The 230,686-nt window shown below is 60.3% G+C and carries 210 protein-coding genes, 2 tRNA genes and 1 pseudogene (1 of these 213 cut by a window edge); 131 read left to right on the top strand and 82 right to left on the bottom strand.

What is annotated here, in order from left to right; genetic code table 11:
- Positions 1 to 481 precede the first annotated feature (481 nt).
- The 16 genes from mraZ to FAY22_RS13830 all read left to right on the top strand — a co-directional run bounded on the left by mraZ (position 482) and on the right by FAY22_RS13830 (position 19,418).
- Positions 482 to 910: a division/cell wall cluster transcriptional repressor MraZ gene (gene mraZ, locus FAY22_RS13905; RefSeq protein ID WP_146330763.1), complete on the top strand. Its 429-nt coding sequence runs from the start codon at positions 482 to 484 to the stop codon at positions 908 to 910.
- Between the two features lie 9 nt (positions 911 to 919).
- A complete protein-coding gene (gene rsmH / locus FAY22_RS13900) occupies positions 920 to 1,885 on the top strand; it encodes a 16S rRNA (cytosine(1402)-N(4))-methyltransferase RsmH (protein ID WP_146330762.1) in 966 nt (321 codons plus the stop codon).
- A complete protein-coding gene (gene ftsL / locus FAY22_RS13895; protein ID WP_146330761.1) occupies positions 1,882 to 2,154 on the top strand; it encodes a cell division protein FtsL in 273 nt (90 codons plus the stop codon). Before rsmH ends, ftsL begins: the two co-directional genes overlap by 4 nt.
- Positions 2,151 to 3,899, top strand: a complete 1,749-nt coding sequence (locus tag FAY22_RS13890; RefSeq protein WP_146330760.1) for a penicillin-binding protein 2 — start codon at positions 2,151 to 2,153, stop codon at positions 3,897 to 3,899. Before ftsL ends, FAY22_RS13890 begins: the two co-directional genes overlap by 4 nt.
- Positions 3,899 to 5,434: a UDP-N-acetylmuramoyl-L-alanyl-D-glutamate--2,6-diaminopimelate ligase gene (locus tag FAY22_RS13885; protein WP_146330759.1), complete on the top strand. Its 1,536-nt coding sequence runs from the start codon at positions 3,899 to 3,901 to the stop codon at positions 5,432 to 5,434. Before FAY22_RS13890 ends, FAY22_RS13885 begins: the two co-directional genes overlap by 1 nt.
- Positions 5,434 to 6,813 (top strand): UDP-N-acetylmuramoyl-tripeptide--D-alanyl-D-alanine ligase, encoded by a 1,380-nt coding sequence (murF, locus tag FAY22_RS13880; RefSeq protein ID WP_146330758.1) that lies wholly within the window; start codon positions 5,434 to 5,436, stop codon positions 6,811 to 6,813. Before FAY22_RS13885 ends, murF begins: the two co-directional genes overlap by 1 nt.
- Before the next feature lies 1 nt (position 6,814).
- On the top strand, positions 6,815 to 7,984 hold the full coding sequence (mraY, locus tag FAY22_RS13875) for a phospho-N-acetylmuramoyl-pentapeptide-transferase (RefSeq protein ID WP_146330757.1): 1,170 nt from the start codon (positions 6,815 to 6,817) through the stop codon (positions 7,982 to 7,984).
- Complete coding sequence (murD, locus tag FAY22_RS13870) at positions 7,984 to 9,477, top strand: UDP-N-acetylmuramoyl-L-alanine--D-glutamate ligase (RefSeq protein ID WP_146330756.1); 1,494 nt, start codon at positions 7,984 to 7,986, stop codon at positions 9,475 to 9,477. Before mraY ends, murD begins: the two co-directional genes overlap by 1 nt.
- The gene (ftsW, locus tag FAY22_RS13865) at positions 9,474 to 10,682 is read left to right on the top strand and encodes a putative lipid II flippase FtsW (protein ID WP_371417294.1); all 1,209 of its coding nucleotides are present in this window, start codon (positions 9,474 to 9,476) and stop codon (positions 10,680 to 10,682) included. Before murD ends, ftsW begins: the two co-directional genes overlap by 4 nt.
- Positions 10,679 to 11,755 (top strand): undecaprenyldiphospho-muramoylpentapeptide beta-N-acetylglucosaminyltransferase, encoded by a 1,077-nt coding sequence (gene murG / locus FAY22_RS13860; RefSeq protein WP_146330755.1) that lies wholly within the window; start codon positions 10,679 to 10,681, stop codon positions 11,753 to 11,755. Before ftsW ends, murG begins: the two co-directional genes overlap by 4 nt.
- Entirely contained in the window at positions 11,752 to 13,146 is a 1,395-nt protein-coding gene (gene murC, locus FAY22_RS13855; protein ID WP_146330754.1) for a UDP-N-acetylmuramate--L-alanine ligase, read from the top strand. The genes murG and murC overlap by 4 nt, the downstream gene beginning before the upstream one ends.
- A gap of 3 nt (positions 13,147 to 13,149) precedes the next feature.
- Positions 13,150 to 14,136: a D-alanine--D-alanine ligase gene (locus FAY22_RS13850; RefSeq protein ID WP_146330753.1), complete on the top strand. Its 987-nt coding sequence runs from the start codon at positions 13,150 to 13,152 to the stop codon at positions 14,134 to 14,136.
- Between the two features lie 6 nt (positions 14,137 to 14,142).
- Entirely contained in the window at positions 14,143 to 14,916 is a 774-nt protein-coding gene (locus tag FAY22_RS13845) for a cell division protein FtsQ/DivIB (protein WP_146330752.1), read from the top strand.
- A gap of 5 nt (positions 14,917 to 14,921) precedes the next feature.
- On the top strand, positions 14,922 to 16,154 hold the full coding sequence (ftsA, locus tag FAY22_RS13840; RefSeq protein ID WP_146330751.1) for a cell division protein FtsA: 1,233 nt from the start codon (positions 14,922 to 14,924) through the stop codon (positions 16,152 to 16,154).
- A gap of 97 nt (positions 16,155 to 16,251) precedes the next feature.
- On the top strand, positions 16,252 to 17,436 hold the full coding sequence (ftsZ, locus tag FAY22_RS13835; protein WP_146330750.1) for a cell division protein FtsZ: 1,185 nt from the start codon (positions 16,252 to 16,254) through the stop codon (positions 17,434 to 17,436).
- A 158-nt stretch (positions 17,437 to 17,594) separates the two neighbouring features.
- Complete coding sequence (locus FAY22_RS13830) at positions 17,595 to 19,418, top strand: hypothetical protein (RefSeq protein WP_210411823.1); 1,824 nt, start codon at positions 17,595 to 17,597, stop codon at positions 19,416 to 19,418.
- Between the two features lie 8 nt (positions 19,419 to 19,426).
- Here the strand turns inward: FAY22_RS13830 and FAY22_RS22370 are convergent, their stop codons facing one another.
- The 4 genes from FAY22_RS22370 to nirK form a co-directional block, all read right to left on the bottom strand.
- A complete protein-coding gene (locus FAY22_RS22370; RefSeq protein WP_146330002.1) occupies positions 19,427 to 19,639 on the bottom strand; it encodes a GDCCVxC domain-containing (seleno)protein in 213 nt (70 codons plus the stop codon).
- Positions 19,640 to 19,861: 222 nt separating this feature from the next.
- Complete coding sequence (locus tag FAY22_RS13820; RefSeq protein WP_146330749.1) at positions 19,862 to 20,491, bottom strand: SCO family protein; 630 nt, start codon at positions 20,489 to 20,491, stop codon at positions 19,862 to 19,864.
- Positions 20,488 to 21,294: a formylglycine-generating enzyme family protein gene (locus FAY22_RS13815; RefSeq protein ID WP_146330748.1), complete on the bottom strand. Its 807-nt coding sequence runs from the start codon at positions 21,292 to 21,294 to the stop codon at positions 20,488 to 20,490. The genes FAY22_RS13820 and FAY22_RS13815 overlap by 4 nt, the downstream gene beginning before the upstream one ends.
- A 30-nt stretch (positions 21,295 to 21,324) precedes the next feature.
- Positions 21,325 to 22,779 carry a copper-containing nitrite reductase gene (gene nirK / locus FAY22_RS13810; protein WP_246860760.1) on the bottom strand — a complete coding sequence of 485 codons (1,455 nt, stop codon included), beginning with the start codon at positions 22,777 to 22,779 and terminating at the stop codon, positions 21,325 to 21,327.
- Positions 22,780 to 23,121: 342 nt separating this feature from the next.
- Between nirK and FAY22_RS13805 the strand changes: the two genes are divergently transcribed.
- Positions 23,122 to 23,628: a peroxiredoxin gene (locus tag FAY22_RS13805; protein WP_146330746.1), complete on the top strand. Its 507-nt coding sequence runs from the start codon at positions 23,122 to 23,124 to the stop codon at positions 23,626 to 23,628.
- Positions 23,629 to 23,691: 63 nt separating this feature from the next.
- Here FAY22_RS13805 and FAY22_RS13800 read toward each other — a convergent pair whose 3' ends face one another.
- Positions 23,692 to 24,453 carry a DeoR/GlpR family DNA-binding transcription regulator gene (locus FAY22_RS13800; RefSeq protein WP_146330745.1) on the bottom strand — a complete coding sequence of 254 codons (762 nt, stop codon included), beginning with the start codon at positions 24,451 to 24,453 and terminating at the stop codon, positions 23,692 to 23,694.
- A 156-nt stretch (positions 24,454 to 24,609) separates the two neighbouring features.
- Here FAY22_RS13800 and glpD point away from each other — a divergent pair, with 156 nt between their 5' ends.
- The 3 genes from glpD to lpxC all read left to right on the top strand — a co-directional run bounded on the left by glpD (position 24,610) and on the right by lpxC (position 28,758).
- Positions 24,610 to 26,184 (top strand): glycerol-3-phosphate dehydrogenase, encoded by a 1,575-nt coding sequence (gene glpD / locus FAY22_RS13795; RefSeq protein WP_146330744.1) that lies wholly within the window; start codon positions 24,610 to 24,612, stop codon positions 26,182 to 26,184.
- Between the two features lie 32 nt (positions 26,185 to 26,216).
- Positions 26,217 to 27,713: a glycerol kinase GlpK gene (gene glpK, locus FAY22_RS13790; protein ID WP_146330743.1), complete on the top strand. Its 1,497-nt coding sequence runs from the start codon at positions 26,217 to 26,219 to the stop codon at positions 27,711 to 27,713.
- A 109-nt stretch (positions 27,714 to 27,822) separates the two neighbouring features.
- The gene (lpxC, locus tag FAY22_RS13785; protein WP_146330742.1) at positions 27,823 to 28,758 is read left to right on the top strand and encodes a UDP-3-O-acyl-N-acetylglucosamine deacetylase; all 936 of its coding nucleotides are present in this window, start codon (positions 27,823 to 27,825) and stop codon (positions 28,756 to 28,758) included.
- Positions 28,759 to 28,811: 53 nt separating this feature from the next.
- On the opposite strand, the gene FAY22_RS13780 is transcribed toward lpxC, so the two are convergent.
- The gene (locus FAY22_RS13780) at positions 28,812 to 29,318 is read right to left on the bottom strand and encodes a DciA family protein (RefSeq protein ID WP_146330741.1); all 507 of its coding nucleotides are present in this window, start codon (positions 29,316 to 29,318) and stop codon (positions 28,812 to 28,814) included.
- A gap of 54 nt (positions 29,319 to 29,372) precedes the next feature.
- On the opposite strand from FAY22_RS13780, the gene FAY22_RS13775 reads away from it, so the two are divergent.
- The 7 genes from FAY22_RS13775 (at position 29,373) to FAY22_RS13745 (ending at position 39,328) form a co-directional block, all read left to right on the top strand.
- Positions 29,373 to 30,329: a M23 family metallopeptidase gene (locus tag FAY22_RS13775; protein ID WP_146330740.1), complete on the top strand. Its 957-nt coding sequence runs from the start codon at positions 29,373 to 29,375 to the stop codon at positions 30,327 to 30,329.
- A gap of 280 nt (positions 30,330 to 30,609) precedes the next feature.
- Positions 30,610 to 33,372 (top strand): preprotein translocase subunit SecA, encoded by a 2,763-nt coding sequence (gene secA, locus FAY22_RS13770; RefSeq protein ID WP_146330739.1) that lies wholly within the window; start codon positions 30,610 to 30,612, stop codon positions 33,370 to 33,372.
- Positions 33,373 to 33,524: 152 nt separating this feature from the next.
- The gene (gene argJ, locus FAY22_RS13765) at positions 33,525 to 34,763 is read left to right on the top strand and encodes a bifunctional glutamate N-acetyltransferase/amino-acid acetyltransferase ArgJ (protein WP_146330738.1); all 1,239 of its coding nucleotides are present in this window, start codon (positions 33,525 to 33,527) and stop codon (positions 34,761 to 34,763) included.
- Between the two features lies 1 nt (position 34,764).
- On the top strand, positions 34,765 to 35,637 hold the full coding sequence (locus tag FAY22_RS13760) for an ATP-binding protein (RefSeq protein ID WP_146330737.1): 873 nt from the start codon (positions 34,765 to 34,767) through the stop codon (positions 35,635 to 35,637).
- Between the two features lie 24 nt (positions 35,638 to 35,661).
- On the top strand, positions 35,662 to 36,072 hold the full coding sequence (locus FAY22_RS13755) for an NUDIX domain-containing protein (protein ID WP_146330736.1): 411 nt from the start codon (positions 35,662 to 35,664) through the stop codon (positions 36,070 to 36,072).
- A gap of 257 nt (positions 36,073 to 36,329) precedes the next feature.
- Positions 36,330 to 37,625 (top strand): D-amino acid dehydrogenase, encoded by a 1,296-nt coding sequence (locus FAY22_RS13750; RefSeq protein WP_146330735.1) that lies wholly within the window; start codon positions 36,330 to 36,332, stop codon positions 37,623 to 37,625.
- Positions 37,626 to 37,774: 149 nt separating this feature from the next.
- Positions 37,775 to 39,328, top strand: a complete 1,554-nt coding sequence (locus FAY22_RS13745; protein ID WP_146330734.1) for a sigma-54-dependent transcriptional regulator — start codon at positions 37,775 to 37,777, stop codon at positions 39,326 to 39,328.
- Between the two features lie 3 nt (positions 39,329 to 39,331).
- Here FAY22_RS13745 and yacG read toward each other — a convergent pair whose 3' ends face one another.
- From yacG to ispB, 9 genes are all read right to left on the bottom strand, one after another.
- Positions 39,332 to 39,514, bottom strand: coding sequence for a DNA gyrase inhibitor YacG (gene yacG, locus FAY22_RS13740; protein ID WP_146330733.1), 183 nt, complete (start codon positions 39,512 to 39,514; stop codon positions 39,332 to 39,334).
- Between the two features lie 11 nt (positions 39,515 to 39,525).
- The gene (gene zapD, locus FAY22_RS13735) at positions 39,526 to 40,281 is read right to left on the bottom strand and encodes a cell division protein ZapD (protein ID WP_146330732.1); all 756 of its coding nucleotides are present in this window, start codon (positions 40,279 to 40,281) and stop codon (positions 39,526 to 39,528) included.
- Between the two features lie 120 nt (positions 40,282 to 40,401).
- Entirely contained in the window at positions 40,402 to 41,049 is a 648-nt protein-coding gene (coaE, locus tag FAY22_RS13730) for a dephospho-CoA kinase (protein WP_146330731.1), read from the bottom strand.
- A gap of 1 nt (position 41,050) precedes the next feature.
- Entirely contained in the window at positions 41,051 to 41,917 is an 867-nt protein-coding gene (locus FAY22_RS13725) for an A24 family peptidase (protein WP_146330730.1), read from the bottom strand.
- Complete coding sequence (locus tag FAY22_RS13720; protein WP_146330729.1) at positions 41,917 to 43,149, bottom strand: type II secretion system F family protein; 1,233 nt, start codon at positions 43,147 to 43,149, stop codon at positions 41,917 to 41,919. The genes FAY22_RS13725 and FAY22_RS13720 overlap by 1 nt, the downstream gene beginning before the upstream one ends.
- Positions 43,150 to 43,162: 13 nt before the next feature.
- Positions 43,163 to 44,851 carry a type IV-A pilus assembly ATPase PilB gene (gene pilB, locus FAY22_RS13715; RefSeq protein ID WP_305778371.1) on the bottom strand — a complete coding sequence of 563 codons (1,689 nt, stop codon included), beginning with the start codon at positions 44,849 to 44,851 and terminating at the stop codon, positions 43,163 to 43,165.
- 316 nt (positions 44,852 to 45,167) lie between these two features.
- Complete coding sequence (locus FAY22_RS13710; RefSeq protein ID WP_146330727.1) at positions 45,168 to 46,469, bottom strand: HlyC/CorC family transporter; 1,302 nt, start codon at positions 46,467 to 46,469, stop codon at positions 45,168 to 45,170.
- A gap of 108 nt (positions 46,470 to 46,577) precedes the next feature.
- Positions 46,578 to 46,654 (bottom strand) — tRNA-Pro (locus FAY22_RS13705).
- An 18-nt stretch (positions 46,655 to 46,672) separates the two neighbouring features.
- The gene (ispB, locus tag FAY22_RS13700) at positions 46,673 to 47,602 is read right to left on the bottom strand and encodes an octaprenyl diphosphate synthase (RefSeq protein WP_210411967.1); all 930 of its coding nucleotides are present in this window, start codon (positions 47,600 to 47,602) and stop codon (positions 46,673 to 46,675) included.
- Positions 47,603 to 47,899: 297 nt separating this feature from the next.
- Here ispB and rplU point away from each other — a divergent pair, with 297 nt between their 5' ends.
- From rplU to proB, 4 genes are all read left to right on the top strand, one after another.
- Positions 47,900 to 48,211, top strand: a complete 312-nt coding sequence (gene rplU / locus FAY22_RS13695; protein ID WP_040040654.1) for a 50S ribosomal protein L21 — start codon at positions 47,900 to 47,902, stop codon at positions 48,209 to 48,211.
- 37 nt (positions 48,212 to 48,248) lie between these two features.
- Positions 48,249 to 48,506 (top strand): 50S ribosomal protein L27, encoded by a 258-nt coding sequence (gene rpmA, locus FAY22_RS13690; RefSeq protein WP_146330725.1) that lies wholly within the window; start codon positions 48,249 to 48,251, stop codon positions 48,504 to 48,506.
- 92 nt (positions 48,507 to 48,598) lie between these two features.
- Positions 48,599 to 49,708 (top strand): GTPase ObgE, encoded by a 1,110-nt coding sequence (gene obgE / locus FAY22_RS13685; RefSeq protein WP_146330724.1) that lies wholly within the window; start codon positions 48,599 to 48,601, stop codon positions 49,706 to 49,708.
- Between the two features lie 74 nt (positions 49,709 to 49,782).
- Positions 49,783 to 50,901: a glutamate 5-kinase gene (gene proB / locus FAY22_RS13680; protein ID WP_146330723.1), complete on the top strand. Its 1,119-nt coding sequence runs from the start codon at positions 49,783 to 49,785 to the stop codon at positions 50,899 to 50,901.
- 27 nt (positions 50,902 to 50,928) lie between these two features.
- Here the strand turns inward: proB and FAY22_RS13675 are convergent, their stop codons facing one another.
- Positions 50,929 to 51,426: a CNP1-like family protein gene (locus FAY22_RS13675; RefSeq protein WP_246860511.1), complete on the bottom strand. Its 498-nt coding sequence runs from the start codon at positions 51,424 to 51,426 to the stop codon at positions 50,929 to 50,931.
- Between the two features lie 56 nt (positions 51,427 to 51,482).
- The gene (locus FAY22_RS13670) at positions 51,483 to 52,070 is read right to left on the bottom strand and encodes an RNA pyrophosphohydrolase (protein WP_146330721.1); all 588 of its coding nucleotides are present in this window, start codon (positions 52,068 to 52,070) and stop codon (positions 51,483 to 51,485) included.
- A 199-nt stretch (positions 52,071 to 52,269) separates the two neighbouring features.
- Here FAY22_RS13670 and FAY22_RS13665 point away from each other — a divergent pair, with 199 nt between their 5' ends.
- Positions 52,270 to 53,994, top strand: coding sequence for a proline--tRNA ligase (locus FAY22_RS13665; RefSeq protein ID WP_146330720.1), 1,725 nt, complete (start codon positions 52,270 to 52,272; stop codon positions 53,992 to 53,994).
- A gap of 16 nt (positions 53,995 to 54,010) precedes the next feature.
- On the top strand, positions 54,011 to 54,670 hold the full coding sequence (locus tag FAY22_RS13660; protein ID WP_146330719.1) for a lytic transglycosylase domain-containing protein: 660 nt from the start codon (positions 54,011 to 54,013) through the stop codon (positions 54,668 to 54,670).
- Positions 54,671 to 54,740: 70 nt separating this feature from the next.
- Here the strand turns inward: FAY22_RS13660 and FAY22_RS13655 are convergent, their stop codons facing one another.
- Both FAY22_RS13655 and ffh read right to left on the bottom strand, forming a co-directional pair.
- A complete protein-coding gene (locus tag FAY22_RS13655; RefSeq protein ID WP_146330718.1) occupies positions 54,741 to 55,250 on the bottom strand; it encodes an SWIB/MDM2 domain-containing protein in 510 nt (169 codons plus the stop codon).
- Positions 55,251 to 55,559: 309 nt separating this feature from the next.
- Entirely contained in the window at positions 55,560 to 56,927 is a 1,368-nt protein-coding gene (gene ffh / locus FAY22_RS13650) for a signal recognition particle protein (RefSeq protein ID WP_146330717.1), read from the bottom strand.
- A gap of 290 nt (positions 56,928 to 57,217) precedes the next feature.
- On the opposite strand from ffh, the gene FAY22_RS13645 reads away from it, so the two are divergent.
- The 11 genes from FAY22_RS13645 (at position 57,218) to FAY22_RS13595 (ending at position 68,894) form a co-directional block, all read left to right on the top strand.
- Positions 57,218 to 58,027: an inner membrane protein YpjD gene (locus FAY22_RS13645; RefSeq protein ID WP_146330716.1), complete on the top strand. Its 810-nt coding sequence runs from the start codon at positions 57,218 to 57,220 to the stop codon at positions 58,025 to 58,027.
- Complete coding sequence (locus FAY22_RS13640; RefSeq protein WP_146330715.1) at positions 58,024 to 58,251, top strand: PP0621 family protein; 228 nt, start codon at positions 58,024 to 58,026, stop codon at positions 58,249 to 58,251. Before FAY22_RS13645 ends, FAY22_RS13640 begins: the two co-directional genes overlap by 4 nt.
- Before the next feature lie 39 nt (positions 58,252 to 58,290).
- Complete coding sequence (locus FAY22_RS13635) at positions 58,291 to 60,000, top strand: PAS domain-containing sensor histidine kinase (protein ID WP_146330714.1); 1,710 nt, start codon at positions 58,291 to 58,293, stop codon at positions 59,998 to 60,000.
- A gap of 29 nt (positions 60,001 to 60,029) precedes the next feature.
- Positions 60,030 to 61,487 carry a sigma-54 dependent transcriptional regulator gene (locus tag FAY22_RS13630; protein ID WP_146330713.1) on the top strand — a complete coding sequence of 486 codons (1,458 nt, stop codon included), beginning with the start codon at positions 60,030 to 60,032 and terminating at the stop codon, positions 61,485 to 61,487.
- Positions 61,484 to 62,086 carry a 1,6-anhydro-N-acetylmuramyl-L-alanine amidase AmpD gene (gene ampD, locus FAY22_RS13625; protein ID WP_146330712.1) on the top strand — a complete coding sequence of 201 codons (603 nt, stop codon included), beginning with the start codon at positions 61,484 to 61,486 and terminating at the stop codon, positions 62,084 to 62,086. The genes FAY22_RS13630 and ampD overlap by 4 nt, the downstream gene beginning before the upstream one ends.
- 402 nt (positions 62,087 to 62,488) lie before the next feature.
- Positions 62,489 to 65,377: a ribonucleoside-diphosphate reductase subunit alpha gene (locus FAY22_RS13620; protein ID WP_371417399.1), complete on the top strand. Its 2,889-nt coding sequence runs from the start codon at positions 62,489 to 62,491 to the stop codon at positions 65,375 to 65,377.
- A gap of 98 nt (positions 65,378 to 65,475) precedes the next feature.
- Positions 65,476 to 66,669: a ribonucleotide-diphosphate reductase subunit beta gene (locus FAY22_RS13615; protein ID WP_146330710.1), complete on the top strand. Its 1,194-nt coding sequence runs from the start codon at positions 65,476 to 65,478 to the stop codon at positions 66,667 to 66,669.
- A 147-nt stretch (positions 66,670 to 66,816) separates the two neighbouring features.
- Complete coding sequence (locus FAY22_RS13610; protein ID WP_146330709.1) at positions 66,817 to 66,999, top strand: hypothetical protein; 183 nt, start codon at positions 66,817 to 66,819, stop codon at positions 66,997 to 66,999.
- 246 nt (positions 67,000 to 67,245) lie between these two features.
- Complete coding sequence (locus FAY22_RS13605; RefSeq protein ID WP_146330708.1) at positions 67,246 to 67,950, top strand: histone; 705 nt, start codon at positions 67,246 to 67,248, stop codon at positions 67,948 to 67,950.
- 96 nt (positions 67,951 to 68,046) lie between these two features.
- On the top strand, positions 68,047 to 68,589 hold the full coding sequence (locus tag FAY22_RS13600) for a YggT family protein (protein ID WP_146330707.1): 543 nt from the start codon (positions 68,047 to 68,049) through the stop codon (positions 68,587 to 68,589).
- Positions 68,590 to 68,639: 50 nt separating this feature from the next.
- The gene (locus tag FAY22_RS13595) at positions 68,640 to 68,894 is read left to right on the top strand and encodes a DUF167 domain-containing protein (RefSeq protein WP_246860510.1); all 255 of its coding nucleotides are present in this window, start codon (positions 68,640 to 68,642) and stop codon (positions 68,892 to 68,894) included.
- Positions 68,895 to 68,906: 12 nt separating this feature from the next.
- Here the strand turns inward: FAY22_RS13595 and FAY22_RS13590 are convergent, their stop codons facing one another.
- The 9 genes from FAY22_RS13590 to FAY22_RS13550 form a co-directional block, all read right to left on the bottom strand.
- Entirely contained in the window at positions 68,907 to 69,368 is a 462-nt protein-coding gene (locus FAY22_RS13590; RefSeq protein WP_146330705.1) for a glycine zipper 2TM domain-containing protein, read from the bottom strand.
- An 8-nt stretch (positions 69,369 to 69,376) separates the two neighbouring features.
- Positions 69,377 to 70,309 carry a carbohydrate kinase family protein gene (locus tag FAY22_RS13585; protein WP_146330704.1) on the bottom strand — a complete coding sequence of 311 codons (933 nt, stop codon included), beginning with the start codon at positions 70,307 to 70,309 and terminating at the stop codon, positions 69,377 to 69,379.
- A gap of 88 nt (positions 70,310 to 70,397) precedes the next feature.
- Entirely contained in the window at positions 70,398 to 71,519 is a 1,122-nt protein-coding gene (locus tag FAY22_RS13580; RefSeq protein ID WP_146330703.1) for a DUF3426 domain-containing protein, read from the bottom strand.
- Between the two features lie 2 nt (positions 71,520 to 71,521).
- The gene (gene prmA / locus FAY22_RS13575; protein ID WP_146330702.1) at positions 71,522 to 72,433 is read right to left on the bottom strand and encodes a 50S ribosomal protein L11 methyltransferase; all 912 of its coding nucleotides are present in this window, start codon (positions 72,431 to 72,433) and stop codon (positions 71,522 to 71,524) included.
- Between the two features lie 12 nt (positions 72,434 to 72,445).
- Positions 72,446 to 73,825, bottom strand: a complete 1,380-nt coding sequence (accC, locus tag FAY22_RS13570; RefSeq protein WP_146330701.1) for an acetyl-CoA carboxylase biotin carboxylase subunit — start codon at positions 73,823 to 73,825, stop codon at positions 72,446 to 72,448.
- A gap of 57 nt (positions 73,826 to 73,882) precedes the next feature.
- Positions 73,883 to 74,350, bottom strand: a complete 468-nt coding sequence (accB, locus tag FAY22_RS13565; protein WP_146330700.1) for an acetyl-CoA carboxylase biotin carboxyl carrier protein — start codon at positions 74,348 to 74,350, stop codon at positions 73,883 to 73,885.
- A gap of 79 nt (positions 74,351 to 74,429) precedes the next feature.
- On the bottom strand, positions 74,430 to 74,867 hold the full coding sequence (gene aroQ, locus FAY22_RS13560) for a type II 3-dehydroquinate dehydratase (protein WP_146330699.1): 438 nt from the start codon (positions 74,865 to 74,867) through the stop codon (positions 74,430 to 74,432).
- Between the two features lie 82 nt (positions 74,868 to 74,949).
- Entirely contained in the window at positions 74,950 to 75,339 is a 390-nt protein-coding gene (locus FAY22_RS13555) for a TlpA disulfide reductase family protein (protein WP_371417293.1), read from the bottom strand.
- A gap of 128 nt (positions 75,340 to 75,467) precedes the next feature.
- Positions 75,468 to 76,082: a hypothetical protein gene (locus tag FAY22_RS13550; protein ID WP_146330697.1), complete on the bottom strand. Its 615-nt coding sequence runs from the start codon at positions 76,080 to 76,082 to the stop codon at positions 75,468 to 75,470.
- A 141-nt stretch (positions 76,083 to 76,223) separates the two neighbouring features.
- Here FAY22_RS13550 and mpl point away from each other — a divergent pair, with 141 nt between their 5' ends.
- The 9 genes from mpl to corA all read left to right on the top strand — a co-directional run bounded on the left by mpl (position 76,224) and on the right by corA (position 84,964).
- On the top strand, positions 76,224 to 77,600 hold the full coding sequence (gene mpl, locus FAY22_RS13545) for a UDP-N-acetylmuramate:L-alanyl-gamma-D-glutamyl-meso-diaminopimelate ligase (protein ID WP_146330696.1): 1,377 nt from the start codon (positions 76,224 to 76,226) through the stop codon (positions 77,598 to 77,600).
- Positions 77,597 to 78,175 carry a YqiA/YcfP family alpha/beta fold hydrolase gene (locus FAY22_RS13540; protein WP_146330695.1) on the top strand — a complete coding sequence of 193 codons (579 nt, stop codon included), beginning with the start codon at positions 77,597 to 77,599 and terminating at the stop codon, positions 78,173 to 78,175. Before mpl ends, FAY22_RS13540 begins: the two co-directional genes overlap by 4 nt.
- On the top strand, positions 78,172 to 78,735 hold the full coding sequence (locus FAY22_RS13535) for a chorismate lyase (protein ID WP_146330694.1): 564 nt from the start codon (positions 78,172 to 78,174) through the stop codon (positions 78,733 to 78,735). Before FAY22_RS13540 ends, FAY22_RS13535 begins: the two co-directional genes overlap by 4 nt.
- A gap of 24 nt (positions 78,736 to 78,759) precedes the next feature.
- The gene (locus FAY22_RS13530) at positions 78,760 to 80,754 is read left to right on the top strand and encodes a ribonuclease catalytic domain-containing protein (RefSeq protein ID WP_146330693.1); all 1,995 of its coding nucleotides are present in this window, start codon (positions 78,760 to 78,762) and stop codon (positions 80,752 to 80,754) included.
- A 93-nt stretch (positions 80,755 to 80,847) separates the two neighbouring features.
- Positions 80,848 to 81,735, top strand: coding sequence for a TonB C-terminal domain-containing protein (locus FAY22_RS13525; RefSeq protein WP_146330692.1), 888 nt, complete (start codon positions 80,848 to 80,850; stop codon positions 81,733 to 81,735).
- Positions 81,732 to 82,553: a shikimate dehydrogenase gene (gene aroE, locus FAY22_RS13520; RefSeq protein ID WP_246860509.1), complete on the top strand. Its 822-nt coding sequence runs from the start codon at positions 81,732 to 81,734 to the stop codon at positions 82,551 to 82,553. The genes FAY22_RS13525 and aroE overlap by 4 nt, the downstream gene beginning before the upstream one ends.
- A 6-nt stretch (positions 82,554 to 82,559) precedes the next feature.
- Entirely contained in the window at positions 82,560 to 83,255 is a 696-nt protein-coding gene (gene mtgA / locus FAY22_RS13515; RefSeq protein WP_146330691.1) for a monofunctional biosynthetic peptidoglycan transglycosylase, read from the top strand.
- A gap of 15 nt (positions 83,256 to 83,270) precedes the next feature.
- The gene (locus FAY22_RS13510) at positions 83,271 to 83,675 is read left to right on the top strand and encodes a hypothetical protein (RefSeq protein WP_146330690.1); all 405 of its coding nucleotides are present in this window, start codon (positions 83,271 to 83,273) and stop codon (positions 83,673 to 83,675) included.
- Between the two features lie 326 nt (positions 83,676 to 84,001).
- Entirely contained in the window at positions 84,002 to 84,964 is a 963-nt protein-coding gene (corA, locus tag FAY22_RS13505) for a magnesium/cobalt transporter CorA (protein WP_146330689.1), read from the top strand.
- A gap of 48 nt (positions 84,965 to 85,012) precedes the next feature.
- Here the strand turns inward: corA and hemL are convergent, their stop codons facing one another.
- Both hemL and FAY22_RS13495 read right to left on the bottom strand, forming a co-directional pair.
- The gene (gene hemL, locus FAY22_RS13500) at positions 85,013 to 86,296 is read right to left on the bottom strand and encodes a glutamate-1-semialdehyde 2,1-aminomutase (protein ID WP_146330688.1); all 1,284 of its coding nucleotides are present in this window, start codon (positions 86,294 to 86,296) and stop codon (positions 85,013 to 85,015) included.
- 24 nt (positions 86,297 to 86,320) lie between these two features.
- Positions 86,321 to 87,151: a hydroxymethylpyrimidine/phosphomethylpyrimidine kinase gene (locus FAY22_RS13495; RefSeq protein ID WP_146330687.1), complete on the bottom strand. Its 831-nt coding sequence runs from the start codon at positions 87,149 to 87,151 to the stop codon at positions 86,321 to 86,323.
- Between the two features lie 96 nt (positions 87,152 to 87,247).
- On the opposite strand from FAY22_RS13495, the gene FAY22_RS13490 reads away from it, so the two are divergent.
- The 12 genes from FAY22_RS13490 (at position 87,248) to FAY22_RS13435 (ending at position 101,868) form a co-directional block, all read left to right on the top strand.
- Positions 87,248 to 87,400: a rubredoxin gene (locus FAY22_RS13490; protein WP_040042419.1), complete on the top strand. Its 153-nt coding sequence runs from the start codon at positions 87,248 to 87,250 to the stop codon at positions 87,398 to 87,400.
- 155 nt (positions 87,401 to 87,555) lie between these two features.
- Positions 87,556 to 87,957, top strand: a complete 402-nt coding sequence (locus FAY22_RS13485) for a PleD family two-component system response regulator (RefSeq protein WP_146330686.1) — start codon at positions 87,556 to 87,558, stop codon at positions 87,955 to 87,957.
- Between the two features lie 22 nt (positions 87,958 to 87,979).
- Complete coding sequence (locus tag FAY22_RS13480) at positions 87,980 to 88,345, top strand: response regulator transcription factor (protein ID WP_146330685.1); 366 nt, start codon at positions 87,980 to 87,982, stop codon at positions 88,343 to 88,345.
- 6 nt (positions 88,346 to 88,351) lie between these two features.
- The gene (locus FAY22_RS13475; protein ID WP_146330684.1) at positions 88,352 to 88,921 is read left to right on the top strand and encodes a chemotaxis protein CheW; all 570 of its coding nucleotides are present in this window, start codon (positions 88,352 to 88,354) and stop codon (positions 88,919 to 88,921) included.
- A gap of 44 nt (positions 88,922 to 88,965) precedes the next feature.
- Complete coding sequence (locus tag FAY22_RS13470) at positions 88,966 to 91,290, top strand: methyl-accepting chemotaxis protein (protein ID WP_146330683.1); 2,325 nt, start codon at positions 88,966 to 88,968, stop codon at positions 91,288 to 91,290.
- A 94-nt stretch (positions 91,291 to 91,384) separates the two neighbouring features.
- Positions 91,385 to 97,198 carry an Hpt domain-containing protein gene (locus FAY22_RS13465; RefSeq protein ID WP_146330682.1) on the top strand — a complete coding sequence of 1,938 codons (5,814 nt, stop codon included), beginning with the start codon at positions 91,385 to 91,387 and terminating at the stop codon, positions 97,196 to 97,198.
- A 79-nt stretch (positions 97,199 to 97,277) separates the two neighbouring features.
- Positions 97,278 to 97,964 (top strand): YqgE/AlgH family protein, encoded by a 687-nt coding sequence (locus tag FAY22_RS13460; protein ID WP_146330681.1) that lies wholly within the window; start codon positions 97,278 to 97,280, stop codon positions 97,962 to 97,964.
- A gap of 7 nt (positions 97,965 to 97,971) precedes the next feature.
- On the top strand, positions 97,972 to 98,361 hold the full coding sequence (gene ruvX / locus FAY22_RS13455; RefSeq protein ID WP_146330680.1) for a Holliday junction resolvase RuvX: 390 nt from the start codon (positions 97,972 to 97,974) through the stop codon (positions 98,359 to 98,361).
- Positions 98,348 to 98,854, top strand: a complete 507-nt coding sequence (gene pyrR, locus FAY22_RS13450; protein ID WP_146333445.1) for a bifunctional pyr operon transcriptional regulator/uracil phosphoribosyltransferase PyrR — start codon at positions 98,348 to 98,350, stop codon at positions 98,852 to 98,854. The genes ruvX and pyrR overlap by 14 nt, the downstream gene beginning before the upstream one ends.
- On the top strand, positions 98,847 to 99,806 hold the full coding sequence (locus FAY22_RS13445; RefSeq protein ID WP_146330679.1) for an aspartate carbamoyltransferase catalytic subunit: 960 nt from the start codon (positions 98,847 to 98,849) through the stop codon (positions 99,804 to 99,806). Before pyrR ends, FAY22_RS13445 begins: the two co-directional genes overlap by 8 nt.
- A 3-nt stretch (positions 99,807 to 99,809) precedes the next feature.
- On the top strand, positions 99,810 to 101,096 hold the full coding sequence (locus tag FAY22_RS13440; RefSeq protein ID WP_146330678.1) for a dihydroorotase: 1,287 nt from the start codon (positions 99,810 to 99,812) through the stop codon (positions 101,094 to 101,096).
- A 7-nt stretch (positions 101,097 to 101,103) separates the two neighbouring features.
- Positions 101,104 to 101,868: a 1-acyl-sn-glycerol-3-phosphate acyltransferase gene (locus FAY22_RS13435; RefSeq protein WP_146330677.1), complete on the top strand. Its 765-nt coding sequence runs from the start codon at positions 101,104 to 101,106 to the stop codon at positions 101,866 to 101,868.
- Here FAY22_RS13435 and FAY22_RS13430 read toward each other — a convergent pair.
- Complete coding sequence (locus FAY22_RS13430) at positions 101,847 to 102,668, bottom strand: symmetrical bis(5'-nucleosyl)-tetraphosphatase (RefSeq protein WP_146330676.1); 822 nt, start codon at positions 102,666 to 102,668, stop codon at positions 101,847 to 101,849. The genes FAY22_RS13435 and FAY22_RS13430 overlap by 22 nt on opposite strands.
- 128 nt (positions 102,669 to 102,796) lie before the next feature.
- Here FAY22_RS13430 and FAY22_RS13425 point away from each other — a divergent pair, with 128 nt between their 5' ends.
- Together FAY22_RS13425 and gmd are read left to right on the top strand one after the other, a co-directional pair.
- A complete protein-coding gene (locus FAY22_RS13425; protein WP_146330675.1) occupies positions 102,797 to 104,203 on the top strand; it encodes a mannose-1-phosphate guanylyltransferase/mannose-6-phosphate isomerase in 1,407 nt (468 codons plus the stop codon).
- Between the two features lie 104 nt (positions 104,204 to 104,307).
- On the top strand, positions 104,308 to 105,411 hold the full coding sequence (gene gmd, locus FAY22_RS13420; protein WP_210411822.1) for a GDP-mannose 4,6-dehydratase: 1,104 nt from the start codon (positions 104,308 to 104,310) through the stop codon (positions 105,409 to 105,411).
- A gap of 757 nt (positions 105,412 to 106,168) precedes the next feature.
- Here the strand turns inward: gmd and FAY22_RS13415 are convergent.
- Together FAY22_RS13415 and FAY22_RS13410 are read right to left on the bottom strand one after the other, a co-directional pair.
- A protein-coding gene (locus tag FAY22_RS13415; protein ID WP_146330673.1) for an IS3 family transposase occupies positions 106,169 to 107,256 on the bottom strand; the annotation gives its coding sequence in 2 pieces (ribosomal slippage) (positions 106,169 to 106,995 and positions 106,995 to 107,256; 1,089 coding nt in all).
- 117 nt (positions 107,257 to 107,373) lie between these two features.
- Positions 107,374 to 107,949, bottom strand: coding sequence for a class I SAM-dependent methyltransferase (locus FAY22_RS13410; RefSeq protein WP_146330672.1), 576 nt, complete (start codon positions 107,947 to 107,949; stop codon positions 107,374 to 107,376).
- Between the two features lie 323 nt (positions 107,950 to 108,272).
- Here FAY22_RS13410 and rfbB point away from each other — a divergent pair, with 323 nt between their 5' ends.
- The 27 genes and pseudogenes from rfbB (at position 108,273) to waaA (ending at position 139,576) form a co-directional block, all read left to right on the top strand.
- Positions 108,273 to 109,334, top strand: a complete 1,062-nt coding sequence (gene rfbB / locus FAY22_RS13405; RefSeq protein WP_146330671.1) for a dTDP-glucose 4,6-dehydratase — start codon at positions 108,273 to 108,275, stop codon at positions 109,332 to 109,334.
- Positions 109,334 to 110,238: pseudogene (rfbD, locus tag FAY22_RS13400) on the top strand (dTDP-4-dehydrorhamnose reductase). Before rfbB ends, rfbD begins: the two are co-directional and overlap by 1 nt.
- Positions 110,235 to 111,116 carry a glucose-1-phosphate thymidylyltransferase RfbA gene (rfbA, locus tag FAY22_RS13395; RefSeq protein WP_146330670.1) on the top strand — a complete coding sequence of 294 codons (882 nt, stop codon included), beginning with the start codon at positions 110,235 to 110,237 and terminating at the stop codon, positions 111,114 to 111,116. Before rfbD ends, rfbA begins: the two are co-directional and overlap by 4 nt.
- Positions 111,116 to 111,661 carry a dTDP-4-dehydrorhamnose 3,5-epimerase gene (gene rfbC, locus FAY22_RS13390; RefSeq protein WP_146330669.1) on the top strand — a complete coding sequence of 182 codons (546 nt, stop codon included), beginning with the start codon at positions 111,116 to 111,118 and terminating at the stop codon, positions 111,659 to 111,661. Before rfbA ends, rfbC begins: the two co-directional genes overlap by 1 nt.
- A gap of 35 nt (positions 111,662 to 111,696) precedes the next feature.
- Positions 111,697 to 112,488, top strand: a complete 792-nt coding sequence (locus tag FAY22_RS13385) for an ABC transporter permease (RefSeq protein ID WP_146333444.1) — start codon at positions 111,697 to 111,699, stop codon at positions 112,486 to 112,488.
- Positions 112,478 to 113,755: an ABC transporter ATP-binding protein gene (locus FAY22_RS13380; RefSeq protein ID WP_146330668.1), complete on the top strand. Its 1,278-nt coding sequence runs from the start codon at positions 112,478 to 112,480 to the stop codon at positions 113,753 to 113,755. The genes FAY22_RS13385 and FAY22_RS13380 overlap by 11 nt, the downstream gene beginning before the upstream one ends.
- The gene (locus tag FAY22_RS13375) at positions 113,745 to 117,638 is read left to right on the top strand and encodes a glycosyltransferase (RefSeq protein ID WP_168204839.1); all 3,894 of its coding nucleotides are present in this window, start codon (positions 113,745 to 113,747) and stop codon (positions 117,636 to 117,638) included. Before FAY22_RS13380 ends, FAY22_RS13375 begins: the two co-directional genes overlap by 11 nt.
- Entirely contained in the window at positions 117,635 to 118,117 is a 483-nt protein-coding gene (locus tag FAY22_RS13370) for a hypothetical protein (protein ID WP_146330666.1), read from the top strand. Before FAY22_RS13375 ends, FAY22_RS13370 begins: the two co-directional genes overlap by 4 nt.
- Entirely contained in the window at positions 118,054 to 120,102 is a 2,049-nt protein-coding gene (locus FAY22_RS13365) for a glycosyl transferase (RefSeq protein WP_168204838.1), read from the top strand. Before FAY22_RS13370 ends, FAY22_RS13365 begins: the two co-directional genes overlap by 64 nt.
- An 8-nt stretch (positions 120,103 to 120,110) precedes the next feature.
- A complete protein-coding gene (locus tag FAY22_RS13360) occupies positions 120,111 to 121,130 on the top strand; it encodes a glycosyltransferase family 2 protein (protein WP_146330664.1) in 1,020 nt (339 codons plus the stop codon).
- 20 nt (positions 121,131 to 121,150) lie between these two features.
- Positions 121,151 to 121,705, top strand: coding sequence for a DapH/DapD/GlmU-related protein (locus tag FAY22_RS13355; protein ID WP_146330663.1), 555 nt, complete (start codon positions 121,151 to 121,153; stop codon positions 121,703 to 121,705).
- Between the two features lie 5 nt (positions 121,706 to 121,710).
- Positions 121,711 to 122,121, top strand: coding sequence for a GtrA family protein (locus FAY22_RS13350; protein ID WP_146330662.1), 411 nt, complete (start codon positions 121,711 to 121,713; stop codon positions 122,119 to 122,121).
- 55 nt (positions 122,122 to 122,176) lie between these two features.
- A complete protein-coding gene (locus FAY22_RS13345; RefSeq protein WP_146330661.1) occupies positions 122,177 to 123,454 on the top strand; it encodes an NAD(P)-dependent oxidoreductase in 1,278 nt (425 codons plus the stop codon).
- Positions 123,454 to 125,049 (top strand): FAD-dependent oxidoreductase, encoded by a 1,596-nt coding sequence (locus FAY22_RS13340; protein ID WP_146330660.1) that lies wholly within the window; start codon positions 123,454 to 123,456, stop codon positions 125,047 to 125,049. The genes FAY22_RS13345 and FAY22_RS13340 overlap by 1 nt, the downstream gene beginning before the upstream one ends.
- A 94-nt stretch (positions 125,050 to 125,143) precedes the next feature.
- Positions 125,144 to 126,220, top strand: coding sequence for a DegT/DnrJ/EryC1/StrS aminotransferase family protein (locus FAY22_RS13335; RefSeq protein WP_305778386.1), 1,077 nt, complete (start codon positions 125,144 to 125,146; stop codon positions 126,218 to 126,220).
- Complete coding sequence (locus FAY22_RS13330) at positions 126,217 to 126,798, top strand: acyltransferase (RefSeq protein WP_146330658.1); 582 nt, start codon at positions 126,217 to 126,219, stop codon at positions 126,796 to 126,798. Before FAY22_RS13335 ends, FAY22_RS13330 begins: the two co-directional genes overlap by 4 nt.
- An 804-nt stretch (positions 126,799 to 127,602) precedes the next feature.
- A complete protein-coding gene (locus tag FAY22_RS13325) occupies positions 127,603 to 128,040 on the top strand; it encodes a GtrA family protein (protein WP_146330657.1) in 438 nt (145 codons plus the stop codon).
- 2 nt (positions 128,041 to 128,042) lie between these two features.
- Positions 128,043 to 129,065, top strand: coding sequence for a glycosyltransferase family 2 protein (locus FAY22_RS13320; protein WP_146330656.1), 1,023 nt, complete (start codon positions 128,043 to 128,045; stop codon positions 129,063 to 129,065).
- Positions 129,062 to 130,651 carry a DUF2079 domain-containing protein gene (locus tag FAY22_RS13315; RefSeq protein WP_146330655.1) on the top strand — a complete coding sequence of 530 codons (1,590 nt, stop codon included), beginning with the start codon at positions 129,062 to 129,064 and terminating at the stop codon, positions 130,649 to 130,651. The genes FAY22_RS13320 and FAY22_RS13315 overlap by 4 nt, the downstream gene beginning before the upstream one ends.
- Before the next feature lie 45 nt (positions 130,652 to 130,696).
- Positions 130,697 to 131,806: a non-hydrolyzing UDP-N-acetylglucosamine 2-epimerase gene (gene wecB, locus FAY22_RS13310; RefSeq protein WP_146330654.1), complete on the top strand. Its 1,110-nt coding sequence runs from the start codon at positions 130,697 to 130,699 to the stop codon at positions 131,804 to 131,806.
- Positions 131,797 to 132,900: a glycosyltransferase family 1 protein gene (locus FAY22_RS13305; RefSeq protein WP_146330653.1), complete on the top strand. Its 1,104-nt coding sequence runs from the start codon at positions 131,797 to 131,799 to the stop codon at positions 132,898 to 132,900. Before wecB ends, FAY22_RS13305 begins: the two co-directional genes overlap by 10 nt.
- A gap of 120 nt (positions 132,901 to 133,020) precedes the next feature.
- A complete protein-coding gene (locus tag FAY22_RS13300) occupies positions 133,021 to 133,875 on the top strand; it encodes a glycosyltransferase family 2 protein (RefSeq protein WP_146330652.1) in 855 nt (284 codons plus the stop codon).
- A 27-nt stretch (positions 133,876 to 133,902) separates the two neighbouring features.
- Entirely contained in the window at positions 133,903 to 135,018 is a 1,116-nt protein-coding gene (locus FAY22_RS13295; RefSeq protein WP_146330651.1) for a glycosyltransferase family 4 protein, read from the top strand.
- A gap of 1 nt (position 135,019) precedes the next feature.
- On the top strand, positions 135,020 to 136,396 hold the full coding sequence (locus FAY22_RS13290) for a phosphomannomutase/phosphoglucomutase (RefSeq protein WP_146330650.1): 1,377 nt from the start codon (positions 135,020 to 135,022) through the stop codon (positions 136,394 to 136,396).
- A 26-nt stretch (positions 136,397 to 136,422) separates the two neighbouring features.
- Positions 136,423 to 137,433: a lipopolysaccharide heptosyltransferase I gene (gene waaC / locus FAY22_RS13285; RefSeq protein WP_146330649.1), complete on the top strand. Its 1,011-nt coding sequence runs from the start codon at positions 136,423 to 136,425 to the stop codon at positions 137,431 to 137,433.
- Positions 137,434 to 137,441: 8 nt separating this feature from the next.
- A complete protein-coding gene (locus FAY22_RS13280) occupies positions 137,442 to 138,311 on the top strand; it encodes a Kdo hydroxylase family protein (protein WP_146330648.1) in 870 nt (289 codons plus the stop codon).
- On the top strand, positions 138,311 to 139,576 hold the full coding sequence (waaA, locus tag FAY22_RS13275; RefSeq protein ID WP_146330647.1) for a lipid IV(A) 3-deoxy-D-manno-octulosonic acid transferase: 1,266 nt from the start codon (positions 138,311 to 138,313) through the stop codon (positions 139,574 to 139,576). Before FAY22_RS13280 ends, waaA begins: the two co-directional genes overlap by 1 nt.
- A gap of 120 nt (positions 139,577 to 139,696) precedes the next feature.
- Here waaA and FAY22_RS13270 read toward each other — a convergent pair whose 3' ends face one another.
- Genes FAY22_RS13270 through FAY22_RS13260 form a run of 3 tightly spaced genes read right to left on the bottom strand, consistent with a single transcriptional unit; the run spans position 139,697 to position 145,479 of the window.
- Positions 139,697 to 141,115, bottom strand: a complete 1,419-nt coding sequence (locus FAY22_RS13270; RefSeq protein ID WP_146330646.1) for an efflux transporter outer membrane subunit — start codon at positions 141,113 to 141,115, stop codon at positions 139,697 to 139,699.
- Positions 141,108 to 144,260: an efflux RND transporter permease subunit gene (locus tag FAY22_RS13265; RefSeq protein ID WP_146330645.1), complete on the bottom strand. Its 3,153-nt coding sequence runs from the start codon at positions 144,258 to 144,260 to the stop codon at positions 141,108 to 141,110. The genes FAY22_RS13270 and FAY22_RS13265 overlap by 8 nt, the downstream gene beginning before the upstream one ends.
- A gap of 16 nt (positions 144,261 to 144,276) precedes the next feature.
- On the bottom strand, positions 144,277 to 145,479 hold the full coding sequence (locus tag FAY22_RS13260) for an efflux RND transporter periplasmic adaptor subunit (protein ID WP_146330644.1): 1,203 nt from the start codon (positions 145,477 to 145,479) through the stop codon (positions 144,277 to 144,279).
- Positions 145,480 to 145,698: 219 nt separating this feature from the next.
- Here FAY22_RS13260 and FAY22_RS13255 point away from each other — a divergent pair, with 219 nt between their 5' ends.
- The 6 genes from FAY22_RS13255 to FAY22_RS13230 all read left to right on the top strand — a co-directional run bounded on the left by FAY22_RS13255 (position 145,699) and on the right by FAY22_RS13230 (position 155,670).
- Entirely contained in the window at positions 145,699 to 146,331 is a 633-nt protein-coding gene (locus FAY22_RS13255) for a TetR family transcriptional regulator (protein ID WP_146330643.1), read from the top strand.
- A gap of 216 nt (positions 146,332 to 146,547) precedes the next feature.
- Positions 146,548 to 148,566, top strand: a complete 2,019-nt coding sequence (locus tag FAY22_RS13250) for a TonB-dependent siderophore receptor (RefSeq protein WP_146330642.1) — start codon at positions 146,548 to 146,550, stop codon at positions 148,564 to 148,566.
- A gap of 5 nt (positions 148,567 to 148,571) precedes the next feature.
- Positions 148,572 to 149,105: a YfiR family protein gene (locus FAY22_RS13245; RefSeq protein WP_146330641.1), complete on the top strand. Its 534-nt coding sequence runs from the start codon at positions 148,572 to 148,574 to the stop codon at positions 149,103 to 149,105.
- 2 nt (positions 149,106 to 149,107) lie between these two features.
- Positions 149,108 to 150,997, top strand: a complete 1,890-nt coding sequence (locus tag FAY22_RS13240; protein ID WP_246860507.1) for a bifunctional diguanylate cyclase/phosphodiesterase — start codon at positions 149,108 to 149,110, stop codon at positions 150,995 to 150,997.
- Between the two features lie 254 nt (positions 150,998 to 151,251).
- Positions 151,252 to 152,400, top strand: a complete 1,149-nt coding sequence (locus FAY22_RS13235; protein WP_210411821.1) for an efflux RND transporter periplasmic adaptor subunit — start codon at positions 151,252 to 151,254, stop codon at positions 152,398 to 152,400.
- Positions 152,401 to 152,490: 90 nt separating this feature from the next.
- Positions 152,491 to 155,670: an efflux RND transporter permease subunit gene (locus FAY22_RS13230; protein ID WP_146330638.1), complete on the top strand. Its 3,180-nt coding sequence runs from the start codon at positions 152,491 to 152,493 to the stop codon at positions 155,668 to 155,670.
- Between the two features lie 42 nt (positions 155,671 to 155,712).
- Here FAY22_RS13230 and FAY22_RS13225 read toward each other — a convergent pair whose 3' ends face one another.
- From FAY22_RS13225 to FAY22_RS13195, 7 genes are all read right to left on the bottom strand, one after another.
- The gene (locus FAY22_RS13225; protein WP_146330637.1) at positions 155,713 to 157,296 is read right to left on the bottom strand and encodes a PAS domain-containing methyl-accepting chemotaxis protein; all 1,584 of its coding nucleotides are present in this window, start codon (positions 157,294 to 157,296) and stop codon (positions 155,713 to 155,715) included.
- 369 nt (positions 157,297 to 157,665) lie between these two features.
- Positions 157,666 to 158,979 (bottom strand): TolC family outer membrane protein, encoded by a 1,314-nt coding sequence (locus FAY22_RS13220; protein ID WP_146330636.1) that lies wholly within the window; start codon positions 158,977 to 158,979, stop codon positions 157,666 to 157,668.
- Positions 158,980 to 159,012: 33 nt separating this feature from the next.
- Positions 159,013 to 159,336: a rhodanese-like domain-containing protein gene (locus tag FAY22_RS13215; protein WP_146330635.1), complete on the bottom strand. Its 324-nt coding sequence runs from the start codon at positions 159,334 to 159,336 to the stop codon at positions 159,013 to 159,015.
- A 10-nt stretch (positions 159,337 to 159,346) separates the two neighbouring features.
- Positions 159,347 to 160,009, bottom strand: a complete 663-nt coding sequence (locus tag FAY22_RS13210; RefSeq protein WP_146330634.1) for a protein-L-isoaspartate O-methyltransferase — start codon at positions 160,007 to 160,009, stop codon at positions 159,347 to 159,349.
- Positions 160,010 to 160,049: 40 nt separating this feature from the next.
- Positions 160,050 to 163,286, bottom strand: coding sequence for an efflux RND transporter permease subunit (locus FAY22_RS13205; protein ID WP_146330633.1), 3,237 nt, complete (start codon positions 163,284 to 163,286; stop codon positions 160,050 to 160,052).
- 73 nt (positions 163,287 to 163,359) lie between these two features.
- A complete protein-coding gene (locus tag FAY22_RS13200) occupies positions 163,360 to 164,526 on the bottom strand; it encodes an efflux RND transporter periplasmic adaptor subunit (protein WP_210411820.1) in 1,167 nt (388 codons plus the stop codon).
- 17 nt (positions 164,527 to 164,543) lie between these two features.
- Positions 164,544 to 165,203 (bottom strand): TetR/AcrR family transcriptional regulator, encoded by a 660-nt coding sequence (locus tag FAY22_RS13195; RefSeq protein ID WP_146330632.1) that lies wholly within the window; start codon positions 165,201 to 165,203, stop codon positions 164,544 to 164,546.
- A gap of 185 nt (positions 165,204 to 165,388) precedes the next feature.
- Here FAY22_RS13195 and FAY22_RS13190 point away from each other — a divergent pair, with 185 nt between their 5' ends.
- The 7 genes from FAY22_RS13190 (at position 165,389) to recQ (ending at position 172,480) form a co-directional block, all read left to right on the top strand.
- Positions 165,389 to 166,954, top strand: a complete 1,566-nt coding sequence (locus tag FAY22_RS13190) for an efflux RND transporter periplasmic adaptor subunit (RefSeq protein ID WP_146330631.1) — start codon at positions 165,389 to 165,391, stop codon at positions 166,952 to 166,954.
- Complete coding sequence (locus FAY22_RS13185; RefSeq protein WP_146330630.1) at positions 166,954 to 167,691, top strand: ABC transporter ATP-binding protein; 738 nt, start codon at positions 166,954 to 166,956, stop codon at positions 167,689 to 167,691. The genes FAY22_RS13190 and FAY22_RS13185 overlap by 1 nt, the downstream gene beginning before the upstream one ends.
- The gene (locus tag FAY22_RS13180) at positions 167,688 to 168,920 is read left to right on the top strand and encodes an ABC transporter permease (RefSeq protein WP_146330629.1); all 1,233 of its coding nucleotides are present in this window, start codon (positions 167,688 to 167,690) and stop codon (positions 168,918 to 168,920) included. Before FAY22_RS13185 ends, FAY22_RS13180 begins: the two co-directional genes overlap by 4 nt.
- The gene (locus FAY22_RS13175; protein ID WP_146330628.1) at positions 168,913 to 169,170 is read left to right on the top strand and encodes a YkgJ family cysteine cluster protein; all 258 of its coding nucleotides are present in this window, start codon (positions 168,913 to 168,915) and stop codon (positions 169,168 to 169,170) included. The genes FAY22_RS13180 and FAY22_RS13175 overlap by 8 nt, the downstream gene beginning before the upstream one ends.
- 16 nt (positions 169,171 to 169,186) lie before the next feature.
- A complete protein-coding gene (locus FAY22_RS13170; RefSeq protein ID WP_246860506.1) occupies positions 169,187 to 169,738 on the top strand; it encodes a DUF1439 domain-containing protein in 552 nt (183 codons plus the stop codon).
- A 78-nt stretch (positions 169,739 to 169,816) separates the two neighbouring features.
- Positions 169,817 to 170,650, top strand: coding sequence for an undecaprenyl-diphosphate phosphatase (locus tag FAY22_RS13165; protein ID WP_146330627.1), 834 nt, complete (start codon positions 169,817 to 169,819; stop codon positions 170,648 to 170,650).
- Between the two features lie 9 nt (positions 170,651 to 170,659).
- Entirely contained in the window at positions 170,660 to 172,480 is a 1,821-nt protein-coding gene (gene recQ / locus FAY22_RS13160) for a DNA helicase RecQ (protein WP_146330626.1), read from the top strand.
- 31 nt (positions 172,481 to 172,511) lie between these two features.
- Here the strand turns inward: recQ and trmB are convergent, their stop codons facing one another.
- Both trmB and FAY22_RS13150 read right to left on the bottom strand, forming a co-directional pair.
- The gene (gene trmB, locus FAY22_RS13155; RefSeq protein ID WP_371417398.1) at positions 172,512 to 173,192 is read right to left on the bottom strand and encodes a tRNA (guanosine(46)-N7)-methyltransferase TrmB; all 681 of its coding nucleotides are present in this window, start codon (positions 173,190 to 173,192) and stop codon (positions 172,512 to 172,514) included.
- A 103-nt stretch (positions 173,193 to 173,295) separates the two neighbouring features.
- Positions 173,296 to 173,369, bottom strand: a tRNA-Gly gene (locus tag FAY22_RS13150).
- A 275-nt stretch (positions 173,370 to 173,644) separates the two neighbouring features.
- On the opposite strand from FAY22_RS13150, the gene FAY22_RS13145 reads away from it, so the two are divergent.
- Positions 173,645 to 175,276 (top strand): DUF342 domain-containing protein, encoded by a 1,632-nt coding sequence (locus tag FAY22_RS13145; protein WP_146330624.1) that lies wholly within the window; start codon positions 173,645 to 173,647, stop codon positions 175,274 to 175,276.
- A gap of 51 nt (positions 175,277 to 175,327) precedes the next feature.
- Here FAY22_RS13145 and FAY22_RS13140 read toward each other — a convergent pair whose 3' ends face one another.
- The 13 genes from FAY22_RS13140 to FAY22_RS13080 form a co-directional block, all read right to left on the bottom strand.
- Positions 175,328 to 176,806 carry an NAD-dependent succinate-semialdehyde dehydrogenase gene (locus FAY22_RS13140; protein ID WP_146330623.1) on the bottom strand — a complete coding sequence of 493 codons (1,479 nt, stop codon included), beginning with the start codon at positions 176,804 to 176,806 and terminating at the stop codon, positions 175,328 to 175,330.
- A 148-nt stretch (positions 176,807 to 176,954) separates the two neighbouring features.
- Entirely contained in the window at positions 176,955 to 178,160 is a 1,206-nt protein-coding gene (locus FAY22_RS13135; protein ID WP_146330622.1) for a class I SAM-dependent RNA methyltransferase, read from the bottom strand.
- Positions 178,161 to 178,218: 58 nt separating this feature from the next.
- Positions 178,219 to 178,644 carry a CopD family protein gene (locus FAY22_RS13130; RefSeq protein WP_146330621.1) on the bottom strand — a complete coding sequence of 142 codons (426 nt, stop codon included), beginning with the start codon at positions 178,642 to 178,644 and terminating at the stop codon, positions 178,219 to 178,221.
- A gap of 24 nt (positions 178,645 to 178,668) precedes the next feature.
- A complete protein-coding gene (locus FAY22_RS13125) occupies positions 178,669 to 179,934 on the bottom strand; it encodes a glutamate-5-semialdehyde dehydrogenase (RefSeq protein ID WP_146330620.1) in 1,266 nt (421 codons plus the stop codon).
- A gap of 36 nt (positions 179,935 to 179,970) precedes the next feature.
- Positions 179,971 to 180,984, bottom strand: coding sequence for a DNA polymerase III subunit delta (gene holA, locus FAY22_RS13120; RefSeq protein ID WP_146330619.1), 1,014 nt, complete (start codon positions 180,982 to 180,984; stop codon positions 179,971 to 179,973).
- Positions 180,985 to 181,008: 24 nt separating this feature from the next.
- Positions 181,009 to 181,509, bottom strand: a complete 501-nt coding sequence (gene lptE / locus FAY22_RS13115; RefSeq protein ID WP_146330618.1) for an LPS assembly lipoprotein LptE — start codon at positions 181,507 to 181,509, stop codon at positions 181,009 to 181,011.
- Between the two features lie 16 nt (positions 181,510 to 181,525).
- Entirely contained in the window at positions 181,526 to 184,165 is a 2,640-nt protein-coding gene (leuS, locus tag FAY22_RS13110; RefSeq protein WP_146330617.1) for a leucine--tRNA ligase, read from the bottom strand.
- 95 nt (positions 184,166 to 184,260) lie between these two features.
- On the bottom strand, positions 184,261 to 184,587 hold the full coding sequence (locus FAY22_RS13105; RefSeq protein WP_146330616.1) for a barstar family protein: 327 nt from the start codon (positions 184,585 to 184,587) through the stop codon (positions 184,261 to 184,263).
- Positions 184,588 to 184,590: 3 nt separating this feature from the next.
- A complete protein-coding gene (locus FAY22_RS13100) occupies positions 184,591 to 185,019 on the bottom strand; it encodes a biopolymer transporter ExbD (protein WP_146330615.1) in 429 nt (142 codons plus the stop codon).
- 18 nt (positions 185,020 to 185,037) lie between these two features.
- Positions 185,038 to 185,715: a MotA/TolQ/ExbB proton channel family protein gene (locus FAY22_RS13095; protein WP_146330614.1), complete on the bottom strand. Its 678-nt coding sequence runs from the start codon at positions 185,713 to 185,715 to the stop codon at positions 185,038 to 185,040.
- A gap of 19 nt (positions 185,716 to 185,734) precedes the next feature.
- Positions 185,735 to 186,421: an energy transducer TonB gene (locus tag FAY22_RS13090; RefSeq protein ID WP_146330613.1), complete on the bottom strand. Its 687-nt coding sequence runs from the start codon at positions 186,419 to 186,421 to the stop codon at positions 185,735 to 185,737.
- 27 nt (positions 186,422 to 186,448) lie between these two features.
- Entirely contained in the window at positions 186,449 to 187,255 is an 807-nt protein-coding gene (gene dapB / locus FAY22_RS13085) for a 4-hydroxy-tetrahydrodipicolinate reductase (RefSeq protein ID WP_146330612.1), read from the bottom strand.
- A 15-nt stretch (positions 187,256 to 187,270) separates the two neighbouring features.
- Positions 187,271 to 187,840, bottom strand: a complete 570-nt coding sequence (locus tag FAY22_RS13080) for an outer membrane protein assembly factor BamE (RefSeq protein WP_246860505.1) — start codon at positions 187,838 to 187,840, stop codon at positions 187,271 to 187,273.
- A gap of 78 nt (positions 187,841 to 187,918) precedes the next feature.
- Between FAY22_RS13080 and fur the strand changes: the two genes are divergently transcribed.
- On the top strand, positions 187,919 to 188,350 hold the full coding sequence (fur, locus tag FAY22_RS13075) for a ferric iron uptake transcriptional regulator (RefSeq protein WP_146330611.1): 432 nt from the start codon (positions 187,919 to 187,921) through the stop codon (positions 188,348 to 188,350).
- 136 nt (positions 188,351 to 188,486) lie between these two features.
- On the top strand, positions 188,487 to 188,810 hold the full coding sequence (locus FAY22_RS13070) for a PilZ domain-containing protein (protein ID WP_146330610.1): 324 nt from the start codon (positions 188,487 to 188,489) through the stop codon (positions 188,808 to 188,810).
- Positions 188,811 to 188,830: 20 nt separating this feature from the next.
- Here FAY22_RS13070 and hrcA read toward each other — a convergent pair whose 3' ends face one another.
- The gene (gene hrcA / locus FAY22_RS13065) at positions 188,831 to 189,853 is read right to left on the bottom strand and encodes a heat-inducible transcriptional repressor HrcA (protein WP_146330609.1); all 1,023 of its coding nucleotides are present in this window, start codon (positions 189,851 to 189,853) and stop codon (positions 188,831 to 188,833) included.
- A gap of 75 nt (positions 189,854 to 189,928) precedes the next feature.
- Positions 189,929 to 190,639 carry an HAD family hydrolase gene (locus tag FAY22_RS13060; RefSeq protein ID WP_146330608.1) on the bottom strand — a complete coding sequence of 237 codons (711 nt, stop codon included), beginning with the start codon at positions 190,637 to 190,639 and terminating at the stop codon, positions 189,929 to 189,931.
- A gap of 82 nt (positions 190,640 to 190,721) precedes the next feature.
- Between FAY22_RS13060 and FAY22_RS13055 the strand changes: the two genes are divergently transcribed.
- From FAY22_RS13055 to can, 7 genes are all read left to right on the top strand, one after another.
- Positions 190,722 to 191,636: an NAD kinase gene (locus FAY22_RS13055; RefSeq protein WP_146330607.1), complete on the top strand. Its 915-nt coding sequence runs from the start codon at positions 190,722 to 190,724 to the stop codon at positions 191,634 to 191,636.
- A 36-nt stretch (positions 191,637 to 191,672) separates the two neighbouring features.
- Positions 191,673 to 193,319: a DNA repair protein RecN gene (recN, locus tag FAY22_RS13050; protein ID WP_146330606.1), complete on the top strand. Its 1,647-nt coding sequence runs from the start codon at positions 191,673 to 191,675 to the stop codon at positions 193,317 to 193,319.
- A 64-nt stretch (positions 193,320 to 193,383) separates the two neighbouring features.
- Positions 193,384 to 194,490 (top strand): ferrochelatase, encoded by a 1,107-nt coding sequence (gene hemH / locus FAY22_RS13045; RefSeq protein ID WP_146330605.1) that lies wholly within the window; start codon positions 193,384 to 193,386, stop codon positions 194,488 to 194,490.
- A gap of 392 nt (positions 194,491 to 194,882) precedes the next feature.
- The gene (gene grpE, locus FAY22_RS13040; RefSeq protein WP_146330604.1) at positions 194,883 to 195,458 is read left to right on the top strand and encodes a nucleotide exchange factor GrpE; all 576 of its coding nucleotides are present in this window, start codon (positions 194,883 to 194,885) and stop codon (positions 195,456 to 195,458) included.
- Between the two features lie 87 nt (positions 195,459 to 195,545).
- A complete protein-coding gene (dnaK, locus tag FAY22_RS13035) occupies positions 195,546 to 197,492 on the top strand; it encodes a molecular chaperone DnaK (protein WP_146330603.1) in 1,947 nt (648 codons plus the stop codon).
- Between the two features lie 137 nt (positions 197,493 to 197,629).
- Positions 197,630 to 198,766 (top strand): molecular chaperone DnaJ, encoded by a 1,137-nt coding sequence (dnaJ, locus tag FAY22_RS13030; protein WP_146330602.1) that lies wholly within the window; start codon positions 197,630 to 197,632, stop codon positions 198,764 to 198,766.
- Between the two features lie 193 nt (positions 198,767 to 198,959).
- Positions 198,960 to 199,625 carry a carbonate dehydratase gene (gene can / locus FAY22_RS13025; RefSeq protein WP_146330601.1) on the top strand — a complete coding sequence of 222 codons (666 nt, stop codon included), beginning with the start codon at positions 198,960 to 198,962 and terminating at the stop codon, positions 199,623 to 199,625.
- Between the two features lie 50 nt (positions 199,626 to 199,675).
- On the opposite strand, the gene panB is transcribed toward can, so the two are convergent.
- Genes panB through FAY22_RS12985 form a run of 8 tightly spaced genes read right to left on the bottom strand, consistent with a single transcriptional unit; the run spans position 199,676 to position 205,770 of the window.
- Positions 199,676 to 200,506, bottom strand: a complete 831-nt coding sequence (panB, locus tag FAY22_RS13020) for a 3-methyl-2-oxobutanoate hydroxymethyltransferase (RefSeq protein ID WP_146330600.1) — start codon at positions 200,504 to 200,506, stop codon at positions 199,676 to 199,678.
- A gap of 2 nt (positions 200,507 to 200,508) precedes the next feature.
- A complete protein-coding gene (locus FAY22_RS13015; RefSeq protein ID WP_146330599.1) occupies positions 200,509 to 201,150 on the bottom strand; it encodes a deoxynucleoside kinase in 642 nt (213 codons plus the stop codon).
- On the bottom strand, positions 201,147 to 201,494 hold the full coding sequence (locus tag FAY22_RS13010) for a DMT family protein (protein WP_146330598.1): 348 nt from the start codon (positions 201,492 to 201,494) through the stop codon (positions 201,147 to 201,149). Before FAY22_RS13010 ends, FAY22_RS13015 begins: the two co-directional genes overlap by 4 nt.
- 3 nt (positions 201,495 to 201,497) lie before the next feature.
- A complete protein-coding gene (folK, locus tag FAY22_RS13005; RefSeq protein ID WP_146330597.1) occupies positions 201,498 to 201,977 on the bottom strand; it encodes a 2-amino-4-hydroxy-6-hydroxymethyldihydropteridine diphosphokinase in 480 nt (159 codons plus the stop codon).
- Positions 201,974 to 203,350: a polynucleotide adenylyltransferase PcnB gene (gene pcnB, locus FAY22_RS13000; RefSeq protein WP_146330596.1), complete on the bottom strand. Its 1,377-nt coding sequence runs from the start codon at positions 203,348 to 203,350 to the stop codon at positions 201,974 to 201,976. Before pcnB ends, folK begins: the two co-directional genes overlap by 4 nt.
- Entirely contained in the window at positions 203,343 to 204,014 is a 672-nt protein-coding gene (locus FAY22_RS12995) for an HAD family phosphatase (protein WP_146330595.1), read from the bottom strand. Before FAY22_RS12995 ends, pcnB begins: the two co-directional genes overlap by 8 nt.
- Positions 204,011 to 204,688, bottom strand: coding sequence for a DnaA regulatory inactivator Hda (hda, locus tag FAY22_RS12990; RefSeq protein ID WP_146330594.1), 678 nt, complete (start codon positions 204,686 to 204,688; stop codon positions 204,011 to 204,013). The genes FAY22_RS12995 and hda overlap by 4 nt, the downstream gene beginning before the upstream one ends.
- Complete coding sequence (locus FAY22_RS12985) at positions 204,685 to 205,770, bottom strand: AI-2E family transporter (protein ID WP_146330593.1); 1,086 nt, start codon at positions 205,768 to 205,770, stop codon at positions 204,685 to 204,687. Before FAY22_RS12985 ends, hda begins: the two co-directional genes overlap by 4 nt.
- A gap of 101 nt (positions 205,771 to 205,871) precedes the next feature.
- On the opposite strand from FAY22_RS12985, the gene purM reads away from it, so the two are divergent.
- Positions 205,872 to 206,915, top strand: a complete 1,044-nt coding sequence (gene purM, locus FAY22_RS12980) for a phosphoribosylformylglycinamidine cyclo-ligase (RefSeq protein ID WP_146330592.1) — start codon at positions 205,872 to 205,874, stop codon at positions 206,913 to 206,915.
- A gap of 90 nt (positions 206,916 to 207,005) precedes the next feature.
- Here purM and FAY22_RS12975 read toward each other — a convergent pair whose 3' ends face one another.
- From FAY22_RS12975 to FAY22_RS12940, 8 genes are read right to left on the bottom strand one after another with little or no spacing between them, the layout of a single operon-like run.
- Positions 207,006 to 207,884 carry a peptidase gene (locus tag FAY22_RS12975; RefSeq protein ID WP_146330591.1) on the bottom strand — a complete coding sequence of 293 codons (879 nt, stop codon included), beginning with the start codon at positions 207,882 to 207,884 and terminating at the stop codon, positions 207,006 to 207,008.
- Between the two features lie 60 nt (positions 207,885 to 207,944).
- Positions 207,945 to 208,748, bottom strand: a complete 804-nt coding sequence (locus tag FAY22_RS12970; protein ID WP_146330590.1) for a transglutaminase family protein — start codon at positions 208,746 to 208,748, stop codon at positions 207,945 to 207,947.
- An 11-nt stretch (positions 208,749 to 208,759) separates the two neighbouring features.
- Complete coding sequence (locus FAY22_RS12965) at positions 208,760 to 209,722, bottom strand: alpha-E domain-containing protein (protein WP_146330589.1); 963 nt, start codon at positions 209,720 to 209,722, stop codon at positions 208,760 to 208,762.
- Positions 209,723 to 209,737: 15 nt separating this feature from the next.
- Positions 209,738 to 211,153, bottom strand: a complete 1,416-nt coding sequence (locus FAY22_RS12960) for a circularly permuted type 2 ATP-grasp protein (protein WP_146330588.1) — start codon at positions 211,151 to 211,153, stop codon at positions 209,738 to 209,740.
- Positions 211,154 to 211,213: 60 nt separating this feature from the next.
- Positions 211,214 to 213,250: a sodium:solute symporter family protein gene (locus FAY22_RS12955; protein WP_146330587.1), complete on the bottom strand. Its 2,037-nt coding sequence runs from the start codon at positions 213,248 to 213,250 to the stop codon at positions 211,214 to 211,216.
- Positions 213,240 to 213,521: a DUF4212 domain-containing protein gene (locus tag FAY22_RS12950; protein WP_146330586.1), complete on the bottom strand. Its 282-nt coding sequence runs from the start codon at positions 213,519 to 213,521 to the stop codon at positions 213,240 to 213,242. Before FAY22_RS12950 ends, FAY22_RS12955 begins: the two co-directional genes overlap by 11 nt.
- 1 nt (position 213,522) lies before the next feature.
- Entirely contained in the window at positions 213,523 to 215,070 is a 1,548-nt protein-coding gene (locus FAY22_RS12945) for a sensor histidine kinase (protein WP_146330585.1), read from the bottom strand.
- A complete protein-coding gene (locus FAY22_RS12940) occupies positions 215,067 to 215,774 on the bottom strand; it encodes a response regulator transcription factor (RefSeq protein WP_146330584.1) in 708 nt (235 codons plus the stop codon). The genes FAY22_RS12945 and FAY22_RS12940 overlap by 4 nt, the downstream gene beginning before the upstream one ends.
- A gap of 239 nt (positions 215,775 to 216,013) precedes the next feature.
- Between FAY22_RS12940 and recA the strand changes: the two genes are divergently transcribed.
- The 9 genes from recA (at position 216,014) to FAY22_RS22590 (ending at position 223,603) form a co-directional block, all read left to right on the top strand.
- On the top strand, positions 216,014 to 217,057 hold the full coding sequence (recA, locus tag FAY22_RS12935; RefSeq protein ID WP_146330583.1) for a recombinase RecA: 1,044 nt from the start codon (positions 216,014 to 216,016) through the stop codon (positions 217,055 to 217,057).
- 53 nt (positions 217,058 to 217,110) lie between these two features.
- Positions 217,111 to 217,566: a recombination regulator RecX gene (gene recX, locus FAY22_RS12930; RefSeq protein WP_146330582.1), complete on the top strand. Its 456-nt coding sequence runs from the start codon at positions 217,111 to 217,113 to the stop codon at positions 217,564 to 217,566.
- A 383-nt stretch (positions 217,567 to 217,949) separates the two neighbouring features.
- On the top strand, positions 217,950 to 218,531 hold the full coding sequence (locus tag FAY22_RS12925) for a DUF2889 domain-containing protein (RefSeq protein WP_146330581.1): 582 nt from the start codon (positions 217,950 to 217,952) through the stop codon (positions 218,529 to 218,531).
- Positions 218,532 to 218,576: 45 nt separating this feature from the next.
- Complete coding sequence (gene sucC, locus FAY22_RS12920) at positions 218,577 to 219,743, top strand: ADP-forming succinate--CoA ligase subunit beta (protein WP_146330580.1); 1,167 nt, start codon at positions 218,577 to 218,579, stop codon at positions 219,741 to 219,743.
- Between the two features lie 14 nt (positions 219,744 to 219,757).
- Positions 219,758 to 220,639 (top strand): succinate--CoA ligase subunit alpha, encoded by an 882-nt coding sequence (sucD, locus tag FAY22_RS12915; RefSeq protein WP_040040486.1) that lies wholly within the window; start codon positions 219,758 to 219,760, stop codon positions 220,637 to 220,639.
- A gap of 99 nt (positions 220,640 to 220,738) precedes the next feature.
- The gene (locus FAY22_RS12910; protein WP_146330579.1) at positions 220,739 to 221,473 is read left to right on the top strand and encodes a TerC family protein; all 735 of its coding nucleotides are present in this window, start codon (positions 220,739 to 220,741) and stop codon (positions 221,471 to 221,473) included.
- Between the two features lie 21 nt (positions 221,474 to 221,494).
- Complete coding sequence (locus FAY22_RS12905; protein ID WP_146330578.1) at positions 221,495 to 222,322, top strand: Stp1/IreP family PP2C-type Ser/Thr phosphatase; 828 nt, start codon at positions 221,495 to 221,497, stop codon at positions 222,320 to 222,322.
- Positions 222,323 to 222,350: 28 nt separating this feature from the next.
- The gene (locus FAY22_RS12900; RefSeq protein WP_146330577.1) at positions 222,351 to 222,962 is read left to right on the top strand and encodes an FHA domain-containing protein; all 612 of its coding nucleotides are present in this window, start codon (positions 222,351 to 222,353) and stop codon (positions 222,960 to 222,962) included.
- Between the two features lie 218 nt (positions 222,963 to 223,180).
- A complete protein-coding gene (locus FAY22_RS22590) occupies positions 223,181 to 223,603 on the top strand; it encodes a prepilin-type N-terminal cleavage/methylation domain-containing protein (RefSeq protein WP_146330576.1) in 423 nt (140 codons plus the stop codon).
- A gap of 134 nt (positions 223,604 to 223,737) precedes the next feature.
- Here FAY22_RS22590 and moaC read toward each other — a convergent pair whose 3' ends face one another.
- Complete coding sequence (gene moaC / locus FAY22_RS12890; RefSeq protein ID WP_305778369.1) at positions 223,738 to 224,250, bottom strand: cyclic pyranopterin monophosphate synthase MoaC; 513 nt, start codon at positions 224,248 to 224,250, stop codon at positions 223,738 to 223,740.
- A gap of 56 nt (positions 224,251 to 224,306) precedes the next feature.
- Here moaC and FAY22_RS12885 point away from each other — a divergent pair, with 56 nt between their 5' ends.
- Positions 224,307 to 225,848, top strand: a complete 1,542-nt coding sequence (locus tag FAY22_RS12885; protein WP_246860504.1) for a M48 family metalloprotease — start codon at positions 224,307 to 224,309, stop codon at positions 225,846 to 225,848.
- Between the two features lie 11 nt (positions 225,849 to 225,859).
- Here the strand turns inward: FAY22_RS12885 and FAY22_RS12880 are convergent, their stop codons facing one another.
- The 5 genes from FAY22_RS12880 to FAY22_RS12860 all read right to left on the bottom strand — a co-directional run bounded on the left by FAY22_RS12880 (position 225,860) and on the right by FAY22_RS12860 (position 229,309).
- Complete coding sequence (locus FAY22_RS12880) at positions 225,860 to 226,474, bottom strand: DUF2946 family protein (RefSeq protein ID WP_146330575.1); 615 nt, start codon at positions 226,472 to 226,474, stop codon at positions 225,860 to 225,862.
- A 21-nt stretch (positions 226,475 to 226,495) separates the two neighbouring features.
- Positions 226,496 to 227,446 (bottom strand): YheT family hydrolase, encoded by a 951-nt coding sequence (locus FAY22_RS12875; RefSeq protein ID WP_146330574.1) that lies wholly within the window; start codon positions 227,444 to 227,446, stop codon positions 226,496 to 226,498.
- 104 nt (positions 227,447 to 227,550) lie between these two features.
- On the bottom strand, positions 227,551 to 227,982 hold the full coding sequence (locus FAY22_RS12870) for a nuclear transport factor 2 family protein (protein WP_146330573.1): 432 nt from the start codon (positions 227,980 to 227,982) through the stop codon (positions 227,551 to 227,553).
- Positions 227,983 to 228,168: 186 nt separating this feature from the next.
- Positions 228,169 to 228,369, bottom strand: coding sequence for a zinc-finger domain-containing protein (locus tag FAY22_RS12865; protein WP_146330572.1), 201 nt, complete (start codon positions 228,367 to 228,369; stop codon positions 228,169 to 228,171).
- 19 nt (positions 228,370 to 228,388) lie between these two features.
- Positions 228,389 to 229,309 (bottom strand): branched-chain amino acid transaminase, encoded by a 921-nt coding sequence (locus FAY22_RS12860; protein WP_146330571.1) that lies wholly within the window; start codon positions 229,307 to 229,309, stop codon positions 228,389 to 228,391.
- A gap of 183 nt (positions 229,310 to 229,492) precedes the next feature.
- Here FAY22_RS12860 and FAY22_RS12855 point away from each other — a divergent pair, with 183 nt between their 5' ends.
- From FAY22_RS12855 to FAY22_RS12845, 3 genes are all read left to right on the top strand, one after another.
- Positions 229,493 to 230,236 carry an AzlC family ABC transporter permease gene (locus FAY22_RS12855; protein WP_146330570.1) on the top strand — a complete coding sequence of 248 codons (744 nt, stop codon included), beginning with the start codon at positions 229,493 to 229,495 and terminating at the stop codon, positions 230,234 to 230,236.
- On the top strand, positions 230,233 to 230,559 hold the full coding sequence (locus tag FAY22_RS12850) for an AzlD domain-containing protein (RefSeq protein ID WP_146330569.1): 327 nt from the start codon (positions 230,233 to 230,235) through the stop codon (positions 230,557 to 230,559). The genes FAY22_RS12855 and FAY22_RS12850 overlap by 4 nt, the downstream gene beginning before the upstream one ends.
- A gap of 75 nt (positions 230,560 to 230,634) precedes the next feature.
- Positions 230,635 to 230,686: the 5' portion of a phosphoglycerate kinase gene (locus FAY22_RS12845; protein ID WP_146330568.1), read on the top strand. The gene runs 1,139 nt beyond the window's last position; only the first 52 of its 1,191 coding nucleotides appear in the window; its start codon is at positions 230,635 to 230,637; the stop codon falls past the right edge of the window.

Raw genomic sequence — 230,686 nt, 5'->3', positions numbered from 1 at the left:
TCGATAGCCGGGAATCCAGTCCGGATGCAGGGGCGCGGCGCCCGCTTCGCGACGGCTGAATTGCCTTCCTGTCATACCGGCTTGGCTGTTTGAACTAAGTTCCCGGTTCGCAATCTTAGTGCCGTCAGACAATTTCTAGATTCCCTCATCGGTTTTCCAGCCCGTTTTGCTTTTACGCAACTGTTGTCGCTTAGACAAACACATGTGTACATCTAAGGCACTACCTTCACTGTCTTCTCTAAGTACTTAATTATTTGAGGAAATCAGTGGTGATATTGCACGAATGAAACGCGCTAAGTCATTGACTTCATTGGGAAAAATCAGATTTCCGCCATCTGAAATTACTTGACCGCAAAAAATCCATCCTCTAAAGTGGGCGACAGTGTGAAAAAGTGTGGTTTTGTGGGGCAAAAATCCAAAGCCCTCTAAAACCATGATGCAAGAAGATAAATAACAGATAACAACCACGAGGGTAATCAGGGTGTTCCAAGGCGCTTCAGCGTTGAATCTCGATGCGAAAGGACGGATGACGATTCCGGCCAAGCATCGTGACGCCTTGACGGTCCAATGCGAAGGACGCGTCACGCTGACCAAGCACCCGCATGGTTGTTTGCTGTTTTTCCCCCGGCCGGTCTGGGAAAACCACCGCGAGCAGATCGCCGCATGGCCGATGTCGGCCCGCGCCTGGCAGCGGATTTTCCTGGGCAATGCATGCGATGTCGAAATGGATACGGCTGGCCGCATCCTGATTTCGCCGGAGCTGCGCGCAGCCGTCGGCTTGAAGCGCGACGTCATGCTGCTCGGCATGGGCAGCCATTTCGAGATCTGGGATGCCGAAAAGCTCGCCGAAAACGAGGCGCAGGCGGTGGCCAATGGCATGCCCGATGTGTTGAGCGACTTTTCGTTCTGACGGTACCGCATGAGTAATCAACAAGCGGTGCTGGAAATGCCGCACCGTACGGTGCTGCTGGAACAAGCGGTCGACGCGCTCGCTATCGAGGGCGCGCGGGCAGGCGGTGTGTACGTCGACGGCACGTTCGGGCGCGGCGGGCACAGCCGGCTGATTTTGCAGCGCCTCGGCGAGAAGGGCCGCCTTATCGCGTTCGACAAGGATCCGTACGCGATTGCGACGGCCGAGAAGATCGAAGATCGGCGCTTCGAGATCGTGCACGACAGCTTCGCGACGATGGGCGAGGCTCTGGAAGCGCGCGGCATCGCGCAGGTGGACGGAATACTGCTGGATTTGGGAATCTCTTCGCCGCAGGTGGACGACGCGGCGCGGGGCTTCAGTTTTCGCTTTGACGGTCCGCTCGACATGCGCATGGACACCACGCGCGGCATATCGGCAGCACAGTGGCTGGCGACGGAAACCGAACAGACGATCGGAAAGGTGATCAGAGATTATGGGGAAGAACGGTATGCTTTTCAGATTGCAAAGGCGATTGCTGCTCGCCGGGCAATCGAACCAATTTCAACCACACGACAGCTTGCCGAGATCGTGGCACGCGCCGTTAAAACCCGCGAGAAGGGCAAGGACCCGGCCACTCGTACCTTTCAAGCTGTCCGGATTTTCATCAATAAAGAGCTTGAAGAACTCGAAATAGGACTAGAGGCCGCATTTCAAAAACTGGGCCCGCAGGGGAGACTGGCTGTGATCAGCTTTCATTCATTGGAAGATCGCATCGTCAAGCGCTTTATGGCATCCAAAGCCAACGCGCCGCAGCCGGACCGTCGCCTGCCGATTCGCGCGATCGACCTGCCGCAGCCTGATCTCAAGCTCTTGTCCAAGATGAAGCCGAGCGACGCCGAAGTCGCGGAAAACCCGCGCGCCCGCTCGGCCATCATGCGCGTTGCCGAACGCCTGACCGCTGGAGGCGCACGATGAGCGGGCGCATCACTTTCTTTCTCACGTTCGCGGTTGTTCTGTGCGCGCTGTCGCTGGTCAACGCGCAGTACCAGGCGCGTCGCCAGTTCATCGAGCTGGAGCGCGCGCAAGCCGCCGCCAGGCAGCTCGATATCGAATGGGCGCAGCTGCAGCTCGATCAGTCCACGCTCGGCAAGCATGCCCGCATCGAAGCCAACGCCCGGCGCGACCTGCACATGGTCGCGGTCTCGCCGGATCGCACCCAGTACCTGACGATGGGGGCGAAATGACGCGTGCGGCCGCCGCCAAGGGAGTCCAGTTCGCCGCCAGCCCGGTATTGGCGGTCAAGCTGCCGGTGTGGCGTTCGCGCGTCGTGCTGTTCGCCCTGTTCGCTGGTTTCGCCGCGCTGGCCGGGCGCGCGCTCTACCTGCAAGGCCTGTCCACCGACTTTCTGCAGAAGCAGGGCGAATCGCGCTATGCGCGCACGCTCGAGCTGCCCGCCACGCGCGGCAAGATCACCGACCGCGACGGCCATGTGCTCGCATCCTCGGTGCCGGTCAAGGCGATCTGGGCGATTCCCGAGGACGTGCAGGACGCGCCCAAGGAAAAGCTGCGCGAGCTGGCCCGCCTGCTCGAGATGAGCGACCAGGACCTGAACAAGAAGCTCGATTCCGACCGTACCTTCGTCTACCTCAAGCGCCAGGTCGAGCAGGATGTCGCCGACAAGATTCTCAAGCTCGGCATTTCCGGCATCGCGACGCGCAAGGAATACAAGCGCTTCTATCCGGAAGGCGAGGTGATGGCGCACGTGGTCGGCTTCACCAATGTCGAGGACGCCGGGCAGGAGGGCATGGAACTGGCCTTCCAGAAGAGCCTGGCGGGCGTCACCGGCAGCCGCCGCGTCATCAAGGACCGCCTGGGCCACATCGTCGAGGACATCGAGGCGATCCGCGAGCCGCACGACGGCAAGAACCTGACGCTGTCCATCGACAGCAAGATCCAGTACATCGCCTACTCGCAGCTGAAGGCGGCGGTGGAAAAGCATAACGCGAAGGCCGCGGGCGCCGTGGTGCTCGACGTACAGACCGGTGAAGTGCTGGCGCTGGTGAACATGCCGACCTACAACCCGAACGACCGCGCCCACCTGACCGGCGCGCAGCTGCGCAACCGCGTGCTGACCGACACCTTCGAGCCGGGCTCGACGATGAAGCCGTTTACGGTCGCGCTGGCGCTGGAAACCAAGCGCGTGACGCCCAATACCGTCGTCCAGACCGCGCCCGGCAAGATAACCATCGGCACCGCCACCATCGGCGACGCGCATCCGCACGGACCGCTGACCGTGGCCCAGATCATCGAAAAGTCGTCCAACGTCGGCACCGCCAAGCTCGCGCTGCAGATGCAGCCGCAGGAGATGTGGGACATGTTTACCACGGTCGGATTCGGCCAGCAGCCCAAGCTCGGTTTTCCCGGCGCAGTAGCGGGACGCGTGCGGCCTTACAAATCCTGGCGACCGATCGAGCAGGCGACCATGAGCTACGGCCACGGCATTTCGGTGTCCCTGATCCAGATGGCGCATTCTTACTTGATCTTCGCGCGCGACGGCGACCTGATTCCAGTGTCGTTCAAGAAGATGGACGAGCCTCCGGCCGGGCAGCGCGTCATCAGCGAAAAGACGGCGCGCGACATGCGCGCCATGATGGAATCCGTGACCGGCCCCGGCGGAACCGCGCCCAAGGCGCAGGTGCCGGGATACCGCGTCGCCGGCAAGACCGGCACCGCCTACAAGCTGGCCGGCGGACGCTACGTGAACAAATATGTCGCATCCTTCGTCGGCTTCGCGCCTGTGTCCAACCCGCGCATCGTCATCGCGGTCATGGTGGACGAGCCGTCGAACGGACAGCATTACGGCGGCGACGTGGCCGCGCCGGTATTTTCCGCCATTGCAGCAAACGCGTTACGTGCAATGAACGTTGCGCCCGATTCGTCGGTAACCGACATCATCATTCCCGCCGAGAGCGTGAAGGAGAGCCTGTGATGCTGGCTGTGACTGCTTCCGTAACCAATATCCTGAACTGGCTCGAGGCCGAGGCGCCGGCGGCGCAGCTGTCGTCGGATTCGCGCACGATCCGCGCCGGTGACGTGTTCTTCGCCTATCCGGGCGACGCTGCCGATGGCCGGCGTTATATCGAAAGCGCCATCCAGCGCGGCGCCAGGGCGGTCATTTTCGAAGCCGACGGCTTCCAGTGGAACGCTGCATGGACGGTGCCGCACATGGCCGTGCACGACCTCAAGAAGGCCGCCGGCCCGGTCGCGAACGCCCATTACGGCCAGCCCGATGCCGCCATGTTCACCGTGGCCGTGACTGGCACCAACGGCAAGACCTCGTGCAGCCAATGGCTCGGCAGCGCCCTGTCACGTCAGGGCGAGCCGACCGCAGTGGTCGGCTCGCTCGGCGTCGGCCTGTACCGGCGCGGCGCTCACGCCGGCCTTGCCAATACCGGCTATACGACACCCGACGCCGTCCTGTTGCAGCGCAAGCTGGCGGAACTGCGCGATGCCGGCGCCAGGGCGCTTGCTATCGAGGCATCGTCGATCGGCCTCGAACAGGGACGCCTAAATGGCATGCATGTGGACGTCGCCCTGTTCACCAACTTCACGCGCGACCACCTCGATTATCACGGCGACATGGCCGCATACGAAGCAGCCAAGAAAATGCTGTTCGACTGGCCGGGATTGAAACATGCGGTAATCAATCTCGACGACGACATGGGCGTACGCCTGGTCGAACATCTCAGGAAAGCGCGTCCGCAACTGCCGGTCACCGGTTATACGCTGGCGGAGCGGGAGATCGACGGCATTGCGGTCCTGCGCGCGAGCGAGATCCGCACCAGCCATGGCGGCACCACGTTCAAGCTGGATTGCGCAGCCGGTTCCGCCCAAATGAAGACGCAACTTGTCGGCCAATTTAATGTCAGTAACGTCCTCGGCATTTTCGGCGTGCTGCTGGCGAAAGGCATTGCCTTTAAGGCAGCGACCGAGGCGGTGGAAGTGCTGACCGCGGTGCCGGGCCGCATGGAGCAGCTGGGCGGGCAGGACGCGCCGCTGGTGGTGATCGATTACGCGCACACGCCGGATGCGCTGGAAAAGACGCTGTCGACGCTGCGCCAGGTGGCGCAGCAGCGCAGCGGCGAACTGTGGTGCGTGTTCGGCTGCGGCGGCGATCGTGACCCGGGCAAGCGTCCGCAGATGGGGCGCGTGGCGCAGGCCGCCGACCGCATCATCGTCACCAGCGACAATCCGCGCAGCGAGGAGCCGGCAACTATTCTGGCGCAGATTGTCCAAGGCATCGACACGGCGGCTCTGGCGACGGATGCATTGCACGTGATCGAGGACCGCGCTTCCGCGATTCTGTGGGCGGTGCGGCATGCAGGGAAGAACGATGTGGTTCTGCTGGCCGGCAAGGGCCATGAGCCGTATCAGGAAATCAAGGGCAAGAGATTGCCTTTTTTGGATGCAGACCATGCCGCGCTGGCATTGGCTGCACGAGCAACGATGAAGGGGAATCATTAATGAAATCGTCATTGGCTGAACTTCAGCCATGGATTTCGCGTGCCGCGATAGTCAACGCGGCGGATGCAAAGTTCGACGGCGTGTCGACCGACAGCCGAGCTGTATCTATTGGTAATTTGTTCGTCGCCTTGCGCGGCGAGCGTTTCGATGCGCATGACTTTTTGAACGAGGTGGCGGCCAAGGGTGTCGCCGCCGTGGTGGTGGAGCGCGTGCCTGAAGGGCTGACGGTGCCGGCGCTGGTGGTGCCGGATACACGCGTGGCGCTGGCCGAGATTGCGGCCTGCTGGCGCCGCCAATTTGCTCTGCCGGTCATCGGCGTCACCGGCAGCAATGGCAAGACCACCGTCAAGGAAATGATCGCGGCTATCCTGACCGCAGCGTTCGGCGCCGAACGCTGCATGGCCACCCGCGGCAATCTCAACAACGATATCGGTGTGCCGCTCACCGTGTTTCGTCTCAACGCTTCCTATCAGGCGGCAGTGATTGAACTGGGCATGAACCATCCGGGCGAGATCGCGCAGCTGGCGGCGGTCGCCCAACCGACAGTGGCACTGGTCAACAACGCGCAGCGCGAGCACCAGGAATTCATGGAAAGCGTGGAAGCGGTCGCTCGCGAAAACGGCGCCGTGCTGAGTACGCTGCCGGACAACGGCACCGCGGTGTTCCCGGCGGACGACGAGTACACGCCGCTGTGGCGCGACCTCGCTACCGGCCGGAAGGTGAAGACCTTCGGCCTGTCGGGCGACGCCGACGTCACCTGCAGCTGGCAGGCGAACGACTTCGGCAGCGATCTCTCGGTCACCTCCGGCGCCGACACTTTCCAGGTGAAGCTGGCCGCGGCCGGTGTGCACAACGTGCGCAACGCCCTGGCTGCCGCCGCCTGCACCCTGGCGATCGGCGTTCCGGTGGACGCGGTGATCCGCGGCCTGGAGTCGTTCGCTCCGGTCAACGGCCGCCTGCAACGCAAGACCGCGCGCTGCGGCGCGCTGGTGATTGACGACACCTACAACGCCAATCCGGATTCCGTGCGCGCGGCGATCGACGTGCTGGCCAATGCCGCGAAACCGCGCCTGCTGGTGCTGGGAGACATGGGCGAAGTCGGCAACGAAGGCCCGCAATTCCACGCCGAGGTCGGCGCCTACGCGAAAAGCCGAGGCATCGAGCGCCTGCTCGCGCTGGGCGGCCTGGCGCGCCACAGCGTCGAAGCCTTCGGCGCGCAGGGCGAGCATTTCGCGGACATCGCTGCGCTCAACTCCGCCGTCGACCAGCTGGCGAACGCCGGCTCCACGGTATTGGTGAAAGGCTCGCGCTTCATGAAGATGGAGCGCGTGGTTCAGCACCTCGTCAATCAAGAATCATCGGTACAGGAAGCTCACTGACATGCTGCTCTGGCTAGCACAATATTTTCACCAGGATCTCGGGGCGCTGCGGGTCTTCAACTTCATTACCTTCCGCGCCGTCTTCGCGACGCTGACCGCGCTCGCGATCGGCCTGATTTCCGGCCCGGCCGTGATCCGCATGCTGACCCGCCTGAAGGTGGGCCAGGCGGTGCGCACCGACGGCCCGCAGACCCACCTGATCAAGACCGGCACGCCGACCATGGGCGGCGCGCTGATCCTGCTGTCGATCGGCATCTCGACCCTGCTGTGGGCCGACTGGAGCAACCGTTTCATCTGGATCGTGCTGGTGGTGACACTCGGCTACGGCGCCATCGGCTGGGTCGACGACTACCGCAAGGTGGTCTACAAGGACCCGGAAGGCATGCGTTCGCGCGAGAAGTATTTCTGGCAATCGCTGATCGGCTTGATCGCCGCCGTATATCTGGCGTTCTCGGTATCGGCGCCGACCAACACCAAGGTGTGGCAGCTGTTCCTGGCCTGGGTACAGTCCGGTTTCAGCCTCGACCTGCCGCCGAAGGCCGACCTGATCGTGCCCTTCTTCAAGACCATCAGCTATCCGCTCGGCGTGTGGGGATTCATCGCGCTGACCTACTTCGTGATCGTCGGTTCCAGCAATGCGGTCAACCTGACTGACGGCCTGGATGGCCTGGCCATCATGCCGACCGTGATGGTCGGTTCGGCGCTCGGACTGGTCGCCTACCTGACGGGCAGCGCAGTGTATGCGAAGTACCTGTTCATTCCCTATATCCCGGGTTCGGCCGAGCTGCTGATCTTCTGCGGCGCGCTGGCCGGCGCCGGATTGGCCTTCCTCTGGTACAACGCGCACCCGGCGCAGGTGTTCATGGGCGACGTCGGCGCGCTGGCGCTGGGCGGCGCGCTCGGCACCGTCGCCGTCATCGTGCGCCAGGAAATCGTGCTGTTCCTGATGGGCGGCATCTTCGTGGTCGAGACCCTGTCGGTGATGCTGCAGGTCGGTTACTTCAAGTACACCAAGAAGCGGTTCGGCGTGGGCCGTCGCATCCTGCTGATGGCGCCGCTGCACCATCACTTCGAACAGAAAGGCTGGAAAGAGACGCAAGTCGTGGTGCGCTTCTGGATCGTCACCATGATGTGCGTGTTGTTCGGACTGTCAACCCTGAAACTGCGCTGATGGACTACCAAGGCAAACACGTTCTCGTCCTCGGGCTCGGAGAATCCGGCCTGGCGATGGCATTGTGGCTGGCTCGCTGCGGCGCGGTGCCGCGCGTGGCGGACACGCGCGCCGAGCCGGAACGCCTGCCCGCGCTGCGCGAGGCGGTGCCGGGCGCGGAATTCATCGGCGGCCCGCTGACCGCTGCGCTGCTGGACGGGGTCGACTTCGTCGCGGTCAGCCCGGGCCTGATGCCAGGCCGCGAACTGGCGGCAATCATTCCCGCCGCGCAGGAAAGGAATATCCCGCTGTGGGGCGAGATCGAGCTGTTCGCGCAGGCGCTGGCGGCACTGAAGGAACAACGCGCGTATGAGCCGAAGGTGATCGCGATTACCGGCACCAACGGCAAGACCACGGTCACCAGCCTGACCGGCCTGTTGTGCCGCCGCGCCGGCCTGAAGACTCAGATCGCCGGCAACATCAGCCCGGCCGCGCTCGACGTGCTGCGCGCGGCAATGGAAGCGGATGATCTGCCGCAGGCCTGGGTGCTGGAACTGTCCAGCTTCCAGCTGCATTACACGTACACGCTGAACGCCGACGTGGCGACGGTATTGAACGTCACGCAGGACCACCTCGACTGGCACGGCGACATGGATGGCTACGCGGCCGACAAGGCTCGCATCTTCGGCGCCACGACGATCCGCCTGCTCAACCGGGACGATCCTTGCGTCATGCAGATGACGGCGCCGATGGCGAGTATCGCCAGCTTCGGCACGGACGCGCCGGAACATCCGGATTGCTTCGGACTGGTCGACGACAACGGCATGCAATGGCTGTCGGTGGCCGTCGCGGCCGAAGAAGGCGAGAAGCGTCGCCGCAAGAAGGACAATATCGAGCAGCCTGTCATGGTCAATCGCCTGATGCCGGCTGACGCGCTGCAGATCCGCGGACGGCACAACGCGGCAAACGCGCTGGCCGCGCTCGCCTTGTGCCGCGCGATCGGCCTGCCGCTGGCGCCGCTGCTGCACGGCTTGCGCGAATATCGCGGCGAGCCGCACCGGGTGGAGCTGGTCGCCAACGTTGGCGGCATCGATTACTACGATGACAGCAAGGGCACCAATGTCGGCGCGACGGTCGCCGCCTTGAAGGGCCTGGGGCTGATGCAGGGCGGAGCGAGCCGCCTGGTGCTGATTGCCGGCGGCGACGGCAAGGGGCAGGATTTCGCGCCGCTGGCCGAGCCGGTTGCCAGGTTCGTTCGCGCCGTCGTCTTGATCGGCAAGGACGCGCCCGCGATCCGCGAGGCGCTGGCGCACACCGGCGTCGAGCTGGACGATTGCGGCACGCTGGAAGCAGCGGTGCAACGTGCCACCGAACTGGCACAGGCCGGAGATGCAGTTTTGCTGTCGCCCGCATGCGCCAGCCTCGACATGTTCAAGAATTACGCGCATCGCGCCCAGGTGTTCGTCGACGCCGTGCGTGAAATCGCCTTGTCGCGCGGCGAGGTGATGCCGTGAAATTCGCGCTGCCATCCTTTTCATCCGCAACGGCGAGTGCGCCGGTGCGGGGCGTCGACCAGCGCTCGAAAATGATGGAATACGACCAGCCGCTGGTGTGGGTGGTCGTGCTGCTGATGCTGTTCGGGATGGTGATGGTGTATTCGGCGTCGATCGCGCTGCCGGATTCGCCCAAGTACGCGAACTACAAGAACTACCACTTCCTGATCCGCCAGGCCGGTTTCATCGCCGTGTCGATGTTCGCTGGGCTGCTCGCTTTCCGGGTGCGCGTCGAAACCTGGCAGCGCTACGCGCCGTATCTGTTCGTCGCGACGCTGGTGCTGCTGATGCTGGTCCTGGTGCCGGGCATCGGCAAGGGTGTCAACGGCGCCAAGCGCTGGCTGTCGTTCAAGGTCTTCAACCTGCAGCCGTCGGAGCTGATGAAGCTGTTCGCGGTGCTGTATGCGGCCGATTACACGGTGCGCAAGCAGCAGTTCATGCACAAGCTGACCAAGGGCTTCATGCCGATGGCGGCCGCGGTCGGCGTGGTCGGCCTGTTGCTGCTGCTGGAGCCCGACCTGGGCGCGTTCGGCGTGATCGTCTGCATCGCGATGGGCATCCTGTTCTTGGGCGGGATCAACGGCGTCTGGTTCGGCGGGATCGGCGCGGTATTAGTGGGGATTTTCAGCCTGGTGATCGTTCTGTCGCCCTGGCGGCGCGAGCGCATCTTCGCCTACCTGAATCCATGGGAGGAGGGGAATGCCTTGGGCAAGGCTTACCAGCTGTCGCATTCGCTGATCGCGTTCGGGCGTGGCGAGTTGTTCGGCGTCGGCCTGGGCGGCAGCGTTGAAAAGCTGCACTACCTGCCGGAGGCGCATACCGACTTCCTGCTCGCCGTGATCGGCGAGGAGCTCGGATTCGTCGGCGTGCTGGTGGTGGTGACAATGTTTTACTGGATCGTCAAGCGCGCGTTCGAAATCGGGCGCCAGGCGATCGCGATGGATCTCACCTTCGCCGGCTTGACGGCGAAAGGCATCGGCATCTGGATCGGCGTTCAAGCGTTCATCAACATGGGCGTGAACCTCGGCCTGCTGCCGACCAAGGGATTGACCTTGCCGCTGATGAGTTATGGCGGTTCGGGCGTATTGATTAACTGTGTAGGACTGGCAATTTTGTTACGGATTGATTACGAGAACCGGGTCTTGATGCGAGGGGGGCGCGTATGAAGCGCCTCCTGATCATGGCGGCCGGCACCGGCGGCCACATCTTCCCCGGCCTGGCGATCGCGCAGACGATGCAGGCACGCGGCTGGCAGGTGTCCTGGCTGGGCACGCAGCACGGCATGGAACGCGACATCGTGCCCAAGCACCGGATCGAGATGGACTCGATCGACTTCGCCGGCTTGCGCGGCAAGGGCTTGATGCACACCGTGCGCGGCGTGTTCAAGATGGCGGCGGGATTTGCTTCCTGCTTTTCCATCATCGGCCGCCGCAAGCCGGACGTGGTGCTGGGCATGGGCGGCTATGTCACGGTGCCGGGCGGGATGATGGCCAAGCTGCGCGGCGTGCCGCTGGCGCTGGTCAATGCGGATGCGGCTCTACTGCTGTCGAACAAGTCGCTCGCGCCGCTGGCCCAACGCGTGCTGTTCGGCTTCCCGGCTGACTTCGGCAACGCGGCCGGCAAGGCGCTGGTGACCGGCAACCCGGTGCGCAAGGAAATCATGGAAGTGTCGCTGCCGGCGAAACGCTATACGGAACGCAGCGGCCCGCTGCGTCTGCTGGTCGTGGGCGGCAGCCTCGGCGCCAAGGCGTTGAACGATTGCCTGCCGGCGGCGCTGGCGCGCATTCCGGCCGACGCCCGGCCGATCGTCGTGCACCAGTCCGGCAAGCAGCATATCGACGCGCTGCGCAAGGCCTACGCCGATGCGCAGGTGCAGGCCGAGGTGGTGGATTTCATCGACGACATGCCGCGCCGCTACGCGCAGGCGGACCTGGTGATCTGCCGCGCCGGTGCCATCACCGTTTCCGAACTGACGGCGGCTGGCGTGGCGAGCGTGCTGGTGCCGCTGGTCGCGTCGACCACCTCGCATCAACGCGACAACGCGCAGTGGATGGCGCAGCAGAAGGCGGCGATTCATCAGCCGCAAAGCGAAATGAGCGCCGAGCGCATGGCGATCCTGCTGCAGTCGCTGAAGCGCGAAGATTGCCGCAGGATGGCCGAGGCCGCGTACGCGATCGGCAAGCGCGACGCCAATGAACGGATTGCGGACGTACTGGAAGAACTGGCCAAACAAGCATGAAACATAAAGTAAAAAATATTCACTTCGTCGGCATTGGCGGCAGCGGCATGAGCGGCATCGCCGAGGTATTGCTCAACCTTGGCTACACCGTGTCCGGCTCCGACCTCGGCAGCAACGCCGCGACGCAGCGCCTGGCGGAACTGGGCGCGAAAGTCACGCAAGGCCACGCGGCTGAAAACATCGAAGGCGCCGACGCCATCGTCACCTCGACCGCGGTCAAGGCCGACAATCCGGAAGTGATGGCGGCGCGCGCCAGACGCATTCCGATCGTGCCGCGCGCAATGATGCTGGCCGAGCTGATGCGCTTGAAGCAGGGCATCGCGATTGCCGGCACCCACGGCAAGACCACTACCACCAGCTTGGTGGCCAGCGTCCTGGCGCAGGGCGGGCTCGATCCGACCTTCGTGATCGGCGGGCGCCTTAACAGCGCCGGCGCCAACGCCAAGCTGGGTGCGGGCGATTTCATCGTGGCCGAGGCCGACGAATCGGATGCGTCGTTCCTGAATCTGTCGCCGGTGATCGAGGTGATCACCAACATCGACGCGGATCACATGGAGACCTATGACCACAGCTTCGCGAAGCTGAAGCAGGCATTCGTCGAATTCACGCAGCGCCTGCCGTTCTATGGCGTCGCGATGCTGTGCCTGGACGATCCGAATGTGCGCGAGATCATGCCGTTCATCTCCAAGCCGATCACCACTTACGGCTTCCATGAAGACGCGCAGGTGCGTGCCATCGACGCGAAGGCGGTCGACGGCAAGATGGAATTCACTGTGCTGCAGGACGGCTACGCGCCGATGACGGTCAGTCTGAATCAGCCTGGCATGCACAACGTGCAGAATGCCTGCGCGGCGATCGCCATCGCGCGCGAGATCGGCGTGGCCGACAGCGCAACACAAAGGGCGCTGAGCGAATTCAACGGTGTCGGCCGCCGTTTCACGCGTTACGGAGACATCAAGCTTCCGGCTGGGGGCTCGTTCACTCTAGTGGACGACTACGGTCACCATCCGGTCGAGATGGCTGCGACCATGGCAGCCGCGCGCGGCGCTTATCCGGGGCGTCGCCTGGTGCTGGCGTTCCAGCCGCACCGCTACACCCGCACGCGCGACCTGTTCGAGGATTTCGTGAAGGTGCTGTCGACGGCGGACGCACTGGTGCTGGCGGAAGTCTATGCCGCCGGCGAGCAGCCGATCGTGGCCGCCGACGGCCGGGCGCTCGCGCATGCATTGCGCGTGCTCGGCAAGGTGGAGCCGATATTTGTGGAAGACATTGCCGGGATGCCCGACTCGATCATGAACATGGCCAGGGACGGCGATGTGGTGATCACGATGGGCGCCGGTTCGATTAGCGGCGTGCCGGGAAAGCTTTCCCAGGCAAGCCAGGTTGGATGAAAGATGAGTACTCAAGATTTAGCTAAGGAATTCGGAAAAGTCGGCGTGCTGTACGGCGGCCGTTCCGCCGAGCGCGAGGTGTCGCTGATGTCGGGCGCCGGCGTGCTGAAGGCATTGCAAAGCAAGGGCGTCGATGCGCACGGCTTCGATCCGGCGGAACGCGGCATCGCGGAGCTGGCGGCGCAAAAGTTCGACCGCGTGTTCATCGCGCTGCATGGCCGCTACGGTGAAGACGGCACGCTGCAGGGCGTGCTGGAGCAGCTCGGCATTCCCTACACCGGATCCGGCGTGATGGCGTCCGCCATTGGCATGGACAAGGTGATGACCAAGCGCGTCTGGCTGAGCCACGGCTTGCCAACGCCGCGTTTCCTGGTGCTCGATTCGCTGGGCACTTCTGCCGACGAGTTGAGCAAGGTGCCGCAGCAACTGGGCCTGCCGCTGATGCTCAAGGCGCCGCATGAAGGCTCGACCATCGGCATCAGCAAGGTGACCGACGCATCGGAGATGCAGCAAGGTTTTGCGCTGTGCGCCAAGTACGACGCGGCGGTGCTGGCCGAGGAGTTCGTGTCCGGCCGCGAGCTGACGGTGCCGGTGCTCGGTGCGGGACGCGCTGCGCGCGCCTTGCCGATCGTCGAGATCCGCGCGCCGCAAGGCAATTACGACTACCAGAACAAGTATTTCAGCGACGACACGAAGTATCTGTGCCCGGCGCCGCTGGACGAGGCGCTGACCGTTCGCATCCAGGATATCGCGGTAAAGGCCTATAACGCGCTCGGTTGCTCCGGATGGGCGCGCGTCGATTTCATGCTGCGCGCCACCGACAACGAGCCGTTCCTGCTGGAGATTAATACCTCTCCCGGCATGACGGGGCATTCGCTGGTGCCGATGGCGGCCAAGGCGGCCGGCGTCAGCTATGAGGATTTGTGCGTGGAGATCTTGCGCTCGGCGGATTTGGATCTGAAGCCGGGCCAGGACTGGCAACCGAACTGATTGAATATGTGGCATGACATCAGAATGCTCAACGCTGCCACCAACGCCCTGCTCGGGGCGCTGGTGCTGAGCTTGTTCGCGTCGGGAATCTGGTGGGCCGCGCAGCGGCCGATGTTTACGCTCAAGGCAATTCGGGTCGAGGCTGTCGGCGAAATGCAGTTAAGGCACGTTAATCCGTCGACCGTGCGCAGCACGGCGGTGCCGCGTATCAGGGGCAACTTCTTTACCGCCGATCTGGACGCGGTAAGGCAGGCGTTCGAAGCGGTGCCCTGGGTGCGCAAGGCGACGGTGCGGCGCGAATGGCCGAACCGGCTGATCGTGCAGGTGGAAGAGCATGAAGCGCTCGGCACCTGGGGCGAAGACGGCAAGCTGCTGTCGGTGCGCGGCGACGTGTTCACCGCCAACCTGGCGGAGGCCGAGGAAGACGGCCAGCTGGCCGAGTTCGACGGGCCGGATGGCAGCGAGAAGGAAGTGGTGGCGCGCTATCGCGAACTGCGCGACTGGTTCAAGCCGATCGACCTCGTGCCCGAAGCGGTGCGTCTGACGGGCCGGTATGCCTGGAGCGTGCGCTTGAACAACGGGATGACGGTGGAATTGGGACGGGAACAAAGCAAGGCCACGCTGAAGGAAAGGGTCGACCGGCTGATCGGGATTTATCCGCAGCTGGCCCAGCGCCTGCAGAGCGGCATTGAGAGCGTGGATATGCGTTATCCGAACGGATTGGCTTTGAAAGCGCAGGGATTGGCCCTCGGGTTGGACGGGAAAAAACGTAAGTTATAAAAAACATGACAAAAGACGCAAAAAATCTGATCGTCGGCCTCGACATCGGCACCTCGAAGGTGGTGGCAGTGGTGGCGGAAGTCATGCCGAACGGGAGGCATGAAGTCATCGGCCTCGGCCAGCACGAATCGAAGGGCCTGAAAAAGGGCGTGGTGGTCAACATCGAGGCGACCGTCGAGTCGATCCAGCGTGCGCTGGAAGAAGCCGAGCTGATGGCCGACTGCAAGATCAAGAATGTCTATACCGGCATCGCCGGCAGCCATATCCGCAGCTTCAATTCGAGCGGCATGGTCGCGATCAAGGACAAGGAAGTCACGCCGACCGACGTGGCGCGCGTGATCGAGACAGCCAAGGCGGTCAACATCCCGACCGACCAGCAGCTGCTGCACACGGTGCCGCAGGAATTCATCGTCGACAGCCAGGAAGACGTGCGCGAGCCGATCGGCATGAGCGGCATCCGCCTGGAAGTGAAGGTGCATATCGTGACCGGCGCGGTGTCTGCGGTGCAGAACATCGTCAAGTGCGTGCGCCGCTGCGGACTGGAAGTGTCGGACCTGATCCTGCAGCCGATGGCGTCGGCCGACGCGGTGCTCACTCCGGACGAAAAGGAACTGGGCGTGGTGCTGATCGATATCGGCGGCGGCACCACCGATGTCGCGATCTTCACCGAAGGCGCGATCCGCCATACCGCGGTGATTCCGATCGCTGGCGACCAGATCACCAACGACATTGCGATGGCGCTGCGCACGCCGACGGCGGAAGCGGAGGAAATCAAGCTGCGTTACGGCGCGGCGAAACAGGTGCTGGCTGATCCGGGCGAAACGATCGAGGTGCCGGGACTGGGCGATCGCGGCCCGCGCACGCTTTCGCGCCAGGCGCTGGCGGCGGTGATCGAGCCGCGCGTGGAGGAATTGTTCGCACTGGTGCACCAGGTGGTGCGCGAGTCGGGCTACGAAGAAGTGCTGTCGTCAGGCATCGTTCTGACCGGCGGCACCGGCATGATGCCGGGCATGATCGAGCTGGCGGAAGACATCTTCCTCAAGCCGACGCGCTTGGGCGTGCCGGAGTACAGCGGGCAGCTGGCGGATGTGGTGCGCAGCCCGCGGTATTCGACGGTTTTGGGGTTGTTGTTGGAAGCAAAGAAGCAGTATTTGCGCGGCCATATCGTGACCCGGCAGGATGGGTCAGTGAAGGCAGTCTGGCAACGCATGAAAGAGTGGTTTTTGGGGAATTTTTAATCGTTTGATTTTTTAATATCGGCAGTTAGCAGTCGCTAGGCGCCACACCGCGTGGTGATTATCGACTGGCAACTGCAATCTTGATAAGGGGAGCAACATGGAAATCGACATGATCGATAACGCAACACTTGGCACCGTGATCAAGGTCGTCGGCGTCGGCGGCGCAGGCGGCAACGCGGTGCAACACATGATCAATAAGGGCGTGTCCGGCGTGGAATTCATCGCCGCTAATACCGATGCGCAGGCACTGGCCCAGTCCAAGGCAAACAACATCATCCAGATCGGCGACACCGGCCTGGGCGCCGGCATGAAGCCGAATGTCGGCCGCCAGTTGGCGGAGGAATCGCGCGCGCGCATCGAAGACGCGCTGCGCGGCGCGCACATGGTGTTCATCGCCGCCGGCATGGGCGGCGGCACCGGCACGGGCGCCGCGCCGATCGTCGCCGAAGTGGCGAAGCAGCTGGGCGCGCTGACGGTCGCCGTGGTCTCCAAGCCGTTCTCGTACGAAGGCGCGAAGTGCATGGAAATCGCCGACGAAGGCCTGGAAGCGTTGAGCCAGCACGTCGATTCCCTGATCGTCATCCTCAACGAGAAGCTGGAAGAGATCTACGAAGACGACAGCATGATCGAATGGCTGCAGCACGCCGACGACGTGCTCAACAACGCCGTTGCCGGTATCGCCGAAATCATCAACGTGCCGGGCCACATCAACGTCGACTTCAACGACGTCAAGACCATCATGGGCGAGCAGGGCAAGGCGATGATGGGTACCGCCACCGCTTCCGGCGTGGACCGTGCGCGCATCGCCGCCGAGCAAGCCGTCGCATCGCCGCTGCTGGATGGCATCGACCTGTCCGGCGCGCGCGGCGTGCTGGTCAACGTCACCGCCAGCCGCAACCTGAAGGGCAAGGAAATCAAGGAAGTCATGGCGACCGTGCGCGCTTTCGCCGCGCCGGATGCGTCGATTGCGCAGGGCATCGCGTACGACGATGCGATGGGCGACGACATCCGCGTGACGGTGGTGGCAACAGGCCTGGGCCGCGCGCGCAAGAACGTGCAACTGGTGCAGACCCCGGTACTGCGCACCGGCACCCACAACGAGCCGATCATGGCGCACGCCGCGATGCAGCAGCCGGCTGCCCAGCCTGCCCCGTCGTTCGACGGCCTGAAGGCACCGGCCGTATGGCGCCGCGAGTCCGCATCGGAAACGGTGCGCGCGCTGGAAAAGAATGGCATGGAAACCTACGACATTCCGGCTTTCCTGCGCAAGCAGGCGGACTAAGCTTCTCCGCTTGACCCGTCTGTCAGGTTCTCCGGAACAGGGCAGATCGCAGTTGGAACGCCGCACCTTGGTGCTAGGCGTTAAGTTAACGTGTTGAAAAACGTTGGCTAAAAGTTCAAAATCCCCTATAGGTTTAACGACTTATAGGGGATTCTTCATTGCAGACGATTTTTTCCGAGCCAGAAGGCCCACCGCCAAGCAATCCGCCCCTTCCCCCGGAGGTCGGAGGAATCAACGTCAATTTCTGCAAGAGTCCTACGTGCCCGAACTTCGGTGTACCCGCGAAGTTGGCCAAATGGGCACGACGTAAGGAAACCGCGCTAGGCGTCCAGCCGGGCTCCGCTTACACCATCGGAGCGGTCGGCAAGCTTCGTCCCTCCCTGAAATGCCTCCTCTGCGGTGAACACTTTTCCATCAAGAGCAACCTGGCGGTTGCAGAAGAGGTGTATCGGCTGACACAGCATTTGCTGCCGATAGAGTCAGCGAGTTGCCCCGATACTGAATGTACTAACCATCATGTCCCTGTTGAAACCGACGGAGCCTATTACCGCTTCGGGACAACTCCGGCTGGCTCGCCTCGTTGGCGCTGCCGCCTTTGCTTGAAGACGTTTACGGCCGGTGGTCGTGCACTCAAGCGGCAACGGATTACCCATCTGAACAAGACAATCCTGCTGTCGCTGACAAACAAAATGCCGTTGCGCAGAATCGCGAAGGTGACCGGGCTCAACGCGGTTACCTTGTACGGCAAAATCGACTTTCTTTATCGCCAATGCCTCGCCTTTGCCTCAGCACGAGAGCAAGCCCTTTTCGAGTTAGACCTCTCCCGGCTGTATGTCAGTGTCGACCGCCAAGAGTACAAGGTCAACTGGAGCCGGGACACCGACCGCCGGAACGTCGTTCTCCGGGCTATCGGTAGCGCCGACAACCATACAGGCTACGTGTTCGGGATGCACCTTAACTTCGACCCTTTCCTGAATCCGTCCGAAGTCGAGTCGGATGCCTTGGCCGCCCGTGATGCCGAGTTGCCATATCCGCACCGGAAGTACGCTCGGGTCTGGCTTAGTCACGACTACGAGGAGGGGTTGGACGCGGTAAAGCGCGAGCGCGACCGGAAATCAGCCAAGGCGAAGAAGGGCCCGGTGTCGCAGGCGCTAGGCGCCAAGATTGAGGACCAGTACGACGCTGCGGCGTCACGCGAAGATTCCGAGGTTTCTGAACTGAAGGACGAAGGGCAAAAGCTACCCGAAGCGAAGGGTATGCAGACTCACGAGGAATACGTGATGTATGCCCATTTCTTGTTCCTGAAAGGGTTGCTGCGGCGGGTCGAGAAAATCAGGTTCTTTCTGGACCAGGACTCCGGTATACGTGCCGCTTGCTTAGCCGCATTCGCACCCGACATCCGGGCTCGCCGCGTAGATGTGTTCTATGTCCGAACCGCCAAGGAGATGACCATTGACAAGAAGCGGTCGGCCATCAGTTCAGCCCGCGCAATCTTTAAGGCCTACCAGGACGCAAATCCCGCCCTGTCACCGCAGGGCGTGGAACTGGCCATGATGAAGGACGAAATCAGCCGGGCAGTCGCAGTTGGCAAATGGAGCGACCGTTGGTGCGTCCACCCGATTCCAAACATGTCAGAGCCTGAAAAGGCGATGTGTTGGCTAACGGACCTCGGGGATTATGACCTGGACCATCAAGCAATGCTGTTTCTCAAGGCAAGCCTGCATGGCATCGACAATTTCTTCCAGAGGGTTCGCCGAAGTCTCAATCCCTTGGAGCGGCCTATCAAAACCGCCAGTCGGGATGGCCGGACCTGGTACGGCTATAGCCCATACAACCCAGCTTTCGTGGAAAAGTTACTTGGTATTTACCGCGTCATCCATAACTTCACCGAAGTCGGCAAGGACGGAAAAACTCCAGCCATGCGGTTGGGACTCGCTCAGGCTCCCCTTGAGCCCGAAGAAATCATTTATTTCACACGATAACCCGGCCCTCAGCCACAACAACTCCGCTGTTCCTGGATAGGCGGGCATTTTACGGACCCGTAAGAGCAAAAGACGCAGCAGTCGCCTGGCTTGGGCCGAAGAATTGCCTTGCAGTTCTCGCATTCGTAGTAGAACTGGCAGGCGTCGGTAGGCATCGTCTCGCGCTTGGCAAAACCACAGTTCGGGCATGTCAGCACGGATTCGAGGACGGCTGTACTCATTATTGATTGGCTCTGCAGGAGAAAACAGTAGCCATGATACTGCAGCCCAAAGAAAAACCCGCGGAGCATTGCTGCTTACGCGGGCTTAATTTTTTCAACACGTTAACTTAACGCCTAGACCTTGGTGCGGCGTTTTTTCTTTGCTGCGTTAGAAAGAGAAGAGGGCTGCGCCGTGACGACGCATGAAGCGCCGCGACAGCACGTGTGTCGCGGGCACGAGAGTCATTTTGAGGCGTGCAGCGTATCGCGTATCTGCTTCAGGAATTCCGGATCGGCGGCACCCAGCTTGTTGGTACGACCGACGATACGGCCCTGCGCATCGAGCAGGATCAGCACGGTGCTGTGATTGAAATCGCCATTGGCCAGCTGGCGGTACTGGATGCCGAGCGCGGCCGCGAGCTTGCGCGCGGCTGCAGCATCGGTGCGCGTCAGCGACCAGCGGCTGGCATCGAGCTTGCGCTTGTCGACCACTGCCTTCAACGCAGGCACGTCGTCGTGCACCGGGTCGAAGCTGACCAATAGCGTCGAAATCTGCGCGCGCTCATCCGGCGTCAATTTCGCTTCGTTGGCCTGGACCGTCTCGATCAGCATCGGACAGACAAACTGGCAGGATGTATAAAACATGCTGACGATGGACGGCTTGCCCCGGCGCGAAGCCAGCTCGAACGCCTGCCCGTTCTGGTTGACCAGCGGCACCTGCAGCTGATATACCGAATCGCCCGGCAATGGCGCCACGCTCGCGGCCGGTGTTTCCGCCGCTCTTGCCAGTGTATTGCCTTCATACAGCGCAACGCAGGCGAGCATCAGGTTCGCCAGCAGCAGCGCGCCATTCTTTCGAAGATATTGTTTCATTTCGCTTCCATTGCATTGCCCCGGGCGCAGCGAAACCCGAGATTGTTGGTGGTGTCCGCGCCGCCCAGCGAGGACAGCAGCGCGATGCGCATCAGCACCGCATAGTTTTCGCGGTCCTGCAGGCTGATCGCGCCGGCGCCGCAAAACTGCAGCTTGTCCGGATCGCCCTGATTGCGGCTGTCGGCGCTGACCAGCAGGGCATTGAAGTCATCGACCCATTCCCACACCAGTCCGTGCATGTCGCGCACGCCGTAAAAATTGGCGGGGCCGCCCACCGCCGCCGGCGGCGTGCTGGACGATTGCCCGTACCAGTTCAGGATGCGCGCGCGCCAGGACGGGTCGCGCCGCGCGTCCGCATGGGTGTCATCGGCGGCCGCCACGTATTCCCATTCATACCAGGTGGGAAGCCGCGCGCCTTCGCTTTCGCAGAAAGCCTGCGCGGCAAACCAGCTGACGCTGGTCACCGGCTGGTTTGCCTTGTCGGCGCCGGGATCCGCCGGACTTTGCCAGTCGTGCAGATAACTGCCATCCGCAAAGGTCGCGGGAATCTTCCCCCGCTGCCATTGCGGGTGGCGCAATACGAAGTCGCGGAATTCGCCGTTGGTGACCGGCGTGGTACGCAGCGCGAACGGCGCCACCTTGACCGGCTCCTTGTCGGCGTCGCCGGAAAGCACGCTGGTGAAAGCGCCGGCCTGGATAGGCGCATAGTTCGCACCGGCCGGCGCCGCGCATGCGATTCCTGCCGCCAGCAGCAGTGCGCTTGCAACTGCCGTGGCGTGAAGGGATTGACGGAACTTGCTCATCGCATGCCTTCCTTTGATTACCGTGTCGTCTTAGTGGCCGGCGTTCACGGCCGGTGCGGCCTTGGCGCGAGCTGCCTTGACTTCTTCCACGGTGATGCGGCCACCCTTGTTTTCCCAGCTGTTGATCACGTAGGTCAGGATGTTGGCGATCTCGTCATCGTTGAGCTGGTTCATCGGCGGCATGACCGAGTCGTACTCCTTGCCGTTGACGGTGACCTTGCCGTTCAGGCCGCGCAGCACGATGTCGATGGCGCGCTTGTGGTCCGCGTTCAGGAAGTCCGATTTCGCCAGCGGCGGGAACACGCCGGGCAGGCCCGCGCCGTTGCTCTGGTGGCAGACCGAGCAGGTGCCGGCAAACAGCTGGCTGCCGGCCTTGATCTGGTCTTCGGCAGTCAGCTTGCCGCTCGCGGCAGCCTTGGTCGCGGCAGTCACCGCGGCCATGTTCGGCTGTGCGCGGTCGCCGAGGTAGACCGAGTCCACTTCCTTGCCGGAGTAGATCGCCTTGTTTTCCGGGCCGTCGACCTTCATGATCGCCAGCGCACCCTTGTTAAAGGCACGGAAGATCGAGTGATCGACCAGCGGATAGCTGCCCGGCACGTGGGTGGTGTACTCGACGACCGCAGCGCCACCGGCGGGAATCATCGTGGTCTGCACGTTTTCCTGGGTGCGGGTGCCGCCTTCGAAGCGCACGCGGTCGAAAATCGCGCCGATCACATGGAAGCTCGACACCAGGTTCGGGCCGCCGTTGCCGACGAACAGGCGCACCTTTTCATTGGTGTTCGCCTTCAACGCCTTGTCGCCGGTGAGCGAGCCTTCGGCTCCGTTGAACACGACATAGGTCGGCCGTTCATCGATCGCCTTTTCCATGTCGAACGGCTGCGCGCCTTTTTCGCGATACTTGCCGGTGGTGTAGAAATCGCCCTGCATCACATAGTATTCGCGGTCGACCGGCGGCAAGCCTTCCGGCGGCTCGACCAGGATCAGGCCGTACATGCCGTTGGCGATATGCATGCCGACCGGCGCGGTGGCGCAGTGGTAGACATACAGGCCTTCGTTGAGTGCCTTGAAGGTGAATTGCGATTCATGTCCCGGCGCGGTGAAGCTCGACGCGGCGCCGCCGCCCGGGCCGGTCACGCCGTGCAGGTCGATGTTATGCGGCATCTTGCTGCTCGGGTGATTCTTCAGGTGAAACTCGACGGTATCGCCCTGACGCACGCGGATGAAGCTGCCGGGGACGGTGCCGCCGAAGGTCCAGAAGGTGTAGCTGACGCCTTCCGAAATTTGCATTTCCTTTTCGACGACTTCGAGGTCGACGATGACCTTGGCCGGGTACTTGCGCTTGATCGGAGGCGGAACAAACGGCGGGCTGGTCAGCGTGGCGTGAATGGCCGGCCCTTGCGGCGGGCCGAAATCGCCCGCCGATTTGGCCGGAGCCGGTTTGGCGGCGAATGCATTGACGCCGGGGAGAGACAGGCTGATTGCCATGCCTGCCGCTGCAAGCAGGGCGGATATCGTCTTGATCGAAGCTTTCATGATGGGCCTTTGAGGCAATGAGTAAAAAATGAGTTGCTTGGACGGAAGATACCTGCCGGATACATCTATTGTGATTGACTCAAATCAATTTTCTCCGAATACACGCAAAGGGGAGGATAGGCGGTCATCCCTTTGCCATATAGACGCCACGCGCGAAACCCGGTATATGGATGCGGGGCTGCCGAGCCTTTCTGCAACGTTCGCTGGAACGAGGCATACTGCGGTTTGCACGCCGCGCCCGGGTGGGCGCGGCGTTTTTTCTTTGCCACATTAAAAAGAGAAGAGGACCGCATCATGACGATCAAAGTGGGCGAACGCCTGCCCGAAGGCACCCTGTCGGAATTTATCGAAACCGCATCCGAGGGCTGCTCCCTCGGCCCCAATACCTTCCAGGTCGGCGAGCTGACGAAGGGCAAGAAAATCGCGATCTTCGGCCTGCCGGGCGCTTTCACCCCGACCTGTTCGGCTCAGCATGTGCCAGGCTATGTCGCGGCGGCCGACAAGTTCAAGGCCAAGGGCGTTGATGAAATCTGGTGCATCTCGGTCAACGACGCATTCGTGATGGGCGCCTGGGGGCGCGACCAGAAGGCGACCGGCGTGGTGCGCATGATGGCCGACGGCAGCGCGGCCTTCACCAAGGCGCTCGGGCTGGAGTTCGATCTCACGGCCAGAGGCATGGGCATCCGTTCGCAGCGCTATTCGATGCTGGTCGAGGATGGTGTCGTGAAACAGCTCAACGTCGAACAGCCAGGCAAGTTCGAGGTATCCAATGCGGAAACGTTACTGAAGCAATTGGGCTGAATCGATTGCGAAGAACGAGAAAAACGGCGCTCCGGCGCCGTTTTTTGTGGCAGTCCGCCTGCATCAGGAAGCGATGACGACCTTGACCTGCGCTTCCTTCAACATCTTGTTCAAGGCTTCCGGCGGCCTCGCGTCGGTAAACAGGATGTCGACCTGCGACATGTGAGCCATGCGCACCAGCGCCTGGCGCCCGAACTTGTCGTGGTCCGCCACCAGCCACACTTCGCGCGACTGCTCGATGATCGCCTGCGCCACCTTCACTTCGCGTGGATCGAAGTCGCGTAGCGTGCCGTCCGCCTCGATGCTGGAAATGCCGATGATGCCGATATCGACCTTGAACTGGCGGATGAAATCGATGGTCGCTTCGCCGACGATGCCGCGGTCGCGTGCGCGTACCACGCCTCCGGCCACGATTACTTCGCATTGCGGGTTGTCGGCCAGGATCGCGGCAACGTTCAGGTTGTTGGTCACCACATGCAAGCCGGGATGGTGCGCCAGCGCACGCGCCACTTCCTCGGTGGTGGTGCCGATATTGATCAACAGCGAACAGCCCGGCGGCACCTGCCTGGCCACGGCCTTCGCGATGCGGCGCTTGGCCTCGATATTCATCACCTGGCGCTGGTTGTAGTCGATATTTTCGACCGAAGAGGGCAGCCCCACGCCGCCATGGTAGCGCGCCAGCAGCTTGGCTTCCTCCATCTGCTTGACATCCCGGCGCACCGTCTGCGGCGTCACGTCCAGCTCTTGCGCCAGCTCTTCCACCGACATCGTCACGCGCTGCCGGACGACCTCCAGAAGGCGCCGTTGACGTGGATTGAGGGCCATACCTTTTCTCCGGGAAATAGTTGAAAAGAAGAAGTAGCTATTTAAAACGAACAAAAACGAACAAATATAGTCAAAATAATTGTTGATTTAATTTCGTGTTTCAGCGTATCTTACGTGCGGTCATCTTACATAAATTCACTTTCGGGTGCGAGAGCGATGGAAAAAGGCCAAGGCAATATCGAGTGCGACCTGCTGGTCGTCGGCGGCGGCATCAACGGCGCCGGCATCGCGCGCGACGCCGCGGGGCGCGGGCTGTCGGTCGTGCTATGCGAAAAAGACGACCTGGCCTCGCATACCTCTTCCGCCTCGTCCAAGCTGATCCACGGTGGTCTGCGCTATCTCGAATACTACGAGTTCGGATTGGTGCGCAAGGCGCTGATCGAGCGCGAAGTGCTGCTGCGCTCTGCGCCGCACATCATCAAGCCGCTGCGCTTCGTCATGCCTGTCGATAAGGGCCAGCGTCCGGCATGGATGCTGCGCGCAGGCCTGTTCATCTACGACAACCTGGCGCGCCGCGAACTGCTGCCGGGGTCGCGCGGCGTGAGCCTGCGCGAGCACCAGGCCGGCCAGCCACTCAAGCCGAAATTTTCGCGCGGCTTCGTGTACTCCGACGGCTGGGTCGACGACGCGCGCCTGGTCGTGCTCAACGCGGTCGATGCTGCCGACCACGGCGCGCGCGTGCTGACCCGGACCCGCTGCGAGTCGGTGCGCCGCGAGGACAATGGCTGGATTGCATCGTTGCGCGGCGAAGGCGGCACCTTGACCGTCCGGGCGCGCGCCCTGGTCAACGCCGCCGGTCCCTGGGCCGCCCACTTCCTGCAGACCGCTGCGCGGCAGCCGTCCGCGAAGTCGCTGCGCCTGATCAAGGGCAGCCACATCGTCGTCAAGCGCCTGTTCGACCATCCCTACGCCTACATCTTCCAGCATCCCGACGGCCGCATCGTTTTCGCCATCCCCTACGAGCAGGACTTCACGCTGATCGGCACCACCGACCTCGATTACAAGGGGGATGTCGACGCGGTGGCGATCGAACAGGAAGAGATCAGCTATCTGTGCGCGCTGTCGAGCCGTTACTTCCGGCGCTCGATCGTGCCGGCCGATGTCGTGTGGAGCTATTCCGGCGTGCGCCCGCTGGTGGAAGACGAGGCGGCATCCGCCTCCGCCGTCACGCGGGATTACCGGCTGGAGCTCGACAGGCGGGGAGCGCCGCTGCTGTCCGTTTTCGGGGGCAAGATTACGACCTTCCGCAAGCTGGCGGAAGAGGCTGTCGACATGCTCGCAGCCTCCTTGCCCGTCGCCCGCGGCGCATGGACCGAGCAGGCTTGCCTGCCCGGCGGCGACCTGTTCGGCGCGCATCCCTCCAATCGCTCGGTGCTTGAATTCGACAGCTACGTGCAGCAGCTGCAACAAAAATACCGATGGCTGCCGGGTGCGCTGACTGCGCGCTATGCGCGCGCCTACGGCACGCGCACCGACACGCTGCTGGCCGGGCGTCGCACTCTGGCGGAGATGGGCGAAGAGGTCTTGCCTGGAGTGTATGCGGCGGAAGTGGATTACTTGATGCAACTCGAATGGGCACTTACCGCGCGGGACATACTTTGGAGGCGCTCCAAGCTGGGCCTGCATCTGCCGACCGACGCCGAAGCGAAGCTCGACCGCTGGATGAAGGCCAATCGCAACACCAGGGACAAACATGCATCCACCGAGCGTCGTGCAAGCCACGCTTTCTGACGTCTTCACCGCATTTTGATAGCGAGCCACCGATGACCAAATATATCCTCGCCTTCGACCAAGGCACGACCAGTTCGCGCGCCATCCTTTTCGATCACGGCGGACGGATTCATGGCATCGCACAGCAGGAGTTCCGGCAGATATTTCCGCAACCCGGCTGGGTGGCGCACGATGCCTATGAAATCTGGCGCAGCCAGCTGGCCGTGGCGCAGCAAGTGCTCAAGCAGGGCGGCGTAGCTGCATCCGAGGTGGCCGCCGTCGGCATCACCAATCAGCGCGAAACCACCGTATTGTGGGACCGGGCGACGGGCGAGCCGATCGCCGAGGCGATCGTCTGGCAGGACCGGCGCACCGCCGATCTGTGCGATGCGCTGCGCGCGCAGGGCAAGGAAATCCTGATCCAGCAAAAAACGGGCTTGGTGATCGATGCATATTTTTCCGGCACCAAGGTGAAATGGCTGCTCGACAATGTGCCCGGCGCGCGCGCCAGGGCCGAGCGGGGCGAACTCGCCTTCGGCACCATCGATTCCTGGCTGATTTACAAGCTGTGCGGCGCCCACGTCACCGACAGCAGCAATGCATCGCGCACCATGCTGTTCAATATCCACACCCTGCGGTGGGACGAGGAACTGCTGGCCCTGCTCGATATCCCGCATGCCCTGTTGCCGCAGGTGGTGCCTAGCAGTGGCGTCGTCGGCAAGACGCACCCCGAACTGTTCGGCGGTGCCATCCCGATTGCCGGCATCGCCGGCGACCAGCAGGCCGCGACCTTCGGCCAGGCTTGCCATCAGCCCGGCATGGCGAAGAATACCTATGGCACTGGCTGCTTCATGCTGATGAATACCGGCAGGCAGGCAATCGCATCGCAAAACCACTTGTTGACTACCATCGGCTGGACCTTCGGGAAAACGCTGCCGGGCCAAACCGACTACATGCTGGAAGGTAGCGTATTCAATGCCGGCGCTGCCGTGCAGTGGCTGCGCGATGGCCTTGGCATCATCCAGAGTTCGGCGGAAGTCGAGGCGCTTGCCTCCATCGTGCCGGATACCGGCGGCGTGTTCGTCGTGCCCGCCTTTGCCGGGCTTGGCGCGCCGTACTGGGATGCCTATGCGCGCGGCACGATCGTCGGCATGACGCGAGGCACGACCAAGGCGCATATCGCCAGGGCGACCCTGGCCAGCATTGCATATCAGAGCGCGGACGTGCTGGAAGCGATGCAAAAGGACGCGGCCATCGAGCTGAAGGAGCTGCGGGTCGACGGCGGGGCCGCCCGCAACGACTTGCTGATGCAATTCCAGGCCGATGTGCTGGGCGTGCCGGTGGTGCGTCCGGTCGTGACGGAAACGACGGCATTGGGCGCAGCCTATCTGGCCGGGCTTGCCGTCAGTTACTGGGAATCGCAGCAAGAAATCGCGGCGCAATGGCAGGCGCAGCGGCGTTTCGAGCCGGTCATGCCGGCGGAGGAAAGGGGGCAGCGGCTGGCAACGTGGCGGCGTGCGGTGGAGCGCGCGCGCCAATGGGCAGAATAGGCAGAGATCGTTGGCGGGCTTGGCAGCTTGATATGTTTTGCGTGGTGTAGGTCCAACAAACTTACCTCTCCAAACAACTGACTCGTCGGTAAGTTGTTATAATCCAACGATGCTCAAGCAACGTACCGTCAAACAACTCGTCAAGACTGTCGGCGTCGGACTTCACTCCGGCACCAAGGTTGAGTTGACCCTGCGTCCGGCTGCCCCGGACACCGGCATCGTGTTCCGCCGCGTGGATATCACCCCGCCGGTCGACCTGCCTTCCAGTGCCACCGGCGTCGGCGACACGCGCATGGCATCCACGCTCGACAACAATGGTGTCAAGGTCTCCACCGTCGAGCACCTGATGTCCGCCTGTGCTGGCCTGGGCATCGATAATCTGTATGTCGATGTCACCGCCGAAGAAATTCCGATCATGGATGGCTCGGCTTCCTCGTTCGTGTTCCTGTTGCAGCAAGCAGGCTTGCAGGAGCAGAACGCGCCCAAGAAATTCATCCGGGTGATCAAGCCGGTGGAAGTCCGCGAGGGCCAGGGCGATAACGAGAAATGGGCGCGCCTCGATCCGTACAATGGCTTTAGGCTAAAGTTTTTCATCGAATTCAAGCATCCGGCCGTCGATGGCACCGGCCAAGTCGCGGAAGTCGACTTCGGCAGCGAATCCTATGTCAAGGAGATTTCGCGCGCCCGCACCTTCGGGTTCATGCAGGATGTCGAAACGCTGCGTGGCATGGGCTTGGCGCGCGGCGGTTCGCTGGAGAATGCGATCGTGATGGACGAGTATCGCATCCTTAATCCTGATGGACTGCGTTATGACAACGAGTTTGTCCGGCACAAGATTCTCGACGCCATCGGCGACCTTTACCTGGTCGGCCATCCGCTGCTCGCCAGCTATACCGCCCACAAGTCCGGCCATTCCCTGAACAATCAATTGTTACGGGCATTGCTGGCGCAGCCCGAGGCATACGAGATCGTCACATTCGACGCCGAGGAATATGCGCCGCGCGCCTATGTGCGCCAGGCCGGGCAGGAGTGGGCGTTTACCTAGTATTCGGACTGGCGGGCCGGTCGTTTTCCGCGCTATGGATGCGCGGAAGAGCCTCAGCATTCGTCACGATGACGGTTCAGCATCCGTCCCAGCGCTGCCGTCAGCGCTTCGTTGCCCTTGTCGCTTTCCAGCGAGTGTTTTAACTCGGCCAGCGCCGAAACTGCTTGCCTTGGCAGGACCAATTGCTTGGCTGGAGGTTGTTGCTTTTCTGCAATCTTTCCAGGTTGCACTTTAATTCGTATTGCGTTAACCTGCCATCCTCGCTTCAGCAAATTGTCTTGCAGTTTAGGCAGTTGCTGCTTCAATTTTGTCGCGACAGCGGCGTTCGGAGTGGCAAGTATCAACTGGCCTGCGTCGAACTGCATCACCGTACAGACTTCGAACATCGCGGGAAGAACCTGGACGCACTCTCTTTGCAACATCATGATGCGCCTAGCCGCCGGCAGCAGAGAAGCTAGCTTCTCGTTTGCACGCAAAAAGTCTGTTATTCCTTGTGTTGATGCGGACTTGCGCATGGTTTTGGCGCCGGATTGAGACAACAGAAATGAGGGCGGACGCATGATGCTCGCACCTTATCACAGCTCATCGCCGATGGACGAATCGGAGGAGAGGAAATGCAAATTATTCTGCTACACCCGCGCTTCAGCGCGAAGACGGTGACGCTCACGCACTGGCACCTGATACTGGCAGCACTGGGTTTCGTGTTTTCGGTCATCATGGCGGCATCCCTGCTGTATTACCTCACTTTCCGTCATGCGGCGGATCTGAACATTCCCCTGATGCGCGATATGGTGGCGTCCGCCACGCATGACTTCGACGATCCCAGCAAGAAGGATAAGTACATCAAGGAAAATCTCGCCGCCATGGCGATGAAGCTTGGGGAAATGCAAGCCCAGTTAATGCGCCTGGATGCGCTGGGCGAGCGGGTCCAGGGCTTAGCAGGCGTCAAGCCGCAAGAATTCAATTTCAAGGAATTGCCGGGCCGGGGAGGCGCCGAGCCGGCCAGCGGGAAAGAAATGTCACTGAGCATGAGCGAATTCCAGCAAGCGCTGGACGCTATGGCAAGGGACGTGGAACATCGTGCCGACTACATGAATGTGGTGGAGACTGCCCTGATGAGCAATAAGATCAGGACCAAGCTGTTGCCGACGATTCAACCGGTCAATGTTGCTTACAACGCGTCCGGGTTCGGATGGCGCGTCGATCCGTTTACCGGTCGCAGTGCGTTTCATGAGGGAATCGATTTTGCCTCGGCGGTGGGCACGCCGATTGTGGCTGCCGCCGGCGGCGTGATTATCGCCGCCGAATATCACCATCAATACGGCAACATGATCGAGATCGATCATGGCAACGACATCGTGACACGGTACGCTCATGCCTCGCGCCTGCTGATGAAGGTGGGCGACATCGTCAAGCGTGGCCAGCACATCGCCGATATCGGCTCCACGGGCCGCTCGACCGGGCCGCATCTGCATTTCGAAGTGCTGGTCAAGGGTATGCAGCAAGATCCGCACAAGTTTCTCTCGGCCGGCGCCAATCAGGCAAAAATGGCCGCACTTATGGCGAAATGATTGCAGTTTCTCAATGATTCTCAAAAATCTTCGGCCCTAAGCTATTGTTTCTACGCTATTAATCCCCATCTTGAAGCACAATTAAATGTTTACCGGCTCCGAATTTCTCGGGTCGGCAAATGTCGGATGCGTTCCATGTTCGAGATCTCGCCGCCGCCGAGGGTAGTGAGCATCGGGGCGCATGATAAAATTCGCAATTTAGCCTAGGCCCGGCCCCTGCAACGATGGCTACAGGTCATGTAGCTCCGCGAGCGTGCAGCGCCATTTTAAGAATTCAAGCATGTCATTACTGACCCAGATTTTCGGCAGCCGCAATCAGCGACTGATCAAGCAATATCAAAAAACGGTGCGTGAAATAAATGCGCTTGAGCCGGCAATGGAAAAGCTTTCCGACGCCGAACTTCAGGCCAAGACGCCCGAATTCAAGGAGCGTATTGCCAAAGGCGCATCGCTGGATGACATCTTGGTGGAAGCCTTTGCCGTGTGCCGCGAGGCGAGCAAGCGCGTGCTGAAAATGCGCCACTTCGATGTGCAGCTTATCGGCGGCATGGTTTTGCACTACGGCAAAATCGCCGAAATGGCGACCGGCGAGGGCAAGACGCTGATGGCAACCTTGGCCGCCTATCTGAATGCGTTGTCGGGCAAAGGCGTGCACGTGGTCACGGTCAACGATTACCTCGCGCAGCGCGACGCGGAATGGATGGGCCGGCTGTACGGCTGGCTGGGTTTGACCACGGGGATTAACCTGTCCCAGATGGATCACGACGCCAAGCAGCAGGCATACGCCGCCGACATCACCTACGGCACCAATAACGAATTCGGCTTCGACTACCTGCGCGACAACATGGTCTACGATGCCGGCGACCGCGTGCAGCGCAGCCTCAACTTCGCGGTGGTCGATGAAGTCGACTCGATCCTGATCGACGAGGCGCGTACGCCGCTGATCATTTCCGGACAGGCGGAAGATCACACTGACCTGTATCTGAAGATTAACCAAGTGCCGCCGCTGCTGACGCTGCAGATCGGTGAAGAGACGCCGGACGGCAAGGGTAAGATCGAGGTTCCGGGCGATTACACCAAGGACGAGAAATCGCATCAGGTGCTGCTGACCGAAGCCGGCCACGAAAAGGCTGAACAGATCTTGACGCGCATGGGCCTGCTGCCGGAAGGCGCCTCGCTGTACGATGCGGCCAATATCACGCTGATCCACCACCTGTACGCCGCCCTGCGCGCACACACGCTGTATCACAAGGACCAGCATTACGTGGTGCAAAACGGTGAAGTCGTCATCGTCGACGAATTCACCGGTCGCCTGATGACCGGGCGCCGCTGGTCCGATGGCCTGCATCAGGCGGTCGAAGCGAAGGAAGGCGTAAAGATCCAGAACGAGAACCAGACGCTCGCGTCCATCACGTTCCAGAACTACTTCCGCATGTACGGCAAGCTGGCCGGCATGACCGGTACGGCCGACACCGAAGCCTACGAATTCCAGGAAATCTATGGCCTCGAAACCGTGGTGATTCCGCCGAACCGGCCGAGCCAGCGCAAGGACCGCCAGGACCAGGTGTACAAGAGCGCGCAAGAGAAGTACAACGCGATGCTTGCCGATATCAAGGATTGCTACGAGCGCGGACAGCCGGTGCTGGTCGGCACCACCTCGATCGAGAATTCGGAGCTGCTGTCGAATATCCTGACCAAGAACAAGCTGCCGCACAACGTGCTCAACGCCAAGCAGCACGCGCGCGAAGCGGAAATCGTGGCACAGGCGGGGCGCCCGAAAATGATCACGATCGCCACCAACATGGCGGGCCGCGGTACCGACATCGTGTTGGGCGGTAATGTCGAAAAGCAGATCCAGTTCATCGAAGCCGACCCCAACCTCTCCGACGAAGAGAAGCAGGCGCATGCAAAGAAACTGCGTGACGAGTGGCAGTCGCTGCACGACCACGTGGTGTCGGCCGGCGGCTTGCACATCATCGGCACCGAGCGTCACGAATCGCGCCGGGTCGACAACCAGTTGCGCGGTCGCTCCGGGCGCCAGGGCGACCCCGGTTCGTCGCGCTTCTATCTGTCGCTGGACGATCCCTTGCTGCGCATTTTTGCCGGCGACCGCGTGCGCGCGATCATGGATCGCCTCAAGATGCCGGAAGGCGAACCGATCGAGGCAGGCATCGTCTCGCGTTCGATCGAGTCCGCGCAGCGCAAGGTGGAAGGGCGCAACTTCGATATCCGCAAGCAGCTGCTTGAATACGACGATGTGGCAAACGACCAGCGCAAGGTCATCTACCAGCAGCGTAACGAGCTGCTCGAATCGGTGGATATTTCCGAGCTGATCGCTTCGCTGCGCCAAGGCGTGTTCACCGACCTGTTCCATGCCCACGTGCCGCCGGAATCGGTGGAAGAGCAGTGGGACATCAAGGGGCTCGAAGCGACGCTCGCCAACGAGTGGCAGCTGGAAGTGCCGCTGGCGAAGATGCTGGAGGCCGAACCGAACCTGACGGCGGAAGATCTGCTCGAGCGCGTGCTCAAGGTTGCCGACGATTCGTACAACGCCAAGGTGGAAATCATCGGCAAGACGGCGTTTGCCGGCTTCGAGCGCAGCGTCATGCTGCAAAGTATCGACACGCACTGGCGCGAGCACCTGGCGGCACTGGATCACCTGCGCCAGGGCATCCACCTGCGCGGTTATGCGCAGAAGAACCCGAAGCAGGAGTACAAGCGCGAAGCATTCGAGCTGTTCGGCCAAATGCTGGAGCTGATCAAGAACGAGGTGGTGCGCATCGTGATGACCGTGCGTATCCAGTCGCGCGAAGAGATCGATGCGGCCGAGGAGCAGTTGGCGCAGTCGCACGTCGAAAACGTGCACTACGAGCACGCCGACTTCAATCCGAACGCGGCGCCCGAAGAATTGCTGGCGCCGACTTCACAGGCGGAGACCGGCAACCAGCCGATGGTGAATGCCGTGCCGAAGGTCGGGCGCAACGATCCGTGCCCGTGCGGCAGTGGCAAGAAGTACAAGCAGTGCCACGGGAAACTGGCGTAAGGCTTAAGGCTGCTGATTTGACGGCTTGTTCGCCAGCGAGTCTGGTGGCTGCAAAAGGGCGGAGCGATCCGCCCTTTTTATTTGCGCGTCTGCTTTCCGTGATCGGTTTAGAATATCGGTCTTCCTTTTCTTTATCCGGGCAACCTACGCTTATGGCCGTCAATCTCCCTTTTCCTGTCGCCGCCGACCTGAAACCCGTCGCCGGCATCGAACTTGGTCATGCCGAAGCCGGCGTGCGCAAAGCCAACCGCAAGGATTTGCTGGTCATGAAGCTGGCGCCGACGGCCACCGTGGCGGGCGTGTTTACCACCAACCGTTTTTGCGCTGCACCCGTGCAGGTGTGCAAGGCGCACCTGGAAGGCTTGCGCATGGCAGGTGCGCCGATTCGCGCCCTCGTGATCAATACCGGCAATGCGAATGCGGGAACGGGAGAGGCTGGTCTGGCCGATGCCAATGCGACTTGCGTGGCACTGGCTGACCTGCTCGCGTGCGACCCTTCGCAGATTCTTCCTTTTTCCACAGGCGTGATCCTGGAGCCGCTGCCGGTCGATCGCATCAAGGCCGGCTTGCCGCAGGCGATCGCGAACCTGAAGACGGACAACTGGTACAACGCCGCCGAATCCATTATGACCACCGACACGCAGCCGAAGGCGGCGTCGCGCACCGTGGTCATCAATGGCGTCACCGTGACCCTGACAGGCATCAGCAAGGGGGCCGGTATGATCAAGCCGAACATGGCCACCATGCTCGGCTTCGTCGCCACCGATGCCAAGGTCGCGCAACCGGTGCTGGAACACATGGTCAAGGAGGTGGCGGACAAGTCGTTCAATTGCATCACGATCGACGGCGACACGTCGACCAACGATTCCTTCATGCTGATCGCCACCGGCACTTCGCAGCTTGAAGTCGGCAATATCGATTCGCCTGAATACGCTGCGCTGTTCGCGGCGGTCAAGGCACTGTCGCAGGAACTGGCACAGATGATCGTGCGCGACGGCGAAGGCGCGACCAAGTTCATCACCATTGCGGTGGAGGATGGCGCCAGCGTCGAGGAGTGCCGCAAGATCGCGTATGCGATTGGTCATTCGCCGCTGGTCAAGACCGCGTTCTACGCATCCGATCCGAATCTCGGCCGCATCCTCGCGGCGATCGGTTACGCGGGCGTGAATGACCTGGATGTGAGCAAGTTGAACCTGTACCTGGACGATGTCTGGGTGGCGAAGAATGGCGGCCGCAATCCGGACTACAAGGAAGAGGATGGCCAGCGCGTGATGAAGCAGAGCGAGATCACCATCCGCGTCAAGCTTGCGCGCGGCAATGCGAGTGCGACGGTCTGGACTTGCGATTTTTCGCACGAATACGTGAGTATCAACGCCGATTACCGTTCCTGACATGTCCCAGCTTGAACAGTTTCTCGAGCGTGCTGAAATGCTGTTGGCGCGCTTGGAGGCAGTGTTGCCGCATCCAAGCCCGGTGCTGGACTGGAATGTCAGTCCAGCATTTCGCTGGCGCAAGCAGAGTGGAAAAGACAGCCGCGGCTACCTGCAGCCGGTCGCGCATATGGCCCGCATTGCATTGTCCGACCTGCATAATATCGACCCGCAAAAACAACAGATCGAGCAAAATACCCGCCAGTTCGTGCTGGGGCGTCCGGCCAACAACGTCTTGCTGACCGGTGCGCGCGGCACTGGCAAGTCGTCGCTGATCAAGGCCTGCCTGAATCAGTTTGCGGACCAGGGCTTGCGCCTGATCGAAGTCGATAAGGACGATCTCTCCGACCTGCCGGACATCGTCGATTTGGTGGCGCGGCGGCCGGAGCGCTTCGTCATCTTTTGCGACGACCTCTCGTTTGAAGAAGGCGAGGGCGGCTACAAGGCGCTCAAGGTGACGCTGGACGGCAGCATCTCGGCGCAGTCGGACAATGTGCTGATTTACGCGACGTCCAATCGCCGCCATCTGATGCCCGAACGCATGTCCGACAATGCGAGCTATGTGCATACCGAGGACGGCGACCTGCATCCGGGTGAAACGGTCGAGGAAAAAATTTCCCTGTCCGAGCGCTTCGGCCTGTGGGTATCGTTTTATCCATTCAAACAGGACGATTACCTCGACATCGTCGCGCACTGGCTGCGCCACTTTGGATGCAACGATCAGCAGGTCGACGCGGCGCGGCCCGATGCCCTGCGCTGGGCGCTGCAGCGCGGCTCACGCTCGGGGCGGGTTGCCTGGCAGTTTGCCCGGGATTATGCGGGCAAGATCCAATAACAAACCGTCTTCGTCGAATTTCGCATGTCACTTCCTGTTCGTCCCCCGATCGATGTCGCCGTTGGCATCCTGATGAAGCCCAATGGCGACGTGCTGCTGGCGCAGCGTCCGGACGGCAAGCCTTACGCCGGGTACTGGGAATTCCCTGGGGGGAAGGTCGAGCCCGATGAATCGATCCTCGATGCGCTCAAGCGCGAGTTCGTAGAAGAATTGGGAATGATCGTCGTCTCTGCTGAACCGTGGTGCGGCGTCGAATACGTGTATCCGCACGCCCATGTGCGGCTGCATTTCTATCTCAGCCGGGACTGGCAGGGCGAGCCGCAAAGCCTGGAAGGGCAGGCATTTGCCTGGCAGGGGAGCGTCGGCGTCGAGCCGCTCCTGCCGGCGACGATTCCGCTCATCGAGTGGCTGGATAAGCTGCGCTACGCAAGCTGACGGGCCATTACAGGCTTTGCTGCGTGTATTAAATTCAGTACAGTGTATTGAATTTAATACATCTTCGCTAATCCTTGTTTTTCAAGGGCTTTTCCTTTCTCTTGTACCGAAAACGATATGGGTGTCCATTTTTGTGTACACCTCTGGGTAAGCTTCAGTCCCCGCAATTTTTCATAACCCACTGAATTCATTGATTTATCTTTTTTGGCATACATGTTGCTGAATTGGATCGATAAATCACAGTTGGGGGAATGGCCATGAAAATTATCGTATTGGGCGGCGGTGTGATCGGTACCACGTCGGCGTATTACCTGGCCCAGGCTGGGCATGATGTGACGGTGCTGGATCGCCAGCCTGGCACCGGGCTGGAAACGAGCTATGCCAACGCCGGCGAGGTATCTCCCGGATATTCCGCGCCGTGGGCTGCGCCCGGCATTCCCTTGAAGGCCATGAAGTGGATGATGATGCGCCATAGCCCGCTGGTCATTCGGCCCGGCATCGATCCCGCAATGTGGCGCTGGCTGTTCCAGATGCTGTCAAATTGCACTGCGGCGCGCTACGAGGTCAACAAGGGACGCATGGTGCGCCTGGCCGAATACAGCCGCGACTGCCTGATGGCGCTGCGCGCGGCGACCGGGATCAGCTACGATGAACGAATGCAGGGCACTTTGCAACTGTTCCGTACGCAAAAGCAGCTCGACGGCGCCGCTAGTGATATCGCCGTGCTCCAGCAATATAACGTGCCGTACGAACTGCTCGATCCCGAGGGCTGCATCCGGGTCGAGCCCGCGCTGGCCCATGTCCGTGGAAAATTCGTCGGGGCGTTGCGCTTGCCGGGCGACGAAACCGGCGACTGCTTCAAGTTCACGCAGCAGCTTGCGGCACGGGCCGAGCAGGCGGGCGTGAAGTTCAAATACGGCACCGCAATCCAGCGCCTGGTTTCCATCGGCAATAAGATTCGCGCCGTGCAGACCGGCCAGGGAGAATTGAAGGCGGATGCCTTTGTGCTGGCGCTCGGCAGTTATTCGCCGCTGATGTTGCGCGAGCTAGGCATGCGCATCCCGGTATATCCGGTCAAGGGCTATTCCATCACCGTGCCGATTGCCGACACGAGCGGCGCACCGGAATCGACCGTGATGGATGAAACCTACAAGGTCGCCATCACGCGCCTCGGAGACCGGATCCGCGTCGGCGGCACCGCCGAGATTGCCGGCTATGACTTAACGCTGCGCGCAGCGCGCCGCGCGACCCTGGAGCATTCGGTGACGGATCTGTTCCCGCGTGGCGGTGACGTGGCGAAAGCGGAATTTTGGACCGGGCTGCGCCCGATGACGCCGGATGGCACGCCGGTCGTCGGACCTACCCCGTATGGCAATCTGTTCCTGAATACCGGCCATGGGACGCTGGGCTGGACCATGGCATGCGGTTCTGGTCGGCTGCTGGCCGATCTTATGAGCGGCAAGCGCGCCGAAATCGATACGGAAGGCTTGTTCATGGACCGCTACGACCGTACCAGTGGGCCGGTTCGCGTTCCGCAGGCAGCGCGCGCATAAGGCTGGTTCGGGGCATGCCATCCCGGTCGTGCCACCGGGATGGCTTGGCGCTATTGTCGCGCGAGCATGCCACAGGTAAAGTCGCAGATGGCGGGTGCCTGCACGGCATCCATTGAGCAAGTGCATGCATTCTCCATAGCGCCTCCATTATGCGGATAGACGTTCAGTTCGCCGATCGCGTCGGCATCGCCCATGAAATCCTGGCCGTATTAGCACGCCGCAACATCAACGTGGTCGCGGTCGAAGTCGACTCGTCCGACGTTTTCATCGACAGCCCCGAGCTTGACGAGCGCATGCTGCCGGACCTGCGTGCGGACTTCATGCAGGTGGCAGGCGTCAAGGATGCGGTGGCGGTCGACGTGCTGCCGGGAGCGCGTCGCCGGCTGCATCTCGATGCGCTGCTGGCGGCCATGGCCGATCCGGTCATGGCGGTGGATGCGGCCGGCAGAATCGTCATTGCCAATGCCGCCGCGGCGAGCGTGGCGGACATGAGCGAGAGCGAATTGCAAGGCAAGATGCTACAGGAACTGTTGGGCGAGCCCGGGGTGCAGGCTGAGCTGCTGCAGAGCGGGTTTCATGCGCCCGACAGGGAAGTGCGTTTGCACGGCCAGCCGTTTCTGATGGAGGTCGCGCCGGTATCCGAGCCGCTCGATACGCGCCTGGGGCAGGCCGTTGGCGGGGTGATCACGCTGCATACGCCGCGCCGGTTGGGCGGACGGATTCACGCCCTGCAGCATGCAGCCGGTGGGTTCGACTGCTTGATTGGTGAGTCGGAGCCGATACGCGCGTTGAAGGCACGCGCGGCGCGCGTGGCCGTCGTCGACGCGCCGCTGCTGATCGTGGGTGAAACCGGCACCGGCAAGGAACTGGTAGCTCAGGCATGTCATACGATGAGCGGGCGAAGCGATGCCCCTTTCCTTGCGCTGAATTGTGCCGCATTGCCGGAAAGCCTGGCCGAAAGCGAGCTGTTCGGCTATGCATCGGGCGCCTTCACCGGCGCCCAGCGCGGTGGCAAGCCAGGCCTGATCGAAATGGCTGAAGGCGGCACCGTGTTCCTCGACGAAATCGGCGAGATGTCGCAATACCTGCAAGCCAAACTGTTGCGCTTTCTGAATGACGGCAAGTTCCGCCGCGTCGGAAGCGACCGCGAAATCAAGGTGAATGTGCGCATCATTAGCGCGACCCATCGCAACTTGCGCAAGATGGTGGCCGAAGGAACGTTCCGTGAAGACTTGTTCTATCGCCTAAACGTGTTGCACCTGGAAGTTCCTTCGTTGCGCGAGCGTCCTGACGATATTCTGTTACTGGCGCGCCATTTTATCGAGCGCGCCTGCGCACAGGCGCAAAAGCCGATTTGTCGTCTAGGAGGGGATGCATGCGCGGCGCTGGTGGCCAACAGCTGGCCCGGCAATGTACGGCAGCTGCAGAACGTGGTATTTCGTGCCGTGACGATGACGGACAAGCGCATCCTGGACGCCACCGACCTCGATTTGGCCGAGGGCAGCATGCTGGGCGAAGAGGCTGGTCAGGCGCATGAGTCGGATGACTGGGAGAAGTCGGTCGCCGCCTTCGAGCGCGCATTGCTGGAACGGCTCTATCCGCAGTATCCCTCCAGTCGCAAGCTGGCGGCCCGGCTGAAGACTTCACATTCGATGATCGCCGCCAAGCTGCGCAAGTACGGCATTTCCGGCGGTGGCCGATAACGCTCAGGATCCGTTGTCGTCTTCCGGGTCCTTGGGGGGATTAACGGCCGGGATCGAATATTTTTCTTCCGCCCAGGCGCCAAGGTCGATCTGCTTGCAGCGTTCGGAACAAAACGGGCGGTACTTGTTTTTTTCGGTCCATTCGACCTTCTTGCCGCATGTCGGGCAATCTACGATGGTCGCCATGATGTACTACCTCAGAAATTACAGAGAGTCAGTTCGAAGGGAACGTCGTTCTCGAAGGATTTCGGCTTCATATCGCCGTCCTGCGACGTGAAGCGTACCCACAGCATATACTTGTTAGCCGACATTTCGGGAATCGCACCGAGCGATTCATCGATGGTCAGGCGCAGCATCTGGTAGACCTTGCCCTGCAACATCTGCTGGTAGCTGCCGTTCTGGGCAATCGTCTTCACGGAGCGGCCGGATTCGCGCAGCAGGCGCAGCACAATATTGATCGCATCAAACAACGGCGCCAGCGGGGCAAACCAGCTGGAAATATCATTGAAGCGCTGCTGTGGCGAGCGTTGCTGCCATGCATAGTAGGACGGCAGATCGAATTCGCAAGCGCCGCCCGGGATGATAGTGCGCCCGCGAATACTCATCAGCCATTCGTTGTCGCGCACATTTTGTCCGGTCTTGCCCTGCGCTGCCATCAATGCACTGCTGCTGCGATCCAGTTCGGCCAGTATCGCATCAAGCCGTTCCGGCAAAACGTTCGGATTGGAGCGAAAGCCGATCAGGGTTTGCTTCTGCCGTTCCAGCTCCTGCAAGAGGTCCGATTTGAGATCGGCGCGTCCGGCAACTTCGAGCATTTCGAAGATGGTCGACAGTGCCACGTGATGCTGCAGCGGATGTTGCTGGTGCAAGAAAAACGTAAATTTTTCGTAAAGATCTTCCAGCCGCAGCAAAGTGCGAATACGCTCGTTGAAAGGGTATTCGTAAGTGATCAAAATGGCGTCCCTTGCTCTAAAGATTGGGCTGGAAATGAATTACGTGATTCTGAACGAAGCCATGAAAAATTACAAATACTGACGGTCAAGTCTTTCGTGATGCTGCCCCGCATTCTGCGCTCAGTTTTCACGGTGTGCAGCACTTGCGCTGGCCAATGCTGCATACGCCGCATGCAACCGGTCCACTTGCGGCGCCAGGGCGAGGGCATCACCATTATTGTCGATCACATCATTGGCTGCCGCCAGGCGTTCCTGTCGTGACGCCTGCGCCGCCATGATGGCGCGCACCTGTGCTTCAGGCAGGCCGCTGCGGCTCATTACCCGCCTGACTTGCGTCTCTTCCAGACAATCGACCACCAGCACGCGCGACACCCGCTGCTTCCACGATGATGATTCCACCAGCAACGGAACGACGAAGATCAGGTATTCGCCCTGAGCCTGTTGCGCCGCGCGCTCTACCTCGATGCGGATCAATGGATGAAGGATGGCTTCCAGGCGCGATTTGGCGGCTGGCTCGGAAAAGACGTACTCGCGTATTTTGGCGCGGTCCATTGCACCATTTTCCATCAGGAAGGCATCGCCGAATTGCGCGCGGATCTCGGCAATCGCAGCGCCACCTGGTGCGGTGAGTTGGTGCGCGATCTGGTCGGTATCGATGACTGCAGCGCCGCGCGCGGCGAACATGTCGGCGACGGTTGTCTTGCCGCTGCCGATACCTCCCGTTAGCCCCACTGAGAATCTGGATGCCGGCAAACTGGTCGATATCATGTCAGATCGCAAAACCGAGATACGCTTCCACGATTGAACGGCCATACAATAAGGCGATCAGGCCTGCGGCCGCCAGATAGGGGCCGAACGGGATTGGCGTGTCTCGCCCATGGCGAGCAAAAAGAATCAGCGACAGGCCCACCAGTGCTCCGACCAGAGAAGACAGTAGGATGATTACCGGCAGCATCTTCCAGCCGAGCCAGGCGCCCAGCGCGGCCAGCAATTTGAAGTCGCCATATCCCATGCCTTCCTTGCCTGTCGTTAGCTTGAAAAGCCAGTAAATGCTCCACAAGCTGAGGTAGCCAGCGACGGCACCGATGACGGCGTCATTCAGCGGGACGAAGGCGCTGTTCAGGTTGACCAGGAGGCCGCACCACAGCAGCGGCAGGGTCAGGTCGTCGGGCAGCAGTTGCGTATCGAGATCGATGAAGGTCATTGCGATCAGTAGATACGCAAACGCCAGCGTGGACAAGCCCGCCAGGCCGCTGCCGAAGCGCCAGACCAGGAACCCGGACAATGCTCCGGTCAGAAGTTCGACGATCGGATAGCGGGCCGAAATCGGGGCCTTGCATTCAGCACATTTGCCGCGCAGGAAAAGATAGCTGAGTATCGGGATATTTTCGAGCGCCGTGATCTGGTGGCCGCACTGCGGGCAGGCCGAGCGCGGCACCATGATGTTGTACTTGTCGGTATGTGGCAAGGGCTGGCCGCTTTCTTGCGCAACATAATTATCGGACTCGCGCTGCATCATCTTGGGCAGCCGATGGATCACGACATTGAGGAAGCTGCCGATGAGCAGGCCGAAAATCGCCGCGACCACCGTCGGCAGCACGGCTCCGGGAGGAGCAAACAGGAGCAGATCGAGCATCAGACCACGGCTCCAAGCTTGAAAATCGGCAGGTACATCGCGATCACTAGGCCGCCGATCAGCACGCCCAGGATGGCCATGATGAGCGGCTCCATCAGGCTGGAGAGCGACTCGACGGCCTCATCGACTTCCGCCTCGTAGAAATCCGCAACCTTGCTCAGCATTTGGTCGAGCGCGCCGGACTCTTCGCCGATGGCCACCATTTGCGTGACCATGCTGGGGAAGACGGCGGCATTTTGCATGGCGACGGTCAGGCTGGTGCCGGTGCTGACTTCGGTCTGGATTTTTTTCGTTGCGTCCGCGTAGATCGAGTTGCCGGAGGCGCCCCCGACCGAATCGAGCGACTCCACCAGCGGCACGCCGGCGGCGAACATGGTCGCCAAGGTGCGCGTCCAGCGCGCGACGGTAGCCTTGCGGATCACGTCGCCGAATACCGGCGCCTGCAGCAAAAGACGGTCCATCACGCGCTGCATTTTTACGGAGCGTCGCCAGGATTGGAAAAACAAGTAAAGCCCTGCGCCGAGCGAGCCGAAAATCAAGTACCAGTATTTGACGAAGTAATCCGAAATCGCCATCACGAAAAGTGTCGGTGCCGGCAGATCGGCGCCAAAACTCTTGAACACATCCTTGAACGCCGGCACCACCCAGATCATGATCACCGACGTCACGACGAAGGCGACCACCATGACCGCCGTCGGGTAGAACATGGCGGACTTGATCTTGCCCTTGATGGCTTGCGTTTTTTCCTTGTATACCGCCAGGCGTGTCAGCAAGTCTTCCAGGATACCGGCCTGTTCGCCGGCCGCCACCAGGTTGCAGAACAGATGGTCGAAGTACAGCGGGAACTTGCGAAACGCCTGATTCAGGCTGCTGCCGGTTTCGACATCTGCCCGGATGTCCTGAATCAGCTTGGAGACAGCGGGATTGGAATGGCCTTTTGCCACGATGTCGAATGACTGCAGCAGGGGAACACCGGCTTTCATCATGGTCGCCAGCTGGCGCGTGAACAGGGTGATGTCCTTGTCCGTGATTTTCCTGCCGGTGCTAAAGCTTTTCTTTTTGACTTTCGTGACAAGAATGCCTTGCCGGCGCAGGGTCACGTTGACAATGGTTTCGCTGCCTGCGCGCAGTTCGCCCTTGATCGTTTTGCCAGTCCTGTCCTTGCCTTCCCAGGCAAAGATCACTTCCTTTATCGGACTCGTGCTTGCGGATTTGCCAGCGGCAGTTGCCATGTCATCCTCTTAATCATTCATTGGTGCAGCCAAGCACCTCTTCCAGGCTCGTCAATCCCTGCTTGACCTTGACCAGGCCGGCCTCGCGCAGCGTCTTGACCCCGTCGCGCTTGGCCTGCTCTTCGATTTCGAGTGCCGTGCCGTGCGCCAGGATGATGCGCTCGATGTCTTCCGTGATGGGCATGATCTGATAAATGCCGACACGCCCTTTGTAGCCGCTGCCGCTGCAGCGCTCGCAGCCGACAGCCTTGTACGGCAGCCAGCTGCCGTCCAGGTCTTCTTCCTTGAATCCGGCTTCGATCAGTGCCTCGTCGGGGATGACGGTGGTTTGCTTGCAGGTGCAAAGACGGCGCGCCAGCCGTTGGGCGGTAATCAGGATGACCGACGACGCGATGTTGAACGGCGCCACACCCATGTTCATCAGGCGTGTCAGCGTCGATGGTGCGTCGTTGGTGTGCAGTGTCGAAAACACCATGTGGCCTGTCTGCGCGGCCTTGATGGCGATGTCCGCCGTCTCCAGGTCGCGGATTTCGCCCACCATGATGATGTCCGGATCCTGGCGCAGGAATGCCTTCAGCGCGACGGCGAACGTCAGCCCGGCACGGTCGTTCACGTTGACTTGGTTTACGCCGGGAAGGTTGATTTCGGCTGGGTCTTCTGCGGTGGAGATGTTGATGCCGGGTTTGTTAAGGATATTCAGGCAGGTGTACAGCGACACCGTCTTGCCCGAGCCCGTCGGCCCTGTCACCAGCACCATGCCGTACGGCCGCTGAATCGCTTCCAGCAGGATTTCCTTCTGGTCCGGATCGTAGCCCAGCGCATCGATACCCATCTGCGCCTGCGTCGCATCTAGGATACGCATCACGATCTTTTCGCCAAACAGCGTCGGCAGGGTGCTCACGCGAAAATCGATCGACCGGTTTTTCGACACGACCAGCTTCATGCGGCCGTCCTGCGGAACCCGTTTTTCCGAAATGTCGAGCTTGGAAATCACCTTGATGCGCGACGCCAGCTTTTCCTTGATGGCGATCGGGGGCTGGGCGATTTCGCGCAGCACGCCGTCGATACGGAAGCGAATGCGGTAGAACTTCTCGAACGGCTCGAAGTGCAAGTCCGACGCCCCCATATTGATGGCGTCGATCAGGATCTTTTGCAGGAATTTGACGACCGGGGCGTCATCGATATCGGCAGTGACCGCTTCGCTTTGCGGAGCGGTCATGTCTTCTTCGGAGAGGTCGATGTCCAGATCGTCGCCGACCAGTTCGTCCAGGCTGTCTTCAGTGCTTTGTCCGAGCTTCTCGACCAGTTTCAGCAGGGCGCTGTGTTCGACAATGATCGGCTCGACGGTCAGTTCCGTCTGAAACTTGATCTGGTCCAGCGCGTGCGTGTTGGTCGGATCGGAAATGGCGACCGAAACCTTGTTGCCACGCTTTCCCAAGGCAATGACGCGCGCCTTTTGCATCAGCTTCGGATCGATGATCTTTTCGGGCAGGAAACTCAAGTTGAATGCCGAAAAATCGAGCATCGGATAACCGAATGTCTCGGAGCAAAAGCTGGCCAGCGAACGTGCCTCTATAGTACCGCTGTCGATCAACGCATCGATAAAGGCACTCTTTTCTGTGTGGGCCTTCTTGTGCAGCGTTTCCGCCTGCTGCGCGGACAGCAGCCCAGCCTGCACCAACGCGCGTGCAAGGCCGGACATCGTCGAGTTTGCCGCCTGATTCGGAAGGACCGCCGCCATAAATGTGGAAGATTATCTGATGCCGGATGCGTTAATTCGTCACAACGAAAGGCCTGCCGATGGCGTCAAGCCCGGACTTGCGGCGAATCCCCCGCCAAAGCGAGATTCTCGCGTGGAGTTGCCGGGCAAAGCACATCGTGCAGTGCTTTTCTTTGATCGACTATTTATTTAAAGCAACAAACGCACTAAATCGCATTAGATGATGCCTATAGGCATCTGATTTGTAAAGAATTTGTGACGGACTGTTACTTCTTTGGCACGCGGCACTGAAACAATGCTATTCGTTGTTGTCATTCGTGCCCACGATTTGTGGCTTGATCAGCTTGACTACCTTGATGGCTTGATTCTGTACCTGCACGATTTCCATGATGCAGTTGGAAATTTTCAGCCCAATGTGGGCTTCAGGAATATCCCGCAGGACTTCCAGTAGGAGTCCATTCAAGGTTTTGGGGCCATCCAGCGGAAGATCGAGTCCAAGATACTTGTTTATGTCGCGCAGGCTGGTTGAGCCTTCCAGCATGCATTCGCCATGGTCGTCCCATTGAAAGGCATTGGCTCGGGCGGTGCCTGGCATTGAGGTTGTAAATTCGCCAACCATTTCTTCGATGATGTCGTCCAGCGTCACCAAGCCTTGCACTTCGCCGTATTCGTCAACAACGATGCCCAGCCGTTCATGGTTTTCCTGGAAATACTGCAGTTGGGTGAAGACATCTGTATCTTCCGGGATGAAGTAGGGAGACGTCAGTAATTCACGGAAATGCTCGACCGTTAATTCTTCTTCTCTATTGATGAGCGCCATCGCTTTGCGCACATGCAAGATGCCGACGATGCGGTTGATTTCGCCTTCGTACACTGGGAGTTTGTTGTGATAGCACGTCGTTAGCTGGTGCGTGATTTCCTCCACCGGAACCGACAGATTGAGCGCTTCGATCTGGGCGCGCGGCGTCATCACGTCTTCCACCGAGATTTTTTCCAGGTCAAACAGATTTAGAAGGATGCTCTGGTGCTTTTGCGGGATGAAGCTGCCGCCTTCGAGCACGATAGAGCGCAGTTCTTCGCGCGACAAGCGCTGCTCGTGGGCGCCGGCGCCGGTTTTGATGCGCAAGATTCTCAGGAATCCGGATACGAACAGATTGACGAACCAGATTACTGGCTTGGCAAGAGCCATCAGCGGTTTCAGGACAAAACTGATCGGCAGGGCGATGCGCTCCGGGTAGGTGGCGCCGATGACCTTTGGCGAGATTTCTGCAAAGACAATCAGCAGAAACGCCACGGCTGCCGTTGCGACGGTGATCACGCTCTCTTCATTGCCGAACATCGAGATCGCGATCGCAGTCACCAGTGCGGTGGCCAGCGCATTGATGAGGGTGTTGATGATCAGGATAAGCGACAGCAGCTTGTCGGTGCGCTTGAGCAGCCACAGCGTGGTCGCGGCCCCCTTGTTGCCGCGCTTGGCCAAATGACGCAGCCGATGCCGGTTTGCGGCCATCAGGGCCGTTTCGGCCATGGCGAAAAAAGCGGACAGAAAGATGAGCAGGAAGAGTGCAAGAATCTGCACCCAGAAGGGCACGGCATCCACTTGGTCACCGCAAGGAAGATTGCATATGAATTCGTCTGTATCGAGTATCTGAATGATCCGACCCGATCTTGAATCGCTTGCTGCGTGACCAGACGATTTCAAGCAAATTGGTCGGGGTGAGAGGATTCGAACCTCCGGCCTCTACGTCCCGAACGTAGCGCTCTACCAGGCTAAGCTACACCCCGAATGCAGTGGACGCTATCTCAGTGATTGCGTTCAACCGCGAAAGCGCACAATTGTACCAAAGAATCCTTGAATTGGCTATGTGGTAGCGAATTAATTGAATTTGTCGCGCGCAGGGCAGCTTTTTCCGCTTCCCCTTTAGTGTAGGCAAGGGCGCCAGAGCTGGTAATCGCCGACAGAATTTCGCTGAAATGCTGTTCGTCGCCGGTTTCGATGCAGCTACGCACCAGTTGGCGCTGTTCGGCCGTGCCATGCTGCATCAGGTAAATCAGTGGCAACGTTGGTTTGCCTTCACGTAAGTCATCGCCGACATTTTTGCCGATGTCGTCGGCATTGCCTGAATAGTCCAGCACATCATCGATCAACTGGAATGCGGTACCCAGCGAGCGGCCATATTCGGCGGCCGCCTCGATGGCGTCGTCGGATGCACCCGCGATCAGCGCGCCGAGCTGGGCGGCCGCTTCGAACAGCTTGGCGGTCTTGGAGCGAATCACCTGCAGGTAGCGTTCTTCGGTGACGTCGGGGTCATGCATGTTCAGCAGTTGCAGGACTTCGCCTTCCGCAATCACGTTGGTGGCATCCGCCAGGATCTGCATGACGCGCATATTTTTGACGGCGACCATCATCTGGAATGCGCGGGAGTAAACGAAGTCGCCGACCAGCACGGAGGCGGCATTGCCGAAAAGTGCGTTCGCGGTCTGCCGGCCGCGTCGCAGCGAGGACTCGTCAACGACGTCGTCGTGCAGCAGCGTGGCGGTATGGATAAACTCAACCACTGCAGCGAGTTCGTGGTGATGCGTGCCTTGATACCCGTAGGCGTTTGCGAGCAGTAAGACCAGTACGGGGCGGATTCGTTTGCCGCCAGCGCTGATGATGTATTCGGCAATTTGGTTAACTAGCGGCACTTCGGAATACAACTGCCGGCGGATTACCGCGTTGACGGCATCCATGTCGCCGGAAATCGACAGGATAATGCTATTTTGGGTGGCTGGTTGAACGGCGGCAGACAAGATAAGACCCGCAAAAATCGTGAATGGCGTGCATTATACGATGACAAGTGCGTGGAGCAGTGTCTTGGGCGAGTCCAGATGCTGAGAGCTGTGGAAAATCCAGGTTTCTTGATGAGAGTGCTTCGAGTTTTGACTGGATATTTAAGTCTATGTATAATTAGAGGTTTTCCCGATTCCGTCTGATTTTTTGGTGTCGGAAAGAAAAAGTTCCTTAATAAACATTCGATGAGGTTTCACATGTACGCGGTCATAAAAACCGGCGGCAAACAATATAAAGTTGCTGCTGGCGAAAAACTCAAAGTAGAACAGATACCGGCTGACATTGGTTCCGAAATCACCCTTGATCAAGTGCTCGCAGTGGGCGCTGGTGACACCATCAAATTCGGTGCGCCGCTGGTCGAAGGTGCCAAGGTCCAGGCTACGGTAGTGGCGCACGGTCGCCATGATAAGGTTCGGATTTTCAAGATGCGCCGCCGCAAGCACTACCAGAAGCGTCAAGGCCATCGCCAGAATTACACCGAATTGCAAATCGTCTCGATCAACGCCTAAGCGTTGTCGAGCTAACCGGATACCAAGGAGTCTTTAAATGGCACACAAAAAAGGCGGCGGCACTACGCGCAACGGCCGTGATTCCGAGTCGAAACGACTGGGCGTCAAGGTTTACGGCGGCCAAGCTATCAACGCTGGCGGCATCATCGTTCGTCAACGCGGCACCAAGATGCATGCGGGCGAAAACGTCGGCATGGGCAAGGACCACACCCTGTTCGCCCTGATCGACGGCACGGTGAAGTTTGTCACCAAGGGCGCATTGCAGCGTCATACCGTGACGGTCGTCCCGGCCTAAGCGGTCGCAGTCAAGGCGTAAGCCTTCCTTCAAAAAGGCTCTGCCGACGGTAGGGCCTTTTTAGTTTTTAGCATCACACTTAGCGGCAAAACATGAAGTTTATCGACGAAGCAAAAATTGAAGTCATTGCTGGTGACGGCGGTAACGGCGTCGCGTCGTTTTGCCGTGAAAAATTCCGGCCGTTCGGCGGTCCGGACGGCGGCGACGGCGGCAAGGGCGGCAGCATCTGGGCTGTGGCCGATCGCAATATCAATACCCTGGTGGATTACCGCTACTCCAAGCTGCATCGGGCGAAGGATGGCGAAAATGGCCGTGGCTCCGATTGCTATGGCAAGGGCGCGGACGACGTGACGCTGCGCATGCCAGTCGGCACGCTGGTTTCCGACTACAACACCGGTGAGATCATCGCTGACCTGACCGAGCATGGCCAGGTCGTGTTGCTTGCCAAGGGCGGCGAGGGCGGCTGGGGCAATATCCACTTCAAGTCTTCCACCAATCGTGCGCCGCGTCAGAAAACCGACGGCAAGCCGGGCGAGCATCGGGAACTGAAGCTGGAGCTGAAAGTGCTGGCAGACGTCGGCCTCCTGGGCATGCCTAACGCCGGAAAGTCGACCTTCATCACGGCCGTGTCGAATGCCCGCCCGAAAATTGCGGATTATCCGTTCACCACACTGCATCCGAACCTCGGCGTGGTTCGCGTCAGCCACGAGAAGAGCTTCGTTATCGCCGACATTCCCGGACTGATCGAGGGCGCCGCCGAAGGTGCCGGACTCGGACACCAGTTCCTGCGCCATTTGCAACGCACCCGCCTGTTGCTGCACATCGTCGACCTGGCGCCGTTCGACGATGCCGTCGACCCTGTCAAGGAAGCGAAGGCGATCGTCAAGGAACTCAAGAAATACGATGAGTCGCTGTTCGAGAAGCCGCGCTGGCTGATCCTGAACAAACTCGACATGGTGCCTGAAGACGTGCGCGTCAAGCATGTGAAGGACTTCGTCAAGCGCTTCGGCTGGAAGGGGCCGGTATTCGAGATTTCCGCGTTGACGCGCGACGGCTGCGAAGAGCTGGTGATCGCGATCTACGAGTATCTGGCCGCGCAGCGCCAGCAGGAATTCCGGGCTGAAGAAACCCAGATGGCAGAAGAGGCGCGTGGCATTGTCACGATCGACCCGGACGATCCGCGCTTTAAAGTCATAGAATAAATATTTTCAAAAACTGCCAGCCGCGGCAAACGCGGCGGTCACGGTCATGATGTGGCCGCCGTGCCGGGATAAACATGAACTCGGTCATCCAAAAAGCCAAACGTCTCATCATCAAGGTCGGGTCGTCTCTCGTCACCAACGACGGTAAGGGACTCGACAGCAGCGCAATTGCCAAATGGGCGGAACAGATCGCGCAACTACGCGCGCTCGGCAAGGAAGTTGTGCTGGTCAGCTCCGGCGCGATCGCGGAAGGCATGCAGCGTCTCGGCTTCGACAAGCGGCCGACCGGTGTGCACGAACTGCAGGCATGTGCCGCAGTCGGGCAGATGGGGCTGGCGCAGATTTACGAAACCAGTTTCCGCCATCACGGAATTCGCACCGCGCAGGTGCTTCTGACGCATGCCGATCTGGCAGACCGGGAGCGCTACCTGAATGCGCGCTCGACGCTGTTTACGCTCTTGCGCCTGGGCGTGGTGCCGATCATTAACGAGAACGATACCGTCGTCACCGACGAGATCAAGTTCGGCGACAACGACACGCTGGGTGCGCTCGTCGCCAATTTGATCGAAGGCGATGCACTGATCATCCTGACCGACCAGAAGGGCTTGTACACCGCCGACCCGCGCAGGGATCCGCAGGCGCAATTCGTGCACGAGGCGAAGGCTGGCGACGCGGCGCTGGAAGCGATGGCCGGTGGCGCCGGCACCGGCATCGGACGTGGCGGCATGCTGACCAAGATCCTGGCCGCCAAGCGAGCGGCGACTTCCGGCGCGCATACCGTCATTGCCTGGGGGCGGGAGGATCAGGTGCTTACGCGTCTGGCCGGCGGCGAGGCGATCGGCACGCAATTGGTTGCGCAAACCGCCCACCTGACCGCGCGCAAGCAGTGGATGGCGGATCATCTGCAGACCGCTGGAAAAGTGGTGCTCGATGCCGGGGCGGTGCAAAAACTCACTGCCGAAGGCAAGTCCCTGCTTTCGATCGGGGTGATTGAAGTGAGCGGTGAATTCGGGCGCGGCGACGTCATTACATGCACCGATGAGACCGGGCGCCCGGTTGCGCGCGGCATGAGCAATTACGCCAGTTCAGAGGCGCGCCGCATCATGCGCCGGCCGTCGAGCGAAATTCTCTCCATCCTCGGGTTTGTGGAAGAGCCGGAGCTGATTCACCGCGATAACATGGTGCTGCTCTGAGTGCGGCGGCGGTCGCCGCCGTGCTCCTTATTGCGGCGTGAGCGTCTTGCCGTACCTGATCCTGCGCACGATATCGTCCGCACCGCCCGCGACACTCTTCTCGTTGCAGAAATAATCCTTGAACAACGCTGCGTGGTAGCGATTGGCGGTATTGGCGCCGATGCGCTCCCATTGGTCGCGCCGTGAGCGCGACCAGCTGCCGTCGGCTTGGCCGAATGCATACAGCTTGCGCTCGTAGGTCGCGCAACGGATGCCTTCGTAACTGATGTTTTTCGCGCCGGCCGGGCTGCTTGCGACTACGGTGTACCGGATGACCCCATCCGCGCCAACCGAAACCGATTTGGCGTCGATGGCGAACGACTGGGTGGCTGTTGCGCTGACAAAGAACGGAAGTAGATTGTCCTGCACTGGTGCTGCCGGGAGCTGTACCGCGACCTCTTGCCAGGGCTTTTCCTGATCGTCAAAATCTTCTTCGAACTGCGGTTGAGCATGAATTGCCGAAACGCCGGTCAGCAGCAACAGCAATGACGACGCCCTGAAAAGGCGGGCAGTCGATCGGGATGTCATCACCATAAAGCCTGTTATTCCTCGATGTTAGGTTTGGCTGTCGCCGCTTGTTCCTCGGTCGCGCCGCGTCCGCCGGTATGGTTCTGGCGCAGGTAGCGTGCGCCGTGCCGGTGGGTGCCGTGCGGAGACGGGCGCGACAGGAAGCGCGACAGCTCCTGCAGCGCCTTTTGATAGACTTCGCGCTTGAATTCGATGACGACGTCGAGCGGCACCCAGTAGTCGTGCCAGCGCCACGCATCGAATTCCGGGTGATCGGTGCAGCGCAGGTTGATGTCGCAGTCGCGTCCGACCATGCGCAACAGGAACCAGATCTGTTTCTGTCCCCGGTAATGACCGCGGATTTCGCGTTTGATGAAACGGTCCGGCACTTCATAACGCAGCCAGTCGCGGGTACGCCCGATGATCTTGACGTGTTCCGCCTTCAGTCCGACTTCTTCTTCCAGCTCGCGATACATTGCTTGCTCGGGCGTTTCACCGAACTTGATGCCGCCCTGCGGAAACTGCCACGAATGCTCGCGCACCCGCTTCCCCCACCACACCTCGTTACGGGTGTTAAGCAGGATAATGCCGACGTTCGGGCGGAAGCCTTCACGATCCAGCATGTTGCACCTCAAAACTTTCTGCGGCTAGACGCCTCTCTTCATTACCAATTTTGCATGCGCGATCGCGCGCCGATTCCGCGCCGGGCCTTGTTACCGGTCCGGGCGCGCATCAAATGTAGGAAGAATGGATGCATCAGCCAGCTAATCCTTTAAAATTGAGTCGATTATAACCCTCTCTTTTTAAAAAGAATTCACCGCCATGCGCGCATCACGATTTTTTATTTCTACGTTAAAAGAAGCTCCGTCCGACGCCGAGATCATCAGTCACAAGCTGATGATGCGCGCCGGGATGATCAAACGCCTCGGGTCAGGCATCTACACTTATATGCCGATGGGCTTGCGCATCATCCGCAAGGTGGAAAACATCATCCGTGAAGAGATGAACCGCGCCGGCGCCATCGAGCTTTTGATGCCGGTGGTGCAGCCGGCCGAACTGTGGCAGGAAACCGGCCGCTGGGACAAGATGGGCCCGGAACTGATGCGCGTGAAGGACCGTCACGGTCGCGAATTCGCTATCCAGCCGACGTCCGAGGAAGTAATCACCGACGTGGTGCGTACCGAGGTCAAGTCGTACCGCCAGCTGCCGCTCAACTTCTACCACATCCAGACCAAGTTCCGCGACGAGCGCCGTCCGCGCTTCGGCCTGATGCGCGGGCGCGAATTCACGATGAAGGATGCGTATTCGTTCGACCGTGACGTGGCCGGCATGCAGCAGTCTTACAAGATCATGTACGACGCCTATGTCCGCATCTTCGACCGCTTCGGCCTGCAGTTCCGCGCGGTTGCGGCCGACAATGGCGCGATCGGCGGCTCCGGCTCGCACGAGTTCCACGTGATCGCCGACACTGGCGAGGACGCGCTGGTGTACTGCCCGAATTCCGATTATGCGGCCAACATCGAGGCGGCCGAGGCGGTCGCTCCATCCGCGCCACGCGCGGCTGCGTCCGATGCGCTGATCAAGACACCGACCCCGGGCAAGGCTAAGTGCGAGGATGTTGCCGCTCTGCTCGGGCTGCCCTTGTCGCGGACGGTCAAGTCGATCGTGCTGGCGGTGGACCGGGAGGGCGCGGACGCGGAAGTCTGGTTGCTGATGCTGCGCGGCGACCATGACCTGAACGAGGTCAAGGCCAGCAAGATTCCGGGTCTGGGCGCCTATCGCTTCGCGACCGAGGCGGAAATCGTCGAGCACTTCGGCACCCGGCCCGGCTATCTCGGCCCGATCGGCACCAAAAAGCCGGTCAAGGTCGTCGCCGACCGCACCGTCGCTGCCATGAGCGATTTCGTGTGCGGCGCCAATGAGGAGGATTTCCACTATACCGGCGCCAATTGGGGGCGCGACCTGCCCGAGCCGATGGTGGCGGACCTGCGCAACGTGGTTGCCGGCGACGCTTCGCCGGATGGCCAGGGCGTGCTGGCGATCCAGCGCGGCATCGAGGTCGGCCACGTGTTCCAGCTCGGCACCCGCTACTCGGAAGACATGAAGGCGACCTACCTCGACGAGAGCGGCAAGCCGCAATTGATGCAGATGGGCTGCTACGGCATCGGCGTCACTCGCATCCTGGGCGCGGCGATCGAACAGAATTTCGACGACAAGGGCATTATCTGGCCAAGCGCGATTGCGCCGTTCGAGGTGGTGCTGTGCCCGATGGGCTACGACCGCAGCGAAACGGTGAAGGCTGAAACGGACAAGCTGTACGCCGCGCTGCAGGCGGCCGGCGTCGATGTCATCCTGGACGATCGCGGCGAGCGCCCGGGCGTGATGTTCGCGGACTGGGAGCTGATCGGCGTGCCGCACCGCGTCGTGATCGGCGAACGCGGTCTGAAAGAGGGCAAGCTGGAATACCAGGGGCGGCGCGATGCCGCCGCTACCGCGGTGGCGGTGGCGGACATGGCGGACTTCGTGAAAGCGCGGATCGCGTCGTGAGGACGGCGGCTTGGTCGTGAGACAATTGTCGCGCCGGCTGGCCGTCGCGGCGGCTGCGCTCGTTTTATGCGGCGCCGCGGCGGCCGGCAACCAGAAGGAAGAGGCGCTGGCCGATTCGGTACGTATCGCGCTGTCCAAGGCGGTAGCCGACGCGCGCCCGCCGCGTCCGCAGTTTTCCGATATCGACGAGCGCATCAAGTATCTGCGCTGGCTGGGCGACATGTCCGAGCGGCTGAAAAAGAAGCTGCCAGACTGGCAATTGCGCAAGGAGTTCCTCGAAACCGCCTGGTACGAGGCCAAGCGCGCTGGACTGGATCCGGCGCTGGTGCTTGGCCTGATCCAGGTCGAGTCGGCCTTTCGCAAGTATGCGGTGTCGCAGGTGGGAGCGCATGGCTTCATGCAGGTCATGCCGTTCTGGACGCGCGTCATCGGCGACGGCGACCGCAGGAAGCTCTTTCACATGCAGACCAACCTGCGCTATGGCTGCTCGATTTTGCGCATGTATCTCGACATGGAAGGCGGCAATCTGTATCTTGCGCTCGGCCGCTACAACGGCAGCCGTGGAAGGCCTGAATACCCGAACGCAGTCCTGGCCGCCTGGAAGAAGTGGGAAACCAGGCCGGATGCGACGACGGTCGAGTACAGGCCGGATCAGAAGGCTGTCACGGTGCGATGAGCACATCCGTCGGCACCAACAAAAACGCCCGCGCGATGCGGGCGTTTTTGTTTGGCCACTTGAAAGAACATTATTGCAAGTGACTGGAAATGAGCTTGGTCATTTCGAACATCGACACTTGCTTCTTTCCGCCAAACACGGCTTTGAGCTTGTCATCGGCATTGATCATGCGCTTGTTCGCTTCGTCCTGCAGCTTGTTCTTCTTGATGTAGTCCCAGACCTTCTTGGTGACTTCCGTGCGCGGCAGCGGATTGGCACCGATAACCGCACCGAGGGTTTCCGACGGTGTCAGCGGCTTCATGAAGGCGGCATTCGGCTTGCGCGCGACTTTCGCCTTGGCTGCCGGCTTGGCGACTGCCTTCTTCGCTACCGGCTTGGCGGCTGCCTTCTTGGCCGGAGCGGCTTTCTTCGCTGCCGGCTTGGCGGCTGCCTTCTTCGCTACGGGCTTGGCTGCCGCCTTTTTGGCCGGAGCGGCCTTCTTGGCAGGAGCTGCTTTCTTTGCTGCTGGTTTTGCTGCGGCTTTCTTCGCAGCGGGCTTCTTGGCGGCTGTCTTGGCCGCTGGTTTTTTGGCTGTTGCCATCTTCAAGCCTCCTTCACAAAGTGTGTTGGGAAATTGCGTCTATTACGCAACGCTAATAGTGGTGCGCTTTTCAGAGGGATGCAAGTATTTTTTGATCGTTTTTGCATGATTTTGTGTAAAGGCCGCCACGCCATCGTCATAGGGCAGCGCGCGAAAGACGCGGCGAAATGAGGGCATGGAGAAGCCGCGGCGGGAAGGTGTGCCGGCTTCGATCCTGCGCCGGTGCGCAAAGGCTGCGATGAGAAGGCGGGGATGCCGGCGTCGCGCGGGACTGGGACGCCGGCATGGCGGGGGAGGTGAAGCGAAGGGTCAGCGCATGCCGGGCATCATGCCCTTCATGCTGCGCATCATCTTCATCATGCCGCCGCCCTTGAGCTTTTTCATCATCGACTGCATCTGCTCGAACTGCGACAGCATGCGGTTGACTTCCTGCACCTGCACGCCGGCGCCGGCGGCGATACGGCGCTTGCGGGAGGCCTTGATCAGTTCCGGCTTGGCGCGCTCGGCCGGCGTCATCGCATTGATGATGCCCTCCATGCGACGCACCTGCTTTTCGGCTTGCGACATGTCGGCGTTGCCGGCGGCCTGCTGAAACTGCGCCGGCAGTTTATCCATCAGGCCGGACAGGCCGCCCATCTTCTTCATCTGGCTGATCTGGGCCTTGAAGTCGTTCAGGTCGAACTTGCCGCCGGCCTTGACCTTGTCCGCCAGGTCCTTGGCGGCGGCGATGTCGACGCCTTTTTTCGCTTCCTCGACCAGCGCCAGGATGTCGCCCATGCCGAGAATGCGGTTGGCCATGCGCTGCGGATCGAACGCTTCCAGGCCGTCCAGCTTTTCGGCCACGCCAGCGAACTTGATGGGCTTGCCGGTGATGTGCCGTACTGACAGCGCAGCGCCGCCACGGGCGTCGCCGTCGAGCTTGGTCAGCACCACACCGGTCAGCGGCAGGGCATCGTTGAAAGCCTTGGCAGTGTTGATCGCATCCTGGCCGAGCATGGCGTCGACCACGAACAGCGTTTCAATCGGTTGCAGCGCGGCGTGCAGCGCGGCGATTTCCTGCATCATCGCTTCGTCGATGCCGAGGCGACCGGCAGTATCGACGATCAGCACGTCGTGGTAATGCTTTTTCGCGTAATCGAGGGCGGCCTGCGCGATCGCGACGGGCTTGTCGGTCGCCGAGGAGGGGAAGAAGTCGGCGCCGACCTGGCTGGTGACTGTCTGCAACTGGCCGATCGCGGCGGGACGATAAACGTCGGCGGAGACGGTCAGCACCTTTTTCTTTTTTTGCTCGCGCAGGTATTTGGCGAGCTTGCCGACGGTGGTGGTCTTGCCGGCACCCTGCAGACCGGCCATCAGGATGACGGCCGGAGGCTGGGTGGCGAAATTCAGCTGTGATGCGTCCGGGCCGAGATCGGCACCCATGATCGCCGCCAGCTCGCGCTGCACCACGCCCACCAGCGCCTGGCCGGGCGTGAGCGAACCGATCACTTCTTCGCCCATCGCCTTTTCCTTGACGCGCGCGATGAATTCGCGCACCGCGGGCAGGGCGACGTCGGCTTCCAGCAGCGCCAGGCGCACTTCGCGCAGCATCTCGGCGGTATTGGCTTCGGTCAGGCGCGCTTCGCCGCGCATCGTTTTAACGACTTTGGCCAGTCGTTGGGTCAGGTTGTCTAGCATGGATGTCGAACGAGCAAGAAATGGGTAGGCACCGCGCGCAGGCGGCTTCGTGAACAAGTCATTTTAACCGATGAGGCCTGTTTGCCGGCCCTGGCCCGACGCATGGACGGCAAACCGGAAACGATCGCCGAGGGCGAGGATGGCATTTTGGGCAGCGAATGGGCGTGGCGTTGAATGCATGCCATCAAATCCTGCAAGCCGGGGGCGCGGCTGGAACTGTGGCTGCATGTGCCGTCGGTGCCGGCCTTACATGGTGTAAACTCGAAGTCTGCTCAACATTCTTTCGTCCGATGTATACATACTTCTTTGTTCTGGCGGCGCTGCTTTATGTCGTCTGCGGATTTTTGCCGTCGCGGCACCGCGTCGCGCTTTCGGCCGGCACCGCGCTCGCCTGGCTGCTGCATGGCGGCGCCTTGTGGGCGGACATGATCGCCCCGGGCACCTTGCGCATCGGCTTTGCGATCGTGCTGTCGGCGACACTGTGGGTATCGGTCGCCGCCTACTGGCTGGAAAACCGCAATTTTTCGCTGGACGGTTTGCGCGTGCTGGTGCTGCCGACGGCCGCTGTCGCCGTCATCCTGCCCGTCGTGTTCCCGGGCAGTGTCGTGCCGCTGGAAGGTAAATCTTCCTTGTTCCCCTGGCATATCGCCATTGCGATCCTGGCCTACAGCACGCTTACCATCGCTGCATTTCACGCCGTGTTGATGGCAATCCAGGAGTCGCGGCTGCATGCGCCGTCGGAAGCGGCAAAAGGCGGCTGGCTGGATGCAGCGATCGACCGCTTGCCGGCCTTGCTGACGATGGAGCGTTTGCTGTTTCGCCTGATTACGTTCGGCTTCGGCTTGCTGACCCTGACGGTGCTGTCGGGCGTGGTGTTTTCGGAGCAATTGTTCGGCATGGCGTTCAAATGGGACCACAAAACCATTTTCACCATGCTGTCCTGGGCCTTGTTCGGGCTGTTGCTGGCCGGGCGCGTCTGGCGCGGCTGGCGCGGCAAGACGGCGCTGCGGTTTACGCTGACCGGTTTCGCCACCTTGTTGCTGGCCTACGTCGGTAGCCGCTTTGTGCTGGAAGTGGTGCTGCACCGGGGGCTGGCATGAAGCTGCTCTTCTGGGCGCTGGTCGTGCTGGCCGTGCTCTGGTTGTTGCGAAGCAAGAAAAGTACGGGCACCCCGGCTGCTGCCGGCGCTGCCCCGGACAATGGTGCGGAGACGATGGTGCAATGCGCGCATTGCGGTGTCCATGTGCCGGCTTCGGAATCGATCTTGGCAGCGTCAGGGGCAGCGTATTGCACTGAAGAACACCGCCTGCGGCATGCGTCCTGAAAGAGCCTTGCCGGAACGCCTGTTCCGGACGGGACAGGCATGATGCGCCGCGCCCAGCTGCCGGCCTCGCCGTCGCGCGAAACATTCTGGCGCACCCTGCAGACCTTCTGCGTCACGCGCATCGTCATCGCGCTGGTCTTGCTGGCGTATCTCGGCTTCGACGCGGTGCGCAATACCGGCAGCCGGAACGCGCTGCTCGACTGGAAGATCTGCTTCGCCTATCTGATGCTGGCCGTCGGATTTACGCTGTTGTCGGTCTATGCGCGCAAGCGCTTCACGCTGCAACTGGTGGCGCAGCTCGTGGTCGACATCGGCGCCATATCGCTGCTCTATGTCGTTGCCGGCGGCGTGAAAAGCGGACTGGCCATTCTGTACCTGTTCCCTCTGGCCGGCTGCGCAATCCTCATGCCGATGGTTCCGGCGCTGTTTTTCGTTTCCATCGTTACCCTCGTCCTGCTGGCGGAGAGCGGTTACGAGCTGCTCAATTCCACGCCGGATGCGTCGCCGTCCCGCGCCGGCTTGTACGGTGCGGCGTTCTTCGCCGCCATCTATCTGATCAATCGCCTGGCCGCCAAGCTGATCAAGCAGGAGCGGCTGGCCACGCAGCGCGGACGCGAGCTGCTGCTGCAGGAAGCGATCAACGGCCTGGTCATCGCGGACATGGGCGACGGCATCCTGGTCGTCGGGCCCGATACCCAGGTTTTTGCAGGCAATGCCTCGGTGGAACGCATGCTCGGCTTGCCGGTGGCGCATGGCCGGCCGCAGTTCAGGCTGGTCGACCTGCCGTCGCTGGCGCCCGTGGCCGACGCCTATTCGGCCTGGCTGGCGCAGTTCCGCGCGCAGGGGGCCGCCAATTGCGCGTCGTCGGCCTTTGTCATGGTCAAGTCCGGGGAAGACATCGCATCGATGCAGGGGCGTACTCTGCCGCGCCACGTGCGGCGCGAGCCGGTGACCCACCTGAAGCTGCGGTTCGTGCCGGTGGAAATCGCAGGGCTGACGGAACAACGGACGGTGATTTTCTTGCAGGACGTGACGGAAATCGAGAATCAGGCGCAGCAGCTCAAGCTGGCGTCGATGGGGCGCCTGACCGCCAGCATCGCGCATGAAGTACGCAATCCGCTGTCGGCGATTTCCCATGCCGCGTCCCTGCTCAAGGAAGACATCACCGACCCGGCTCAGATGCGGCTGTTGAAGATCGTGGGCGATAACGTGGGCCGGCTGAACCGGATGATCGAGGATATTCTCAAGTTGTCGCGCAAGGCGCAATCGCATACCGGACCGTTGCAGCTGGCGCCGTTTCTGGCGGAGCTGCTCGACGAGTTCCAGGAAACCCATTCCATCGCCCCGGGCATGATCGAGCTGGATGCCGCGGACACGTACCAGGTGCGTTTCGACCCCTTGCATCTGCGCGAAGTGCTTGGCAACCTGCTGGTGAACGCGTTGCGCTATGCCAGCGGCAGCCCCGGCAGCATCCGCATCCAGGCGCTGCTGCCCGACACCAATCGGCTGGAACTGCATGTGCAGGACGACGGGCCGGCAATCACGCCGGAAGTCCGCGCGCATCTGTTCGAGCCTTTTTACACCACTTCCAGCAAGGGAACCGGGCTGGGGCTCTACGTGGCGCGCGAATTGTGCTTGAATAACGATGCGATGCTCGATTACGAATATCGGATGGATATCTCGGACGACGGCGCGGACGAACCCAGCGGCCGGTTCGTGATCACGTTTGCGGCGCAGGAGCCGTACTGAGTTTTTGAGCAAATGACAAGACTGCTGCCATGACTGCACCCCGTATTCTCGTCGTCGACGACGAAGCCGACCTGCGCGAGCTGCTCGAAATCACGCTTGTGCGGATGGGGCTCGACGTCGACTGCGCGGATTGCCTGGCCGCGGCGCGTGCGCATCTGGCGCGCCACGAGTACGCGCTGGTACTGACCGACATGCGTCTGCCCGACGGGTTGGGCATCGAGCTGGTGCGGGAGGTGACCGCAGCCTGCAAGAGCACGCCGATTGCGGTGATCACCGCGTTCGGCAGCGCCGACAACGCGGTCGCGGCATTGAAGGCCGGCGCGTTCGACTACCTGTCCAAGCCGGTCGGGCTCGATCAGTTGCGCCTGATGGTGCAGTCGGCGCTGCGCATGCACAAGACCGAAGACGACAGCCATGATGCCGGCGCGCAGCATGCGGCGCACGCGTCGCGCCTGATCGGGCAGTCGGCAGCGATGCAGGACCTGCGCGCGCAGATCGCGCGCCTGGCGCGCAGCATGGCACCGGTGGCGATTACCGGCGAGTCCGGCAGCGGCAAGGAACTCGCCGCGCGCGACATCCATGCGCACAGCGCGCGCGCCGACAAGCCTTTCATTGCCGTCAATTGCGGCGCGATCCCGGAAGCATTGATGGAAGCCGAGTTTTTCGGCTACCGCAGGGGGGCGTTCACCGGAGCGAACGACGATCGCGACGGTTTTTTTCAGGCGGCCAACGGCGGCACCCTGATGCTCGACGAGGTTGCCGACCTGCCGCTACCGATGCAGGTCAAGCTGTTGCGCGCCATCCAGGAGCGCCGCGTACGCAAGGTCGGCGCAACGCTCGAGGAGCCGGTCGACGTGCGGCTCGTCAGTGCCACCCATCAGAACCTGGCCGAATGCGTCGAAAAGGGCCAGTTCCGGCAGGACTTGTTTTACCGTCTGAACGTGATCGAACTGCGCCTGCCGCCGCTGCGCGAACGGCTCGACGACATCGGCCTGCTGGCTGATGTCATTCTCGAACGGCTTGCGCCGGGCGGCAAGGCCGTCCTTACGCCGCAGGCATTGGCGGCGCTGCGTTCCTATTCCTTTCCGGGCAACGTGCGCGAACTGGAAAACATCCTCGAACGCGCACTCGCGTTCGCCAACGATGGGACGATCGAGGTTGCCGACCTTGCGTTGAAAGCCGTCGCTCCGGCGCCGCAGATTCCACTTGCACAGCCGGTACCACAGCTGCCGCAAGAGGAGGCGTCGGTCGCATCTCCGGCAGAGCAAGCTGATCCCCCCGCGCCGCAAACGCGAACAGAGGATGACGACGGCGAACTGCCGCACTCGCTGCCGGACCACCTGGACAATGTCGAGCGTGAAATCATCCGGCGCGCGCTCGAAAAGACCCATTTCAACCGGACCCAGGCGGCCGAGCTCCTGGGCATCAGTTTCCGCCAGCTGCGTTACCGCATGCAGCGCCTGTCGATTCACGAACCCGATTCATGACACGATTTGAGATAGATGCCGACGGCTGGGCCAGCGGCGCAGAGCGCATGCCGTCGCCGAACTTCGACCGGCGCGCCGAAGGCACCGCAATCGACCTGCTGGTGATCCATAACATCAGCCTGCCGCCCGGTGAGTTCGGCGGGCCATATATCGCCGAGCTGTTCGGCAACCGGCTCGACTGCGATGCTCATCCCTATTTCGACCGCCTGCGCGGAATGAAGGTCTCCGCGCATTTCCTGATCCGGCGCGACGGGAGCGTGATCCAGTTCGTGTCGGCCGGCGATCGCGCCTGGCATGCCGGCGCATCCTCGTTTTGCGGACGCGAGCGCTGCAATGATTTCTCGATCGGGATCGAGCTGGAGGGCACGGACTTCGATCCGTTCGAGCCGCTTCAATACGAAGCGCTGGCCGCGCTGACCAGTGCGCTGCGCCTGCGCTACCCGATTACCGACGTCTCCGGGCACGAGTACATCGCGCCCGGCCGCAAGACCGATCCGGGTCCCTTCTTCGACTGGGAACGCTACCGCAAGTCCTTGATTCAAAAAGAGTCTTGCAGCACGCCTGCGACCCCCTCACTGCGTTTTCCTTGTGCCGACTAAAAAGTCAAGTACTTTGCGGCAGGAAAATTTGTTGCAGATCAAGTAAAAAAGATATTGCATCCTTGAAGTGCTGGCACTAGAATTAGTGTCAATCGCGCTACGCACCACTATATCTAGTGTCGCTGCGATTATCCCACTCCGTGGGCTGTTCAGGCAGTTCTCAATATAAAGACGAGTGTCATGTTGGGCGGGCGGTGAACGGCTCTCCCTTTCAGATGTGCGCCAGGCCATGTGCCGCCTATGCGGCAGATGGGACGACGTCATCGTTGAACCCGCGAACCCCGGTTGGACCGGGTGTTCTAATTAATAAACATGAGCAGCATGAACGCTGCCGCGACATAGTTAGGAGGCTAGATGCACTCTACTCAGGAAGTTTCTCTCAAATCCACGGGCGAATTCGGCATGGTGCCTGCCCACGGCGGCAGCACGTCCGCCGCGACGGCGAATCTGTCCATCGGCCTGGGCGATTACAAGGTCATCCGCCGCAACGGCGCGGTCGTCGGCTTTGAGCCTTCCAAGATTTCGATCGCGGTCACCAAGGCATTCCTCGCCGTGAACGGCGGGCAGGGCGCGGCGTCGGCCCGCGTGCGCGAGCTGGTCGAACAGTTGACCGCCAACGTGGTCGCCGCATTGGTGCGCCGCCAGCCGGCCGGCGGCACCTTCCACATCGAGGACGTGCAGGACCAGGTCGAGCTGGCGCTGATGCGCTCCGGCGAGCATGACGTCGCCCGCGCCTACGTGCTGTACCGCGCCAAGCGCATGGAAGAGCGTGCGCAGCAGCAATCCGCCAAGACCGCGGATGTCCCGCAGCTGCACGTCACCGAAAACGGCGAGCGCCGCCTGCTCGACTTGAACCAGGTGCGCGAACTGATCACCTCCGCCTGCGTCGGCCTGGAAAAGCATGGCGACGCCGAAGCGATCCTGGCCGAGACCGTCAAGAATCTGTACGACGGCGTGCCGGTCGAGGAGCTGCACAAGTCCGCCATCCTGGCCGCGCGCGCGCTGATGGAAAAGGACCCGGCGTACAGCAAGGTCACCGCGCGCCTGCTGATGCACACCATCCGCAAGGAAGTGTTCGGCCAGGAAGTCGCGCAAGCAGATGCGCAGCGACACTATATTGATTACTTCCCGAAATACGTCAAGAAAGGCATCGACGCCGGCCTGCTCGACGCCAAGCTGGCGCAGTACGACCTGGCGCAGCTGGCCGAGGCATTGAAGCCGGAACGCGACCTCCAGTTCGGCTACCTCGGCTTGCAGACGCTGTACGACCGCTACTTCCTGCATATCGACGGCACCCGCATCGAAATGCCGCAGGCGTTCTACATGCGCGTGGCAATGGGCCTGGCCTTGAACGAGATCGACCGCGAAGCGCGTACCATCGAGTTCTACAACCTGCTGTCCTCGTTCGACTTCATGAGCTCGACGCCGACCCTGTTCAATTCCGGCACGCAGCGCTCGCAACTGTCGTCGTGCTACCTGACTACCGTGTCGGACGATCTGGACGGCATCTACGAAGCCATTAAAGAGAATGCGCTGCTGGCCAAGTTCGCCGGCGGCCTGGGCAACGACTGGACCCCGGTGCGCGCGCTCGGCGCCCACATCAAGGGCACCAACGGCAAGTCGCAGGGCGTGGTGCCGTTCCTGAAAGTGGTGAACGACACCGCCGTCGCGGTGAACCAGGGCGGCAAGCGCAAGGGCGCGGTCTGTGCCTATTTGGAAACCTGGCACATGGACATCGAGGAATTTCTCGACCTGCGCAAGAACACCGGCGACGACCGCCGCCGCACCCACGACATGAACACCGCGAACTGGATTCCGGACCTGTTCATGAAGCGCGTGATGGAAAAGGGCGAGTGGACACTGTTTTCGCCGTCAGACGTGCCGGACCTGCACGACAAGTTCGGCCGCGCGTTCGAGGATGCCTATACCGCGTATGAGGCGAAGGCCGCGCGCGGCGAACTGAAGCTATATAAGAAGGTGCAGGCGATGGATCTGTGGCGCAAGATGCTGTCGATGCTGTTCGAGACCGGCCATCCGTGGATCACCTTCAAGGATCCGTGCAACATCCGTTCTCCACAGCAGCACATCGGCGTCGTCCACAGCTCCAACCTGTGCACCGAGATCACGCTGAACACCAACGATTCCGAGATCGCGGTCTGCAACCTCGGCTCGGTGAACCTGCCGGCGCACATGAAGGACATAAATGGAGAAATGCGGCTCGACCACGAGAAGCTGCAGAAGACGATCCGCACCGCGATGCGCATGCTGGATAACGTGATCGACATCAACTACTACGCGGTGAAGAAGGCGCGCGATTCCAACCTGCGCCACCGTCCGGTCGGCATGGGCATCATGGGTTTCCAGGACTGCCTGCACATGATGCGCGTTCCGTACGCGTCGATGGACGCGGTCGAATTCGCCGACCGCTCGATGGAAGCAGTGTGCTATTACGCCTACTGGGCGTCGACCGAGCTGGCGCAAGAGCGCGGCCGTTACAGCTCCTACCGCGGGTCGCTGTGGGATCGCGGCATCCTGCCGCAGGATTCCGTCAAGCTGCTGGCGGAAGAGCGCGGCGGCTACCTGGAAGTCGATACCTCCGAGAGCATGGACTGGAGCGCGCTGCGTGCCCGCATTAAAGAGCACGGCATGCGCAACTCGAACTGCGTGGCGATCGCGCCGACCGCGACGATCTCCAACATCATCGACGTGTCCGCCTGCATCGAGCCGACTTACCAGAACCTGTACGTGAAGTCGAACCTGTCCGGCGAATTTACCGAGATCAACGAGCACCTGGTGCGTGACCTGAAGGCGCGCGGCCTGTGGGACGAGGTGATGGTTGCCGACCTGAAGTACTTCGATGGCAGCCTGGCCAAGATCGACCGCATTCCGCAAGACCTGCGCGAGATCTACGCGACCGCGTTCGAAGTCGATCCGAAGTGGCTGGTGGAAGCCGCATCGCGTCGCCAGAAGTGGATTGATCAAGCGCAATCGCTGAACATCTACATGGCCGGCGCATCCGGCAAGAAGCTCGACGAGACCTACAAGCTGGCCTGGGTGCGCGGTTTGAAGACGACCTACTACCTGCGCACCATCGGCGCCACCCATGCGGAGAAGTCGACCACCAAGGCCGGTGCGCTCAACGCCGTATCCGCCGGCGGCATGGGCGTCGACGTTGCAGCTGCCGCGCCGGTCGCTGTAGCCGCAGCTTCCGCTGCCGACGACGTGGCCGGCCCGGCCTGCATGCTGCGTCCGGGCGACCCTGGTTTCGAAGAGTGCGAAGCCTGCCAGTGATCTGACGCGATGAGCCGGTGCGGCGCAAGCTGCACCGGCCATCGAACGCCTTGCGCATCGCGCAACTGCAACTACAATACCCAGTAAGGAAGAAGACCATGCTCAGTTGGGACGACGAAATCAACCCTGCCGCCAAATCCGCATCCGCACCGCAGCCGGCGTTCGCGCCGGCCATGCCCTCGGCTCCCCGTTCCCTGAATACACCGCTGACCGACACCGCGCTGAATCCGGCGCTCGTCTCCGCGCGGGAAGAAGTCATCGCTGGCGGGGAGGCGCGGCGCGTCAATGCCGCCGACAAGCGCATCATCAACGGTCAGACCGACGTCAATCAGCTGGTCCCGTTCAAATACAAATGGGCCTGGGACAAGTACCTGGCCGGCTGCGCCAACCACTGGATGCCGCAGGAAATCAACATGCAGCGCGACATCGAGCTGTGGAAGAATCCGAACGGCCTGACCGAAGACGAGCGCCGCATCATCAAGCGCAACCTCGGCTTCTTCGTCACCGCCGACTCGCTCGCCGCCAACAACATCGTGCTCGGCACCTACCGCCACATCACCGCGCCGGAATGCCGCCAGTACCTGCTGCGCCAGGCATTCGAGGAGGCAATCCACACGCATGCCTACCAGTACATCGTCGAGTCGCTCGGCCTGGACGAGTCGGAGATCTTCAACGCCTACCACGAGATCGCATCGATCCGCGACAAGGACGAATTCCTGATTCCGTTCATCGACGTGCTGACCAACCCCGAGTTCAAGACCGGCACGCTCGAAGCGGACCAGACGCTCTTGCGTTCGCTGATCGTGTTCGCATGCCTGATGGAAGGGCTGTTCTTCTACGTCGGCTTCACGCAGATCCTGGCGCTCGGCCGGCAGAACAAGATGATGGGCGCAGCCGAGCAGTATCAGTACATCCTGCGCGACGAATCGATGCACTGCAATTTCGGGATCGATCTGATCAACACGATCAAGCTGGAGAACCCGCATCTGTGGACTGCTGAATTTCGCGAGGAGATCAAATCGTTGTTTTTGCGCGCGGTGGAGTTGGAATATCGCTACGCTGAGGATACAATGCCGCGTGGAGTGCTTGGTTTGAATGCGCCGATGTTCAAAGGGTACTTGCGATTCATCGCAAATCGTCGCGCGCAGCAGATCGGTCTCGATCCGATGTTCCCTCAGGAAGAGAATCCCTTCCCGTGGATGAGCGAGATGATCGATCTGAAAAAAGAACGCAACTTCTTCGAGACTCGTGTGATCGAATACCAAACCGGTGGCGCACTGAGCTGGGATTAAGAAGATGTGACAGCCAGGTGCTCCAGGCTCTCGTGCAGGATTGCGCGAGATGGTTGGAGAGGCAGTGGTCGACAAAGCGGCCGGTCGGCATGGATGACCGGCGATTCGAAAAGAGACTGCGAAACCTGAAGGGCTACAACCGAGTTAATGGACAGTAGACGAACGTACCGAATCAATCTGCGATCTTCTCTGTTATCGCCGCTGACCCCGACGCAGTCGGGCAAGGCGGCTTTTTTCCTGAAAAACCTGTTGGTTTTTGAGAAAAAGCATTCCCACGCCGGCATTGCTGCCGGCGTTTTTTTTGGCTACGGCCGCCGCAGCGCCTTCTGAGCGCGCGGCTTGGACCTCCGTCACTGCCGACGCGCGGCGGTGATCCTTGCAAGAAGAGAGGCGTAGTCAGATGAGGCTGAAGTGCTGCATGGGTGAGGTGATGCAGCAGTTCAGCTGGTGCCGAATTCATTAGCGCAAACAGAAGCTTGCTTGTGCCGATGAATAATCCGCCTGGATCATCGCGATGGTTCAGGAGGATTTCCAACCTCGTAGTTTGAATTTTTCCATCACGTGAAGGAGAAACAAATGGCAACAGCAAAGAAACCGGCTGCTAAGAAAGCAGCCCCGGCGAAGAAGCCGGCAGCAGCCAAGAAGGAAGCAGCTCCGAAAAAAGCCGCAGCCGCCAAGAAGCCGGTAGCGAAGAAAGCAGCAGCTCCGAAAAAAGCAGCAGCCGCCAAGAAGCCGGTAGCGAAGAAAGCAGCAGCTCCGAAAAAGGCCGCAGCCGCCAAGAAGCCGGTAGCGAAGAAAGCAGCAGCTCCGAAAAAAGCCGCAGCTGCCAAGAAGCCGGTAGCGAAGAAAGCAGCAGCTCCGAAAAAAGCAGCAGCCGCCAAGAAGCCGGTAGCCAAGAAAGCAGCAGCTCCGAAAAAGGCCGCAGCCGCCAAGAAGCCGGTAGCGAAGAAAGCAGCAGCTCCGAAAAAGGCAGCAGCAGCCAAGAAGCCGGTAGCGAAGAAAGCAGCAGCTCCGAAAAAAGCAGCAGCCGCCAAGAAGCCGGTAGCCAAGAAAGCAGCAGCTCCGAAGAAGGCAGCAGCTCCGAAAAAGGCAGCAGCTCCGAAGAAGGCAGCAGCTCCGAAGAAGGCAGCAGCTCCGAAGAAGGCAGCAGCTCCGAAGAAGGCAGCAGCTCCGAAGAAGGCAGCAGCCGCCAAGAAGCCGGCAGCAGCTCCTGCTCCCGCTGTAAAGACTACGCTGAATCCGGCAGCGGCTTGGCCGTTTCCGACCGGCACCCGTCCGTAATTGACGGCTTGCTTGGATGCCTGATTAAGTTCAGGCAAAATGCCCGTTGTGTGCCCATGGGTTGCACAACGGGTTTTTTTATTTGGAGATCAGATAGTGCTGGAAAGCATACTTACCTTGATAGTCGATAGCGCCGCCGGGGTATTGGGCGGTGCGCTGTTACTCCGCTTCTGGATGCAGGTCGTACGCGTGCGGCCGCCGTCAGCGATCGGCCAGTTCATCTTTCAACTGACCGACTGGATGGTCAAGCCCTTGCGCAGAATGCTCCCCGGTGTCGGCGGGTACGACTGGGCCAGCCTGATCGGCGCCCTCCTGGTGATTCTGCTTGCAGTTGCCATCGATCTGGCGGTGATGTCGCGCTTCGTGCCTCAGTACTTGGTACTGCTGTCGCTGCTGCGCCTGTGCGAATGGGTATTTTATGGCTTCATGGGCTTGATCATTATCGAGGCCATTTTCAGCTGGGTGAACCCGCACGCGCCGTTGGCGCCGTTCGTGCATGCGCTCAACGATCCACTGCTGCGCCCGCTGCGCCGCGTGATTCCGCTCGTGGGCAGCATCGACCTGTCGCCGCTGGTCGCACTCATTCTGCTGCGCATCGGCCTGCAACTGGTGAGCACGGTCCTCCTGTCGGCGGCATGAAAGACTGGTGCAGTGTAGTGCCGCGCGGCATTCGATTAATGGTGCAAATCATGCCGAATGCGAAGAAGAGCGAGGTGATTGGCGTGCTCGATGACGCACTGAAGATCCGCCTGCATGCGCAACCGATCGAAGGCAAGGCAAATGAAGCGCTGCTCCGTTATCTGGCTGACGCGCTCGGCGTTCCCAAAAGCGCTGTGACGATCACGCATGGCCACACCAGCAAGCGCAAGATGATTGAAATTACCGCGTCGCAGCTGACACCCGAGAGTGTGCGCTCGGCGCTGCTTCCCGGCACGAGCCAGTGAGCGCCGGCAGGCTCAGCGGCTAATGCGCGTAAGAGCGTTGTGGGCGGTAACCTGCACCGTTTCCCCGATGCGCAAGTCCTGTCCCGGATCGAGAGTATAGGTGCGCTCGTCGCCGTTATCGAAGCGCACCGTCACTTCGGTATAACTGCGGGTTGCCGCCGATTGTTCCGCATGTTGGCCGGCCATGCCACCGGCCAGTGCGCCGCCGATGCTCGCCACCGCGCTGCCACTGCCATTGCCGATCTTGCTGCCGGCGATGCCGCCCAGAATGGCGCCCGCGAACGACACCAGTCCGGACGACTGGTTACTGTCGCCGCGCACGGTGACGTCGCGCACATTCATCACGGTGGCGGTGCGCACCATGGTCGTTCCCTCGGTCGACATCGTGACCGATGACGCTGGCTGCTGGGACGCACAGGCGGCCAACAGAGATACCGAGAGCGGTAGCACGGTGCGCATGACCTTGGGGTTCATGTCTAAACTCAGAACCGGTATCCGAATGCCTTCTGAAAGCGATCCTCGATTTCATCGCGCGACGGCGCGTGATTTTGGGGACCCTGGCTGGCGATCTTGATCGCGCCCATCAGGCTGGCGAGGCGGCCCGTGGTCGCCCAGTCCATGTCGTTCGTCAGTCCGTACAGGAGGCCGGCGCGGAACGCGTCGCCGCAACCGGTCGGATCGACCACCTTGTCGGCTCGCACGCAAGGGATGTCGATACGCTTGCCGCCGGTATAGATCTCCGCGCCCTGCTCGCCGCGGGTGACGATCAATGCCGATACGCGTTCGGCGATTTTCTCCAGCGTCAGGCCGGTTCGCTGCGTCAACAGTTCCGCTTCATAATCGTTGACCGCCACATAGGTGGCGAGTTCAATGAAGCGTTCCAGCTCCGGTCCGGCGAACATCGGCAAGCCTTGGCCCGGGTCGAAAATGAAGGGCAGGCCGCGCTCGGCGCAATCGGTCGCATGCTGCAGCATGCCGTCGCGCCCGTCCGGCGCCACGATCGCCAGCTTGACCGGGCCGGCGTCGGCAATCCGGTTCTGATGCGCCATCGCCATCGCGCCCGGATGGAATGCCGTGATCTGGTTGCTGTCGGCATCGGTCGTGATGAAGGCTTGCGCGGTATAGGAAGTCTCGATGGTGCGGATGCAGCGGCGCGAAATCTGCATCCGGTCCAGACGTTCCAGATAGGGAGCGCCGTCCTGGCCGATGGTGGCCATGATGAGCGGATCGCCTTGCAGCAGCTTCAGGTTATAGGCGATGTTGCCGGCGCAGCCACCGAATTCGCGCCGGATTTCTGGCACCAGGAAAGCGACGTTGATCTTGTGCAGCTGATCGGCGAGCAGCGCATCGGAAAAGCGCCCCTGGAACAGCATGATGGTGTCGAATGCGAGCGAGCCGCAGATGAGGGATGTCATGGATGCCTGCCTAATGAAAAAGAAAGAAAAATTGTACGGGTAATGCCGCGGCGACAGGCGTCATCTTCATGACCGCGCGGCATGGACATTACGGATAGAACAAATACACCCGGTATCCGGCCGCCTTCAGCTGCGACAGCGCAAAGTAAAGCTTGACCGCTTGTTCAGATTTGGGCGCGAACCCCTTGTCGATTTCCTGCCCCGGCGGCAGGTAATCGCGCGGCGCGAATACCCGGCGCGCGATCGGCTTGTCGTCCGCATCGTTCAAGGTCAGCTCGATGTTCGGCCAGGATTGCACGAGCGAGCTGTGATTGCCCAGAAGGACTGACAGGCTGAGCGTCTTCTGGTCGCTCGACGCTGCCTGCAATTCGCTCGATTCGATCGCGACTGCGTCGATTTGCATCGGGAGACCCACCTCGCACCCGATCAGGCGACAGGCTGCGAGCAGCGCCGGTTTTGCTTCAGGAAATCTTGCCGCGAGCTGGTTGCGGAAGATCTGGATGCCCTGTGCCAGAACGGCGATCAGCAGCACCGGCAAGCCGACTGCCATCAGCAACCGCATGGCACGCTGCACGCGTTGCCGGCGCCGTCCCTGCTTGACGAAGGCGGGTTCTTCGTCGGCGCTGTCATCGGCACGAGCCGGCTCGTCCGCCGGCGCCGCCAAATCTTCCTCCTCGACCGGGCTGCTCCATGGCTGGTGCTGCATGTCGTCGATCGCCTTTTCGAGTGCGTCGAGCTCGTCGGCGATACCGGGAGGCGCCGCCGCGTCTTCGGCTGCATCTGCGGTCTTCTTTTCTGTGGTGGGCGAAAAATCCATCAGCGTCATGCGCTGCAAGGGATCGCCGCCGGCGTGTTCGTCTACGTGAGGCTGCTCGTCTTGCGCGTCTTCCTGCGCGGCCGGTGCCTCGTCCGCGATGACTACGGGCGGCAAGTCTTGCGCCTGCTGCGGTTCGCCCGCGTGGGCCTGCTGCATGGCTGCCGGCTCGTCGACCGGCTGGGCGGATTCTGCCGGCGCGGAAAGGGGCTCGGCCTGCGGCGCCGCAGGCGCAGGCGACACGCGCTCGGATTCCTCCGGCCGCAGCAAGTTCTCGATACCGTTGAAGATTTGCTTGCAGGAGCCGCAGCGCACCAGCCCGGCGCGCAGCTTCAGTTGGTCATGCGCGACCCGGAATGTTGTATGGCAATGTGGGCACTGGGTAGCGAGCGCCATGGCTAGCGGCCGGCGGCTTGTCCGGAAAGTGCGACCCACCCGTCATGCTCGGCCCACACCGTCATCTTGATGAAGGGCGCGTAGGCGGCCGCCACTTCATCGGCCTGGCGCGCGAGAATGCCCGAGAGCACCAGCGATCCGCCGGGGGCGACGCGCGAGGACAGCATCGGCGCCATCAGCTTCAGCGGGCTGGACAGAATATTGGCGACCACCACGTCGAAGGTTTGCGGAAGGCTGGCGTCCGCAAATTCTTCCGGCAGATAAAACGCGATGTCGCAATGATTGCGCTCGCTGTTGTAGCGCGCGGACTCGATGGCCTGCGGGTCGATGTCGACACCGATGACCCGGGACGCGCCCAGCTTTTTTGCGACCATTGCCAGGATGCCGGAGCCGCAGCCATAGTCGAGCACCGATCCCTGCGGCGCATGAGCTTCCAGCCATTCCATGCATAGCCTGGTGGTCGGATGGCTGCCTGTGCCGAAGGCCAGGCCCGGGTCCAGTTCCAGCAGCAGTGCGTCGGGATCGGGGGCATCGTGCCAGCTCGGCACTACCCAGATATTCTTGCCGATGTGGATAGGCTCGAACTGGGATTGCGTCAGGCGCACCCAGTCCTGCTCGGCCACCGGACGCAGTGTATACGACAGCTTGCCGGCGTCGATGCCGGCAGCGGCGGCCGCTTCGGCCACGATGGCGGCATGGTCCGCGTCGGCGTTCGCCAATGCGACCACGCGGCTGTGTTCCCACGCCGCTTCGGGCGGCTCCATGCCGGGTTCGCCGAACAGAGGGCGTTCCGCCTCGGTGCCCTCGTCGGCATCCTCCACCGACACCGACAGCGCGCCCGCCTCCATCAGTGCGTCGGACAGGGCCTCCGCATGGTCGCGCGCGACTTCGATGACGATTTCGGTCCAGCTCATGTGCTTCCTTGTTTATTTAGCGGTCTTGCCCGGATTTTTCGGCAGGTCGGGTTTGTCCGCCAGCTTCTGTTCCAGGTAATGGATGTTGGTGCCGCCTTCGATGAAGCGCGCATCCACCATCAGTTCGCGGTGCAGCGGAATATTGGTCAGAATGCCTTCGACCACCATTTCCGACAAGGCGATCTGCATGCGGCGGATTGCCTGGTCGCGTGTCGCGCCGTAGGCGATCACCTTGCCGACCATGGAATCATAGGTCGGCGGCACGAAATAGCCGGCATAGGCATGCGAATCGACGCGAATGCCCGGGCCGCCCGGCGCGTGCCAGGCAACGATGCGCCCCGGCGACGGCGTGAACTTGAACGGGTCTTCCGCATTGATGCGGCACTCGATGGCGTGGCCGGACAGGGTGATGTCGCGCTGGCGGAAGCGCAGCTTTTCGCCGGCCGCCACGCGGATCTGCTCCTGCACCAGGTCGACGCCGGTGATCATTTCGGTGACCGGGTGCTCCACCTGGATACGGGTGTTCATCTCGATGAAGTAGAACTCGCCGTTTTCATAGAGGAATTCGAACGTGCCCGCGCCGCGATAGCCGATCTTGCGGCACGCCTCGGCGCAACGATCGCCGATGCGCTCGATGAGCTTGCGCGGAATGCCGGGCGCCGGTGCTTCCTCGATGACTTTCTGGTGGCGGCGCTGCATCGAGCAGTCGCGTTCGCCGAGCCAGACCGCGTTCTTGAATTCGTCGGCGAGCACCTGGATTTCCACGTGACGCGGATTTTCCAGGTACTTCTCCATATAGACTTCCGGATTGCCGAACGCCGCGCCGGCTTCCGTCTTGGTCATGGTGACCGCATTGAGCAGTGCCGCTTCGGTGTGCACCACGCGCATGCCGCGGCCGCCGCCGCCGCCGGCCGCTTTAATGATGACGGGATAGCCGATCTTGCGCGCAATGCGGATGATTTCCTTCGGATCTTCCGGCAGGGCGCCTTCCGAACCGGGCACGCAGGGCACGCCGGCCTTGATCATCGCATGCTTGGCCGAGACCTTGTCGCCCATCAGGCGGATCGATTCCGGGCGCGGGCCGATGAAGACGAAGCCGGATTTTTCCACCCGCTCGGCAAAGTCGGCGTTCTCCGACAGGAAGCCGTAGCCGGGGTGGATTGCCTCGGCATCGGTGACTTCCGCCGCGCTGATGATCGCCGGCATATTCAAATAGCTTTGGGCGGAGGGCGCCGGGCCGATACAGACCGACTCATCGGCCAGCTTGACGTATTTGGCGTCGCGGTCGGCTTCCGAATGGACGACCACGGTTCTGATGCCCATTTCGCGGCAGGCGCGCTGGATGCGCAAGGCAATCTCGCCGCGATTGGCAATGAGGATTTTTTCAAACATGGTTATTGTGATGCGTTAAGTGCGTTTGGAGGCAGCGTGAACTAGGGTGCGCGACACTTAACCGATCACGAACAGCGGCTGGCCGAATTCCACCGGCTGGCCGTTTTCAACCAGGATCTGCTTGATGACGCCCGACGCATCGGCATCGATTTCGTTGAGCAGCTTCATCGCCTCGATGATGCACAGCGTATCGCCTTCCTTCACGGTCGAGCCGACTTCGACGAACGGCGGCTTGCCCGGGGCGGAAGCGCGGTAGAAGGTGCCGACCATCGGCGATTTCACCACATGGCCTTCCGGTTCGGCCGGAGCGGCCGCGACAGGCGCTGCGGCGGGTGCTTGCGGGGCGGCGGCAGGCGCTGCCATGGCGTGCGGCATCGGTTGCTGCGGCATCATGACGACCTGGCTTTGCGGTGCGCCGGAGGATTTGACGATACGGACTTTGCTGTCGCCCTCGGTCACTTCCAGTTCGGCGATGTCCGATTCGGCGACCAGGTCGATCAACGTCTTGAGTTTTCTTAGATCCATATGAAATCCCTCAGATTATTTGTATATCACGTTTCAATTCGCTGCAAATTATAAGTTGTTTGCAGCAAAATTCCGGAAATTAGAGTTTTTTCAACGCGAATTCAATCGCTGTCCGATACCCTTCCACGCCCAGTCCGCAGATGACGCCTACCGCGATTGCAGAGAGAAAGGAATGATGCCGGAACGCTTCGCGTTGATGAACATTGGAGATGTGTATTTCGACAAAAGGAATGGCAACCCCCGCCAAGGCGTCGCGCAAGGCGACGCTGGTATGGGTCAGCCCGCCCGGATTGATAACAATGGCATCGACTCCTTCTTTCTTCGCATCATGGATGCGATCAATCAACGCGCCTTCGTGATTGCTTTGGTAGCAGGTAAGCGTCGCACCGGCAGCTTGCGCCTGCTCGATTGCTGCACGTTCGACATCGGCCAGCGTCGTCGATCCGTAGACTTCCGGTTCACGTGTGCCCAGCAGATTCAGGTTCGGGCCATTGACCAGAAGGAGTTTTTTTGCCATGGAGTTGTCGCTCCGTTTGACGAGAATGGCGCATTTTGCCGCCAAATGATGCTGATTGGCAAGGAGAAAAGAATTCTTACCTTTACAGCGCCTTTAGGTCGTTCTTCAGTTCTTGCATCTTGAGCCGGCCCAGATAGGTTTTTCTGACCCGGCCTTCCGCATCGATGAGGACGGTAAATGGAAGGCCGCCCGCTTGGTTGCCGAGCTGGCGCGACAATTCGGTGGCGTCCATTCCGCCCACATAAAGCGGATACGTAATCTTATGTTTCGTCGCAAATTCGGCGATATTCGCCGCGGAATCGATGCCGATGCCGAGAATCCGGATTTTGGACGAGGCCAGCTCGGCTTGCAACGCAGACAATTCCGGCATTTCATCCACGCATGGGGCGCACCACGTTGCCCAGAAATTCACGACCAGCGGATTTCCTTTCCATTGGCTCAATGCCTGAGGTTTACCGCCGGCGTCGGGCATGGTTTGCGACAGCAGCTTGGCTGCGGCTGCCGTGTCGGCCGCCGGCGGTTGCTGCCGCATGTTGCTCAAATAAAAGCCGAGCGTGGCGAATATCAGTGCAATTGCACCGAATAATAGGAGATTTTTCTTCATTTTTCTTCGGATTCCGCGATCAGCGTGCGGACCGCATCCATATCGGCGCGAGCCAACCTGCCGTCTGCGCCGCTTTTAAGTGCACCGCGCAAGTCGTCTGTTTCGTAAAGAGCAAGATGTATGCCTTCGTTTTGCCAGAGAAAACTCAAGGTTTCCACCGGCTCGCCCCGGCCTTTGAAGTGGGCGCTTTCCGATACCTCGAAGTCGACATTTTTGTTAATAAGAAAGATTTCTACATCCTTGGCACTTTCTGGAAAGAGTTGTAAATGAATATCCGAATGCTCGCCCGCCGTGCCATTCAGTACCGCGCCGGTCAGATAGGGGGTGAATTGTGCCAGTTCGTCCATCATGCGTAGCGCTAGTTTTCTAAGATGCAATAGACGCGCCGGTTGGCTGTCGGCAAAGAACAGTTCATGATACTGCCGGACTTCTTCTTCGATCTGGATGTTATCGGGCATGATGTCGCCGCGAACTTTCGTGTTTCCCAGGATTTGCCGGGCTGCCTTGCGCTTGGCGGTGCCATAGTCGGCGCCGTCTTCGGCAATCATGCGCGCCGCGGCTGCGGCTATTTCGGCACGCAATGTCTCTATATTGGAGGAGTAATTGCTCATGGCGTGGATGATACCCCGTAGCGAAGGCGAGGGTCAGGTAAAATCTTGGATTCGCCAGAAATCGCTAGCGCGCGCCGGCCGGTTTTTCTGATTGGACCTTTCGCCGCGCATTTTGGTCAGATTTATTTTTCATTTCATACGATGCACATCCATATTCTCGGCATCTGCGGCACTTTCATGGGCGGCCTCGCAGTGCTGGCCAAGGAAGCCGGCCACAAGGTCACCGGCTGCGACGCCAATGTCTATCCCCCGATGAGCACCCAGCTGGAAGCGCAAGGCATCGAGCTGATCGAAGGCTTTGGCCCGGAACAGGTGGACCTGAACCCCGACCTGTTCGTCATCGGCAATGTCGTCTCGCGCGGCAATCCGCTGATGGAGGAAATCCTCAACCGCGGCCTGCGCTACACGTCGGGCCCGCAATGGATCGGCGAGCACATCCTGCAAAACAAGTGGGTGCTGGCGGTTGCCGGTACCCACGGCAAGACCACCACATCGTCGATGCTGGCCTGGATCCTGGAAGACGCTGGCTACCATCCGGGCTTTCTGATCGGCGGCGTGCCGATGAATTTCGGGATTTCCGCACGCCTGTCGGGCAAGGAAGCCGACTCCGCCTTTTTCGTGATCGAGGCGGATGAATACGACACCGCGTTCTTCGACAAGCGCAGCAAGTTCGTGCATTACCGGGCGAAGACCGCGATCCTGAACAACCTGGAATACGATCACGCCGACATTTTCCCGGACCTCTCCGCGATCGAAACCCAGTTCCACCACCTGGTGCGCACGGTACCCGGCGTCGGCCGCCTGATCGTCAACGGTCGCGAAGAGTCGCTGCAGCGCGTGGTCGCGCGCGGCTGCTGGAGCGACAGGGAGTGGTTCGGCGTGGACGGCGGCGACGGTTGGGCCATTCGTACGCATGAGGGCGGCAGCTTCGACGTGCGCTTCGATGGCGAAGTGCAGGGCACCGTGGACTGGGATCTGACCGGCGAGCATAACCGACTCAATGCGGTGGCCGCGATTGCCGCCGCGCGCCATGTGGGCGTGCCGCCCGCGCAGGCGATCGAGTCGCTTGGCAAGTTCGAGAACGTCAAGCGCCGCATGGAAGTGCGCGGCGTGGTCAATGGCGTGACGGTCTATGACGACTTCGCCCACCATCCGACCGCGATCGCGACCACGGTCGCGGGCCTGCGCAAGAAGGTGGGCGGCGCGCGCATCCTGGCCGTGCTGGAGCCGCGTTCCAACACCATGAAGCTTGGCACCATGAAGGGGGCGCTGCCCGACAGCCTGGTCGATGCCGACCTGGTGTTCGGCTACGGTGCGAAATCCGGCAAGGATGCGCTCGGCTGGAACCTGGGTGAGGCGCTCGCGCCGCTGGGCGCGAAGGCAGCGGCGTTCGACGAACTCGACGTGCTGGTGGCGGCGATCGTGAAGGCGGCCGGCGCGGGCGACCATGTGCTGGTGATGAGCAACGGCGGATTCGGTGGCGTGCACCAAAAGATCCTGGACGCGCTCGCGCGATGATCCTGTATCTGCACGGTTTTCGCTCGTCGCCGCAGTCGTTCAAGGCGCGCCTGCTGGGCGAGCGTCTGACGGCGCTCGGACTGGGGGCGCAGTACTACTGCCCGCAGCTGCCGGCGTCGCCGCGTGAGGCGATGGCGCTGGCGTCGGAGCTGTTGCGCACGGCCGGCCCCGAAACAACCTTGATCGGTTCTTCCCTGGGCGGCTATTACGCGACCTGGCTGGCGGAACAGTTCGGCTGCCGCGCGGTGCTGCTCAATCCGGCGGTCAAGCCGCCGCGCGACCTGGAAAAGTATGTCGGCGTGAGCACCGCATACCATTCGGATGCGCCATTCGAGTTCAAGCGGGAGTACATCGATGAACTCAAGGCGCTGGCGGTCACGAAGATCACGCGCCCGGAACGGTATTTCCTGATTGCCGCCACCGGCGATGAAGTGCTCGACTGGCAGGAGATGGTGGCCCACTATCCGGGTGCCGCCCAGCTCGTGATCGAAGGCAGCGATCATGGCATTTCCGAATTCGGGCAATACCTGGATCGGGTGCTGGCATTTTGCGGCATCGGGGAGGCGTGCAAGTGACATTTCATGCAGTAGGGCATGCGCGCTGGGTGTCGCATGTAAACGGGGTCAACCCGACGCGCGCAATGCGCGGCTGGCTGACCGACAAGGAGTCGCTGACAGTCAAGCTGATGGCGCACAGCCGGCATTTTCGGGTGCGCCGCCTGCGCCAGGCGCATGCTTTCTGCCTGGCTGACGAGCGCGCGATGATTGACCTGCCGCGCCGCGCCTGCGTGCAGGAGCGGGAAGTGCTGCTGCAGTGCGACGGCTGCCCGGTCGTCTACGCGCATACGGTCGTGCCCTTGAGTGCGACCACTTCCGACTGGCCGTTTTTCGGCACGCTGGGCGAGCGCTCGCTCGGCACTACCCTTTTCGGCGACCCGCGCGTGGTGCGCGGCACCTTGCAGTTCGCGCGGTTGCGCGCGCAGCATCCGCTGGCGCAGCGGGCGCGCGAGGCAGTGGGCGACGACGCGGTCGACTTTCCGCTGTTCGCGCGCCGCTGCCTGTATCGCCGCAAGAACGGCGTGCTGCTGGTTACCGAGCTGTTTCTGCCGGCAATCGCCGGGCTGACACGAACATAGTTTCTAATATAAGCAAAGCAATCGATGAATCTCTTTTTCGAGGAATCCGGCGACTTCAAGGCCGGCACGGTGTTGTCGCAACAAGGCGAGGCGTACCAGGTCGAAATGCAGACCGGCAAACGCACCAAGGTCAAGGCGCGCGACGTGCTGCTGCAATTCGCCGCACCGGAGCCGGTGCAGCTGATGGCCGATGCGCAGGCGATTGCTGACGACATCGACCTGGATTTTTTATGGGAAGTGGCCGGCGGAGAAGAGTTCGGCTTCGCCGAGCTGGGCGCCGAATATTTCGGCCACACTCCCCGGCCCGACGAGGCCGCCGGATTGCTGTTGCGCCTGCACAGCGCCCCCGTCTATTTCTACAAGAAAGGCAAGGGACGCTACAAGGCGGCGCCGGAGGCGTCGCTGAAAGCCGCCCTGACCGGCATCGAAAAGAAAAAGCAGCAGGCGCTGATCCAGGCGCAATATGCCGAGGAACTGAAGTCGCACCGGTTGCCGGAAGCGATGAAGCCGCTGGCGTTGCAGCTGCTGTTCAAGCCCGACAAGAACAGCATCGAATACAAGGCGCTGGAGACCGCCAGCGCCGAACTGCAGACGTCGCCGCAGCGCCTGATGCTGGCCGCGGGCGGCATCGGCTCGCCCAAGGAGCTGCATCTGGCGAAATTCCTGTTCGAGCATTTTCCGAAGGGGACCGGCTTTCCATCCATCGATCTTCCCACGGTGGCTGCGCTGCCGGTGGCCGACGTGCGCGCCTTTTCGATCGACGATGTGACCACGACCGAGATCGACGATGCCTTGTCGGTCGTCCACCTGGCCGACGGCAAGGTGCGGGTCGGCATCCACATCGCCGCCCCGGCGCTCGGCATCAAGCGCGGCGATGCGATCGACGCCATTGCGCGGCAGCGCCTGTCGACCGTTTATATGCCGGGCGACAAAATCACCATGCTGCCCGACGAACTGGTCGACGCGTTCACGCTGGCTGAAGGCAAGACTTGCCCGGCCGTCTCCTTGTACGCGACGCTCGACCCGGCCGACTGGTCGGTCGTGTCGACCGAGACCCGGGCGGAATCGGTGCCGATCGCGGCCAACCTGCGGCACAACGACCTGGACGAGCTGGTCACCGAGGAAAACCTGGCGGCCGGCGCCGGCGAGTATGCGCACAAGGACGAGATCGCCTTGCTGTGGCAATGGGCGCAAGTGCTGGAAAAGGCACGCATGGCCAAGCGCGAGAGTTTCGGCCTGAAGCCGGAGCAGACCAATCGCGTCGACTTCAACTTCTACGTGGAAGACGACGTCGTTTCCATCCTGCGCCGCAAGCGCGGTGCGCCGCTGGACAAGATCGTCGCCGAGCTGATGATCTTTGCCAACAGCACCTGGGGAAAGCTCATGCACGACCATGGCGTGCCCGGCATTTATCGCAGCCAGGGCGGCGGCGGTGGCGGCTGGGCGGCGAAGATGCAGGTGCGGATGGTGACGCACGCGGCGCCACACCAGGGGCTGGGCGTCGACCAGTACGCCTGGAGCACCTCGCCGCTGCGGCGCTACACCGACCTGGTGAACCAGTGGCAGATCCTGGCCTGCGCCGAGCATGGAGTGACCGCGCCGCTGGTGGCGCCGTTCAAGCCCAAGGACGCGGACTTGTTCGCGATCGTTTCCGCGTTCGACGCCGCCTATTCGGCCTACGCCGACTTCCAGTCCGGCATGGAGCGCTACTGGTGCTTGCGCTGGCTGGCGCAGGAAAATGCGCGCCAGGTCGATGCCGTGGTGCTGAAGGATGAAGTGCTGCGCCTGGTTGACATTCCGTTAATCATTCGCTTGCCCGGCATGCCGCAAGCCGCGCGCGGCGCACACGTCAAGCTCGATCTGATCCGCTGGGACGAAGTCGACCTCACGATCGAGGCCAGGCTGATCGAAATGACGACGGGGCCGGCCGATATCGAGGAGGCATCGGCGCTGGTGGCGGAAGATGAAGACGCCGCAAGCGAAGAGGAAGCCGCCGCCGAATCGGTGCAACAGCAATAAAGACGGCATTATTCGCCGCTATTCACAACACTTTCCGTACGGCCTTTATCGTAAAATTCCATCCTTCTGCAATCGCCGTCTTGTTTACGCGTAATGCTATTTGATCAAAACCGCACGTTGTCCATCGCCGTGGCGGCCTCGGTGCTGTTGCACGGCGCGTTGCTGGCAGTGCGATTCGCCGCGCCCGATGCCTTCCGCTTCAAGCCGGTCGACCCTGGCCTGGAAGTCATTCTCGTCAACGCCAAGCATGACAGGAAGCCGCTCAAGGCCGACGCGCTGGCGCAAGCCAATCTCGATGGCGGCGGCAATGCCGAGAAGGGGCGCGCCACATCGCCCTTGCCGGACATGCGCAAGAGCGAAGACGGTGAAGCGATGAAGGCGCTGCAGCGCCGCATCGAGGAACTCGAAAAGCAGCAGCGCATGCTGACCCAGCTGAATAAAAAGGCGCACTTCAAGTCGGCGCCGGTGAAGGACCAGCGCCGTCCGGATGCGCAGGCGCAGCCGGATGGCGCCGACATGGCCGAGAGCGCGCGCGAAATCATGCGGCGCGAGGCAGAGATCGCCAAGCGCATCGAGGACGAGAACAAGCGCCCGAAGAAAACCTTCATCTCGCCGAGCACTCGCGAAGTCGGCCATGCGATGTATTACGACAGCGTGCGCCGCCGCATCGAGCAGATCGGCACCCTGAACTTCCCGCAGAAGGATGGAAAGCCGCTGTATGGCAAGGTGATGATTTCGATCTCGGTGTTCCAGGACGGGAAGCTGTACGGCGCCGACGGCGACAACGGCATCACCATCGACCGTCCCTCCGGCAATCCGGCGCTCGATGAGGCTGCCAAGCGCATCATCCGCCGTTCGGCGCCGTTTGGCGTCTTCCCGCAGAACATGCGTTCGTCGCGGGGCGATGTCTGGGTAATGACCGCGCTGTTCGACTTCACGCGCGAAGGCTTGCAGGCGACCATGCGGGAGGGAATGAATTGACCGGACCAGTGGACCGTTACGTCGTCATCGGCAACCCGATCGCGCACAGCAAATCGCCAGAAATCCATGCGCGCTTCGCCGCGCAGACCGGCCAGGACATGGTCTACGAGCGTATTCTCGCGCCGCTCGACGGCTTCGAGCGGACCGTGCGGGAGCTGATCGGGCGGGGCGTCAAGGGCGCCAACGTGACGGTGCCGTTCAAGCTGGAAGCCTATGCCCTTGCCGCCTCGCATACCGAGCGCGCGCAGGCGGCCGGGGCGGTCAATACGCTGACGTTTGCCGATGGCCAGATCGCCGGCGACAACACCGACGGCATCGGCCTGGTCAACGACATCGTTCGCAATGCTGGCGTCGACATCGGCGGGAAAAAGCTCCTGCTGCTCGGCGCCGGCGGGGCGACGCGCGGCGTGCTGCTGCCGCTGCTGCAGCAGCGGCCGGCGCAGCTGGTGATCGCCAACCGCACCCTGTCCAAGGCCGATGAACTGGTTCAACAGTTCGCCGGCAAGGGCAATGTGCGTTCGTGCTCTTTTGAAGCCTTGCAGGAGCCCTTCGATATCGTGATCAATGCGACGTCTGCCAGCCTGAGCGCCGATGTGCCGCCTATTGCGCCGGCCGTCTTCGGCGAAAGCGCATTCGCCTACGACATGATGTACGGCGCTGGGCCGACCGTTTTCATGCGCTTCGCCGCGCAGCATGGCGCCGTCGTGCGCGATGGGCTCGGCATGCTGGTGGAGCAGGCGGCCGAAGCCTTTTACGTCTGGCGCGGCGTGCGGCCGGAAACGGCGCCGGTGTACGCCGAACTGCGCGCGGCGCTCTGACGCCGCATGAAGACGCTGCGCAAGCTATTGCTGTGGCTTGTCCTGGTGCCGGTGCTGTTCGTGCTGGTGATGCAGCTGTTTTTCTTCATCCAGATCTGGTGGTGGGTGGACCACAATCCTGACTCGACCAGTTTCATGCGGCGCCAGCTTTCGGTGCTGCGCGAAAAGAATCCCGATGCCCAGCTGCAGCACAAGTGGGTGCCGTACGACCACATCTCGAACAACCTGAAGCGCGCCATCATCGCCTCGGAGGATTCGAATTTCTCCGAGCATGAGGGGATCGACTGGGACGCGCTGCAAAAGGCGTACGAGAAGAATTCACGGAAGGGCAAGGTGGTCGCCGGCGGCTCCACGATCACCCAGCAACTGGCGAAAAACCTGTTCCTGTCGGGCGACCGCAGCTATGCACGCAAGGCGCAGGAAGTCGTGATCACCTACATGCTCGAATTCCTGATGGATAAGGAGCGTATCTTCGAGATTTACCTGAATGTCGTTGAATGGGGCAACGGCGTGTTCGGCGCCGAGGCCGCGGCCCGGCATTACTACGGCACGTCCGCCGCAAGCCTGAGCGCGGCCCAGGCCGCGCGGCTGGCCGTCATGCTGCCGCGCCCGCGCTACTACGACAAGAACCGTGCCTCGACCTATCTGGCGCGCCGCACCAACCTGATCCTGCGCCGCATGGGCGCGGCCGAGCTTCCCTGACAGCGGAGGGCGTGGATGGACATGAAGTACCAGCGCGGCGAGTTGAGCCTGTTCTGGGCCGCCGTTATCGTCGGTGTGGTGACCCTGATGGCGGTCGGCACGCTGCTGTCGATGCACCATGAACGCAACCTGTTCGGCGACGCCTGGCAACGCGCTCGGCGCACCGATGCCGGACAAGCCCTGCAAGCTACCGCTGCGCAGGCCGGGCGGGACAAATCCGCGGCAATCCGTAAATGCCAGGTCGACGGCAAAGTGATCTATTCCAACGTGGAATGCGGCGCCGGAAATCCGACTAGCCGCCAGCTTGAATTACAGGACACCAAAGGCATCGAAGCGCCGAAGGCGCCGCCGGCGTTACGGCGGAGCGACATGCCGGAATCGCTGCGGGACAAGGCGATCGAGAAGGCCATGCAGCGCTGAGGTTGCGGACATAAATCAGGCATTGGGCGAATCGACGCACCCCCTTCCGATGACCCTTGCTTGCCGCTATCGTTATCAGTACACTTGCGCTGTTTTTGTTTCCGGAGACCCGACTTGGGTAGTCCCAGTACAACTTGTCAGCCATCAGCGGACAATCGATCGGCAAGCTAGTGCTTTACCGTCTCAAAGCGCCACTCGCCGATAGCCGACAGCCGGTGGGCGGCGCGTCCTGACTATCCAGATGGTCGCGCTCCCTGTCATTCAATCAACCCATGGCTACCCGTCATGGGAGGGCCATGTCATGACACGCATGGCCGGGAGAGCACATGATTAATGTTTTCGTCTTGCAGAACGGACGGTTGAATCAGGTCAATATCGAAAGCAGGCTCGACCTGGAGCGATCGGCCCCGGTATGGGTCGATCTGACCGATCCGAACGACGAGGAGCGCGCATGGGTGAAGAGCATCTATGGCGTGACCCTGCCGGGCGAAGACGAAGTCAAGGATATCGAGGCCTCCGCCCGCTATTACGAAGCGGAAAACGGCGACTTGCACCTGCGTACCGATTTCCTGCTCGAAGAGGATGACGGCCCTTCGCGGGTCGTGACGGTCGCGTTCATCCTCGCGAAAAACATGCTGTTTTCGATGCACACCGACGACTTGCCGGTGTTTCGGCTGGTGCGCATGCGCGCGCGCTCGCGGCCCGGATCGATCGGCGATTACAAGGATGTGCTGCTCGACCTGTACGCCACCGACGCCGAATACTCGGCCGATGCGCTCGAAGGCATCTACCAGAGCCTGGAAGACGTCAGCCGCAGCGTGCTGCAAAAGGAATTGAACGACCAGGATGCGGCGGCGGCCCTGAATGCGATCGCGCAGGAAGAAGACTTGAACGGCCGCATTCGGCGCAACATGATGGATACGCGCCGTGCGGTGAGCTTCCTGATGCGCGGCCGCCTGCTCAATTCGGAACAGTTCGAAGAGGCGCGGCAGATCCTGCGCGACATCGAATCGCTCGACGGCCATACCGCCTTCCTGTTCGACAAGATCAACTTCCTGATGGATGCCACCGTCGGCTTCATCAACATCAACCAGAACAAGATCATCAAGATCTTCTCGGTGGCGTCGGTCGCGTTCCTGCCGCCGACGCTCATCGCCAGTATCTACGGCATGAACTTCAAGATTCTGCCCGAGTTGCAATGGGATATGGGATATCCGTTCGCGCTGGGGTTGATGGTGGCCAGCGCGGTCGTGCCGTTCTGGTATTTCCGCCGGCGCGGCTGGCTCTGAGGAGGGCGATGTCCGCGCATTCTCTGCGCGGACATGCGAAGGGCCGGTTTAGCTCAGGGATGCAAACGCCTTGCGCGCTGCGTCGATGGTGGCATCGATCACCGCGTCGTCATGCTGCGCCGATACGAATCCGGCTTCGAACGCGGACGGCGCGAGATACACGCCGAGATCCAGCATGGCATGGAAGAACGTGTTGAACCGGGACTTGTCGCAGGCCATCATCTCGACATAGCTGCCCGGGATGCTCGGCGCGAAATACAGGCCGAACATGCCGCCCACCGAGTCGGCGCAGAACGCGATGCCCGCATCCTTGGCCGCCGCCGACAAACCTTGCGCCAGCTTGGCGGTTTGCGCCGAAAGGTACTCGTAGAAGCCAGGCTTCTGGATCAGTTTCAGCGTGGCCATGCCGGCTGCGACGGCTACCGGATTGCCGGACAAGGTGCCCGCCTGGTAGACCGGGCCCAGCGGCGCCAGGTGCTTCATCAAATCCTTGCGTCCGCCGAAGGCCGCCACCGGCATGCCGCCGCCGATGACTTTACCCATTACCGTCAGGTCGGGCGTGATGCCGAACAGCGTTTGCGCACCGCCCAGGCCGACGCGGAAGCCGCACATCACTTCGTCGAAAATCAGCACGGAGCCATGCTGCGAGCACAGGCGGCGCATCGCTTGCAGGAATTCCGGCGTAGCGCGCACCAGGTTCATGTTGCCGGCCACCGGTTCGACGATCACGCAGGCGATTTCGCTGCCCATCTTCGCGAACACGTCTTCCAGTTGTTGCGGATCGTTATAGTCGAGTACCAGTGTATGCTTGGCAAAGTCTTCCGGCACGCCGGCCGAGGTCGGGTTGCCGAAGGTGAGCAGCCCGCTGCCGGCCTTGACCAGCAGGGAGTCGGCGTGGCCGTGATAGCAGCCCTCGAACTTGATGATCTTGTCGCGGCCGGTCGCGCCGCGCGCCAGGCGCAATGCGCTCATCGCTGCTTCGGTGCCGGACGATACCAGTCGCACCTGCTCGACCGAAGGCAGGATGCGGCAGATTTCCTCGGCCATGTCGATCTCGCCTTCGGTCGGGGCGCCGAAGGACAGTCCGCGCGCGGCCGCCTCCTGTACTGCCTTGATGACGTCGGGATGCGCGTGGCCGACGATGGCCGGGCCCCACGAGCCGATGTAATCGATATAGCGCTTGTCGTCGGCGTCCCAGAAGTAGGCGCCTTCGGCGCGCGTGATGAAACGCGGCGAGCCGCCGACCGAGCGGAATGCGCGTACCGGCGAGTTGACGCCGCCCGGGGTGCTGATCTGCGCCCGTGCAAAAAGGGTGTCGTTCCTGGATGTCATATTAAAAAGGATGGTGAGAGGGAATTACTGGGTTGAATCGCTGTCGGGCTCGCGCGCCCAGAAGTAGCGGTCGGGCGTGAGCTTGCCCATGCCGAGACGGTGCGCGTGGGATAGCGCCGCGTGCGTGAATTCCTGTGCTTCGAACACCGCCTCCGGCACGTCGACGCCGTTGGCGAGCATTGCCGCAATCGTCGCGGAAAGGGTGCTGCCGGCGCCGCTGAAGGAGCCGGGCAATCGCTGCCAGCTATCCTGGCGCAGCAGGCCCGATTCGTCGAACAGGGAATTGGCGACGTCATGCACGTCGGAGGGAGTGCCGGTGACGAAGACGTATTCGCAGCCCATGTCGATCAGGCGCATGACGTCCAGCGGCAGCATGTCTTCGCCCGACGGTTCGCGCCAGGTCTCGGCCAGGCGCGACAGTTCCACGGCCGATGCCAGAAACAGCGTGGTTTGCGGAATCAGCAGCTCGCGGATGGCGACCAGCATGTCTTCGCTGTCCGGTCCCTGGTCGGGAATGGCCGAGATGAACGGGTCGAGGATCAGTGGGACGTCGGGATAGTCGGACACGATCTCCGCGATCACGGTGACGCTTTCCATGCTGCCCGGCGTGCCGACCTTGAATGCCGTCACGGGCATGTCTTCCAGCACGATGCGGGCCTGATCGGCCACCCAGTCGGCGTCGATCATCTGGATGTCTTCGATGCGCGCCGTGTCGCCGATCAATAGCGACGTGACCACCGACAAGCCATGGCATCCCATTGCCGCGAATGACGCGAGGTCCGCCTGTATGCCGATCGCGCCGATAGGATCTGTGGCGCCGAAAGTCAGAATGAGAGGGGAGGTTTGGTTTTGCACGGCCGGTAGATTAAGATATTCGACTTTGCATTTTACTTGATTGAAGGGCAGTCAACTGTGAGTAACAACGAAACGACGATCGAATACAAGACTTGGATGTGCCTGATTTGCGGCTGGGTTTATGACGAGGCGGCCGGCCTGCCGGAAGAGGGCATTGCACCGGGAACGCGCTGGGAGGATGTGCCGATGAATTGGACATGCCCGGAATGCGGCGCGCGCAAGGAAGATTTCGAGATGGTTGCTATTTAAGCTTTGACGCTTTGCAGCAAATGCAGTTGTAATCCCGCTAACTTTCGCATAAAAGCCACGTTAGGCGTAACTGAGAGTAACACCTTGTTTTAAAGCATCTTGCTTTTTGTTACAGTTGGGCCGTATATTGGGCAGAAGATTATTGGGATTACGTCATGACAACATCAGCGGATAACGCCAGTCTCAAGATCATGGTGATCGACGATAGCAGCACGATTCGTCGTTCAGCAGAAATTTTCTTGGGGCAGGCTGGTTACCAGGTTGTGCTTGCCGAGGATGGCTTCGACGCCCTCGCCAAAATGAACGACCACAAGCCAGCCCTGATTTTTTGTGACATCCTGATGCCGCGTCTTGACGGCTACCAGACCTGCGCGCTGATCAAGAAAAGCGCGAAATTCCATTCCACGCCGGTCATCATGCTGTCGTCCAAGGACGGGCTGTTCGACCGGGCACGCGGAGCCATGGTCGGCTCCGACGCTTATCTCACCAAACCCTTTACCAAAGACAGTTTGCTCAAGACGGTGCGCGAATACACCGCTCAAGCGCTTGCCAAGTAATTTCTCGACATGAAGGTTAACAATGCCGATACAGAAAATTCTCGTGGTTGACGATTCCCCCACCGAGCGCTATTTCCTTACCGATATCCTTGTGAAGAACGGGTTTTCCGTATCCACCGCTGAAAACGGTGAAGAGGCCATGGCGAAAGTCAAGGCGGACAAGCCGCAACTGATCCTGATGGACGTCGTGATGCCCGGCCAGAACGGGTTCCAGATCACGCGCGCCATCGCCAAGGATCCGGAAACGCAAAACGTGCCGATCATTATCTGCACCAGCAAAGGCCAGGAAACCGACCGCATCTGGGGTTTGCGCCAGGGCGCGCGCGACTACATCGTCAAGCCGGTCGATCCGCAGGAACTGCTGTCGAAAATCGCCGCGCTCGGCTAGGTCGCCATGACCCAATCCCCTTCGGATCTGAACTCCGGACTCGCAGCCAAGACGGCCGATTCCGGTGCGCGCCGTACCCGCCTACGCGAATTCCAGACGCAGCTGGTGGAGCGCATGCAGGCTGCAAGCAGCGGCGCGACGGCCCACGCCAGGCAACTCGGCGTGATGATCGGCCAGAGCCGGTGGCTGCTGAATCTGCAGGATGCGGGCGAAATCGTTTCGATCGGCACCATCGCCAAGGTGCCGCTGACGCAGGATTGGTTTTTGGGCTTGACCAATATCCGTGGCAACCTGATCAGCGTGGTCGACCTCGCGCATTTCAGCGGCATGCCGCCCACGCCGGTCGACAAGGAGAGCCGGATCGTCGCATTTGCCCCGGCGCTCGGCTTCAACTGCGGCTTGCTGGTGTCACGCGTCATGGGCTTGCGCAATGTGGAGGAAATGACCTCGCAGCCTGGCGCCGCCGATTTTCCCTGGGCCGCGCAACGCTATGTCGATCGCGATGCGCACGTCTGGACCGAACTCAATCTTTCTTTCATCGTACAAGACCCACGTTTTTTGCATGTCGGGCTGTAACCCATTGACGGCCGGCTGCCGAATAACAATTAGGAGACTCAGTGATGGCGATTAATCTTCCGTTCTTTTCCAAAGGCAACAAGGAGGGACTGGCTGCGGGAGCCGCTACGCCGGGACACGCCCCTGTTGCGGCTGGTGACCACGCGGGGATTGCCACGGTCATGGCGCAAGACGCCACAATGGAAAGCATGATCGGCAGCGCGGCGCCCGGGCCGACGACGATCATGCGCAATCCGAATGCGACCTTCATCGGCGATGCGCTGCAGAAGACGGGCGACATTCGCCTGCCGATCATCGGCGCGATGCCGCTGCAGGAGCAGGTGCGCATCCTGCTGATGCTGCTGGGCGGCTCGCTGGTGCTGAGCGCCGGCCTCGTGTGGTTCAACTCCAATCATTCGATCCTGGCCTCGACCCAGACCCAGATCGCAGGTGACGCGCTGATGCACTCGCAGCGTATCGGTAAGGCGGCGCCGAACGCGATCCAGGGTAACCCGGAAGCGTTCAAGCAGCTGGAGGAGAGCCGCAAGGAATTCAACCGCGACCTGAGCGTGCTGTCCAAGGGCGGCGAGTACCAGGGACGCGAGATCGACCGGCCCAATGCCTCGATGGAAGCGATGCTGAAGGATGCCCAGAAAACCTGGAGCAGCTCCGACAAGGCCGCCGAAACCATCCTGAAAATGAAGAAGGAACTGACCGGTTTCGGCACCACGCTGCAAAAACTGAACGAACTGTCGCCGACATTGCTGGAACTGACCGAGCAGATCGCCACGCTCAAGGCGCAGGCCGGAGCCTCGCCGCGCGAAATTTCGGCCGCCGGCCAGCTGGTGATGCTGACCCAGCGCCTGGGGCGCAGCGCCAATGAATTCCTGACGTCGGAAGGCGTGAACCCGGAAACCGCGTTCTTGCTCGGCAAGGACACGAATACGTTCCGCGACATTACCGAAGGCTTCCTCAGCGGCAGCGAAGTGCTGCGCCTGTCCGCCACCAAGGAACCGGATACGCGCGAAAAGCTGACCGAGCTGAAGAACGCATTTGCGGAATACCAGAAATCGGTGGCATCCATCCTCGGCAATCTGCAGAACTTCATTGCCGCGAAACAGGCAGAGCAACTGATCTTCGCCGAGAACGAAAGCCTCAAGCAGCGCATCACCAACCTGCAGAAATCCTACCGTGCGGAGGAAGATTCGCTGCACTGGTCGTTCTGGCTGATGGTGGGATTTGCACTGCTGGCGCTGACATCGGCGGTCGGCACTGCGCTGGTCCTGCTGCAGGACAGCCGTAACCGCACCAAGGAAGCGGACCAGCGCCGTCAGGAAGCGGACGAGCAGCGTCTGCAGGCACAGCGCCAGGAAGAGGAAGCCAAGCGCGCCAACGACCAGAACCAGGCCGCGATTCTGCGGCTCATGAACGAATTGCAGGAAGTGGCGGACGGCGACCTGACGGTGCAGGCAACGGTGTCGGAAGACATCACCGGCGCGATCGCCGACTCGGTGAATTACACGGTGGAAGAATTGCGCGGCCTGGTCGGCCGCGTGACGAAGACCGCCGAGCAGGTGACTTCCGCGTCGAACCAGGCGCAGAACATCTCCAACGAGCTGCTGGTCGCATCCCAGAAGCAGTCGCGTGAAATCCAGGAAACCGGCCAGGCGGTGCTCGAAATGGCGGCACAGATTACCGACGTTTCCAAGTCTGCCAACGAATCGGCCGAGGTGGCGCGCCAGTCGGTGAGCGCCGCGGAACAGGGCACGCGCGCGGTGGAAGACGCGATCAAGGGCATGAACGAAATCCGCGAGCAGATTCAGGAAACTTCCAAGCGCATCAAGCGCCTGGGCGAATCGTCGCAGGAGATCGGCGAAATCACCGAACTGATTTCCGACATTACCGAACAGACCAACGTGCTGGCGCTGAATGCGGCGATTCAGGCGGCGTCCGCCGGCGAGGCCGGCCGCGGCTTCTCGGTGGTGGCGGAAGAGGTGCAGCGCCTGGCGGAACGTTCCGGCGAGGCGACCAAGCAGATCGGCGCACTGGTGCGCACGATTCAGACCGACACGCACGATGCGGTGGCGGCGATGGAAAAATCGACCCAGGGCGTGGTGGAAGGCGCCAAGCTGTCCGACGCGGCCGGCGCCGCGCTGTCTGAGATCCGCAGCGTGTCGAACCGCCTGGCTGACCTGATCCAGAGCATTTCCGCCGCGACCGAGCAGCAGGCGACCTCCGCCAACGGCGTGGCCCACAACATTCAAAACATCCTGACGGTGACCGAGCAGACGCAGCAGGGTACCCAGCAAACGGCAGAGTCGATTCGCGAGCTGTCCAAGCTGGCCGAAGAGCTCAAGAATTCGGTGTCGCGTTTCCGCGTGACGGCCTGATTCCGATCCATTGTCGGCCTGCACAGGCTCTCTAGTGATGCTTGGCGGCGTGCCGATGTTGCGGCATGCCGCTTTTTGAACCCGCGAGGCAGTCATGACTACCCCTTCTTCCGCCTCCCCGCAAGGCGCCCGGGACTTCGATACCGGGCCGCTGTCCTGGGTGATCGGCGAGATTCGCGAAGCACTCAACCGCTCCAAAGCCGCGCTGCATGAAGCGGTGACGCAGGATGCGGAAAGCCAGGCGACATCGCTGCGCCATGCGAAATCCTACCTGCACCAGGCGCACGGCGCGTTGCAGATCGTCGATGTCGACGGCGTCGCCATCATCACCGAAACGGTCGAGGACTTGCTGGAGCGCGTCGATGCCGGCCAGCTGCCGCTCGGCTCGGCGCTGGCGGAGGCTATCGGCAACGGCTATACGGCCCTGATCGAGTACCTCGACGAGCTCCTTTCCGGCGTGCCGCATCAGCCGGTGCGCCTGTTTCCGTATTACCGCGCATTGCTGGAAGCGCGCGGCGCCGAGCGGATTCATCCGGCCGACCTGTTTTTCCCCAACCTGGCGATTCGTCCGCAGCTGCCGGTGACGGAGTCGGCCGATGCCGCCTCGCCTGAGCAGTACGTGGGCATGCGCAAGCGTTTCGAGAAAGCGCTGCTGCCTTTCCTGAAAAGCACTGACCCAGCGGCGGAGCGGGCCACGGCCTCGGCCATGCGCGACCTGGTCGGCGAAATCGAGCGCATGCAAGGCCAGCAGCAAGCCCGCAGTTTCTGGTGGGTGATGCATGGTTTCGCGGAAGCGGTGGCGGCGGGCCAGATTCAGAACGAAATCTACGTCAAGCAGCTGTTTGCCCGTATCAACCTGCAGATACGACGCCTGTCGCAAGGTTCCTCCAGCATTGCCGAGCGGTTGCTGCGCGACGCGCTTTTCTTTATCGCCAAGACGAAAAATCCGTCGCCGCGCGCGCAACAGATCCGTGCCGCCTACCGGCTCGACGGCATGGTGCCGGTCGACTACGACCAGAAGCGCTACGGCCAGATCGACGTCGACGCGCTGGCCTCGGCTAAGGAGCGTCTGTCGCAGGCGAAGAACATCTGGAACCGGATTGCCGGCGGCGACGCCAGCGTGGCGGAATCGTTCGAACATGAAATGCGCATGCTGGCCGATGCCGGGTCCAGGCTGAACTCGCCCTCGCTGACCAAGCTGCTGCGCGAACTCAAGGGCATCGCGCGCCATGCCGCGCACGCCAAGCCGGGGGAAGCGCTCGGCCTGGAAATGGCGACCAGCCTGCTGTTTGTCGAGAATGCGCTGAACAACATCGGGCGCTTGCCGGAAAACTTCGCCGAGCGCGCCGACGCGATGACCGCCAGATTGCTGGCCGTGGTGGCGGGCGAGACGCCGGCCGAATCCGCGCCCTGGCTCGACGACATGTCGCGCCAGGCGCAGCAGCGTCAAACCATTGCGGCGCTGGCCGGGGAAATGCAAACCAGTTTGCGCCAGGTCGAGAAGATGCTCGACGAGTACTTCCGCGATCCGTCGCAGCGCGATCCGCTGGGACAGCTTGATTCGGTGCTGCACCAGATCGAGGGCGCGCTGGTCGTGCTCGACCAGGACGACGCGGCGCGCACGGTCGGGCATACGCGGGCGGCGGTACGGCGCTTTGCGGCGGCCGATGCGCAACCGCCAGCCGAGCAGGAATTCCAGCAGGTCGCGCAGAATGTCGGCGCGCTGAGCTTTTTCATCGAAACGCTACAGCATCAGCCGGACAGCGCGAAGAAGCGCTTTTCGTTCGATGACCGGAGCTGCTCCTTTCGTGCGAATCTGATCGAACCCAAGCCAGCCGAGGATGACGCCGAGTTCGTGGTGGAGGTGCCGGCACAGCCCGAAGCACCGTCCGAGCCCGAGGTGCCGGTGCTGACGGTGGAGAATGAACTGGCGCTGCACCGGCAGCAGACCGCCGAACTGGCCAAGTCACTTACGGAGCAGCCCGACAACCCTGTGTTGCAGGAGCAGCTGAAGGAATCGCTGGAGCAGATCCGGCTCGACGCGGCGCTGATCGACATGCCGGAGGCGACCGATTCGGCGCGTACCGGCATCGAGCTCCTTGCCAGCCCGGATTTCCAGCCGTCGCAGGAAGCGCTGGCAAAGATCATCTCGGCGGCGGCGCCCGCCCCAGCGGCATCTGCGCCGGCATTGCCGCCACTGGTGGCGCCTGCCAGCGATGAAGCGATCGACGCCGAATTGCTCGACATCTTCCTGCTCGAAGCGGAGGAAGTGCTGGGAGCCGTCGGCGAAACGCTGCCGCAGTCGCGCAATGCGCCGCACAACCAGGAGCATCTGACGACGTTGCGGCGGTCCTTCCATACGCTCAAGGGCAGTAGCCGCATGGTCGGCCTGGTCGCGTTCGGTGAAGCCGCATGGAGCATCGAGCAAGTGCTGAATCTGCGCTTGGCGGACGGGCGCGGCGGTGACGCCGACCTGTACGCATTGCTGGAAAAGGCGGCGGACATTCTCGCCGCATGGGTGCGAGACCTGAAGGAATCCGGCAAGTCGGGCCAGACCCAGCATGCACTGGTGGCTGCCGCCGAGCGGGTGAAGGAGGGCGGCAGCTTCGTGTTCGAGGACAGCGCCGCGACGCTGCAGGCGGTGGAACCGGCTGTGCCGGACGAGGTGTCTGCGCCGGATGCGTTGCCGGCATTCTCGTCGGAGACGGGGTTCCCAGATGACAGTGTCGGGGAAGCGCCGGTCATTGCGGAAGCAAGTTTCGCCGAACCGGTACCGGACGCCCTGCCGGATTTACCCGTGGCGGAAGAAATCCAGTTGTCCGAGGCCGACTTGGCGATGTTCGAGCCGGCGACGAGCGAAAGCCTGCCGCCGGAACTTCCCGTGGTGGAAAACGCCAGCGCGACTGCGCCATTGGCATCGATTGCGGAAGTCATCGAGTTCCCGACTCTGCAAGCGCCCGAGGTCAAGCCGAACGACACGGTCAAGCGGATTGGCGATCTGGAAATCAGCGTCCCGTTGTACAACATTTACCTGGCCGAGACGGACGAGCTGGTCAGGACACTGGCACAGGACATGGCCGAATGGCGGCATGAACCGGAGCGCGAAGTCAGTGTGCAGTCGGTCCATGCCGCGCATTCGCTCGCCGGCAGTTCCGCTACCGTCGGCTTTACTTCGCTGCAGGAAGCGGCGCATGCGCTGGAAATGGTATTGCAACTGCTTTCGCGCAAGCCGGTACGCCTGCTGCCGCATGAATTCGACGCGCTGGAACAAAGCGTCGAGCGCCTCAAGCTGATGCTGCAAAAGTTCGCGCTCGGGGAAATGCCGGCATACCAGCCGGAGTTCGCCCGCCTGCTGCGCAGCGTGCAGCAGGATATCGAGCGGCGTTCGGATCTGCATGCTGCCATCGATGCGCAGGAAGAGGAGGAACCCGAGCCGGAGGACGAGCCGGTCGGCGCTTTATCCGCAAAGCCCGCGCCCGAAGCCGCGCCTGTTGCGGAACCGGTTTTTGCCGGTGCAAGCGGCGCTCCGGCGGAGGCGGCGCTGCCCAAGGATGAGCTGGACGCCGATCTGCTGCCGGTGTTTTTCGAAGAAGGCCGCGACATTTTCCCGCAGATGGGGGCGGCGCTGCGGTCATGGCAGGAGCAGCCGGCCAACGGCGAGCTCCCACAGTCACTGTTGCGTCAGCTGCATACGCTCAAAGGCAGCGCGCGCATGGCGGGCGCGATGGGACTCGGCCAGCATTTGCACGACATGGAAACCCGTGTCGAAAACCTGATGCATCTCGGTGCGCCTTCGGCGGTCGCGCTGGACGACTTGCTGGTTCGTTACGACCATGGCTTGCAGATGTTCGAGCATTTGCACAACCCGCAGGCGGTGCAAGCCCCCGTCGCGCAACCGGCGCCCGTTGCGCCGGCCATGCACGAGCCGGTCGTGCTGGCGCCGTTGATGCCGCTACAGGCAGGCAAGATTGCGCCGACGCCCATTACGACGGCCCGCACAGCTGCCATGCCGGCGACGCCGGCACAACTTGTCCGGGTGCGCTCCGACATCCTCGACCGCCTGGTGAACCAGGCCGGCGAGGTCTCCATCTCCCGTTCCAAGCTGGAAACGGAGGTCGGTACGCTGCGCCAGTCGCTGTCCGAGCTGACCGATAACGTGTCGCGCCTGCGCGACCAGTTGCGCGAAATCGAAATGCAGGCAGAAACGCAGATCGCCTCGCACATGGGATCGTCCGCCGACCGCGAATTCGATCCGCTTGAGTTCGACCGCTTCACCCGCCTGCAGGAATTGACCCGCATGATGGCCGAGAGCGTCAACGACGTCGGGTCGGTGCACCAGAATCTGTCCCGCACGCTCGACAGCGCCGCCGGCGACCTGATTACCCAGGCGCGCCTGACGCGCGAGCTGCAGCAGGACTTGATGCGGGTGCGTATGGTGCAATTCGCCAGTATTTCTGAGCGTTTGTTCCGCGTCACGCGCCAGGCCGCGAAGGAAGTCGACAAGCGCGTCAACCTCGACATTCGCGGTAGTGCCGTGGAAATCGACCGTGGCGTGCTGGAGAAAATGACAGGTCCGTTCGAGCACCTGCTGCGCAACGCGGTCGCGCACGGCATCGAATCGCGCGAGGCGCGCCGTGCGGCCGGCAAGAGCGAAACAGGCGAACTGCTGGTCGAGATCCGGCAGGAAGGCAACGAGGTCGTCATCCAGTTCTCGGACGACGGCCAGGGCTTGAGCGTCGAGCTGATCCGCGACAAGGCCAAACGCATTGGCCTGCTATCCGGGGACGGCGAGATGTCCGACGATGAAGTGCGGGAACTGATCTTCCATCCCGGCTTCTCCACCGCCGATCAGGTGACCGAACTCGCCGGGCGCGGCATCGGCATGGACGTGGTCCGTTCCGAGGCCGCCGCGCTGGGTGGCCGGGTGTCGACATGGTCGGAGCCGGGGGCGGGCACGCGTTTCACGATCCACCTGCCGTTGACGCTGGCGGTGACCCAGGTCGTGCTGCTTTCCACGGGCGGCAAGACCTATGCGGTGCCGTCCGTGCTGGTGGAACAGGTACAGCAGCTCAAGACCAATGCGCTGGCCGCCGCCTATAACGATGGCGCGGTGGTGTGGCAGGGGGCGCGCGTGCCGATGCATTACCTGCCGGCGCTGCTCGGTGATACGGCTGCTTCGTCGGCCTCGCAGCATTATTCGCCGCTGTTGATCCTCAAGAGCGGCAGCGACCGGGTTGCCATCCATGTCGACGAGGTGCTCGGCAACCGGGAAGTGGTGGTCAAGAACATCGGTCCGCAACTATCGCGCATGATCGGCATTGCTGGCGCGACCGTGCTCGGTTCCGGCGATATCGTGCTGATTCTTAACCCGGTGCCGCTGGCGCAGCGGGCCGCGTATGAAAACATGCGCGCGCCGCGCATCCTGCCGTCCGACGCTCCGGCAAGCATGGGAGCGGTGGCGGAAATGGCGCCGCACGATCCGTCGCCACAGGCGCCGGGCTCCGCGCCGGTACAGGGTTTGCGCCGCCAGCACATCGTGATGGTGGTGGACGATTCGCTGACGGTGCGGCGCGTGACGCAGCGCCTGCTGACGCGCGAAGGCTATCAGGTGGTGCAGGCCAAGGACGGCGTGGATGCGCTGGAACACTTGCAATCGGTGACGCCGGATGTGATGTTGGTCGATATCGAGATGCCGCGCATGGACGGTTTCGATTTGACGCGCAACGTGCGCGACGACGAACGCACGCGGCAAATTCCGATCATCATGATTACCTCGCGCACCGCAGGCAAGCATCGGAACTATGCGCTCGAACTCGGCGTCAACGAATATCTCGGCAAGCCCTACCAGGAAGAGGAATTGCTGAGACTGATCGCCGGGTACGTGAACAAGGAAGCGCCGGTAGCGTAACGCCTGCTTCCCGTCTGGACAAAGGCCCGCGCTGTTGCGGGCCTTTGTTTTTCAAGGGGCTGCTGCCAAAACTGTTAAAATGTCCATTATGGTGAAAGCAAGCAAGAAAGCGAGCAAGATCGGCTCGTTCCGCTCCCCACCCGGATCTTCCCGGGATACGCCCGATTTGTCCTCGTCTTCCGCAGCCAGTCCCGCTATCGAGCTCAACCTCGTCGATCATTTTCTGATCGCCATGCCATCCATGCTCGATCCGATCTTCGGCGGCACGGTGGTTTACCTGTGCGAGCATAATGCCGACGGCGCGCTGGGCGTCATCATCAACAAGGCGACTGACATGACACTGGACGTGTTGTTCGAGCGCATAGAACTCACGCTGGAAAACGTGCCGGGCAGGGCGCCGGTCGGCGGCAAGCCGGTGCTGTTCGGCGGGCCGGTGCAGGTCGAGCGCGGCTTCGTGCTGCACGCACCCCACGGCGGGTATGCGTCGATGATGAAGGTCACCGACGAGATTGCGCTGACGACCTCCAAGGACATACTGGAAACGGTCGCGGCGGGCAACGGACCGCAGCGCATGCTGGTGACGCTCGGCTGTTCCGGCTGGAGCGCCGGGCAGCTGGAAGAAGAAATCGTGCGCAACGGCTGGCTGACCGTGCGCGCCGACCCCTCCATTATTTTTGACGTGCCGATCGAGGAGCGTTTTGCCGCGGCAATGAAATTGCTGGGCATCGATCCGACAACGCTGGCCGGCGAAGCAGGGCACGCGTGAGAGCTGAGTGGAAACGGTACTTGGTTTCGATTTCGGCTTGAAGCGCATCGGCGTTGCCGTCGGCAATACCCTGCTCCGGCAGGCGCAGCCGCTCATCGTGATCGCCGCGCCGACCAACGAGGCGAAATTCGCCGCCATTGCCACGCTCATCAAGGAGTGGCAGCCGAAAACCTGCGTGGTCGGCTTGCCGAGCCATCCGGACGGCACCGAGCATGAAATGACAGTGCGTTGCCGGCGCTTCGCCAATCAACTGAATGGACGGTTTGGCGTGGCAACGGCACTGGTCGACGAGCGTTATTCTTCAGCGGTAATTTCCCAGCAGCGCGGCCAGCTGATCGACGCCGAAGCTGCTGCCATCATTTTGCAACAATACTTCAATGACTATGCCGAATCCTGATTTCGACGCCGAAGCCCTGTACCAGGTGCTCGCGCAACGCGTCAAAGCCGGCCTTGCCGATGCCCAGAACACCGCCATCGTCGGTATCTATTCCGGCGGCGCCTGGCTGGCCGAGCGGCTGGCCGATGAATTGCAGCTCAAGGACCGCCTGGGCTTCATCGACGTCTCGTTTTACCGCGACGACTATGCGGAAAAAGGGCTGCACGCCGAGGTCAAGCCGACCCAGATCCCGTTCGAGGTCGAAGGCGCGACCATCGTGCTGGTGGATGACGTGCTCTACACCGGCCGCACCACGCGCGCGGCGATCAACGAGCTGTTCGATTATGGCCGCCCGGCCAGGATCATGCTGGCGGCGCTGGTGGACCGCGGCGGGCGCGAGCTGCCGATTGCCGCGGACTTCGTGGCCGACACCGTGTCCCTTTCCAATGACCAGCAACTCGTACTGCAACGCGCCGACGACGGCCGCTTCTCCCTGACGGTGGACCATGCTTAACCCGCAACTGAACAAGAACGGCGAGCTGCAGCATCTGCTCACCATCGAAGGCCTGCCCAAGGCGATCATCACCCACATTCTCGATACTGCCTCGTCCTTCGTCAGCGTGAGCGACCGCGAGGTCAAGAAGGTCCCGCTCATGCGCGGCAAGAGCGTGTTCAACCTGTTCTTCGAGAATTCGACCCGCACCCGCACGACCTTCGAGATTGCTTCCAAGCGCCTGTCGGCCGACGTGATCAACCTGAACATCTCGGCATCGAGCACCAGCAAGGGCGAGTCCCTGCTCGACACGATCGACAACCTGGCCGCCATGCATGCCGACATGTTCGTCGTGCGTCATGCGCAATCCGGCGCGCCCTACCTGATCGCCAAGCACCTGGTCGACACCAACCGACCGCACGTACACGTGGTAAATGCCGGCGACGGCCGCCATGCGCATCCGACGCAGGGCTTGCTCGACATGTACACGATCCGGCACTACAAGAAGGACTTCACCAATTTGACGGTGGCCATCGTGGGCGACATCCTGCATAGCCGCGTGGCGCGCTCCGACATCCACGCGATGACCACGCTAGGCGTGCCGGAAGTGCGCGCGATCGGCCCGCGCACGCTGCTGCCGGGCGGCCTGGAGCAGATGGGCGTGCGCGTCTTCACCGACATCAACGAAGGCCTGAAGGGCGTCGACGTGATCATCATGCTGCGCCTGCAGAACGAGCGCATGAGCGGCGCCTTGCTGCCGTCCGCGCAGGAATTCTTCAAGAGCTACGGCCTGACGCCGGAGCGCCTGGCGCTAGCCAAGCCGGACGCGATCGTGATGCATCCGGGACCGATGAACCGCGGCGTCGAAATCGATTCCGCCGTGGCGGATGGCGCGCAGGCGGTGATCCTGCCGCAGGTGACCTTCGGCATCGCAGTACGCATGGCGGTGATGAGTATTTTGGCGGGAAATTAATCAATGAAAATCCATATCAAGAATGGCCGTCTGATCGACCCGGCCAACGGTATCGATGCGCAAAAGGATGTTTTCATCGCTGGCGGCAAGGTGGTCGGCATCGGAGATGCTCCTGCGGGGTTTGCTGCTGGCAAGACCATCGATGCCACTGGAAAGATCGTAGCGCCCGGCCTGGTCGATCTGAGCGCGCGCCTGCGCGAGCCGGGCTACGAATACAAGGCGACGCTGGAGTCCGAAATGCAGGCCGCGATGCAGGGGGGCGTGACCAGCCTGGTCTGCCCGCCGGATACTGACCCGGTGCTCGACGAGCCGGGGCTGGTTGAAATGCTCAAGCATCGCGCCAAGGGGCTGAACCAGGCGCACGTCTATCCGCTCGGTGCGCTGACCGCCGGCCTGAAGGGCGAGGCGCTGACGGAAATGGCCGAGCTGACCGAAGCCGGCTGCATCGGCTTTTCCCAAGCCGACCATCCGGTCCTGGATACGACGGTGCTGATGCGCGCGATGCAGTATGCGCAAACCTTCGGCTATACCGTCTGGCTGCGTCCGCAGGACCCTTATCTCGGCATCAACGGCATCGCGCACAGCGGCCCGGTGGCGTCGCGCCTGGGACTGTCCGGCGTGCCGGTGATCTCGGAGACGATCCAGCTGCACACGATTTTCGAACTGATGCGCGCCACCGGCGTGCGCGTCCACCTGTGCCGCCTGTCGTCGGCGGCCGGGCTGGATCTGGTGCGCGCTGCGAAGAAAGAGGGACTGCCGGTGACCTGCGATGTCGGCGCCCATCACGTGCATCTGACCGAGGTCGATATCGGCTACTTCGACTCCAACGCCCGCGTCACGCCGCCATTCCGTTCGCAGCGCGACCGCGATGCGATCCGGCAGGCGCTGCTCGACGGCACCATCGATGCGATCTGCTCCGACCACACGCCGGTCGACAACGATGAAAAGCTGCTGCCATTCGGCGAGGCGTCTCCCGGCGCGACCGGGCTCGAACTGCTGCTGTCGCTGGCGCTGAAGTGGGCTGATGAGTGCATCGACAAGTCGCAGCAGCCGCTGCTGAAATCGCTTGCGAAAGTGACATCCGATGCCGCGCGCGTAACAGGGCTCGCCAGCGGGCGCCTGTCGGTCGGCAGCGTGGCCGATGTGTGCGTGTTCGATCCGCAGGCGCGCTGGAAGGTCGATGCCAAGGCGCTGGCCAGCCAGGGCAAGCATACGCCTTTCCTCGGCTACGAACTGACGGGGCGGGTGACCACGACGATCGTCGCCGGCCATATCGCGTTCGAACGTTAAGCAGCGCATGGTCGCCTTCCGCTTGCTGCGCATCGTGCTGCACCTGTTCGCCGGGTTGGGCACCTGCGCGCTGATCTTTCCGTTCATCGGCACGCAGGCACGCATCGTTCGCATCAAGCGCTGGTCGGTCAGCTTGCTCGCGCTGTGCGGCGTGCAGGTGCGGTTCGAGGATGTCGGCGTGCGCGAGGCAAGCCGCGCGCTCATCGTCTCCAACCATGTGTCCTGGCTGGATATCTTCGTCATCAACGCCCTGCATCCATGCCGTTTTGTCGCCAAATCCGACATTCGCGGCTGGCCGCTGATCGGCTGGCTGAGCGACCAGGTGGGTACGATTTTCATTTCACGCGGCAAGCTGCGTGACGTGCGGCGGATTTACCAGGGATTGGTGGCCAGCCTGCACGCCGGCGAGCACGTCGCGTTTTTCCCCGAGGGTACAACAGCGGCCCAGGGCACGCTGCTGCCATTCCATGCCAACCTGTTCGAGGCCGCCGTCGAAGCCGAAGTTTCCGTGCAGCCTTTCGCATTGCGCTACGTCGACAGCTGCGGCCAACTGCACCCGGCCGCCGACTTCATCAATGACATGACGTTCGTGCAGAGCGTGCTGTCGATCCTGCGCGCGGGGGAAATGACGGCGCATTTGATCGTGCTGCCGCCGATCCCGACCGGCGCGGCTTCTCATCGCCGCGAACTTGCCGACATGGCCCGCGCTTCCATCGCGCAGGCGCTCGGTTACGAGCAATCGCCGCAACGTCAAATACTGCCCGGCCGCTGATACTGCGGGCAATCGACCTGAATCGGGCGGCGGTCCTCCAGGCACACCGCGCTCAGCTTGCCGCCCCATAAACAGCCGGTATCAAGGCTGATCAAATTGGGGCGCATGATCAATCCCAGCGTCGACCAATGCCCGAATACGACGGTCACATTCTCTGTCTTGCGGCCAGGTACCTCGAACCACCGCATGTAGCCCGGCAGTTCGGTTTCCGTTCCCTTGGAAGCCAGGTCCATCGTCCCGTCCGCCGTGCAGAAGCGAAGGCGCGTCAATGCATTGACGATGCAGCGCAGTCGGTCGGCCCCCTGCAAGCCGTCATCCCATCTGGCCGGCGTGTTGCCGTACATTTGACGCAGAAAGTCCACCCATTGTGGGCCGCGCAGGACGCTTTCGACTTCCTGAGCCAGTTCCAGCGTCTGCTGCGCGGTCCATTGCGGAGCGACGCCAGCGTGCACCAGCAAATGACCGTTTTCAAAAATCGCCAGCGGTTGACGGCGTAGCCAGTCAAGCAATTCATCGCGATCCGGCGCTTGCAGGATGGGATCTAGCGTGTCCGAGCGATGCGCGGCGCGAATGCCGTGGGCAACCGCCAGCAAGTGCAGATCATGATTGCCGAGCACGATGCGGGCCGCATCGCCAAGCGAACGCACCAGTTTGAGCGTGGCCAGCGAATGCGGCCCGCGGTTGACCAGATCGCCGACAAAAATGAACCGCGCCTCGGCGGAAGAGGCGCGGATCGCGTGCAGTAGTTCTTCCAGCCGGTCGTGGCACCCTTGTACATCTCCGATTGCGTAAGTTGTCATGCAGAAAGTTGTTAGCAAAAATTAACAGTCACGCCATTTGTCCAATAACAATAAGGGCGGCAGGGGCGTGCTCTATAAAGTGAGAGTGTCAATTGGCCTGAACGGCCACGTCAACGCTCACTTATATCATGTTAACTCCCATCATTCTTTCCGGCGGTGCTGGCACCCGGCTCTGGCCCGTATCCCGTGAAGCGCATCCGAAGCCGTTCATGCGTATCGGCGACGGCAAGAGCCTGCTGAAGAAAACGGTCGAGCGGGCGCAAGTGGTATGCGGCGACTGCGCGCCGCTGATCGTCACCAATCGCGACTACTACCTGCGCTCGCAGAACGAATTGGCGAATCAGGAAATCAAGCCGCGTTACCTGCTTGAGCCGGTCGGCCGCAATACAGCGCCGGCGATTGCATTGGCCGCGTTATGGGCGGCGGAGCAAGACCCGAATGCCTGCCTGCTGGTCATGCCCGCCGATCACCTGATCACGGACACGGCTTCTTTCCAGGCGGCCGCCGAACATGCGGCCACCCTGGCGCGCGACGGCTTCCTGGTGTTGTTCGGCATTCGCCCCACTGCGCCGGAAACCGGTTACGGCTACATTGAAATGGGTGGCCAGATCAGCCAGCAAGCAAACGCGGTGCAGCGCTTTGTCGAAAAGCCGGATGCCGCGACCGCCATCGCCTATCTGGAGCAGGGAAATTACGTCTGGAACAGCGGCATATTCTGCTTCAAGGCGAGCACCATCATCGAGGCGCTTGCATCCTACAATCCAGCCCTGCTCGCAGCGGCGCGCACGGTGTGGAATGATTCCAAGGCCGATGGCGACAAGATCGAACTGCATGCGAGTTTTTCCCGGCTGGAAAACATCTCCATCGACTACGCGGTCATGGAAATGGCGAAAAACATCGCTGTCGTTCCGGGCGATTTCGGCTGGAGCGACATGGGCGCCTGGAGCGCCGTGGCCGACGTCACACCGGCGGACGAGAACGGCAACAAGGTCCATGGCTCCGACGCAATCCTCATCGACAGCCACAACACCTACATCGATTCCAAGGACCGGCTGGTTGCAGCCATCGGCCTGGAAAACATGGTCGTCATCGACACGCCCGACGCCCTGCTGGTGGCGGATCGCTCGAAGAGCCAGGAAGTGCGACAAGTTGTCAGCCGGCTCAAGGCCAGCGGGCACGAGGCACATAAGATTCATCGCACGGCGGTACGCCCATGGGGCACATATACGGTGCTCGGCGAGGGGCAGGGTTTCAAGATCAAGCGCGTCGTGGTCAAGCCGGGCCAGTCGCTGTCGCTGCAGATGCATCACCACCGAAGCGAACACTGGGTGGTGGTCTTCGGCACCGCCAACATCACAGTGGGCGACACGACAACGCTGATGACGCAAAACCAGTCCACCTACATTCCGATCGGATCCAGACATCGCCTCGAGAATCCGGGCATCACGGACCTGGTCCTGATCGAAGTGCAGTGCGGGAGTTATCTGGGCGAGGACGACATCGTCCGGTTCTCGGATTCCTACGGCAGGGCATGAGCCCAATTTTCCCCTCTCCGGCAGACGGGAGAGGGAATGCGCGTATCAGTAAGCTCTCAACCGTCAATTACCCATTGAAACCGCGATAATCAAGGAAGCCAACAATGCTAATGAAGGCAAGCTCAAGCAAGGTCGCACTCATCACTGGCGTCACCGGTCAGGACGGCGCCTATCTCGCCGAATTGCTGCTCTCCAAAGGCTACGAGGTACATGGAATCAAGCGCCGCACGTCGCTGTTCAACACCGATCGCATCGACCATCTCTACCAGGATCCGCATGAGCCGGATATACGCTTCAAGCTGCATCACGGCGACCTGACGGACGCTACCAGCCTGATTCGCATCATCCAGGCAGTGCAGCCGGACGAGATTTACAACCTTGCCGCACAAAGCCATGTCGCCGTTTCGTTTGAGGAGCCGGAATACACCGCTAATTCGGACGCGCTGGGCGCGCTCCGGATACTCGAAGCGATTCGCATCCTTGGCCTAGAGAAGAAAACCCGTTTTTATCAGGCGTCGACTTCCGAGCTGTATGGCCTTGTGCAGGAAGTACCGCAAAAGGAAACAACCCCGTTCTATCCGCGCAGCCCTTATGCCGTGGCCAAGCTATATGCCTATTGGATCACGGTGAATTATCGCGAGGCCTATGGAATGTATGCCTGCAATGGCATCCTGTTCAATCACGAAAGCCCGAACCGCGGCGAGACTTTCGTCACGCGCAAGATCACGCGTGCCCTGGCCCGTATCAAGCTCGGCCTACAAGAATGCCTGTACCTCGGCAATCTGAATGCCAAACGCGACTGGGGGCATGCGCGCGACTATGTGGAAATGCAATGGCTGATGCTGCAACAGGAAGAACCGGAGGATTTCGTGATCGCGACCGGGGTGCAGTACAGCGTGCGGGATTTTATCAATGCAGCTGCAAAAGAGCTGGGAATGGGGATTCGATGGGAGGGTGAAGGCGTCGAAGAGAAGGGATACGACTCGAGCGGAAAATGCGTGGTCGCAGTGGACCCGAAATATTTTCGGCCGGCGGAAGTGGAAACACTGCTAGGCGATGCGAGCAAGGCGAAATCCAAGCTCGGCTGGACGCCGAAGACCCGCTTCGAGGACCTTGTGGCGGAAATGGTGCGGGAGGATTTGAAGTCGGCGGAGAAGGATGAACTGGTGAAGCGGCATGGATTTCATACCTTTAATTATCATGAGTAGGTCAAGATGAGGCCGCTCTAGAGAGTATTATGAACTAATAAGCACGGGAGAAGTTCTGCGAGCACGAAATCTCGTAAATCATATCCCAACGGCGTCAGCAATGCGGAATTGGATTTTGTCACCTCAAATCTTTCCTCGTTGCCACTCAATGCCATACAACGAGCCATGATTTGCGCAACGTTTTCAATGTTTTGCGCTGAGCGGTCTGTAGTCCCATTAGCCGGCGCACGATGTCACACGATTTGGCGTCGTGGCACACGCCCTATTAGCAGACGCAGCGCAGGTAAGGCAGGATACTTCAACTCGATTGCGAATAATCTGCGGGTAGTGTTGCGCATGGCTACTGACCGGGAACCGATGCCCTATACGGTAGTGACGGGCAGTCGGATGCCGCATTCGACGCCGGAAAATATCATTCGCATTGGGTAAGGTGGCACCTAGCGGATCAAGGAATCGAAAGTCAATTTGGACGTCGATACGCTGGGCCATCTGCTGGCATTGCATGTGACGCCAATCAATGAGTAGGATCGGGAGCCAGTGATTGATGATGTGCGAGCCAAGAATAGTGCGGCAATAATGTAGAGCCTGCCCAGGGGGCGTAGGCATAAAGACGCGGTTCACTGATGAACAAATGATCGGCATCCTGAAATAAGCTGAAGCGGGAATGAAGTTGGCCGGCCTGTGCCGTAAGTAGGGCATCAGCAATGCGACGTACTACGGTAATCCCCCCATTTTTGAAGCGACCTGAGAGTAGAGCCTATGCGGCCAAGGCCGGTTTCTGTTTCGGCTTGATGTCGCCGATGGTCATGTTGGGGCGTTCGTGATTATAGGTCCATAGCCAACGGGTTGCGAATTCCTGCACGTCCTCAATGCTGTCGAACAGGTAGTGCGCCAGCCAGTCGTAACGCACTGTCCGGTTGTAGCGCTCGATGTAGGCATTCTGCTGCGGCTTGCCGGGTTGAATAAACTCGACATGAATGCCACGCCGATTTGCCCACACCATCAGTGCGGCGCTGACGTATTCCGGGCCATTGTCACAACGCATCCGATCCGGCCTGCCGCGCCATTCGATGATGCGTTCCAGCGAACGGATCACGCGCTCGGACGGAAGGGAGAAATCCACTTCAATGTCCAAGCCCTCCCGGTTGAAGTCGTCGATCACGTTGAGCAGCCGGATGCTGCGGCCATCGGATAACTGGTCGTGCATGAAGTCCATCGACCATACCTGGTTAAGTGCCGTTGGTTCGGACAGCGGCTCTGGTTTCTCGCGTACCAGCCGTTTCTTCGGCTTAATGCGCAGGTTCAGTTCAAGCTGCCGGTAAATCCGGTACACGCGCTTGTGGTTCCAGCCGTAGCCCTTGACGTTGCGCAGGTACAGGAACCACAGGCCGAAGCCCCAGTTGCGCTGGTTCGCCGTCAGACGAATCAACCAGTCTGCAATCTCACTGTTCTCTGAAGACAGCTTTGCTTGATACCGATAGCAGGTCTGGCTGATACCAAACGCCTGGCACGCCACTCGAATGCTGGCCATCCGATCTTGCACTGCCCATTGCGCCATCTCGCGCCGTCGAGATGGCGCTACCTCTTTTTGGGGAGCGCCTCAGCGACGATCTCGGCCTTCAAGCGCTCTTCAGCATACATCTTCTTCAGGTGGCGGTTCTCTTCTTCGAGTTCCTTGAGCCGTGCCATCATGGATGCGTCCATGCCGCCGAACTTGCTACGCCAGCGGTAAAACAGCGCCGAGCTCATGCCGTGTTCTCGGCACAGTTCCAGAACCGGCGTGCTACCGTCGGCCTGCTTGAGGATGGCGATGATTTTGCTTTCTGAAAAGCGTGACTTCTTCATGTAAAACTTCCTCGATTCAATATTGAGAAAATTCTGCTTTCAAAGCCGCTTAATTTCCCGGGGGAATACCGAGTGAATTTGAGGAATGAGGGGTAAAGATTGGAAAAAATGTGAGTGCTAAAAGTTGGGAGGGGTAATTCCCTCCAGCTTTCTGTAGATTCGTTGGTAATTGTCGCTTACAAGCTCAACCTTCTTTAATGCCCCATATGCTTCGCCGAAGAAATCAATGGCGGGTTTGGGATACATAATTGATCTATCGCCGCCTAGATAATCGTCAAATATTAATAATCCACCCGCCTTAAGAAGCTCGAAGCAAATTATTGCGTCATGCAACACTGCAGCCGACGTGTGTTCTCCATCTATATAAATGGCATCAAATTGATTGGACTTGAGAGACCTCGCAAATTCTGACTTGTCTCGATGGATCGTGACACGTGCAGTGTATGGCTCAATATTCGACTTAAACCGATCATACGTCTCATCGGTGGCGCTAGCCGTGAAGTTCCAAGGATCTATTACCGTTAATGTTAACTGCGGAAAGTTCTCTAAGAACCATAGACTTGACCTGCCTTCAAATGCTCCGATTTCAAGAACGTTCGGCGTTGCGGTAGCGAGAAGGTGTGGAGAAACTATGCGTTCCCATATGGGAATATTATGAGAAAACCAGTCTGCGGAAAATATTGGTCTGTGCATGTATGCCTTAGATCTAAAGAATTCTTTCTTTTCTTAATGACGCCTGATTTCTACCATCGCAACGTATGATTTTAGCAGAGCATCCCATGGTTAAACTGTTGCCATATGTGGCGTATACATTGTTATCAATTGTAAGCATGATGACCATGCCGACGGAGCGCCAATGATCGCCGTAGTGGCTTTGTAATAAGGCAAGTAACCGCTCATCCGCGCGACCTGCTCTTCTAGTAGCTTTCCACCGTTGCTTTCATCAATACGATTTTGGCTTGACGACTGTTGTAGAATAAAAGGTTGCCAAATTTGTGGTCATACGGGATGACAAGATGATTTTCGTAACGGGTGGGGCGGGCTTTATCGGCTCAAATTTCGTGCTGGATTGGTTAATGGGGCAGGAGGAGGTCGTCAATTTTGACAAGCTTACTTATGCCGGTAATCTTGCTAATCTGGCATCCTTGAAGGGCGATTCTCGCCACATTTTCGTCCGTGGAGATATTTGTAATTTTGCCCATGTAAGCGATCTGTTAGAGGTGTACAAGCCCAGAGCAATTGTTCATTTTGCCGCGGAGTCGCATGTGGATCGTTCCATTGACGGGCCAGCAGCTTTCATTGAGACGAACATTGTCGGCACTTTTCGATTGCTCGAGGCTGCGCGCATCTACTGGGCAGCCCTTGAGGCGAGTGATAAGGCGAATTTCCGCTTCCTGCATGTCTCGACAGATGAGGTTTATGGTTCTCTGAATGTCACCGATCCGGCATTTAGAGAAACCAATCGCTATGAGCCGAATAGTCCTTACTCGGCGAGCAAAGCAAGCAGCGATCATCTGGTGCGAGCCTACCACCATACTTACGGACTGCCCGTCCTGACCACCAACTGCTCAAACAACTACGGGCCATATCATTTTCCTGAGAAGCTAATTCCGCTGATGATAGTCAACGCATTGGCTGGAAAAGAATTGCCGGTATACGGGGACGGTCAGCAAGTTCGAGACTGGTTGTATGTAAAAGATCACTGTAGCGGGATCCGAAGGGTTTTGGAGGCTGGTGTAGTGGGGGAGACATATAACATCGGTGGGTGGAATGAAAAAACCAATCTTGATGTTGTGAAAACGCTCTGCAATATTCTGGACGAGCTGTGCCCGCGCAAAGATGGCGCGAGCTATTCGATGCAAATAAAGTTCGTCAAGGATCGCCCTGGTCATGATCGGCGTTACGCCATCGATGCGACCAAGATCGAGTCCGAGTTGGGTTGGAAACCTGCGGAAACATTTGAATCGGGGATTAAAAAAACGGTCCGCTGGTATCTCGATAATCAGGATTGGGTGCGTGATGTACAGTCCGGGGCATACCGTGAATGGATGGAAAAGAATTACGGCGGACGCAGTTGATGAAAATTCTCCTGTTAGGAAAAAATGGGCAAGTCGGCTGGGAGTTGCAGCGTTCGCTCGCTCCGCTGGGCGAGTTGCTTGCGTATGGACGGGATGAGGCCGACCTTGAAGGCGGTGAAGGACTGCGAAAGCTGATACGCGAAGCTCAGCCTGAAGTCATATTGAATGCAGCTGCGTATACGGCAGTGGACAAGGCAGAGTCCGATGCGGACAGGGCTCAGTTGGTCAACGCGCAAGCCGTCGGCATCATGGCAGAAGAGGCCTCTCGTCTGAATGCCTGGCTGATTCATTATTCGACCGATTATGTGTTTGATGGAGAGAAGTCTGCTCCTTACCACGAAGATGACGCGCCCAATCCTCTTTCTGTATATGGAAAGACCAAATTGGAGGGGAGCGCCTGATCCAGAAATGCCATGCGAAGCATATTATCTTTCGCACCAGCTGGGTTTATGCGGCTCGTGGCGGCAACTTCGCCAAAACCATGTTGCGGCTAGCCAAAGAGAAAGAACAACTGAATGTCATCGCCGATCAATATGGATCGCCGACCAGCGCGGAACTGATCGCGGATGTCACCGGGCTTGTCTTATATCGCCTTTGCCGTAGCGCGGATGATTCTCCGGCATTGGCGGGAATTTACCACCTTACAGCAGCCGGTTACACCACATGGCATGCCTATGCGCAATATGTACTGCAGTTGGCGCAAGCCAGAGGAGTATCCCTCATGGCCTCTGCCGAAACGGTGCGCCCCATTCCGACGGAGAAGTACCCTCTGCCGGCGGTGAGGCCGAAAAACTCGCAGTTGTCTACATCCAGGCTTGTCCACACCTTTGGTTTGCACCTGCCGGACTGGCGCTACCATGTCCAGCGTCTCATCGATGAACTCGTGATACAGGGAGCCCTATGAAACGTAAGGGAATTATTCTTGCCGGCGGCTCGGGAACCCGGTTATATCCGGCGACGCTGGCGGTTTCGAAGCAGCTACTGCCGGTGTTTGATAAGCCGATGATTTATTATCCACTCAGCACGTTGATGCTTGCGGGGATTCGCGACGTTCTTATCATTTCTACTCCGCAGGACACTCCGCGCTTCGAGCAGTTGCTGGGAAGTGGTGCCCAATGGGGCATGAATTTCACGTACGCAGTGCAACACTCGCCAGACGGTCTGGCGCAAGCTTTCCTCATCGGCGAATCGTTTCTCGGCAATGATTTGTCTGCGCTTGTGTTAGGCGACAATATTTTTTATGGTCATGATTTTGAACGCCTCCTTGCCAGTGCGGCCGAGCGGCGCGAAGGGGCGAGTGTGTTCGCCTATCATGTGCTCGACCCTGAACGTTATGGGGTAGTCGAGTTCGATGCAAAAGGAAAAGCGATTAGCATCGAGGAAAAGCCGGTCACGCCCAAGTCGAACTATGCTGTCACCGGCCTTTATTTCTACGATACTCAGGTCGTCGAGTTCGCGAAAAGTCTCAAACCTTCGGCGAGAGGCGAGCTTGAAATTACCGACCTTAATCGGCTCTATTTGAATCAGCAAACGCTCTCCGTAGAAATCATGGGGCGCGGCTACGCTTGGCTTGATACCGGTACGCACGAATCCCTGCTGGACGCTAGCCATTTCATTGCAACGCTTGAGGCAAGACAGGGGCTGAAAGTGGCTTGTCCCGAGGAAATCGCATTCCGGAAACAATGGATCGACGCTGTGCAATTGGAAAAACTAGCACAGCCGCTGGGCAAGAACGGCTACGGGCTTTACCTGCAGCGAATTCTCAAGGAAATCGTATTCTGATGAAAGTTACTTCTCTCGCAATTCCCGATGTCCTCGTGCTTGAACCTCGCGTCTTCAGCGACGATCGTGGTTTCTTTTTTGAAAGTTTTAACCAGCGTCAATTCAATGATGCCGTTGGCCGGGCTGTAGCCTTTGTGCAGGACAACCATTCGCGCTCTTCAAAGAATGTTCTGCGTGGTCTCCATTACCAGATTCAACAACCGCAGGGAAAGCTGGTGCGGGTAGTGGAGGGAGAGGTGTTTGACGTCGCAGTGGATCTGCGCAAGTCGTCGCCCACGTTCGGCCAATGGGTCGGCGAAATACTAAGCGCTGAAAATAAGAAACAGCTTTGGATCCCAGAAGGTTTCGCACACGGCTTTCTGGTGCTGTCGGAGCGTGCGGATTTCCTCTACAAGACGACGGATTATTGGGCGCCGGAATATGAGCGCTGCATCTTGTGGAGCGATGCCGAGGTCGCAATCGAGTGGCCGCTACATGGACAACCGGTAATGTCCGGTAAAGACCAGGCAGGAAATTCATTTGCCAATGCCGGGGTGTTTGCGTGAATCCACACCTCGCCCACAAGGCAACGATTGCGGAAATGCTCAGTAGCGTTTGGCGAAATCGTCAATTGATTCTGCAAATGACCAAGCGTGAAGTGGTCGGGCGTTATCGCGGTTCCGTTATGGGATTGGCTTGGTCGTTCTTTAATCCCTTGCTAATGCTTGTAATTTATACGTTTGTTTTCTCGGTTGTCTTTAAGGCGCGGTGGGGAGGAAATGAGAGTGTGGATAAAGGGAGTTTTGCCATATTGTTGTTCGTTGGCATGATCGTGCATGGCCTGTTTGCCGAATGCGCGAACCGTGCACCTGGATTAGTGGTGAGCAATGTCAGCTTCGTAAAAAAGGTGGTTTTCCCGCTGGAGATTTTGCCGTGGATAGCAATGGGGTCTGCACTATTTCACACGTTCGTTAGTCTTGTCGTATTACTTTTAGTGCAATTGTTCCTGAATCATGTACTTCCATGGACCGTGATTTTTTTTCCGATTATCGCTATGCCGCTTGTGCTCGCGGGTATGGGAGTCGCGTGGTTTCTTGCGTCCGTGGGTGTTTATTTGCGTGATGTGGCGCAAACAGTCAGTATTTTCACCACAGTATTGATGTTTCTCTCTCCAGTGTTTTACCCAATTTCTGCATTGCCGGAAAAGTACCATATCTGGCTCAGGCTAAATCCGCTTTCCAGCATAATCGAAGAAGGAAGAAAAAGTCTCGTCTTTGGGTTGCCTCCGGATTGGATCAACTGGTCGTTGACCACCTTGGCAAGCGTTATGATGGCGTGGCTTGGATTCTGGTGGTTTCAAAAAACGCGTAGAGGATTTGCAGATGTCCTCTGAAGTTGCGATTCGCGTGCATGGCCTCAGCAAGTGCTACGAAATATATGAGCAGCCGCGTCATCGATTGCTGCAGTTGCTATTCCGTGGAAGAAAGCAATTTTTCCGCGAATTCTGGGCACTACATGATGTTTCTTTTGAAATTAAGCGTGGTGAGACAGTAGGAATCATCGGGCGCAATGGCTCCGGCAAATCAACGTTGTTACAACTACTATGCGGAACTCTCGCTCCCACCAATGGGAGTGTTCAGGTTAATGGCAGGATTGCTGCCCTCCTTGAGCTGGGAGCCGGATTCAATCCCGAGTTTACCGGGCGTGAAAATGTTTTTCTTAGCGCATCTCTTTACGGATTAAGCCGGGATCAGATTTCGGAGCGCTTTGAGAAGATCTCAGAATTCGCGGACATCGGTGAGTTTATTGACCAGCCAGTAAAGACATATTCGAGCGGGATGTTTGTGCGGCTTGCATTTGCGGTCGTGGTGCATGTTGACCCCGATATCTTGGTTATCGATGAGGCGCTGGCGGTCGGTGATTCGGCCTTCGTCCACAAATGCTTCGCTACGATTAACAGGCTCGTCGCGAATGGCGTGACTCTAATATTTGTTACCCATGATATGACCGCCGTGCGCTCGTTGTGTAAACGTGCATTTTGGATCGACAGATCCCGATTAATGGCGATTGGTTCTCCAGGAGAGATAGCAGACAAGTATCTTGTCAGCATCGAGGGAGGGCGCATGCCGGTTGCGCAAGTCGCTTCACATTCTGGGGGTAGTCAGAAGCAGGTCGTGACAACTGGAAAATTGACCCCTAGTGCGAGATATGGTGATCAATCCATTTCGGTAATGGCAGCCAAAATTATTAATTGCGAAAACGCGGACGGGAATCGGGCGTTAGTCCATGGCTGCAAAATACGAATTGAGTTGACGTTAGTGAACAATGCGTTCGAGAGTGACTCTTCCCTAGTGGTTGGCTATGTATTAAGAAATCAGAAAGGTCTGGACATCGCCAGCAATAATAGCGAAGACGCTGAAACTGCTGTATACCCTTGCGCACAAGGTGGGAGATTCAAGATCAATATTTCCACAACATTGCCATTTGTTCATCCTGGTTCATATGCACTTTCAATATCGATCGGTTGTCGTCTTGAAGACGGACAGATGAAAGCCTTGGACTATTTGGAAAACGGTTTGGTGTTTGACGTCATGGGCAAAGAAAATTGCCACGTACTTTTGGCTATGCCGTCTGATTATGAGGTTGTATATGATTTATGACGCCTTCTTGTTCTTTAATGAACTGGAATTGCTCCGATTACGCTTGCAACTGCTTGACGGCGTAGTCGATAAATTTGTTCTTGTCGAGTCGACGCTGACTCATCAAGGAAAAGAAAAGCCGCTGTACTTTGACCAAAACAAAAAAGATTTTGTGCAGTACGCGGACAAGATAATTCATGTCATCGTCGATGACCCGATCGAACGGTATGGAGAGGTTCCCGTCTATCGGTATCAGCGCGATGCGATTTCCAGAGGCCTTCAGGATTGCAAACATGGCGATCTTATTTTGATATCTGACCTCGACGAAATTCCGTCGCCAGCGAAAGTTCGAGAATATAGCGCTACAAACGAAATCGTCTTATTTAAGCAGCGGCTGTACTACTACTTTTTTAATTGCTATTGCGCTGGAATTCCAGACCTTCCATGGAGTTGCCTCGTTCCGTTTTCGAGATTCACGTCACCTCAGGCGCTGCGAGATTTAGTCGTATCAGTACAAGGCAATGTCTTAGGTACGGGAAAATATCCTGATAGCCCTGAAGTCAAATTTGTTGAGGGCGGTGGCTGGCACTTTAGTTACTTCGGTGGAGTGGAGCGAGTAATCACAAAAATTGAGAGCTTCGCCGACAGCGAATTCAATCGGGATGAATTCAAGGATCGCGAAACGATTCTTCAACGCATGTTGAGTGGAAGCGACTTGTACGGAAGACCAATCGAATATCAATTGCTGGATGAAAGCGGCGATCAAGCATTACCTAGCATTGTTCGAAACAATCGGGACGCCTATTCAAATTTCTTTCTCCCTGAATCTGAGCTAAAGAATCGAACACCAGTTAGTCCCTATAAATACGACTTCGATCCAAACGGCGACTCCACCGCCGCACGCGTTACGCGCATGGTTGGAAAGAACAAGAGAGTACTCGAGTTAGGTTGCGGGTATGGCGTAATGACAAAAGTTTTTGCCGAGCACAATGGCTGCCATGTTTTTGGAATTGAAATTGATGCGGCAAGCGCGTCAATGGCCGAGCCATATTGCGAAAAACTTCTTATTGCAGACCTTGATACCTTGGATTGGGATGCTGCTCTAGGGCAGAACCAATTCGAAGTCATTGTTGCTGCAGACGTTATTGAGCATTTGCGCGACCCATTGAAGTGTCTGGCAGAAATGCAGAGATTTCTGACACCCGATGGTTATATCGTTATTTCGATTCCCAACGTGGCACACAATGGAATCATTTCTGAGCTATTGAATGAGGATTTCGCTTATCGGAGAGTTGGCTTGCTTGACGAAACGCATATTAGATTTTTTGCGTGGAAGAGCCTGAAGAAAGCCTTGTTAAAGACAAATTTGAAAATTGTCGACCTCTCGAAAACCGAAATACCCGCTCAGAATACGGAGTTTAAGCACGCTTGGGAAAATTTACCCCATTGGCTCGCTGAGATACTTAGCACGCGTCCAGAGGGTAACGTTTACCAATATATTCTTAAGGTCCAGCCTGATGTGGCAGGCGCGGCTCTCGACGAAGCTGGGGCGGAAGATGTCAAGCCAGTGCTGGCGCCGGTAAAAATGGAGTATCGAATACTCGACGCGGCGATTGAAGAGCGTGACGTCGCACGCGAGGCATACAACGCTGCCATTTTGGAGCGTGATGCTGCATTGGTTGCGCGAGACACAGCAGTGTTGGAAATTGAAAGACTCTGGAACACCAAGTCATGGCGCGTTACTCGCCCGTTGCGCCTCGCTGTAAGAGTTATGAGGCATGGATTGGTAATGGACGATCGTCAACGGATGATTCAGGAACTGCGCAGGATTTATCATCGGCTTCCTCTTCCTATGCCGATGAAGAATGCCCTCCGATGGGTGTACCGTAATGGTATTCAAAAGGCGCAAAAGCAGATTACGGCTCCAAAACTATTCCTGCCACCATCTATAACGCCGTCTGTACAAGAGATGGCAAAGACCGATTACTTTGTCTGGGGCGTTATCGATTGGCATTTCCGATATCAGCGGCCACAGCAACTGGCATCAGCGCTCGCTGCATCTGGCCGACGTGTGTTTTACATTTCGACTTGTCTGGTGGATGGTGATGGAGCTGGGTTTGAGGTCGAAGCACTGGACAACTCGGGAAGGATTTTTCAGCTCAAGCTATACGCAAAAAATGCGCCGGTGATCTATTCAGGCGCTCCTAATACTGCGATTGTCGCTCAACTACGTCATAGTGTCGGCGAGGTGCTGGAGTGGACAAACTCAAGGCAGATTATTTCGCTTGTCCAGCATCCGTTCTGGTTCGATATCGCCACGAAGATGCCTAATAGTCGAACTGTCTATGATTGCATGGACCATCACGAAGGATTCGGCAATACCGCACCCGAAATCTCGGCATTGGAGCAGGCACTGCTTCGCCGGGCAGATCTTGTTGTGACGACGTCTGACTGGTTGGATCGGACGATTGCGGCTGAACAGGCGAAACGGCGGGCTCTGATACGGAATGGTGGAGATTTCCAGCATTTCTCACGCAAGCCTGCAAGCGTCTATCGCGATTCGAAGGGCCGACGTGTCATTGGCTATTACGGGGCAATTGCGGAATGGTTCGATTTGCACTTGGTAGAAGCTGTTGCAAAACATTTCCAGGACTGCTGCATCCTGTTAGTTGGGGCCGACACAGTAGGGGCAAAAGCATCGTTGAGGCATTTGGATAATGTCAGGTTTATCGGTGAAGTTCCATATGCCGAGCTTCCTTACTTTCTGCACGGCTTTGACGTGTGCCTGCTTCCTTTTAAGATTATTCCGCTCACATTGGCTACTAATCCGGTTAAGGTTTACGAATATCTGAGTGCGGGGAAACCGGTTGTATCGGTTGATTTGCCAGAAATGAAGCAGTTCCATGAGCTCGTCATGGTCACGAAAACTGCAGAAGATTTTGTGGCGGCAATTGCTCATACCCTGGAAAATCCGGCGACACTTGAGCAAATCAGCGACAGACAGACATTTGCCAAAGAGCAGACTTGGTCGCACCGGGTGGATTCGCTGATACAACATGCGGAATCGACTGTTCAGGATCCAAGTGTGAGTGTCATTGTGGTTACGTACAATAATCTCAATCTGACGCGCGCTTGTTTGCAAAGTCTGGATGAGCGCAGTGATTACGACAGAATGGAGATCATCGTAGTCGATAACGCGTCATCTGATGGATCCAAGGAGTTTCTGGCCGAGTGGGCCTCGACCGGGAAAAATCGCAAGCTTATCCTGAATGAGGATAATCGCGGCTTTGCTGCGGCCAATAACCAAGGTTTGACGATAGCCGGCGGCGATTATCTGGTCCTCCTCAACAATGATACGTATGTGACTTCGGGCTGGGTCCGCACGATGGTGCAGCATCTGGAAGGAGATAAGTCGGTAGGTATTCTCGGCCCGGTTACCAACAATATCGGTAACGAAGCGAAGATCGAAATCGCATATGACAATATGGACGAAATGGCGCGCAACGCGGCAAGCTATACCCGGCGCCATATCGGTCATATATTTGATATGCGAACAGCCGCGTTCTTCTGCGTGATGATGCCGCGCGAAGTGTATGAACGTGTTGGTCCTTTGGACGAGGTTTTTGGGCGCGGCTTTTTTGAGGATGACGATTACTGCAGACGCGTTGAGCAAATCGGACGGCGTGTTGTATGTGCAGAAGATGTGTTTATCCATCACAATCTTTCTGCGTCGTTTAATAAGTTAAAAAATCAAGAGCGGCAGGCGCTCTTTGAGCAAAATAAGAAAGTATACGAGGCTAAATGGGGGGCATGGATGCCGCACGCATATAGAGGAGAGGGCGGCCCTGCTGAGCATAAAGCATCTAAAGAAAAATTGAAGTTAGTGGAGAGGCAGAGCAAATGACTGGCAATCGCCTTGCCACGACATTGGGTGCTATTTCACTTATTGTCGGCGCGTTTCTTACGCTGAAGGGACTCGGTCAGATGGAGTGGCCGACAGTCATTCCGTTCGATGATGCCGCATTGCTATCCGATAGCGCCCTTCGTCGGTACTTGCTTCTTGTACTAGGTGTTTTTGCGGTCGTTTCCATATGCGTAGCGGTGACCAAGCGCAGCGTCTTGTTGATAGCATCAGTTGCAGCATCCGTATTGGCACTGCTGTGCGGAGCAATATGGCCTCTTGCTGTCGTAGCATGGTTTGCAGCTGCATCCGCCGTGCTGGGGCGGAAAATCGGGCGCATTCTATCTCCGGCCGAAAATGCTCCGGCTTGGGGGGGGCATTTCTTTTGGGTTCCGGTACTTATGGAACAGCAGTCGGTTTGCTGGCGCACTTTCCTGTTAACTTCTCCGGCCTTTATGCCGGTGCGCTTGCACTACCCTTGATTCTGTTTCGGAGTACGTTTGTCGAGTTGTGTTCGCACCTGCTTGCTTTGGCTGCCCGGCGGACGCCGAAGGCATTCGGGGAATGTGCACTTGAGGTGATGGTTGCCACCGTCGCGCTTGTTCATATTGTCATTGCTCTTTTGCCAGAGGTTGCATATGACGCTTTAGCAATGCATTTATTTATTCCAGCTCATCTTGCATTGCGACATCAGTGGGGCTTTGACGCAAGCAGTTATGTCTGGGCAGTAATGCCTATGCTTGGCGACTGGGTCTTTGCAATTGGGTACATGCTGGGAGGCGAAACGGCGGCCAGACTGATTAATGTGGGTTTCATACTCACAATCACATGGTATGTCCGTGAACTTGTCATCTGGGCAGGTGGAACGGCAATTGGAGCCAGATGGGCTGCCCTCATCTTTCTATCGACACCACTCACCTTCACCGAAAGCAGTAGCTTATTCATCGAATCTGTCTGGACCACGTTCGTTGTCGCCGGTATCTTGGCCATATTGAAAGCATGCTCGTCGGTTGAGGAGACGAAGCACAATCTTCTCATCGGCGGAGCATTACTGGGATTTGCCGCTGCAGCAAAGGCCGTCACATTTACAGTGATACCTGCGCTTCTGATTGTGCTCATTTGCAGGTACAAGATTTGGACCAAAGCTGAATTTTTTCGGGTGGCTTTGCTTGGTATCGCCGCCTTTCTGCTGGTCGGAGCAATTCCGTATGTGACGGCGTGGATATTGACCGGGAACCCGGTTTTTCCCTTGTTTAACAAGGTCTTCAAGTCGCCATTTTATCCTCCGGAGAATTTTGAAGCTCCCGCTGTATTCGGAAAAGGGATGACATGGGATCTCCTGTATCGCATGACCTTTGAATCAGGGAGGTATCTGGAGGGTAGAACCGGATCGGCAGGTTTTCAATGGCTGCCACTGTTTATTCCATCCGCCGTGCTACTTATCGGGTTTCGCCTATGGAGAGGGGGAGGTCTAATGCTGGTAGGGGTGCTATGCGTATCCTTCACGTTCAGCTCCACCGCTTATCTTCGATATGTATTTCCTTCGTTCGCTATCCTGGCTGCATGCGTTGGTATCGCATTTGGTTTTGCTAACAGAATTCGGTCTTTCGTATACCCTGCACTTTGCCTCGCTGGAAGTGCTGTTGTTGGTCTTAATCTTCTTTTTCTCAACGCATATGGTTTTTATCCGGATTTTCAGCTCACGCCTCTCATTAGCGAAGATATGCGGCGTGGCTATTTGCAAACACGTCTGCCCGTTCGTAATGCGGTCGAACTCGTCAATCAGTTGAATGCAGCGGGCGCCCCGGTCGCCGTTTTTGCACAGCCCCTTACTGCAGGCCTCGCAGCGGACGCACTGTACCCGACCTGGTATAACCTTCGTTTTTACTCTCTCATTCATGCCGCTCGCAATGAACAGGCGATTGTTGATGCTCTAGCGAGCAATGGTGTGGATTTTGTGATCTTCGACTCAGGTTGGGGGGACGCGGAAAAGCGGAAGCTAATCGAGGCCTCGACCGAAGAAATAGCCGAATTGGGAACAGTAACAGTTCGCCGCATTGCCAGTGCCTATCGATTTCAGAGCGAGCTCCTGAAATACCCGGATTTCACATCCCCCGAGGGGTGGTCGTCGGGGCCGGAAGGGATATCGCGAGCTGGCAATGGAATTGCGGTGAGCGTGGTCTCTCCTGCGTTCCAGTCAGTGCCGGTCATGCAAAAACGCCGCTATCTGTATAGCGTCAAGGCACGTTGTAACGGGCAGCCCACGCAAGGACGGATGCAAGTTAACTGGACGGATGCCAAATCGCAGTTTATCGGCACCGAAATTCGAGTATTCGATTGTATGGATTCTCCAACTGAATACAAGATGGAAATTATCGCACCTCCTAAAGCAACACTTGCTGTCGTATATGCATCTGGTCATACTTCAATTCCCTTGGTCTTCGAAAGAGTCTCATTCCGGCAATGAACCCTGACATGCAACAGCAATTTCAAGATTTGGAAGCAGATCTTGCGGAGAACCGTATTGCCGTCGTTATTCCGTCGTATAAAGTGACGCGGCATATTCTCGACGTAATTTTGCAAATGCCGCCGGAAGTGTGGCGTATCTACGTTATCGATGATGCATGCCCGGATGGGTCGGGTAAGTTTGTCGAAGAACAGGTGCACGACCGACGGGTTCGTGTCGTATATCACTCGCAAAATCAGGGAGTTGGCGGAGCCGTCATGACGGGCTACCGAGCTGCGATAGCAGATGGAGCGGCTATCATCGTAAAGGTTGATGGAGATGGACAAATGGATCCAGCCCTAATTCCTCACTTTGTGGCACCGATTCTTGCCGGCGAGGCGGACTATACCAAAGGAAATCGTTTCTTCGATTTAGAGGAAATACGTGCGATGCCGCCCATACGTTTATTAGGGAATGCGGTGCTGTCGCTGATGGCCAAGCTCTCGACAGGATATTGGGACTTGTTCGACCCGACCAACGGTTATACCGCGATACATGCGGACGTTGCCAGGCATCTCCCTTATGATAAGGTCAGCCGGCGCTATTTTTTCGAGACCGACCTCTTATTCCGACTTAACACATTACGGGCTGTTGCTGTGGATGTGCCAATGGACGCGAAATATGGCGACGAAGTCAGTAATTTGAAGATTTCCAAAATCATTGGAGAATTTCTTGCTAAGCATGCACGGAATTTTTTTAAACGGATTTTCTATAACTATTACTTGCGAGATATGTCACTCGCTTCGATCGAATTACCACTAGGCCTGCTTTTATTCTTTTTTGGTGTAAGTTTCGGCGGCTTCCACTGGTTGAAGTCGGCGCAAGCAGGTGTCGCTACGCCTGCCGGGACCGTGATGCTCGCTGCATTGCCGATCCTGATGGGACTCCAGTTCATGCTCGCGTTTTTGGGACATGACATTCTTTCCGTACCACGCCGGCCTCGCCATCTGCGCGCTGCGGTTAGACTATTGCGCCGAAATCACGGCTAAAGCCACGGATTGCCGCAGAAATGAGTTATTTGACCTTCTTAAAGGAAAAAGCCAAAGGATATTCGCTCTGGGAAATGATTCGCCTAGAACTCGAATCGCTCATCTTTGGACTTGGCGCATTGATTCCGACTACTTTTGGAGTGATTATTCGGGCCGCCTTCTGCAAGATCTTTTTTGCTTCTTGCCGCGGATTCTCATGGATACAGCCACGCGTAACTATCGTGCATTCAGACAGGATATCTGTTGGCTCTCATTTTGGGGTCAATTCGGGAACTTATATTAACGGGATAGGTGGACTTGAAATCGGCGCTCATGTGCTTATCGGCAGTAATGTCACTATCTCATCCGGACAACACCCTATAGAGGGGCACCATCCAGAGGTATTTTCGAGGCAATCGATTCCCAAAAAAATTACTATCGGCGACGATGTGTGGATCGGAGCTGGCGCTGTCATTATGCCGGGAGTAACCATCGCGAAAGGCACCGTCGTGGGTGCGAATTCGGTTGTTACAAAGGACACTTCCGAATACGCGGTGGTCGTCGGAGCACCTGCGAAAGTTTTGCGAGTTAGATAGGACGTATGTCTACATTCATCAGGTACATCATTATTGCCATCCTTGCCTATGTGATTGACATGGGGGGCTTCTATTTACTTGTCCGGCTCAGTTTTAGCCCTATTTTGGCCAATATCGTTGTGAAAATTGTTGCTGCAATCTGCGGTTTCTATTTGCACAGACGCTTCACTTACCAAATTACTGATTCTGCTGAAATCATGGCCCATGCGAAGAAGTATTTTGGACTGGCTCTTGCTTACACTCCGGCGTCTTCTTTGACCCTCTTTTTGATTTTGTTCGCCGTGCACAATCCGATATACGCAAAGGCGCTATCGGACATTCTGCTGTTCCTAGTTACATATTGGATAACGACACGCTTCACGTTCAGCGTCAGAAATGGTTCAAAAGGCTTGGCAAAAAAAAACGTAGTGCCTTAACAGGAAATAATTAATGACTCATCCGTGCAGTGATGTTACGGCGTGATCAGACGGTATGAAGATAATAATTACTGGGGCCACTGGCTATATTGGATCACGTCTCACGAATTTCGCAATGAACGCTGGCATGGACGTGGTCTCCATGTCTCGGCATGCACCTAGTGGGGAACGTATTTCATGGATTAAATACGATCTGACGGACAACAAGATTGCAGATTTGCCGATTGATGCGGTCGCAGTAATACATTTGGCGACAAATACATTCGCACATCATCATGAAGAATTCAATGAATTGCGATCGGCAAAATTATTGATTCAAGCAGCCAATAAGATTGGTGCAAAATTCCTGTTTGTATCGAGCCAGACTGCCTATCCCAATGCACCAACAACGTATGGCAGGACAAAATGGCGAATTGAGCAGGAGGTGATGGCCGCTGGCGGAACGGTGGTGAGGCCTGGCCAAGTTTACGGTGGGGAGGCGCAAGGATTGTTTGGCACCTTGGTTGGGGTTGTGCGCAGGATTCCAATTCTCCCTGCATTTTATCCGGTCGTAACAGTACAGCCTATCCATGTCGACGATCTCGCAATAGCCTTACTGCGCATTGCTCAATTAGAGGGGGGGGGCGGAGGTATTGTTTCCCTTGGCTCATCAGAGCCAATTCCCTTTACCCACTTCTTGTCCGCTATAGCCCGACACCGAGTACGGCGCAGACGATGGTTCGTTCCTGTGCCTGTTCCTTTAATTAAATTCGCTGGGATGCTTTGTGGAAGGAGATTGAGCGAGCGGCTGGGTTTTGATCGGTTAACGTCGCTTTTTAACCTGCCCAGAATGGATACTGCCGATGATCTAAAGCGATTCGGAGTTCCGATGAGATCTTTAGACGCTGGAATGCATCCAAGCGGCGATATCAGACGTCGCCAATTGGTACAAGAAGGATGGATTCTTATGCATTACCTGTTGAAGGAGCGTCCTGATGGCGGACTCTTGCGCCGGTACATGCGTGCAGTGGAACGTACTCGAACAAATCAGGGGTTGATTTTCCCCGATTGTTTTTTGAAGTTTCCAGTCCTGGTGGCGTTGTTTGATGAAACTAGCTATCTATCTTCAAGTGAGGGAGCTGAGCTGGCTTGGCGGTTGGATGCAGCGACACTTTTGGTGGAGGCAACGCCGAGAGGAGCATTGCGCTTTCTTGGGCTTGGACAAAGAGCCGGTATGTTGATTGGCGTCGCACGCATATGCAGAGCCATTGCTGCCGAAGTGTTCTGGCGAGCTTTGCGACTTGTCGGTCTACTATTCTTTAGGCGTTATAAAAACGGTGTCGAGAGTCGTTAATGGACGCTGATTTCGATATTGTTATTGTTGGAAGCGGTCCTGCTGGCGTATCGGCTGCATTTCCTTTGGTAGAAGCTGGACTTCGTGTATTAATGGTAGATGGCGGAGAGCAAACGAATATTGCCCCGCCCATGCAATCGTTCTTGGATGCGAGGATTCAGGACAAGGAGCAGTGGAAATGGATGATTGGGGAGGATTTTCACGCGTTGCAAATGCGGGAGGCGGTGTCTCCTAAGCTCCGCGCCCCGGCCCATGAATTCGTGTTTAGGAATTTTTCAACGCTGAATCGTGTTGAGGGGCGAGACTTTGCAGCAATAGGGTCGCTTGCGCCCGGCGGCCTGTCTAATGCGTGGGGCTGCGGCGTTGCAAGATTGTCTGACGCAGAACTGGCGCAATTCCCTTTCCCATCTTCGGACATATTCAAGTCCTATAAGGTAGTCGCGAGGCGGATAGGAGTTAGCGGCGCCAACGATGATGATCTGTCAGAGTATTTTGGATTGGACCCTTGGGCACAGCCTCCGATAGCATTAGATGCTGCGCATCAAAGTCTTTACGCTAACTATACAAAGCAAAGGAAGAAGCTTGCGCCTTTAGGCTTTCGCTTGGGGCGCTCCCGTGTTGCGGTGCTAAGTGATGAGCACGCGGGACGTAAAGCCTGCAATAATTCCTCGAACTGTTTGTGGGGGTGTGCGCGGCGTGCCTTGTATAACGCTGCAGATGAAATAGCGATGCTGCGTCAATTTGAGAATTTTCAATATGAAAGCGGATTGGTTGTTGGAGATATCCAAAGAGTCGGTAAACACTGGAGCGTTTGCGGAATCCAGAAAGAAGGCAATGTTTGTCGCAGTGCTACTGGCCGAAAAATATTGCTGGCGGCAGGAACCTTAGCCACAACTCGTCTTGCTCTTCGGTTGCTTAAGTCTTCTAATCCTGTTCGTTTGCTTTCTTGTCCAACCGCCGCATTTCTCCTGTGGATGCCTCGGATGTTCGGTGCCGCGCGGACGAGTGGTTTTGGTTTGGGGCAGCTATCATTCTCTCTGGCGATTCAAGACACTATCTCAGGATTTGGATCAACGTTCGCAACAACCGGTATCCCTGTTGCCGAGTTCGCTTGTCATTTACCTCTAAGGCGGCGATACGGGGTAGATCTGCTGAAGAATCTATTGAGCTCATGCCTTGTAGGTAACCTCTTCTTGCCCGGCCATCTTTCTAACAACAAGGCAGTACTTAATGAAGATGGTTCGCTTCACCTCGAAGGAGCTTATTCGGAGAGCGTATCGGGTCTGTTGGGCGACGCGGCCGCTCGATTGCGCAAAGCCTACTGGCAACTTGGTGCATTTTTGTTACCGATGAGCTTTACGGTTGGACGTCCTGGGGGAGATATTCATTACGCCGGCACATTGCCGATGCGAAAGAAGCCTGACTCTGGGGAAACAGATCTAATGGGTGCATTGTACGGATTTTCTGGTGTGCACATTGTGGACGGGGCTTGTCTGCCAGCGCTTTCTGAGAAATCCCATACGTTGACTGTTATGGCAAATGCTGACCGCATTGCGCGGGCATTAGCATTACAGTGGCATGGTATTCAAAAATAGAGCGACTCGAAATAGAGTCCAGTGCAAAACAACTGATATTAAAAGAGCGCAAGGAGTTAATGTGAGTCGTCCTATCCCAGTGACACAGCCTTTTATGCCCCCATTGGAGGAATTTATTCCATATCTTTCTGAAATTTGGGAATCAAAATGGCTTACGAACGCAGGCGCATTTCACCAGAGGCTCGAGCAAGAGTTGGCAGATTATCTTGGTGTCGAATATTTGTCATTGTTTTCGAATGGAACAATTGCTCTTGTTACTGCACTGCAATCATTACGAATCTCCGGTGAGGTCATTACAACACCTTATTCATTTGTTGCGACAGCACATTCATTGCTATGGAATAACATTAAGCCAGTTTTCGTTGATATTGATCCAGCTTCTTTTAACCTCGATGCGAGCGCAATCGAGGCCGCGATTACGCCAGCAACTACCGCGATCATGCCGGTCCACTGCTATGGCAATCCCTGCGATGTGGAGAGAATTCAAAAGATTGCGGATACTTATGGATTAAGGGTGATTTATGATGCAGCACACGCATTTGGCATTCGATACAAAGGCGAATCACTACTCAAGCATGGAGATTTGTCTGTGCTGAGCTTCCATGCAACAAAGGTTTTCAATACCTTTGAAGGTGGGGCGATCATCTGTCCGGACGCAAAAACAAAACAACGAATTGATTACTTGAAAAATTTTGGTTTTGCCGACGAGGTGACGGTTGTTGCTCCGGGTATTAACGGGAAAATGAACGAAGTGCAAGCCGCATTTGGAGTATTGCAATTACGCTATCTTGATAGGGCTATTAATGCGCGGCGTCAAATCGATGATCTATATCGTAGGGACCTTGCTGGCATTGCTGGGATAACTGCTTTCCAGCCAAACCCAAATGCCACACAGAACTATTCGTATTTCCCTATTCTGGTGAATGATTCATATCCATTGTCGCGAGACACACTTTACCTGCGGCTAAAGGAAGAAGGCATATTATCCCGGCGCTATTTTTATCCATTAATTAGTGAGATGCCGATGTATCGTGGGCTGCCTTCAGCGATGCCGGGAAAATTAACGAAAGCAAAAAGAATTGCGGAAGAGGTTCTTTGCTTGCCAATCTACCCTGACCTTGCGCTAGCCGATCAGGAGAGAATCATCAACATCGTGCGGGAAGCGAAGTGAACTCATACTACTCTGAAGAAGAATTACGATCGTTGGGGTTCCATGCACTAGGTGAGCATGTTTGTCTTTCGCGAAAAGCATCAATATACGGTGCTGCCCAGATATCACTTGGCAGCCATGTTCGAATTGATGACTTTTGCATCCTCTCTGCTGGGGACGGTGGAATTGTTTTAGGAGACTACATTCATATTGGTGCATACAGTTCAATTATCGGTCGAGGACGTGTAATTTTGGAAGATTTCGCCAATATCTCGTCTCGCGTCAGTATTTATTCGAGTAATGATGATTATTCTGGACGAGCAATGACAAATCCAACCGTTCCCGCTCGTTTTACCGCGGTGCGAAGTGCTGAAGTGAAAATATGCAAACATTCCATTGTTGGTAGCGGCACAGTTATTCTCCCGGGCGTGACAATAGGAGAAGGAGTGGCGGTTGGCGCATTAAGTCTGGTGAATAGCGATTGCAGTCCCTTTGGTGTTTATGCTGGAACTCCGGCTCATCGAATAAAAGAACGATTGAAAAACTTTTTGGAATTGGAAAAACAATTATGGCAAGAATTAAATCGGCTCGATAAGTAAAATTAAAAATTTCCACCGTCTACTAGAACTCATTTCATAAATACCTGCGAAGCAAGATCATAGAACAAGCGAGATGAATGAAGTCGGTAAACTGATGATCTTTGTACTCCTAGTTGGTCAGTATCTGTCGGAATTTGCTCATGCATGCAAACAGGCGTTCAATCTTCCATCGCCGCTTGTATCAGCGCAGAACACAACGCATCCTGTGTGGACCGCTTGACGCGTTTTTTTCTGTGTGGCGCGATTAGTTCAATCTCATCGGCAGCGAGCTTTTCATAGAGTGGATCCTTGTTGCGGGCACAATTCCCCAACAACTCGCTCGGGCAGTACTACTGTAACTGGTGCATTGATGGTAGCGTCGACAAGGGCAACTTGATGCTTGCTAGCAAAAACCATCGTGCGCACAGCGAGACGAAGACCTGCAGCGTGCCCAATGGCCACGAGCTTCTTTCTTTTACCGCGCTCAGTCTTTCCCACCTTGCGCCCTCCTTTTTTTCACTATCACAAAGGTGTCAGCGATGAAACATTCGGACAGATTGATCTCGCCTCTTGCCTGCAGGTCCAGCGTCAAGGCTTTGAGCAAGTGCCGTAGCGCGTCATTCTCGATCCACTGGTTGAAACCGCGTAAGCAGGTGGCATATCACGGAAACCGATCAGCTCCGATACGCAACTCCCATACAACGCCATCTATAACGGCCCGATCGTCATGCTCGACCGGCCTGTTACGCACATCTGCCTCCCTTTGGGGCTGCAGAATCGAGGAGGATAGTGTTTTCTATTGTCCATCTGTAAGAAACTGCCCGCTTGTTATTTCAGAAACGGCTTTGCCTGAAATTCACGCAGGCCGGTATTTATGAAATGAGTTCTAGTAGAATGCGGCACGTACTGCGATATTTGATAATTGGTCTTTACAATACTCTTGTCGGTTATTTAATTTTCTATCTTGTTAACCGGGTATTGGGCTCTGTAGCCCATTATTTAGTGACTTTGGGTATAACCTATTTGTTTTCGATTACCCATGCATATCTTGGTCAACGATATATCGTTTTTCGCTCAACCGCTCCATGGCGCCAAGAATATTGGCGCTTTTTTCTGGTTAATCTAGGTGGAATGATGGGCAATGCTTTAGTTTTGAGTTTGTTTGTTGAATCAGGTGTGGAGGTGATGCCCGCACAAGCGGCCTCGGTAGTAATTATTACCGCTCTCACCTATTTAGGGCACAGATATTTTTCTTTCAGGTAAACATGAGTGAGTTCGTTTTCGGCGACGAAGGTGTTAATAGGAAAAGGCGGGTTTCAGTTGTTGTGCCAGTATTTAGGAATAGTGAGACGGTCGAGGAGACCTGTCTGCGAATTCTTAAAGTTCACGCGCAGAGTTTTCCTCATTTAGATGTCGAAGTAGTATTTGTGGATGATGGTTCCAATGATGGATCTTGGGATGCTCTTCAACGCGTTCGTGCCGAGCATCCGCAGTATGTGAGTCTCGTTAAACTTTCGCGAAACTTTGGACAGGTTAATGCGATCCTGGCCGGCTACGAGTCAGCGCGGGGCGATGCAGTTATTACGATTTCAGCGGATCTACAAGATCCTGTCAGTCTTATGGCTGAGATGGTGGCTCAATGGGAGCAAGGGCAAGAAATTGTAATTGCACACCGAGCAAGCAGAGACGATGATGCAGCCGCAACTGTGTTTTCTCGAATTGCGTACGGATTTGCACGTCGCGCAAATCCGCGAATTCCCGTAGGGGGGTTTGATTATTTGCTCTTAAGTCGCCGTGCTACCGACGTGCTTCGGTCATTCCATGGCAGACATCGCTTTTTTCAGGGAGACGTTCTTTGGCTAGGATTGCCAACGACATTCATTCCTTATACAAGAGAACGTAGGCGCCATGGAAAGTCGGGCTGGACATTTGCAAAGAAGTTCAAATATTTTACAGATTTAATTCTGGACTCATCGTATTTGCCTATTCGGATGATGTCAGCGCTTGGGCTCCTAACGGCTTCCGGTGGCCTGCTATATGCCTTGGTCATTGTGGCTGCATGGTTCCAACACCAAACACCGTTTTCTGGCTGGGCGCCAATTATGGTAGTTCTTCTGTTTGTCGGTGGTTTGATCATGATGATGCTCGGGGTAATCGGAGAGTATCAATGGCGTATCTACGATGAGGTAAAAAGGCGGCCTTTATATATCATCGAACGCCAACTTCTGGCTACTGACCCATGCGGATCGCCACTTTCTTCTTTGGCTATTGGGTCTAACTTGCAATGAGAACTATTGAAAAATGGATTCTCGTAGCAGCGAGCGCAATTCTGGTCATCAGCGTTGCCAATTTTTTCTATCGTACAACAGCATTAAAGCATCTCGACTCGGTCTTTCTGTTTGAAAGCACCTTAAACATTTTAGACAGTGGACGACCTGTATCTCAAACGGTAAGCACATATGTAGATCTAAGAGAAACATTTGAGGCTCCAATTGAGAAGCTGTGTCAATCAGATTGGGAAAGAAAGACTCTATCTCCGTACAATGTTATTAACAACCATGCCTATTTTGCGCTTTATCCTATCGCGCTTCTGGCTAAGGCGGTAGGCCCAGAGTCTTCTTTTGCCTTCTTAAACGCGCTGGCGCATATTCTGTTACTAGTTGTTCCTTTCTTCTTTTTAAGATCTCGAGGGATCGGTATCGGGCCAAGTTTTATTTTCACGGTATGCATTGCTCTCTATCCGGCTTGGTCGAATTCCAGTGTGGGTGATTATTACCTTGATAGGCTTTATATGCCGTTTGCACTATTGTCACTTTGCTTCATGCATCGTGTAGTGCAAACAGCCAAGGGCCAAACAAATCCATATCTCTTATTAGGCATGGTTGCGTCAGTGGTAGCCGCCGCCGCGTTTACGGAACGCGCTACGCTTATGATGATCGGAACAGTTGCCTTTTTTCTGTTTTTCTTTCCTCAAGCGAGGAAGAATGCTGTCGTCAGAAATATTTTGCTATCGCTTCTGGTATTACTTGGAGCTTACCTTTTCATATACTTCAAATTCTTTTTCGCTGGACTGGAAGAGGGCGGTGGACTTTTATCGAAAGCGCTTACCACATTTAGCGACCCATCAGGACGGTTCCATGCGCCGGGATGGTCAGCTTTCATTGCGGTTAACGTGCTCTTTCTTGGATTGTTCATTCCATTTGCTGGTGCTCGGTATATTGCTCTTGCGCTAGGTGCAATTGCGCCAAACATATTGATTTCCATTGGAGGCGCGGAGCTGAATGGGTGGACTACTCATTACCATGCGATGTACATGCCCTTCATTATCTTTGTGGCGATGATAGGTTATATCCAGATCTTGAATCGTTTTCATGGTCGCGCTTCGAGATTTCTATTGTTAGTAGGAATTGTTGCGTTTGTATCTACAGCAAGTGCACGAATTAATCCTTTTACTGGAGGATTTGAGGACCCTTCATTTGCATCAACAAAAGATAACGTTTTCGCAAAAATGTATCGTTTCTACTTTAGGCCGGATAAGTCCTACGAGAGAGTTGCATTAGATGCGGTAAAAACTCTTGATGTGGATATTCCACCAAAAGTAAAGGTTAGTGCTATTGAGGGGGCAATGCCAGTACTGTACCGATCAAGGTCCCTTTCACTGTATCCGATCGATATATATACATCCAATTATGTTGTGATTTCGGGCGCAGTTAACAATGGCAGGGTAAGCACGGTAGCTGGAGCTATCACATATCTTGGTACGAACCAGTTAGAGACGTTGAACAGATGTTTGCTGCAGAAAATGATAGAAAAAGGCTTCTTGTTGTATAGAGCAGTACCAGCTGTTGGATTGCTAATCTTTAAGCGCGTGTAGTACGACCGACTCGGCCATAAAAGCTCAAAACGGAAGAAGAAAGTAATGAAGCGTAAAGTCATATGCGTTGTTGGAACTCGCCCAGAAGCCATCAAAATGGCACCCGTAATCCTTGCATTAAAGAAGAGCGCTGATATTGATTGCAGGGTGCTCGCGACGGCCCAGCATCGGCACTTACTCGACCAGGTTCTTCGTGTCTTTGAGATCGAACCTGATATTGACTTGGACATCATGCGTCCGAATCAGGCACTGATCACGTTGACTGCCCGGCTGCTGCTTGATCTCGATGATGTATTGCTGGCAGAAAAACCTGATGCCGTTTTGGCCCAAGGGGACACCACGACTGTGATGACGGTTGCATTGGCCTGTTTCTATCACAAGATACCTTTTGGCCATATCGAGGCAGGGTTGCGTACCGGTGATATGGCCAACCCTTTTCCCGAAGAGATGAACCGCGTTGTTGCCGGACGTCTGGCGAAGTGGCACTTTGCTCCAACAGAAAGCTCGCGCCAAAATCTTTTGAAAGAAGGGATTGACAACCGAGATATTTTTGTTACTGGCAATACCGTAATCGATGCATTGCTCAGCGTCGCAGAGCGAACTACCGAGTTGCCGTTCGATCTCGCTCCCGGGTTACGTACTATTCTCGTTACTGCACATCGGCGGGAAAACTTTGGTGCACCTTTCGAAAACATTTGTCGCGCCATTCTTGCGCTCGTGGAGCGGAATCCTGACACTCAGGTAGTCTATCCTGTGCATCCCAATCCAAACGTGAAGGATGTTGCGTACAATATCCTTGGAAATCACCCTCGAATCAAACTTTGTGACCCGCTGGATTATCTGCCGTTCGTAGAAATGATGAAGCGCTCATATTTGATTCTGAGCGATTCCGGTGGGGTGCAAGAAGAGGCTCCGGCCTTAGGTAAACCCGTACTTGTCCTTCGGCACGAGACTGAACGACCAGAGGCCGTCCAAGAGGGAGTGGTACGTCTGGTCGGGCCGGATTTTTCCGAGATCGTCAGGCAGGCCCAGACGTTGCTGGATAATGAAGCGGCATACAGGCAAATGGCGCGAGGCGTTTCGCCATACGGCGACGGACACGCCGCTGCTCGAATTGCCGGCATTCTGCGTGAGCACTTCGCTGTATGCGATTGATATACCTGTCCCCGGTCCCTTGGAACAGCTTTTCGCAGCGTCCCCATGAATTGATCAGGTATTTTCACGCGCGCACCGGTGGGGAAGTTTTGTGGATCGATCCTTATCCGACGCGCTTGCCGGCTTTGTCCGACTTGTTTAACAAGCGTCCGACTTCAGCTTCGGCAGGTGATATGACGCCCCGCTGGATAAACGTGGTAAAGCCTACGGCTCTCCCGGTCGAGCCGCTTCCATTTTCAGGCAATCTCAATAAGATGTTATGGCGCCCGGTGCTAATGGAAGCGGAGCGCTTCGCTGACGGTTCCACAATGCTCGGGATCGGAAAGCCCAGTGAATTGGCCTTGACCCTTCTCGCACATAAGAAATTCGCGTGTTCATTCTACGATGCGATGGACGATTTCCCGTCTTTCTACACAGGATGGTCGCGCCGGGCAATGTCGCGCCGGGAGCTTATGGTATTGCGCGGGGTGACTACCGTGTTGGCTTCATCGTCCGCATTGCGACAGAGGTTGGCTCATTTGTCCGAAGATGTGCGCCTGGTGCTCAATGCCTGTGCGTCGGATAGGCTGCCGGCCACACCGATAGCTAGGGACAGAGATTTTGCCAGCCCACCCACAATCGGATATGTTGGCACAATTGCGCAATGGTTCGATTGGGGGCTCCTGCTTGCCCTTGCCGGCGCACGCCCGGATGCCAAATTCCGTTTAATAGGCCCGCTGTACGGACAGGTGCCTTCCGCACTACCGCGTAATGTGGTTCTGGAACCGCCACTACCTCACAACAATGCCTTGATAGCGATGATGCAATTTGATGTCGGATTAATTCCCTTCAAAAAGACGTCGCTTACCTCGTCGGTTGATCCGATCAAATATTACGAATATCGTGCTCTGGGCGTGCCGATTCTGAGCTCGAACTTCGGGGAAATGAAGCTTAGGGGGAAGAAGGATGGCGTCTGGTTGGTCGACCATGACTCGGATTTGAAAGCGGCAATTGATCAGGCGCTGGCAAGCCGAACCACTGAAGCAGAAATTGCATCCTTCCGACATAGCAATTCCTGGGAAAAGCGGTTTGATCAGGCGGGAATTTTCTCGTGACACGTAAAGGAAAGGCTGTGCGGGCCTCGTTAGTTATTTGGGCTCAGCATTATTTACTCAGTAGTCGGGTTTAATCGCAGAATTTATGTCGATTTCGGACTAAATTAAGTAGCATTCCATATGATGCAGATTAGTTGCGCCGTTGTTTGTTATCAGAATTCACCGCAGCAAATTACTGGCCTATTGAGTAGCCTCGTTGCGTCCGCTGACTCAACGTCAGTGAGGCTTTCAGTGGCCGTAATCGACAACTCCCCGCGCAATAAACTCGCTGAAGCCGTGCAGAAGTTCGGAGTCGCCTATGTCCATCTGCCCAGTAATCCTGGATTCGGCAAAGCTCATAACCTGGCAATTAACAACGCCTTGGCAATGCAAACGTCGTATCACCTCATCCTAAACCCTGATACGAACTTTTCATCCGACGTCATTACGACCCTTGTGAATTTCATGGAAAATCACAAGGACGTTGGTTTGGTAATGCCAAGTATTCGCTATCCCGACGGGCGCACGCAATATTTATGCAAACTTCTGCCTACACCAGTTGATTTATCGATGCGCCGTTTTTTTCCACGGCTTTATGAACTCTGTGGATTCCTTGCGCGATATGAGCTGCATCAGAGTGGATATGACAAAGTCATGGACGTCCCTTCGCTGTCCGGCTGCTTTATGCTGATTCGTACTTCGGTGTTCCGCGAGGTGGGATGTTTTGATGAGCGTTTTTTCATGTATCTAGAGGATGTGGACCTGTCCCGGCGTATTGGCAAAGTCGCCCGAACTGTTTTCTTCCCCCATGTTTCGATCACGCATGAATACGTGAAGGGCTCCTACAAAAACTGGAAACTGCTATTCAATCATGTGAGATCGGCCATTCTCTATTTCAACAAATGGGGATGGTTTTTCGATGCTGAAAGGAAAGCGATAAATCGCCGCGCGCTGCAGGAAATTGAATCGATAAAGACGTCGATTGAATTACAATGACGCCCGGGCATTAGCGGAATAACAAAAATGTTTTCTTTCCTTGCCAGTTTCCTGTTCGGGGCAATTTTTACTCTTCTTATCATCAAGCTGGCCCAAAAATATCAAGCTGCGCTGGACAAGGATTTGTTCGGTGTGCAGAAGGTGCATACACATGCCGTCCCAAGGATTGGCGGGCTGGCAATCTTTTGCTCGGTGTTGTTGGCTGGGGCAATCGTTATGTGGCGCCTGCCAGCGAACGCACAACTCGGGGTGCTGCTGCTGATTTGTGCATTCGTGGCATTTCTCGGAGGGATCGTCGAGGATTTCACGCAGCGCGTGAGCGTGCGGCGTCGCTTGGCGTTGACGCTACTTGCGGCATTAATGGGGTATTTCTTTCTCAGCGCACGTGTCACCCATGTTGACTTCCCTGTCGTCGATCGGTTGCTACAGTACATATGGATTTCCCTGCCGCTGACAGTCTTGCTGGTGGCCGGCATCGCCAATGCAGTTAATCTCATTGATGGATTCAACGGGCTGGCAAGTGTCGTCAGCATCTTCATGTTGCTGTCGCTGGCTTACGTTTCCCTGCAGGTGGGGGACACGTTTGTGCTCACCATGGCGCTTGTCGTCGCCGGTGCCACAGCCGGCTTCCTAGTATGGAATTATCCTGGCGGGTTGATTTTTCTCGGGGATGGCGGCGCCTACTTTCTGGGTTTTACATTGGCGGAGCTGACAGTGTTGCTGGTCGCTCGCAATCCCAAAGTGTCACCGTGGTACGCGGCCTTGTTGCTCATCTATCCGGCGTTTGAAACGGTATTTTCCGTTTACCGTCGCTTTGTCTTGCGCAGGCAATCACCGGGAATGCCTGACGGTATTCATTTGCATAGCCTGATTTTTCGGCGCGTGGTGTCATGGGCGGTAGGTGAACGAGATGCGCGAGCATTGACCCGACGTAATGCATTGACCTCGCCGTATTTGTGGCTGTTATCATTGCTGGCCGTCGGCCCAGCAACCCTGTTGTGGAAGCGCACTTGGCTGCTGATGCTGTTTTGCCTGTTGTTTGTCGTGACGTATGTGTGGCTGTATACGCGCATCGTCCGCTTTAATGCCCCTCGCTGGCTGATTTTTGGGCAAAAAAAGACGCAAAAAGCACTGGAACCCTGACATGCTTACTCTTTCCCCCACCATCTTCAAAGCCTACGACATCCGCGGCATCATTGGCAAAACCCTGGACATCGGCATTGCGCGCCAGATCGGCCAAGCCTTCGGCACCGCCGCCCGCATCAAGGGCGAGCAAACCGTGGTCATCGGCCGCGACGGCCGCCTGTCCGGCCCCGAACTGGCCAAGGCCCTCGCTTCCGGCTTGCAGCGCTCCGGCATCGACGTCATCGACCTCGGCGTGGTCGCCACCCCGATGCTGTACTTCGCCACCCACGTGCTCGACGCCCAGTCCGGCATCATGGTCACCGGCAGCCACAACCCGCCCGACTACAACGGCTTCAAGATGGTGCTGGCCGGCGAAGCGATCTACGGCGACACGATCCAGGGCTTGTACCAGGCCATCGTGAAGGGCGACTTCGCCCAAGGCAACGGCAGCTATCGCTCCCACGACATCCGCCAGGCCTACATGGAACGCATCGTCAGCGACGTCAAGATGGCGCGGCCGATGAAAATCGCCATCGACTGCGGCAACGGCGTGGCCGGCGCCTTTGCCGGCGACCTGTACCGGGCATTGGGCTGCGAGGTGCGCGAATTGTTTTGCGACGTCGACGGCCATTTCCCCAATCACCATCCCGACCCGGCCCACCCGGAAAACCTGCAAGACTTGATCCGCTGCCTGACAGAAACGGATGCCGAGATCGGGCTGGCCTTCGATGGCGACGGCGACCGGCTGGGCGTGGTGACCAAGGATGGGCAAATCATTTATCCGGACCGGCAATTGATGCTGTTTGCGCAGGATGTGCTCACGCGCCATCCCGGGCGCGAGATCCTGTACGACGTCAAGTGCACGCGCCACATCGCGCCCTGGGTGCAACGGCATGGCGGAGTGCCGCTGATGTGGAAGACCGGGCATTCGCTGGTGAAGGCGAAGATGCGGGAAACCGGCGCGCCCTTGGGCGGCGAGATGAGCGGGCACCTGTTTTTCAAGGACCGCTGGTACGGCTTTGACGATGGCTTGTATGCCGGGGCGCGGCTGTTGGAATTGCTGTCGCGGGTGGCCGATCCGTCGGCGGTATTGAATGCCTTGCCGCAAGCGGTGAGCACGCCGGAGCTGCAATTGAAGCTGGAAGAGGGCGAGAACTTTGCGCTGATTGCCAAGCTGCAGAAGGAAGCGCAGTTTCCGGGGGCGCAGCGGGTGGTCACGATCGACGGCTTGCGGGTGGAGTATGCGGACGGCTTCGGGCTGGCGCGCTCGTCGAACACGACCCCGGTGGTGGTGATGCGCTTCGAGGGCGAATCGGACGAGGCGCTTCAGCGCATCCAGAATGAATTCCGCACGGTGCTGCGGGCGGCGAAACCGGATGCTGTGCTGCCATTCTAAAAGCGGTTGATGAAAGCTGATTTGCAGTGAAAATTCTGATCGTACGGGTATCGTCGCTGGGCGACGTCGTACACAACATGCCGATGCTGGCCGATATCCTGCGCCATTATCAGGATGCGCGGATCGACTGGGTAGTGGAGGAAGCTTACACCAGCCTGGTCAGGTTGAATCGCGGCGTGCGCAACATCATTCCATTCGCATTGCGCCGCTGGCGCAAGAGCCTGTTTTCTGAAAAGACACGCGCTGAAATGCGTGCGTTTTACCAGGCATTGCGCGGCGAGTCCTACGACGTCGTGTTCGATACCCAGGGCTTGTTCAAGACCGGCGCGGTGATGCGCATGACGCAGCTTGTGCCGGGAGGGCGACGCGTCGGGCTGGCCAATGCGACGGAAGGCTCTGGCTACGAAGCGATATCGCGCATATTTCATACAGAGAGCATTCCGCTCGATCCGCGCACGCATGCCGTGCAACGGGCTCGCCTGGTGGCTGCGGCCGCGCTTGGCTACAAGGTCGATACCCCGGCGGACTTCAATCTGGATGCGCCGGATGCGTCGCACGCGACATGGCTGCCGGACCGGCCTTACGCCGTTTTCTTTCATGGTACGGCACGCGATGCGAAGCGCTGGGATGATGCCCGCTGGGTGCAAATTGCGCGCGGTTTGCACGCGCGTGGCTTGCAGATATTGCTGCCGTGGGGGAATGATCAGGAAAGGCAGGCGGCGGTGCAGCTGGCATCCCAGATGGAAAATGCGCAAGTGTTGCCCAAGCTACCGATGATGGATGCCGTTATCCTCGCGCAACGTGCCACGCTCGCTGTTGGCGTCGATACCGGTCTTACGCACATTGCCGCCGCGTTCAATCGGCCCACCATCGAGTTGTATTGCGATTCACCGCGCTGGAAAACCGAGGGGAACTGGTCTCCCAACATTATCAATCTCGGCGATCTCGGCAATCCGCCGACTGTCGAGCAGGTCGAAGAGGCCATTACGCGCCTGCTCGGCCCCAAGCATGCACCCGCACCGGCCGACACGGCATAATAGCGGTCATGGAACAGCAAATTCTCGAAATCGACGGCGCTGACTGGCAAATCGGCGCACCTCAGGATGCCTGGATTCACGCGCTGGAAGCCGGCAAAGTCTTGTATTTTCCGCGCCTCGGCTTTCGCCTGACGGAGCAGGAAAAACGTTTCCTGACGCCGGAAATCCGCGATCCCAAGACGCGCAATATCAGCCTCGATGCCAATGGCGCATTGAAAGGGGCAACCGGCGATGCCGCGACGCAGAAGGAACTGGCCGCGATGATTGGCCGTTTTCGTACGCAGGCGCAAACCCTGATTCATTCGCTGCTGCCGCGTTATACGAGCGCGCTGCGCCTCGCGCCGACCAGCTATCGGCCGTCGCAGGTGGAAACCCGCGCGCAGTCCTGGCGGGCTGACGACCGCCGTTTGCACGTCGATGCCTTTCCGTCGCGCCCGAATTACGGCGAGCGCATTTTGCGCGTCTTTATCAACGTTAATCCGAACGGGATCCCGCGCGTATGGCGCGTCGGCGAGCCGTTTGAAACCGTCGCCAAACGTTTTCTTCCTCGCAGCAAACCCTATTCGCGCTGGCAGGCAAAGGCGCTTCACGCATTACATGTAACCAAGTCGCTGCGCAGCGAGTACGACCACCTGATGCTGCAACTGCATGACGGCATGAAATCCGACCTGCAGTATCAAAAGGAAGCACCTCAGGTCGAAGTGCCGTTCCCGCCCGGCTCGGTGTGGGTGTGTTTTTCCGATCAGGCTTCGCATGCCGTCATGTCCGGGCAGTACATGATGGAGCAAACCTTCCATCTGCCGGTCGCCCGGCAATACGATCCCGATGCCAGCCCGCTGGCGATCCTGACGCGGCTGACCGGGCGCAAGCTGATCTGATGCGTTTTCTCTATTCCGTTGCCTGGTGGCTGGCGCTGCCGCTGGTGCTCGGCCGTCTGTGGTGGCGCGGGCGCAAGGAGCCCGGCTATCGGCAGCACATGGCGGAGCGCTTCGGATTCTACGGTGTGCGGGCCACGAACATGCCGTTGATCTGGGTCCATGCGGTATCCGTTGGCGAGACGCGCGCAGCCGAGCCCCTGATCGACGCTTTGCTGCGTGCCTACCCGGCCCACGGCATCCTGCTCACGCATATGACGGCAACCGGGCGGGAAACGGGGCGCGCGCTCTTCGGCAAATACGGCGCGCGTGTTGTCCAGAGCTTTCTGCCCTACGACACCGGCTGGATGGTGGGGCGGTTTCTGCGCCACTTTGCTCCGCGGCTGTGCGTACTGATGGAGACGGAAGTCTGGCCGAACGTGATGGCGCAGTGCGCACGGCACGGTGTTCCGGTCGTGCTGGCGAACGCGCGCCTGTCGCAACGCTCCCTGGCCAAGGCGAGGCGGCTTTCCGCATTGATGATGGAAGCGGCGCGCCGTCTGACCTGCGTGGCGGCGCAGACCGAAGCTGATGCCGTGCGCATACGGCAGCTCGGCGCGCCCGATGTGCAGGTTACCGGCAGCATCAAGTTCGACGTGACGCCGCCGTCGCAGATGATCGCGCAGGGCGCAATGCTGCGTGCCCGGATTGGCCCGCGCAAGGTGCTGTTGTGCGCCAGTACGCGCGAAGGCGAAGAGACGTTGATACTCGATGCGCTGGGCGGCATCGATCTGGGCAATTCGATGGTCGTCATCGTGCCGCGCCATCCGCAGCGTTTCGACGAGGTCGCCAGCATGATTGAATCGCGTGGTTATACCTTGCAGCGGCGCTCGGCGCTCGGCGACAAAGTCGTTGCACCGGCTGTGCAGATCCTGCTGGGTGATTCGATGGGGGAAATGTTCGCCTATTACGAGGCATGCGACGTGGCATTCATCGGCGGCAGCCTGTTGCCGCTGGGAGGACAGAACCTGATCGAGGCATGCGCGGTCGGCAAGCCGGTACTGATCGGGCCGCACACCTTCAATTTCAGCACGGTCAGCGACGATGCGATCGAGGCTGGTGCGGCGCGGCGGGTGAATGATGCGCAGGCAATGATCGATGGCGCCTGCAAGCTGCTGCGAGATGATTCCGAGCGTATGCGCATGGGGCAGCAAGCGCTGGCCTTCGCACGGCAGCACCGCGGCGCGACTGCGCGGACGATGGCGCTGCTTGGGCCGTTGATCCGTTGAACGAGTTCGAAGAAAAAAGCTTTCGCTCAGAGGAGGCGCCTGCCGAGTCGTCTTCCTTGGCAATTGCCATTACCCCAGCCCCTCTCCCGCCAGCGGGAGAGGGGTATTCCCTGAACAGCATTATTTTGCTGTCGACGCCGGCGTCGAACTCTCCTGCAGTCCGCCGCCCAGCGCCCGATACAGATCGATCGCATTCGTGAGCTTCAACTGGCGCGCCTGGATCAGTGTCTGCTGCGCAGAGAATAGTTCGCGCTGCGCATCCAGCACGTCGAGCGAGCTGGCAACGCCGTTCTGGTAGCGCTGGTCGGCCAGTTTCAGCCGTTCGGATTGCGCTTCGGCGACCAGTCGCTGAGCGTCGATCAGTTCGTCCAGCGTTGCGCGCGCCGCCAGAGCATCGGCGACTTCGCGGAACGCGACCTGGATCGACTTTTCATAGTCGGCTACCGCCTCGTTGTTGCGCACTTCCGCCAGCGACAGGTTGGCCCTGGTGCGGCCGGCGTCGAACAGCGGCAGCACCAGCTGCGGCGCGAACGACCAGGTCTGCGAGCCGGAATCGAACAGGCCCGATAATTCCCTGCTTGCGGTGCCGATGCCGGCCGTGAGCGAGATACGCGGGAAGAAAGCCGCGCGCGCCGCGCCGATGTTGGCGTTGGCCGCCTTCAGGCGCTGCTCGGCGGCGCGGATGTCGGGGCGTCGCGCCAGCAGGTCGGACGGCAGGCCGGCCGGGATATCGGTGACGATGTTCTGTTCCGCCAGGGTCGTTTCCGGCGGCAGGCCGGCCAGCGGCTTGCCGACCAGCAGCGTCAGCGCATTTGTCGCTTGCGCGCGCTGGCGCGTGAGGGTGGCGAGAGCCGCTCGTGCCGATTGCACCAGGACCTCGTTCTGGCGCAGGTCGAGCGCGGAAGAGGCGCCGACGTCGAAGCGCTGCTTGGCAAGCTTGTAGGCGGTGCCCCGGCTTTCCATGGTCTTGCGCGCCAGGTCGACCTGTTCCGCCAGGGAGCGCTCGGCCAGGTAGGCCTTGGCGACTTCCGCCACCAGCGAAATGCGCGCCGAACGCGCGGCTTCTTCGGTTGCCAGGTATTGCGCCAGCGCGGCGTTGTCGAGACTGCGCACGCGGCCGAAGAAATCCAGCTCGAAAGAGGCGAGGCTGAGACCGACCTGGTAACTGCTGCTCACGGTCGCGGCGCCCGTCGGCGACAGGCCGGCCGGCGTGCGTGCTCGCGTGCCCCCGGCGGTGGCGTTCAGGTTCGGCCACAGGTCGGCCGACTGGATGTTGTACAGGGCGCGCGCTTCCTCGATGCGCAGCGCGGCGATGCGCAGGTCGCGGTTGTTCTCCAGGGCGGAGGCGATGAGTGCCTGCAGGCGCTGGTCCGGGAAGAATTCGCGCCAGCCGATGGCGCTCGCGTCGCCGTTGCGTTCCCCGGCCTGGGTCGGGTAGGCGGAGGCCACCGGCGCTTCCGGGCGCTTGTATTGCGGCGCCAGCGAGCAGGCGCTCAGCACGCCGGCCGCAAGCAGCGCCAATGTCAGTTGTTTAATCATCCTTGGCTTTCTCGATCATTTCCATATGTGCCGCATACATGCGCCGCTGGCGTTCGCTGCCCTTGAAGATCCGGCGCACCACCACGAAGAACACCGGCACCAGGAACACCGCCAGCACGGTGGCGGTGATCATGCCGCCCATGACGCCGGTGCCGATGGCGCGCTGGCTGGCCGAGCCGGCGCCGGAGGCGATCACCAGCGGCAGCACGCCGAGGATGAAGGCCAGCGATGTCATGATGATCGGGCGGAAGCGCAGGTGCACCGCTTCCAGCGTGGCGTCGATCAGGCTTCTGCCCTGGGCCTGCAGATCCTTGGCGAACTCGATGATCAGGATCGCGTTCTTGGCCGACAGGCCGATGATCGCGATCAGGCCGACCTTGAAGTACACGTCGTCCGGCATGCCGCGCAAGGTGGCGCCAAGCAGCGCGCCGAGCACGCCCAGCGGCACCACCAGCAGCACCGCCAGCGGGATCGATGCGCTTTCATACAGCGCCGCCAGCACCAGGAATACCGCGACCAGCGACAGCGCGAACAGCGCCGGCGCCTGCGAACCGGAAGTCTTTTCCTCCAGCGAGCCGCCGGTCCATTCGTAGCCGAAGCCGGCCGGCAGCTGCGCCACCAGTTTTTCCATCTCGGCCATCGCTTCGCCGGTGCTGTGGCCCGGCGCGGCGTCGCCCGAAATCTTCATCGCGGGATAGCCGTTGTAGCGCACCAGCTGCACCGGCCCCATGTTCCAGTGCGAGCTGGCGAACGAGGAGAACGGCACCATGTTGCCCTGGACGTTGCGCACGTACAGCTTCAGCAGGTCGTCCGGCTGCAGGCGTTGCGGCGCGTCCGCCTGCAGGATCACGCGCTGCTGGCGTCCCTGGTTCGGGAAGTCGTTCAGGTAGGCCGAGCCGATCGCGTTCGACAAAGCGCTGTTGATGTCGGCGAACGACACGCCGAGCGCGTTTGCCTTGTCGCGGTCGATGTCGAGCTGCAGCTGCGGCGTGTCTTCCAGGCCCTCCGGGCGCACGCCCTTGACGACCTGGCTCTTGGCAGCCATGCCGAGCAGCTGGTTGCGCGCGGCGAGCAGCGCGTCATGGCCGTTGCCGCCGCGGTCCTGCAGGCGCAAGGTGAAGCCGGTGGCGTTGCCGAGCTCGCGGATCGGCGGTGGATTGACCGGGAAGATGATCGCGTCTCGGATCGTGGACAGCGCGCCGAACGCGCGGCCTGCGATCTCGGTGGCCGATTCTCCCTTGCCGCGCTCGCTCCAGTCCTTCAGAGGCGTAAACACCAGGCCGGCATTCTGGCCGCTGCCCGAGAAGGAAAAGCCGGAAACCGCGACCGTGCGCGCGATGCTCGGCTGCTTAAGGTAGTACTGCTCGACTTGCTCGATGACGGCCTGGGTGCGGTTCACGCTCGCCCCCGGCGGCAGCTGCACGTTGGTGATCAGGTAGCCCTGGTCCTCGATCGGCAGGAAGGAGGAGGGCAGGCGCACGTACAGCAGCGTGACGCACGCGATGATGGCGCCGTAGATCACCATGTAGCGTCCGGTCTTGCCGAGGATCTTTCCGATAAAGCCCTGGTAGCCGGTCGCGGTGCGGTGAAAGCTGCGGTTGAACCAGCCGAAGAAGCCGGTCTTCTCGTGATGGTGGCCGGCCTCGACGGGCTTGAGCAGCGTCGCGCACAGCGCCGGCGTGAGCGACAGCGCCATCAGCGCCGAGAACAGCATGGAAGACACCATTGACAGCGAGAACTGGCGGTAGATCGCGCCGACCGCGCCGCCGAAGAAAGCCATCGGGATGAACACCGCCACCAGCACCAGCGTGATGCCGATGATGGCGCCGGTGATCTGCCCCATCGCCTTGCGCGTGGCGTCCCGCGGCGACAGGCCTTCCTCGCTCATGATGCGCTCGACGTTTTCCACCACCACGATCGCATCGTCGACCAGGATGCCGATTGCCAGCACCATGCCGAACATGGTCAGCACGTTGATCGAGAAGCCGAACGCGGCCATCGTCCCGAAGGTGCCCATCAGCGCCACCGGCACCACGATGGTCGGGATCAGCGTGTAGCGGATGTTCTGCAGGAACAGGTACATCACCAGGAACACCAGCACCACGGCTTCGAGCAGGGTCTTGACGACTTCCTCGATCGAGATCTGCACGAACAGGGAGGTATCGTAGGGGATGTCGTATTTCACGCCGGCCGGGAAGTAGCGCGACAGTTCGTCCATCTTGGCGCGCACCGCCTTGGCGGTCTGCAGCGCGTTGGCCGTTGGCGACAGCATGACGCCGATGGCGGCAGTCGGCTTGCCGTTCAGGCGCGCCGAGGTGGCATAGGATTGGCCGCCGATTTCGACGCGGGCGACGTCGCGCAGGCGCACGGTCGAGCCGTTGGGATTGGCGCGCAGCACGATGTTGCCGAATTCCTCGGGCGTGGCCAGCTGGCCGGTTACCACGATCTGCGCGGCGATTTGCTGCGCACTCGTGGTCGGCAGGTCGCCCAGCGTGCCGGAAGCCACCTGCGCGTTCTGGGCGCGGATGGCGGCGGCGACGTCGCCGGGCGTCAGCTTCAGACCGACCAGCTTGGCCGGGTCGATCCAGATGCGCATGGCGCGCTCGGTGCCGAACAGCTGCGCCTGGCCGACGCCAGGCACGCGGCGGATTTCATTGAGCACGTTGCGCGACAGGTAGTCGCCCAGCGCGACCGGATCGAGCCGGCCGTCGGTCGACGACAGCGTGGTAAACAGCAGCACGTTGCTGCGCGCCTTGGTGACCTGCACGCCTTGCTGAGTGACCGCCTGCGGCAGGCGCGCCTCGGCGCGCTTCAGGCGATTCTGCACGTCGACTGCCGCCAGGTCGGGATTGGTGCCGGCCTGGAAGGTGATGGTGAGAGTCGCCTGGCCGTTCGCCTCGCTTTGCGATTCCATGTACAACAGGCCGTCGGCGCCGTTCATCTCCTGTTCGATCAGGCTGATCACGCTTTCGTCGAGCGTCTGGGCCGATGCGCCCGGATAGACGGCGGTGACGACCACCGATGGCGGGGCGATGGTCGGATATTGCGCCACCGGCAGCTTCGTGATCGACAGCGCGCCGGCCAGCAGGATGAAAAGTGCGATCACCCAGGCGAAAACCGGGCGGTCGATAAAGAATTTGGCCATCTGGTGCTTTCCTTAATCAGGATTTCTGCGGTGCCGGGGCGGGCGCGCTCCCGGCCTGGCCGGCCGCGGCCGGCCCTTTCCACGGCGTCGGCTTGACGGTCGAGCCCGGCTTGGCTTTCTGCAGGCCTTCCACGATCACGCGGTCGCCAGCCTTCAGGCCGTCGGTGATGATCCATTTATTGTCTTGCACACCGCCGGTCTTGACGGGTTGCGCGACGACCTTGCCATCCTGGCCGACCACCATCACCGCCGAACCGTCTGGCGAACGCGTGACCGCCTGCTGCGGCACGGTCAGCGCCTGTTCGTCGACCGCCTGCTCGATGCGTGCGCGAGCGTACATCCCGGGCAGCAGGAAGCGGTCGGGGTTGGGGAAGACCGCGCGCAGCGATACCGCGCCGGTCGTTTCATCCACCGTCACGTCGGAAAACAGCAGCTTGCCGGGGTGCGGATAGACGCGGCCGTCGTCGGTGACCAGCCTGACCGTCGCGCGGTCCTTGCCGACGCTTTTCAGCTGGCCGTTGGCCAGCGCCTGCTTCAGGCGCAGCAGTTCGGCGCTGGACTGCGAGACCGTCACGTAGATCGGGTCGAGCTGCTGGACGGTTGCCAGCGGGGTCGCTTCGCCCTGGCCGACGAGCGCGCCTTCCGTCACCTGGGCGCGGCCGATGCGTCCGGAAATCGGCGCGTTGACGGTCGCATAGCCGAGGTTGAGGCGGGCTGTTTCCTGCGCCGCCCGGGCGGCGGCGACGTCGGCGGTCGCCTGCTTTTCCGCCGTCACGGCGTCGTCGTACTCCTGCTTGCTGATGGCATTGGTTTCGACCAGCGGCTTGTAGCGCTGGATTTTCAGCGTTGCCTGCGCCAGGTTCGCCTGCGCCTTGGCCAGGGCCGCCTGCGTACTGTTGTACGTCGCCTGAAACGGAGCCGGATCGATCCGGTACAGCACGTCGCCGGCCTTGACTTCGCTGCCTTCCTCGAACACGCGCTTGAGCACGATGCCGGGCACGCGCGCGCGCACCTGTGCGATGCGCGTCGCCTCGACCCGTCCCGGCAATTCATTGGCGACCACGATGCGCTCCGGCTGCACCGTCACCACCGATACTTCCGGCGGCGGCATGCCGGCGCCCTGGGCTTGCGCGCTCGGGATCTTGTCGCCGCACGCGGCCAGCGACGCCAGCATCATTGTGGCAGCGGCAATACGGGAAATAGGACGAATTGAACTCATGGTTTCTCGCACAGTAATTGAATGGGTCGCGATCGGGCGGCATGGCGGCGCTACACGCACGTGAGCCGGGCGGCTGCGGACGCGGCGCTTGATGCAGCTCTATTCTTCTTGAGGGTAGAAGACTGGTATTATACATACATGCATGAATGTATGTTGGGCGCCTCCCGAGGAAGTGACTCTACCGCAGTTTGACCGTTTTCACATTCACAACGAATTATCATGGCCCGATCTACCAAGGAAGAAGCGCTCGAAACGCGCAACCGGATTCTCGATGCGGCGGAAAATGTGTTTCACGCGCAGGGCGTGGCGCAAACCTCGCTGGCCGAAGTGGCGCAGGCTGCGGATGTGACGCGGGGCGCGATCTACTGGCACTTCAAGAACAAGAGCGACCTGTTCGACGCCATGTGCGAGCGCGTGCGGTTGCCGATGGAATCGATGATGGAAGCGGGCGCGGAGGAAGGCGAGGTCGACCCGTTGGGCAAGCTGCGCGACACCTGCGTGTTCGTGCTGCACGAAGCCGCCCGCAATCCGCATTCGCGCAAGGTGTTCGACATCATTTTCCACAAGTGCGAGTTCGTCGAGGAAGCCGACCCGATCGTGATCCGGCAGCGGGAGTGCTACCTGGAAGGGATGGCCAATATCGAGCGCATATTGCGCAAGGCAATCGACAGACAGCAGCTTCCCGCCGACCTCGACCTCCGCCTTGCGGGCGTGACCCTGCATGCGGCGATGGGCGGCCTGCTCAACAACTGGTTGTTCGCGCCGGACAGCTTCAATCTCGAAGAGAATGCCGAAAAGCTGATCGACGCCTGTTTCGACACCCTGCGTTACGCCCCTTCCCTGCGCCGGTAGCCGGCGCGAGCGCCTGCCGCCCGCGCCTGAAGCCGCATCGCGGCCGGCGCCGCGTTGTGCGACGCAGCTACGATAATCAGCCGCTTTGCCCTGAGCTTGGTTAAAATGTTTCCAATAGTCATCTTTTAAAGATGCACGTCTTGTTTTTCATTCATGGGGCCTTGGGCGCGTCATCCACCGGGATCACGCTTTCCAAGTCAAGCAAGGGTAGTCGGCATGCCAGGCAAGTCTGCACGTTCCGGAACGTTGGTCCCGCAGGAAGCGGTCCGTTGCTGCGCCTTGGCGCTCGGCCTGCTGGCATGGGCGCCGGCGGGCGCGGTGGTCGCGGACGCCGACCTTGCATCGCTGCCGATGGAGCAGCTTCTTTCGCTCGAAGTCTATAGCGCATCGAAATTCGTGCAGAAGGTCAGCGACGCGCCGTCGGCGGTGTCGGTGGTCACCGCGGCAGACATCCGGGCATTCGGCTGGCGCACGCTGGCCGATATCCTGCGCAGCATGCGCGGGCTGTATGTGAACAATGACCGCAACTACAGCTACCTCGGCGCGCGCGGCTTTCTGCGCCCCGGCGACTACAACACGCGCTTTTTGCTGCTGGTGGACGGCTACCGGATCAATGACGCGGTGTACGACCAGGCCGCCATCGGCACCGAATTCATGCTCGACGTCGACCTGATCGAGCGCGTCGAGTTCGTTCCCGGACCCGGATCGTCGATCTACGGCTCCAATGCCTTCTTCGGCGTGATCAACATCATCACCAGGCGCGGCAGCGACATGAGCGGCGCCCGCGCTGCAGTCGAAGCCGGAAGTTACGGGGCGCGCAAGGCACGCGCGAGCTATGGCTGGCATGACGACGACAGGGAGTTCCTGATCTCGGCAAGCTCCTATCGCATCGACGGGCAGGACCTGTACTTCCCCGAATTCGACACGCCAGCGCAGAACAACGGCGTTGCGAGAAGGCTCGACTACGACCGCGCGCAAAACTTGTTCGTAAAAGGTGCGGCCGGCCCGTTCCGGATCTCCGCATCGCATGGCGAACGCACCAAGGGCATTCCGACCGCGTCGTTTTCCCAGGTATTCAATGATCCGCGCGCACACACCGTCGACACCCAGAGCGCCGTTGACGCGAACTACACGGGCGCGCTGTCCGATCATGCGGAGCTGTCGTCGCGTCTGTACTGGGGGAGCAGCACCTACCTGGGCGATTACATTTACGATTACCCGCCGCTGACGGTCAACCGCGACGGCGCGCAGGCGCGCTGGTGGGGTGGAGAGGCGAAACTGGTCAGCACCCATTTCGCGCGCCACAAGGTGGTGGCGGGCGCCGAATACCAGCGCGACTACCGGCGCGACCAGTACAACTTCAATGTCGATCCGTATAAGCTGAACCTCGACGACCACCGCGACGGCACGCGCGCCGGGGTCTACCTGCAGGATGAAATCATCCTGCGCGACGACCTGCTGCTCAACGCGGGCATGCGCTACGACCGTCATTCCACCGCGGGCAGCGCCTACAATCCGCGCCTGGCACTGATGTACAAGCTGACGCCGGCCACCACGGTCAAGACCGTGTACGGCACCGCCTACCGCGCACCCAATGCCTACGAGCTGTACTACCAGCTGACCGGCGAGGGCGGGCAAAAGGCCAATCCCGCGCTGAAGGCGGAAAGCATCCGCACGCGCGAGCTGATCGTCGAACAATACCTGAACGCCGACACGCGTATCACGGCATCGGCGTTTCATAACAGCGTGCGCGACCTGATCTCCCAGACCGTCGATCCGGCGGATAACCTGCCCGTGTTCCGCAACGTCGACCAGGCTACCGCGCGCGGCCTGGAACTCGAGCTGGAGAAGGCGTGGGGCGGCGGCGCCAAGCTGCGCACCAGCTACAGCTGGCAGCAGGCGCAGGACGATTCGAGCGGCGCGACGCTGGTCAATTCGCCGCGCCACCTGGCCAAGTTCAACCTGTCCGCGCCGCTGCCGGGTGCCGCCTGGTGGGCCGGCGCGGAGGCGCAGTACGTGGGCAGCCGCCTCACCCGGCAAGGCTCGACCGGCGGCTACTGGCTGGCCAACCTGACCCTGTCGTCGGCGCGGCTGGCGCGCGGTCTGGACGTCTCCGCCAGCGTATACAACCTGTTCGACCGCGGCTATGCCGATCCTGGCTCCGCGGAACATGCGCAGGATGCGATCCGGCAGGACGGCCGCAGCTTCCGCGTCAAGCTGTGCGCGGCCTTCTGATGTCCATGGCATGGCGAGCCAAACGGCGGAGCGCATGGCTGCTCGCGGCGGCGCTGTGGCTGCCGGCGTGGCCGGCTGCCGCGCAGACCGTGCAGGAGTACGACCTGAAAGCGGCATTCGTGTATAACTTCGCGCTGTTTACGGGCTGGCCGGCAGAGACGCCCTATGAAGGCGGAACGCTCAATATCTGCATCAACCCGGGCAGCGCGCTGCGCGCGCCGCTGATCGGCCTGGGCGAGCGTTCGATCCGGGGACACAAGATCGCGGTGCGCAGCCTGGGCGCGGCGCGCAACCTGCGTGCCTGCCATGTGTTGTTTCTCGACAGCGTCGACAGGGAGCGCTGGGCGACTATCAGAAAAGGATTGGGTAGCGGCGTGCTTACCATTTCGGATGATGAAGGGATCGATCGCGACGGCGTCGTCGTCGCGCTGGCGATGGCCGGCAACCGGGTTGTGTTCGATATCGACACGCGCGCGGCGCGGCAGGCCAGGCTGGCGCTGAGTTCCAAATTGCTGCGCCTGGCGCGCACGGTGCAATGAAAGTGCCGCACACAAGCGCCGCCGGGCTGGGCCGCTGGCTTACGCTGGCCAATCTCGCCAGCGCCGCCACCGCGCTGCTGGTGGCGAGCGTGCTGCTGATCGTGTTCCAGTTCCTGTTGCTGCGCGACGCGATGGTGGAAGACCTCGGCGTGCAGGCGCACATCGTTAGCGACAACAGCGTGGCGGCGCTGCTGTTCAACGACGGCAGGGCGGGAACGGAAACGCTGAATGCGCTGGCCGCATCCCCCAGCATCCAGGCGGCCGGCATCTTCACGCTGGGCGGCCGGCAGCTGGCGTCATATACGCGCGGGCGCGCCGCACCGGTGGCTGCGCCGGCGCCCAGCCTGCTTGAAGCCGGCCACCGGTTCGGCGTCACGCGGATGGAGCTGGTGCGGTATGTGGATTCCGAGGACGTGCATATCGGCTACGTGGTGGTGCGCGCCGGGCTGGACCGGCTGTACGGGCGGCTGCTCGGCTATATCGGCCTGACCCTGTCGATCGCCGCCGGTTCGCTGGCCGCGGCCTACCTGCTGGTGCGCCGCATGCGGCGCCGGGTCAAGAGCGCCGAGGCGCATCTGCACTACCTGGCGCATGTCGACCCGGTCACCGGATTGCCGAACCGGCATGCGTTCAATGAACGCCTGCTGTTTGCGCTGTCGCGCGTCGACCGGGCGGGAGGCAGCGTGGGACTGCTGCTGCTCGATCTCGACAACTTCAAGATCGTCAACGACACGCTCGGGCATCAATGCGGCGACAGGCTGCTCGAGCTGGTTGCGCAGCGCCTGGTCGACTGCCTGCGCAGCGCCGACGTGATCTGCCGCATCGGCGGCGACGAATTCGCCGTGATCCTCGAGTCGGATGCCGGAACGCAGGGCGCTCTCATCTCCGCGAAGATTCTCGCCGCGCTGGCCGAGCCCTTCGCCGTCGACGTGCATGACATCTACGTCACCGCCAGCATCGGCATCAGCGTCTATCCGCAGGACGGGGCCAACCTCGAGACGCTCATCCGCAACGCCGATACCGCGATGTACCAGGCCAAGAACAAGGGCAAGAACGCGTTCGAGCTGTTCCGTCCGGAGCTAGACCAGCGGGTGCAGAAGCGCCTGTCGCTGGAGGTCAACCTGCGCAAGGCGCTGGAGCGCGGCGAGCTGGAGCTGTATTACCAGCCCCAGTTCAGCCTGAAGGATGGCAGCCTGGTCGGCCTGGAAGCGCTGCTGCGCTGGAATCATCCCGAGCTCGGGATGGTGAGCCCGGCGGAATTCATCCCGGTGGCCGAGGAGAGCGGACTGATTGTGCCGATCGGGCGATGGGTGCTATGCACCGCCTGCCGGCAGGTTGCGGCATGGCGCGAGGCTGGCCTGGGCGACGTGCATGTGTCGGTAAACCTGTCGGCGCGGCAGACCAAGGACAGCCAGCTGGTGGAAGACATCCTCGAGGCCTTGCGCGAGACCGGCATGTCGCCCGGCCAGCTTGAGCTGGAGATTACGGAAACGGTGCTGATGGAAAACGTTCATGCCAATGTCGAGCTGTTGCAAAGACTGCAGACGGAAGGCATCCGGCTGTCGATCGATGATTTTGGCACCGGGTATTCGTCGATGGCATATCTGAAGCGTTTCCCGATCGACCAGGTGAAGATCGACCGCACCTTCGTGCGCGACATTCCCGGCGACGGCGACGATGAAGCGATCACCACCGCGATCATCGCGATGGCCCACAGTCTTGGCCTGTCGGTGGTGGCCGAGGGCGTGGAAACCGAGCAGCAGCTTGATTTCCTGCGCAAGGCTGGCTGCGACATCATGCAGGGCTATTACTTTGCCGAGCCGGGGACGCCGGAGCGCATCCAGGCATTCCTGCGCAACAGCACGGTGCCGACGGAAAAAATACGAGCTTAGCAACGTTCGTCGAAGAATAATTTCGTTCAGCAACGGCGATATCATGCTGGCGCACTGACGTGCGTCAAGCGGGGATCGGTTTTGCTTTTCCGTTCAACAGGTCTTTGTTCAATACTGTGCGGATGTGGCTCTGAAAAGCATGCATCGGATCCATAGTCATTGCTCAATCCACCCGCAAGAACAAGGAAAACGTCGTGGCCCATGTCGGAGCGATCCCTGTGATGCGCGCGCTCGCCAGGAGTTGCCGGTTAATCTTGTTCTCCTTGTTGATTTCCGGACTTTCGGCCTGCGGTGAAAAAAAACAGGATGCCGCGCAACATGCTCCGCCCCCGCCGGAAGTGTCCGTCATCAAGCTTGCCGCAACGCCGGTCACTTTATCGCAAGACTATGCGGCACAGACCGAGGCAGTGGAAGCGGTGGAAATCCGTGCGCGCGTCGGCGGCATCGTGGAGCGGCAGGCGTTCAAGGATGGAACACCAGTGAAAAAGGGCGATCTGCTGTTCGTGATCGACCAGAAACCTTACAGCACGGCGCTGGCCCAGGCCAAGGCGAATCTGCAACAGGCGCGGGCGTCGCATCTCAATTCCGAACAGACGCTGGCGCGCTTCAGGAAATTGATCGATTCGCGCGCGATCAGCCAGCAGGATCTGGAGGGCGCCATCGCCAAGGAGCGCGCCGACGCGGCCAGCGTGCTGTCGGGCGAAGCCCAGGTGCGGCAAGCGCAATTGAACCTCGACTACACCGCCATCCGTTCGCCGCGCGACGGCTTGATCAGCCGCGCGCTGATCAAGCCCGGCGGGCTGGTGGTCGCCTCCAGTACCTTGCTGACGACGGTCTACTCGCAGGACCCGATTTATGTCGGCTTCACGATCAGTGAAGAGAAGCTCGCGGAATTGCAAAAGCAGTTCAATCTGCGCGACGAGAGGAAGTCGCCCGATTTCAAGCTCAAGCTGATCGATGGCAGTGATTACCGATACAGCGGCAAGCTGAATTTCGTCGATGCGGCAGTCGACCCGCGCAACGGCACCCTGCCGGTCCGGGTGGTGGTGCCCAACCCCGATGGCGATTTAAGGCCGGGGCAATTCATGCGCGTAATCGTGCCGGGCAGGAGCAACCCGAATGCGATCCTGGTGCCGCAGAAGGCGGTACAGGAAATCCAGGGAAAACGGTCGGTGTATGTGGTCGGGCCGGATAACAAGGCGATGAGCCGCGATATCGTCGCCAACCAGCGCATCGGCAACGACTGGCTGGTGGAGCAGGGCCTGAAACCGGGGGAGACGGTCATCGTCGAAGGCATCGCCAAGGTGCAACCCGGCGCGACGGTAAAGCCGGTGCCGGCCGGGCAGCAGAGGAAGGCCGATCAGCCGGGTAGCGCGCAGGAGGGCGGGAAGCAGGGGCGCTAGCGTTGCTGTTGCCGCTCGCCGCGCAAACCGGGCACATCCCGCGCCCGGCCTTGTCACGACTGGCCTTTAGCAAGCGAAAGCGACACGCAGATGTTTAATTTTTTCATCGATCGCCCCGTCTTTTCGACCGTCGTCTCGCTGATCATCACGCTGGCGGGTGCGTTGGCCGCCTTTGGTTTGCCCATTTCCCAGTATCCGCAAATCGTGCCGCCGCAGGTGCAGGTAAGCACGAGTTTCCCGGGCGCGAATGCCAACGTCGTCACGCAATCGATCGCCGCGCCGATCGAGCAACAGGTCAATGGCGCCAAGGGCATGATCTACATGGACTCGAAGAGCGCCAATGACGGGTCATACAGCCTGACCGTGACGTTCGACATCGGCACCAACCAGGATCTCGATGCGGTCGACGTGCAAAACCGCGTAGCCATTGCGCAGAGCACGCTGCCGGCGGACGTGATTCGGCAAGGCATCACCATCCGCAAGCAATCGACCGACTTCCTCGAAGTGCTGGCGCTGACGTCGCCCGACGGGCGCTTCGATACCACGTTCATGAGCAACTACGCGTTGCTGAACCTGCAGGACACGCTGTCGCGCATTCCCGGCGTCGGTTTCGTGCGCATCTTCGGCGCGCGCGACTACAGCATGCGCATCTGGCTCGATCCGGACAAGATGGCGCGCCTGGGCGTGACCGCGGGCGATGTCCGCAACGTGATCCAGGAGCAGAACGTGGTGGCGCCAGCCGGCCGCATCGGCGTGCCGCCGGTTCCCGCAGGACAGCAGATGCAGTATTCGGCCACCATCGCGGGGCGGCTGTCGGACCCGGCGCAATACGAAAACATGATCGTGCGTGCCGGCGCCAACGGCCAGATCGTGTACCTGAAGGATATCGCACGCATCGAACTGGGCGGCGCCGACTACAGCATCGGCGTGCAGGAAAACGGCATCGCGGGCGTCTTCATCGGCATCTTCCTGCAGCCCGACGCCAATGCGCTCGACGTCGCCAGGCAGGTCAAGATCACTATGGACGACGCGGCCAAGCGCTTCCCGCAGGGGATGGTGTATTCGATCCCCTACAGCACCACGCCTTTCGTCACCGAGTCATTGAAGGACGTGCTGATCACGCTCGGCATCGCGTTCGTGCTGGTGCTGATCGTCGTCTTCCTGTTCCTGCAGACATGGCGCGCCACCATCATCCCGATGCTGGCGATCCCAGTGTCCCTGATCGGCACCTTCGCCGCTTTCTCCGCGTTGGGCTTCTCCATCAATACGCTGACTCTGTTCGGCCTGGTGCTGGCGATCGGCATCGTGGTTGACGATGCGATCGTGGTGGTGGAAGCGGTGCAGCACCGGCTCGATACCGAGCATCCTTCCCCCAAGGAGGCAACCAAGGCCGCGATCGCCGACGTGGGCGGCCCGGTGATCGCGATTGCGCTGGTGCTCGCCGCGGTGTTCATTCCGGTGGCTTTCCTCGGTGGCCTGACCGGGCAGCTTTACCGGCAGTTCGCATTGACGCTGGCCATCTCGGTGATTCTGTCGGCGATCGTCGCGCTGACGCTGACGCCGGCCTTGTGCGCATTGCTGCTGCGTCCCGCCGCGCATGAACGGCCGCACGGTCTCCTGGGCCGCTTCTTCGACCGCTTCAACCGGCTGTTCGATGCTTCTTCCAACCGCTACAGCGCGACCGTGGTGACGCTGGTGCGCCACGCCGTGCTGGTGATGCTGACGTTCATCGTCATCATCGCCGCACTGTACCTGCTGATCAAGAACCGGCCGACCGGCCTGGTGCCGACGGAGGACCAGGGCTACGTGTTCGCGGTGATGCAGCTGCCGAACGGCGCGTCGCTCGAGCGCACCAATGCGGCAGTCGCGCAATTGACCCGCATTGCAAGGGAAACGCCGGGCGTGGATGGCGTTGCATCGCTGTCCGGCTTCAATCTGCTGACCGGCCTGACCACCTCGTACAATTCGACCAGCTTCATCCGGCTCAAGCCGTGGGATGAGCGCAAGGGGGCGAACGAAAGCGCGGATGCGATCGTGGGTACGTTGCTCAGGCGCCTGAACTCGGAAATCACGGAAGCACGGGCGCTGGTGCTGAATCCGCCGCCGATACGCGGCCTCGGCACCACCGGCGGCTTCGACTTCATCCTGCAGGACCGGACCGGCGGCGACCCGAAGCGGTTTGGCCAGGTCTTGCAGGAGGTCGTGGCCGCCGCGCACAAGCGGCCCGAAATCGGCTTCGTGTTTCCAAACTACGACGACCGCACGCCGCAGATCGAGTACGAGGTGGACCGCGAGAAGGTCAAGACCTACGGCATCGCGCTGACGGACGTGTTCTTCACGCTGCAGGCGCTGATGGGCAGCTATTACATCAACGACTTCAACCTGTACGGCCGCACCTTCCGGGTGCAGATGCAGGCCGAGGCGGGCGCGCGCGCCAGCCCGGACGACGTCAACCGTTATTACGTGCGCAACACCAATGGCGACATGATTCCGCTGTCCGCGGTGCTGCGCCCCAAATCGATCAGCGGTCCGGAATTCTACGAGCGTTACAACATCTATCGTGCCGCCACCATCACCGGCGCGACTGCGCCCGGCTACAGCTCCGGCCAGGCGGCGCAGGCGATGCAGGAAGTCGCCGCCGCCACGCTGCCGGCCGGCTTCGGCTACGAATGGACCGGCTCGACCTACCAGGAACTGAAGACCGGCGGCCAGACAGCCTACATCTTCGCGCTGTCGCTGATGTTCGTCTTTCTCGTGCTGGCGGCGCTGTACGAGAGCTGGGCGATGCCGGTCGCGATTTTGCTGGTGATTCCGTTCGGAGTGCTGGGCGCATTTGTCGGCCTGTTGCTGCGCAACGAAGTCAATAACGTGTACACCCAGATCGGCCTCATCATGCTGATCGGCCTGGCGGCGAAGAACGCGATCCTGATCGTCGAGTTCGCCAAGCTTGCGCGCGAGCGCGGCACGGCGATCGTCGAATCGGCGCGGCAGGCGGCGCAATTGCGCTTGCGCCCGATCCTGATGACTTCGTTCGCCTTCATCCTCGGCACGCTGCCGCTGGCGATCGCGACAGGAGCCGGGGCCGGGGCCCGGAAATCGATCGGCACGACTGTCGTGTTCGGCATGCTGTTTGCCACCATGCTCGGGATTTTCGTCATTCCCGTTTTCTATGTCGTGCTACAGCGCATCAGCGAGCGCAAGATGCCGTTCCGGCGCGAGCAGGAATCCGGGGCGGCCGATGGCCGCCCGCCGGCCACGCAGCCGGAATAGGGAGCCGGCTGGTATGCGATGGGTGTATAGCGGTGGCACCGTTTAGTGCAGCAATCTCGCAGAGCGTTCTGCCGCGGCCAGCTTGAACGCGCCGACCAGGTGCCATTGTTTCTCCGCTTGCTCCTGCAGCGATTCCGCCGCGGCAGCGGACTGCTCGACCAAAGCGGCATTCTGCTGCGTGATGGCGTCCATTTCCGTGATCGCCTGGTTCATCTGTTCGATGCCGGCACGCTGTTCGCGGCTGGCCAACGTGATGTGATTCATGATCTCGGCCAGCTGCGTGATCGATGCGACGACCTCTTCCATGGTGTTGCCGGCCCGATCGACAAGGTCGCTGCCGGCTTCCACCTGTTCGACCGAGTCGACGATCAGGGTCTTGATTTCCCCGGCGGCCACGGCCGATCGTTGCGCCAGCGTGCGCACTTCCGACGCGACTACCGCGAAACCGCGCCCCTCTTCGCCTGCGCGCGCGGCTTCCACCGCGGCATTGAGCGCCAGGATATTGGTCTGGAAGGCGATTCCGTCGATGACCGAAATGATATCGGCGATCTTGCGCGAACTGTCCTTGATCGCGCCCATCGTTTCGATCACCTGCCCGACCGCAGCGCCTCCCCTGGCGGCGATGCCGGAGGCCGACTCGGCCAGCTTGTTCGCCTCCTGCGCGCTTTGTGCATTCTGCTGGATCGTGCTGGTCAATTCCTCCATGGACGAGGCTGTCTCTTCCAGCGAACTGGCCTGCGATTCGGTGCGCGCCGACAGGTCGGCGTTGCCGGTCGCGATTTCGCGCGATCCGCGGTTGACTAGGTCGGTCGCTTCCTTGATCTGGCCGACCAGAAGTTTCACGTTGGTTTGCAGGATGCGGATCGACTGGAGGAGCCGGGAAATCTCGTTGTCTCCCGCGGATTCGATCTTGCACGACAGGTCGCCCATACTCATGCGTTCGATGTCGCGCCGGGCGCGCTCCAGCGGAGCGACGATGTTGCTGTGAAGCATGGTGTTGAACAGGATCGCCAGCAGCAGGCCGGCTCCCGCTGTCGCCAGCGCCGTCGTACCGTTGGCCAGTCCCATGGCGGCAGCGCCGTTGGCGGCAAACAGCAGCGCCAGGATGCCGAACGCCATGCCCATCTTGCGTTTGAGGGAGAGCTTGTGCGCGATGTTCAGTCTGTCCAGGGGCGAACGGCGCACCGCCATGCCCTCGCGGATTTCCAGCGTCTTGTCGCCGGCATTGATGGTGCGGTAAGCGGCTTCGGCCGCCTCCACCTGTTCGCGCGAGGGCTTGATGCGGATCGACGTGTAACCGGTCACCTTGCCGTTTTCGATGATAGGTGCGGCGTTCGCTTCGACCCAGTAGTGATCGCCGTTCTTGCAGCGGTTTTTCACCAGGCCGGTCCATGCCTTGCCGCTCTTGAGCGTGCGCCAGAAGTCCTCGAATGCCTGCGGCGGCATGTCGGGATGGCGCACGATGTTTTGCGGTGCCCCCAGCAGCTCCTCTTCCGAGAAGCCGCTGATGTCGATGAAGTCGCGGTTGACGTAGGTGATCTTGCCTTTCAGGTCGGTCTTCGAAACGATCGTTTCCGAGTCTTTCAATATGTATTCGGCGCCGGTAACCGGCAGGTTCTTGCGCATGGGGTACTTCCTCCGTGGGGCTGCTGATTTTCGGTCTTCTAATGGGATGCCGGGCTGATCAGCAATTAACAAGCCAGCGCAATACATCTTTTGCGCGGGCCGGAAATGCGCGTGGGATGGAAACGAGATGCAATCCGGCAAGGCCGGCGCTTCCAAAAATGGGAAATGAATTCCTGTTATCGGGATGTATATTCCCGATGATGGGATGGGAATGCGGGCATGCTGCGCTTGGAGCGGTGCCGATTTTTGATGGGATACAGAGGGAATGCCGCCGGGCGGAGTGGAATTAGGCTGATTTTCAGCGAAAAGACGGCGGCAGGGGAAGCGGGGGGATGGAAGAGGGCGGCACGTCAAGCCGCCCGCGTCTGCTTAGTGCTTCAGTAGTGAATTGATCTGAATCAGGTCGTTTTCGGCCAGCGAGCCGGCCGCGGATTTGAGGCGCAGGCCGTTGACGATGGTGTCGTAACGTGCTTTCGACAAGTCGCGCTGGGTCGAATACAACTGCTGCTGCGCGTTGAGAACATCGATGTTGATGCGCACGCCGACCTGGTACCCGAGACGGTTCGATTCGAGGGCCGATTTGCTGGAGACTTCCGCCGCTTCCAGCGCCTTCACCTGCGCCAGTCCCGCGTTCACGCCGAGGAAAGCCTGGCGTGCACCCAGTGCGGCGACGCGGCGCGCGTTTTCCAGGTCGGCGCGCGCCTTGTCTTCCAGAGCGATCGATTCGCGTACCTTGCTGTCGACTGCGAATCCCGAGAAAATCGGAATTGCCCATTGAACGCCGACCGTATTGGTGGTGGCGGTGGAGTTCTGCAGGCTGACGGAGGCGGGATTGCTGTGATTGCGGCTGGCGACGAGGTCGAGCGTCGGATAATGACCTGCGCGATTGCGCTTGATGTCGCGCTGTGCGATTTCGAGCGCGAGCTGCTGTCCGACCACGCCGTAATTCTGCCGTTCCGCGCTTTCGACCCACTGGTCGATGGTTGCCGGTTCCGGGGAATTCAGCTTGACGCCGGCCGGCAGCGGCGCGAGGTCGCCCGCCGGTTTTCCGATGATCTGCTGCAGCGTGGTGCGCTTGATCTGCAGATCGTTCTGCGCCGCGATTTCCTGCGCCACGGCCAGGTCGAAGCGCGCCTGCGCCTCATGGGTGTCCGTGATGGTCGCGGTGCCGACTTCGAAATTGCGCTTGGCTGCCGCCAGCTGTTCGGTGATCGCGGTCTTCTGCGCCTGCACCGACGCCAGCGCGTCCTGCGCAGCCAGCACGTCGAAATAGGCTTGTGACACGCGCACGATCAGGTCCTGCTGCACCTGCCCGAACTGCGCCTCGCTGACCGCCGTCAGCAGCTTGCCCTGCTGGTAGTTCTCCCAGTTGGCGACTCGAAACAGCGGTTGCGACAGCGCCAGCGTATAGCCATTACTGGTGAAATTGCTGTGCGCGGTCCCCAGGCTGCTGTCGATATCCGTTCCGCTGCGGCCATAGCTGCCGGTCACGCCCACCGTCGGCAACAGTCCGGCACGTCCCTGCGTCGTCTTTTCCTGACCGGCAGCCAGCGCCGCGCGCGCGCTGGCATACTGCGCGTCGTTGGCGAGAGCTTCCTGGTACACCTGCAACAGATCGGTTGCATGTGCGTTCAGCGTCAGGAAGGTGCCGGCGATTAGCGTGGCGACAAGGGATTTCCGCATCAGGTTTCTCCGTTGGAGTGTTGTTTGAAAGAGTTAATAGGTCGGCATCGAACTGTCCACTTGCAGCGCCCAGGCATGGACGCCGCCAGTCAGGTTGGTCACATTGGTGAAGCCGTTCCGTTCCAGGAAGGCGGCCACCGACATGCTGCGCGCGCCGTGATGACAGATGCACACGATGGGCGCATCTTCCTCCAGCTCCTGCATGCGCTCCGGGATGGAATGCATCGGGATAGTCAGCGATCCTTCGATGCGGCAGGTCTGGAATTCCCACGGCTCGCGCACGTCGAGCAGCACCGGCGGCTCGCGCGATTCATCGGCGAGCCATTGAGCCAGTTCCGGTGCCGTCAACGTTTGCATGTTGAATCCCTTAAAACACGAACTGCGACGGCACCAGCGCTTCGTGCAGCGGCTTGACGTCGGTTTCGAAGATCTTGACCGTGTTGTAGGCGCTGTCCGAGGTGCGGGTGATGAGCTGCGCGCTCATCACGGGCGATTCGCCGATGATGGCGAAGATGCGGCCGCCGACCTTGATCTGCTTGAGGAAGCTGTCCGGCAGCACCGGCAGCGAGCCTGAAATCACGATCGCGTCGTACGGCTCCTTGGTGCCGGGATTGGTCCAGCCCTGCGCACCGTTGCCGAGCACGACGTCGACGTTGGTTACGCCGTAGTCAGCCAGGTTTTTCTGCGCCATCGCCTTCAGTTCCGGGGAAATCTCGACCGTCGTCACGTGGCGCGCCTTGTGCGCCAGCAGCGCCGCCATGTAGCCGGAACCCGCGCCGATTTCCAGGACGTGCTCGTGCTTCTTCGGGGCGATCTCCTGCAGGATGCGCGCTTCCATCTTCGGCGTGAACATGCATTCACCGCCCGGCAGCGGGATCTGGGTATCCATGAAGGCCAGGTTCCTGTGCGCCTCCGGCACGAAGGCCTCGCGCTTGACCACCACCAGCAGTTCCAGCACGTCCGGATCCAGGACGTCCCACGGACGGATCTGCTGTTCGATCATGTTGAAACGGGCTTTTTCGATATTCATTTCGGCACTCGACGGGTTAAGGGACAAACCCGGTATTTTATCAAACGGACTCGTTATTCTTGCTGTGTGGCATTGCAATTACCTGGCCGCCATGACCCGGATCAAGCGCGCCGTCGTGCCCTTTTCCACTCCATTTGCGGCGCAGCCATGCTGCAAAATCGTCAAGATAGGTGTACATCACCGGCACCACCACCAGCGTCAGCACGGACGACGTGATGATCCCGCCGATGACGGCCTGGCCCATCGGCGCGCGCTGCTCGGAGCCCTCGGCCATGCCGAACGCCAGCGGCACCATGCCGAACACCATCGCCAGCGTGGTCATCAGGATCGGGCGCAGGCGCACGTGCGCAGCTTCCAGCAGCGCCGCGGCGCGCTCGGCGCCGGCCTTTCTCGCCTGGTTGGCGAAGTCGACCAGCAGGATCGCATTCTTGGTCACCAGGCCCATCAGCATGATGAAGCCGATGATCGAGAACAGGTTCAGCGTGGAGCGGAAGAACATCAGTGCCAGGAACACGCCGATCAGCGTCAGCGGCAGCGACGACATGATCGCGACCGGTTGCAGGAAGCTGGAGAACTGCGACGCCAGGATCATGTAGATGAAAATGATCGCCAGCGCCAGCGCCGACAGCGCGTAACCGAAGGATTCCTGCATGTTCTTGGCCGAGCCGCCGATCTGGTAGCGATAGCCCGGCTGCCAGTTCATCGAATCCAGCGCCGCCTTGACGTCGGCGCTGACCTGGCCGGCGGAGCGGCCGACCACGTTGGCCGACAATTCCACTTCGCGCCGCAGGTCGCGCCGGTTGATCTGGTTGGCGCCGGTGGACGGCTCGATGTTGGCGACCTGACGCAGCGGCACCATCTTCGGCGTGCCGTCCGCGTTGGTCTGGCTGCTCGACAGCATCAGGTGCGACAGATCGTCGATGCCGCTGCGGTCGGACGGCGCCAGGCGTACATTGACGTCGTAGTTCTCGTCGTCCGGCGCGCGCCAGGAGCTGGCCGCTTCGCCCGCCAAGAGCGGCCGCAGCGCGCCGCCGATCTGCGCCACGCCCACGCCGAGGTCGCCGCCCAGGTCGCGCTTGGGCGTGACCGAAATGGTCGGCTTGTTCGGCTTCAGGCTGGAATCGAGGTCGACCACGCCGGGAATGGCGCGGATCTTATCCTGCGCCTCGGCCGACAGCTTGGCCAGCTGGTCGAGGTCGGTGCCGAGCAGGGACAGGCGCAACTGCTTGTTGTCACCGCCGACGCCTTCGAGCGAGCCGATGTGGGTGACGGTGATGCCGGCAATCTGTCCGAGGCGATTGCGCAGCGGGATGCCCATTTCATACGTATTGCGCTTGCGTTCGGCGCGCGGCACCAGCCGCACGTAGGTCGTCGCGTAGTTCTTGCCTTGCACCGTGCCGGTGTTGATCGAGGTGTACAGGTCGCGCACCTCCGGAAATTCGCGCAGTACCGCTTCCACCTGGCGTGCCTTGCTCTCGGTGAATTCCAGCGAGGAGCCGACCGGGGTGTAGTAGACCACGCCGGTTTCCGAGTAATCCGCCTGCGGCACGAACTCGGAACCGATCAGGCCGGTCATCGGGATCGCGCAGCCGCCGACGAAGGTCGCCACTGCGATGCCGAGCGTCTTGCCGCGATGCTTCAGCGACCATTTCAGCAGCACCTGGTAGACGTCGGACAGCCATTGCACCATCCGCTCGAACTGCTCCAGCACGCGGCCGATGGTCTTGCCGTACAGCGTGTTGCGGCGATGGCCGGCGCCGTGCGCGTCCGGGTCCGGCCAGACCGACGACAGCATCGGGTCCAGCGTGAACGAAACGAACATCGAGATCAGCACCGCCGCCGTGACGGTTACGCCGAACTGGTGGAAGAAGCGTCCGATGATGCCGCCCATGAAGCCGACCGGCAGGAACACCGCGACGATGGAGAAGGTGGTCGCCATCACCGCCAGGCCGATCTCGGCCGTGCCTTCCAGCGCGGCCGTCTTGTGATCCTTGTAGCGTCCGTGCACCTTCATGCCGGCGTGGCGCACGATGTTCTCGCGCACCACGATCGCGTCGTCGATCAGCAGGCCCACGCACAGCGACAGCGCCATCAGCGTGATCATGTTGATGGTGAAGCCGAACACATACATGAACAGAAAGGTGCCGATCAGCGCTACCGGCAGTGTCAGGCCGGTGATCACGGTCGAGCGCCAGGAGTTCAGGAACAGGAATACGATCAGCACTGTCAGCAGCGCGCCCTCGATCAGGGTGCGGCGCACGTTCTCGACGCCGACGCGGATCTGGCGCGAACTGTCGCGGATCACGTCCAGCTTCACGCCTGGATAGAGCGCCTTGAGCGTCGGTTCGAGTTCCTTCATCGCCGCCTGCAGGCCGTCGGCCACGGCGATCGTGTTTTCGCCCTGGGCCTTGAGGATGTTGAGCGCGAGCGTGCGCTGGCCGTTGAACAGTGCCAGGCTTTCCTGCTCTTCCTGACCGTCGACCACGGTGGCGATCTGCGAGAGCGTCACAGACTGGCCTCCGCGCCGTGTGACGATGATGCGGCCGAAATCTTCAGGATTCTTCACCCGGCCCTGGATCTGTACCACCTGCTCGTTGGCGGAGGAGCGGATCGCGCCGCTCGGCAGTTCCTGGTTTTCATTGCGCACCGCATTGATCACCTGATCGATGCCGATGCCGAGCGCTTCCATCTCGTTCGGCTTGACGTAGATGTCGACTTCGCGCTTGACCCCGCCTACCAGCGTCACCGAACCGACGCCGCGCACGTTCTCCAGGCGCTTCTTGACGACCTGGTCGGCGATCGTGGTCAGTTCCCGAATGCTGCGTTGCTTGGCCTTGGGATCGTTGCTGACCGAGATCGAGAAGATCGGCTGGCTGGCCGGGTCGTAGCGGGTGACGCGCGGCTCCTTGATTTCCTTGCGAAAGGCAGATTTCACGATCGCGACTTTTTCGCGCACGTCCTGCGCGGCTTGCGCCGGATCGACGGTCAGCACGAATTCGATGATGACCACCGACGAACCTTCATAGGAGCGCGAGGTCAGGCTGTTGATGCCGCTGATGGTATTGACCGCTTCCTCGACCTTGCGCGTGATGTCGGATTCGACCGTCTCGGGCGAGGCACCGGGATAGTCGGTCTGCACCACCACGACCGGGAAGGTCACATCCGGGAACTGGTCGACTTGCAGGCGCTGGTAAGAGAACAGGCCCAGCACCACGAAGGCCAGCATCATCATGGTGGCGAGGACGGGATTGCCGATACTGATGCGGGTAAACCACATGCTGATTTTTCTCCGGCGCTTGCGCGCTTATCTTGAGTGTTCCGTTATCCGTGAAAAGGCCAATACGGACGTCCTAGCGCGCCGCAGCGCCGGCTGCCGCCGTCGCGGCCGGCATGCCGGTCCGGGTGAACTTGACCACCGCTCCCGTGCGCAGGCTGCCGAGGTTGGTCCTGACGATCTGCGCACCGTCCTGCAGCCCGTCCAGCACCTCGACGGCGGCGCCTTCGCCGTCGTCGCCGCGAGCGCCGAGCGCCACCGGCTTTTGCGATAGCGTGCCGTTTTCGATGGCATATACATAGGTGTTGCCGGCGTCGTTCTGGATAGCCGTCTGCGGCACGGTCAGGACGTTCTCCTTTTTCGAGACGGTCAGCTGCGCTTCGCCGAACATGCCCACGCGCAGTGCGTTCTGCGGATTGTCGATCTTCACGTAGACCATAATGGAGCGCGATCCGGCCTGGGTGGCGGGATTGATGCGCGCCACCGTGCCGACCAGCCGCTGCGCCATGCCCTCGATCCGGACCTGGACTTCCTGGCCGGGTGCGACATGCATGATGTCGGCCGCCGGCACGGCCGCTTCCAGCTCCATCTGGCTCAGGTCGACCACGTCGAGCAGGCGGTTGTCGGCCGAAACCTTTTCGCCAGGTTGCACGCTGCGGCTGCTGACCAGGCCGGAGATCGGTGCGCGAATGACGGTGTCGGACAGCGCCTTCTGGGCGACGTCGAGTGCGCCGCGCGCCGACTCGACGTTGGCGCGCGCGATTTCATACTGGCTTTCTGCATTGTCGAAAGCGTTCTTGGAGATGAAACCCTTGCCGAGCAAGGCCTTGTTGTTGTCGCGCGTCTTGGTGGCGATGTCGAGCTGGCCGCGCGCAGCCATCAGCGCGCCTTTGGCCTGGTCGACGCGCGCCTGATAATCCGCGACATCCATCTTGATGAGCACCTGGCCGGCCTTGACCGGCTCGCCTTCGCGCACCAGCACTTCGCGCACTTCGCCGGCGACCTTGGCCTTGACCGACGCCTGGTTGACGGCGCGCAGCGAGCCCGATAGCGGCAGCAGCTGGCGCAGGTCGTGGCGTTTCGCCTGGGTGACGTCGGTCGGCAGGAACTCCAGCACGCTGGATGCGGGCGCGGCGGACGCCGCGGCGTTCGGCTTGTTCTGCTTTTTCAGCATGGCGCCGGCGATGCCGGCTCCCGTCAGGCATACGGCAAGAATGATCCAGAAAGCACGGCGTTTCAGCATATGAGGTGTCCGTTCGATCAAGCGGCAGGCACAGGCACGGCGGCATCCTTGCGCAAGCCATGCAACAGCAAATCAATGAAACTGTTCAGGTAGTTTTCCGGCGAGAGAGGCTCGGCCCGGCAAGCGCTGAAGGAATGCTTCCACAGCATCAGCATCAGCATCGGCGCGCACACCACGCTGGTGGCTTGCTTCACGTCGATGTCGCGGAATTCGCCGCGCTGGATGCCGCGTTCCAGCATGCGCGCAATCATCGCATTTCCGCGAGAAATCACTTCATCGTGGTAAAACTGCGTTACTTCCGGGAAGTTGCAGGATTCCGCCATCATCAGCTTGCTGATGCCCGACAGCTTGGTGTTGCCGATGCGCTCCCACCAGCCAAGTATGATTTCACGAAACAAGTCGACGGTAGAACCGTCAAACTTGCCGACGATTTCTTCCGCTTCGCCCAGGACCGGCACCACGTTTTCGCGCACCACGGCCTTGAACAGCTCTTCCTTGTTGGCGAAATATAAATACAGTGTTCCCTTGGATACGCCGGCGCGCGCCGCCACGTCATCCAAGCGGGTGGCTGCATAGCCGCGTTCGACGAATAAATCCAGCGCTGCCGCCAGCAACTCCTGCGGGCGTGCATCCTTGCGCCGCGTCCAGCGCGGTTTGCTCTTGAAAGGACAACTCATGTCGGGGTGTTCGGATTAAATAACTTACTAACGAGTCAGTAATATATGCGCCAATTTCCGCAGCGTCAAGGCGGCAGATCAAGCGTTACAACGCGGTGTACAAGCATGTTTTGCTACAAATCGATAAATAGTTGTCATCGATAACCAGTAGAATCCACCGGTTCGTCAATCTACTCCAGTTCGTTATGAATTTTTCAAGGAAGTGGTGGGTATGGCTGGGCGCTGTAGTGGTCGCGCTCGCGGTAATTGGCCTGCGCTTGTGGTCGCAGAAGAACGCCGCGCCCGAGTACAAGGCGGCGAAGGTCGAAAAGGGCAGCATCACGGCCGCCGTTTCCGCCTCCGGCACGCTCAATCCGGTGGTGTCGGTGCAGGTCGGCTCCCAGGTGTCGGGGCAGTTGAAGGAGATTCTGGCCGACTTCAATACCGAGGTGAAGCAGGGCCAGCTCATTGCCCGCATCGATCCGGAAACCTTCGAGTACAAGGTGCGGCAGGCGCAGGCCGATGTGGACGCCGCGCGCTCGCAGGTGCTGACCCAGCAGGCGAACATCGCGGCGCAGCGCGCCGAAGTGACGCGGGCGGAAGTCAACCTGGCCGACGCGAAGCGCGACCTGGAGCGCAAGCAGCAGCTGGTTGAAAAAGGCTTCATCGCCGCCGCCGACCGGGACAAGGCCCAGGCCACCTTCAACGCCCTGGCCGAGCAGGTGAACACGGCGCGCGCCCAGGCAGCGGTGGCCGTCGCCAACGCGCACAATGCCGAATCCGTGGTCAAGCAGCGCGAAGCGGCGCTGGCGCAGGCCAGGATCGACCTGGAGCGCACCGCGATCAAGGCGCCGGTCAACGGCGTGGTAATCAAGCGCAGCGTCGAGCGGGGCCAGACCGTGGCCGCGAGCCTGCAGGCGCCGGAACTGTTCATCATCGCGGAAAACCTGGCCGACATGCAGGTCGACGCCGCCATCGACGAAGCGGAGATCGGGCGCATCCGGCCCGGGCAAAAGGCGACCTTCACCGTCGATGCCTTCCCCGGGCGCAGCTTCGAAGGCAGCGTCAGGCAGATCCGCAAATCGGCGCAGAACGTATCCAGCGTCATTACCTACACGGTGGTGATCGGCGCCGCGAATCCCGGCAAGGAATTGTTGCCGGGCATGACGGCGAATGTGCGGATCATCACCGACACCCGCGGCAATGTGCTCAAGGTGCCCAATGCAGCGCTGCGCTTCCGGCCCGGCGGGGCGAGCGACAAGCCGGCGCAGGCGGCGGAAGCGCAGGGCAATACGAACGCCGGGCAGGCGGGCGGCGGCCAGTTGCGCGCGCTGCGCGAGCGGCTGGAAAAGGATCTGCAGCTCACCGATGCGCAAAAGGGCAGGCTGGACGCGATTTTCTCCGGCATGCGCGACAAGTTCGCAGCCCTGCGCGAGGCGCCTGACGGCGAGCGCCAGAAAATGGCCGAGCGCAATCGCAGCGAAATGCGCGCACAGATCATGGAAATGCTCACGCCCGAGCAGAAGAAGAAATACGAGGAAATCATCGCCGAAAGCGACGAACGGCGCAGCGGCGGCGCACGTGGACGCGTCTATATCCTCGACGAGCGCAAGCAGCCGAAAGCGCTGACTGTGCGCCTGGGACTGACCGACGGCAGTTCGACCGAAATCATCTCGCCGGAAATCAAGGAAGGCATGGAAGTTATCACCGGTACGGCCCAATCCGCTGGTGCCTCGCGGCCGCAACAGGCGCCCGGTCCGAGGATGTTCTGATGTACCTGATCCAGACTGACAGCCTGGCGAAGGAATATGTGATGGGTGCGACCACGGTGCGTGCCCTGCGCGGCGTATCGATTGCCATCGATGAAGGCGAATTCGTCGCGATCATGGGTGCCTCCGGCTCCGGCAAGTCGACCTTCATGAACCTGATCGGCTGTCTCGATTCGCCGACGGCGGGCGAGTATCTGCTGGCCGGCGAGAAGGTGTCGACCCTGTCGGCCGACGCGCTGGCTGCAATCCGCAACAAGCGCATCGGTTTCGTGTTCCAGCAGTTCAACTTGTTACCGCGCACCAGCGCGATCGACAATGTCGAACTGCCTTTGCTATATGCCGGTCTTCCTGCCGCCGAACGCCGGGCACGGGCGGCGCAGTGCCTGCAAGAAGTCGGCCTCGGGGACCGCCTCGATCACCGGCCGGCGCAGTTGTCCGGCGGTCAGCAGCAGCGGGTCGCAATCGCGCGCGCTCTCGCCAACAAACCGTCGCTGATCCTGGCGGACGAGCCGACCGGCGCGCTCGACTCGCGCACCAGCATTGAAATCATGGCCTTGCTGCAGAAGCTGAACCGGCAAGGCATGACCATCGTGATGGTCACTCACGAGCCTGATGTCGCCGTGTTTGCTTCGCGCATCATCACTTTTCGCGATGGCGCCGTGATCAGGGACGAGTCCAATTCGCCGCAGGAAGCGCAGGCGCAGCTGGCGGGCATGGACGGCACAGGAGGAGCCGCATGAACCTGCTGGCCACTTTCCGCATCGCGCTCAACGCGCTGCGCGTCAACAAGCTGCGCTCGATCCTGACCATGTTGGGCATTATTATCGGGGTGGGCGCCGTGATCACGATGATCGCCGTCGGCGCGGGCGCGCAGGCGCGTGTGGAGGAACAGATCAAGAGCCTCGGCTCCAACCTGATGATCATCATTCCCGGTTCGACCATGGCGTCGGGCGTGCGCCTGGGCGCCGGCGCGAACCAGAACCTGACCGAGGACGACGCGCTCGCGATCGCCAAGGAGGTGCCCGAAGTGCAGGTCGCCGCGCCCACGAATCGCGGCAGCGGCCAGGTCGTGTACGGCAACAGCAACTGGTCGACCCAGATCTACGGCGTCACGCCCGACTACTTCGACGCGCGCGAGTGGCCGCTGGCGCAAGGGCGCATGTTCGAGCCGGCCGAGCTGGCCGGCTCGGCCAAGGTGGCACTGATCGGCCAGACCGTGGCACGCCAGCTGTTCGGCGACATGGACCCGGTGGACCAGGCGATCCGCATCCGCAACGTGCCGTTCACCATCGTCGGGCTGCTGGACCGCAAGGGGCAGAGCATGCTCGGCCAGGACCAGGACGATGTGGTCATGGTGCCGCTGTCGACCGCGCGCAACCGCCTGTTCGGCAACACACAGGGCAAGCTGCGCCGTGTCGGCACCATTCAGGTGAAGGTGCGCGAAGGCGCGAGCATGAAGGATGCCGAAGACCATATCCGCGAGCTGCTGCGCCAGCGGCAGCGCACCCAGCCGGGCCAGGACGATGCATTCACCATCCGCAACCTGACCGAAATCCTGCAGGCGCAGGAAGCCTCGTCGCGCGTGATGACCCTCCTGCTGGCAGCGGTCGCGTCGGTGTCGCTGCTGGTCGGTGGCATCGGCATCATGAACATCATGCTGGTATCGGTAACCGAGCGCACCCGCGAGATCGGCCTGCGCATGGCGGTCGGCGCGCGCGGCCGGGATATACTGACGCAATTCCTGGTCGAAGCCGTCACGCTGTCGCTGATCGGCGGCTTTTTCGGCATCGTGCTGGGCGTGACCGGCTCCTGGCTGATCGGCGCCTTCGCAGGCTGGTCGACCCAGTTGTCGCCGGAGGCGATCGTGCTGGCGGTCGGCTTTTCCGCCGCGATCGGTATCTTCTTTGGTTATTTTCCGGCCCACAAGGCGGCGTCGATGCTGCCTATCCAGGCCTTGCGTTATGAGTGATTGCCGCGCCGGGTGCGGCGCCTGCTGCATCGCACCCTCGATTTCCTCTGCCATTCCCGGCATGCCGCATGGTAAACCGGCCGGGGTGCGTTGCATCCAGCTCGACGATGCCAATCAATGCCTGATTTTCGGCAAACCGGAGCGCCCGGCAGTGTGCGAGAGTCTACAGCCGTCGCCCGAGATGTGCGGCAATTCGCACGAGCACGCCATGTTTTTTCTGGAGCGGCTGGAAAGACTGACTTCGGCCTGAATCTATGGAGCGAACAATGAAAACAGGACTTGCACGATGGACCTGGATGGCGGCGCTACTGTGCCTGGCGTCCTGCGCCTCGCTGCTCGGCCAGCGCGATGTCGAAATTCCATTGGCAAAATTGCAGGAGGCGATGGCCAATCGATTTCCATTCAATAACCGCTATCTGGAACTGCTGGATGTGCGCGTCACCAATCCGCGCGTCTCGCTGCAACCGGGCACCAATCGCATCCTGACCAGCATGGACACGTCGATTGCGCCGCCGTTCTCGAACCAGTCATGGACCGGCAGCCTGGCGATTTCCGGGCAATTACGCGTCGACCCGGCGCGCAACGCGCTGGTGCTGGCCGAGCCGCGCGTGGAGAATTTTGCGGTGAACGGGCTCGATTCGCCTTTTGCCAACAAGATCGTGCGGGTCGGCGCCCTGGTAGCGGAGCAACTGCTCAAGGACATGCCCTTGTACACCTTTCAACCCGACCAGTTCCGTTACGGCGGCACCAGCTTCTTCCCGACGAAAATCACCACCAGGCCGAATGGTCTCGTGGTAACCTTTGAGCCCGCCAGATAAGGACTTTCTTTCGGCATACGACCCGCGCAACCGGCGGGTTTTTTATTGTTTTTCTCAATAGTTATCAACGCATCAAACATGGATGGCATTCTCGCGCTCAAGGCGCTCATCATGGGGATCGTGGAAGGCTTGACGGAGTTCCTGCCGATCTCGTCGACCGGACACCTGATCCTGGCAGGCAGCCTGCTCAATTTCACCGGTGAAAAGATCAAGGTCTTCGAAATCGCCATCCAGGCCGGCGCGATGCTCGCCGTGTGCTGGGAATATCGTACCCGGATCGCCAATGTGCTTGCCGGATTGTTCAGCGAACCCAAGGCGCAGAAATTCGCGCTCAACCTGATGGTTGCCTTCCTGCCGGCGGCGGTGCTGGGCTTTTTGCTCAACAAGGCCATCAAGGCAGCCCTGTTTGCGCCCGTTCCGGTGGCGGCTGCCTTCATTATCGGCGGCCTGATCATCCTATGGGTCGAACGCCGCAACCACAATTCGAAGACCGCCGCGCGCATTCACTCGGTGGACGAGATGAGCGCACTCGACGCCTTCAAGGTCGGCTGCGCGCAGGCGTTCGCGCTCATCCCCGGCACCAGCCGTTCCGGCGCCACCATCATCGGCGGCATGCTGTTCGGGCTGTCGCGCCAGGCTGCCACCGAATTCTCGTTCTTCCTCGCGATTCCGACCCTGTTCGCGGCCACATTCTATTCGCTGTACAAGGAGCGTGCGCTGCTGTCGGCCGCCGATTTGCCACTGTTTGGCGTGGGCACTGTCGCCGCCTTCGTGTCGGCCTTCCTGTGCGTGCGCTGGCTGTTGCGCTACATCAGCTCGCATGATTTCACCGCGTTCGCCTGGTACCGCATCGTGTTCGGCGTGATTATCCTCGCCACCGCCTATACCGGCATGGTGGCATGGGTGGACTAGAATAGCGGGATGCTTGACCAGATTGACAGCAGGGCGCTGGACGTACTGCAAACCGTTTTCGGATATCCATCCTTTCGCGGACAGCAGGCGCAGATCGTAGGGCAGGTCGCGCGCGGCGGCGATGCCCTGGTGCTGATGCCGACCGGCGGCGGCAAGTCGCTGTGCTACCAGATCCCCGCCTTGCTGCGCGACGGCGTGGGCGTCGTGGTGTCGCCGCTGATCGCGCTGATGCAGGACCAGGTCGACGCTCTGGCCGAAGTCGGCGTGCGTGCCGCGTTCCTCAATTCCACCCAGACCTTCGACGAAGCGATGCGCACCGAACGCAAGGTGCGCAACGGCGAGCTCGACCTGCTGTACGTCGCGCCGGAGCGCCTGCTTACGCCGCGCTGCCTGGAGCTGCTGGAGGCGTCGAAACTCGCGCTGTTCGCGATCGACGAAGCGCATTGCGTGTCGCAGTGGGGGCACGACTTCCGGCCCGAATACATCAAGCTGTCGGTGCTGCACGAGCGTTTTCCAAACGTGCCCCGCATCGCGCTGACGGCGACGGCCGATCCGCAGACGCGCGCCGAGATCGCGCACCGCTTGCAGCTCGACGACGCGATGCAATTCGTCTCCTCGTTCGACCGGCCCAATATCCGTTACCAGATCGTCGAAAAGAGCAATGGCCGCAAGCAGGTGCTCGACTTTATCAAGGACGAGCATGCCGGCGAAGCGGGCATCGTGTATTGCCTGTCGCGCAAGAAGGTCGAGGAAACGGCGGAATTCCTCAACGCCCAGGGCGTGACCGCCTTGCCTTACCACGCCGGCATGGACATCGCGAAGCGCACCGCGAACCAGGCGCGCTTCCTGCGCGAAGACGCCATCGTCATGGTGGCGACCATTGCCTTCGGCATGGGCATCGACAAGCCGGACGTGCGCTTCGTCGCGCATCTCGACTTACCCAAGAGTATCGAGGGTTATTACCAGGAAACCGGACGTGCCGGCCGCGACGGCGCGCCGGCCGACGCCTGGATGGCCTACGGCTTGCAAGACGTGGTGCAGCAGCGCCGCATGATCGATGAGTCCGAAGCCGACGAAAACTTCAAGCGCGTGCAGTCCGCCAAGCTCGACGCCATGCTCGGCCTGTGCGAAACGCTCAGCTGCCGCCGCGTGCGCCTGCTGGATTACTTCGGCCAGCAATCGGGGCCGTGCGGCAATTGCGACACCTGTCTCAACCCGCCGGTCTCCTTCGACGGCACGGTTTCCGTGCAAAAGCTGCTGTCGGCGATTTACCGGGTCGACCAGCGCTTCGGTGCCGGCCATGTGATCGACGTGCTGCGCGGGATCGATTCGGAAAAAGTGAAGCAGTGGCGGCATGAAAAGCTGCCCACATTCGGCGTCGGCAGCGACGTCAGCGAGGCGGAATGGCGCGCCATCCTGCGCCAGGCGATTGCATTGGGCCTGGTCGTGGTCGATCACGACGCCTACGGATCGCTCAAGCTGACTGACGAAGCGCGCCCGGTGCTGCGCGGGGAACGCACGGTGCAGCTGCGGCAGTATCAGAAACCGGTGAAGCAGAAGCGCCAGGCCGCCAAGCCCAAGGGCTATGTCGAAGCCGATTTGTCGGAACAGGAGCAGGTTATTTTCGACAAGCTGCGCTGGTGGCGCGTCGAAACCGCGCGCAAGCACAACGTGCCGGCCTACGTGATCTTCCATGACGCGACGATGCGCGAAATCGCGAAAGTCAAGCCGGGCTCGCTGGACGCGCTGCGCACTGTCGCTGGCGTCGGCGAGAAGAAACTCGAGACCTATGGCGAAGAAATCGTGTCGCTGATCGTGGAACTGACTTGACTGGAAGGGCGGGGCGATCCCGGCCTGCGCATCAACGCTTTTCGAACACGAGATCCCACACGCCATGCCCGAGCCGCAGGCCGCGGTTCTCGAACTTGGTCACCGGCCGGTATGCCGGGCGCGGCGAGTATCCTTCCGCCGTATTGCGCAAGGTCGGCTCCGCACCCAGCACCTGCAGCATCTGCTCCGCGTAATCCTGCCAGTCGGTGGCGCAATGCAGGTATCCGCCGGAAGCGATGCGCGAGCACAGCAGCTCGACGAACGGCGCCTGGATGAGCCGCCGCTTGTTGTGCCGTGCCTTGTGCCAGGGGTCGGGGAAAAAGATATGCACGCCGGCCAGTGAGCCGGGCGCGATCATGTGCGTGATCACCTCGAACGCGTCGTGCTGGATGATGCGCAGGTTGGAGAGTCCCTGTTCGCCGATCAGCTTGAGCAGGCTGCCCACGCCGGGCGTATGCACTTCCACGCCGATGAAATTCTTGTCCGGCATGCCGGCAGCGATCTTCGCCGTGGTGTCGCCCATGCCGAAGCCGATTTCGAGGATGGCCGGCGCGCTGCGCCCGAAGGCCTGGCCGAAATCGAAAGGCGCCTTCACGTATGGAATGCAGAATTGCGGGCCGAGCGTCTCGATCGCCTTGGCCTGTGCGGTCGACAGGCGGCCGGCGCGCGTCACGAAGCTGCGGATGCGGTGTTCGGTCGGGTCATACAGCATCTGCCTGCTGTCGGCGGCTTGGTTGTCGGACATGATGGCTCTGGGCGATGAGGATGGTTCGGGGCCAATAAAAAAGGCACCCGACTTCGGTGCCTGATCGACCTGGAGCGGGTGAAGGGAATCGAACCCTCGTCGTAAGCTTGGGAAGCTTCTGCTCTACCATTGAGCTACACCCGCGAGAACCGGCATTTTACGCGGGATTGCGTAGCCGAGGCAAATGTGTCGGAAGATGGACGGGCGGGCGCCATGGCAGCGGGCCGTCGTGCGAGCGCGGCGCCCCGTGGCTGTTTCATTTTTGGAAACGCGCGGCCGGCTGGCGCCTTCCATAAAGATGTTATTTGTCAATTGTCTCTGTTACTATTAATCAACAAATATGACCGCAGGCCCCGTCGCCACAGAATCGCACGGCTACCCGGCATCCGCGTCCTTCGCTTGATTGAGGAGTCGAGCCCATGGCTGAAATGAACTCGCAATCGCTGTTGTTTTCCCTGAACGAGGAAAAAGGCGAATTGCATGTGTGGTTTAATCCCGCTTCCGGTGAGCCGGTCCCCGATGCGGTCTCGGTCAGGCAGGCGTTGAGCGAAGGCGGCTGGGGTGGTTTCTACCTTGACGAAAAGGCGATCGACGATTTCGTCGCCAGCTGCCGCGATGCGAAGGAGCAGGTCGAACGCGTGATCGGCGCGCGGCGTGACGGCGAGTATTCGCTGACGGTCGACGGCGACCTGATGGCCGCCTGGTTGACGCTGGTGCCACCACAGGGCGGCAAGGCGGTCACGCGCGAGGCAGTGGACGAGGATCTGCGCCGACAAGGCATTATTTTCGGCATCCTGCCCAACCAGCTGGCCGAGGCATTCACAGCCGGTTACTGCAGCCGGGTCGCGATCGCGCGCGGCATCCCGCCGCAGGAAGGCATCCAGACGCATTTCGAAAGGCTGTACGACAAGGAAAAGCAGTCGCCGGACGAGGATGACTTGGAACGTGTCAAGTACGCCGACCTGTGCCATCTGCAACTGGTCCAGCCGGGCGACAAGCTGATGCGCCGCGAGCCGCCCATCCCCGGCAAGAATGGCACCAATATCAAGGGCCAGCCGATTCTTCCGCGTCCCACTCCCGACATTCCTTTCCGGGTAGACCTGCAAGGCGCATCCCCCGACCAGAACAATCCGAATGTGCTGGTGGCCACTACCGGCGGCCAGCCGACCCCATTGGACGATGGCGTGACGGTCAACCCGGTGATCGAGGTGCTCGACGTGGACTTGAGTACCGGCAGCATTGCGTTCGAAGGAACGCTGCACGTCGGCGGCGACATCAAGGCGGGCATGCACATCAAGGTCTCGGGCGACGTCATCGTCAACGGCGTCGTCGAGGCGGCGCAGATCCATGCCGGCGGCAACGTGGCGGTGCGCGGCGGCGTCATGGGGCATCCGGATTCGCGGCCCGGCTCGCATGCATTGCCCGAGACGACTGCACGGATTTATGCCGGCGGCACCATCCAGGCGCTGTTCATGGAAAACGTGCATGCCGAGGCGGCCAAGTCGATCCTGCTCGGGCGCAGCGCGCGGCAATGCGAGCTGATTGCGGGCGAGGAAATCGTCGTCGGCAAGGCGGGCTCGCGTTCGGGGCAGATCATGGGAGGGCAGACGCAGGCGACCATGCGCGTGGCCACCGGTTCGCTCGGCGCTTCCACCGGCATGAAAACCTATGTGCAGGTCGGTATCGATCCGTACCTGGAAAAGCAGATCGCCGACAAGGAACTCGAATTCAAGCGCAGGTGCGACGAAGTCGACCGTGTCGTCAAGCTGCTGACCTACTTCAAGCAAAACCCGCAGAAGGGGGCGGGCGGCGTGGCGGAAAAAGTCGACGCCACGCGCCGCCAGCTGCTTGCCGAAATCGACCACCTGACGGCGGAACTGAAGGCGCTGCGCGCGAAAGTGGAGCTGGCCGAGCAGGCGACGGTGGAAGTGGCCAGCGAGATTTTCTACGGAGTGGAAGTACGGATCGCACAGCAATGCTGGCAGGTGCCGGACGATATGGGCGGCGCCAAGCTGGAACTGCAGGGCGGCAGGATTGTGGCCAATAAATGATGCCGCGGCCGGCCGGGCTGCCGTTGTCATTCCCGGCCGTTCTGAAGCGGTTTAAATGCCGCCCATGCACAGGTACTTCATCTCCAGGTATTCGTCGATCCCGTATTTCGATCCTTCGCGGCCCAGGCCGGACTGCTTGACGCCACCGAACGGGGCGACCTCGTTCGAAATGATGCCGGTGTTGATGCCCACCATGCCGTATTCCAGCTTTTCCGCCACGCGCCAGATGCGGCCGATATCGCGCGAATAGAAGTAGCTTGCCAAGCCGAATTCGGTGTTGTTGGCGGCGGCAACCACTTCATCTTCCGTCTTGAACTTCGTTACCGCCGCAACCGGGCCGAAGGTTTCCTCGCGCATGACCTTCATGTCGGCGGTGACGCCGCCCAGCACGGTCGGCTCGTAGAACTGGCCGCCCAGCGCATGCGGTTTGCCGCCTGCGAGGACTTTCGCGCCTTTGGCAACCGCATCGGCGACATGCTCCTCTACCTTTGCAAGCGCCTGCGCGTCGATCAGCGGCCCTTGCGCAACCCCTTGCCCGAAGCCGTTGCCCACGGTGATCCTGGCGGCTCCGGCCGCGAGTTTTTCGACGAACGCCTCGTAGACCGATTCGTGCGCATAGAAACGGTTGGTGCACACGCAGGTTTGGCCGGCGTTGCGATACTTCGAGATCAGCGCGCCTTCCACTGCCGCGTCCACGTCGGCATCCTCGAACACGATGAACGGCGCATGCCCGCCCAGTTCCAGCGCCAGTTTCTTGACGGTCGGCGCGCTCTGCTGCATCAGGATGCGACCGACCGGCGTCGAGCCGGTAAACGACAGGTGGCGCACGATCGGACTGTCGCACAACGCCTTGCCTACTTCGATCGAGCGCTGCGCATCGGCGGTCACGATATTCATCACGCCCGGCGGCAGGCCCGCGCGGTGCGCCAGTTCGGCCAGCGCCAGCGCCGACAACGGAGTCTGCTCGGCAGGCTTGATGACGATGGTGCAACCGGCAGCAATGGCCGGCGCCACCTTTCGGGTGATCATCGCAATCGGGAAGTTCCACGGCGTGATCGCCGCGCACACGCCGATCGGCTGCTTCAGCACCAGCATGCGCTTGTCGCTCCAGGTGGAGGCCATCACGTCGCCCGAGACGCGCTTGGCTTCCTCGGCAAACCATTCGACGAAGCTGGCGCCGTACAGGACCTCGCCCTTGGCTTCGGCCAGCGGCTTGCCTTGTTCGGCCGTCATCAGGATGCCGAGATCGTTGGCGTGCAGCAGCATCAGATCGAACCACTTGCGCATGATGGCGGCGCGTTCCTTGGCGGTCTTCGCCGACCAGGCGGGAAAGGCGGCATGGGCCGCGTCGATCGCCGTCCCGGCCTCGCGCGCGCCCATGTTCGGCACCGAGGCGATGGTGGCGCCGTCGGCCGGATCGGTGACATCGAACGTGGTTTCGGCGCCGACCCAGGCACCGTTCAGATAGGCCTGATGGCGCAGTAGTGCGCCATCGTTAAGCTGGGACAGACCCTTGACATGTTGCTGCATGATTCCTCTCCTTGCCGGTCGCGGATGTGAATGAGCAAAGAGAAAAGAATAGCGCAATCCTGTCCGGGCTGCGCGACGTCAGCGAGGTTCGCGATTGCGTTGCGCTGCGTCAGTCCGCGCCGCTGGCGAGCGGCGCGGACTGACGTGTTCATGCCTGTTTCGGCTTCGCTTCCTCGCGGCGGTTGAATCCCGCCACCATCTCAAAGCGGAACAGGCGGCATTCCAGCGCGCCGTTGAAGAACGGCGTCTTGCGCGACTCTTTCAGGCGCAGCATCTTGCGCAGGCCGAGATCGGCGGTGAACAGGAAGACTTGCCAGCCAGCGAAGCGCTGCTTGAGCGTGGTGCTGAATGCGCTGTAGAAGGATGCCGCCATCTCGTCCGGTTCCTGCGAGCGGTCGCCGCGCACGCCGATGCGTTCGCCGTAGGGCGGATTGGTCAGGAGGATACCCGCTTGCTCGGTCGGCGGCTTGACTTCCTGCGCCTCGATCTGCTTTAACGGCACCTCGAACTGGATGCCGGCATTGCGCAGATTGTTGCGGGTCATGACGATCATGTCGCCGGAGATGTCGCTGCCGAAAATGGTTGGCTCGGTCGGCAATGGGTTCGGCTTGAAGCTGCCCTTGATGGCCAGCCATTCGTTGGCGTCGAAGTCATGGAACTTCTCGAAAGCGAAGCTGCGGCGTGCGCCGGGTGGAATGCCGGCCAGGATTTGCGCGGCTTCGACCACGATCGTGCCGGAGCCGCACATCGGGTCGAACAGCACGGTGCCCGGCTTCCAGCCGGACACGCGCAGCAGCCCAGCAGCCAGGTTTTCGCGCAGCGGCGCATCGCCCGTCTCCTGGCGCCAACCGCGCTTGAACAGAGCCTCGCCCGACGTGTCCAGGTACAGCGTGAAGGTGCGCGCATCGAGGAAGCCGACGATGCGCATATCGGGCGTGCGGGTATTGACCGAGGGGCGCTTCGCATACAGGTCGCGGAAGCGGTCGCACACCGCGTCCTTGATTTTCAGCGTGGTGAATTCGAGGCTTTTCAGCGGCGACTTGATCGCGGTAAGGTCGACGCGAATTGTATGGTCGATGCCGAACCATTCTTCCCACGGGGCGCCCAGCGCCAGGTCGTAGATGTCGTTTTCGTTGGCATAGCTGCCGTGCGCGATGCGCAGCAGTACGCGCGAGGCGATGCGGGAGTGCAGGTTGATGCGATAGGAGTCGGCAAGCACGCCGGAGCAATGCACGCCGCCCGGCACCTGGTTGTGGACCTTGAGCGTGCGGCTGTGCTGCGCGATTTCGCCGAGTTCCTCGGCAAGCGCGGCTTCGAGGCCGCGCGGGCAGGGGCAGAAAAATGAATGCGACATGGGGGACCCTTTATCCGTGAAAAATGGCCGGGCGGCGCTCGCCCGGCGGGGAGACAAATCAGAATGGCTTGACCACGACCATGATGACCGCGATGAACAGCGCGATGGTCGGCACTTCGTTGAACCAGCGATACCAGACGTTGCTGCGCGTGTTCGCGCCCTTTTCGAACTTCTTCAGCAGCGAGCCGCACGCAAAGTGATAGCCGACCAGCAGCACGACGATGGCGAGCTTGACGTGCATCCATGCATTGCCCGGCCCCTTGCCAATGCCATAGCCTAGCCATAGCCACAGACCGAAAATCAGCGTAGGAATCATCAGTATCAACATGAAGCGATACAGCTTGCGCGCCATGAGCAGCAGGCGCGCCGTCGCTTTCGGGTCGGTTTCCATCGCCAGATTGACGTAGATCCGTGGCAGATAGAACAGTCCCGCGAACCAGGACGCGACGAAGATGATGTGCAGTGCTTTCACCCAGAGGTACATGGTTTTTTCCGGTTTTATAAAAATTTATTCACGAATTTCACCATGCCCGAACACCACGTATTTCAGCGAGGTCAGGCCTTCCAGGCCGACCGGGCCGCGGGCATGCAGCTTGTCGTTCGAAATGCCGATTTCAGCACCCAGGCCATATTCGAAGCCGTCGGCGAAGCGTGTCGACGCATTGACCATGACGGACGCCGAATCGACTTCGCGCAAAAAGCGCATCGCACGGCTGTAATCTTCGGTGACGATGGCATCGGTATGCTGCGACGAATAGGTGTTGATGTGCTCGATCGCTTCCTCGATGCCATCGACCAGTTTCACCGCGAGGATCGCGGCCAGATACTCGGTGCGCCAGTCTTCCTCGGTGGCGGCCGCCAGGTGCGGATAGCCGGCCAGGATGGCGCGCGCCTCGTCGTCGGCGCGCAGTTCGACATCCCTGGTGCCGTACAGTTCGGCCAGCTTCGGCAGCACTTGCGGGGCAATCGCGCGCGCCACCAGCAGCGTTTCCATCGTGTTGCAGGTGCCGTAGCGGTGGCACTTGGCGTTGAACGAGATCTTCAACGCCTTCTCGATGTCGGCGCGGTCGTCGATGTAGACATGGCAGATGCCGTCCAGGTGCTTGATCATCGGGACGGTCGCTTCCTTCATCAGGCGCTCGATCAATCCCTTGCCGCCGCGCGGCACGATCACGTCCACGTACTGCGGCATCGTGATCATTTCGCCCACCGCGGCGCGGTCGGTGGTCTCGACGATCTGCACTGCGTCCTGCGGCAGGCCCGCGCCGGCCAGGCCTTCCTTGACCAGCTTTGCCAGCGCCTGGTTGCAGTGGATCGCTTCCGATCCGCCGCGCAAAATTGTCGCGTTGCCGCTCTTGATGCACAGGCCGGCCGCGTCGACCGTCACGTTCGGGCGCGCTTCATAGATGATGCCGATCACGCCGAGCGGCACGCGCATCTGGCCGACCTGGATGCCTGTCGGGCGGTACTTCATGTTCGAGATTTCGCCGATCGGGTCGGGCAGGGAGGCGATCTGCTCCAGGCCCTCGGCCATGGTGGCGATCGCCTTGTCGGACAGGGTCAGGCGGTCCAGCATGGCCGGCGCCAGGCCGTTGGCGCGGGCCGCTTCCAGATCCTTCTGGTTGGCGGCGCGCAGCGCATCGGCATCGCGCCGGATGGCAGCCGCAATCAATGCCAGCGCCCGGTTCTTGGCGGCGGTGTCCGCCTTGGCCATGGCGCGCGATGCCTTGCGCGCGCGCTGGCCGACCTCGTTCATGTAGAGCTTGATGTCCATTTTTCGATGAGCCTGCTTGATAACTGTTCTTAAATGCTACCGCGCGACTTTCAGTCCGAGCTGCAGCAATGCATCCCACGCGTCGCCGGCAAAAGCCTTCGCCCGCAATCCCTTGACCATCTTATCGATTTGCGCCGCCTCCTGCAGCGCCGCTTCCAGCAGCGGCTGCTTCAGGCGCCGCAGCGCCGGCTCCATCATTCGCTCGCGCGGGCCCCAGATGCGGGATTCCTTCATCAGCGCGCCGAGCGCCTTGCCCTGCGCCACGCCCGCCTTCAAGCGCAGCAGGGTGCGGATTTCCTCGGTCATCGCCCACAGCACCAGCGGCAGCGCTTCGCCTTCGCCCTTCAAGCCTTCGATCATGCGCGCCAGGCGCGCCGCGTCGCCGGCCAGCATGGCCTCGTTGAGCTTGAAGACGTCGTAGCGGGCGACGTTGAGCACTGCGTCCTGCACCTGTTCGAAGCTCAGCTTGCCTTCCGGGTAGAGCAGGGCCAGCTTCTGGATTTCCTGGTGCGCCGCAAGCAGGTTGCCCTCCACGCGATCGGCGATGAAATCGATGCTCTGGCGATCGGCGCTCTGGCGTTGTGCGGCGAGGCGGTTGCCGATCCAGCCCGGAAGTTGAGCGCGCTCCACCAGCGGAATGTCAAGATACACGCTGGCCTGCTGCAACGCCGTCACCCACGCGCTTTTCTGCGTGGCCCAATCCAGCTTGGGCAGCGTGATCAGCGTCATGTTGTCCGGGTTCAGGTTCGACACGTATTCCTGCAGCGCCTGGCCGCCATCCTTGCCCGGCTTGCCGGTCGGGATGCGCAGCTCGATCAGCTTGCGGTCACCGAACAGCGATTGCGATCGGTTGGCTGCGAGCAGTTCGCCCCACTTGAAGCTGCGCTCGACAACCAGCACCTCCCGCTCGGAAAGCCCCTGTGCGCGCGCCGCCTTGCGGATCTTGTCCGCAGCTTCCAGCGCGAGCAGATGCTCGTCGCTGGTGATGACATAGAGCGGCGCGAGCGATTTCGCCAGGTGCGCATCGAGAGCGTCAAGCCGCAGTTGCATCCGTCTTCCTTGCCGTTGTCCGCATCACACCGACTTGAGCGCGTGCAGGCGCCGCAACAGCTGCTGCACCAGGTCGCTCTGCATGTCGCGATACAGCAGCACCTCCTCGTTTTCCTTCGCCATCACAGCTGATTCGTTGAAGCTGATGTCGCGTTTCAGGATGATGTCGGTGGGCGCGATCAATTCCTTGTTCTGGACGTCACGTACCCGGAAACGCAGCTTGTAATACAGCGTGTACTCGCGGATGCGTCCTTGCGTGTTCAGCGACAGGATCGCTTTTTCCCGTGTCTCCGACAGGACATCGAGAATCACTTGCGCCGTCTTTGGGTCGCTAGCTATCTGGGTGCTGCCGTCGGCGCGGATGTAGCGTTTCAGCTCGGAGCCGAGCGGCGAATTGTCCGGCAGCCCGACATAAATGCTCTTGAAGGGAAGCGCGGTCTCGCCCGAACCGCGCAGCTGGAACCCGCATGCAGATAGCAGCAGGGGCGTTGCCAGGGCGAGAATGCAAGCTGCGCGACGTTTCATGGGTAATGCGCTCCGATCAGGCTACGATGTTGACCAGCTTGCCGGGCACGATGATCACTTTCTTCGGCGTGCCTTCGACAAACTTCTTCACGTTTTCATTCGCCAGCGCGGCGGCTTCAATCGCCGCCTTGTCGGCGTCCTTCGGCACCTTCACGCTGCCGCGCAGCTTGCCGTTGACCTGGACCACCAGTTCGATTTCCGCCTGTTCGAGCGCGCCGGCGTCGACTTGCGGCCACGGCGCATCGAGGATGTCGCCGTGCACCTTGGCAAAGCCGAGTTCGTTCCACAGCACCGACGTGATGTGCGGCGCCACCGGATTGAGCAGGCGCAGGAAAATCGACACGGCTTCGCTGGCGACGGCCGCGCCCGAGTCGTCGAGCTTGGCGTCTTCCAGCGTGTTGAGCATCTTCATGCAGGCCGACACGACAGTGTTGTACTGCAGGCGCTTGTAGTCGTGCTCGGCTTGCTGCAGGATCTTGTGCACTTCGCGCCGCAGGGTCTTCTGCTGCTCGGTCAAGGTCGAAGCGTCGAGCGCGCCGGCCGCTGCAATGCGCGCTGACTGCGCATGCGCGTAGGCCCAGACGCGGCGCAGGAAGCGGTGCGCGCCTTCCACGCCGGCGTCGTTCCATTCCAGCGTCTGCTCCGGCGGCGAGGCGAACATCACGAACAGGCGCGCGGTGTCGGCGCCGTACTGGTCGATCAGTTCCTGGGGGTCGACGCCGTTGTTCTTCGACTTCGACATCGTCGTCATCTCGTATTCGAGCGGCGTGCCGTCCTTCTTCAGCTTGCCACCGACGATCTGGCCGTGCTCGTTGGTGACGACGTCGACTTCATGTTCCCAGTAGTAGTTCTTGCCTGCGTCGGCCGGCTTGTGGAAGAACGCGCCCTTCAGCACCATGCCTTGCGTGAGCAGGTTGACGAAAGGTTCGTCGATCTTCACCAATCCGAGATCGCGCATCACCTTGGTCCAGAAGCGCGCATACAGCAGGTGAAGGATCGCGTGCTCGATGCCGCCGATGTACTGATCCATCGGCATCCAGTAATCGGTGCCGCCGGCCACCATCTTGTCGTTGTTGGTCGAATCGCAGTAGCGCATGAAATACCACGACGAATCGACGAAGGTGTCCATCGTGTCGGTTTCGCGCCGCGCCGGTTTGCCGCAGCACGGGCAGTCGACTTTCAGGAAATCCTCGCGCTTGTTGAGTGGATTGCCGGAGCCGTCCGGCACGCAATCCTGTGGCAGCACGACCGGCAGATCCTTTTCGGGCACCGGCACCGAACCGCAGGATTCGCAATGGATGATCGGAATCGGAGTGCCCCAATAGCGCTGGCGCGAGATGCCCCAGTCGCGCAGGCGCCAGGTGGTCTTCTTTTCGCCGATGCCCTTGGCCACCAGATCGGTCGCGATCCTGTCGACCGCTTGCTTGTAGTTCAGACCGTCGTAGACGCCGGAATTGATCGTCACGCCGCGCTGCTTGTCGCCATACCATTCCTGCCAGGCGTCGGTCGAATAGGTTTCGCCTTCGACCGCGATGACCTGCTTGATCGGCAGGTTGTACTTCTTCGCGAATGCGAAATCGCGCTCGTCGTGCGCCGGCACGCCCATCACGGCGCCGTCGCCGTAGCTCATCAGCACGTAGTTGCCGACCCAGACTTCGACTTGCGCGCCGGTCAGCGGATGGGTGACGTAGAGGCCGGTCGGCATGCCTTCCTTCTCGCGCAGCGCGAGTTCGGCTTCGGTGGTGCCGCCTTTCTTGCATTCCTCGATGAAGGCTGCCAGCTTCGGATTCGAAACGGCGGCATGCGTGGCCAGCGGATGCTCGGGCGCCACGGCGCAGAAGGTGACGCCCATGATGGTGTCGGCGCGCGTCGTGAAGACGAACATCTTGCCGTCCTGGATCAGCTTGCCTTCGGCATCCTTGATGTCATGCGCGAACGCGAAGCGCACGCCTTCGCTCTTGCCGATCCAGTTTTCCTGCATCAGGCGCACGCGCTCCGGCCAGCCGGGCAGCTTGTTGACGACGCAGTCGAGCAGTTCTTCGGCGTAATCGGTGATCTTCAGGTAGTAGCCGGGGATTTCGCGCTTCTCCACCAGCGCGCCGGTGCGCCAGCCGCGGCCGTCAATCACCTGCTCGTTGGCGAGCACGGTCTGATCGACCGGGTCCCAGTTCACGATCTGGGTCTTGCGGTAGGCGATGCCTTTTTCCAGCATTTTGAGGAACAACCACTGGTTCCACTTGTAGTAGCTCGGGTCGCAGGTGGCGACTTCGCGCGACCAGTCGATCGCCAGCCCCATCGCCTGCATCTGTTTCTTCATGTAGGCGATATTGTCGTAGGTCCACTGCGCCGGCGGCACCTTGTTCTTCAGCGCCGCGTTCTCGGCCGGCAGGCCGAAGGCGTCCCAGCCCATCGGCATGAGGACGTTATGGCCGTTCATGCGCAGAAAGCGCGTCAACATGTCGTTGATCGTGTAATTGCGCACGTGGCCCATGTGCAGCTTGCCGGACGGGTAGGGCAGCATCGAGCACGCATAGAATTTCTTCTTGTCGCGGCCGTTCTTGTCTTTCGCGTGTTCGACGGTCTTGTACGCGTCGATGGCGCGCCAGTGGTCTTGCGCCGCTTTTTCGACGTCGGCGGGGAGATATTTTTCTTGCATGACGGATGAGGCTGAGAAAGTGGATTTGAACCCGCCATTATACTGGTTCGGCAAGCGCTGTTGCCGCCGCGGCAGGGTTGAAATTCGTCGAAAAATCAACGAAGAAGGAGGCGGAGCGCCGGTTTTTCGCCGTTTTCCTCGTAACGCTCGTTGACGGCAGCGGCGCAGTCGAGGAGCGCGTCGAGGATTTCAGGCGCCTGGCGGCGCAGAATGTCGGCATGGAGCACCTCGACGTCGAGCGCATCGTCCGGTCCCAGCGTGAACCGCGACATGCCGTCGCCCTCGCGCAGTGTGCTCAGGCAGTCGATCCAGGCATCCATGTTGTGGCCGTAAAACTCGGGAAAGCCGAACGCCGACCGGCTTTCGCGATGAAAGTCTCGCCAGTTGCGGATGGCCTTCCCATTCAGGCGGACGGTGGGCATTGCTTACTTTTTCGGCGCTTCTTTCGAGTCGGTCACGAATCCCATCTTGGTCATGCCGTTGGTCTGTGCCGCAGACATGACCTGGGCGATGATTTCGTAACGCGTCGCCTTGTCGGCGCGCAGCTGCAATTCCGGCTGCGGCTGCTTCTTCGCCGCTTCCGCCAGCTTCGTATCGAGATCCTTTTGCTCGACCGGATCGTTATTCCAGAAAATCCTGCCTTCGCCGTTGATCGACAGCGAAATCGTTTCCGGCTTTTCCGGTGCTGGCGCCGACTGCGCCGTCGGCAGATCGAGCTTGATCGCGTGCGTAAACAGTGGCGCGGTGATGATGAAGATCACCAGCAGCACCAGCATCACGTCCACCATCGGCGTGACGTTGATGTCCGCCATCGGGGCGCCCTGCTTGTCGTTGTTGAATCCGCCGAATGCCATGATAGTGCTCCGGATTGATTATTTGCCGACGCGCGCGCCGGTAGTCAGGTAGGCGTGCAGATCGTGCGCGAATGCATCCAGTTCCGCCAGCGTGACGCGGTTGACGCGGGTGAAGGCGTTATAGGCAAGCACTGCCGGAATCGCCACCACCAGGCCAAGCGCGGTCATGATCAGCGCTTCGCCGACCGGGCCGGCCACCTTGTCGATCTGCACAGTGCCGGCGGTCGATACCGCCACCAGTGCGTGATAAATGCCCCACACCGTACCGAACAAACCCACGAAAGGGGCGGTCGAGCCGACCGAGGCCAAGAGCGTCAGCCCGCTTTCCAGTCGCGACGACACGCGGTTGATTTCCTGGCGCAGCGTGCGGGTGATCAGTTCGCCCGGATCGACGTTCGCGTTGAGCGAGCCGGCCTGGGAGCGCAGGTTGGCCGCTTGCACGCTTTGCGCGGCCAACGGCGTGTAGACGTTTTCGCTGTCGGCATTCTTGACTACGGCGATCGCGTCGTCGAGCGTGGACGCCTTCCAGAAGCCTTCGAGCGCGCCCGCGCTCCTGCGGATGCGCCAGGAACTCCATGCCTTCGAAAAAATGTAGTACCAGCTGACAATCGACATCATCAGCAGCAGGTAGGCGACCGCGTGCGTAACGGCGTCGCCCTGAGCCCAGTAATGCGCGAATCCGAGAGTTTGATCCATGGTTGTTTGAGCCTTGATCCTAATCGTGTAGTTGGAATGTGATCGGCAAGTTGAATGAGTCGGGCACCGGCTTGCCATCCAGTGTGGCGGGCCGATAGGTGATCGACTTCGCAAGCTCGACCGCGGCCGCATCGAGCAGCGGGTAACCGCTGCCTTTTCTTAATTCTACCTTCTCGGCGCGGCCTGCCGCCGATACCGTCACATGCAGCACGACGCTGCCCTGGTCGCCATACCGCTTGGCCTGCCTCGGATACCACTTTTCCGTTTCGGTAGCGAGGTAGGAAGGATCGACGAACACGCCGCGCTTGACGGGCGGGACGGGCGCGGCGGAAGCCGCCGCCGGAGCGGCGTTATCGGAGCGCGCTGGTGCCGGTACAGCGTCCACGCTCGTTTGCGCCATCGGTATGGGAATGTCGGGCGCCTTGGGATGAGCGGCCGGTTGCTCGCGTGGTTGCGGTTGCGGCTTGAGGGTGGTGCGCGGCTTGTGCTCGCGCGCCGGATTTTGCGGCTGCGGCTGAGCGGGCGCCGCCGGTAATTTTTCTGCGGGCCTGGGCCGCTCCTGCAATAACTGTACTTGCACCTGAACTGGCTTGGGCGACGAAGTGTCGCGGCTGCTGCTGCTCAAACCATTGATTGTGAAAACAATCAATGCCGCATGCAGCAGTATCGTGCCCAGAACGGGAATCGAAGACGAGGCGAATTTCATGCTGCCTGATCGCCCCGTTCATTCACGTTATTTCAGACCCAGCACGTCCTGCATGTCGAACAGGCCGGTTTGCTTGTCCGCGAGGAAGCGTGCCGCACGCAGGCTGCCTTGCGCATAGCTGAACCGGCTGGAGGACTTGTGCGAAATCTCGATGCGCTCGCCGATGCCAGCGAACAGCACGGTATGGTCGCCCACGATATCGCCGCCGCGGATCGTCGCGAAGCCGATCGACGACGGGTCGCGTTCGCCGGTCACGCCTTCGCGCGCATAGACGGCGACATCCTTCAGGTCGCGCCCGAGCGCGTCGGCGATGACTTCGCCCATCTTGAGCGCGGTGCCGGACGGCGCGTCGACCTTGTGCCGATGGTGCGCCTCGATGATTTCGATGTCGTAGCCATGCGAAAAACTCTTGGCAGCCAGTTCCAGCAACTTCATCGTCACGTTCACCCCGACGCTCATGTTGGGCGCAAACACGATCGCGGTTTTTTGCGCGGCGGCGGCGATGGCGGCCTTGCCGGCGTCATCGAAACCGGTAGTGCCGATGATCATCTTGATGCCGTGCGCGGCGCAGTATTCCAAGTGTTTCAGCGTGCCTTCCGGGCGGGTGAAGTCGATCAGATAATCGGCGTTGGACAATCCCTTGGCCAAGTCAGCTTCGATCGCGACGCCGGCCGGCTTGCCGAGAAAGGCTGCGGCATCGGTGCCGATGCCGGGCGACGCCGCCACATCGAGTGCGCCCGCCAGCGCGGCATCCCCGGCGTCTTGAATGGTTTCGATCAGCATGCGGCCCATGCGGCCGGATGCACCTGCTACGGCGATTTTCAGTTGAGTCATGTGTTGCCCGTTGAATTATTTTCCTTGTGCTGTTGCGCCCGGTGCAGAACCTGCGATCAACGCCAGGTATTCCTGCTCGGTCGGCAGCAGTCCGCCCTCGATGCGCGCCAGCCGGTTATCCTTGAAAAAGACCGTAACGCGGCTTGAAATGATTTCGCCGCTGCGCTTCTTCAGGCGAAACATGTAGTCCCAGCGGTCGGCGTGGAAGATGTCGGTCAACAAAGGAGTGCCCAAGGCGAAACGCACCTGCTCGCGCGTGATCGCTTCATTGCGTTGCATGCCTTCCTTCAACTGGGCCACCATTTCACGCGAGATGAAGTTGCCTTGCTGAATATCGACCCGATAAGGGGTGAAGATGCCGAGGAAGCGATGGATGCCGGTTGGCGCGCCGGTGGTCACGCCGGCGGTTTCGTCGGCAGGCTTGGTCTCGGCATTCCGGGCTTGCTGTTCGGGTGCCTTGCCGGACATGGCCGGCTGATCGATCAGGGGATTTTTCGATGCGCACCCGGCCAGACAGGCGACAGCCAGGCAAAGCGCGCCGGCGATGGCTGGTGTACGATCGCTGCGCGAGAAATTCATTCTCATAAAGGGGGTCTCAATTCGTTGAGCAATTGGGGCAAAACGCTATATGATAAAGCAGATAATCCAAATCCGACCAACAACATGCCTAGCAATCCTTCCGAGCTGAAAGCCAGCGGCCTCAAGGCGACGCTTCCGAGACTGAAGATCCTGGAGATCTTCCAGAACAGTACGGTACGCCACCTGAGCGCCGAAGACGTTTACAAGATCTTGTTGACCGAAAACATGGACGTCGGCCTGGCGACGGTTTATCGCGTGCTCACGCAGTTCGAGCAGGCCGGCTTGCTGCACCGAAATCACTTTGAAACCGGCAAGGCAGTGTTCGAACTCAATGAGGGATCGCACCACGATCACCTGGTTTGCCTGGATTGCGGCCGTGTCGAGGAATTCTTCGACGATGAAATCGAAAAGCGCCAGCAACGCGTAGCCAAGGACCGCGGCTTTGATATCGCCGAACATGCATTGGCGCTGTACGGGCATTGCACAAAGGTCAACTGTCCCCACCGCAACCGGTAACATATTGCGGCACTGGATGTTATGAACGACGTCCAGTCAGACTCCGAGGAAAATTCCCCACTTAACATGTCATGGCGGAACTACGCGATAGTAGGGGAGGGAATCGCGTATCGGGTAAAAAATTGGTAATTTAATAATGAAATCCGAAACCAGAAGTTTTCCGCGCAAGATATTCCGATGCCACGCCAAGCTTGCCCTGCCGGGAAGGCCGCCGCTGCCTTGCCGCACCGTAGACCTCTCGCTCAGCGGACTGTGCCTGTTTTTTTCGAAGCAGTTGAAGGCGGGGCAGGCATGCACTGTGGCATTCGAGGCGCCGCTGACTGGCCGGCACGTGCCGGTCATGTTAAGCGCAAAGGTTATTTACAGTATTTTGAGCGGGACTGACGGCTTTCGCACGGGCATCCAGTTCGCGCAACTCGATCCGGCCAATGAAAAGATCCTTGCCGAGCTGATGGTATAGGACGGCTCCTGGAGCCGTCCTCAGGAGTGGCTCAGTGCGCTCGACAGCAGCTTGGCCGTGATGTCGACGATCGGGATCACGCGTTCGTATGCCATGCGGGTCGGCCCGATCACGCCGAGCGTGCCGACGATCTTGCCGTTCACTTCATAGGGCGCGGTCACCACGCTCATTTCATCGACCGGCACCAGTTGAGATTCGCCGCCGATGAAGATTTGCACCCCGGTTGCCTTGCTCGATACGTCGAGCAATTGCATCAGGCTGGTTTTTTGCTCGAACAGGTCGAACAGCTTGCGCAGCGACGTCATGTTGGATGCCAGGTCGGTCACGCTCAGCAGGTTGCGTTCGCCCGAAATCACCACATCGTCGGAACTTTCCGCCATCGCGTCGCTGCCAGCCTCGACCGCGGCCTGCATCAGGCGTGTCATGTCGTCGCGCAGCTGGCGCAGCTCGCCTTGGAGCCGTGCCCGCACGTCGTCGAAGCTGACGCCGGCGTAATGCTGGTTGATATAGTTGGCGGCCTGGATCAGCTGTGCCGGCGTGTAGTCGACGTCGGTCAGCAGCAGGCGGTTCTGCACGTCGCCGTTGGGGGCGACGATCACCAGCAGGATGCGCTTTTCGGACAGCCGCAGGAATTCGATCTGCTGGAACACCGATTCGTGGCGCGGCGTCATCACGACGCCGGCGAACTGGGATAGCGACGACAGCACTTGCGCGGCATTGGCAATGATCTTTTGCTGCGAAGCGCTATGCAGGCGCGGTTGCAGCTTCGATTCGACGGTGGTTTCGTCGATCGACTGCACGGTCAGCAAGGTATCGACGAACACCCGGTAGCCGCGCGGCGTCGGCACGCGTCCGGCGGAAGTGTGCGGACTGGCGACGAATCCCATTTCCTCCAGGTCCGCCATGATGTTGCGGATCGTGGCCGGCGACAGGTCCAGGCCGGAGATTTTCGATAGCGCGCGCGAACCGACTGGCTGGCCATCGGCAATATACCGTTCGACCAATGCCTTGAGTAATGTTTGTGCACGAGAATCGAGTTGCATACCGTTATTTTATGCGAGCTGAGGCAGCGGGAGCCAGTGTTGTTGCAGCGTAGGCTGATTCAAACTTGACTGTTGTTAGACTTCTATTATTCGTTGATATATCCATTGTTCCAGCTCAATGAAGGTGCTGCACACGGCATCGGGACATATATCGGCAGGCAGCACACGCTTCGGCACCAGTTCCGCGCGGTTGATCCAGATGCCCCGCAAGCCAGCCTGTTGCGCGCCTTGCACATCAAGCAAGGGATCATCGCCTACATACACCGCTTCCTGCGGCGCCACGCCGATCGCCTCGCAAGCGGCATGAAATATGGCCGCGTCGGGCTTGGCGCGACCGACGCGGTGCGCCGCCACCGATACTTGGAAATAATGCGCCATGCCGATTGCTTCGAGATCGGCCACCCCATTCGACACCGAGCCCAGCGTCACGCGCTCGCGTAATCGTTCCAGCGCCGGCAGGACATCGCCGAATGGCGTCACCTGGTTGCGCGCTTTCGAAAACACTTCCATGGCCTGGTCGACCAGCGCCACATCCTCGCCGGCGCTCAGGAAAGCCTCGGTCAATCCTGCATGCCGCAGGCGGCGCAGATCCAGCTGGTAAACCGGGTCGGCCGCCATCAGTTCCCGGCGCCGCGCGCGCAGGCTCTCGATCGAAAACCGATCCGCGACGGCGGGCACGTGCGCGGACAGCCAGTCGAACAGGATGTTTTCGGCGCGCTCGATGACAGGGACGATCGGCCACAGGGTATCGTCGAGATCAAACAAAACGGCTTTGATGGCAGGCATATAGATCCATATTGGTGCTAAATGATTCGTTTCAACGAGCGGCTTGTGTAACAGCACGCCAAATTATGGTCTAATCTGCTGCATGTTGCCTTCCAAGCCACTTGCCCCGCCCGCTGCCTTCAAGACCATTGCCATCGTCGGCAAGTATATGGCAGGTATCGCCGAATCCTTGTCGGAGGTGGCCGCCTTTCTGGCGGCTTCGGGGCACGATGTCGTCTTCGAGGAAGCGACCGCGAAAACCGTCGGATTGAGCAATGCAGTCGCGATGACGCCGGCCGAGATCGGCGAACATGCGGATGTGGCAATCGTACTCGGTGGTGACGGCACCATGCTCGGGATTGCGCGCCAGCTCGCTCCATACAATGTCCCCTTGATCGGCATTAACCAGGGCAGGCTCGGTTTCATGACCGATATTTCTCAGGAAGGCATGATTCCGCTGCTGGCCGATATGCTTGAAGGCAAGCTGGAATCGGAGCAGCGCGCGCTGCTGGAAGGTTCCGTGCTGCGCGACGGCAAAATGATTTTTCATGCGCTGGCGTTCAACGATGTCGTTGTGTCGCGCGGCGCCACCTCGGGCATGGCGGAATTGCAAGTCGAGGTCGACGGGCGCTTCATGTACAACCAGCGTTCGGACGGCCTGATTGTTTCTACGCCAACCGGTTCCACCGCCTACGCATTGTCGGCCGGCGGCCCCTTGCTGCATCCCAGCCTGTCCGGCATCGTGCTGGTGCCGATCGCGCCGCATGCCTTGTCCAACCGGCCCATCGTCGTGCCCGATTCGAGCTCGATCGTGATCGAGATCATGGGCGGGCGCGACATCAGTGTGAATTTCGACATGCAGTCGCTCGCCAGTCTGCAGCACCACGACCGCATCGTAGTCCGGCGCTCGGCCCACACCATTACCTTCCTGCATCCACAGGGTTGGAGCTATTACCATACCCTGCGGGAAAAGCTGCACTGGAACGAGTATCCATCCGTGGCGGGGCAGTTAAAATAACGCCTTTGTTTTCGCCACAACAAATTAGCACTCCACATGCTGCGCACACTTTCCATTCGCGATTTCGTGATCGTCGATTCCCTCGAGCTTGAGTTCGCGCCCGGATTCACTGTCCTCACTGGCGAGACCGGCGCCGGCAAGTCGATCCTGATCGATGCGCTCGCGCTCACGCTGGGCGGGCGCGGCGATGCCAGCGTGGTGCGCGAAGGCGCGGCGAAAGCCGACGTCACCGCCGAATTTTCCACGCATGGGGAAGTCGACGCCTGGCTGGCCGACAATGAATTCGGCAACGACGACGGCGGCGTACTGCTGCGGCGGGTGATCGACAACGCCGGCCGTTCCAAGGCCTTCATCAACGGCATCAGCGCCACCGCGGCGCAATTGCGAGAGCTGGGCGAGATGCTGGTCGATATCCATGGCCAGCACGCCCACCAGTCGCTGCTGAAGGCCGACGCGCAGCGCGTGCTGCTCGACAGCCAGGCCGGCCTGCTGGACGATGCGAAGGCCGTTGCCGCCACCTACAAGGCGTGGCGCGCGCTGGCCAAGCAGCGCGAAGAGTTCGAAGTCAATGCCAGGAATGTCATGCTGGAGCGCGAGCGCCTCGAGTGGCAGGTCGGCGAACTGGAAAAACTGGCGGTCAAGCCGGGCGAGTGGGCCGACATCAGCAACGAGCACAGCCGCCTGTCGCACGCCGCCAGCCTGATCGAGGGCGCGCAGGAAGCGCTCAACGCGATTTCCGAATCCGACAACCCGATGCTGTCGCAACTGTCGGTATTGACGCAAAAGCTGGGCAAGCTGGCCGACGTCGATGCGGCGCTGAAACCGGTGCTCGAAGCGCTGGAGCCGGCGCGTATCCAGCTGCAGGAAGCGGTGTATTCGCTCAACGATTATCTCGGCCGCGTCGAGCTCGATCCGGCGCGCCTGCAGGAAGTGGAGGCGCGCCTGGAAGCCATTCATTCGACCGCGCGCAAGTTCCGTGTCGCGCCCGAAGACTTGCCGCAGGAATGTGCGGCGCTGTCGGCGCAGCTGCGGCAGCTGGCCGACGCCAGCGACCTGGAGGCGATGCGCGCCCAGGAAGACAAGCTCAAGGCCGCCTACATGAGCGCCGCGGAAAAGCTGTCGAAGGCGCGCGCCGCGGCAGCCAGGGCGCTGAGCGATGCGGTGACCGCTGCGATGCAGGACTTGAGCATGGCGGGCGGGCGCTTCGAAGTCGCGCTCAACCGCTGCGAGCCCGCCGGCCATGGGCTGGAACAGGTGGAATTCATGGTGGCGGGCCACGCCGGGACCAGCCCGCGTGCGCTGGCAAAAGTTGCCTCGGGCGGCGAACTGGCGCGCATTTCTCTCGCGATTTCGGTGATCACCTCCAGCGCGACGACCACGCCGACCCTGATTTTCGACGAGGTTGACAGCGGCATCGGCGGCGGCGTCGCGGAAGTGGTGGGGCGCCTGCTGAAAAGACTGGGACAGGACCGGCAGGTATTGTGCGTGACGCACCTGCCGCAGGTGGCGAGCCAGGCGAATCAGCATTTCCAGGTCGCCAAGCGCAACGTCGATGGCCGCACCGTGTCGAGCATCGACCCGCTGGACAGCAAGGCGCGCATCGAAGAGATCGCCCGCATGCTCGGCGGCCTCGAAATTACGGCGACGACGCGCAAGCATGCGCGGGAGTTGCTGGCATCCTGAACCACGCAGGGAGCCTGGCGGCTTCATGATTCGATATTTCCGAAGGAAAGGATAGGCAAGCGCAATGCGTCCCATGCAGGAACCCCAGTATACCCACGGCACCGTGGCCAAGACCGCCATCGTGCTGGTCAATCTCGGCACACCCGATGTGCCGACGGCCTCGGCCGTGCGACGCTACCTGAAGCAATTCCTGTCCGATCCGCGCGTGGTTGAAATCCCCAGGGCAGCCTGGTGGTTCATCCTCAACGGCATCATCCTGCCGCTGCGCTCGCGCAAGTCCGCCGCAAAATATGCGTCGATCTGGACCCGGGAAGGATCGCCGCTCAAGCTGCATACCGAAAAGCAGGCCATGTTGTTGCGCGGCTATCTGGGCGAGCGCGGGCATGACGTGCAGGTCGCCTATGCGATGCGTTACGGGAATCCGTCGCTGCCCGACGTGCTGGAAAAGCTGAAGGCCGAGGGTTGCGACCGCATCCTGATCCTGCCGGCGTATCCCCAGTATTCGGGCACGACCACGGCATCCATCTTCGATGCGGTGTTCGGCCACTATGCAGCGGTCCGGAACATCCCCGAACTGCGCCTGGTGAAGCATTATCACGACCATGAAGCCTATATCCAGGCGCTCAGGAAGTTGGTACTCGCCTACTGGGAGACGCATGGACGCCCGGACCAGCTGGTGATGAGCTTTCACGGCGTGCCGAAGCGGACCCTGATGCTGGGCGATCCATATCATTGCGAGTGTCACAAGACGGCCCGCCTGCTGGCCGCGGAATTGAAGCTGAACCAGGACCAGTACGTCGTGACCTTCCAGTCGCGCTTCGGTAAGGCGGAATGGCTGCAGCCCTATACCGCGCCGACGCTCGTCAAGCTGGCAAAGGCTGGCACGGGGCGCGTCGACGTGCTGTGCCCCGGCTTTACCAGCGATTGCCTGGAAACGCTGGAAGAAATTGCGATGGAAGCCAAACAGGACTTCCTGACCGCCGGCGGCAAGGAATTCCACTACATTCCTTGCCTGAACGAGACGCCCGCATGGATTGCGGCACTGGCCGAAATCGCGGAGCAGCACCTCGTCGGATGGCCCACCTTGCTGACCCCCATGATGCGCGAAGACGCGAAAACGGAGGCGGAAGCCTCGCGCGAACGCGCCAGGTTGCTGGGCGCGAAAAAATAATCGGCATCAGTGTGCATTGGCCGGCACGAATGCCTTCGTCGGGATGGGGCGCTTGCCTTAATACAGCGGAACCAGATTCGCTTGGCAAATCCAGGCTGTGGCGAGCAAGGCGTAGGCGACGATCGACGCCGCGATAAGAGGTAGCCGCATGATGTACTCCTTGCTACAGGGCAATAAAAATTACATACCTGTTAAGTACATCTTAGTTCGTTCCATACAGAACGCGATCCCGGAATGCGTAAAGTGTGTAACAGGAATTTACGTTTTCCGTCGGCCGGCGCCACGCTCGCATCCTGCCAATAAATGCATTATTCCCCTTGAAAAAGAGCGGAATAACCCCATTTGAGGCGATAGTTAACGCTAAGTTATTGATTGCTGGGGGATTTTTTGTGATGCAAGACCAAGAGAAAATGCAGGAGCAAGTTGATCAGGCGCAGGCTGAACAGCTGCAGGGCGAGCAGCCGACCGCGGAGCAGCCGAAGGCCGCGGAAAGCAGTGCCCAGCCGTCGGCCGGGCCTGGTCTGGAAGAGAGGTTGGCCGCTGCCGAAGCCAAGGCGTCGGAAATGCAGGATGCCTATTTGCGGGCCAAGGCCGATGCCGAGAACATCCGCCGCCGCGCCCAGGAAGATATCGCCAAGGCGCACAAGTTCGCGATTGAAAACTTTGCCGAAGCGCTGGTGCCGGTCAAGGATAGCCTGGAAATGGCGCTCAAGCTCGACACGCCGTCCGTCGAGTCGCTGAAGGAGGGCGTGGAGATGACCTTGAAGCAGCTATCCTCCGCGTTCGACCGCAACCGCCTGATCGAAATTAATCCGATGCCCGGCGAGAAGCTGGACCCGATGAAGCATCAGGCGATTTCCATGGTGCCGGCAGAGCAGGACGCCAATACCGTCGTCAACGTGCTGCAAAAGGGGTACACGATCGCTGACCGCCTGTTGCGTCCGGCCTTGGTGACGGTGGCACAGTAAAAATAGAGCGCGAAAGTGCTTGAAACCGGCACTTTGTTCCACATATACAACACATCAGAAATCCAGCTTTTTTAAAGGAACACAAACATGGGCAAGATCATTGGCATTGACTTGGGTACGACCAACTCCTGCGTCGCCATCATGGAAGGCGGCCAGCCGAAGGTCATCGAAAACTCCGAAGGTTCGCGCACCACGCCTTCCGTCGTCGCCTATCAGGATGACGGCGAGATCCTGGTCGGCGCGCCGGCCAAGCGCCAGGCAGTCACCAACCCAAAGAACACGCTGTACGCAGTCAAGCGCCTGATCGGCCGCAAGTTCGACGAGAAGGAAGTGCAGAAGGACATCAACCTGATGCCGTACCAGATCGTCAAGGCCGACAACGGCGACGCCTGGGTGCAGGTGCGCGACAAGAAGCTGGCGGCACAGCAGGTGTCGGCAGAAGTGCTGCGCAAGATGAAGAAGACCGCCGAAGACTATCTCGGCGAGGAAGTGACCGAAGCCGTCATTACCGTTCCTGCCTACTTCAACGACGCACAGCGTCAGGCGACCAAGGACGCCGGCCGCATCGCCGGCCTGGATGTCAAGCGCATCATCAATGAGCCGACCGCGGCTGCCCTGGCATTCGGCCTGGACAAGAGCGGCAAGGGTGACCGCAAGATCGCGGTGTATGACCTGGGCGGCGGCACGTTCGACATCTCGATCATCGAGATCGCCGACGTCGAAGGCGAAATGCAGTTCGAAGTGCTGTCGACCAACGGCGACACCTTCCTGGGCGGCGAAGACTTCGACCAGCGCGTGATCGATTACATCATCGACGAATTTAAGAAGATCAACGGCCTGGACCTGTCCAAGGACGCGATCGCACTGCAGCGCATCAAGGCTTCCGCCGAGCGCGCCAAGATCGAGCTGTCGTCCTCGCAGCAGACCGAGATCAACGAGCCGTACATCGCAATGGCCAACGGCGCCCCGGTGCATCTGAACATGAAGATCACCCGTGCCAAGCTGGAATCGCTGGTCGAGGAACTGATCACGCGCACCATCGAGCCGTGCCGCATCGCCATCAAGGACGCCGGCGTGAAGGTGTCCGACATCCAGGACGTGATCCTGGTCGGCGGCATGACCCGCATGCCGAAGGTGCAGGAAAAGGTGAAGGAATTCTTCGGCCGCGATCCGCGCAAGGACGTCAACCCGGATGAGGCAGTCGCTGTCGGCGCCGCGATCCAGGGCTCCGTGCTGTCGGGCGACCGCAAGGACCTGCTGCTGCTGGACGTGACTCCGCTGTCGCTGGGTATCGAAACCCTGGGTGGCGTGATGACCAAGATGATCCAGAAGAACACCACGATTCCGACCAAGTTCAGCCAGGTGTTCTCGACCGCCGACGACAATCAGCCCGCCGTGACCATCAAGGTGTATCAGGGCGAGCGTGAAATGGCGACCGGCAACAAGCTGCTGGGCGAGTTCAACCTGGAAGGCATTCCGCCGTCGCCGCGCGGCGTGCCGCAGATCGAGGTGACCTTCGACATCGACGCCAACGGCATCCTGCATGTCGGCGCGAAGGACAAGGCATCCGGCAAGGAAAACAAGATCACCATCAAGGCCAACTCCGGTCTATCCGAAGAGGAAATCCAGAAGATGGTGAAGGACGCCGAGCTGTACGCGGACGAGGACAAGAAGCTGAAGGAACTGGCCGACGCCCGCAACCAGGGCGACGCGCTGGTGCACTCGACCCGCAAGGCGCTGACCGAGTACGGCGACAAGCTCGATTCCGGCGAGAAGGAAAAGATCGAAGCATCGATCAAGGACCTGGAAGAAGCCCTCAAGGGCAACGACAAGGCCGACATCGACGCCAAGGTCGCAGCGCTGTCGACCGCGTCGCAGAAGCTCGGCGAGAAGATGTACGCCGACATGCAGGCCCAGCAGGCCGGTGCCGCAGGCGCGGCTGCCGGCGGGGCGGGCGGCGCGGGTGCATCCGAGTCCAAGCCGAAGGAAGAGGACGTCGTCGACGCCGACTTCAAGGAAGTCAAAGACAAGTAACATGCCTGCATCGCGGCATTCGCCGCGATGATCCGCCGAGCCGCTGCGATCGTTATGCGATCCTCGCTCGGCGTTTGTGTTTATGATGCGGCGAGCTGCATTAGGCTGGAATTAATACGGGACAGGATGCCGAGACGATGGCAAAGCGTGACTTTTACGAAATACTGGGCGTAGCGAAAAACGCGTCTGACGACGAGATCAAGAAGGCGTATCGCAAGCTCGCCATGAAATACCATCCGGACCGCAACCCGGATAGCAAAGGTGCGGAAGAGAAGTTCAAGGAAGTCAAGGAGGCTTACGAGATGCTGTCCGATGCGGGCAAGCGCGAAGCCTATGACCGCTACGGCCATGCGGGCGTGGACCCGAACATGGGCGCAGGCGGTTTCGGTGCGGGCGCCGGCGGCTTCGGCGGCTTTTCCGATGCGTTCGGCGACATCTTCGGCGATATCTTCGGACAGAGCGCGCGCGGCGGACGCGGCGGGCCACAGGTGTACCGCGGCGCCGATTTGCGCTACAACCTCGAGATCACGCTGGAACAGGCGGCGCACGGCTTCGACACGACCATCCGAGTGCCGTCCTGGAACGAATGCGAAACCTGCCATGGCTCCGGCGCCAAGCCCGGTACCTCGCCAACCACCTGCGGCACCTGCGGCGGACACGGCCAGGTGCGCATGCAGCAGGGCTTCTTCAGCATCCAGCAGACCTGCCCGAAGTGCCACGGCACCGGCAAGATCATTCCGACGCCCTGCGCCTCGTGCAGCGGCACCGGGCGCATCAAGAAGAACAAGACGCTGGAAGTCAAGATCCCGGCCGGCATCGACGACGGCATGCGCATCCGCTCCTCTGGCAACGGGGAACCGGGCATGAACGGCGGCCCGCCGGGCGACCTGTATGTCGAGGTGCGCATCAAGCCTCATCCGGTGTTCCAGCGCGAAGGCGACGACCTGCATTGCGAAATCCCGATTTCGTTCGCGAAGGCGGCGCTGGGCGGCGAGGTGGAAGTACCGACCCTGAACGGCAAGGCATCCTTCACGCTTCCCGAGGGGACGCAGTCCGGCAAGACTTTCCGCCTGCGCAGCAAGGGCATCAAGGGCGTGCGTTCGGGTTACGCCGGCGATCTGTTCTGCCACGTGGTGGTCGAGACGCCGGTCAAGCTGACCGACCGCCAGAAGGAATTGCTGCAGGAATTCGAGCAGCTGACCACGGCGGGCGGCTCCAAGCACAGCCCGCACAGCAAATCCTGGAAGGACAAGGTCAAGGAATTTTTCGAGTAACCATCGAACCGCGACGGCTCCGATGGAATGAAAAGGCCGCGGCCCGTAAGGGCGGCGGCCTTTTTACTTTCGGGATGCCGGCTGAAAGTTATTCATGCCCGGTCAATGACGCCCGGATTCTATAGAATTGCGGGCGGTGGCATTGCTGTTGGATACGGCATTTGCCGGGAGGCTTTTTTACGGATCAAAGAATATGAGTGAGCAAAGCAAAGACAGCGCAATGCTGGAGCAACTGTTCCAGAATAACCGCGAATGGGCAGCATCCATGGTGGCGCAGGATGCCGGCTTCTTTAAAAAACTCGCTGCCCAGCAGTCGCCCGAATACCTGTGGATCGGCTGCGCCGACAGCCGCGTGCCGGCCAACGAAATCGTCAATCTGCTGCCCGGTGAGCTGTTTGTCCATCGCAATATCGCCAATGTCGTGGTGCATACCGACCTGAACTGTCTGTCGGTACTGCAGTTCGCCATCGACGTCCTCGGCGTCAAGCACGTGATCGTGTGCGGGCATTACGGCTGCTCCGGCGTGCATGCGGCACTGGCGCGCCGCCGCATCGGCCTGGCCGACAACTGGTTGCGCCATGTACAGGATGTGCACAGCAAGCACGAGCGCTATCTGGGCGAGACGTTGCCAACCGCGCTCAAGCAGGATCGTCTGTGCGAGCTGAATGTGCTGGAGCAGGTGGTGAACGTGTGCCAGACCACGATCGTGCAGGATGCGTGGGAGCGTGGCCAGGCGCTAACCATCCACAGCTGGATTTACGGCTTGAAGGACGGCATGCTGACCGACCTCGGGCTTACGGTAAGCAATGCGGAGGAACTGGCCGTCAAGCTGCCGGAATGTTTTGCTCGCTATGAGTGATTTGACGGCGTGCGCGAAGCGCGGCGCCCCGCGCGGGGCGCCGCCAAACTTTAGAAACAGTGCTCCGGGCCCGGGAACGATTTTTCCTTGACCTCGGCGACGTAGGCGCGCACGGCAGCCTCGATGCTGCTCCTGCCTTCCATGAAATTCTTCACGAAGCGCGCCTTGCGCCCGGGGAAAACGGCGAGCATGTCGTGCATGACCAGCACCTGGCCGGCACAGTCCGGGCCGGCGCCGATGCCGATGGTCGGGATCGTCAGCAGCTCGGTGACTTCCTTGCCCAGCGTGGAAGGAATCGCTTCCAGCACGACCAGCGCTGCGCCAGCCGCCTGCAGTGCCAGCGCATCGGCCTTCAGCTGGTCCGCTGCTTCCACGGTTTTTCCCTGTACCTTGTAGCCGCCGAACTGGTGCACCGATTGCGGCGTCAGCCCGATGTGGGCGCATACCGGGATCGCGCGCTCAGTCAGGAAGCGCACGGTCTCCGCCAGCCAGGCGCCGCCTTCGAGCTTGACCATCTGGGCGCCAGCCTGCATCAGCTTGACGGCGTTTCTGAAGGCGTCTTCCCTGGTTGCGTAGCTGCCGAACGGCATGTCAGCGACGAGAAACGCCGTCTGGTTACCGCGCGCCACGCTCGCCGTGTGATAGGCGATGTCGTCGAGCGTCACCGGCAAGGTCGAATCGTGCCCCTGGCACACCATGCCAAGCGAATCGCCGATCAGCAGCACTTCCACGCCGCAGCGGTCCATCAGCGCAGCGAAGCTGGCGTCGTAACAGGTGAGCATCGCGATTTTTTCACCGCTGTTGCGCATCGCTTGTAGCGATGTCACGGTGACTGCCTTGGTGCGAATCGTTGGTTCGCTTTCTTGCAAATATCCCGCCATGGTCATTCCCCAAGATTAAAAAATTCCCGCCTGCCGCGCATGTTGCCGATATGGTTCAGCAGTAAGGTGAAGTCGTCGTCGCGCTCGATCGGGTTCAAGTGCTCGGTATTGACGATCAGCAGCGGCGAGGCGTCGTAATGATAAAAGAAACGGCTGTAACTTTCACACAGCCGGTACAGGTATACCTCGGACAGGCCGGATTCCATTGAAACGCCGCGCTTCCTGATGCGCTCTATCAGGGTTTCCGGCTGCGCCTGCAGATAGATCACCAGGTCGGGTACCGTGCCCTGCGGGCGCAACTGGGCATACAGTTGCTGGTACAGGTTCAGCTCGTCGTCGTCCAGCGTCAGGCTGGCGAAGAGCGGATCCTTGTCGAGCAGGAAATCCGACACGAGGCGCGCGCCGAACAGGTCGGTCTGCGCCAGGTCGCGCAACTGGTTGATGCGCTGGAACAGGAAGAACATCTGGGTCGGCAGCGCGTAGCGTGCCGCATCGCGGTAAAACCGTTCGAGGAACGGGTTTTCCTGGGGCTGCTCCAGCAGCGCCTGCGCCTGCAGGTTTTCGGCCAGCTTTTTCGCCAGCGTGGTCTTGCCCACGCCGATCGGGCCTTCGACCACCACATACCGATATTTATCGAGGCTCATGTTCGGAAAATGAAATAGACGGCGCCCACCAGGCACAGGCCGGCCCAGACGTAATCGAGCTTGAACGGCTGGTTCATGTAGATCATCGCGAACGGCACGAACACGGCCAGTGTAATCGCTTCCTGCATGATCTTCAGCTGCGCCAGGCTTAGCTGCGTGTAGCCGATGCGATTGGCCGGCACCTGCAGCAGGTATTCGAACAGCGCGATCGACCAGCTCACCAGGGCGGCGATCCACCACGCCTTTCCGGCCAGGTTTTTCAGATGGCCGTACCACGCGACCGTCATGAACACGTTGGACAGGGTCAGCAAGCCGACCGTTTGATAGACGACTGGGATTTGCATGAATCAGATTTTCTGGATTGCCTGTCCGGCCACGGACGGCACGAAGGCGTGGGCCGGGCCCTGGCCAGGGATGGTGAGAAACGGGTCGAGCTGCAGCAGCGGAATCAGTACGAACGCGCGCTGCGTCATGCGCGGATGCGGGATCTGCAGCGCGGGGGACGAGATGACTTGCGTGCCGTACAGCAGGATGTCGAGATCGAGCGTGCGCGGCGCGTTCCGGAAAGGCCGCTCGCGGCCGAAGTCCTGCTCGATGGCTTGCAGTTCCTGCAGCAGCTGCTCGGGTGTGAGCTGCGTGTCAATGCATGCCACCGCGTTGATGTAGTCATCGCCGCCCGCGTCGACCGGGGCGGTGCGAAACAGGCTCGACTGTGCCGCCAGCCGGGTGCCATTCAATTGTCCCAGGCGCGCGATGGCGCGTTCCACCTGCGCTTGCGCATCGCCCAGGTTGGAGCCGATGCCGATGTAGCAGGCGCTCACGCTCATGTGTTGCTGCTCTCGGCCGGGGCGCCCGTGGAGGCGTCCTTGTGCTTGCTGCGCCCGCTGCGGCGGCGGCGCTTTTTCGGCGCGTGGCTTTCGCCTTCCGACCTGATCTTTTTCGCCAGCAGTTCTTCGCGGGCGGCGCCGTCGCCATTGATGAAGGCGGTCCACCATTCGCCGACTTCCGCGTCGATTTCACCCGAGGCGCAGCGCAGCAGCAGGAAGTCGTAGCCGGCGCGCAGCCGCACGTGCTCCAGCAGCTTGTACGGCGACTTGCCGGAGCGCCGCTCGAAGCGCGGCTGCATGGCCCAGATGTCGCGCATGTCGGACGCGATCTTGCGCTGCAGCGCCAGCTTCTCGGTCTGGGCGTTGAGCACGTCGTCGGCCGCCAGGTGCAGCGCGGGGATCGGGTATTCGCCGGCAGCCTTGTAGGCGTTCCATTTTTCCAGTACCTGATGCCACAGCAGCGAGGCGAACAGGAAGCCCGGCGATACGGGCTTGCCTTGCTTGACCCGATCGTCGGTGCCTGACAGCGCCAGCGAGACGAATTTCTCGCCTAGCGGCTGCTCCAGCACCACGTCCAATAGCGGCAGCAAGCCGTGATGCAGGCCCTCGTTGCGCAACTGATGCAGGCAGGCCAGCGCATGGCCGGACAGCAGCAGCTTCAGCATCTCGTCGAACACGCGCGCGGCCGGCACGTTGTTGATCAGCGGCGCCATCACCTGGATCGGTGCGCGGGTGGCGGGATCGATGCTGAAGTTCAGCTTGGCGGCAAAGCGCACCACGCGCAACAGGCGCACCGGGTCTTCCCGGAACCGGGCTTCCGGCACGCCGATGATGCGCAGCGTCTTGTTGCGGATGTCGGCGATGCCGTTATGGTAGTCGAGCACGGTCTGGCTGGCCGGGTCGTAGTACATCGCGTTGATGGAGAAGTCGCGCCGCTCCGCGTCTTCATGCTGCTCGCCGAAGGTATTGTCGCGCAATACGCGGCCGTGCTCGTCCTTGGGCGCGCTTTCCGACGAGGCGCCGCGGAAGGTGGTGACTTCGATCAGCTCCTGGCCGAACATCACGTGCACGATCTGGAAGCGCCGGCCGATGATGAAGGCGCGGCGGAACAGGCGCTTGACCTGTTCCGGCGTGGCGTTGGTGGCGACGTCGAAATCCTTCGGCTTGACGCCGAGCAGCAGATCGCGCACCGCGCCGCCGACGACGAACGCCTTGAAGCCGGCTTCCTGCAGGGTTTGCGTGACGCGCACGGCGTTGGGGGAGAGCAGTTGCGGGTTGATGCCGTGTTCCTTTGGCCCGAGGATGACGGGCTGGTTGCGGCTATCCGTCTTTTTGCTGCTGCCGAAAATACGGCGAATGAACTTTTTAATCATCGAATAGCGTGAGGATGGGCCAGCCGTGCGCCTGTGCATGCGCTTTCAGCTTGGCATTGGGATTGGTGGCGATCGGATCGGTGACGGCGGCCAAAAGCGGGATGTCGTTTTGCGAATCGCTATAGAAGTAGCTGCGCGCGAAGCTGTCCAGCGTCCTTCCCTTGTCGGCGAGCCATTGCTGCGTATGGATGACCTTGCCCGGCCCCGACGTGGGAATGCCGCGCAGCTTGCCGGTGATTTCGCCGTCCCCGGTCTCGTCCGGTTCGGCTGCGATCAGGTTGGCGACACCGAACGCCTGCGCGATCGGCGCGGTGACGAACTTGTTGGTGGCGGTGATGATGGCCACCAGGTCGTCGGCATCCTGGTGGCGCTTGACGAGGTCGCGCGCCACCGGGCGGATCGCCGGCTTGATCACTTCATCCATGAATTGCAGTCGCCAGTCGTCGAGCTGCTTGCGCGGAAATTGCGCCAGCGTGCCGAGCGCGAATTCCAGGTATTCCACCGGGTCGAGCGTGCCGGCTTCATATTGCGCGTAAAAGTCGGCATTGCGTTTGGCGAAGGCATCGGCGTCCACGGCGCCGATGCGCACCAGGAACTGGCCCCATTCGTAATCGGAATCGAGCGGCAATAAGGTATGGTCTAGATCGAATAAGGCGAGATTCATTCTTTGGTTTCGAGTTGCAACAAGCTGCGCAGCAGCGGCAGCGTGATCGGACGTTGGGTCTCCAGCGAATATTGGTCGAGCGCGTCGAGCATGGTCGACAAGGATTGCATGTCTCGACGGAAATGTGTGATCAGATAGGGTAACACGCCGGGCGACAGCGATAAACCGCGCGCCTGCGCCGCCTTGGTGAGTGCGGCGATCTTTTCGTCGTCGGTCAGGCCGTGCAGCTGGTAGATCAGGCCCCAGCCCAGCCGCGTGCGCAAGTCTTCGCGCAGCGACAGACCGGCCGGCGGCAGGGCGCCGGCGGTGACCAGCAGACCGCCGTTCTCGCGCACCTGGTTGAACAGGTTGAAGGCCGAGACTTGCGTGTCGGGCGGCAGCTTGTCGCAGTCGTCGATCAGGTAGAGCGTGGTGCGCGCATCGTAAGTAAACGCCTCGTCGGAAGCGTCGGCCGAGACGAGGTGTGCGTTCGGCGTGCCTGCCAGCGCGCGCAGCAGGTGCGTTTTCCCGGCGCCCGATTCGCCCCAGAGATAAACGAAGCGCTCGCGCGGCATGGCGTCGCCCCGCTGCTGGAACTGCCGCAGCAGCTGCAGCAGCTCTTCATTTTGTCCGGTGACGAAGGAATCCAGGGTCGGCGGTTTTTCCGCGCCCAGGTCGAGCAGTAATTGCCTCATGACTGACGATAAAAGCTGCTGTTGAAATAATGAATGCGCACATGCTTGAATGCGACCGCCAGAATGGCGGATGCCGGCAGGGCGAGCAGGACGCCGACGAAGCCGAACAGCTGGCCGAAGGCGAGCAGCGCGAAAATCACGGTCAGCGGATGCAGGCCAATGCGCTCGCCGACCAGGCGCGGCGTCAGGAAAAAGCCTTCGATGACCTGGCCGATGCCGTAGACGGTGGCTACCACCACCAGGCCGTGCAAGCCGTCGAACTGGAGCACGGCGGCGATCAGCGCCAGGATCATGCCCAGGCCGAAGCCGATATAGGGGATGAAGATCAGCAGGCCGGTGATGATCCCGACCGGGAGGGCGACCTCCAGGCCGGCGATGCCGAGCGATACCGAATAATAAATGCACAGCGCCAGCATCACCGCCAGTTGTCCGCGCAGGTATTGCGCCAGCAACTGGTCCACTTCGTGTGCCAGCCCCACCGTCCGCGCGGCCCAGCGGCGCGGAATCATGTTCTCGACCCGCTGCAGGATGGCGTGCCAATCCAACAACAGATAAAACAGTGCAATCGGCACCAGTGCCAGCGTCACGAGCCAGCCCAGCAAGGCAACGCCGCCGACCTTCACCGAGGCGAGCAGCTTGCTCCAGGTTTCATCGCCGCTGGCGCTGAAATACTGTGACAGGATGCGTTTGACGCCGGTGCCGTCCAGGCGCACGTGGATGCCCAGTTCGTGCAGCTTCGGGGCGACGGCCGCGTTGATCTTGGCGAGGAAGCTGGGGATCTGTTCCTGCAGCAGCGGAATTTCCTTTTGTATGACCGGAATCACGATCAGCGCCAGGACCAGCAGGACTGCAAATACCAGCAGGATCACGACCAGCACCGCCAGCTGGCGCGGCAGCGCGAGTTTCTTGACTCCCTTGGTCGACAGCCAGTCGACGACCGGGTTGAGCGCATACGCCATGATGGCGGCGGCCACGAACGGCGCCAGGATAGGCCCTAGTTTTATCAATAAGGCAACCAGTCCGAGCGCGAGCGCAAGCCATAACACCGTCTGTTTTTGCTCGGAACTGAAAGAAAATGGCATGGAAAGGCTGGGGCGATCTGAGCGGTTTGTTAAAATAGCGGTTTGCTTGAACTTTTTCGGTTCAAACTGCCTATTTTACCGCCTCTATCACCGATCACATCATGAGTTCCACTTCCAACGTCTCCCTTTCCTACCGCGACGCCGGTGTTGACATCGACGCAGGCGATGCCTTGGTCGAAGCGATCAAGCCGTTTGCCAAACGCACCATGCGCGAAGGCGTGCTGGGCGGAATCGGCGGATTCGGCGCCCTGTTCGAGGTCAGCAAGAAGTACAAGGAACCGGTGCTGGTATCGGGGACCGACGGCGTCGGCACCAAGCTCAAGCTGGCTTTCCACCTGAACAAGCATGACACGGTCGGCATCGACCTGGTCGCGATGAGCGTCAACGACATCCTGGTGCAGGGCGCCGAACCGCTGTTCTTCCTCGATTATTTCGCCTGCGGCAAGTTGGACGTGGCCTCCGCCACCGACGTCATCAAGGGCGTCGCCAAGGGGTGCGAACTGGCCGGCTGCGCACTGATCGGCGGCGAAACCGCCGAGATGCCCAGCATGTACCCGGATGGCGAATACGACCTGGCCGGCTTCGCGGTCGGCGCGGTCGAAAAATCCAAGATCATCGACGGCAGCAAGATCGTGCCGGGCGACGTGGTGCTGGGTCTGGCGTCTTCCGGCGCGCATTCCAACGGCTACTCGCTGGTGCGCAAGATCATTTCGGTGGCGCAGCCCGACCTGAACGCCGATTTCCATGGCCGCCGTCTGGCCGACGTGCTGCTGGAGCCGACCCGCATCTATGTGAAGCCTCTGCTGGCATTGATGGAAAAGCTGGAAGTCAAAGGCATGGCGCACATCACCGGCGGCGGCCTGGTCGAGAACGTGCCGCGCGTATTGCGCGACAACCTGACGGCCGTTCTGCACCGCGACGCCTGGACTATGCCGCCACTGTTCACCTGGCTGCAGCAGCACGGCGGCGTGGCTGATGATGAAATGCACCGCGTGTTCAACTGCGGCATCGGCATGGTAGTGATCGTCGCGAAGGAAAACGCGGATGCGGCCATTGCGCAGCTGAAAGCGGCAGGCGAAACGGTCAGCCGCATCGGCGAGATCCGCGAGCGTCAAGGAAACGAAGCGCAGACGATCGTCGTTTAAGTTGCCGCACCGTTGAATGAATGGCTGCAAGGGGAAATCCTTGCAGCCATTTTCTTTTGCGCCGGTACTTTTATCGTCCGTTTCGCATACTCAGTGCTGGGAATCGCCGCCGTTCTGCTGCGCCACCGTCTGTGGCGGCGCCGGATGCATGTCGGTGCTGGCGACGCTGTGCGGCGGCGGCACGCGCACCGGCTGGCTGGCCGTGGCGGAAGTCGACAGGGCGTTGGCGGCGGCATCGGGCACCGCGTTCCAGACCGGATCGGACAGGTTCTCGAACACGCTCTTCAATTGCTGCCCCCAGGTGGCGCGGATCATCTGGAAATACCGGTTCTTGTCATCGATCGTCACGAAGCGCGTGACGGCCAGACGCTCGCTTTCGTAGACCAGCAGGTCGAGCGGCAGGCCGACCGAGATGTTCGAGCGCAAGGTCGAATCCATCGAGATCAGGGCGCACTTGGCGGCTTCGTCGAGCGGCGTGGCGGGCGTGATCACGCGGTCGATGATCGGCTTGCCGTATTTCGCCTCGCCGATCTGGAAATAGGTGTTCTCGTTGTGCGCTTCGATGAAATTGCCGGCGGCGTAAACCTGGAACAGGCGGCAGCGTTCGCCCTTGATCTGGCCGCCGAAGATGAGGCTGACATTGAAATCGATGCCGAAGTCGCGCAGGGATTTCGCGTCGCGTTCATATACTGCACGGACGGCTTCGCCCACGATCTGCGCGGCCTCGTACATCGAGTTCGCCGTCCACACGCTCTTGCCGCTGGCCGCGGTACGCTCGCCGATGATCTGACGGATCGATTGTGAAATCGACAGGTTCCCCGAAGTCATCAGGACCATCATGCGATCGCCCGGGTTTTCGTACACCGTCATCTTGCGGAAGGTGCCGACCTGGTCGACGCCGGCGTTGGTGCGCGAATCGGACAGAAATACCAGCCCCGTGTCGAGGCGCATGGCGACGCAGTAAGTCATGATCGCAAAACCGGATGCAAAAGGGGGATTCTACAGGATGGCTGCCGCAGCAAGGCGCGGCTATCCGGCCGGCGCGACGTCGACCTCGACCGCGAGCGATTCGGCGCCGCCGCCGTGCCGCACGCCGCGCACAGGCGCCGCCGACTCGTAGTCGCGCCCGATCGCCAGCCGGCAGTGCGAGTCGTCGGCAAACCTGGCGTGGGTGACATCGATGCTGACCCAGCCGCGGAAATCGGCCTCTTCCACCCACACGTCGACCCATGCATGGCTTTCCGCGTGTGCGGTGTCGCCCGGATCGATATAGCCGGATACGTAGCGGGCGGGGATGCCGTGCACATGGCAGCAGGCGATGAACAGGTGGGCGTGATCCTGGCATACGCCCTGGCCCAGGCGCAAGGCGTCGGCGGCGGCCGTGGTGACGACGGTGGCGCCGCTGCGATAGGCGACCGTGCCGCGGATGGCTTCGGCCAGCCCCAGCAGGTCGGTGCTGCGCGCGCCCGGATGCAGATGCCTGTTTGCGAACTCGGCCAATGCGTCGTCGGCTTGCGCCAGCCGGGTCGGCACCGTAAACACCAGTGGCGACAGGGCGCCGGCGTCTGCCAGCCGGCCGCGGTCGAGCGGCATCACGCTGACCGTGCCGGCCGCAACGATGCGCACTTCGTCGTGCATGCCGGTGATGGTCAGCATGTGGCTTATATTGCCGAAGGCATCGACAAATTCATGGCGCCGGCCGGGCGTGGCGATGTGCCACGACAGCGGACGCTGATGCGCCTCCAGGCGCGGCGACAGGCGCAGCTGCTGGATCGTGTAGGACAGCGGGGCGGTGTAGCGGTACACCGTTTCGTGGCGGATAGTCAGTTGCATGACAGGTTCTTCTACGCCGCCAGCGGCACCAGGAAGTCGCGGCTGACGCGATTGCCGAGTTCGAACATGCGTTCGAGGAATTGCGTCAGGAAGCCGTGCAAGCCGCCCGCGAGGATTTCCTCGATGCTGCCGAACCTGAGTTCTGCAAGCAGCTTGCCGGCAAAGCGTTCGGTGTCGGCGGATACGTCGTTGCGCACCTGCTTCAGGTTGGCCGCCACTTCTTCCACGCAAGCCAGCAGCGAGCGTGGCATGTCGGCGCGCAGGATCAGCAGTTCCGCCACGCGCTGCGGCGTGATCACGTCGCGGTACACCTTGCGGTAATTCTCGAAGCCGGACACCGAGCGCAGCAGCGCCGCCCAATAGTAGAAGTCGCGCTGCAATTCCTCGTCCGGATCGATGTCCGAGTGCGGCGAAGCGGCGGCGCCGTGGAATTTCACGTCGAGGATGCGCGCGGTGTTGTCGGCGCGTTCCAGGTGGGTGCCGAGGCGAATGAAGTAGAACGCTTCATCCCTGAGCATGGTGCCGATGGTGACGCCGCGCGACAGGTGGGAGCGGTACTTGACCCATTCGAAAAATGCGCTCGGATCGCGCTCCAGCTGGCCGGTGTCGAGCTTGCCCTGCAGGTCGAGCCAGGTCGTGTTGTGGGTTTCCCATACTTCGGTGGTGAGCGTGCCGCGCACCGCGCGCGCATTCTCGCGCGCCTGGGTGAGGCATGCCGCAATTGAGGATGGATTGTCGGGATCGCGCACCATGAAGTCGATGACGTCTTTCGCAGTCAGCAAGCCGTACTTGTCGTCGAAGGCGTCCAGCAGTTCGGAAATGCCGAGCATCGCGCGCCAGCCCTGTTCGGCGGCATGCGCCGATTGCGGCAGCAGGGCGGTCTGCACGTTCACATCGAGCATGCGCGCGGTGTTTTCGGCGCGCTCGGTGTAGCGGGCCATCCAGAACAGGTGATCGGCGGTGCGGCTGAGCATGCTATTTCTCCCGAATTACTTCTCCAGTACCCAAGTGTCTTTGGTCCCGCCGCCCTGCGACGAATTCACCACCAGCGAGCCTTCCTTCAGCGCCACGCGCGTCAGGCCGCCGCGCACCATCGAAATCGTTTTCCCCGACAGCACGAACGGGCGCAGGTCGATATGGCGCGGCGCAATGCCCGATTCGACATAGGTCGGGCAGGCGGACAAGGCCAGCGTCGGCTGCGCGATGTAGGCGTCCGGCCGCGCCAGCAGGCGCTGCCGGAACGAGGCGATTTCGTCCTTGCTCGATGCCGGTCCGACCAGCATGCCGTAGCCGCCGGCGCCGTGCACTTCCTTGACCACCAGTTCCGGCAGGTGCGCCAGCGTGTAGTCCAGATCCTCTTTCCTGCGGCATTGCCAGGTCGGCACGTTGTTCAGAATGGGCTGCTCCGACAGGTAAAACTTGATCATGTCCGGCACGTAGGGGTAGATCGACTTGTCGTCGGCCACCCCGGTGCCGATCGCATTGGCGAGCGTGACGCGGCCCGAGCGGTACACCGACAGCAGACCCGGAACCCCCAGCGACGAATCGGCGCGGAACGCGAGCGGGTCGAGGAAGTCGTCGTCGATACGACGGTAAATTACGTCGACGCGCTTCGGGCCGTGCGTGGTGCGCATGTACACCGCATTGTCGTTGACGAACAAATCCTTTCCTTCGACCAGCTCCACTCCCATTTGTTGCGCCAGGAATGCGTGCTCGAAATACGCCGAGTTATACATGCCGGGTGTCATCACGACCACGGTGGGATCGGTTACGCCCAGCGGCGCGACCGAGCGCAGGTTATCGAGCAGCAAGTCCGGGTAGTGCGCCACCGGCGCGATCTTGTGGCGGGCAAACAGTTCCGGAAACAGCCGCATCATCATCTTGCGGTCTTCCAGCATGTAGGACACGCCGGACGGCACGCGCAGATTATCTTCGAGCACGTAGAACTCGCCTTGGCCGGCACGCACGATGTCGATCCCGGCGATATGCGCATAGATGTCAGAGGCGACGGCGATGCCTTGCATCTCTGGGCGGTACTGCGCATTCCGGAAGATCTGCTCGGGCGGAATCACTCCTGCCTTCACGATCGCCTGGTCATGGTAGATGTCGTGGATGAACATGTTCAGCGCCCGTACGCGCTGCACCAGGCCGGCTTCCAGCTGCGCCCATTCGGCGGCGGGGATGATGCGCGGGATGATGTCGAACGGGATCAGGCGTTCGGTGCCGGCATCGTTGCCATAGACCGCGAACGTGATGCCGACCCGGCGGAAAATCAGGTCGGATTCGGCGCGCTTGCGGCTGACGACTTCCGGCGGCTGCTCTTCCAGCCAGGCTGCGAAATGCCGGTAGTGCCCTCGTACGGATGACGACGCATCCGCATACATCTCGTCGAAAAAATCAGGCATGGCGGTGTTTCGTCGAAGTGGACGTTTTACTGGCTATCAAGAAATATGCCAACCGGGAATTCAGGGTGTCCGGATATGATCGACCAGGGCCGAGGAGCGCTGGTCCGGCGGCGCTGTCAGCAGGCTGGCCACGGCGACCGCCAGCAAGCCGGCGGGCACGCCGAACACACCCGCCGAGATCGGCGCGATGCTGAACCACTGGTTGGCGGCAGATCCGCCCAGCGTGGGATAGGTGCGCAGCATGTAGTAGATGCACATGCCGAAACCGACCAGCATGCCGGCGATTGCACCTTGCTGGTTCGCCCGTTTCCAGAAAACGCCCAATACCAGTGCGGGGAACAGCGTTGACGACGCCAGCGAGAATGCAGCGCCCACCATCGACAGGATGTCGCCGGGCTTGAGCGAGGCGGCGTAGGCGGCGATCAGCGCGACCACCAGCAGCAGCAGCTTGGAGATGGTCACTCGCTTTTGGGTCGATGCCCTGGGGTCGACAATCTTGTAGTAAACGTCGTGCGACAGCGCGTTGGAAATCGTCAGCAAGAGGCCGTCGGCGGTCGACAGCGCGGCGGCCAGCCCGCCGGCCGCGATCAGGCCGGAAATCACGTACGGCAGGCCGGCGATCTCGGGCGTGGCCAGCACCACGATATCGCCGTCGAGCGCGATTTCGGCCAGCTGAACGATGCCGTCCTTGTTGAGGTCGGTGATCGATACCAGCGGATTGATCTTGTCGACGCTGGCCCAGTACGACACCCAGGCCGGCAGCTTGGAGAACGGCGTGCCGACCAGCGACGTGTAGATGTCGTATTTCACCAGCACCGCCAGCGCCGGCACGGTAATGTAGAGCAGCATGATGAAGAACAGGGTCCAGAACACCGACCGCCGCGTCGCACTGACGCCCGGCGTGGTGTAGAAGCGCACCAGGATGTGCGGCAGCGCAGCGGTGCCCAGCATCAGGCAGAACGCCAGCGCCAGGAAATTGTTGCGCTTGGCGTCGGACGTCGCCTTGTCCTTGCCCGGGAAGGGCTGGGCATGCGGCGTCACCGGTTCGGCGCGCGCCAGGTTGAACGCCTTGGCCTCGCTCCACTTGCGCTGCGCCTCGTCGGGGTCCTGCGGATACTCGGCCATCTCGCGCATGGCGGCCTTGATCTCGATGAGCGAGGCGTTGCCGCGCTTGAGCTCGTCGACCTGGCGGCGCATCTCGATGCGTCCGTCTTCCCACGATTTCGGCAGCGCCTTGAGCCTGGCGTCGTATTCGTCCGCGCGCTGCCGGAAGATCGCTCGCACCTGTTGTTCCTTCGGGTCCTTGTTCAGTTCCTTTTCGCGCTCGCCCAGCTTGGACAGGGCTGTCCCGTACGCGATCTGTGGGATCGGGAAATCGGTATGCTTGGCCGACAGCCAGGTTACCGGAATCATGTAGGCGATGATGATGATGATGTACTGCGCCACCTGGGTCCAGGTGATGGCGCGCATGCCGCCAAGGAAGGAGCACACCAGGATGCTGGCCAGGCCGAGGAAGATGCCGACCGAGAAATCGACGCCGGTAAAGCGCGAGGTGATCAGCCCGACGCCGTAGATCTGCGCCACCACGTAGGTGAACGAGACCAGCACGGTGGCGATCACCGCCAGCACGCGCACCGCGTTGCAGCCCTTGGGTCCGGCATAGCGCATCGCCAGGTAGTCGGGAATAGTGTACTGACCGAACTTGTTGAGAAAGGGCGCGATCAGCAGCGCGACCAGGCAGAAGCCGCCGGTCCAGCCGATGATGTAGGCCAGCCCGTCAAATCCCATCAGGTACAGGCCGCCTGCCAGGCTGATGAAGCTGGCCGCCGACATCCAGTCGGCGGCGGTCGCCATGCCATTGAACAGCGCCGGCACGCGCCGCCCGGCGACGTAATATTCCGGCACGTCCGAGGTGCGGCTGACAACGCCGATGCCCGCATACAGCACGATGGACGAAAACATGAACATGTAGCCGATCCACTGGCGCGGGAAGCCTTCACGCTCGAGAATGGCGAGCGACAGCAGGAAAATGACGAAGCCGACCGTGTACCAGCCGTAATAACCGGTCAGGCGCCGGGAAAAGGATTTATCGGGCATTGGTTGTATCGCTCTTCAATTGCCGGTCCAGGCGCCGCATGCGGATCATGTAAATGGCCACGATGGCCAGGTACAGCAGCGTCAGCCCTTGCGCCGCCATGTAGAAAGGGAGCGGCCAGCCGAACAGGGTGACGCCGGACAGCTCGCGCGCGAAGAAAATCACAACGAACGTCAGCAGGAACCACGAGGCCAGCAATACGGCCGTCAGCCGCCGTACCTGTCGCCAGTAGGCATCGCGCGGATGCCGGATCGATAAGGGCTCTTGGGACATGTCAGCCTATGTCTTCAATGAATTCGGGACGATGCTCCATGCGCAGGCTGACGCGGAAGATGCAGCCCGGAAGCTTCGGGTCGTGGCAGTTCGGGTTGTTGAGGATGTCGATCTCGGCATTGTGCTGCTGCGCTATCTCGCGCACGATCGACAGGCCCAGCCCGCTGCCTTCCGCATTGCTGCCGAGGATGCGGTAGAAGCGTTCGAACACGTGCGGCCGCTCGGATGGCGGAATGCCAGGGCCGGTATCTTCCACTTCCAGGATTGCCTTCCCGGTCACCGCATCGGCGCGCACCCGCACGGTGACGCTGCCGCCTTCGGGCGTATAGCGCAGCGCGTTGTCGATCAGGTTGGAGAGCAGCTCGCGCAGCATGAGCGGATTGCCGATCACCATGATCGGGTGCCCCGGCTGCTCGAATCCGAAGTCGATGCGGTGCGTGAACGAGGCTTGCACCCAGTCTTGCACCACGTTGCGCGCCAGCTCAGTCAGTTCCAGCGGCACGAAGGGCTTGGCTTCCGGCGTCTGGTTTTCCGCGCGCGCCAGGGCCAGCAGCTGGTTGACCAGGCGCGTGGCCGATTCGGAGCTTTTCGAGAGTTGCTCCAGCGAGCGGTGGATCTCGTCCTGATTGGTTTCGCGCAAAGCCAGTTCGGACTGCATGCGCATGCCCGCCAGCGGCGTCTTCATCTGGTGCGCGGCGTCGGCGATGAAGCGCTTTTGCATCTGGATGGTTTGCGCCAGCCGCTCCAGCATGTCGTTGAAGGAACGTACCAGCGGTGAGATTTCCTCCGGCACCTGGCCCGACTCGATCGGGCTCAGATCGTCCGGCCGGCGCGTACGGATACGGTGCTGCAGCTCGGCCAGTGGCGACAGTCCGCGCGAGAGCGCAAACCAGACCAGCGCCAGCGCGATCGGCAGGATGATGAACTGCGGCAGGATCACGCCCTTGATGATCTCGTTGGCCAGATGCGCGCGCTTGTCCAGCGTTTCGCCCACCTGGACCAGGGCCAGGTACGGTTCCCGCAATACTTCCTTCCCGCGCCTGTAGGGGCGCAGGTCGACATATATATAGGCGATCCTGACGTCGTTGCCATGGATGGTTTCGTTGTGAAACTGCACCGCGCTCGTCGGCTGTTTATCCTCTTCGGCCGGCGGCGGCAGGTCGCGGTCGCCGTCGACGAATTCGCCGCGCGCGCCAAGCACCTGGAAATACACATTGTCGACATCGTCGGCGCGCAGGATGTCGCGCGCCGCGCCGGACGTCTGCGCCACCACCTTGCCGTTGACTTCCCTGACCTGCTGCGCCAGCACCGTGACCTTGTCGTCCAGCGCGCGGTCGAACGGATGGTTGGCGATCGACTTCGCCACCAGGTAGGTGATCGCGATGCTCATCGGCCATAGCAGCAACAGCGGCACCAGCATCCAATCCAGGATCTCGCCGAACAGCGAGCGCTGGATGCGCTCCTCGGGCTGGGTATCTACGGTATCGAAGGCGAGGTGGGAAGGAGGAGAGCCGGACGCGGGCGCGTCCGGACGATGGACCTCGCTCATGGACCGGCCGGAGGGGCGGCGCTGCCGGCCGCGCTATCAGGAAGCTTTTCCAGGCAATATCCGAGGCCGCGCACGGTGGCGATGCGCACGCCGCCGGCCTCGATCTTCTTGCGCAGGCGATGCACGTAAACCTCGATGGCGTTATTGCTGACTTCCTCGCCCCATTCGCACAGGTGATCGACCAGCTGTTCCTTCGATACCAGGCGGCCGGTACGCTGCAGCAGTACCTCAAGCAAGCCGAGCTCGCGCGCCGACAAGTCCAGCATCTGGTCATTCATGTACGCGATGCGTCCCACCTGGTCATAGGACAGCGGTCCATGCTTGATCACGGTCGGACCGCCGCCGACGCCGCGCCGGGTCAGGGCGCGTACCCGCGCCTCCAGCTCGGACAGCGCGAACGGCTTGGCCATGTAGTCGTCCGCCCCCAGGTCGAGGCCCTTGACGCGCTGCTCGACCGAGTCGCTGGCGGTCAGGATCAGCACCGGCAGGCGCGAGTTGCGCGCGCGCAGGCGCCGCAGTACTTCCAGCCCCGACATCTTGGGCAGGCCCAGGTCCAGGATCAGTAGATCGAAATCCTGGGTCGACAGCGCAGTGTCTGCCTCCAGGCCATTCTTGACGCAATCGGTCGCGTAACCCGATTGCCGCAACGAGCGGGTCAGGCCATCGGCTAGTACACTATCGTCTTCGGCGAGCAAAATACGCATGGTCAGACTCTGCAATCGGATGGACGGTAGTCTATTGTCTTTTATTAATGACGACAAGGCGCGCTAGCCAGGCCATGGCATCGTCCCGCAGACTTTTCGCGATATTTGAAATTCGCGCTTGCATAAAGCACTGGTTTTTTATACAGTACGCACTGTGACGTCGAAAGCAGTATTCAGTACGGGGTCCGGCAACTCCCATTTTGGACTCCACATAACCTAACTGTCGAAAGAATTTGGATATGGACGACAAGAAATCCGCACAAAACCCGGACAAGGCCAAGGCACTGGCTGCCGCGTTGGCGCAAATTGAAAAGCAGTTCGGCAAGGGCTCCGTGATGCGCATGGCGGACGGCGCGGTTGCTGAAGAAGTGCAGACGGTATCGACCGGTTCGCTTGGGCTGGACATCGCGCTGGGCGTGGGCGGCTTGCCGCGCGGGCGTGTCGTCGAGATCTATGGTCCGGAATCGTCCGGTAAAACCACGCTCACCCTGCAAGCGATTGCAGAAATGCAAAAACTGGGCGGCACCTGTGCATTTATCGATGCCGAACACGCGCTCGACGTCGTGTATGCCCAGAAGCTCGGCGTCAATCTGTCGGATCTGCTGGTTTCCCAGCCGGATACCGGCGAGCAGGCGCTTGAAATTTGCGACGCGCTGGTACGTTCCGGCAGCGTCGACCTAGTGGTGGTCGACTCGGTCGCCGCCTTGACTCCGAAAGCCGAAATCGAAGGCGATATGGGCGACTCGCTGCCCGGCCTGCAGGCCCGCCTGATGTCCCAGGCGCTGCGCAAGCTGACTGGCAGCATCAACCGCACCAATACGCTGGTGATCTTCATTAACCAGATCCGTATGAAGATCGGCGTCATGTTCGGCAACCCCGAAACGACCACCGGCGGCAATGCGCTCAAGTTCTACGCATCGGTCCGTCTCGATATCCGCCGCACCGGCTCCATCAAGTCGGGCGAAGAGGTGATCGGCAACGAAACCAAGGTCAAGGTCGTGAAGAACAAGGTGGCGCCGCCGTTCAGGGAAGCGCACTTCGACATCCTGTATGGCGAAGGCACCTCGCGCGAAGGCGAAATCCTCGACCTCGGCTCGGAAGCAAAGATCGTCGAGAAATCCGGCGCCTGGTACAGCTACAACGGCGAACGCATCGGCCAGGGCAAGGACAACGCCCGTAATTACCTGAAAGAGCATCCGGAACTCGCACGCGAAATCGAAAACAAGGTGCGTGCCGCGCTTGGCGTGCCCCAGTTGCCCCCGGTCGCTGCCGAAGCTGAGTAAATCTTTCTCTTTTCCTTCATCCCGAATACTTCACGTGAGGGAGCCCGCGCTCGATGGCTAAGCTGCAAATGAGCCTGAAGGCGCGGGCTCTGAAGTATTTGTCCGCCCGCGAGCACAGCCGGCTGGAACTGGCGCGCAAGCTCGCGCGCTATGCGCAGGAAACCGATGACATCGACGCCTTGCTCGATGCGCTGGAGGCTGCCAAGCTATTGTCACAGTCGCGTTTTTCCGAATCATTGGTACATCGCCGTGCCGCACGCTTCGGCAATAGCCGCATCCTGTCCGAATTGCAAAGCCACGGTATCGAAGGCGACGCGCTTGATGACATCAAGGCCAGCCTCGCACAGGACGAAACTGCGCGCGCACGCGAAGTCTGGAAGAAGAAATTCAGGCAAGCTCCCGCCGATGCTGCCGAGCGCGCGAAGCAGATGCGTTTCTTGCAGCAACGCGGTTTCTCGATGCGCGCCATCCAGGGCGCCATGCGCGCGATCGATCAGTCTGAAGACTGAGTTTCCTGTCGCTTCCCGTCGCCATGGTCGCGCGCGATGGAATGCCGCTCCGGCAATAGCGATCCATGCGCATAAATCCGCCACTCCCATCCGTGCATGGTCGTGCTGTCTCGCATATTGGTTGAGGTGGGAGGGCTTCAAAATCAATAACAGTTATTTGCATTGGTGATAACGGCGGCGGAAAAAGCGCGCAAATTGGGCAAAAATTAGCGTTTTTATCACTCTTCAATAGCGGAAAAAGAAACACCTTGGTTTTCCGGTACTTACCTGTGCTACACTTTTGGAGTTTTTGCAGCGCCGCATGAGCGGCTGTTGCCGTAGAAGCTGCGGCAACGACACGCAAATGCGGCTTTATTTTTGCCGCTTCACCGGCATTTGTCCGTATGCCCTTATCACCGCCGACATCCCGCCGTGCGCTCAAGCACACACGCGCAATCCAGATCGAAGCATTCGCTCGCGACGACGGCTTGTGGGATATCGACGCGCGTATCACAGATGTCAAAACCCGTGACACCCAGCTCGCTTCCGGCGTGCGACCGGCGGGCGAAGCGCTGCATAATCTCTGGCTGCGCCTGACAGTCGATACCCAATTGAATGTGATCGACGCCGAAGCGGCGTCCGATGCCGTTCCTTATCCCGGTTATTGCGACACCATCGGTCCTGCTTACAAGAAGCTGGCCGGGCTCAATCTGCTTAAAGGCTTTCGCGATGGTGTGCGGCAGCGCCTGTCCGGCATCCACGGCTGCACCCATCTGTCCGAAATGGCGATGGTGTTGCCCACCGCAGTCATCCAGGCGTTTGCCGGCGACGTGATCGATACGCGCGACGGCGCGAACGACGACCAGCAAACCCATAAACCATTTCAACTCGACCGCTGCCATGCCCTGCGTTCCGAAGGCGCGGCGGTCGCCAAGTATTACCCGCGCTGGGCGGTTAAGTTGCAAGCAGTACCAGAATCCAGTTAATTATCAAGTTTGTTTTTTTCAATAAGCGTCTGAAGGGAAGCTCGCATGAAAATCCATGAGTATCAGGGCAAAGAAATCCTCCGTAAGTTCGGAGTGACGGTTCCGCGCGGCATTCCGTGCTTTTCCGTGGAAGAAGCGGTCAAGGCGGCCGAGACTCTTGGAGGCCCGGTCTGGGTCGTCAAGGCTCAGATCCACGCTGGCGGTCGCGGCAAGGGCGGTGGCGTGAAAGTCGCCAAATCGCTCGACCAGGTCAAGGAATACTCGACCGCCATCATGGGCATGCAGCTCGTCACGCACCAGACCGGCCCGGAAGGTCAGAAAGTGCGCCGCCTGCTGATCGAAGAAGGCGCCGACATCAAGAAGGAACTGTATGTCAGCTTCGTCACCGATCGTTTGAGCCAGCGCGTCGTGCTGATGGCTTCCAGCGAAGGCGGCATGGACATCGAAGAAGTTGCGGAAAAGCATCCTGAGCTCATCCACAAGGTCATCATTGATCCGGCCACCGGCCTGACCGACGCGGACGCTGACTCGATCGCTACCAAGATCGGCATTCCGGCTGCATCCGTCGCTGATGCGCGCAAGAACCTGCAAGGCTTGTACAAGGCGTATTGGGAAACCGACGCATCGCTGGCCGAAATCAACCCGCTGATCCTGACCGGCGATGGCAAGGTGATCGCACTCGACGCCAAGTTCAACTTCGATGCCAACGCGCTGTTCCGTCACCCGGAAATCGTGGCGATGCGTGACCTCGACGAAGAAGATCCGGCTGAAATCGAAGCGTCCAAGTTCGACCTCGCCTATATTTCCCTCGACGGCAACATCGGCTGCCTGGTGAACGGCGCCGGCCTGGCGATGGCTACCATGGACACGATTAAACTGTTCGGCGGCGAGCCGGCCAACTTCCTCGACGTCGGCGGCGGTGCCACCACCGAGAAAGTGACCGAAGCCTTCAAGCTGATGCTGAAGAACCCGAACCTGAAGGCTATCCTGGTCAACATCTTCGGCGGCATCATGCGTTGCGACGTGATCGCGGAAGGCGTGATCGCTGCATCCAAGGCTGTATCGCTCTCCGTACCGCTGGTTGTCCGCATGAAGGGTACCAACGAAGACCTCGGCAAGAAGATGCTGGCTGAATCCGGCCTGCCGATCATCGCGGCCGATACGATGGAAGAAGCAGCGCAAAAGGTCGTGGCCGCGGCCAACGGTAAATAATCGAGGAAACAAACATGTCGATTCTGATCAATAAAGACACCAAAGTCATCACCCAAGGCATCACCGGCAAGACCGGCCAGTTCCACACCCGCATGTGCCGCGACTACGCAAACGGCAAGAACTGTTTCGTCGCCGGCGTGAACCCGAAAAAGGCAGGCGAGGATTTCGAAGGCATTCCGATTTTCGCGAACGTCAAGGACGCCAAGGAAAAAACCGGCGCTACCGTTTCCGTGATCTATGTGCCGCCGGCAGGCGCTGCCGCTGCGATCTGGGAAGCAGTCGAAGCCGAGCTCGACCTGGCGATCTGCATCACCGAAGGCATTCCGGTTCGTGACATGCTGGAAGTGAAGGACAAGATGAAGAAGGCAGGCAGCAAGACCCTGCTGCTCGGTCCGAACTGCCCGGGCCTGATCACGCCGGACGAAATCAAGATCGGTATCATGCCGGGCCACATCCACCGCAAGGGCCGCATCGGCGTCGTGTCGCGTTCCGGCACGCTGACCTATGAAGCCGTGGCGCAGCTGACCGCGCTGGGTCTGGGCCAATCGTCCGCAGTCGGTATTGGCGGCGATCCCATCAACGGTCTGAAGCACATCGACGTCATGAAGATGTTCAACGACGATCCCGATACCGATGCAGTGATCATGATCGGCGAGATCGGCGGTCCGGACGAGGCGAACGCTGCTCATTGGATCAAGGACAACATGAAGAAACCGGTGGTCGGCTTCATCGCCGGCGTCACCGCGCCTCCGGGCAAGCGCATGGGCCACGCTGGCGCGCTGATTTCTGGCGGCGCCGACACCGCGCAAGCCAAGCTGGAAATCATGGAAGCCTGCGGCATCAAAGTGACCAAGAACCCGTCCGAAATGGCGCGCCTGCTCAAGGCAATGCTGTAATTCTGCAGGACAGATTCGTCATTGACTGACGGATCGGGCATCATAGACGGGGAGCTGCGGCTCCCCGTCTTGTTTTATGCGTTACCATTCTGAAATTTTATGGATTTCCTCCTGAACCTGAACTGGCTGGCGGTAGGGCAGATCATCCTGATTGACATCTTGCTCGGCGGCGATAATGCGATCGTGATCGCCATGGCTTGCCGCAACCTGCCGCGCCGCCATCGCATCCGGGGAATCCTGTGGGGCACCTTCGGTGCGATCGGGATACGCATTGTCCTGATTGCCTTCGCGGTCACCATGCTGCAGGTGCCGTATCTGAAAATCGTCGGCGGTATCCTGCTGTTCTGGATCGGCATCAAGCTGCTGGCCGAAGGTGACGAGGGGCATGACGATGTGCATGCCAGCGAGCGGCTGCTTACCGCCATCAAGACCATCATCGTAGCCGACCTGGTCATGAGCATCGATAACGTGATTGCCGTTGCCAGCGCGGCCGAGCAAACCGGAGGCGATAATCAGCTGGTGCTGGTAAGCTTCGGCATTCTTGTCAGCATCCCGATTATCATCTGGGGCAGCACGATGATTCTCAAGCTGATGGAGCATTTTCCCTGGATTGTCACCTTCGGCGCAGGGCTGCTCGGCTATCTCGCGGGTGGGATGATCGTTACCGATGTTGGCGTTTCGCCCTGGTTCGATGCGCATCTGCCGCCTCTCGACATTATTGTGCCGGCGCTGGATATGCATTTGAGCATCCCCGGGCTGCTTTCTGCGGCGGCGGTCGTCATGCTCGGCAACTGGCTGGCGGCACGGGCCGAAACTCGGCACGAGAAATCCTGACCGCCACCTATAATCCGTTGCATGGCACATCACTTCCAGCTTGAATTCGCGGCCAAGACCGATACCGGGCTGGTTCGGTCGCATAACGAGGATTGTGTCGCGATCGACACGGAGCACGGTTTTGCCATTCTTGCCGATGGCATGGGCGGTTATAGCGCCGGTGAAGTGGCAAGCGGTATTGCCGTTGCCGTGTTAAAGGAAGCGCTCGAAGACGGCGTGCGGAAGCTGCGTGCCAAGCGGCATGAATGGCATGCGCAGCGCACCATGCAGATCCATCAAATGATGGATGCATCGATACATCATGCCAACGATGCCATTCTGGAAGCGGCATGTGCGCAGCCTCGTTACAATGGCATGGGCACGACTCTTGTGACGGCGCTGTTCCACGAGGAGATCGTCACGATTGCCCATGTCGGCGATTCGCGCGCCTACCGCCTGCGTCAGGGCGAGCTGGTTCAGATCACGAAAGACCATTCGCTTTTGCAGGAGCAGATCGATGCGGGACTGATCAGCCCGGAATGGGCGCAGTTTTCTCCGAACAAGAATCTGGTGACGCGCGCGGTCGGTGTCGGTGCAGAGATGGAAGTGGAGCTGCATGACCATCGTCTCGAAGCCGGCGACCTGTACCTGCTGTGCTCGGACGGGTTGTCCGACATGCTGAGTGACCGGGAAATCTGCGATCTATTGAAAAATAAGCATCATTCCTGCAGCAGTACGTGCGATGCGCTGGTGCAGGAGGCGAACGAGCATGGCGGCCGCGATAACATTTCTGCCATCCTGGTGGAAGTACGACGGGACGAGCCGCGGGCGGAGAGCTTGCTTGACCGGGTTTTGCGCTGGATGGCTTAATAAAAAGAGAAGGTGGACGGAGAGGAAAATGGCGAAGATCATTCTTTCGATGAATAACGAAGTTCTGCGGGAAGTCACGCTATCCAAGGAGCGGATCACGATAGGACGCGGCCCGCACAACGATCTCGTCATCGACAACCTCGCGGTCAGCGCCGAACACGCCGTCATTGTCACTGTCAACGATGATTCGTTTCTTGAGGACTTGAACAGCACGAACGGCACGCAGGTCAATGGCCAGCCGATCAAAAAGCACTTTTTGCAGGAAAACGACGTGATCGAGCTGGCACAATACCGGATCAGCTATGTGCCATGCTCCTCTGATCACAATGTCCCGGGCCTCTCGATTCCGTGCGCGCATCCATCGTCCGGCGGGGCCGCAAGACCTGCATCGCTCAAAATCCTGAATGGCGCCAATGCGGGCTTGGAAACCCCGGTTTCCAAGGCCCTGACTACGATCGGCCGCCCCGGAATGCAAGTGGCGGTCATTACCCGGCGTTTCGACGGTTATTACATTGCCCATATGGAGGGCGACACTCCGGCCCGTGTCAACGAGCGTACTATCGATGCGGGAACGCAGGCGCTTGCTGATGGGGATGTAATTCACATTGCCGGAACCCGCATTCAGTTCAGCTTGCAATAATGGAAATTTCTGGCAGGGGAACTGACAAATTTTGTTGAGTGACCATTTCTTGCTCAATAGAATTGTATGTAAGTGACAAATCTTGTCAGTGTAGGCGGAATAACTTGCCTAATAAACTACAAATTCCCGCTAAGATTCGAATAATTCCTGCTGGCATGGTCGTTGCAAGATAGTCTGCGTGGCAGGTGGTCTGCCTAATTTCCAAAGGGAGAAGCAAAATGAAATCGATGAAAATGGTTCAGCGTGCGCAGAGCGGCTTTACTCTGATCGAATTGATGATCGTGGTGGCGATTATCGGTATTCTGGCGGCAGTTGCTATTCCGGCATATCAAGATTACGTGAAAAAAGCTAATGCAGGTGCCGCTGTGGGTAGCCTGGATGGCGGAAAACTCAAGGTTACAGAAGCATATAACCTGGGCGTCGGCGCTGCCGGTGCTCCAGGCACTCTCGGCTGCCAAGATACCGCTAGCAATGCAATTAGTAACTGCACGGGCACCGGTGTGCTGGCTGCAACGGTAGGTGGTATCACCGCTACCCTTACGCCGACGGCGCCTGCTAACGCCGGTGGCGATGTTACCTGGGGATGCGTAATTAGCGGTTCTGGCGCGGTTGCCATCAAGGGATGTACTGTTGGCCCGTAATTCTATTAGGTTGCAATAGCCTGCAAACATATTGCACCTAACGTTAAACGCCCTGATTCTTTTGAAGGAATCAGGGCGTTTTTGCATTTGGTTAAGATTGTCGTGGTATCAGTGAGGAACTACAAAGAACTATATTAAGCCACCCAATCTCCTGACTTCCCACCGTGCTTTTCCATCACTCGCACATCCATCATCACCATCCCCCGATCCACCGCCTTGCACATATCGTAAACCGTCAGCAGCCCAACCTGCACGGCCGTCAACGCTTCCATTTCCACGCCAGTTTTCCCATATGTCTCGACCTGCGCAGTGCAGGTGACGCTTGATGCCGACGCATCAATGCTGAAATCGACCGCCACGCGCGTCAGCGCCAGCGGATGACAAAGCGGTATCAAGTCGCTGGTGCGTTTCGCCGCCATGATCGCGGCAATCCGCGCAATGCCGAGCACGTCTCCCTTTTTTGCCGTACCCGATTGAATGATCGCCAAGGTTTCCGGCTTCATCCGGATCGTGCCGCTGGCGACTGCGATCCGGTGGGTCTCGTTCTTCGCGCCGACATCCACCATGTGCGCCTGTCCGGCCTGGTCGAAGTGGGTGAGTTCGCCTTGTCTCTGGGACGCGCTTTCATGCATTTTTTTCATACTCATCAGTAACAAATTCCATGGAGCCTTGATCGATTCAACGGTCCGGGTATCATAGCACCGTGAAATCCAAACCGACTCCATTCCGCCGCCACTCGGCCGGACGCCTGATCGGCGCCGCTGTTCTTGCCATTGCCGGCATCATCCCGGCTGCCGTTGCGCCATCGCTGGCTGCAGCGCAGAACTTGCCCAGCCTGGGAGATACCGACCGCGAAGACTTGTCACCGCTGATGGAGCGCAAGCTCGGTGAGCAGATCATGCGCGATATCCGGCGCGACCGCGACTATCTCGACGATGCGCCGCTGAGCGAATACCTGAACAACTTCGGCGCCACGCTGCTGGCGGCGCGCCCGGATGCGCGCGGCGAGGCGGGATACGACTTTTTCTTTTTCGCGGTGCGCGATCCGTCGCTCAATGCATTCGCCCTGCCGGGCGGATTCATCGGTGTGCATTCGGCGCTGATCCTGGCGGCGCAGAACGAGTCGGAACTGGCGTCGGTGATGGCGCACGAAATCGGGCACGTGGCGCAGCGCCACATCGCGCGCATGCTGGGACAGCAGCGCCAGGATTCGCTGATTCCGCTGGCATCGATGGTGCTGGCCGCGCTGGCGGCGCGTTCCAGTTCGGATGCGGCAGGCGCGTTGCTGATGGGCGGGCAGGGCGCCGCCATACAGCGGCAGCTCAACTTCAGCCGCGACGCCGAACGCGAGGCGGATCGTGTCGGGCTGCAGATCCTGAAGGATGCCGGCTATGACACGTCGGGCATGATCGCATTCTTCAACCGCATGCAGACGGCGACCCGGTCTTACACGGATGCGGCGCCCGCCTATCTGCGCTCGCACCCGCTGACGACCGAGCGGATTGCCGATATCCAGGCGCGCACGCGCGACCAGCGCTACAAGCAGCGTGCGGACAGCCTCGATTTCCACCTGATTCGCGCGCGCGTGCGCCTGTTGCAGGACCCGACGCAAATGGGGCTGCACGACGCGGCGATCGCGTTCGAAAACCAGCTGGAGCAAAAGTCGCGCGTGCAGACGGCGGCGGCAAAGTACGGGCTGGCGCTGATCGCACTGAAGGAGGGCGCGCCGGACAGGGCGCAGGCCTTGCTGCGGGAAACGTACGCGGCGGCGCAAGGCGCCTCTCCGCCGGTGCAGAATGCGGTGTTGGCGAGTCTGGGCATCGACATCAAACTGGCCTTGGGGCGGCCGGCCGAGGCATTGAAGGACGCCGAGGCGGCACGCGTAAAGTTTCCGGTTTCGCGCGGCATCGCGCGGCAATACGCGGAGAGCCTGATGGCGGCAGGGCGTAATGACGACGCGGTGACCTATTTGCGCGACCAGGTGCGGCTGTACCGCCAGGAGCCGCAGCTGCAGGATTTGCTCGCCAAGGCCTACGCCGCGCAAGGCAAGCAAGCCTTGCAGCATCTGGCGCTGGCCGAGTCCTACGCCTTGAACGGCAGCCTGCCCGCGGCGCTCGACCAGCTGGGCATCGCCCGGCGTGCGCCGGATGCGTCGTTCTACGATCAGGCGGTGATCGATGCGCGCGAGCGCGAACTGAAGTCGCGCTGGCAGGAGGAATTGAAGGAGGGGCAGAAAAACCGATAACAGAAAAACCGTTAACGGTTTGCCCCGCCGGCATCGGGCTGCGGCTCGATGACAAAGCCGAAATGACCGGCGACGGCGTCGCGCATGATGTGCCGTACCGCCAAGCGGCGACCGGCATGTTCCAGGCTCAGGGTTTCGTCGGCGCCAGGCTCGCCGAGCCAGGCGATCAGCCGCTCGTCGCCGGCTTCTTCATTGCCGAAGTGCAGGCGCGGCAGGCATTGCGCCATGTCGCGGTCATCCACCAGCGCGATTTTTTCTCCCTCCTTCAGCAGCAGCTGGCCGGCATCGGTCATCCACGCGCCGTCGATACTGCCTAGCGGCTCGCCGGTATGCAGCACGAAGCCGTGCGACGGATCGGTGCGCGCCACATAGGGCGCCGCCTCGAGTGTGACGTACACCCGCTGCGGCCCGTTCTGGAAGTACCAGCGGCCCTTTTCGTCGTGCGTGTAATTGCGGTTGATGAACGCCTGCAGCGGAGGGTTGCCGATCTTGTCGCCAGCGAGCTTCAATGCCTGGGCGCGTTCGTCGCGCATGCGCCATGCGCCGCGCGCATCAAGCGCGAGCCAGCCGTAGCAGTGCGGCACATTGGGCCACTTGGCCATCGCCTGTTTGACTATGTCATCCATCTGAACAGTATCGCCTGAATGTCAATTCGCTTCCAGGAAGCCGAGCATGCGCCGTGGCAGCCAGTCGATCTTCCCGGGCGGGGCGCCGACGGCAAAGCCGACATGACCGCCTTGCTCGGGATAGTCGAGCGTGACATGACGCGAGGCGGCGGCCGGCAAATGGCGGGGCGGCAGGAAGGGGTCGTTCTTGGCATTGAGCACCAGCGTGCGCACGGTGATGTCGTTGAGGACATGCTTGGCGCTGGCGCGATGCCAGTAGTCGTCGGTATTGCGATAGCCGTGCAGGGGAGCGGTGACGATGTTGTCGAACTCGTACAGATTACGCGAGCGCAGCATGGTTTCGCGGTCGAACAGTCCTGGAAATTGCTTGAGCTTTTGCAGGCACTTCGGCTTCAGCGTCTGCAGGAATACACGCGTATAAATCATGTTCAGTCCGCGCGACAATGCCGCGCCGCCGCCGGCCAGGTCCAGCGGCGCGGATATCGCGCATGCTGCGTCGACGATATCCGCCTCGTGCTGCGATTCGCCCAGCCAGCGCAGCAGCGCATTGCCGCCAAGCGAAACGCCCGCCGCGTAAAACTTGGAAGCGCGGTCCTTTTTCCCCTGCGCGACCAGGCGCCGGATGACCCAGTCCACTTCCTGCGCGTCTCCCGAATGATAGAAGCGCGGCGCCTGGTTCATCTCGCCCGAGCAGCCGCGAAAATGAGGCACCGCGCCCGACCACCCGCGCGATGCGAGAAGCGCCATCAAGGCGCGCGCGTAGTGGCTGTCGGACGAGCCTTCCAGGCCGTGGAACAGGACGATGAACGGCCGGCCCGGCTTGCTGTCGACAAAATCGACATCGATGAAGTCGCCGTCCGGCGTGGCCCAGCGCTCGCGGCGATAGGCCACTTTCGGCTTGGCGATGCAGGTCGCCGGATAAATGGTCTGCAGGTGCCCGCCGGGGAGCCATGGGGGTGCTGGGTAGTTCATGCAACTATCTTCTTATGCAGCCTCGGGGCGCTGATTGAGTGAACTCAAAATTGACCAATGAAACATTGCTGCGAGTCGAGACGGCGGCATGAATGCAACAGCGCTCAATGCAGGAGCGTCGCAACCGATGTTTCCGCCGGCGCTTCTCCCGGTACCACCGAGGCGTGGTGCGTGACGAGGCGCCAGCCAGCCGCCGTCTTGGTGTAGACGTTGGTTGCAAGGATATGAATGTCTTGCTGGCGCGATACCTTGCGGTGCACTTCCTCGATGATGTTGTGGATCGAGGTCATCACGTTCTGCGTGACATGCAGCTGCACGGGGCGGATTTGCACGCCGCCCTGCTCGAAGATCGATTCCCATGCGGCGCGGATCGCCGCGTGGCCGACCAGACGCGGCGCGCCCGGGTGGATGCAGACGATCTCTTCCTCGTCCGCCCACAAGGCCATCACCCCGTCGACGTCGGCGCGGCTGATGGCATCGTAGAACGCGGCCTCTGTCTCTTCGGGTGTTTCCAGGATTTTGCTTAGTTTGGGCATGGTGTGTCGGATCTCCTTTCCATGCAGAACAGCCATGAACCGGCTTGTCGATGGTCTGCCCCGGCGAGAGTGGAACAGTATAGTGCAATGCACCTGGCGCGGCGGAGGATGGGTATCGTCGAACCGCGGCGCAGGCCGGGTTCGACAATGTTGCCGGAATGCCAGGCCGGCTTGTGGCCTGTGCGTTCAGTGGCCTTTGACGACGGTGCCGGGCTTAAGGCGATAGACCGTGCCGCAGTACGGGCATTTGCCTTCGCCGTGATGGCCCAGGTCGAGGTAGACGCGCGGATGGGACGACCAGATCGGCATGGCGGGGTTGGGGCAGAAGGCGGGCAAGTCCTTGCCGTCCAGTTCGACGTAGCTCGTCGCTTGTTTTGCTTGGGTCATGATGTCGTTGTGAGGGTGATTAAACCAGGGTGAGCCAGTGTTCGTACTGCGGTGCCTTGCCGGCGACCACGTCGAAGAACAGCGACTGCAGTTTTTCCGTGATCGGGCCGCGCTTGCCTGCGCCGATGACGCGGTTGTCCAGTTCGCGGATCGGCGTGATCTCGGCGGCGGTGCCGGTAAAGAAGGCTTCGTCGCAGCAGTACATCTCATCGCGCGTGATGCGCTTTTCGATCACTTCGATGCCGAGGTCGCGCGCCATCGTCAGCACCGCGTCGCGCGTGATGCCGTCCAGGCAGGAGGCGAGGTCGGGCGTGTAGATCTTGCCGTTCTTGACGATGAAGACGTTTTCGCCGGAGCCTTCGGACACATAGCCATCGGTGTCGAGCAGCAGCGCCTCGTCATAGCCGTCGGCGGTCGCTTCCTGGTTGGCCAGGATCGAATTGATGTAGTAGCCGCACGCCTTGGCGCGCACCAGCGACACGTTCACGTGGTGACGGGTGAACGAAGATGTCTTGACGCGGATGCCCTTGGCCAGGCCGTCTTCGCCGAGATACGCGCCCCACGGCCAGGCGGCAATTGCGACGTGAATGGTGTTGCCCTTGGCGGATACGCCGAGTTTTTCGGACCCGATCCACACCAGCGGGCGGAGATAGCAGGATTCCAGCTTGTTTTCGCGCACGACCTGGCGCTGCGCTTGCATTACCGTTTCCATGTCGAACGGGATCTGCATCTGGAAAATCTTGGCCGAGTTGAACAGACGCTGCGTGTGTTCTTTGAGGCGGAAAATCGCGGTGCCCTTCGGCGTCTTGTAGGCGCGTACGCCTTCGAACACGCCCATGCCGTAGTGCAGGGTGTGGGTGAGCACGTGGACCTTGGCATCACGCCAATCAATGAGTTCGCCGTCTTTCCAGATTTTTCCGTCGCGGTCGGCCATGGACATGTTGAGCTCTCCAAAAATTGTCGCAAAGCCTCGATTTTAACCCACTCCAACAGGGTAGAAAATTGATCGGTAGAATAACGGATTCACATTTTTCGGGGGCGATCCGCGCGCGACGTCCCTTCTTCCCGCCTTGTCGATTTTCCCCTGCCGAAAACTGGCGCATTCGTCATATTTTGTAAGTACATGAGCAATACAGAGTCAAAATTACTGGATGGCGCTGCCGCCGATCCGGAAAAGCGGGCGTTCAGCGAAGGATTCAAGGCGTGCGCGCCGACCATGCCCGGTATCTTCGCGTGGGGCATGGTGACCGGCATGGCGATGATGAAATCGGGCCTCACGCTTTGGCAGGCGCTGGGCATGACTTTTCTGGTGTTCGCCGGCTCGGCGCAACTGGCCTCGGTGCCGCTGATGGCGGCCAATGTGCCGATCTGGATGGTGTTTGTGACCGCGCTGGTGGTGAACCTGCGGTTTGTCATTTTTTCGGCGGCGGTCGGCCCGCACTTCGCGCATCTACCCTGGCACAAGCGACTGTGGTATGGCTACTTCAATGCCGATATCACGATGGGTCTGTTCCCGCAGCGCTTTCCGGCAGAGACGATTTTTCGCAGCGCAGGCAAAGTCGGCTTTTTCAGCGGCATCGGCTATCCCAACTGGTGCGCCTGGCAGTCCGGTTCGGTCGCCGGCATCCTGCTTGCCAGCCAGATTCCCGAAAACTGGGGCATCGGGTTCGCCGGCACGCTGGCCTTGCTGGCGGTCGCCATCCCGCTCACCATCAATGGTGCCGCGCTCGCCGGCGTGATCGTCGCAAGCATCGTGGCCGTTGCCGCGGCCGGGTTGCCTTACCGGTTGGGGTTGCTGCTTGCCGTGATTCTCGGCATGGCGGCAGCCATGATCGTCGATACCTTTCTCGACAAGGAAAAAGCATGAACACAGTCGATACCTGGCTGACCATCCTGTGGCTGACGCTGGCGACCATCCTGACCCGCTGTTCGTTCTTCCTGCTCGGGCGCTACGCCGTACGGTTGCCGCCCAAGGTGCAGCATGCGTTGCGCTATGCGCCGGCCGCCGCGCTGGCGGCGATCGTTGCACCCGACTTGCTGCTGGCGAACGGTGAGCTTGCGGTAACTTGGGCCAATCCGAAGCTGATGGCGGGGCTGGGTGCTGCTTTGGTGTTTTTGACAACAAGGCATCTGCTTGGAACCATCGTTGCCGGCATGGCCTTGTTCACTTTGCTACGTATCGTCTTGTAATCAGAAAACGGTTTTTCAGGGGTGTGTGCTGCGGTAAAATAACCGTTTTTCCATTCTTATAATTGTCAGGCAGCCATGCAATTCAACCGCTTGAGCGACCTCATCGCACGCAATCAACTCCAGGGCA

It is taken from the genome of Noviherbaspirillum sp. UKPF54, from assembly GCF_007874125.1.
Classification (GTDB): Bacteria; Pseudomonadota; Gammaproteobacteria; order Burkholderiales; family Burkholderiaceae_D; genus Noviherbaspirillum.
The sequence above is the reverse complement of the archived record's forward strand: the minus strand, read 5'-3'. Positions and strand labels throughout refer to the sequence as shown.

Bases quoted from the DNA above. Each gene is read 5' to 3' on its own strand.
- rsmH (WP_146330762.1), top strand. From the start codon at position 920: ATGAGTAATCAACAAGCGGTGCTGGAAATGCCGCACCGTACGGTGCTG.
- ftsL (WP_146330761.1), top strand. From the start codon at position 1,882: ATGAGCGGGCGCATCACTTTCTTTCTCACGTTCGCGGTTGTTCTGTGC.
- FAY22_RS13890 (WP_146330760.1), top strand. From the start codon at position 2,151: ATGACGCGTGCGGCCGCCGCCAAGGGAGTCCAGTTCGCCGCCAGCCCG.
- FAY22_RS13885 (WP_146330759.1), top strand. From the start codon at position 3,899: ATGCTGGCTGTGACTGCTTCCGTAACCAATATCCTGAACTGGCTCGAG.
- murF (WP_146330758.1), top strand. From the start codon at position 5,434: ATGAAATCGTCATTGGCTGAACTTCAGCCATGGATTTCGCGTGCCGCG.
- mraY (WP_146330757.1), top strand. From the start codon at position 6,815: ATGCTGCTCTGGCTAGCACAATATTTTCACCAGGATCTCGGGGCGCTG.
- murD (WP_146330756.1), top strand. From the start codon at position 7,984: ATGGACTACCAAGGCAAACACGTTCTCGTCCTCGGGCTCGGAGAATCC.
- murG (WP_146330755.1), top strand. From the start codon at position 10,679: ATGAAGCGCCTCCTGATCATGGCGGCCGGCACCGGCGGCCACATCTTC.
- murC (WP_146330754.1), top strand. From the start codon at position 11,752: ATGAAACATAAAGTAAAAAATATTCACTTCGTCGGCATTGGCGGCAGC.
- FAY22_RS13850 (WP_146330753.1), top strand. From the start codon at position 13,150: ATGAGTACTCAAGATTTAGCTAAGGAATTCGGAAAAGTCGGCGTGCTG.
- FAY22_RS13845 (WP_146330752.1), top strand. From the start codon at position 14,143: ATGTGGCATGACATCAGAATGCTCAACGCTGCCACCAACGCCCTGCTC.
- ftsA (WP_146330751.1), top strand. From the start codon at position 14,922: ATGACAAAAGACGCAAAAAATCTGATCGTCGGCCTCGACATCGGCACC.
- ftsZ (WP_146330750.1), top strand. From the start codon at position 16,252: ATGGAAATCGACATGATCGATAACGCAACACTTGGCACCGTGATCAAG.
- FAY22_RS22370 (WP_146330002.1), bottom strand. From the start codon at position 19,639: ATGAGTACAGCCGTCCTCGAATCCGTGCTGACATGCCCGAACTGTGGT.
- FAY22_RS13820 (WP_146330749.1), bottom strand. From the start codon at position 20,491: ATGAAACAATATCTTCGAAAGAATGGCGCGCTGCTGCTGGCGAACCTG.
- FAY22_RS13815 (WP_146330748.1), bottom strand. From the start codon at position 21,294: ATGAGCAAGTTCCGTCAATCCCTTCACGCCACGGCAGTTGCAAGCGCA.
- nirK (WP_246860760.1), bottom strand. From the start codon at position 22,779: ATGGCAATCAGCCTGTCTCTCCCCGGCGTCAATGCATTCGCCGCCAAA.
- FAY22_RS13805 (WP_146330746.1), top strand. From the start codon at position 23,122: ATGACGATCAAAGTGGGCGAACGCCTGCCCGAAGGCACCCTGTCGGAA.
- FAY22_RS13800 (WP_146330745.1), bottom strand. From the start codon at position 24,453: ATGGCCCTCAATCCACGTCAACGGCGCCTTCTGGAGGTCGTCCGGCAG.
- glpD (WP_146330744.1), top strand. From the start codon at position 24,610: ATGGAAAAAGGCCAAGGCAATATCGAGTGCGACCTGCTGGTCGTCGGC.
- glpK (WP_146330743.1), top strand. From the start codon at position 26,217: ATGACCAAATATATCCTCGCCTTCGACCAAGGCACGACCAGTTCGCGC.
- lpxC (WP_146330742.1), top strand. From the start codon at position 27,823: ATGCTCAAGCAACGTACCGTCAAACAACTCGTCAAGACTGTCGGCGTC.
- FAY22_RS13780 (WP_146330741.1), bottom strand. From the start codon at position 29,318: ATGCGTCCGCCCTCATTTCTGTTGTCTCAATCCGGCGCCAAAACCATG.
- FAY22_RS13775 (WP_146330740.1), top strand. From the start codon at position 29,373: ATGCAAATTATTCTGCTACACCCGCGCTTCAGCGCGAAGACGGTGACG.
- secA (WP_146330739.1), top strand. From the start codon at position 30,610: ATGTCATTACTGACCCAGATTTTCGGCAGCCGCAATCAGCGACTGATC.
- argJ (WP_146330738.1), top strand. From the start codon at position 33,525: ATGGCCGTCAATCTCCCTTTTCCTGTCGCCGCCGACCTGAAACCCGTC.
- FAY22_RS13760 (WP_146330737.1), top strand. From the start codon at position 34,765: ATGTCCCAGCTTGAACAGTTTCTCGAGCGTGCTGAAATGCTGTTGGCG.
- FAY22_RS13755 (WP_146330736.1), top strand. From the start codon at position 35,662: ATGTCACTTCCTGTTCGTCCCCCGATCGATGTCGCCGTTGGCATCCTG.
- FAY22_RS13750 (WP_146330735.1), top strand. From the start codon at position 36,330: ATGAAAATTATCGTATTGGGCGGCGGTGTGATCGGTACCACGTCGGCG.
- FAY22_RS13745 (WP_146330734.1), top strand. From the start codon at position 37,775: ATGCGGATAGACGTTCAGTTCGCCGATCGCGTCGGCATCGCCCATGAA.
- yacG (WP_146330733.1), bottom strand. From the start codon at position 39,514: ATGGCGACCATCGTAGATTGCCCGACATGCGGCAAGAAGGTCGAATGG.
- coaE (WP_146330731.1), bottom strand. From the start codon at position 41,049: ATGATATCGACCAGTTTGCCGGCATCCAGATTCTCAGTGGGGCTAACG.
- FAY22_RS13725 (WP_146330730.1), bottom strand. From the start codon at position 41,917: ATGCTCGATCTGCTCCTGTTTGCTCCTCCCGGAGCCGTGCTGCCGACG.
- FAY22_RS13720 (WP_146330729.1), bottom strand. From the start codon at position 43,149: ATGGCAACTGCCGCTGGCAAATCCGCAAGCACGAGTCCGATAAAGGAA.
- pilB (WP_305778371.1), bottom strand. From the start codon at position 44,851: ATGTCCGGCCTTGCACGCGCGTTGGTGCAGGCTGGGCTGCTGTCCGCG.
- ispB (WP_210411967.1), bottom strand. From the start codon at position 47,602: ATGGATGCCGTCAACGCGGTAATCCGCCGGCAGTTGTATTCCGAAGTG.
- rplU (WP_040040654.1), top strand. From the start codon at position 47,900: ATGTACGCGGTCATAAAAACCGGCGGCAAACAATATAAAGTTGCTGCT.
- rpmA (WP_146330725.1), top strand. From the start codon at position 48,249: ATGGCACACAAAAAAGGCGGCGGCACTACGCGCAACGGCCGTGATTCC.
- obgE (WP_146330724.1), top strand. From the start codon at position 48,599: ATGAAGTTTATCGACGAAGCAAAAATTGAAGTCATTGCTGGTGACGGC.
- proB (WP_146330723.1), top strand. From the start codon at position 49,783: ATGAACTCGGTCATCCAAAAAGCCAAACGTCTCATCATCAAGGTCGGG.
- FAY22_RS13670 (WP_146330721.1), bottom strand. From the start codon at position 52,070: ATGCTGGATCGTGAAGGCTTCCGCCCGAACGTCGGCATTATCCTGCTT.
- FAY22_RS13665 (WP_146330720.1), top strand. From the start codon at position 52,270: ATGCGCGCATCACGATTTTTTATTTCTACGTTAAAAGAAGCTCCGTCC.
- FAY22_RS13655 (WP_146330718.1), bottom strand. From the start codon at position 55,250: ATGGCAACAGCCAAAAAACCAGCGGCCAAGACAGCCGCCAAGAAGCCC.
- ffh (WP_146330717.1), bottom strand. From the start codon at position 56,927: ATGCTAGACAACCTGACCCAACGACTGGCCAAAGTCGTTAAAACGATG.
- FAY22_RS13645 (WP_146330716.1), top strand. From the start codon at position 57,218: ATGTATACATACTTCTTTGTTCTGGCGGCGCTGCTTTATGTCGTCTGC.
- FAY22_RS13640 (WP_146330715.1), top strand. From the start codon at position 58,024: ATGAAGCTGCTCTTCTGGGCGCTGGTCGTGCTGGCCGTGCTCTGGTTG.
- FAY22_RS13635 (WP_146330714.1), top strand. From the start codon at position 58,291: ATGATGCGCCGCGCCCAGCTGCCGGCCTCGCCGTCGCGCGAAACATTC.
- FAY22_RS13630 (WP_146330713.1), top strand. From the start codon at position 60,030: ATGACTGCACCCCGTATTCTCGTCGTCGACGACGAAGCCGACCTGCGC.
- ampD (WP_146330712.1), top strand. From the start codon at position 61,484: ATGACACGATTTGAGATAGATGCCGACGGCTGGGCCAGCGGCGCAGAG.
- FAY22_RS13620 (WP_371417399.1), top strand. From the start codon at position 62,489: ATGGTGCCTGCCCACGGCGGCAGCACGTCCGCCGCGACGGCGAATCTG.
- FAY22_RS13615 (WP_146330710.1), top strand. From the start codon at position 65,476: ATGCTCAGTTGGGACGACGAAATCAACCCTGCCGCCAAATCCGCATCC.
- FAY22_RS13610 (WP_146330709.1), top strand. From the start codon at position 66,817: ATGGACAGTAGACGAACGTACCGAATCAATCTGCGATCTTCTCTGTTA.
- FAY22_RS13605 (WP_146330708.1), top strand. From the start codon at position 67,246: ATGGCAACAGCAAAGAAACCGGCTGCTAAGAAAGCAGCCCCGGCGAAG.
- FAY22_RS13595 (WP_246860510.1), top strand. From the start codon at position 68,640: ATGCCGAATGCGAAGAAGAGCGAGGTGATTGGCGTGCTCGATGACGCA.
- FAY22_RS13590 (WP_146330705.1), bottom strand. From the start codon at position 69,368: ATGAACCCCAAGGTCATGCGCACCGTGCTACCGCTCTCGGTATCTCTG.
- FAY22_RS13585 (WP_146330704.1), bottom strand. From the start codon at position 70,309: ATGACATCCCTCATCTGCGGCTCGCTCGCATTCGACACCATCATGCTG.
- FAY22_RS13580 (WP_146330703.1), bottom strand. From the start codon at position 71,519: ATGGCGCTCGCTACCCAGTGCCCACATTGCCATACAACATTCCGGGTC.
- prmA (WP_146330702.1), bottom strand. From the start codon at position 72,433: ATGAGCTGGACCGAAATCGTCATCGAAGTCGCGCGCGACCATGCGGAG.
- accC (WP_146330701.1), bottom strand. From the start codon at position 73,825: ATGTTTGAAAAAATCCTCATTGCCAATCGCGGCGAGATTGCCTTGCGC.
- accB (WP_146330700.1), bottom strand. From the start codon at position 74,350: ATGGATCTAAGAAAACTCAAGACGTTGATCGACCTGGTCGCCGAATCG.
- aroQ (WP_146330699.1), bottom strand. From the start codon at position 74,867: ATGGCAAAAAAACTCCTTCTGGTCAATGGCCCGAACCTGAATCTGCTG.
- FAY22_RS13555 (WP_371417293.1), bottom strand. From the start codon at position 75,339: ATGCCCGACGCCGGCGGTAAACCTCAGGCATTGAGCCAATGGAAAGGA.
- FAY22_RS13550 (WP_146330697.1), bottom strand. From the start codon at position 76,082: ATGAGCAATTACTCCTCCAATATAGAGACATTGCGTGCCGAAATAGCC.
- mpl (WP_146330696.1), top strand. From the start codon at position 76,224: ATGCACATCCATATTCTCGGCATCTGCGGCACTTTCATGGGCGGCCTC.
- FAY22_RS13540 (WP_146330695.1), top strand. From the start codon at position 77,597: ATGATCCTGTATCTGCACGGTTTTCGCTCGTCGCCGCAGTCGTTCAAG.
- FAY22_RS13530 (WP_146330693.1), top strand. From the start codon at position 78,760: ATGAATCTCTTTTTCGAGGAATCCGGCGACTTCAAGGCCGGCACGGTG.
- FAY22_RS13525 (WP_146330692.1), top strand. From the start codon at position 80,848: ATGCTATTTGATCAAAACCGCACGTTGTCCATCGCCGTGGCGGCCTCG.
- mtgA (WP_146330691.1), top strand. From the start codon at position 82,560: ATGAAGACGCTGCGCAAGCTATTGCTGTGGCTTGTCCTGGTGCCGGTG.
- FAY22_RS13510 (WP_146330690.1), top strand. From the start codon at position 83,271: ATGGACATGAAGTACCAGCGCGGCGAGTTGAGCCTGTTCTGGGCCGCC.
- corA (WP_146330689.1), top strand. From the start codon at position 84,002: ATGATTAATGTTTTCGTCTTGCAGAACGGACGGTTGAATCAGGTCAAT.
- hemL (WP_146330688.1), bottom strand. From the start codon at position 86,296: ATGACATCCAGGAACGACACCCTTTTTGCACGGGCGCAGATCAGCACC.
- FAY22_RS13490 (WP_040042419.1), top strand. From the start codon at position 87,248: ATGTGCCTGATTTGCGGCTGGGTTTATGACGAGGCGGCCGGCCTGCCG.
- FAY22_RS13485 (WP_146330686.1), top strand. From the start codon at position 87,556: ATGACAACATCAGCGGATAACGCCAGTCTCAAGATCATGGTGATCGAC.
- FAY22_RS13480 (WP_146330685.1), top strand. From the start codon at position 87,980: ATGCCGATACAGAAAATTCTCGTGGTTGACGATTCCCCCACCGAGCGC.
- FAY22_RS13475 (WP_146330684.1), top strand. From the start codon at position 88,352: ATGACCCAATCCCCTTCGGATCTGAACTCCGGACTCGCAGCCAAGACG.
- FAY22_RS13470 (WP_146330683.1), top strand. From the start codon at position 88,966: ATGGCGATTAATCTTCCGTTCTTTTCCAAAGGCAACAAGGAGGGACTG.
- FAY22_RS13465 (WP_146330682.1), top strand. From the start codon at position 91,385: ATGACTACCCCTTCTTCCGCCTCCCCGCAAGGCGCCCGGGACTTCGAT.
- FAY22_RS13460 (WP_146330681.1), top strand. From the start codon at position 97,278: ATGTCCATTATGGTGAAAGCAAGCAAGAAAGCGAGCAAGATCGGCTCG.
- pyrR (WP_146333445.1), top strand. From the start codon at position 98,348: ATGCCGAATCCTGATTTCGACGCCGAAGCCCTGTACCAGGTGCTCGCG.
- FAY22_RS13445 (WP_146330679.1), top strand. From the start codon at position 98,847: ATGCTTAACCCGCAACTGAACAAGAACGGCGAGCTGCAGCATCTGCTC.
- FAY22_RS13440 (WP_146330678.1), top strand. From the start codon at position 99,810: ATGAAAATCCATATCAAGAATGGCCGTCTGATCGACCCGGCCAACGGT.
- FAY22_RS13435 (WP_146330677.1), top strand. From the start codon at position 101,104: ATGGTCGCCTTCCGCTTGCTGCGCATCGTGCTGCACCTGTTCGCCGGG.
- FAY22_RS13430 (WP_146330676.1), bottom strand. From the start codon at position 102,668: ATGACAACTTACGCAATCGGAGATGTACAAGGGTGCCACGACCGGCTG.
- FAY22_RS13425 (WP_146330675.1), top strand. From the start codon at position 102,797: ATGTTAACTCCCATCATTCTTTCCGGCGGTGCTGGCACCCGGCTCTGG.
- gmd (WP_210411822.1), top strand. From the start codon at position 104,308: ATGCTAATGAAGGCAAGCTCAAGCAAGGTCGCACTCATCACTGGCGTC.
- FAY22_RS13410 (WP_146330672.1), bottom strand. From the start codon at position 107,949: ATGCACAGACCAATATTTTCCGCAGACTGGTTTTCTCATAATATTCCC.
- rfbB (WP_146330671.1), top strand. From the start codon at position 108,273: ATGATTTTCGTAACGGGTGGGGCGGGCTTTATCGGCTCAAATTTCGTG.
- rfbA (WP_146330670.1), top strand. From the start codon at position 110,235: ATGAAACGTAAGGGAATTATTCTTGCCGGCGGCTCGGGAACCCGGTTA.
- rfbC (WP_146330669.1), top strand. From the start codon at position 111,116: ATGAAAGTTACTTCTCTCGCAATTCCCGATGTCCTCGTGCTTGAACCT.
- FAY22_RS13385 (WP_146333444.1), top strand. From the start codon at position 111,697: ATGCTCAGTAGCGTTTGGCGAAATCGTCAATTGATTCTGCAAATGACC.
- FAY22_RS13380 (WP_146330668.1), top strand. From the start codon at position 112,478: ATGTCCTCTGAAGTTGCGATTCGCGTGCATGGCCTCAGCAAGTGCTAC.
- FAY22_RS13375 (WP_168204839.1), top strand. From the start codon at position 113,745: ATGATTTATGACGCCTTCTTGTTCTTTAATGAACTGGAATTGCTCCGA.
- FAY22_RS13370 (WP_146330666.1), top strand. From the start codon at position 117,635: ATGACTGGCAATCGCCTTGCCACGACATTGGGTGCTATTTCACTTATT.
- FAY22_RS13360 (WP_146330664.1), top strand. From the start codon at position 120,111: ATGCAACAGCAATTTCAAGATTTGGAAGCAGATCTTGCGGAGAACCGT.
- FAY22_RS13355 (WP_146330663.1), top strand. From the start codon at position 121,151: ATGAGTTATTTGACCTTCTTAAAGGAAAAAGCCAAAGGATATTCGCTC.
- FAY22_RS13350 (WP_146330662.1), top strand. From the start codon at position 121,711: ATGTCTACATTCATCAGGTACATCATTATTGCCATCCTTGCCTATGTG.
- FAY22_RS13345 (WP_146330661.1), top strand. From the start codon at position 122,177: ATGAAGATAATAATTACTGGGGCCACTGGCTATATTGGATCACGTCTC.
- FAY22_RS13340 (WP_146330660.1), top strand. From the start codon at position 123,454: ATGGACGCTGATTTCGATATTGTTATTGTTGGAAGCGGTCCTGCTGGC.
- FAY22_RS13335 (WP_305778386.1), top strand. From the start codon at position 125,144: ATGCCCCCATTGGAGGAATTTATTCCATATCTTTCTGAAATTTGGGAA.
- FAY22_RS13320 (WP_146330656.1), top strand. From the start codon at position 128,043: ATGAGTGAGTTCGTTTTCGGCGACGAAGGTGTTAATAGGAAAAGGCGG.
- FAY22_RS13315 (WP_146330655.1), top strand. From the start codon at position 129,062: ATGAGAACTATTGAAAAATGGATTCTCGTAGCAGCGAGCGCAATTCTG.
- wecB (WP_146330654.1), top strand. From the start codon at position 130,697: ATGAAGCGTAAAGTCATATGCGTTGTTGGAACTCGCCCAGAAGCCATC.
- FAY22_RS13305 (WP_146330653.1), top strand. From the start codon at position 131,797: ATGCGATTGATATACCTGTCCCCGGTCCCTTGGAACAGCTTTTCGCAG.
- FAY22_RS13300 (WP_146330652.1), top strand. From the start codon at position 133,021: ATGATGCAGATTAGTTGCGCCGTTGTTTGTTATCAGAATTCACCGCAG.
- FAY22_RS13295 (WP_146330651.1), top strand. From the start codon at position 133,903: ATGTTTTCTTTCCTTGCCAGTTTCCTGTTCGGGGCAATTTTTACTCTT.
- FAY22_RS13290 (WP_146330650.1), top strand. From the start codon at position 135,020: ATGCTTACTCTTTCCCCCACCATCTTCAAAGCCTACGACATCCGCGGC.
- FAY22_RS13280 (WP_146330648.1), top strand. From the start codon at position 137,442: ATGGAACAGCAAATTCTCGAAATCGACGGCGCTGACTGGCAAATCGGC.
- waaA (WP_146330647.1), top strand. From the start codon at position 138,311: ATGCGTTTTCTCTATTCCGTTGCCTGGTGGCTGGCGCTGCCGCTGGTG.
- FAY22_RS13270 (WP_146330646.1), bottom strand. From the start codon at position 141,115: ATGATTAAACAACTGACATTGGCGCTGCTTGCGGCCGGCGTGCTGAGC.
- FAY22_RS13265 (WP_146330645.1), bottom strand. From the start codon at position 144,260: ATGGCCAAATTCTTTATCGACCGCCCGGTTTTCGCCTGGGTGATCGCA.
- FAY22_RS13260 (WP_146330644.1), bottom strand. From the start codon at position 145,479: ATGAGTTCAATTCGTCCTATTTCCCGTATTGCCGCTGCCACAATGATG.
- FAY22_RS13255 (WP_146330643.1), top strand. From the start codon at position 145,699: ATGGCCCGATCTACCAAGGAAGAAGCGCTCGAAACGCGCAACCGGATT.
- FAY22_RS13250 (WP_146330642.1), top strand. From the start codon at position 146,548: ATGCCAGGCAAGTCTGCACGTTCCGGAACGTTGGTCCCGCAGGAAGCG.
- FAY22_RS13245 (WP_146330641.1), top strand. From the start codon at position 148,572: ATGGCATGGCGAGCCAAACGGCGGAGCGCATGGCTGCTCGCGGCGGCG.
- FAY22_RS13230 (WP_146330638.1), top strand. From the start codon at position 152,491: ATGTTTAATTTTTTCATCGATCGCCCCGTCTTTTCGACCGTCGTCTCG.
- FAY22_RS13225 (WP_146330637.1), bottom strand. From the start codon at position 157,296: ATGCGCAAGAACCTGCCGGTTACCGGCGCCGAATACATATTGAAAGAC.
- FAY22_RS13220 (WP_146330636.1), bottom strand. From the start codon at position 158,979: ATGCGGAAATCCCTTGTCGCCACGCTAATCGCCGGCACCTTCCTGACG.
- FAY22_RS13215 (WP_146330635.1), bottom strand. From the start codon at position 159,336: ATGCAAACGTTGACGGCACCGGAACTGGCTCAATGGCTCGCCGATGAA.
- FAY22_RS13210 (WP_146330634.1), bottom strand. From the start codon at position 160,009: ATGAATATCGAAAAAGCCCGTTTCAACATGATCGAACAGCAGATCCGT.
- FAY22_RS13205 (WP_146330633.1), bottom strand. From the start codon at position 163,286: ATGTGGTTTACCCGCATCAGTATCGGCAATCCCGTCCTCGCCACCATG.
- FAY22_RS13200 (WP_210411820.1), bottom strand. From the start codon at position 164,526: ATGCTGAAACGCCGTGCTTTCTGGATCATTCTTGCCGTATGCCTGACG.
- FAY22_RS13195 (WP_146330632.1), bottom strand. From the start codon at position 165,203: ATGAGTTGTCCTTTCAAGAGCAAACCGCGCTGGACGCGGCGCAAGGAT.
- FAY22_RS13190 (WP_146330631.1), top strand. From the start codon at position 165,389: ATGAATTTTTCAAGGAAGTGGTGGGTATGGCTGGGCGCTGTAGTGGTC.
- FAY22_RS13185 (WP_146330630.1), top strand. From the start codon at position 166,954: ATGTACCTGATCCAGACTGACAGCCTGGCGAAGGAATATGTGATGGGT.
- FAY22_RS13180 (WP_146330629.1), top strand. From the start codon at position 167,688: ATGAACCTGCTGGCCACTTTCCGCATCGCGCTCAACGCGCTGCGCGTC.
- FAY22_RS13175 (WP_146330628.1), top strand. From the start codon at position 168,913: ATGAGTGATTGCCGCGCCGGGTGCGGCGCCTGCTGCATCGCACCCTCG.
- FAY22_RS13170 (WP_246860506.1), top strand. From the start codon at position 169,187: ATGAAAACAGGACTTGCACGATGGACCTGGATGGCGGCGCTACTGTGC.
- FAY22_RS13165 (WP_146330627.1), top strand. From the start codon at position 169,817: ATGGATGGCATTCTCGCGCTCAAGGCGCTCATCATGGGGATCGTGGAA.
- recQ (WP_146330626.1), top strand. From the start codon at position 170,660: ATGCTTGACCAGATTGACAGCAGGGCGCTGGACGTACTGCAAACCGTT.
- trmB (WP_371417398.1), bottom strand. From the start codon at position 173,192: ATGCTGTATGACCCGACCGAACACCGCATCCGCAGCTTCGTGACGCGC.
- FAY22_RS13145 (WP_146330624.1), top strand. From the start codon at position 173,645: ATGGCTGAAATGAACTCGCAATCGCTGTTGTTTTCCCTGAACGAGGAA.
- FAY22_RS13140 (WP_146330623.1), bottom strand. From the start codon at position 176,806: ATGCAGCAACATGTCAAGGGTCTGTCCCAGCTTAACGATGGCGCACTA.
- FAY22_RS13135 (WP_146330622.1), bottom strand. From the start codon at position 178,160: ATGTCGCATTCATTTTTCTGCCCCTGCCCGCGCGGCCTCGAAGCCGCG.
- FAY22_RS13130 (WP_146330621.1), bottom strand. From the start codon at position 178,644: ATGTACCTCTGGGTGAAAGCACTGCACATCATCTTCGTCGCGTCCTGG.
- FAY22_RS13125 (WP_146330620.1), bottom strand. From the start codon at position 179,934: ATGGACATCAAGCTCTACATGAACGAGGTCGGCCAGCGCGCGCGCAAG.
- holA (WP_146330619.1), bottom strand. From the start codon at position 180,984: ATGCAACTGCGGCTTGACGCTCTCGATGCGCACCTGGCGAAATCGCTC.
- lptE (WP_146330618.1), bottom strand. From the start codon at position 181,509: ATGAAACGTCGCGCAGCTTGCATTCTCGCCCTGGCAACGCCCCTGCTG.
- leuS (WP_146330617.1), bottom strand. From the start codon at position 184,165: ATGCAAGAAAAATATCTCCCCGCCGACGTCGAAAAAGCGGCGCAAGAC.
- FAY22_RS13105 (WP_146330616.1), bottom strand. From the start codon at position 184,587: ATGCCCACCGTCCGCCTGAATGGGAAGGCCATCCGCAACTGGCGAGAC.
- FAY22_RS13100 (WP_146330615.1), bottom strand. From the start codon at position 185,019: ATGGCATTCGGCGGATTCAACAACGACAAGCAGGGCGCCCCGATGGCG.
- FAY22_RS13095 (WP_146330614.1), bottom strand. From the start codon at position 185,715: ATGGATCAAACTCTCGGATTCGCGCATTACTGGGCTCAGGGCGACGCC.
- FAY22_RS13090 (WP_146330613.1), bottom strand. From the start codon at position 186,421: ATGAAATTCGCCTCGTCTTCGATTCCCGTTCTGGGCACGATACTGCTG.
- dapB (WP_146330612.1), bottom strand. From the start codon at position 187,255: ATGACTCAACTGAAAATCGCCGTAGCAGGTGCATCCGGCCGCATGGGC.
- FAY22_RS13080 (WP_246860505.1), bottom strand. From the start codon at position 187,840: ATGAGAATGAATTTCTCGCGCAGCGATCGTACACCAGCCATCGCCGGC.
- fur (WP_146330611.1), top strand. From the start codon at position 187,919: ATGCCTAGCAATCCTTCCGAGCTGAAAGCCAGCGGCCTCAAGGCGACG.
- FAY22_RS13070 (WP_146330610.1), top strand. From the start codon at position 188,487: ATGAAATCCGAAACCAGAAGTTTTCCGCGCAAGATATTCCGATGCCAC.
- hrcA (WP_146330609.1), bottom strand. From the start codon at position 189,853: ATGCAACTCGATTCTCGTGCACAAACATTACTCAAGGCATTGGTCGAA.
- FAY22_RS13060 (WP_146330608.1), bottom strand. From the start codon at position 190,639: ATGCCTGCCATCAAAGCCGTTTTGTTTGATCTCGACGATACCCTGTGG.
- FAY22_RS13055 (WP_146330607.1), top strand. From the start codon at position 190,722: ATGTTGCCTTCCAAGCCACTTGCCCCGCCCGCTGCCTTCAAGACCATT.
- recN (WP_146330606.1), top strand. From the start codon at position 191,673: ATGCTGCGCACACTTTCCATTCGCGATTTCGTGATCGTCGATTCCCTC.
- hemH (WP_146330605.1), top strand. From the start codon at position 193,384: ATGCGTCCCATGCAGGAACCCCAGTATACCCACGGCACCGTGGCCAAG.
- grpE (WP_146330604.1), top strand. From the start codon at position 194,883: ATGCAAGACCAAGAGAAAATGCAGGAGCAAGTTGATCAGGCGCAGGCT.
- dnaK (WP_146330603.1), top strand. From the start codon at position 195,546: ATGGGCAAGATCATTGGCATTGACTTGGGTACGACCAACTCCTGCGTC.
- dnaJ (WP_146330602.1), top strand. From the start codon at position 197,630: ATGGCAAAGCGTGACTTTTACGAAATACTGGGCGTAGCGAAAAACGCG.
- can (WP_146330601.1), top strand. From the start codon at position 198,960: ATGAGTGAGCAAAGCAAAGACAGCGCAATGCTGGAGCAACTGTTCCAG.
- panB (WP_146330600.1), bottom strand. From the start codon at position 200,506: ATGGCGGGATATTTGCAAGAAAGCGAACCAACGATTCGCACCAAGGCA.
- FAY22_RS13015 (WP_146330599.1), bottom strand. From the start codon at position 201,150: ATGAGCCTCGATAAATATCGGTATGTGGTGGTCGAAGGCCCGATCGGC.
- FAY22_RS13010 (WP_146330598.1), bottom strand. From the start codon at position 201,494: ATGCAAATCCCAGTCGTCTATCAAACGGTCGGCTTGCTGACCCTGTCC.
- folK (WP_146330597.1), bottom strand. From the start codon at position 201,977: ATGAGCGTGAGCGCCTGCTACATCGGCATCGGCTCCAACCTGGGCGAT.
- pcnB (WP_146330596.1), bottom strand. From the start codon at position 203,350: ATGATTAAAAAGTTCATTCGCCGTATTTTCGGCAGCAGCAAAAAGACG.
- FAY22_RS12995 (WP_146330595.1), bottom strand. From the start codon at position 204,014: ATGAATCTCGCCTTATTCGATCTAGACCATACCTTATTGCCGCTCGAT.
- hda (WP_146330594.1), bottom strand. From the start codon at position 204,688: ATGAGGCAATTACTGCTCGACCTGGGCGCGGAAAAACCGCCGACCCTG.
- FAY22_RS12985 (WP_146330593.1), bottom strand. From the start codon at position 205,770: ATGCCATTTTCTTTCAGTTCCGAGCAAAAACAGACGGTGTTATGGCTT.
- purM (WP_146330592.1), top strand. From the start codon at position 205,872: ATGAGTTCCACTTCCAACGTCTCCCTTTCCTACCGCGACGCCGGTGTT.
- FAY22_RS12975 (WP_146330591.1), bottom strand. From the start codon at position 207,884: ATGACTTACTGCGTCGCCATGCGCCTCGACACGGGGCTGGTATTTCTG.
- FAY22_RS12970 (WP_146330590.1), bottom strand. From the start codon at position 208,748: ATGCAACTGACTATCCGCCACGAAACGGTGTACCGCTACACCGCCCCG.
- FAY22_RS12965 (WP_146330589.1), bottom strand. From the start codon at position 209,722: ATGCTCAGCCGCACCGCCGATCACCTGTTCTGGATGGCCCGCTACACC.
- FAY22_RS12960 (WP_146330588.1), bottom strand. From the start codon at position 211,153: ATGCCTGATTTTTTCGACGAGATGTATGCGGATGCGTCGTCATCCGTA.
- FAY22_RS12955 (WP_146330587.1), bottom strand. From the start codon at position 213,250: ATGCCCGATAAATCCTTTTCCCGGCGCCTGACCGGTTATTACGGCTGG.
- FAY22_RS12950 (WP_146330586.1), bottom strand. From the start codon at position 213,521: ATGTCCCAAGAGCCCTTATCGATCCGGCATCCGCGCGATGCCTACTGG.
- FAY22_RS12945 (WP_146330585.1), bottom strand. From the start codon at position 215,070: ATGAGCGAGGTCCATCGTCCGGACGCGCCCGCGTCCGGCTCTCCTCCT.
- FAY22_RS12940 (WP_146330584.1), bottom strand. From the start codon at position 215,774: ATGCGTATTTTGCTCGCCGAAGACGATAGTGTACTAGCCGATGGCCTG.
- recA (WP_146330583.1), top strand. From the start codon at position 216,014: ATGGACGACAAGAAATCCGCACAAAACCCGGACAAGGCCAAGGCACTG.
- recX (WP_146330582.1), top strand. From the start codon at position 217,111: ATGGCTAAGCTGCAAATGAGCCTGAAGGCGCGGGCTCTGAAGTATTTG.
- FAY22_RS12925 (WP_146330581.1), top strand. From the start codon at position 217,950: ATGCCCTTATCACCGCCGACATCCCGCCGTGCGCTCAAGCACACACGC.
- sucC (WP_146330580.1), top strand. From the start codon at position 218,577: ATGAAAATCCATGAGTATCAGGGCAAAGAAATCCTCCGTAAGTTCGGA.
- sucD (WP_040040486.1), top strand. From the start codon at position 219,758: ATGTCGATTCTGATCAATAAAGACACCAAAGTCATCACCCAAGGCATC.
- FAY22_RS12910 (WP_146330579.1), top strand. From the start codon at position 220,739: ATGGATTTCCTCCTGAACCTGAACTGGCTGGCGGTAGGGCAGATCATC.
- FAY22_RS12905 (WP_146330578.1), top strand. From the start codon at position 221,495: ATGGCACATCACTTCCAGCTTGAATTCGCGGCCAAGACCGATACCGGG.
- FAY22_RS12900 (WP_146330577.1), top strand. From the start codon at position 222,351: ATGGCGAAGATCATTCTTTCGATGAATAACGAAGTTCTGCGGGAAGTC.
- FAY22_RS22590 (WP_146330576.1), top strand. From the start codon at position 223,181: ATGAAATCGATGAAAATGGTTCAGCGTGCGCAGAGCGGCTTTACTCTG.
- moaC (WP_305778369.1), bottom strand. From the start codon at position 224,250: ATGAGTATGAAAAAAATGCATGAAAGCGCGTCCCAGAGACAAGGCGAA.
- FAY22_RS12880 (WP_146330575.1), bottom strand. From the start codon at position 226,474: ATGGATGACATAGTCAAACAGGCGATGGCCAAGTGGCCCAATGTGCCG.
- FAY22_RS12875 (WP_146330574.1), bottom strand. From the start codon at position 227,446: ATGAACTACCCAGCACCCCCATGGCTCCCCGGCGGGCACCTGCAGACC.
- FAY22_RS12870 (WP_146330573.1), bottom strand. From the start codon at position 227,982: ATGCCCAAACTAAGCAAAATCCTGGAAACACCCGAAGAGACAGAGGCC.
- FAY22_RS12865 (WP_146330572.1), bottom strand. From the start codon at position 228,369: ATGACCCAAGCAAAACAAGCGACGAGCTACGTCGAACTGGACGGCAAG.
- FAY22_RS12860 (WP_146330571.1), bottom strand. From the start codon at position 229,309: ATGTCCATGGCCGACCGCGACGGAAAAATCTGGAAAGACGGCGAACTC.
- FAY22_RS12855 (WP_146330570.1), top strand. From the start codon at position 229,493: ATGAGCAATACAGAGTCAAAATTACTGGATGGCGCTGCCGCCGATCCG.
- FAY22_RS12850 (WP_146330569.1), top strand. From the start codon at position 230,233: ATGAACACAGTCGATACCTGGCTGACCATCCTGTGGCTGACGCTGGCG.